Here is a 166,988-nt window from a genome sequence, read left to right as displayed (position 1 = left end):
TTGAGACCGTGACTGCGTACCTTTTGTATAATGGGTCAGCGACTTACGTTTTGTAGCGAGGTTAAGCGAATAGCGGAGCCGTAGGGAAACCGAGTGTTAACTGCGCGTTTAGTTGCAAGGCGTAGACCCGAAACCCGGTGATCTAGCCATGGGCAGGTTGAAGGTTGAGTAACATCAACTGGAGGACCGAACCGACTAATGTTGAAAAATTAGCGGATGACTTGTGGCTGGGGGTGAAAGGCCAATCAAACCGGGAGATATCTGGTTCTCCTCGAAAGCTATTTAGGTAGCGCCTCGAGCGAATACCATTGGGGGTAGAGCACTGTTAAGGCTAGGGGGTCATCCCGACTTACCAACCCTTTGCAAACTCCGAATACCAATGAGTACTACTCGGGAGACAGACGGCGGGTGCTAACGTCCGTCGTCAAAAGGGAAACAACCCAGACCGTCAGCTAAGGTCCCAAAGTGTATGTTAAGTGGGAAACGATGTGGGAAGGCTTAGACAGCTAGGATGTTGGCTTAGAAGCAGCCATCATTTAAAGAAAGCGTAATAGCTCACTAGTCGAGTCGGCCTGCGCGGAAGATGTAACGGGGCTAAACATACCACCGAAGCTACGGGTGCAATTCATTAGAGTTGCGCGGTAGAGGAGCGTTCTGTAAGCCGTTGAAGGTGAAGGGGTAACCCACACTGGAGGTATCAGAAGTGCGAATGCTGACATGAGTAACGATAAAGGGGGTGAAAAACCCCCTCGCCGAAAGACCAAGGGTTCCTGTCCAACGTTAATCGGGGCAGGGTGAGTCGACCCCTAAGGTGAGGCCGAAAGGCGTAATCGATGGGAAACAGATTAATATTTCTGTACTTCCGCTAACTGCGATGGAGAGACGGAGAAGGCTAGGCTAGCGCGGCGTTGGTAGTCCGCGTTTAAGGTGGTAGGTGGGTGACTTAGGCAAATCCGGGTCACTATACACTGAGAGCTGATGACGAGTCCCCAAGGGGATGAAGTAGTTGATGCCATGCTTCCAGGAAAATCTTCTAAGCTTCAGGTTAGCGGGAATCGTACCCCAAACCGACACAGGTGGTCGGGTAGAGAATACCAAGGCGCTTGAGAGAACTCGGCTGAAGGAACTAGGCAAAATGGTACCGTAACTTCGGGAGAAGGTACGCTCTTGTTGGTGATGAGACTTGCTCTCTAAGCTGACGGGAGTCGCAGATACCAGGTGGCTGCAACTGTTTATCAAAAACACAGCACTGTGCAAAATCGCAAGATGACGTATACGGTGTGACGCCTGCCCGGTGCCGGAAGGTTAATTGATTGGGTTATCGCAAGAGAAGCTCATGATCGAAGCCCCGGTAAACGGCGGCCGTAACTATAACGGTCCTAAGGTAGCGAAATTCCTTGTCGGGTAAGTTCCGACCTGCACGAATGGCGTAATGATGGCCACGCTGTCTCCAGCCGAGACTCAGTGAAGTTGAAATTGCGGTGAAGATGCCGTATACCCGCGGCTAGACGGAAAGACCCCGTGAACCTTTACTATAGCTTGGCACTGAACATTGACCCTACATGTGTAGGATAGGTGGGAGACTATGAAGTTGGAACGCTAGTTCTGATGGAGTCGTCCTTGAAATACCACCCTTGTAGTGTTGATGTTCTAACTTGGCCCCATTATCTGGGGTAAGGACAGTGCCTGGTGGGTAGTTTGACTGGGGCGGTCTCCTCCCAAAGAGTAACGGAGGAGCACGAAGGTTGGCTAAGTACGGTCGGACATCGTACGGTTAGTGCAATGGCATAAGCCAGCTTAACTGCGAGACAGACACGTCGAGCAGGTACGAAAGTAGGTCATAGTGATCCGGTGGTTCTGAATGGAAGGGCCATCGCTCAACGGATAAAAGGTACTCCGGGGATAACAGGCTGATACCGCCCAAGAGTTCATATCGACGGCGGTGTTTGGCACCTCGATGTCGGCTCATCACATCCTGGGGCTGAAGTCGGTCCCAAGGGTATGGCTGTTCGCCATTTAAAGTGGTACGCGAGCTGGGTTCAGAACGTCGTGAGACAGTTCGGTCCCTATCTGCCGTGGGCGTTGGATGATTGAGGGGAGTTGCTCCTAGTACGAGAGGACCGGAGTGAACGAACCGCTGGTGTTCGGGTTGTCATGCCAATGGCATTGCCCGGTAGCTATGTTCGGAATCGATAACCGCTGAAAGCATCTAAGCGGGAAGCGAGCCCCAAGATGAGTCATCCCTTGGACTTTAAGTCCACTAAAGAGCCGTTCGAGACTAGGACGTTGATAGGTCAGGTGTGTAAGCGTTGTGAGGCGTTGAGCTAACTGATACTAATGACTCGAGAGGCTTAACCATACAACCCAGATGGGTTTTGCTAAGTAGCACTTAGCTTGAATAGAAACACTTAAGAAGTGGTACTCAATACAGCTTTCCGAATTAACAAATAAAGGTTAATTACGCAGGTAATTGTACGGCAGACAAAGCCGTGACGAGCGAAGGGCGGAGTGTACGGTAGTACATGAGCACTGGAGTGAGGAAACAATGCCGTCAGACGTAGAATTAACCCGTAAGAATTTGCTTGGTGACAATAGCATTGTGGTCCCACCTGATCCCATCCCGAACTCAGAAGTGAAACGCAATCGCGCCGATGGTAGTGTGGGGTCTCCCCATGTGAGAGTAGGTCATCGCCAAGCGCCTAATTTAGCTTAATGTGTAAACGTTAAGTTAAAGGAGCGGTAGTTCAGTTGGTTAGAATACCGGCCTGTCACGCCGGGGGTCGCGGGTTCGAGTCCCGTCCGCTCCGCCAACATTTCGATAAGCCCTAACAGCAATGTTAGGGCTTTTTCGTCTTTGGAGTTTATCTATTTTAATTGTCGCAGAATCCTGTTCTACAGCATTTATCCCTCTCATTTATGAGCGCATCACTGTGTGATGTACCATACCAATCGTATTCAATATCTGTTCATTTAGCGGAGAGCAAAGCACTTTAGGCAAGGTGAAGGCTTGAAGGCATAATGGGTTCTGCCAAAAGCCTTGAGCGCAGCATAAGCGCTTTACCATGCAGTGAACACCTGACAGCCTCAAAGACATCCTGCTTCCTGTGGGGTTGACTTAAAATGGAATAACTCTTTCTGCGTTAATGCGCCTCGAATTGAAATACCTGTAAGGCTATGAACTGATGAGATATTTGATTTGGCTGGTTTCAATGGCGAGCTAAATTTAGTGGTATCGGGACAGTGTCAGTGGTTTGCTTAAATGAACTTGAGAATGAAAATACTCGACTAAAAAGCGGTTAAAGGCTGAAGTAATAGCAGAGATGATAATCCAATTTTGTTGATCAATATAAATACCCCTTTAGTGATTAGAAGAATATAGCCTACTTAAAAATCACTAAAAGTGAGCCATAGGGATCGCTCTTATCGGCCAGATTTAAACTGGTTTATAGCGTCTCAAAGGCTAATATTCTGTCAACTAAATAGCTTAAAAGCTTTGTTTGACTAAGAATCGCCATTCCCAACTGTTTACTGAATCGCCCCCCGTGTAAGGTACCGAAAAATCGATATGGGCGACGTTGCCATAACTGGATCTAGATGAATAAATCCGCGCGCCAATACCTATGCTACCTAGCGGGCCGTTGACTTCGTTATTGTCGGCTAAGGGACCGCCAGAGGCTTGGCCTACATCCGCAAAGACTGCCCAGCCGAGTTCAGCTAATTGGTATAAGTTGATATTCGGATAATTGCGGATTTCGGCGGTAAATAACCATTGGTTATCCCCTTGTTGATATTCGTTGGGATAACCTCGTACTCCAGTTTCATCCCCAAGTCCTTGAGTTAGATCGAGATAGGTATTATTGGACAGGCTTGCCCAAGCTTTGCCATAGGCAATCCATTTTGGATTGATTTGATAGAAGTATTCCGCTTGTACATTAGCCTGAAAAGTGTCTTTTTGCGTGGTGCCTAGAGTGCTGGTCGCGCCCATTTCCAGTAACCAAAGATGTTCATCAAATTTATAACCCCTACTGGTTTGCCATTTAAAGTGGTAACCCACTGGGTTATTGTCGCCGATATCATTGGTTTCAATACCGAGTTGGATATAGTGATGCCATCCTAAGTTAAAGTCTTCATTATTACGGATCAGGTGCACGTTGTTGAGTATCTGAAAATCATCTTGAACATATTCATAGGCAACCCAGGGATACATAAAGTCCCTATCTTGTGGTAACTCTGAGTTGGGATACACCTCTGAATTGGCAAACTCGTGCTTGTCTTGGGTAAAGCCAGCAATAAAGCGAGACAGATTGTCGTTGCTTCTATTGAGTAACCAACCATATTGCAAATTAAGATAATCGACAGTGTGAGCAAACTCGTTCACCTCTTGCCCATTTTGTCTCAAAATATCGGTGCGGCTATCATCTAAAAACTCGGCCGAGTACATGGTCTCAGTATTCAATGAATAGAAAGGCTTGCTCACGTACACATGTTTAGCTTGGCCGTCACTATTATCATAAAATTCAGCGGCGACAATGCCGTGATCGATAAAACTCACGGGAGCCTCAAAGGCAAACTTATAGCCAGTGCGGGATTCGTTAGATTGATACTTTAAGCGGGTGCGAATGCCAGTACCTAGTAGGTTATCTTCTTTTACGCCAAAGGAGTAACGAGTGTCTCCTCCTGAGCTGCTAAAGCTGGCCGTTGGCAGTAGCGACCAGTTGTCCCAAGTTTCAATAATGATGGATTCATCTTCGAGGGGAGAATCCGTTTGGGGATCTTTCTCACTTGTATAAACTTTGGCATCACGAATATAGGGTTCGGCGCGTAGTAAACGTTGAGACTCATCGAGATCTTTTTGGGTGACCGTATCGTTTTCGCTAAAGGTAAGCTTATCGCGAACCACATATTCCTTGGTATTTATATGCAGATAGTTTGCCCAGCGGTGGATAAAAAATGCATCGGGATCTGACTCGTCGAAGATAGGATTGCTTACAACGATGATCTTACTAACCTTTTTTGGGGCTTGATCCGAGGTGGTTTTGGGCGCAACCTCATCCGCTGTGGCTAGGTTGACTAGACCACAGAGGCAACAAGGTAGAATCGATGCATACAGGGTAAACTTCTGCATAAAACCACTCCCGTAAACTGGATGGCAACAGCTTAAGGTTCTGCTGCTTCACAATTTAATAACACACGGGATATGACGATTAGTCAAGTAAACATTTTAATAAGATTATGATTTTACATAAGGTTATTTTAAGAATAGGGCTGGAGTTGGCGCCAGCCCTGAGGATGAATGTTATAGCGTACGCCTTGGTGGTACTACGACGTTGGCAAAAATCAGTCCGGCGATAAGCGACATAAAGATCAAAAAGATCTGCGAGCCAATATGGGATTGGTTAAGCATAGTTTCGCCGGAGATCAGCGCGTTCAGCCCTATGTAGGTTTTACTGCCGGGTACTAAGATCACAATGCCTTGCAGCAATGCAATTGAGGCGGGAGCCTTCATCCAACGGGCATAAAGATTGGAGTAAACTCCTACGGCTAGGGCACCAAAAAAGATCCCCACCGAATCCCCAAAAAAGTGCCCACCTAACATGGCGGAGAAAAATGCGACAATTCCCGCTAGAACGCCCCAAGGCGAATCTTGCATCCGTGCTTTAAAGATGAACACCAGCGCCATAGAAAGGATGGGCACCGCTGACCAAATCGCCCAGCGAGGCAATCCTTCCGGTTCGATATAAATGGCCTCACCGAAGAAGGCTTTACCAATTGCCATCCCCAAAACTGCACCAAAATATAGCTTAAACAACAGCATACTGGCGTCCATGATCCGCGCTGTGCCCGAAATCAAATCGCGTGCCGCCAGCTCAGCAAGCCCCAAGGTTAAGGCTAAACCGGGAATAAAGATGATGATCGAGGAGAGGATCACCACCGGAATATTAATATTAGGGTCGATGCGGGCAATGGCGCAGGCGGCAATGGCGCAAACAATAGTCGCGAAGGGCTCTAAGACTTCTGCCATGCGCGTCGAACGCTCGGCGCGGTACACAAAGCCATAGACAAGCAAGCCTAACAAGCCTGACCAAAAGACATCGTTCCAACCCGTGCCCATCAACATGGCAAAGGCGGCCGCCGAGGTGCCAAAGGAGAAACAGGTTAATGCTGGGCCGTAGGGGTTGGGTTTGTTGGCAATTTCCTCTAGCCTGTCTAAGGCTTCGGTGAGTGTGCGTTTGCCCGAGGTGAGTTCATCTACCAGTTCATCGGTGCGGGCGAGGGAGCCTAAATCCAATTCGCCGGGTTTAACCCGCGCAACATGGTTATATTCTTGATCAGTATCGTGTTGTAATACGAAGGTCATCGAGGTCGGCGAGATTAAAAAATAACCTTCGATTCCGAGCGTCCGTGATACAGTTTGCAAATGGGTTTCAAGACGGTAAGCGGGTGTGCCAAACTTATGTAAAGCCTTGCCTAGCTTAATGATAAATTTACGCTTTTCGAGAAACTGTTCGTTATCCAATCGGGCTATTCACTGTATAAAAAGTTGTAAGAGATCACGCGCGCATATTAACCTATCTTGTCGCTAAAAGGTTAATGGCTTTTAAGCTTAATACAAATAAATTGCTGAATTTTTGCGGTCTATACCGCGGTGATGTTAATCAAAAGGGAATCGTTATGCCGTTGATGGTAACAGGGTTTTACGCCAGCTTGACTGGGTTGTTGATAATAGCGCTGGCTTATCGAGTGGTGAAATTAAGACGAAGCCAAAAAATCGGTATCGGCGATGGTGGTCATCATGCCTTGGTACTGGCGGGCAGAGTACATGCGAATCTGATTGAGAATGCACCCATCGTATTGATTTTAATGCTGGTGGCCGAGGCGGGTGGCTTAGCGCATTTCTATTTGCATTGTTTTGGTACCCTGTGGATTGTGGCGCGCTTACTCCATGCGATAGGGTTAACTCAGGGTAAAGGCGGTTATCATTTCGGTCGTTTTTGGGGCGTGTTGCTCACTTGGTTAGTGACTATCAGCCTAGCCTTAGTCAACTTAGTGCATTTTGCCCAAAGTCTGTAATGGCTGAGATAGGGTAATGGCCGTCTAAGCCATATCCCTAGCCACTTTAGGGGTATTGAGCACATTGGTGCAAATACCCCGAAAAACACCTCGGCTGCTGTTTTTTTAATCGCACTTATCCCTGTTTGCCTGCTATACTCCGCGTCCCTAAATCGGTGCGGCCTGTTTTTTGCCTGCACCTTTGTTTGACATTACGCTTTTGGGTCAAAATCGATGCAAGTTGAATCCACACTGTTTAGCCATCCCAAGTATTGGGCCGAGTCATTCGGCACCGCGCCTTTCTTACCTATGTCTCGCAAGGAGATGGAGAAATTAGGCTGGGACAGCTGTGACATTATTATTGTCACTGGTGATGCCTATGTGGACCATCCAAGCTTTGGCATGGCGGTCATTGGCCGGATGTTAGAAGCCCAAGGCTACCGTGTCGGGATTATTTCTCAGCCCGATTGGTCGAGCAAAGATGCCTTTATGCAGCTTGGTCGCCCGAATCTGTTTTTTGGTGTCACCGCCGGCAATATGGATTCGATGATCAACCGTTACACCGCCGACCGTCGTATCCGCAGTGATGATGCTTATACTCCTGGCGATGTGGGTGGTAAGCGCCCCGACCGCGCTGTGACTGTTTATACCCAACGTTGTAAAGAAGCCTTTAAAGATGTGCCAGTGATTATTGGCGGCATCGAGGCGAGCCTGCGCCGTATCGCGCACTACGATTATTGGTCGGACAAAGTTCGTCGCAGCGTGATTTTCGATGCCAAGGCCGACATCTTGATGTACGGCAACGCCGAGCGTCCGCTGGCTGAAGTGGCGCGTCGTTTAGCCGCGGGTGAAGCCATTGGGGATATTCAGGATGTGCGCGGTACTGCCGTTATCCGTAAAGAGCCTATGCCCGAGTGGCGTGGGATGGATTCTCGCAAGATAGATCAACTGCATAAGATCGATCCTATCCCGAACCCCTATGGCGCCGACGATGTGGGCTGTGCCAATTTATCTGGCCCATCGGATGTTAAAATTTTCGATAACGATGCGCCAAAACCCATCAGTGTGCAGCCGCCACGCCCTAAGCCTTGGGATAAAACCTATGTGCTGCTGCCAGCCTTTGAAAAGGTCTCTGAGGACAAATACTTATACGCCCATGCCTCGCGGATTTTGCACCAAGAGCAAAACCCGGGTTGTGCGCGAGCGCTGTTCCAGCCCCATGGTGACCGTGGTGTGTGGGTGAACCCACCGGCTTGGCCGCTCAATACCGACGAGATGGATGCCGTATTCGATTTACCCTATCAACGGGTGCCGCATCCTGCCTACGGTAAGGACAAAATCCCCGCCTATGACATGATCAAAACCTCGATCAACATCATGCGCGGTTGCTTTGGTGGCTGTTCATTCTGCTCGATTACCGAGCATGAAGGCCGGATTATCCAGAGCCGTTCGCAAGAATCGATTATTAAAGAAATCAAAGATATTCAGGATAAAGTTCCCGGTTTTACTGGGGTGATTTCCGACTTAGGCGGCCCCACCGCCAACATGTATCGCCTCGGCTGTACCAGCGAAAAAGCGGAGAAAACCTGTCGCCGTTTATCCTGTGTGTATCCATCGATTTGCGGCCATTTAGGCACAGATCATAAACACACTATCGACTTGTACCGCGCCGCTCGCGCCGTGCCCGGCATTAAGAAAATCTTGATTGCTTCGGGCGTGCGTTACGACTTAGCGATTGAAGATCCGGCCTATGTCAAAGAGTTGGTCCAGCACCATGTGGGCGGCTATTTGAAAATCGCCCCTGAGCATACCGAAGAAGGGCCGCTCAGCAAGATGATGAAACCCGGCATGGGCGCCTACGATAAGTTTAAAGAGCTGTTCGACAAGTATTCTAAGGAAGCGGGTAAAGAACAGTTCCTGATCCCTTATTTTATTTCGGCGCATCCGGGCACGACCGACGAGGATATGCTCAACCTCGCGCTCTGGTTGAAGGAGCGTAAGTTTAAGCTCGACCAAGTGCAAAACTTCTATCCATCGCCAATGGCAAACGCGACGACCATTTATCACACTGAGTTGAACTCGCTGAAAAACGTGAAGCACACCAGTGAAGTAGTACCTGTGCCGAAGAAGGGCCGCCAACGTCGCCTGCATAAGGCGCTGCTGCGTTACCATGATCCAGCGGGTTGGCCTATCATCCGCGAAGGCTTGATTGCCATGGGACGTGAAGATTTGATTGGTAACAGTCCGAATCACCTCGTTCCACCAGAAGGGCGCAACGAACGTGGCCAGAAATGGATGAAGGATGCTAACCAAGGGCAAAAAGCCCTGACGCGCTTCTCGGGCAATCAGTTCGATGAGCGTAAGGGTAAAGGCGACGCCAAGGGCAAACCGAGTGCAAGCAAGCCTAAGGGACCTAAGTCTGGGGCGAATGCAACGCAAGGTCAGCAGCCTAAGAGCAGCCGTCCGGGAGCTAAGGCACCTTTTGGTCAGTCGGGCTTTAAGGGAAAATCAGAGCAGGGTAAGGCGGGCCACCATGGTCGCGGAAACAAAGCCTCTTCAGGCCGTCAGCACGCTAAGTAACGGCGAAAAAAAGCCACTCCAGTAAACCTATTTGGAGTGGCGCAGAGGTGATGGTAAACCAGCGGTACCATCCAATGAGTGTGTGGCGAGCGTTTGTAGACGGAACGTGCGCCGCACCTCAGTCTCAAATGGGCCCACGGATATGAGGAACGTGAGCCACTATCCCTCAATGTACGGGAGAGCCTGATGAAGACTTTCCATTCCTAAAAGAAGTAGTTAATCCCTACCGCAAAGCCATTATCTTCCTGCGCTTCGAGTGCTGGATCATCCATGTTGCTGAAATCTAACTTCATTTCGGCAAACATCACAGTGTCGTTACTGTAACGGTAGTGCAGGCCAAGCATGGCGAATTGGCGGGTCCATTTGCCTTGGATGGGCGTGCTGGCATCTGTGTCTAAGTCCAAATAGCTGAGGACAATCATAGGCACAAAGCCATTATCGAATTGATAGGCCGTCATCAGCTCAGCGCCAGTAGCGTCGTAGAGTTCGCCGCCGACCAGTTCATTGTTCTTACTCTGATGGGCGTTAAAGCCGACGTAGAGACCGCTGGCTTCGCGGTTATCGGCGTAGTGATAGTAATCCCCATACATGGCGCCGATACCGACGATTTCGTTGGTTTCATCGACTTGAGTGTTTCCTAAGTGACCTTCAAAGTCGCCACGGTTAAAGCCGGCGAGCAGTTTAAATTTATCGGTGAGTGAGTAGGTCAGGCTGGCACCGTAACTGCTGTCGAAATTAAGCTCTGAGTTGGTCATTTCGCTGCCGTCATCATTTTTTAAGGTGACCTCACCATTGGTTTTGGCGGCGTATTGCAGGGCAATTTGCACTGGGCCAAAGCTATTGCGGTAGATAAACGCGGAGTCGGCACGGCCAGTTCCTGTTAGCCCGCCATCGCTAAAGGCGTAGGCGCCGACGCTATATCCGGCGAACACGTTCGGTAAATCCGTCGTGCCTGCAATATCGTAGTAAGCGCCCCATTGCTTACCAAAACTGAGGCTACCCCATTCATTGTGCGACATCCCGACATAACCTAAACGGTTATAGAGGAAGTCTTCGGTTTTTTCGGCGGCCAGTTTGCCACCTTGCATCACTAAACTGTCATCGCTGGACACCATGTTGATGCCCCATTCCGTGGTGGCAAAGGCGGTCCAGCCATTTCTCTCGCTGCGTTCAAAGCTAAATCGTACTCGGGAGGAGTCATCAATTACTGAGGTATCGTGGCTGTCATTGAGTGCCGCGAAGCCTAACCAACCACTTAAATCTAATGAGTTTTTTTGATCGTTATAGAGTTCAACCGCTTGGCTGCTGGTGGCGGCCAACAGCATAGGTAACATTAGAGCGATGCATGTTTTTTTCATAGTTCCACCGAAAATAGGCAAGTTTTGTCTGGGGACCTTAGGCACTGTGGCTTAAGGTCCCTGAAGACGGATTGGTTGTATGTTTCTTATCTAGTAAAGAGTGAGAATCGCAGGGGAGACGTGCTCACGCTGCTTTGATCTCGGCGGTTGGTGTTTTATTGGAAATCACCCCGTAGATGGTCCAACCGAAGAAGGTCGCGATAGCGCCTAACATCACTGCGGTTTCACCAGAGCTATAGAGGGCGTAGAAGCTATACAGGGCGCCGATAACCGCAATCACGTTGGCAACGCGGGCCTTGTTCGCTGGTACTTTGAGTTGTTTTTGCATTACACCTAGGGCCGCCATCGACAGGATGTAAGGCACAATGTTAGTCACCACGGCGAGGTTAACTAGGGCTTCAAACTGTTTGCTCAGTGATGGGCTGATAGTCATCAGAGACAGCAGAGTTTGGATAGAGACGATGATGGTCATACCCCAAATCGGTGCATCGGCTTTACTGACTTTAGAGAATATTTTAGGGAAGAAGCCTTCATCGGCAGAGGCTTTGAATACCTGTGCGATAGTGAACTGCCAACCCAGCAGTGAGCCAGTACAGGAGATAATGGCGCAGGCCATCACGATTTTACCGACCACAGGGTTAAACATTTGCGCGAAGGCTAGACCGAAAGGTGCGTTTGAGTTAGCAAGGTCGGCGTTAGGCACAATACCGGCAATCACGTTGGTTGAAACGATATAGATAAGCGCTGCACCTAAGGTACCGCCCATTACGGCGATAGGAACGTTTTTCTCTGGGTTATCAACGGCCTCTGAGTTAGCACAAGCCGATTCTAAGCCAAGGAATGCCCATAAGGTCATCGCGATAGAACCGCCTAAGGCTTTGAAGAACGGCATATCATGTGGGTTCCATGCGCCTTTATAGAGGTCGATGTCGAACCAGAACCAACCGACTAACGACACGCCAATCACTGGCAGAATAATCCCCCACACGGTCACGCTGCTCACGCGGCCTGTAATGCGAGCACCACCAAAGTTTGCGACAGTGGCTAACCAAAGCACGCCAATGGTGGCAAGACAGATAGCCATTGGGCTTAAGTTCACTTCGAGCAGCACCGCGGCATAACCCACGGCGGAGATAGCGATGGCGACGTTAGCGATAAGTAGCGAAACCGCATAGGTGTAGTTCGCCATAAAGTTACCGCTGCGGCCAAAGGCATATTCGGCATAACCGCCCATACCACCAGTTTTTTTACTGAACATCCCGCATTTTGCAAACGCAAAGGCCAGCGCGGTTGAGCCTGCGGCGGTCACAAGCCAAGAAAGCACAGAGATAGTACCGACTTGGGCTAATTGGGTGGGCAGCATGATAATCCCAGAGCCCATCATATTAACTATGGTGATAATCGTTAATTGGACAACGCCAATTTTATTTTCTGATTTACTCATAATAATGACCTAATAATATAATTCATTATAGAAGGTTGAAATTGACTGTAGAGCGGGGTTAATTAACTCTACAGTCAGATTCAATTATTTATTTAATACATAACCTAAGGCTTGGATTTTTCCGTCTGGGGTGCTTTCGAGATAAACACCTTGTAATTCTGGAGAGAATCCGGGTAATAAATTGATGCCTTCTTCAAGGGCTAGGAAATAACGTTGTACTGCGCCACCCCATATTTCACCTGGCACCATACATAACACCCCTGGTGGATATGGCAGGGCGCCTTCTGCGGCAATTCGCCCTTCGATTTGTGACAGTGGCACTAATTCAACATTGCCGCGAATAAACTCGAGGTTAGCTTCCTGTGGGTCCATTACTTTTGTTGGGAAGTGAGCATGACGGAACATTTCTTTTTGCAATTGTTTTACGTCATGGCTTACATAAAGGTTGTGCATTTCTTGGCAGAGTTGACGAATGGTATAGTCTTTATAACGAGCTTTATTGGCGTTATAGACGTTTGGCAATACTTCCGATAATGGCGCATCTTCATCGACTAATTTCTCGAAGCGAGATATTTGCGACACTAAGTGCTGCATTTTTGCCATATCTTCCGCAGGTGTCATCAAGAATAAAATCGAATTTAAGTCGCATTTCTCGGGAATAATATTATTTTCACGTAAGAAGTTAGCCAAAATCGTCGCGGGAATACCAAACTCAGTATATTTACCGGTTTCGGCATCAATACCTGGCGTAGTTAATAGGAATTTACAAGGATCAACGAAATATTGGCCTTTTTCATAGCCCTCGAAGGAGTGCCATTTTTGTCCGGGTTCAAACTCGAAGAAACGTAAATCATCGGCCATTTGTTCAGTTTGATAATCCTGCCATGGGCGCCCCTCGATCATACTTGGGATAAATGGCTTGATATATTTACATTTTTTAAGCAGTAACTTACGCGCTTCAATACCGGCTTTGACCGCTTCACGCCACAGATAACGGCCGCTGGCGCCTTCGTGCATCTTAGCGTTCACATCCAATGCGGCAAACAGCGGATAGAAGGGGCTGGTAGAAGCGTGCATCATAAAGGCGTTGTTGAAGCGTTTATGGTTGCAGTATCTGGCTTGGCCTTTGATATGTTTATCTTTTTTGTGAATTTGCGAGGTTTGTGAGAACCCAGCCTGCTGTTTGTGCACTGACTGAGTCACGATAATACCGGGATCGTCAGGTGTCAGTTCCAGCAGCAGTGGCGAGCAGTCGTTCATCATAGGAATAAACTGTTCATAGCCAACCCAAGCCGAGTCAAACAGGATGTAATCACATAGATGACCTATACGATCAACCACTTGGCGAGCGTTGTAGATAGTGCCATCGTAGGTGCCCAGCTGGATAATGGCTAAACGGAATGGACGTTGTTCATCGGCACGCTCAGGCGCAACGGCGCGGATCTGCTCCCTTAAATAAGACTCTTGGAAACAGTGGGCGTCGATACCGCCAATAAAACCGAAGGGGTTACGGGCGGTTTCCAAATAAATCGGTGTTGCGCCCGCTTGAATTAACGCGCCATGGTGGTTGGATTTATGGTTGTTACGGTCGAATAATACCAAGTCACCCTTCGCCAGCAGTGCGTTGGTCGCCACTTTGTTTGAAGAAGAAGTGCCGTTAAGCACAAAGTAGGTTTTATCGGCGTTAAATACCTTCGCCGCGTATTTTTGTGCATCCAGCGGCGCACCTTCGTGGATTAACAGATCGCCGAGTTTAACGTCGGCATTACACATATCTGAGCGGAAAATGGTTTCGCCAAAGAAATCGAAAAATTGACGACCCACAGGATGTTTACGGAAAAATTGACCACCCTGATGTCCTGGGCAAGCAAAGGTAGAGTTACCCATTTCCACGTATTTTTTCAGTGTGCCAAAGAAAGGTGGTAGTAGGGCTTGCTCATATTTTTGGACGGCGGTTTCGACCTGTTTTCCATAGAAATCGGTATTGTTACCGCAGAGTTCAAATACCCCGGTAATCGAGGAGCAAATATCATCTGGGAAGGTTTCTTCACAGCAAACGGATACGAAAATTGGCAGTTTTAATCCGGTATTTTTAATTTTTTCAACAATACCATTTTTAACATCATCAACAGAAACTACAGCCGCGCCCACATCGCAAAAATCTGTGGTTAATACATTGACAACTTCTCTGTCTATTTCAAAACATGATCTAACAGATAAGCTGGCGGCAACTTTTAATGATTTCATCGTTAATTTCCCTTTTACTTTAAAAAGTTTTGGATACAACTTGGCCTATACCTAATTAAAAATATTAATGGTATTAAATTAGATATGGCTATTACGTGTGCAGATATGATGAAGCTATAAGTCGTCCAAGAATAAATAGATAGATTTATTCAAAATGAATGACTTAGCCGCAGCGTTACTGCACGAGCAAAAGAATGCTTTGATTTAGGTGCGAGATAATAAACCTGAAAAAAACAGTACGATAAGTGTATGCGCTTACGAGGGCAATACCACTTTAGACCTGTTAATTGGTCTACTACCTACGCGAAGATTAGCGAAGGAAGATAAATGAATGGTCGAAGTAATCACGTTGGCTAGGCATCATGATATGTCTAGTACGTCGGATATGTGCCATGATTTTAGATTTCCTCTTCATATACAACTCCATTATGAAATTCGAGAAAATTATTAATTCGTTTTATTACGGCATGGAGTTTATCTAGGTGTTGCCAATAAAAATATGATCGGTGTCTTATTTTTAATTAACTGTAATTATTTATTGCAATAAGTTTTATCTGTGTAATTACAGTCAATCATCCTTAAGTATCATTATCTAAATAACGAAAGTAAATATTGTCAGTTTATTTTTAAAATTAAAAATGCATAAATTTATAAATAATAAATATCTAATTACGCGCAAACTACAGTATTAATTTGCTTGGTAATTTATAGAGTACGCCATCCCTGCATAAAAATGCAGATTAAGTCTTTACAAAATCACTTGAGTGCTTAAATATGACAAAAAGTCGACACTTTTTCTCAATTTTGAGCATTTAGGGAAGAAAATTGGCGTTTTGAGGCAGGTTTGCCACTTAAGACTGACGTAAATTAGCGGTGTTACGTATCAATTGGAGATTGTGATGAAGCATTTACATAAGTGGATAGTCGGAATTGGATTATTTACCGCAGTATTAGGGTCGGTGCAGGCCATGACCTTATCGAGCAAAGATATTAGTGAAGGTCAGCAATTATCTAATCAATTTGTTTTTAATGGGTTTGGCTGTACAGGCGCAAATATTTCGCCCCAACTTGCTTGGCGCGATGCCCCTGAAGGCACGAAAGCCTATGCGGTGACGGCGTATGATCCCGATGCACCGACGGGCAGCGGCTGGTGGCATTGGGCAGTTTATAATATTGGTGGCGATCAACAGCAATTAGCGCAAGGTGCGGGTTCTAAAGCCAATGCATTACCTAAAGGGGCGATTGCGCTAAAGAACGATTTTGGCACCACCGACTTTGGTGGCGCCTGTCCACCGCAGGGGCATGGCATGCACCGATATGAATTTACAGTGTGGGCGCTACCGTCGCCATTAGAGTTACCTAAGGATGCCTCACCCGCGCTGTTAGGCTTTATGCTCAATGCACAAGCTTTAGGGCACGCTAAGCTGACCGCAGTGTATCACCGCTGATATTACAGGGCTGATGTATGATCCGCATGTTTGAATACGACTCGAAACAGGCGCAGTCTCTCTCACGGGTGCCTGTGCATCAGCCCTCGATTATTCGCGTGATCCAAGGGGAAAAGTCGTTGCTTTGGCAAGATGATACCCTCGCCGTGAATGCGGAACAGCTATTATTGTTACCCGCTGGAAGCCATATCAGTTTCGTCAATCGGCCAATGAGCGGACGTTACCGAGCGGTGCAACTCGTCTTGCCCTATGAGTTGCCCTCAGGCGTTACGCTGGCGGCAACCGATAGGATGATGCCAAAGCCTACACAAACGATCTCACGCTCGGTCGATTTTGCCTGGAATGCGTTACTGCATAGCCTGACCTTGGCGCTGCCCACATCGGTGCAGATGCATTATTTAGCCGCATTATTGTTAAGTTTGCCGCAGCAAAGTAGTGTGAATTGGCTTTATGGGCATAAGCAATCGAGTGTCACTCAAGCCGTATTGGCAATACTGAGTCAACATCCTTCTGCCCCATGGCAGCAAGAGGAAATCGCCGACAAGTTGCATATGAGCAGTGCCAGTTTAAGACGTAAACTGGCGCAGGAAGACACTAGCTTTAGGCAGTTGCTCGCCGAAGTGCGCTTGTGCCAGGGTTTAGCACTATTGCAAAGCTCTAGCGATTCAGTTTTACAAGTCGCATTGTCTTGCGGGTACTTGTCAGCAGAAAAATTTTCGGCACGCTTCAAACAAACTTTCGGCCTAACACCCGCCGCATATCGCCGTACCTTATGAGCAATCTGCGCAGTTGAGTGGAGTGCCATCCTTGGCTGGGTTTTGGTTAACCTTTCCAGTTTAAATCGAAGTCGTAGCGAACCCCGATAGCGATACTGTTATCTGTATCTCGGTTGTCATTGTCTTGATATAAGTATTCTGCATGTAGGCGCACATTGGCGCTGGGATTCCACTCTATTGTGGTATTAACGCCTTGATAGTTAAGACTGCTTGAGTCGTTTATCCCATCGTCGAATCGAAAGTAACCCAGCTTAAGCTTATAGTCCTGGCCGAGTGGCAGGGCGAGTGCACTATCGAGGCTATAGCCCTCTCTGTCTTCGCCTTGATTGAGTTGGTAGTCCTTATATTGATAGGCAATGGCAAGATAGACACCATTGGTAAAGCTATAAGCCATTGCAAAGCCAGTAGTATTTTCTTTGCCAGTATTAAGATTGGACTCGAAAGTATCCTGCTCTAGGTAACTTAGGCCTAGGTGCAACTGCTGCCAATCGAAGCCAAGCCCTGCGTTCAGCATATCGGCACCACTGTTGGCCTCTTCGCTCTTAAATTGCGCGGAACCCATAAGGGTAAAATAGCCGATTTTTGTTTGATAGAGCGCGAGATTATCCGTAAAGAAAGGACTCTCCTGATTGTAGGCGAAAGGCGAGTTGGCATTATTGAAGATGTCAGTATATTCGGCGACTAGGCTATATTGTACGGGGCGTTGACGGCCGAGAGTGAATTGTCCCCAAGGAGAGCTTACGCCCGCAAAAGCTAAGCGTGCATCACCAAAGCTACCATCACCGTTCAGGTTTATTTTCCATTCCCCCTGTGCCAGTAATGCCCAGCCGGGAGCGAATTCAGTTTTACCTTTAATCCCTATACGTGAGAGCGCATCTCCAACATCCCAATCGTCGCTCAAACGACTATCGCTGTAGACCAGCGTCGGTCTCAGTGAGCCGTAGAGGCTAAGTTCGGTATTTTGCAGTTGAGTTGTTTGTTGCTGTTCTAAGTGTTGTAGGCGGCGATCGAGTTGTTCCCAATCACGATTTTCTGCGGCCATAGTGGCAAAAGGCAGCGTGAGACCGAGTAGCAGTAGTGAGGTTTTATTCATAATTTCCCCTTATTTTAGGGTGTAACGGTTTTTTAAGATGCAACTAGCCCTGACCTTAAAGATCGCGGACATGGGTGTGGGTGATTCCCCCCGAATGGGGGGATACTGGCGTTATTGACTCACTTGGAGTTGCAGTGACCCCGAGTCGTCAGCTTTTACTTGCTTTTAGGTAACTTCTGGAACCAGAGATTGTGGTGTTGCTTAGCCCAGTTCTCATCGCATTTCCCTGTGAGCATGCATTCCATACCGCCTTCAGAAATCACTGTTGCCATATAGATATGTACGACGGTAAATGCCCCTAGCACGAAAGCGCTCACGAGATGCAGGATTAAGGCGAGATTGGCGCCATCTTTGGTTGCGACCAAGCTTGGGAACATCAAGACCACACCGGAGCCAATCATCAGAGCGCCAAACAGGGCAAAACACCAGAACCAGAGTTTTTCGCCTGCGTTAGCAAAGCCTGCATCAGGGTGCTGACCTTTGAACGAGCCGAAGTTGAGGTAGCCGCCGAGCGCCTTAAACCAACCTAAGTCGCAGGCTTCAGGGAGTTGTTTGTTGGCCCATTTCACCACCATTACTAACCAACCTAATATAAAGGGAAAGGCCATAAGGTTATGAATGGCTACAGAGCTACCGATAAAACCGATCCAACGTTCTGCTCCCATATTCGGCTCTAACCAAAAACGGCCTGCGATCATCGCCAGTCCGGTGCCGATCAGCAGAAGACAAGCGATTGCGCCTATCCAGTGGAACAATATATCCATTCCACTCCAACGGTTGACTTTATGGCCAGAGAAACCTTGAGTCAGTTTTGCCTTGCCATTGATTAAAACAAACAGGGCTAAGACGAAAAACATCCCAAAGAAACTGTAGGTCAGTAGATCGGCCCACCAAGTCGCAGGAGCGAGCGTTTCGAGATAGCCTTGATTGACTTGGGCCAAGGGCGCAGGAAACTCAGGCTGTAGTGGCATTCCACGAAGTTCAGGAATATCCCCTTGAACGGCGATTTCCTGTATGGGTTGCCATTGTTGAGGTTGGGGCATTAACGTTTCGCTCGCCAGTAGCGGTAAGCTGTAAATGCCAGCAGTAAGACTAGTGATAACAGTGATTAATCTTTTCATATTATATCCTTAAGCATCGAGTCGAGGCTTTTCAGATGGGGCATGGGCCCCTGCAATATTTAATCTGTTCGCCAAAAAGTCGGCTAGCGCCTTGGCATAGCAGTCCCAAAACTTGAGCTGAGCATGGCGTGACATTCCGTCTGTGAAATATTCAAACCAAGTACCGAGATGTTGTTGTAAAAAACACTGTGCCATCTGGTTCAACTCATTGGCTACTGTGGGGTTGGTATTGCTATGGTGATGGCGTAGGGCTTCGGCACAGAAGAGAAACTCCATTTCATTGCCAATATAATCAGCAGGTTCATTGAGTTTGTTATCTATTACTAGGCCTAGTTTTTGGTAAAACTTGGCCACAGTGCTGGTGTTGTCGGTGTTGAGTTGCCTTCCCCCATCGCGATACACAGACTCATAGGGGGGCACTAACAAGCGTGTCGGTCCTATACACATGCGGTTATAGTCACATTCGAGCTCTATCGGCTCAGTCAACCATTTACGAGCCTCCTGCAATAGCATGGGATATTGCTGGTTATGCTCTAACCAAGTGATCAGCAGTTGCAGGGTCTCGGGAGACGAAGGGGTGAACAACATTCCCTTGAACGCCTGATAACCTGCCGCTACTGGACCAAAATCCGTTGATGTCATAGCCGCTCCTTAACAATGACCATGTTAGGTTTGGTGACGCAGTTACCGTAACCAATCCCTTGCTTAGAGACTGAAGGTTTTTGAGCGAGTAGCTGATTGATACGGTCGGTATCGAGACATTTTACGGGGCAGCCATCGACGCACGCTGGCTTAAGACCTTGGTCGATCAGTTCAATGCACATATTGCATTTAGCGGCTTTACCATCAGTTTTAAGCATGACGACGGCATCGTAAGGGCAGGCACTGACACACAGGCCACAACCTGTGCACTTGTCGCGGTTGAGTACGACGAGCCCGTCACTGCGTACTGTATATGCTTGGGCAGGGCAAGCAATTAAGCAGGCTGGATTACCACAGTGCATACAGGAGTGGCTTAGCCATACGTCTATTGCACCGTCATCGCGCGGCACTTCGTATCTGTCGACTTTACGAAAGCGTACGTCTTCTGGGAGTTCATTGTGGATTTGGCAGGCAATGGTGCAGGCTTGGCAGCCTACACAGTTTTCTTGTCTGAAGACGAATCCGAGTTGATGTTTATTTTCCATGGGGTTCTCCATCAGGCTTTAGCCAAAGACACGCGGGTTGAATGGTAGGCAGAGCAACCACCCATGTCGGTCAATCTGTCTGTCGTCAATGAGTTAGTGCAACCCTCAGTGCCGTTAGGATTGAGTCTGAGCCAATTACATTTAGGGCTCATCAAGGTCCCTTGAGGTACGCCAGTGGTTATCATGGCGACAAACTTGGCCTCACCGCGGTGATTACTGAGTTGAACTCTGTCGTTGTTTTTGATGCCGTAGGTTTTTGCATCTTCAGGATTGATTTTTACGTAGTAGGCGGGAATGGCACGAATGTATTTTACATTGTAGAAGGAGCTATTGACCCGCTGTGGAACACCTGATGAGAGTAGGCGGAAGGGAAGTGCTTTTTCTTTGGCTTCCATCTCATCTTCGGGTAAACCCCAATCGAGTACAGGGTGAAAACCTGCATCGGCCATGAGCTGAGAACTAAATTCAATCTTGCCACTTGGCGTATCGTATTTACCATCGGCGAGTACAGGCTGGGGAATGTCTAACTTGATGTATTTTTCCTTCATCAACCGCTCGTAACTGACGCCTTTATAGTAAGGCGAATCGGTCGTTAACAGCTCGCGAATGATGTCATCATTACTGGCTTTGAAGGCGGGGTCTTCAAATCCCATGGCTTGGCCTAATTCACGGAAGAAGGTCCAGTTACACTTGGATTCTCCCAAAGGTTCAATCACTTTCTGGCAGACCTGCACATAGTAGCCATGGTAGTCACCGACGATATCATCGGTTTCAAATTGGCTGGCCGCAGGCAGGATAATATCGCAGTATTGCAGTGAGTCCGTCATGACCATGTCATGGCCGACCACAAACAGATCTTCCCGTTTCATCCCTTCGATAACGGCATTGGTATCCGGTGCCACAACGACAGGGTTACCGTTATAGATAATCATGCCGTGAATCGGTTTACTCGGTTTGTCATGGCTGGTGGGATGTGTTGGATGAAGCGCCTTGGCAAGCTCCGTCATATTAATCCGCTGCGCATCAGGATTGGAGCGCATATATTTACCGCTCGCTTGATACTGATTCAGTCCGCCACCTGCATGAACGTTATCGTAGATTAACCCGTTACCACGCTTACCAAAGTTCCCTGTAACGGCGAGCAACATAGCCACAGCGCGGGACATGCGGGCACCGTTAAAGTTACGTTGGAAACCATAGCCCATACGCAACATGGTTTTTTCGTTTTCGCCTAGCACCTTGGCAAATTCAAACATTTTTGCCCGAGGAACCCCTGTGATCTTCTCTATTTCGTCGTAACTGATCTCGTTCAAGCGTTGCAATAGGGCGTCGTAGCCAATGGTTTGCTCTGCGATAAACTTATGATCGACAAGATCTTTCTCTACAAGATATTTCATTATGCCCGCGCAGAGTTGCACATCTGTGCTAGGGCGAGGTTGTAGGTAAATATCTGCCTGTGAACATAAAGGGGTTCGCTGTGGATTGACGGCTAACAGCTTGGTGCCGCGGTCACGGGCTTGGTTAATGAGTTTGATAGCAATAGTGTTAGAAACAACTTCATCATGTCCCCAGGTGAGGTACACATCGCTGAGTAAGATATCCTCAGGATCTGGGCCGAGGAAGGTGCCATACAAGGATTCGAGCCCATCATAGGCGGCATAGGTACAGACTTTACGTTCAAGAATAGAGGAGCCGATACGGTTCCAGAAACGCTCACCGGAAGCGGACATACCAATGGCGCCATAATTACCAGAATAGCTATAGGGAAGAATGGCCTCTGAACCGTGCTCTGCAATGATCTGTTTGAAACGACTAGATATTTTACTGTAGGCTTCATCCCAACTAATACGGCGCCATTTACCTTCGCCTTTGTTACCAACACGCTCCATTGGATGTAAGATCCGGTCGGCGGCATAGGTATACTGGACGTAGCTTTGACCTTTCAAGCAGGGCGCTAAACCTGTTTTAGCTTGTTCTTCTGCCCCGGATACATAGGTCATGCGACCATCTTGCACTCTAAACTTAAGTAAACATCGGGCTGCACAGTTGCGTAAACAACTATGATAAACAACATCTCCATTTCGTTTTGCCAATAGACCTGTATTGGCGCCTTGTTGCTTGGCATGTGCTATGCCGGGGGTTAAGCCTGACAGGGAGGACAGCACAGCGCTTGCTGCAGCTCCTTGTAAAAACGTGCGTCTATCGATTTTCATCGTCATCACCCACCATGATTTGAACCTTAGGTTCGTTTTGATTATTGGCTTTGTGCCTTTTATATCGCCGGGGAACCGGCATGCCCCGAGAGAATCCCAGGGCGAAATTACTTACATCACATAGATTTGCAGTTGGTTTTGCCCATTGATCAGGCTGATGGTCAACAGTTTGCCATCCTGTACTAACAGTCCTTGCGGATTGTTCGTGCCAGCCAGTTTGGCCATAGGTGTTACTTCGCCAGTAAGCAGATTGAGCTTAAGTACCTCGCTGCCGTCATTGTTGAGGATCCAAGCTTGCTCGCCTTGAACGCTGATGCCTGTTACTTGAGGTAGTGCAGGGAGTCCTTGTAAATTTGATTCGGCAGAGAGCGTCATATCTGTGCGGTCAAAGCGTGATAACACTAAGTGTTCGTTGAGTGCATCGCGGGTCGTAACCGTGACAAATTGTGCGAGTGTGCTGCTGTAACCCAATGCCAAGCTGTAGCTGGTTTTAGCGCGTACCGTGCTGAACTGGCCGCGAGCGGTTTCACCTATGCCATCGCTACTTTGGTTGAAGCGGCGATAGTTCATTTCCCAGTTTTGTGTTGGATCGAGCGTTAATTCCGCCCAAGCTTTATTGAAGCCCATCACCAGCAAGCTGTTGGCGGAAGTAAAGGCAACCCCATGAAGCGTTTCAATATGCAGCATATACATGCCGTCAATCTGCGCTTTACTGAGAATTTGCATTTTCTTATCAAGGATATAGACCCAATTATTTGTTGTCGTTAGGGCATAAATCTCTGCGTCAGCTTGATAGTCAATGGCAGTCACACGTCCACTTATCTCCAATGGGAGTACTTGTTCAGCGACTAATTTCGCTCTAGGAGCCTTAGCAAATAGCGGTTCTGTTGGTTGCCAAGTCTCAATATCTGGATTATCAATGGCGTAAGCACCGCGAGCATTAGGTGCATAAGTTGGCCAGTGGTCGAGTTCCCAACTCATGTATTGAGGATTAAAAGAGACTCGGCCAGGGCTATCTTGACCTACGAAGGGAAGGGGGCCCGTTTGCGTAAAGGCTTGGACAATATTGCCACTGATCACGACTAGGAATATCCCACAGGCAACCTTAGGAAGCGTATCGAGTGGTTGCTTGCCGTAGCCGTTATTCGGGAACTTATTGCCAAGTGTGAGCATGAGTAATGCCACCACAATAAGCACGACGACAAACACGAATAACGCCCAAGTGTAGGTATGAGCGCCCATGATTTTCAGTGAAAAACCTTGGCCAATATCACTGCCTAAATTGATCGAGGTATGAACTGAGGCCATAAAGGCACCATATATTCCAAGCCAAACTAACGCGGCGATATATTTAGGTTTTAGGCCAAAGCGAACGATATAGAGGGCTGTTAGCGCCACTAAGATCATGGCTGTACGTTCTTGCCAGCAGAAAGCACAAGGGTTATCTAAATAAATAAATCCGAAAATAAAACAAGCAATACCAACGGGTAATGCCATGATAATAATAGAAGCAAATGAAGCTAGCTTGTTAAATAAATGCTCTTTCATGGTAGCCCTTTAGTAATTGCCGATAGGAAGTAAAATGCCCCAAGACATCATTATCCAAATGAAGAAACTTAACCCAATGCAACCAAATAATAATTTGTCTGCGAGCGACTCTTTTTCTGGTTTTTTTAACACCAGATAAGCGGCAAATGCCGTGATGCAAAAAAGTGTGAACTCCATTAACTACCTCTTTATTGACGTGTGACTTATCTCTTAATTAGCTGAGGCTAATCGCCATTCTCTCTCTAATCCATAAACGAGTTTTGATTTAACCCAGTTGAATGCTGGTGAGTTATTTATATTTCCATAGAGAATGTAATTTCCAACTGCTCTTTGTTCACTGCGGATTTCTTTAATATCGTTAATCATTTCATCTGTTAATCTTCGATAATTAACCGAGGGAATCATGTCGACAAATTGACGAGTAAATTGATTACAACTTAACGTGATGCTGTTAGATTGAGCGAGTAGTTGCATGGCGGTTGCTACACTGTCGGTATAACCCGCCACATCCATTTGTAATCCATTGTCACGACAAAGATTAACCAATAGCGGACAACTGAGATCGTTATAGTTATCAATCTCTAACAGTGGATAGTTTGATAGTTGTTCCAATGACATTTCACCCTCAAGAATGGGGTGGTTATGATTGGCTAAGATGTAGATATCTCCAGTTTCGGAGAAGATTTCATTATTGAGTCGACTATCATCGAAGCCTTCGTACACAACAACAAAATCAATATCACCTGTTATTAACTCATTGTTGCAATCGTGACTTAAGCTACGGACATCGAATCTAATATTGGGTGCTTCAGGTTGAATATAGTTTGAGATCACTTTATGAACAGCATAAACAAACTCGTCATAGGCGCGTATTACAAAATGGCCACCAGATTCACTTGGAGTGAAAACAGAATGTTGACGTTCGAGTAGTTGATATTGTTCAACAAGATACTTGGCGTGCGGAATGAGCTCTTCTAACTTTTTAGTTGGAATTAATCCATGTGATTTACGAATGAATAGTGAGTCCATGAATATATCGCGTAGTGCATTTAATGTACGCGTGACGTTACAGTTTGATAGACCAAGTTCTGTGGCGGCTATATTGGCTTGACCATTTTTATAAACGGAAAGTAATACTCTAAGCTGAAGGTAATTAAGATTATCTATTTTCATTTTGGTAAGTTCTTGGCTTTATTTTCATATCACTATGAGCTCTTTGTAGGCTTGTTGCCAAGATTAATATGGCATTATGTTCTGGTTAATTCTGTTATTTATGAGTTTCATCCTGTTTTTAAGTGATTGAAATAACCTTATTTCTGATGGTGAAATTTAATTTTTCTGGGTTTTATTAGTGAATGTGTGAATGAGTTCAGGAATAAAGTTGAAAGATATGTCGAGATAAAAAATTGTGACATTCGTACTTGTGTTGTCTATTGGTGTGTCGTAGGAGGATGGGTTAGGCTAAATAACCATCGATATAAAAGCGTGATTTCAGAACGAATGCTTGCTTTATTCTTAAGCAAAAGTGTGGTTACTTATCCTTAATGCTAGAGGTTTGCTAATTTAGAAAAGTCGCTATGAGTTGCAGTATTCGTATCGCATTTAGGGCTCACTTAACAGGAGGTATTTATGGCAGAAGAGCAATTCACTGAAACTGGTTTTTGGAACAAAATCAAAATGTTTGGTCGCCAGGCTGGGCGTGAGGTGGTTGAGCGTGCTTTGTGGCTTTACTATGCTGCGCAAAAGCCTAATACACCTACGTGGGCCAAGTCGGTAATTTTTGGGGCCTTGGCGTATTTTATCTCGCCTTTAGATGCGATTCCCGATTTAACGCCGTTAGTCGGTTTTACTGATGATTTAGGGGCGTTAGCGGCGGCGTTGACTATGGTAACGCTTTATATTGATGATGAGGTTAAATCACTGGCTGCGGCTAAGTTAGCGTTGTGGTTTGGCGATGAGCCGACAACGCCTAAATCCTGATATCTCTGAGCATTAAACCTTAAAAATATGATTTTATTAGTGGTTAATGAAGATGAGTTGGCTTAGTTTTTTGAGGGTAAAAAAATTTTCTGTTAAACGTTTCACTATTACGCAATTGCGCTATATGCTAGCGCTGTTTTGTGAACCCATTGTGTGTGTTTAGGCAAATAAATGAAAAATATTATGGTGGTGATCCTGTGGTTGATAGGAGTCTCTGCCGCCACTCCCGTGTTCGCCGATAAGGCCTCGCCAGAACAACTCGCTCGTCTGTACCTCGATTTTATGGCTCAAACTAGTCGTCAGAGTGAAACTCTGTGGCCGGGATTTCGTCTCGACGATAAAGTCCACCTCTTCAGCTATGCGGGCAGTGTTTGGTTACGTCAGCCCGGTGGTGAGATTATTAAAGACAACAGTGTGTTAGAGTCAGTTAACCTTCACTCTGGTCTATCAGTTAATTTTGGTTTTCCTCAGTATCAAGGGTTGGCTGGTGTGTTGATCCAGCTCGAGTCTCCCACGATTCAATTTGATAGTACGACAAAAACTGCCGATTTGCCTTTCGTGATTTGGGCTGGCAATAGTGTGCATGAGGCGTTTCATTTTTACGCTCAATCCGAGTGGCGTGTATTAGAGGACGCTCGCCGCTATGAAGGGGAGGTCTACCCGCTTAATTTTGATGCGCGCTATTACCGTCTTCAGTTATTCAACTCGCTCATGTCAGCCTTAAAACAGCCCGAGCAACAAGCATTGTACTTAGGCCATGCTGCTTACTGGTTGCAGGCATGGCGTCAAACGGCGCCTAACGAAGATAAAGTCAGTTATGTGAGTGATTTAGTCGAAGGCAGTGCAAAATACGTTGAGTTGATTGCGGGCGCGCGCTTCCTGAGCCAAAACCAAACCTATCTCGGTTATCAACAGATACTGCTGCAATATGTGCAGGATTATTATCAACAGCAGCAAATGCTTGGCGGTTGGACGGCCGAAGCTGAGAATATCGGCGCACTTGCGGGAATACTGTTAGATAGCACCCAAGATGCCTATGTGTGGAAAGAGTCAGTGATGTCGGGCATGTTGCCTGTGGATTTACTACTGGGTTGCATTAAGCCGATTACTCCACCGGTTGGGCAAAATAGTGCACAGAAGAAACGTCTGCAAGATATGCTGGCTTACTATCCGTCGACTGATCAAAAATTGGCTCAGCTATTGCGAGATGTGCAGGACCCCAAGGTGCCACTATTGGTCATGCCGAGCGTAAGCGATAGCAGTAGTTTTATGGATGTGGGGGAAGTTCGTTCCGGGTTTTATGTTGTGCCTTATCAAGAGGAAATGACTCAGGCTTATTTAGGGATGAGTGTGCAATTTAGTAACTTAAATGTCAGTGGTAGCCCCTTGTTGGATGTGCCTTTGCAAAATTATTGTGAGGGCATTGAAGCCGCAACTCTGTTACCTTTGGGGTTTACCTTCCAACGCGAAGGTCAGTATCTGGTGTTTAATGAGCCGGAAATCCACGGAACAATAAGGGTTTCTGCAAGTGTTGTTGAGGGAAGAACCCTCTACTGTGCGATGAATTAATATGAGAAAAAATCAGCTCGAATTTACCTACATGCGTGGCATTGCGATTATTTTTATCGTGCTTGGGCATAGTATTTACAACTCTGAGGAAGGGTTTCCGTTATTGCTGGAAAATTTACTCAGAGGTGGCACGGCGCTGTTCGTGTTTATCTCTGGTTATTTTTTCCATCGGATTTTTTATAAGGACTTCGATTACGGTAAGTTCATGAAGAATAAAGTACAAAATGTGCTTTATCCTTTCTTAGTGGTTTCTGCTGTTGGCTTATTCTGCTTGAGTTTGCGCTGGATTTTTATGGAGCATCAGCCACTTGAACAGTTGTTGCTCAGTATTTTTTATACCGTACGAAATGGTTACATCTTGTACCCGCATTGGTATATCCCTTTTATCATGGCAGTGTTTTTATTGTCGCCAGTATTTTTATGGTTTATTCGCTGCTCACAGCAAATGCGTTGGACGCTATTTGTACTGAGTTGTGTGGTGGCAATTTTGCTCCACAGACCCATAGGCAACGTTAACTTTATTCATTCAGTCGTTTATTTTATGCCTTTCTATTTGATTGGTATTTTATATTCACAAGATGAACATCTTGTGTCGCGCTATGGTTCTATTTTAAGTGCGCTAGCAGGGATTTTCCTTGTCGTGAGCTTGGTTGAACAGAGTTATATAGTGCAGCATGTGGGTAACTATCATAAAGCACCGTTTGAATATAACGGCATCGACTGGCAGTTTATCCAAAAACTGAGCCTGTGTGTGTTGGTGCTTAACTTCTGTGATTGGTTGTCAAAACGTAGTCGCTTACCTTGGCTTATCGAAATCGCCGAAATGAGTTTTGCGATTTTCTTTATCCATCCGCTGTTCGATATGTTGTTTAATACCACTGCAACGATATTCCGTTTCCGTTTCCCGCCAGGGTCTGCTATCACGAGTATTCTGTTCTCGGCCGCGATTTTTCTCTTCCTGATGGTGGGCAGTATTATCACGGCGCGCTTTATCAAAAAACGTTTAGGTAACCGTTCTCGTCTTTACATCGGTTGGTAATCCTTCACAAGCACAGGGGAATTAAGTTTAAATTTATTCCCCTGTGTTAGCGTGTTTTGCATTGAATTTCCCATGGAAAACATAATGCAAACTATCACCTTAGCACGTCTTGGAATTGTCGGCCTATGGATGGCAACGCCAGTATTTGCCAATGCGACTCCCAAACCTGTACTTGCCGTAGAACAAGAGGCTTTCTTCAATCAATTAGCCGCCCATTGCGGTAAAGCGTTTGCGGGTAAAGTCGTCTCAAAGGACAGCGCCGATGCGGCTTTTCGTGATAAGTCATTAGTGATGCATGTGCGAGAGTGCAGCGATACTGAGCTGAAAATCCCATTCCATGTGGGAGACGACCACTCCCGTACTTGGGTGATCACTAAAACGGATCAGGGGTTAAGGCTAAAGCACGATCACCGCCATCAAGATGGGACTGAAGATAAAGTCACTATGTATGGTGGTGATACCGCCAGTATGGGAACCAGTCAAAAGCAATCATTTCCCATCGATCAGGCATCGATTGATAACTTTATGCAAAATGGCCTAACCCAGTCTGTCACCAATGTGTGGCATATAGAAGTTACGCCAAACACCTTCAGTTATTTACTCACTCGGGAAGCTCGTCATTTTCAAGTGGATTTTGATCTAACCCAACCGCAGCCTTTACCGCCAGTTCCTTGGGGACATGAGTAGGTTAAAGCGTAATTAAAACAAAACCTCTGAGCTTTTCGAGTTCAGAGGTTTTCTTAAAGCGGTCTTGTAATCTTAGTTACCCCTAGGCTCGAAGGTAAAAGATTGTCCCGCCAGTGCGGCTTCAAACATTAATCCACCCTTGGCAACGGTAAAGACTGCCATGCCATTGATATAGGCTGCGGTAGCCGATTGATTACCACCGGCTTGACCAGCACCTGCCGAGTTGCCTGTGGTGCCCGCTTTGGCGTTAGCACCCATATTAATGGCAACGGCGGAGGCTTGGGCATCAAACTCAAAACTGCCACTGGTGAACTCATTGTAGGATTTGGCATCTTTAAAGAAGATGATCTCACTATAGGCTTGTCCACCTAATTGAAATCCAATAGATAGCTGGGTGAGGCTGGAGTCTCCCATATATTGCCCCGCTTGAAAAACCCGACCTTTGCCGTAGGCGGCGCCAATACCAATCCCACCTTTGCCAACTGTTGGAAAGAGGGCGTAGCCATAGGCGGTATCAAAAAATTTGCGGGTTTCCTTGGCTTGGTGAAAATTTTTTAAAGCCTCAGTGTAACTATCATCTGCTTGCGCAACTGGTGTCAGTAAGCTGGCAATCAAGCAGGTCGATGCGACAACAAAAGATAAAATTGATTTCATGGCGTTCCTCCTTAAGTCTTGGTTCCATCAGACTACCCTTTGTTGTCACAAATGACAGCCTAAAGCTGCGTTAATGTCAGCTCGGATTCAGTTTTTCAATAAGACATGTTGCCAGTTTTGATTGCTAAGCGATGGTTTAGTTCTGAGGTGGATTGGGCGTGGTGGTCGATTTTTCCTTGCTATCGTTCGATTCTTGCTGCAGTTGTTGAATAAATTCAAACTCCTCTGGGGTGAGTACTCCTGAAGATGAAGATTCAACTTTGGGCTTAGGCACTGATAAATGGCCTTTCAAATACGCTGTGCGAGTGATCTGCTTTAGACCATAGGCGGCAAGTAAGTAGAAACTTAATAGTAAGCTTAATCGGGGCAAGGCGTGGGATAAGGCTGAAAGCGAGTCGCCTAGATAAAAAGGCAGTACAACCACAAAAACACGCAGTAGCCAGTTAAATAACATCGCTAAGGTTAGGCCAAATAACCAGCGGAAACGGATGAGTTTCAAGGTGTCCTGTGGTGCATCGCTCAATGGCGGTTGACTGACTTTATATTGTTTAAGTAGATGCCACAGAGCGACAAAATAGGCTGCTGTTTGAGTAAACAGCAACAACGGCATTGCTAAACTCCAGTGGCTGAAATCGATCGTCAGCGGATTATTAAAGAATTCAGCCTGAAACCAAATGGCGTTTTTATGTAAGTTGAGCCGCAAAGTAATATCTATAACTGCAAGCAGTAGTGTGATAATCGCCGGCCAATAATGCCATGAAAAACCAATAGGCTCAGTATGTTGCTCTAAACTGCGTTTGCAATAGAGGTAAAGCAGTGGCATGAGTAAAAAATAAATCGGGGCAAGCAAATTAAATAATATGTGGATAGGAATTGGCGTGTTATCACGGTTAAGCATTCCCGTCAGAAAATACAGTGCGATGAGACTTAGAAAAGCCGCCAATAGCTTTTGATTATTGTCCGAATGATAAAAGTAACGAATATAAATAGCTAACGCGAGGCAATGTAAGCCACCAAATAGGGATAACCACCAATAGGCTTGAGCAAAAAATGTATTAAATTCGTTCATTTTGTCACCTCGACGACCTGTTATATCAGGGAAATTCGAGGCGAAAAAGCATTCCTAGGTATTTTTCTGTGAAATGGCGATGCGTTGATGACGATTAGATGCGGCTTCGGGGACTGACGCAGGTACGGGATGACGCTCGGCCAGTAAGTGTTTGATTGCGCGAATGGGATGCGGTAACAGCATTCTCGGCCCCGCGAAAATCATGATCTCTTTGACCTGCGCCTTTTGGGCGGGCTTGTAGCAATGCACAGGGCACTTATTGCACGTGGGCTTATCTTGCCCATAGGGACAACGGTCGAGGCGAATGGCTGCATACTCTAGCAGTGCTAAACATTCTTCACACAGGCCGGATGCCGTTTGGCCTTGGTGCTTAGCTTTGCAATAGATCTTCGCCATCGCGCTAATGGTTTGATGCTCGTAGCGCAGTTTGCCTGTGAGTAGGGCCGCTGAGTCCATGGGAATACCTTAGTCTGTTACTCGGATAATCCCATCATAAGCAGCGGCACTGGCTTGTTCAAAACGTAAGTGTCAATTTATGAAGATGCGCACAAAATAAGACTTTAAATGTGCATTACCTTATCGGCGGCCAGAGTCCAGCGGGTGAGATCCTGTAAGGTGCCAATTTCAGCGCCTTCGAGCAGCATATCCGTATTCACTCCCCGCGCTTGAGCGCAGGTTTTACACAGTAAAATCGGGACTTGCTGAGCACTAAGGATCTCAAACATTTGCTGCAAGTTATAGCTTAAATCAGGCGTTGTCTGCTGTTTGAGTGCCCCAAATACCGCATCTGACATTAAAAAGATTTTGAGATCAACATCTTGCTCGGTTTGATCCTTGAGGGCTAAAGCAATGCGCAGGCTGTTAAACAGTTTTTCTGTGCCGTATGGGCTTGCGTGGGCAACAATAAGAATTTTTTGCATTAGGCTTTCCTTAATTTTTTGCAAACGGTCATAAACCTTAGCAGTCTAGCCGAATTGCTTATATCGATTTGCGTGCAAGATCGGATAAAACGGCATAAATACTTGATTTACCCAGACACTATGGACTTTAATAGCGGTTAATCACTGCTCAACTTTTGGACAAAACTCCTTGTCAGTCGCAGACTACTGAGTCGTTCTGGCAAGCCAACTGCAATAGCTTCTAACAGGAAGCAGCCATAAAAGGTGAAGAAGAATGAAGGTCATTGTCGTTTTAATACTGATCGTTATCGGAGTGTTTTTATTTCGTCGTGCCCAGCGCTTGGCGAAGGAAGAGCAAGAGGCAATGATGGCAAAAAAAACAACTGAAATGACAAAGGATACTAATTCTTTCCCAGAAGTGGCTGAATCTACGCCCGAAGTTACTCCTCCAGTGAATAATACGCCTGAAGACGCTTCTGCTACTATGAAAGCGCCTGAGATTGAATTAATGCCAAGGGAAGAGGAGCATCAGCCTAGCCGCGCCGAAATCGTTGCAATAAGTGAAGATATTATCGATGTCGATATTCCCGCTGTGCCCAATGAAGACCCTGTGATTATTTTGGCCGACGCCTCCGCAAATATTGAGAAAGAGGCTGAAATTAAACCTGTATCCTCCGAGGCCGAAGGCCTTGCATCACCAGGCTCATGGGCGAATGTGACATTGCAGCGTGCGTTCGAAGGTTATCAAAGTGCAGAGACCGAACTTGCGCGCTATAACGCGTTACAGGATGTGATTGCAGAGTGTTATAAGCAGCGAAAATCGACTGACTATTTAGCCTATGGTGCAGCACTGTGTGAGCTTTATCCGGCATTATTCCATCGAGCGAATGCCACCAAGCCCAAACAGGTTGAGCTTAAAACCACAGGCTTTATGCAACTTGCAACATTATTAAATGATACTCAAGCCTTTAACGAAGCTATCGCGCTATGTCAGCAGGCTGTCTCACTTGGCTTAACCGACGGTACTGTCACTGGATTCGAAGGCCGGATCAGCCGTATTGAGAAGGCGCAGGCAAAAGCTGCAACTGCATAAAAGTGATAGTAAGAATGACTCTGTTGTCATGGCGTAAGGTTAAAGACTCTGGCATAAACTGGTTAATTCTAGCGCCTCAAATGCCCATAACCTAAAAGCGGTTATTTAACGGCTAAAAGCCGTGTAGAATCCGGAGACTTACCGCGCAAAAGGCGAACTAAGGTTCGCTTTTTTTATGAGCTATTTTTATGAAGTGTGTTGCGAGTTTCTTGAATCAAATCGTCAAAATGAAATTATCCTTGGTTGTCTTATTTGCCAGCTTGGGCCTTGGGCTGACAGGTTGCACTAAAACCCCGGAATGGACGCTATTTTATTATCCCAAGGCGATCTCGCTGCCAACGACGCCGTTACAACCTGATGATATCAATGGTTATTACGACACTCTCGAACAATGCCAGCGGAAAGCCCATGGATTACAGCGTTTAACGGGGTCAGGTATGAGTGGCTTCGAGGCCAGTGGCGCTGGCGTATATCAATGTGGCCAGCAGTGTGAGTTGAACGATAAGTCCGTGCTGGTGTGCAAGCTGCTCACTCAATAGGGAATGTATTGATGAAGTTCAAACAGGATTTTTTCACCCAATTGCCTGAGTTTTATTCCCAAGTCTATCCGCAGGGTATTAGTAACCCCCATTGGCTCGCTTGGAGTGACGATGCCGCGTCATTAATTGGCTTAAGTCAGCCAACAGATGAGTTATTACAGGGCTTATCGGGTAACGCGGCTGTTGAAGGTGCAAGCTATTATGCGCAGGTTTATAGCGGGCACCAGTTTGGTGGCTACACCCCTAGATTAGGCGATGGGCGCTCGATTATCCTCGGTGAAGCAATCGGCCCTAATGGCGCATGGGATGTGGCACTCAAAGGCGGCGGACCGACCCCTTATTCTCGCCATGGTGATGGCAGAGCCGTAATGCGCTCTGCGGTGCGGGAGTTTCTCGTTTCTGAGGCATTGCACCATTTAGGTGTGCCAACGACCCGTGCCTTGGCGGTGATCGGCTCTGATATGCACGTTTGGCGCGAGAGCCAAGAAACCGCAGCCATTACTGTGCGTTTGGCGCGCAGCCATATCCGTTTCGGTCATTTCGAATTTTTCTGCCATAGCGAGCGTGGTCAAGCCGATAAGCTGACGCAATTGCTCAACTTTACCTTGAAGCAGCATTATCCGCATTTGAGCTGCGATCTGGCGGGTTATAAAGCTTGGTTTTTACAGGTGGTGCAAGATACCGCCAAGATGATCGCCCATTGGCAGGCTATCGGTTTTGCCCACGGGGTGATGAACACCGATAATATGTCGATTCTTGGTGATAGTTTCGATTTTGGCCCGTTTGCCTTTCTCGATACCTTCCAAGAAGACTTTATTTGTAATCATTCCGATCCAGAGGGGCGTTATGCTTTTGGGCAGCAGCCCGGCATTGGGCTGTGGAACCTGCAACGTTTAGCGCAGGCGTTGACGCCTGTTATCCCGTCAGATGATTTAATTGCCGCTTTGAATCAATATCAACATGCTCTAGTGCAGCATTATTTGATGCTGATGCGCGCTAAGTTAGGGCTCGCTGAGCGAGCGGATTCGACAGCCGAGCAGGATCAACAGGACTTAGAACTCATTGGCCGCTTTACCGTGTTGATGGAGAAAAATCAGCTGGATTACAGCCACACTTGGCGTCGATTTGGTCAGCTTGATCCTAGCAGTGTGCACTCGCCTTTGCGGGATGATTTTATTGATCTCAACGAGTTCGATACTTGGTATCAGGCCTATCAGGTGCGGCTCGGTAAGGTTACTGATGTTGAGGCGTGGCAGCAGGCGCGTAATAACATCAATCCCAAGTATATTTTGCGCAACTATTTGGCCCAAGAAGCGATTATCGCCGTTGAAGAAGGGGATCTTGCGCCGCTACAGCGTTTGCACCAAGTGTTGCGTCAACCGTTTAGCGAGCAAGCTGAGCATGACGATCTGGCCAAGCGTCCTCCGGATTGGGGGCAAGGGCTGATTATGTCGTGCAGTAGTTGATGGAAGTAAAGATGAAATTAAACGCCATTCAGTTAGATAGCGCCGCGTTAAGCTTAAGTGTGAGCGGTGATATCGATTTTGATCATTTCGAGGCCTTTGCCGAGCCGTTAGCCCATGCTTTAGATTGCCGCGTGCGCGAGCGTCAATGGGGAGCCGATCGTCATCAATGGTTATTGGAGTTTGAAGGTACACCACTTTGGCTCAATTATGAGTTTTACGGCAATATCTGTTGGCTGAGTGTGGAGCGTGAGGCTGATGTTGAGGTGCTAGAATACCTTGCCACGCTGTTAAGCCGCCACTTATGAGCGCGCCACCATTTAATGAGAGAGTTCCAATGAGCCTAGATACGTTAAATCAACACCAAAGTGCTATCGATAATGCTGATTCGGGAGCGGCCTTTGCTTTTCAAGCTCTAACACCGGATTTGATTTTAGATGCTATCGAAAGTCTTGGCATTTACCCTGAAACGGGCCTACTTGCACTCAATAGCTACGAAAACCGCGTGTATCAATTTCGCAGTGATGAAGGGCGGCGCTATGTAGTGAAGTTTTATCGTCCAAATCGTTGGACCAATGCGCAAATTCAAGAGGAGCACGATTTTGCCCTCGCGCTTGCCGAGCAGGAAATCCCGATGGCGGTGCCAGCCTTAGTGCAAGGGCGTACCTTGCACCATTTCCAAGGTTTTCGGTTTGCACTGTTTCCTTCCATCGGTGGTCGAGCCTTTGAGGTCGATAATTTAGAACAGTTGGAATTTGTTGGCCGTTTTATCGGTCGTATACATCAGTACGGCGCGCAGTCGGTTTTTCATGCCCGCGAACCGCTCAATCCGCAAATCTTAGGCGATGAGCCTTTGGCGTGGTTGAAACAATCAGAATTAGTGCCGACTTCTCTACGGGCCGCCTTTTTCACCGTGGTCGAACAAGTGCTGGCGAAGGTCAACACCGTTTGGTCGCAGCAATGTTTCAAACCGATTCGCTTGCATGGCGATCTACACCCAGGGAATATTCTTTGGACACCCGATGGGCCGGGTTTTGTGGATTTAGACGATGCCCGTATGGGGCCTGCCATTCAAGATTTATGGATGATGTTAACGGGGGATAGGGCGCAGCAGCAACTGCAACTCGAGATATTGCTCGAAGCCTATGAGGAATTTTGTGAATTCGATACGCGGCAACTGGCGTTGATTGAACCCCTACGCGCATTACGGATGGTGCACTATAACGCTTGGATTGGCAGGCGTTGGCAAGATCCGGCTTTCCCTATGCATTTCCCATGGTTTGGGGATGAAAAGTATTGGGAGCAGCAGATTTTGGCATTTAAGGAGCAACTCGCGGCACTTAATGAACCACCGCTAAGTTTGATCCCTTATTAAATGTGTGAACAGGGTGGGATTTACGTGGCTCTCTTGCCTAACGGATTGAACTCTCAGCTTGAGTTACACTCAAAAAATGAAATATGTTAGGCTCCAGCTATTTTAGATAATTGATTTAAGGAAAATTCATGAAAAAAGCATTACTTATGGCGGCAGCGCTGTTATTGGCTCCATTAGCGGTTTCGGCAGCGGAATACAAAGAAGGCGTACATTACACTGTGATTAATGATGGTCCCGCGACAGCTAAACCTGAAATCACCGAGTTTTTCTCTTTCTATTGCCCGCATTGCTACAACTTTTCGAAAACGGTTGTGCCTAAAATTTTGGCTGAAAAGCCAGCAGGTGTTGAATTTAACCAAGCCCACGTTGATTTTATCGGCAAAGAAATGGGCGTAGAGATGTCACGCGCTTTTGCGGTTGCTCATCAACTCAATGTCGATGAAAAAATCGATGCGGCTTTATTTGCTGCCATCCATGACAAGAAACAACACTTTACTAGCCGTGACGATGTGCGTGCCTTATTTGTGGCTAATGGCGTTGATGGTAAAGCTTTTGATGCCGCAGCAGATTCATTTATGGTCAAAGCCCAAATGGCGAAAATGAAGCGCGATACTGAAAACGCGAAACTTTCTGGCGTGCCTGCGATAGTGGTGAATGGCAAATACCGTGTTGAAACGGGTGCGATTAAGTCCTATGACGAGCTATTAGACATTGCTTATTACTTAGCGAGAAAGTAATTATCTTAGGATTGCGTTGATTTAGTCATCTGATTGCAATCTAAATAATTGATAATGAATAAATAAAACAAAAGGAGCCGAGCGCTCCTTTTTTATTGGCCGCATCAAATTGTCCAGAATACGTTGAACCAGTTTTGCGGAGAATGCGTATTAGGATTTAGGCAAAAAAAAACCGTACTTCCGATAATGGAGAGTACGGACTTGAGCCATATGGCTCATTTTTACCCTGAGTAACACGGATGATTTTAGATAAGCGTCAAAATAATGTCAATAGTCAAAATATTGACGTTTTGATTTGTATTTATCATTGTTTTATTTTTATAAATTAAATCAATTTGTTATTTTGTATTTATTGTAAGTTTTGAAAATAATTCTTTATCGATGAAACTCAATTGGACATCTTTCTGTCAAATGACTGTGGTCAATAACAACAAAAATGCCTGTAGGGGGTTATATGAGAGTTTTCCCTGTCTACGCACCTAAGCTTATTGTTAAGCATGCGCGTATTTTTCTCACTGGCGTGATATGGGTAAAAGACTTAGGTCGATTGGAATTTGAAAAAGGAAGATTTTTATTACCGAGAAAAAGCCTGCCAAAAGTAAAGCAGGCTATCTTAGAGCTGAACGAATTGATTGAAGCGCAGAATCATCAAACTAAAACAGCTTAGATTTCACTATTGAGCAAGCCAACAAGTCCGGTAACTTTCTCGTTCCAAGAACTCAGTTCTTGCTGCAATTGTTGGTTTTGCTCACTTAATTGTTGGTTTTGCTCACTCAAGGTTGACGTCTTTTGCTTCTCTTCCTCTAGCTCCATTTTTAGAAGCTCGATAGTTTCGAGTGTAGCCTGGATCTTGGTTTCCAGTTTGGACAGTAATTCAAGGCTCATCTGGAGAGTCCTATAGTTTCTGGATGGGACTGTGATTCTAGCAGTGCCAAGAGCATAAGGAATAGCAGTCTTTGCCGTTTGGCTAAAAAATACCCGATAACGGAGTGCTAATTTAAGTTTTTTTGCATTTGTTATTAACTCGTTAGTATTCTTGGTTTTATTTATTATCGGAATGGCCCATGACATCAAGCCTGCTCGCCATAATTCCCCTGTTATTAACCTTAGTGTTAGCCCTATGGTTGCGACGTACCTTAGTTGCCCTAGGTGTTGGTATCCTCTCGGGCGCCTTGATTATTGCCCACTTCAATATACTGCAAAGCTTAAGTTATCTTGTGGAGATAGGCGTTAAGCAGTTTTATAGCCAAGATGCATGGCAATGGTGGCATTTAAACGTGCTAATGGCCATGTTATTACTGGGTAGCATGACGCAGCTACTTGCCCGAAGTGGTGCGGTAGGGCAGTTCGGTGATTGGTTATATCAGCGTATTCGTACGGGCCGACAAGCGCGTATTGGTGTCGTATTGCTGGGTTGGTTAGTGTTTATTGATGGTATTTTTAGCTGCCTTGCCGTGGGCCATGTGTGCCAACCGTTGAGCCAGCGTTATGGTATTCGTCAGACGCAACTGGCTTATTTAGTAGACTCTAATGCGTCGCCGCTTTGTTCCTTATTGCCTTTTTCTAGCTGGGGGCCCTATGTGATGGCGCTACTGGCTGGACTCAGCTTTTTACCCGTTTCAGCCCTTGAAGCCTTTATCGAGGTGGCCTTATCCAATTTTTATGCGATTACGACTTTAGGTTTGTCGTTGATTGTGGCCTGGTTTGGTGTCGGATTTCATCCTGTGGAGAGGGCTGCGTTGGGAGCTGAGCCGTTGGATGCTGATCATGTTGAAATTGTATCGCCTAGCACCCAAGGGAATCCTTGGCTGTTGTCCATTCCGATGCTGACCTTACTGTGCGCCTCTGTCGGTTTAACTCTCTGGTCTGGCGCGCAGCAAGTGCCGTCATGGGATATTTCGGCCTGGTTAGCCAAAGCTGATATTGGCGCTGCGATGCGTGATGCGTGTTTGTTATCGACGTTAGTGACTCTAGTGTTGTTGCTGCTGACGGGCCGAAGCATTGGGAAACTGCTGGGCGATTTAGCCCATGGGGTTCGGATGATCGCCTTTGCTATCGCGATTTTACTCTGCACTTGGATGATAGGTGCTGTAATCCAAGATCTGGGCGTGGCGAGTTTATTGGCCGATTGGGCAAAATGGTATTTATCCCCCAGTTTGCTGGTGGCGGGGATGTTCCTGCTTTGCGCTATCATGGCCTTTGCCACAGGTTCAAGCTGGGGAACCTTTGCGATTATGATCCCCATCGGCGGAGAAATCGCCCATAACATGGATGCCAGCTTGCTGTTACCTGTATTAAGTGCGGTGATGGCAGGCTCGGTGTTTGGCGATCACTGCTCGCCAATTTCCGATACCAGCGTGCTGAGCGCGACGAGCTCAGGCTGTTTACCCCATGACCATGTGGTGACTCAACTGCCCTTCGCATTAATTGCTGCTGTTGCGGCATTAGTGGGATTTCAGTTAGTCAATTTATCCGTGGCAACAGTGTTTGTATGGTGTGGCGTGATATTTACGGCGCTAGGTTTGCTCATGCTCATGACGCGCTTTTATCCACCCTGGGTGGGCGCTCGTTCGCAGACAAACTGAGTCTTTCGGGATAACATAACCGCAGAATTAACCATTTGATTGAAGAGATTATCCCTATGAGCATTACCCGTTTAGATGTTGGTACACGTATGAGCAGCATAGTGATCCACCAAGGCACAGTGTACTTATGTGGCCAAGTGGCGAAGGATAAGTATCAAAACATCACCGAACAAACGACGACTATGCTAGAGGAAGTTGATACCCTGTTAGCGCAGGCGGGCAGTTCCCGTGAGCACTTGTTGTCAGCCACTATCTATCTAAAGGATATGAATGACTACGATGCCATGAATGCCGTTTGGGACGCTTGGGTACCACAAGGTCATGCGCCTGCCCGTGCCTGTGTACAGGCGGCGATTGCCGAGCCCGAATATTTGGTTGAAGTCTCTGTGATTGCGGCTGTAGCCAAGGCGTAAACCGCGATCGACAGCTAAGTCGGTCGTAAAGCCAAGTTAATACTTGGCTTTATTCGTCATCAGGTAATTGCTGCCAGAGATTCTGGTGCCATATCCGTCGCAACAACGCGATTTTCAATTAGAACAAGATCTTCAGTTAGAAATAGCGAGCCAGATTTGCCGGAATATTTGGGCTGTGCGAGGCATAATGTGCCTGCAAGCCTTGGGAGATGGCTTCAATATCCAGTGTTGGTAAATCTTGCGCTATGATGGCCGCAGCCCAAGATGCGTGGAGCTTGAGTTGAGTATAATGTTCAGTTTCAACAAACCGTGCCAACGAATAACGGCTGCCGCCCAATCCGTGTCCCCAACCTTCGCTAACGTCAAAGGGGGAATCGAGTCGCTTGCTATCAAACTCCACCAAGTAGGGGGATTGGCCGTGGTGACCACCAGTCCAATCGCCTAATTCCAACAGCAGAATCATCCTTGCCATTTATTTTTGCTCCTTTGTTATTGGCTCGCAATCATAACACGGCCAAAACTAGCTGGGGGATCCGTGGGCGTGATGGCGATAATGCTATCTAGCCGCAGTATTTGCTGGCCCGCTTGATGTTCAACGACCAGCCATTCAGTCTTATCTGCATGGGTCTGAGTCGTAATTGCCCGTGCTTGGCACTGGCTGCCGTCCTGTAACTCAATCTTGAGCCAATAGCTCCGAAGGCAAGCCAGCTCAAGGTAGTCATAATGGGCACAGGGGATCATTTTATAGTCAGACATCATCTTTCTTCTCAGTTGAATGATTTAGGTGCAATTCAAGGTCTCATCACTCAGTGATAGGAGGATTGAATATGAAATGCATCTTACTCGTTGGTCTTTTGTGGTTGCAGTGGTGGCAACCTGTATTTGCTCAGACATTGGCCCCATTTCAAGCGCAGAGTGCCGTGACCCGTCCTTATATTATCGAACTTTACACCTCGCAGGGATGCAGTAGTTGTCCGCCCGCCGAAGCTTGGTTATCTGGGCAGTTTAATAAGACCGATTTATGGCAGAAATATTTTCCGCTAGCCTTTCATGTGACCTATTGGGATTACCTTGGTTGGCGGGATATTTTTGGTCAAAAAGCATTTAGTGAGCGCCAATATCAACATTTAAACCAAAAGCATACACGGCAAGTGTATACGCCACAGTTTCTGATTAATGCTAAGGAGTGGCGTGGCTGGTTTTCGGGTGAATTAACCGAGATTTTTGCCGTGCCTCAACCTGAGGTGGGTGTGCTTAAAGTGCGTATCGCCAACCAGCAGCTTGAGGCGAGTTTTGTGCCACAGCAACCTTGGGGGCAGCATAAAGATCTGAGTCAAGCACGTTTACAGTTAGCACTCGTCGGCTCAGGGTTAACTAGTGAAATTAAACGCGGTGAGAATCGCCATAAGCAGTTAACCCATGACTTTGTTGTATTTAGCATGCAATCAATCCCTGTGAGTGTCCGTGCGACGGAGTTTGCTGCATCAGATTCAGCACTGTATTTTGAGCAATACCTCAATAGCATTCCGGCTACGGCGCAGAAGGCGCCGCAGTTAGCTTGGGTGGTGTGGTTAACGCTAAATGAAGAGCCCATACAAGCCGTCGGTGGTTGGCTTGAGGCGAAGCAGGGGGAAATCCAAAGTCAATAAGGGAAGTAGAATCAACCTATTCAAGATTACGGCAAGCTAATAAGACATTTTTGCTAGGTTATTTTATCGGCTAAGACTTTTAGATGAATCTCACCTATTGACTTTATTCCTGTCGCTACCTAGTCTGCTTGTTCAGTAATCAAGGTGGTATGCGATGGAAATAAAATACGATTTAAAACCTGCGTCCGAACGCCGTACTGAGCAATTCAAGCCCGAAGGAAATGTGGGCTTCGGTAGCCTCAGAACCGATCATATGTTTTTAATGGATTATCGCGATGGTGAGTGGCGCGATCCTCGTATTGTGCCCTATGGCCCGTTTGAAATGGCGCCGGGTGCGATGGCCCTGCATTATGGTCAGTCAATCTTCGAAGGCGCCAAGGCCTTTATGCATGAAGATGGCGAAATTTACACGTTCCGCATCAACAAAAACGCCGAGCGTATGAATCGCTCTGCGGATATTGTCTGTATTCCTAATATTGATGAGCAGATGCAAATCGATGCGATCAACGCCTTGATCGACGTAGACCGTCTTTGGTTCCCGATGCAAGAAGGTGCCTGTTTATACATTCGCCCCTTTATTTTTGCGACCGAAGACCGTCTGTCTGTAAGCCCAAGTTCGCGCTACACATTCTGCGTGGTGTTAAGCCCAAGTGGTGCTTACTACGCGGCGGGTGTGAATAAAGGCATTCGTCTACTGATCAGCAAGACTTACCATCGCGCCGTATCGGGTGGTACTGGCGCTTCTAAAGCAGCGGGTAACTATGCTGCCTCATTGCGTGCGGGTAAAGCTGCCGCACAGTTTGGTGCATCACAGGTGCTGTATTTAGATGCGAACAACCAACAGATTGAAGAAGCGGGCGCGATGAACCACTTCCACATTCTGAAAGACGGCACAGTGATCATCCCAACCTTCACTGATACCATTTTAAAATCGATTACCTCGCAATCTATTATGGAGCTGGGTGAATTGCTAGGATGCGAAGTGCGCCAAGAGACGGTCATGCTGGATAAGTTTATCGCCGATATCGAATCCGGTGAGATTATCGAAGCGGGTGGTTTTGGGACGGCTGCCGTAGTGTCTGCTGTCGGTTCCTATATTTTTGAAGATGGCCGAGTGGTGACTGTGGGCAACGGTGAAGTCGGTGAGCATATTCAACGCATCTACAAGCTGTATACCGATATCCAGAAAGGCCATATTCAAGGCCCTGATGGCTGGGTGAGACGCGTTGAGCGTATTGCACCTTAATAGTTTCTAAATCAATATGATAAGGCTCCATGATGGAGCCTTATTCTTTTGCGTCTTGCCGCTTTTGTATCTGTTGTATTAAAAGTGTTTGGCAATCTTTGGCGCTCAGCGGTTTACTCAGCAGAAAGCCTTGGACTTGATCACAGCCTTGCAGCGCCAAGAAGTTAAGTTGTTCTTGAGTTTCAACTCCTTCTGCCACCACATTTAACTCTAGGCTGTGGGCGAGAGCAATAATCGCGCTGGTAATGGCCGCATCATCGGGGTCATTGGTTATGTCGCGCACAAACTCGCGGTCAATTTTTAAGGTATCGATAGGGAAACGTTTAAGGTAACTCAAGCTTGAATAGCCAGTACCGAAATCGTCGACAGCGATGGTTAAGCCTAATGCTTTGAGTTTTGAGAGGATATTAACTGACTCCTGTGGGTTGCCCATGATCATCGATTCAGTTAGCTCCAACTCAAGAGCCTGGGCGGGAAGTCCTGATACCGCAAGGGCTACTTCAATGGTTGAGATAATATCGGCCTTTAACTGTCTAGCTGACAAGTTAACGGCCATGGTGATATCGCTAAAACCTAACTCATTCCATTCGGCCAGTTGTTGGCAAGCGTGGTTAATCACCCAATGGCCTATTTGATTGATCATGCCTGTTTCTTCCGCGAGGGGAATAAACTCGGCGGGAGAAATGGGGCCTAATTCTGAATGCTGCCAGCGCAGTAGTGCTTCAAGCCCTGTCAGAGAGCCATTGCGTAGGCAAAACTTAGGTTGATACACCAAGCTTAACTCATTGCGTGAGATGGCCTGTTTTAACCCCGTTTCGAGCAGCATATGGCGAGTCGCCATCTCATTGAGTTTATTGGTGTAAAACTGAAAGTTATTTCGCCCGAGAGCCTTAGCATGGTACATGGCGGTATCGGCAAATTTAATTAACGAATCCACATCTACAGCATCATTAGGATAGAGACTGATACCTATCGAAGTGGAGATAGTGAGGGATTTGTCCTCTAATAAGAAGGGCGCTTGAAAGGCTTTGAGCACTTTTTCCGAAATTAACGTCGCTGCTTTAGTTTTCGCCACACCTTCTAGAATAATAGTAAATTCATCACCACCCAAGCGGGCTACGGTATCTCCTTCGCGGACGGCATTTTGCAGCCTATGTGCCACTGCTTTGAGTAATAGATCGCCAATGTGGTGCCCCATAGAGTCGTTAATGTGCTTAAAACGGTCGAGGTCTAAAAACAGTAGGGCGACAATATTATTCGATCTATGTGCTTGAGATATCGCGTGATTAAGCCTGTCTTGGAATAAGGTTCGATTAGGCAGCCCTGTGAGCGTGTCAAAGCTAGCGAGGAAACGTAAATCTTCCTCGGCCTTTTTACGTTCGGTAATATCAGTAAATACCGCCACAAAGTGGCTAGTTTCACCTTTTACGTCAATTACTTGATTTATCTCGAGCCACACCAAAATTGCTCTACGGGCCTTATTGCGGATCCAAATTTCTCCCGCCCAATGTTTATGGCGTAGTAGTTGCTGTTCAATGCTATTAAACAGATCCCGTTGTTTTCTACTGTAGGCTAAGTGAATTAAGTATTTATCACTAATCTGCCGCTCTGAATAACCAGTGATATTGCTAAAAGCAGGGTTTACCGAACGGATTCGATAGTCTAATCCTGCCACCACGACGGCTTCATTCATGCTATTTAGCACTTGTGAGGAGAGTACCAGTTCGTTTTCGATCAGCTTGCGCGAGGTAATATCCCGAGTTGTGCCCGTCATACGAATGGGATGGTCCTGCCCATTAGCTTCAACAACTTTACCCCGCTCAAGGATCCAAACCCATTTGTTGGGCGAATGCTCAATGCGGTATTCCACTTCAAAGAAGGGAGTGCGTCCTTGTAGGTGTTCGGCTAACTCGTGCCTAAATCTTTCCCTATCTTCAGGATGAGCATTGTCGTGCAGTAGATGGTGACGGTTCCATTGAGGGACAGGTATATCTGTATGCGTTCGGTAAACCTGTTGTTCTTGGATATTCCAGTCCCACATTCCGTCGCCCGAAGCCCAAAGCGCCAGTTTAAGCCGTTCTTCAGATGCACGAATGCTAGTTTCAAACTCTTGTTGTTGGCGACGTTTTTGTTTGCGCCATTTTACTATCCATATCAGTAGAGTCAGTGTCAGTAGAATATAAAGCGCATAGGCCAATTCGGTGCGATAAAAAGGTGCATTGACGGTTAAATCGACCAATAGCGTATAGTCACCTTGACGGTTGTATTCAAGTGAGTGGCGCACATGGAGCACGTAGTTGCCTGGATCGATATTAGTGAAGGTGATTTCATTGCCTGTCGGTAAATCGTGCCAATGGTTATCAAATCCTTCGAGGAAATAACTAAAGCGATTTTTTCCTGTATAGCTAAAATCCAGTGAGGTGATTTCAAAGCTCACTAATTGATCTGCGTAGTTCATTACGATTTTCGGCGGATGACTCAGATCCAAAATCGTCTGTTTTTGGCCGGCAATTTTATATGCGGTGAGTGCTACCTTCGCTTCACCCCTTTTGTCAGGTAGGATTTTAGGGTTAAAGCGATTGATGCCATTAATTCCGCCAAACCAGAGATCGCCATCACTGTCTTTAAGTTTTACACCACCGTTAAATTCCAGTGCCTGTAAGCCTTCCTGTTCGTTGAAATTAATAATTTTGTTATTGGTAGGGTTTAATTTTCCAATACCGGCATTGCTACTGAACCAAATATGATGCTCATCGTCCTCCAGCAGAGCGTAAATCGTATCGCTGGGTAGACCTTGTTCACGGGTATAATCACTAAAAATGGGCAATAAGGTTTGATACGATAGCCGACTAATGCCACCGTGGGTCGCAAACCAAACATCACCATTACTTGCGACTAAGATATCCCTAATGCGGTTATTGATAATGCTGTTTTTGTCATGGGGGTCATGGTAAAAAACGTCGCCATGCCCTGTTTGCATATCTAATTTTACTAGTCCATTGAGCGAACCAATCCACAGAATATTATTATTGACCCTAAGGGTGAGTAACAGGTTTTGTGTAGGATGAAAATTTTCAATGCCTGTTAGCGAAACAGGCGTAAATTCATCATTTACAGTGGATTTCCGATATAGCGCATGGGATGTCGCTACCCAGAGCCTATTTTGATCATCTAACTCTAGACTGCGGATATAGTTCGCTTCTGCTGAGGTGTCTTTGCTATCTGCAACATTGAGTAGGCTAAATTCACCGTTTGGAGCCAGACGCCCTAGTCCGTAGTTACTGGCAAACCAGAGGACGCCTTGCTTATCTTGAATAATCGAGCGCAGAGTGAGGTTTAAGTATTGAGTCCCTAACCCTAATGCCTTGGCAAAAAAAGTGCTGTAGTTTTCATATGTTTTACTATTTCGTGCTAACCGCTTAAGGCCCGCGCCTTCTGTTCCTATCCACAGTGCCTGATCTTGGCTGCGGTAAAGGCTACGGACATTATTGCTCTGTTGAGGTAATTCGGTCGTATATTCAAACAGATGCTGAAAATATTGACGGCGAGTGTTGATCTTATTCAATCCAGAATAACTCGCGCCGAGCCATAGATTGCCAAAAGGATCTTCTAGCAGGGATAAGATATTGTTTTCACTGATACTGTTGGTGCGTTTGGGATCAAATTTATGATAAGTGGCAACGAATTGATCCGCCTCTCTTTCTAATTGTATTAAACCAGCTTCAGGTCCGACGACCCAGAATTGTCCTTGGGATGTTTGAACAAAATCTTTGATATAGGGAACATTATTTTCTGCTTGCCAGATGATAGTCCCTTGTTGAGTGGTCAGATCATAGTGCCAGAGCTGATTACCAAGCGCTAAGCTAATTGCTCGACTTGAATTGGCTTTAATCTGATAAGCAATCACATCCTGCGGCACATTCAGCCGCGTAATCGTATTTGCACTTACAGCAAAGGTACCATTATCCCTGGTTCCTGCGAGTAAATAGGTGTTATCAACATTGGCAAGACTGGTGATGTAGGGTTCAGCGCTGGTTCCTAGTGAAACTTGGGTTAAGCGTTTTGTTCTTGTGGAAAAAGAAAACAAGCCACTTTGAGTGCCAATCCACAGCGTATTGCCGACAATATTGAGTTTAGTGACCCTGGGATCGGTGAGACCCTGTTCTATGCCAATGCGTTCAAAGGTGCCTGTTTTTAAATTGAGCCGATTTATACCTTGGCTAAAAGTGCCTACCCAAAGATAACCTTGGGCATCTTGGATAATATCCGAGATATAACTTTCTGAAATGCTTTGAGGATCATTAGGGGAGTGGATAAAAAGATTGAAGTTGTAACCGTTATAGCTATGGAGTCCATCTTGAGTGCCAATCCACAGCATGCCAGCACTGTCCATAAATAGGCTGGTGATTGTGTTTTGGTTTAACCCTTCTTCACTGCGGATATGCTCAAATTTAAGCTGTGTGTTTGCCGCATTAAGCGGTAATGCCAAGCCTGCGGGAAGCACCGCAACAAAACTGAGAATGCAGAGCACGCTAACGATTAGTCTAAGGATTGGTTGACTCAAAGCTACCCCTATCATTCCCTACTTTTTCCCCAATTTGGGGAGGTATTATTCACGTTACTTTAGGAATGTCGCGTTAAGAATGAGACTGACGCGATCTCAGTTTTAAAATTAAAATAATGGTTAATTTATTCACAGATTTATATAGCGTAAGGTGTTTTTATCAATATCAGCTGTGACCAACGCAAGTTTAGCATTTTTTACCGAATGCCAACATATTGCAGCTCGCAGGGAAGATAAATAAAAAAAGACCTTGCCGGAAGGGGGAGAAGCAAGGCCTTTGGTTGAACTCTATTGATAGGGTGATATCAATCAACTTGGAGATGCGAATCAGTTGTTAGGGTTTATACGGTGGGCACGCGGACAAAACCCTCCATCAGCACTCGGGCGCTGCGGCTCATAATGGCTTTAGTCACTGTCCATTCGCCATTTTGTTGCATGGCCTGTGCGCCGACGCGAAGGGTGCCTGAAGGATGGCCAAAGCGAACCGCTTCCTTCTCGCCACCACCAGCCGCGAGATTCACTAAAGTGCCGGGAATCGCCGCCGCGGTACCAATCGCTACGGCGGCCGTGCCCATCATCGCATGGTGCAATTTGCCCATGGATAGGGCACGTACCAGAAGATCGATCTCCTCCGCTGCCACCGCTTTGCCGCTGGATGACACATAGCTTTTGGGCTTAGCCACAAACGCTACCTTTGGCGTGTGTTGGCGTGATGCGGCCTCATCAATATGTGTGATAAGTCCCATACGTACGGCGCCATAAGCACGGATGGTCTCAAACTTGGCAAGAGCGGCATTATCGCTGTTGATATCGTCTTGCAGTTCAGTGCCCGAGTAACCTAAGTCCTCGGCATTGATAAAGATGGTTGGAATACCCGCGTTAATCATGGTGGCATTAAAGCTGCCAATACTAGGTACTTCGAGTACATCCACTAAATTACCCGTTGGGAACATGCTGCCACCATCGCCGTCTTCGTCAGCGGCGGGGTTCATAAATTCGATCTGCACTTCGGCGGCGGGGAAGGTCACGCCATCGAGCTCAAAATCGCCTGTCTCTTGCACCATGCCATCGGTAATCGGCACATGGGCAATAATGGTTTTTGCAATATTGGCCTGCCAAATACGCACGGTGCAGATACCGTGTTGCGGGATGCGCGCAGCATCAATCAGCCCATTGCTGATGGCAAAGGCGCCGACGGCGGCGGTCAAGTTGCCGCAATTACCGCTCCAATCCACAAAGGGTTTGTCGATAGACACTTGGCCAAACAGATAGTCAACATCGTGGTCGACTTGGCTGCTTTTAGACAGAATAACCGTCTTGCTGGTGCTGGAAGTTGCGCCGCCCATACCATCAATCTGTTTACCATAGGGGTCGGGACTGCCAATGACGCGCAGCAGTAGTGCATCACGGTCAGGGCCGGGTACTTGGGCTGCTTCGGGTAAATCTTGCAGACGGAAAAATACCCCTTTGCTAGTGCCACCACGCATATAGGTTGCAGCCACTTTAATCTGGGGCGGGAAAAGTTTATTACTCATGCTATTAACTCCAAGGGGAATAGCGAAAAGGTTCGTGTCGATATAGGCGGCAAGCTTGTCGGCATTGCCGCCTTTTAGCGCGAATCTTACTTTAGATTTGACTCTAAAAAATCCTGCGCAAACCGTTGCAGTACGCCGCCAGCAGAGTAGATAGACACTTCTTCAGCGGTATCTAAACGACAGGTCACAGGCACTTCGACACGCTCACCGTTTTTACGGGTGATGATAACGGTGAGATCTGCACGTGGCGCGATATCACCAACAACATCAAACACCTCGGTGCCATCGATGCCGTAGGTGGCGCGATTCTCGCCCGCTTTGAACTCCAGTGGCAACACGCCCATACCGACTAAGTTTGTGCGGTGAATACGCTCAAAGCCTTCAGCTACAATCGCCTCTACACCCGCTAAGCGCACGCCCTTGGCCGCCCAGTCACGGGATGAACCCTGACCATAGTCGGCACCAGCGATAATAATCAGCGGTTGTTTGCGATCCATATAGGTTTCAATGGCTTCCCACATGCGGGTCACTTGGCCTTCTGGCTCGATACGCGCCAGTGAGCCTTGCTTCACCTTGCCATCGACAATTGCCATCTCGTTTTTGAGTTTAGGGTTGGCGAAGGTCGCGCGCTGGGCCGTTAAGTGGTCGCCCCTGTGGGTCGCGTAGGAGTTAAAGTCTTCCTCTGGCAGGCCCATTTTATGTAGGTATTCGCCCGCCGCGCTGTCCATCATAATCGCGTTCGATGGCGATAAATGGTCAGTGGTGATGTTGTCGCCTAATACCGCCAGTGGGCGCATGCCCTTGAGGGTGCGCTCGCCCGCTAGTGCGCCTTCCCAGTAAGGAGGGCGGCGGATATAGGTCGATTGTGGACGCCAGTCGTACAGTGGGCTGACTTTATCGCCATAGTCGACGCTCAGGTCGAACATCGGCTCGTAGACCTTACGGAATTGCTCTGGCTTCACGCTTGCTGCAATCACGGCATCGATTTCGGCATCCGTTGGCCAAATATCGATAAGGCGAACTGGATTACCGTCTTTATCTTGGCCGAGTACATCCTTCTCGATATCGAAGCGGATGGTACCTGCGATTGCATAGGCGACGACTAATGGCGGTGATGCAAGGAAAGCCTGCTTAGCGTAAGGGTGAATACGGCCGTCGAAGTTACGGTTACCGGATAATACGGCGGTGGCGTAAAGATCGCGGTCGATCACTTCCTGCTGAATTACTGGGTCGAGTGCGCCGCTCATACCGTTACAGGTGGTGCAGGCAAAACCGACAATACCGAAGCCTAATGACTCTAGCTCTGGCAGCAAGTTGGCTTCTTCTAAATAGAGTTGTACCGCCTTAGAGCCGGGGGCGAGTGAGGTTTTCACCCAAGGTTTACGGCTTAAGCCTTTGGCATTGGCGTTACGTGCCAGCAGGCCCGCCGCAATTACGTTGCGTGGGTTACTGGTGTTGGTGCAGCTAGTGATGGCCGCAATAATCACTGCACCATCTGGCATGAGGCCTGGCTCGTTTTCAACCACGCCGCTGATGCCGCGCGCGGCCAACTCTGAAGTCGGAACGCGAGCATGGGGATTCGATGGGCCAGCAATGGTACGCACTACCGATGATAGATCAAAATGCAGGGTGCGTGGGTACTCGGCCTGCTTGAGATCATCGCTCCACAAACCTGTGGTCTTGGCATAGGTTTCAACCAGCTTCACTTGCTCGTCGCTACGACCCGTCAGGGTTAAGTAGTCCAGCGTCTGTTGGTCGATATAGAACATGGCGGCGGTTGCGCCAAATTCTGGCGTCATGTTAGAGATAGTCGCGCGATCGCCAAGTGTTAAAGCCTCTGCGCCTTCGCCGAAGAACTCAAGGTAAGAAGAAACCACTTTTTCCTTACGCAGGAATTCGGTCAAGGCTAAAACTATATCGGTAGCGGTGATGCCCGGCTGAGGTTTGCCTGTGAGCTCAACGCCGATAATGTCGGGTAGACGCATGTATGAGGCGCGGCCCAGCATCACGCTTTCGGCCTCAAGTCCACCCACACCGATAGCGATAACGCCCAGCGCATCCACGTGTGGCGTGTGACTGTCGGTGCCCACTAAGGTATCGGGGAATGCCACGCCATCACGGGCATGCACCACGGGTGACATACGCTCCAGGTTGATTTGGTGCATGATGCCGTTACCCTGCGGGATCACATCGATGTTTTTAAAGGCTTTTTGCGTCCAGTTGATAAAGTGAAATCTGTCTTCGTTGCGTCTGTCTTCGATGGCGCGGTTTTTGGCGAAGGCATCTTTATCGAAACCACCGAATTCCACTGCCAGTGAGTGGTCAACAATCAGCTGAGTTGGAACCACAGGGTTAACCTGGGCAGGATCGCCACCCTTAGCGGCAATTGCATCACGCAGACCTGCAAGGTCTACCAGCGCGGTTTGGCCTAAAATATCGTGGCACACCACGCGGGCTGGGAACCATGGGAAATCCAGTTCCTGTTTTGATTCAATAATTTGTTTTAGCGAGTCTGTGAGTGCTTCTGGCTCGCAGCGACGCACTAAGTTTTCCGCTAACACGCGCGAGGTGTAAGGCAATTTCGCATAGGCGCCGGGGGCAATGGCTTCAATGGCTTCGCGGGTATCGAAATAGTCGAGTGCTGTGCCGGGTAAAGGCTTGCGATATTGGGTGTTCATAACAGTGCTCATAACATCATCCATTTCGGAAAATGAAGTCGGCGCGAGACGCACCTTGAGTGAAGTCTCGCGCTAAGTGTGGTCAGTTTTGCTTAACGGTTGGCAATGGGTACCACTTTGCGTGGTGATACACCCACATAGTCGGCACTTGGACGAATAATGCGGTTGTTTGAACGCTGCTCCATCACATGTGCTGCCCAACCCGTTACCCGTGAACAAACGAAGATTGGGGTAAATAGCTTGGTTGGAATGCCCATGAAGTGGTAAGCACTGGCATGGAAGAAGTCGGCGTTACAGAAGAGTTTTTTCTGTTCCCACATCAGGGCTTCACAGGCGACCGATACGCGGTAGAGGCGATCATCGCCATAATCTGCGGCCAGTTTTTCTGACCATTCTTTGATGATGGCGTTACGAGGATCTGAATCTCGGTAGATGGCGTGACCAAAGCCCATAATCTTTTCTTTGCGCTCGAGTTTACCCATGAGCACATCGCGGGCATCGGCTTCGTCTTTCATATCTTGAATGAGTTCCATCGCCGCTTCGTTGGCGCCGCCATGCAGTGGGCCACGTAGTGAACCGATTGCGCCAGTTACGCAAGAATGCATGTCCGACAGGGTCGATGCACACACACGGGCGGTAAAGGTTGAAGCGTTAAACTCATGCTCTGCATACAGAATTAACGAAACGTCCATTACCTTAGCGTGCAGCGCCGATGGAGCTTTGCCGTGCAGCAGGTGCAGGAAGTGAGCACCGATTTGCTCATCGGTGGTTTCGGTGTCGATGCGTACGCCATCGTGGCTAAAGCGATACCAGTAGCAAATGATCGATGGGAAGGCCGCCAGTAAACGGTCAGCAATTTGGCTTTGCTCGCTAAAGTTGTGCTCGGCTTCGAGGTTACCCAACATAGAACAACCGGTACGCATCACATCCATTGGATGGGCGTCGGCAGGAATGCGCTCTAATACTTCTTTTAATGCCTGTGGCAGGCCGCGCATGCCCTTAAGTTTGGTCTTATAGGCCTCGAGTTGTACGGTGGTGGGCAGTTCACCGTAAAGGATCAGGTAGGCGACCTCTTCGAAGGTGGCGTTTTCGGCCAGATCTTTTACATCGTAACCGCGGTAGGTCAGGCCGCTACCCGATACACCTACAGTACTTAGTGCAGTCTCACCCGCGCTCTGGCCACGTAATCCAGCACCACTTAATTTTTTTGCGTCTGACATAATTCTTCCCTTCCGTTAACGCTATGGTTATTGCAGACAGGCTCAATATTAGCCGTCTACCTTTTTGGTTAAAGTTGCATAAATGTTGACTAAATACAGAGTTTTAGCTTTATGTAGGGTTGCAGCATATCGGTGATGCATGAGCCGTTATTTGAGGTCACGGCTCGCGCATCTGGGTATCAGTAACAATGCGAAGCCTAAGCTTCTACTGACGTCCATGGTCTGTACTTATCTTTTACTTTTCTTGGCTAAATAATTGATCTAACTTGTCTTCAAAGGCGTGGTAGCCCAAGTACTTATACAAATCCGTACGGGTCTGCATAGTGTCTAAGACATTGCGTTGATGACCATCATTCATCAGCGCTTGCATCACTTTCAGTGCGGCTTGGTTAGCGGCGCGGAAAGTGCCGAGTGGGTAAAGCACCATGTCGGCACCCGCTTCGGCGAGTTCTTCTTTGTTGAACAATTGGGTTTGGCCAAATTCGGTCATGTTCGCCAGAATTGGTGCGTTAACTTGGGCCTTGAAGTGACGGTATTGGTCGAGCTCAGTTAAGGCTTCGGCGAAAATCATATCGGCACCCGCGGCGATATAGGCTTTTGCACGTTCGATACCCGCTTCTAAACCTTCAACGGCAACCGCATCGGTACGCGCCATGATCACAAAGTTAGGATCAGTGCGGGCATCGACGGCGGCCTTGATACGGTCAACCATTTCCTCGGTACTGACGACCGCTTTGTTGGGTCTGTGGCCACAACGCTTTTGTGACACTTGGTCTTCCATGTGCACGGCAGCTACACCGATTTTCTCAAACTCTTTAATGGTGCGGGCGATGTTGAAGGCGCCGCCCCAACCTGTGTCGATATCGACCAGCAGTGGCAGTTGAGTTGCCGAGGTGATACGACCTGCATCGATTAGCACATCGTTCATCGAGGTCATGCCTAAATCCGGCAAACCGTAGGAGGCGTTCGCTACGCCTGCGCCCGACAGATACAGGGCTTGGAAACCGGTTTGTTCCGCCATCAAGGCGAAATACGCATTGGTGGTGCCAACGATTTGTAAGGGTTTTGAGTTAGCAAGAGCTTGGCGAAAACGTAATCCTGCGCTTTGGGTCATGGTCTTGTCCTTATCCAATTAAAAAGTACTGAATGATCAGTATTCGATGCTTATGGGCTGCGACTTAGCTGATATTGGCTAAGGTTTCTTTCGCGGCGGCGTTAGCTTGTAATTCAATCAAGCGTAATTCGGTATTTTTACGGCCTTGCTCAATATGGCGACGCATCAACAGGCTAGCGAGTTCACCATCACGCTGGGCAATGGCTTCGACTATGCGTCTGTGTTCGGCAATGGCTTTTACTGGGCGGTTCTTATTGGTGCACTGATAGCGATACATCCGCAGCAGATGATAAAGCCCGCCAATTAAGGTTTCTTGCAGATGTTTATTGCCGCTGGCTTGGATGATTTGATAGTGGAAGTCGACATCGCCTTCCTCTTGGAAATAGGTATCGCCATTGGCCAGCGCGGTTTCTTGCACCGCGAGTAAGTCTTCTAACTTGGCTAATTGTTCTGGGGTAATACGGCTGGCGGCAAGTTCGCAGGCCATGCCTTCGAGTACGCTACGTAATTGATATAAATCGTTTAACTCGCTCACTGTGAGTTGAGCGACACGGGCACCGACATGGGGCGCACGGACTACGAGACGTTGTCTTTCTAAGGTTTGCAGCGCTTCACGGGTCGGGCCTCGGCTGATGCCATATTTTTCGGCGAGGGCTTGCTCGTTGATCTTACTGCCTGCAGGCAGTTCACCTTTGATGATGCTGGTTTGTATTTGCACCAAAATTTGATCGGCTAAAGTGGTCGACGATTTTTCGCTGGCGAGGGATTTCACCTTATTCGTTGGGCTCGTCGAGGCATGGGCCACTGAGCTTTGGGTGTCATCTATGGGGAATATGGTCTCTTGCTTCAACATACTGCGCATCACTCGTTGATTGCTGGATTGTCGACAATGGGTAAAAAATAGTCCCGTTAAATGCCATTGTCAACAATATGTTTACTTAGACGTAAGTCTATACTTCTGCCGGTTTAAGTTTTAATTGCTGTATTTGTTGGTTATTTTGTCTTTTCTTTGATTTTGATAATTTTATCTTCTCTATTATTTAATTGGTAATTGTCGACAATTTTGGTGTTGAGTGATGTCAGATGGTGCGATCAAGCACAGCTTTTACCCCATTGCGACTTATTGAGTACAATGCAGAGGAAGTATTGGTCGGCACTCACAGGGTGAAGGTATAGAGGGGCAAGATGGAGAAAATCCTCATTAGCAGTTGTTTGCTTGGGCAGGCGGTACGTTATGACGGCGGTCATAATCTGCTGCAAGACGAGTGGATGCAGCGATGGCAGCGAGAAGGGCGGATAGTGGCGTTTTGTCCTGAATGCGCGGGCGGATTACCCACACCAAGGCCTGCGGCCGAGCGTGTTGGCGATCTAGTGCTAACAGCGCAGGGTGAAGATGTCACAGCGGCTTTTAGGTTGGGAGCACAAAAGGCGCTTGCTTTGGCTCAGGAGCAAGGCATTAAGATAGCGATTTTAAAGGCGCGTAGTCCTTCCTGCGGCAATCAGCACATTTATGATGGCAGTTTCAGTAAGCATTTAATTGCAGGGCGGGGAATGACGGCCGAACTTCTGCTGGCGGCAGGTATGAGTGTGTTTAATGAAACGGAATTAGCAGAAGCGGCAATGAGGCTGGCACAGCTAGAAGTGGAATAAGCGGGCTAGGTAAGCCTAACCCGCTATCGACTCACTTACGTTAGTGAAGCTGTATTCGTTAATCTGTATTAGTGAAGCTGTGTGTGGGTGCTGGTGGCACTATCTGTTAGCTGCTGATGTTGCTGCAAGAGTGCAGCAATTTGATCATCTTTTTCCGCCCAAACTTGGTTTAACCAACGCTGAAACTCGACCCGATATTCCGATTCTGAAAAGTAGCGAGTAGCGTCGACCTGCGGTACTGGCAAGGCTCGCACCCGTACAATAATCTTGCGTACTTTGCCGTTCATTACGCCAAATAACACATCGTCTGGCGCATCGGGATACACTACCGTCACATCTAGTAGGTTGGTAAATTGCTCACCCATGGCGGAAAGTGTAAAGGCAATACCACCCGCTTTAGGCCGAAGCAAATGACGGTAAGGCGAATCTTGGCGCTGGCGTTTATCTTCGGTAAAGCGGCTGCCCTCAACGTAGTTGATAATTGATGTGGGCATATTTTTAAACTTTTCACAGGCTCGGCGAGTGGTGGCTAAATCTTTACCCTTAAGTTTTGGATTTTTCTTGAGTTTTGCCGGGCTGGTTCTGTCCATAAAAGGCATGTCGAGCGCCCAGCAACCTAGGCCCATAATAGGGACATAGATCAGCTCTTTTTTGAGGAAGAATTTCAACATGGGGATATGGTTACGCAGCAGGTAAGTCTGCGCGGCAATATCAAAGCCACTGAGGTGGTTACTGATTAGCAAGTACCAGCTGTTTTTATTGAGCCCTTCAAGTCCTTCAACATCCCACTCGATTTTGGCAATCAAATACAAAATGCCACCATTGCAGGTTGCCCATGCCCACATAAAACGATTCATCAGTCCGGTCACTGCATTGCGTGCGCCTTGAGCTGGCATCAACATTTTCACTAAACCACCAAGGCAAACCAAGGTTCCCCAAAGGGCGGTGTTAATGATCAGCAGGCTCAGACTGAGAATAAACAGCACTGGGCCGGGGAGAAAATTCAACATAGAGGTTTTACCTTACTTCTTGGTCCGCTTGCCCAGCCAATTGGCTGATCACTTGATCTTTAGCGAGCCAAAGCTCATTCAATTGTTCTTGGAAGCTAATTTTAAACTCGCGATCATTCATATAATCGCCACGCATATCCGGCGAAATATCCTTCACTGTTATGTGTACTTTAACCTTTGGCAGCTTGCCTGTCAGGTAGTCCCAATAGCTTGGAACGCTATCTGGATAGTAAATCGTTACATCGACTAGCTTGTGGATCTGTTCTCCCATGGCGGATAGCGCAAAGGCCATGCCGCCCGCTTTAGGTTTTAACAGATGTTGGAACGGTGAGTTTTGTTTTTTATGTTTGGCCTTGGTAAAGCGTGTTCCTTCGACAAAGTTCATCACACTCACTGGCTTAGTCTTAAACTTTGCGCAGGCTTTACGGGTGATCTCGATATCTTTGCCCTTGAGTTTTGGGTTCTTTTTAAGTTGTGCTGTGCTATAGCGGCGCATAAAAGGAAAATCTAATGCCCACCATGCTAGCCCTAACACGGGCACATAAATCAGTTCTTGTTTCAGGAAGAATTTCAAAAACGGGATTCGGCGATTAAATACGCGCTGCAGGATCAAAATATCGACCCAAGACTGATGATTAGCGATCACCATATACCATTCTTTGGTAGAAAATTGGCTATCGCCCGAGAGCTCAATTTGCACTGGGTGCAGCACACGTTCAATCACCCCATTGACGCTTATCCAAGCGCTGGCGCAAAAGTCGAGAAAATAGCTCGTCGCCGTTCTCAGCACAGGCAAAGGAATAAGTTTAATGAAGCTGCCCAGAACAATGGGTACAACCCAAAACAGCGTATTCACGACATAACCTAAGAAAGCTATGCAGCCTTTTAATTGTGAAAACAACGTCCCCATTGGCGCCCCCTGATAAAAATTGGAGGCCTATGTTACTCGGTGTCGGCGTTTGGCTCAATCTTAGGGCGGCTGGTCGGGGCATTTGTTAATATTTCGAGTCTCAATACTGTTGGGATAAACGGGCCAATAATTTATCCATAGCCCGATATCCTAAGGCTTGGGCGAGGTGGCGTCTTTCGGTATTGGGGGCCTGCTCAAGGTCGGCAATGGTGCGGGCAACCCGTTGAATACGATGAAAGCTGCGCACGGATAATCCTAGTTTAACGACACTCTGTTCTAAAAAAACTAGGTCAGCATCATTGATACCACTAAATTGCTTAAGTTGTTTGCCTGATAGTTCGCTGTTAAGCACGCCCGCTCTGGCGAGTTGAATATCGCGGGCGCATTTTACTCGTTTGGCGATTTGATGGCTGGTTTCGCCTTGTGCCGCCTGTTGCGTTAGGGTGCCTGCGGGGAGTTTGGGGACTTCGATGGTGAGATCAAATCTATCTATAAACGGGCCAGAGAGTCTGGCGAGATAGCGCTGGATTTGATCGGGTGTCGCTCGATTGGGGCCGTCGATATCGCCGCTCGGGCTGGGGTTCATGGCGGCGATCAATTGAAAGCGGCTTAAAAAGGTCAGTTTTGCCGCCGCGCGGGAGATCACCACTTCACCTGTTTCCATCGGTTCACGCAAACAGTCGAGCACTTTTCTTGGAAATTCAGCGACTTCATCCAGAAATAATACTCCGCGATGGGCTAATGAAATTTCGCCAGGCTTAGGAATACTGCCACCTCCGACTAAGGAAATTGAGGAGCAAGTATGGTGCGGCGCGCGAAATGGTCGCTTAAGAAAGTCCTCAGGTTTGATATTGATGCCCGCGACGGAATGAATTGCAGCCACTTCTAAGGCTTCTTCATAATTGAGTGCAGGTAATAGCGCCATCATGCGGCTGGCTAACATTGTTTTGCCAGTACCCGGCGGGCCTAGCATTAATAGGTTATGGTTGCCTGCAGCGGCGATCTCAAGCGCTTGTTTAGCTTGGTATTGGCCTATCACCTCGCTAAGGCAAGGCGTGGACTGCGCCGGCTCATCCGAGATCCACTCGAGCTGCTGCTCCAACATGGGAAGTGGCGCTTGTCCATGGAGAAACGCCGCTAAACTTTGCAAATGGGAGCCAAAGTAGACCTTAGGATAGCCAACTAACTCGGCATCGTGGCGATTATCGAGTGGCAGAATTAACTGATTATTATGGCGTTTAGCCGCAATGATTGCTGGTAGTAATCCTTGGCAGTGGCGGATTTGCCCTGAGAGGGCAAGTTCGCCGACAAATTCGGTATCCTTAAGGCTTGTGTGGGGGATTTGCTCTGAAGCAGCCAAAATGCCGATGGCGATAGGTAAATCGTAACGGCCACCTTGCTTGGGTAAATCTGCAGGGGCGAGGTTGACGGTTATTCGCCGCATCGGAAACTCGAACCCCGCATTGATCAAGGCGCTGCGTACCCGCTCGCGGGCTTCTTTGACAGAGGCTTCTGGCAAACCCACCAGGTTAAAAGCCGGCAGGCCATTACTGAGATGGACTTCAACCGTGACTTCGGGTGCTTCAACTCCACAACTGGCTCGGGTATGTACGCAGGCTATCGCCATAAACAAATCCTTTTGTTGACCTTTTTGCGCTGAATTTGAGTGTAGCAGTAATTCGCCTAAGGGTTTTCAATTCACAGGATCGCTGTCCGCCTGCGCCGCAAGCTGTTGACTCAGGCTTTAGCGTTAGCGTGATAGCATCGGCAATTTGACCTGCTTAGCGATAGCAAATAGTTGATAGAAATGATAAAAAGCAAACATTGGAGTCGTGAGGTCAATATGGATATGTTATTAGCAGAAAATACCCCCATTCGTCAGCAGCAGCTAGAGCAAAAGCTGGCGCAGTTTAAAGACCCACATCTTGCCAACGTGCTCTCGGCGTTTATTCGCAGTAGTGTCGATCTCTATCCCAGTGCAAGCGAAGACTATAGCCAGTTAGGTAACAGCCGACTGGGTGGATTGCCGGATTTGCCTGTAGGCATGGATTATCCGGTGACTTTGGTCGGAAGGGAGGAGATGTTGGATGCTTACGCTGAGGAATTCGACCACACTCGTGAGTATATCGAGGAGCATTATGGGTGGTCGCAAGATTGGGATTGGGACGAGGCGGCGCAGGCCTTCCGTGTGCCGATGCAATTTATCGCACAAATCAATTGTAACGAACTGAAGGCGTTGCAATCTTATTTGCCCCGAGAAGGGCGATTGTTGTTCTTTTTGGAGCGCTGGCGATTCTCGGAAATGCTTCGCGGCCATGTTTATTATGTCACTGAAGATCAGCAACTGAACTCTGGGAAAGCGATTGCCGAACTTAAGTTCGACGATGCGGTATGTGCAAACTATGAGTATGAGGCGGCTTATCAACTTCAGGGGATTGCCAGCATTAAGATGATTGCCCCTGACATGATTAATAGTGACAACCCGCATTTATTAAAGTTAGCCAAGGCACATTTACAAGCGCTACCAGAACCGCAACAAGCGATGGTGCTGGAGGCCATAGAGGTTGTGGATGATGAATTTGTACCAGAGTGGCAAGATCAGCTCAAGGGCTATGAGCTGATACAATTGAATGAGCAGGGGTTAATTCCCGGCCAGATTCTCACTCAATCGCAATGGGCTAATACCGAGTGGCAGTCATCTAACTTGCAGGCATTGCTCGTCCCCGAGCAGCCACTGCCGTATTACGATAGTATCGCCAGCATTAATGATTATGGAGATAGCCGCTATAAAGCCCCCGAACTCCACGCCGCGGCAGAGTTAGGTGGTAATGCCGAAGATTATCTGGTGCTGCTCAAAGTCATCTACAGTGAGCACTCTATGCGGTTGAATTTTATTATCCACCGAGACGATCTCGTATCGGGAAAATTCGAGCGCATTTACTGCATTTATGACAACTAGCTGAGCTATAACCAGCCTTTTTGTTTGGCAATGCGGGCGGCATCGATTCGGTTGCTTGCATTGAGTTTGGCAATGGCTTCGGATAAATAGTTACGTACCGTGCCTTCGGCAATAAACAGCATCTCGGCAATTTCGGCGGTGGATTTGCCTTCGCTGGCAAACCGAAGGGCGCGGCGTTCTTTATCATTGAGGGGATCGACATCGCCAATTGCCATCATTGCCAGCTCAGGATCGATGACGCGTTTACCTGCCATCACTTGTTGAATCGAACTGACGAGGGTTTCTGAGGGCGCATCTTTTAGCAAAAATCCACCGACACCCGCTTCGATAGCGCGTTTAATGTAACCCGCGCGGCCAAAAGTTGTGATCACCACCACTTTGGTTTGGCTATGTTGCTCCTTTAGCCAAGCGGCTAGCTCCAAACCTGTTCGTCCCGGCATTTCAATATCCGTGAGTAATAGATCAAAATGCTGCTGTTTGAGGAGGCTTAATGCTTCATCGCCATTGCTGGCTTGAGTTATGGTAAAACCGCCAGCGAGAGTTAGCAGTGCTGCGAGCGCGCCGCGCACCATGGCTTGATCTTCCGCCAATAGAATCTTCATTAATCTGTTGCTCCCTGCAAAGGTAGACTGACGGTAAAGGCGTATCCCTGCTCAAGATTATAGCGTAAATGACCTCCGAGGCTATCGAGACGTTCACGGATACCTGTGAGCCCATTTCCTTCGATAAAAGGTCTTGCTAAGGCATTATCTTTAACCTCGACATTAAGGGTATTTGCCTGCTCACTAAATTGAATGCTGCATTGGCTGGCGTTGCTGTGGCGCAAAATATTATTCACGAGTTCAGTTAAAATCAGCACAAGTTGGCTTTCTGTTCTGGCGGGTAGTTTTGGTAATTCACCGATTAACTCTACGTAGATGCCTTTGTCCCTGAGTGAATGACATAGCTGGGTGATGCAACTTGCTAAGCCTTTGTGTTTATAGTCTGAGACGGTATGCCTTATTTGGCTCAAGCTTTCCCGCGCAATTTGTCCTAGCTCTTGTAGTTGAGTCGTTGCAAGTTGATATTCTTGTTTCGCCAGTAGTTTTTCGGCCAATTCAGCCTTTAGAGCAATCGATGACAAACTGTGCCCCATAATATCGTGCAAGTCTCTGGCGATACGCTCCCGTTCAACCATAGTGGCTAAGGTGCTGATCTCTTTGGCGCTTTGTCGCTCCTTCAATCTATGCTGGTAACGTCTTCGCTCTGCTTTACCGAGCATACCAACCCCTAATACTAAGGCTGAGCCGTACATTGGAAAATAGTAGCTATTGAATTGACTAACGTAGTTGAGCAAGAACAGTGTAACTAGTATCCCGAGCCAGCATAACAAGCTAACTCTAAAGGAATAAAAGAAACCAATAAAGAAACTGGCAAAGGTAAAGAGTGAGATGGACCCGGGATTAATAGGGGTAATGGCTATAGCAAGTACTAACATGCCGATAATAGGCCGATGGGCGCTGCGGAAATTACAGCGGTAGGTCCAAAAATAGCAGTAAATAAAGGGAACCAGCACGGCTAAAATTAAGATAATTTGCCAGCTAGGATAAGGCGTAATAAACAGCGGTATCAGATAAAACGCGAGGTTTATTAAATACACCCATGCGAGCTTTCGTTCCAATTGTAGGGGGTTATTTGTCATATCGCTTCGCCTAAGATCCATTTTGCTGCTGAGAGTAGGATTGGCCGTAAGCATTAGCCAATCCTTTTGCCTTTTCTGGGGTTATTTTGCACTTATTTGCTGATTTTGTTGAAGTAAAAACTTAGCCCAACCATAATCTTTTTCCACTTGCAGCGCCTGTTGCCAATCTTCGATAGCCCCTTGGGCGTCACCTAACTCCTGTTTTGCGAGTCCGCGCCAAGTGTAAGCCTCTGCCTCACCCCAGCAAATTTTCTCGCAAGGTTGATTAAATCGCTCAATCGCATTGCTGGCGAGTGTCTTGGCAACTTGCATGCTGCCTCCAAACATCGCTGGCGTATTATAGGCGGCGATTGCTTTCACTAATGCGACCCGCGGATTAAGCGGTGCCAGCTGTTCGGCCTGAGCAATGGCGTTAGCGGATTTGATCCCAAGCTCAGCGCCTTTGCTGTTATCTAAGGCGATTTGCATACCATACACGGATGATAATAGTGCTAGGGATTCGGCATCGGCTTGACTGTTGATTAAGGTTTCTAAGCTCGCTTGAGCCGAGGCTAAGGCATTATCTGCAATTGTTTTTTGTCCCATCACATTGGCGCTGATGGCTAAACGATAGTTGGCATAAGCCGCCTCGTAATCTTGAGTGGCAGTGCTGAGCTGTTGCAATTTATCAATATTTAGTGTGTTAGCCGCTTTGTCTACCTCAGCGATATTGGGGCTAGAGTTCGAAGCCGCGAACGCTGGCACGCAGGCGAGGGTAAGGCTTGATAGCAGTAAAAGTGTTTTCATGGTATTTCCTTATTGAAGAGATTGCCCATTGCTTGGGTACGGCTTCATTATCAGAAATCCCTCGACACGATTGCAGGCACAAAGGTCATCAATTAGGCATGACAAATGTCATTCTTTAATGGCTACATAGCAAAACACCGGAGTGGCTCCGGTGTTTTAGTAAGCTAAGGTGAACGCGTAAATCGTTAGACTACCGCTTGGCTGCTGGCTTGGTTGACTAGGTAAACCATGTAGCCTAAGTAAGCGATAAGCAGAGTTGCACCTTCGCGGCGACCAATTCGTAGGCCAGACCAAGCAAAGGGTAAAATGATTACGGCTAACGCCAGCATGACAATAAAGTCTAAGGGTTGGAAACCAAGCCCAGATACAGGGTAAACGACGGCGGTCACGCCAAGAATACCTAATATATTAAATATATTTGACCCAACGATATTACCAATAGCAATATCGCTTTCGCCTTTGAGTGCCGCTAAAACCGAGGTCACTAGCTCTGGCATACTGGTACCAATAGCGACAATAGTCAGGCCGATAATGACTTCACTGACACCAAACACTTTGGCTAAATCAACAGCGCCATTCACAAATAAAATACCACCGCCGACTAACATTCCGATGCCGACAATAATAAACGCGATTGAAAGCAATGGATTTTTAGGACCTTCTTCAATCACTTCACCATCGGCATCAGTAGTATTTTTGGCGCTGAAATAGCTGAAAACCAAGTAGCCGACAAGGAGTGATAATAAAATGATGCCGTCAATCAGGCTGAGTTCGCCATCTAGCAATAATCCCCAAAACAGCATAGAAGCGAGGATCATCAGTGGAATATCCCGTCTTACCATCTGCGATTGAACTTGGATCGGGCGAATAAGCGCAGTAATTGCCAAAATTAAGCCAATGTTGGCGATGTTAGAGCCAATCACGTTACCCAGTGCAATGCCGCTATTGCCTGCCAAGGCTGACTTTACGCTTACCGCAAGCTCTGGTGCGCTGGTACCGAAAGCCACAATCGTTAAGCCGATCACCAGCGGCGTAATCCCAAGACGAAGTGCAATGGAGCTTGCGCCACGGACTAAGGCCTCTGCGCCTAAGGTTAAAATAATAAAGCCGCCGATAATTGAAAGTGCAATAAGCATTTTGGACTCTGTTAAACCTGATTGAGTGAATTAATTTAAGGTGTATCACCTTACGCTGATAGGCGTACATGATACGTGTTTTTAATTTGCTTTGACAGAATATGTCATAAAAAAGCACGCCGAAGAGCGTGCTTTAATCATAACGGTGCGTTTTGACGTTATTTTGTGACTAACTCATTTTCCCAGCGTACTTGAGCACCACGGATCCCGTCCACCCTTTCACTAAAGGCTTTCTCAAGCACGTGGCGCTTGATCTTCAGTGTGGGGGTTAATACATCGTTTTCAATGGTCCAAGGTTCACTCACCACCACAATGGCATCCACATGTTCGTGGGATTCTAAATGTGGATTCACACTATCGAGTGTCGCTTTAAGGGAAGCGCGTACTTCTTCACGGGCTTGTAGGTTAGCTCCCTCAGAGAGTTGCACTAGGGCTACAGGGTGCGGCAAACCAGAGCCAATAACACAAATCAGCTCCACATGAGGATCTTGTGCAAGCTTGCGCTCAATGGGCACTGGTGCCACGTATTTGCCTTTAGCGGTTTTAAAGTTGTCTTTCACGCGGCCAGTTATCGTCACACAACCATCGGTATCAATGGCGCAGAGATCGCCGGTATGGAAGAAACCATCAACATCGAAGGCCGCCGCGGTGGCTTCAGGTTGCAGATAATAGGCGGTCATTAGTCCTGGGCTCTTAATGAGTAGCTCGCCATCTTCACCTTGGCGGATTTGGCAATCTTGTACTGGCTTACCCACAGTGCCGATTTTACGCGCATCGAAAGGGTAGTTGATGATGGAGTAAGCACAGTTTTCCGTCATCCCCCAGGCTTCGCAGATATCCAAGCCAATGCTGTGGTACCAGTGAATCAGCGAGGGCGGAATAGGCGCCGAGCCAGAGCCGAGTAAGCGGCAATGGTTGAGTCCTAACCCTTTGTGGATCTTGTGTTTTACTAGGCTGCTAATCAGTGGGATTTTTAGTAATAGATTGAGTTTGCCAACACCAATCTTGTCGATAATGTTCTTCTGGAACAGGCTCCACAGCCGCGGAACCGAGAAAAACACTGTCGGTTTAGCACGCTGCACATCGGCAACGAAGGAGTCTAAGCTTTCGACGAAGGCGACAGTGCTGCCGGAATAAAAGGATGAGCCTTCAATCGCCACGCGCTCGGTAATATGGGCTAACGGTAAGTAGGACAATAATCTATCTTTACCATCTGTACGTAGATCGCGCACCACCGCTTGGCAAGTCCAACCATAGCTAGCATAGGTTTGAATCGCACCTTTAGGTTGACCCGTTGAGCCCGAGGTATAAATCAGCGTCATTATCTGATCGGGTTCGGGTAATGGCGCTTCAATCAATGGGTTGCCCATATTGAGCAATTGTTCCCATTGATATTGAGCTGGCATGGTGTCGTAGGGCATGGCGAGACGCAGCAATTCGCCGCCGACACCGGCTTCTTGATCGGCCCAATGATCGAGCTTACCGAGGACAATCGCTTTAGCCCCACTATGCTGCAATACATAGCGAATGGTATCTGGATTCGCAGTCGGATAAATAGGAACGCTGATATAGCCGCCGTGCATCAGGGCGAGGTCGGTGATAAACCATTCGGCACAGTTTTTAGACAGAACGGCAATCTTATCGCCCGGCTCTAAGCCTAAATGACGCAACGCGCCAGCGAGTTGTTGGACTTTTTCTTGTACTTCATTCCAAGTGAAATCAAGGTATTGTCCCTTTATTGGCTGGCGCAAATAAATCTCATCCCCACGCGTATTCGCCCAGTGCGCCAGCATTTCAATTGGCGTCTTAATCGCTTTATCCATAGGCAATTCCCTGTTCTTTATTGTTATTTTCACCCCAACATAGGTGCCCAGTATGGCGAGTTTTGTGAGGCCGCGCAAATAGTTTGCAAGATTGTAAAATCACTAAATCTGCAAAACAGCCTAATGGGCGAGTATGAAATGAAAATGAACTTAATCACAGGTCAGAGCAGGAGCCGCGGGCGCATTAGGCAATAAAAAAGGCGCCTAAGCGCCTTTCATATCGGTGGAAGCTTACAGCTCCATCACGCCGTCCATTTCGACTTGTGCATCCTTAGGCAGCTGCTTCACACCGATAGCGGCGCGAGCTGGGTAAGGTTGGCTGAAGTAACGGCTCATGATTTCATTCACTTTGGCGAAGTGGCTTAAGTCCGTCAGGAAGATATTGAGTTTAACGATATCGTTGATCGTGCCGCCGGCTGCGGTACAAACGGCGGTTAAGTTTTCAAACACTTGCACGACTTGCGCCTCAAAATCATCGCTCACGATCTGCATTGTGCTTGGCACCAGTGGGATTTGGCCGGATAAATATACTGTGTTGCCGACTTTAACCGCTTGAGAATAAGTGCCAATTGCCGCTGGGGCGTTTTCGGTCGCGATAATGATTTTTTCTGCCATGACGCTCTCTCTAAAATAATGATCAACGATTACGGGATGTACGCAACACCTCGGGCAGTACCCTGATACGGCGCATCACGTTAGCTAAATGGATCCTGTCCTTCACCGAAATTCGCAGGTTAATCAAGTAAACGCGGCCATCGCGCTCTTCGGTGCTAAGGTTGTGAATGTTCGAGCCCTCGGCGGCGATAATCGAGGTGATCTTCGCCAGCGCGCCTTGGTGGTTAACAATTTCCACCCGCAGATTGGCTTGATACTCGACGCCTTCGACATTGTCCCACTGTACGGGAATGTATTTATCTGGCTCGCCTTGGTAACCGCGAATGTTAGCGCAGTTTTCCATGTGGACGACTAAGCCTTTACCTTGGCTCACGTGGGCAATCACCGCATCACCAGGGATGGGGCGGCAGCAGTTGGCGAAGGTCACTAACATGCCTTCGGCGCCGCGGATTGGCATCAGGTGAGAGTCGCGGCTCTCTTGGTTGTCTAAATTATCGCCAATCAAACGTTGGGCGATGACTATGCTCATGGCATTGCCAAGGCCGATGTCGGCGAGTAAGGAATTTAAATTGGCGTGCTTGGTATCGCGTACGACTTTATCAATCTGCTCGGCAGGGATGCTATCAAGCTTGGTTTTACCCAGCGCATGGTTAAGCAAACGGCGGCCAAGGGCAATGGCATCGTCTGCTTTTAGGCTCTTGAGCACTTGGCGGATTTTGGCGCGGGCTTTACCTGTGACCACAAAGTTAAGCCAAGCGGCATTCGGACGCGCGCCTTTAGCGGTAATGATCTCAACAGTTTGGCCGGAGATTAATGGCTGGCTTAACGGATAAGCTTGGCGGTTAACGCGGGCGCCGACACAGGTATTACCCACATCGGTGTGGACTTCATAGGCAAAGTCGACGGCGGTGGCGTTAACCGGTAATTCTAAAATGCGACCTTCGGGGGTAAACACATAAATCTCTTCGGGGAAGAGTTCGGTTTTGACGTTCTCCACGAATTCGAAGGAGGTGCTGGCGCTCTGTTGTAATTCCAGCAAGCTTTGCATCCACTTGCGGGCACGCACTTGCGTGGTGGTGCCTTGGCCATCGGCGCCGCCTTTGTAAGCCCAGTGGGCCGCAACCCCTTTGTCAGCCATTTGATCCATATCTTCGGTACGAATTTGGATCTCAACGGGCACGCCGTGGGGACCGAATAACGAGGTATGTAGCGACTGATAGCCGTTGGCTTTGGGGATAGCGATATAATCTTTAAAGCGACCCGGACGCGGTTTATACAAACCGTGCATGGCACCGAGCACGCGGTAGCAAGTATCGATGGAGTCGACGATGACGCGAAAAGCGTAGATATCCATCACCTCTTGGAACTGCAGTTCCTTGCTCTGCATCTTGTTATAGATGGAGTAGAGGTTTTTCTCGCGGCCTTTAACTTTGCCTTTAATGCCCGCATCGTTTAGGCGGGTGAGTACCGCGGCCTCAATACCTTGAATGAGCTCTTTACGGTTGCCTCTAGCCGCTTTTACCACTTCCCTTAGTACCCGATAGCGCATGGGATAGTAGGCTTGAAAACCTAAATCCTCTAACTCAGTCTTGATATTGTGAATACCGAGTCGGTTGGCAATGGGGGCGTAAATCTCTAAGGTTTCGCGGGCAATACGACGGCGTTTGTCAGGACGCAGCGCGCCTAAGGTGCGCATATTGTGAGTGCGGTCGGCAAGCTTGATGAGAATAACGCGGATATCCTGCGTCATCGCCATCATCATTTTGCGAAAGTTTTCTGCTTGAGCTTCTTTCTTATCGCGAAACTTCAGCTTGTCGAGCTTAGACACCCCTTCAACCAATTCAGCCACCGATTCGCCAAATCGCTCGGCTAAATCTTCTTTGGTGACATAGGTATCTTCGATGGTGTCATGCAGCAATGCCGCCATCAGCGTCTCATGGTCGAGACGCATTTCGGCGAGGATGCGGGCGACCGCAACCGGATGGGTAATATAAGGTTCGCCGCTAGTGCGCATTTGCCCTTCATGGGCATCGCGCGCAACTTGGTACGCCTGCTTGAGCAATTCTACCTGTTCGGGTTCTAAGTAACCGGAAGCAGACTCCTTTAGACCTTCAAACAGATACAAGTGGCAGCTCTCCTTTACCCAAACAGGTGTGACTCAATTAGACTTATAGTGAACGACCTTCAGCGATGGCGGCAACAGCTGCGATTTCAGCTGCTTCACGCTCACGCACTGATTGACGCTCATCAGCATCTAAAGTGTGAGCATTCACTAAACCTAGTTCGATTTCACGCAGGGCGATAACCGTTGGCTTGTCGTTCATCTCTTCAACCATAGGGTCTTTACCCTGCACGGCGATTTGGCGAGCACGACGCGCCGCAACCAGGATCATATCAAAACGGTTGCCGATTTGTTCTACGGCGTCTTCTACAGTTACGCGAGCCATGTGTTGAAACTCCAGTTTATCTAGGGGAAAAAATGACGCAAAATTGTACACTAAGGCAGTTAGCCTGCCAACAGATCGTTAAGCATATCATTTTGCGCGTGGATCTGACTAGCACCCGTTAAGCGTTGGCTGCGAATGATCGCCCGCAGATCCGCCAGTGCTGTGTCAAAATCGTCATTGACGATAATAAAATCATATTCTTTATAGTGCGACATTTCAGAAACCGCCTGTGCCATACGGCTGGCGATCACATCAGCACTGTCTTGGCCACGGCCTGTGAGACGTCGTTCTAGCTCATCCCTTGAGGGCGGTAGAATAAACACGCCAACGGCCTCAGGCATTAAGGCTTTAACCTGCTGGGCACCTTGCCAGTCGATATCGAGGAAGACATCGATACCTTGAGTCAAAGTGTGCTCAATCACGTGGCGCGACGTGCCATAGTAGTTACCGAACACTTCAGCCCACTCAAAAAAGGCATTTTGCGCGATCAGTGCTTTAAATTCTTCAACATTAACAAAATGGTAGTGTTGACCATCAACTTCACCTGGGCGCGGCGCGCGGGTGGTGTGCGATACTGAAACCTGCATATCGGCAGGTTTGTCTTTTAACAATGCCGAAATTAGCGAGGATTTACCCGCACCACTTGGCGCTGACACAATAAATAAATTTCCGCGTGCGGTCATGAGCTAAATATCCAGTTGGTTAACGCAAGAAGGGCCCAGAAAGCCGAGTATTATACAGATTTTGACCTTAAAAACGCTAGGGCTTGTTAGCCAGCAATTGTTGTCTATTTATGTTTTGCGACAGTTAACGCTGACGTTGGTGCATTTTTACGGTTTACTGTGACTCAAAGATCGGATACTGAAAATCTCTGCGTCCCTAAGCCTTGCTGAGCCTGAGAATTAAGCCTGATTTAGCTTTAGATGGATATAATCAGCATTTTTGCTTATCTAGCGTCTTTATTGCACTGACAAGTGCGGCTAAATTCGTTACGCTCATGCTTATACGACATAGAAGGTCGTGTGCGCTTGAATTATTTCACTATAAAGGAAGGGTCGTGCTGTTAAAATCTCTTTTCTGCCTTCACGGGCGTGATTCCCGCCCCCGCTTTGTTGTTATCAGTGTTGGTGTCTATTTAGGCATATCACTGGCTGTCGCCGCATTTGGGGCGAACTTTCTCATGTATCTTTTAGCGTTAGTAGGCCTGCCTTTACTTGCCCTCACGGCGCTGCGTCGTTTAAATGATGCGGCCAAGCCTAAGGCTTTAGTGGTGGTGTTTATGTTGCCGCTGCTGATTTTACTGGCGCTGTATATTGTGGCTGCGCCACCAGTATTGGCGATATTAGGGTTAGTGTTGGGGGCTGGCGCGACTTTTTGGGGAACCCGTTTGAAGTCGCCAACTATAGTGGATTACCGTTTTGGTTATTATGGACCAGCACTCGATGCGCCTATCTCGCAGGCGATCCCCCGTCGCCGAGTTGAACCTGTGATCACGCCAAAGGCGGCTGCTGCGCAAAATGCGGTGCCTGATGTATCAGCAAATATTCCTGTTGCGACTCCGGCAGAAGCTTATTCCCAGACAGAGCCAACTATTTCGTCTGCTGTTGCTGAGCCAGAACTTGAGGTTTTGCGCCAAGATGAGCTGCGCTTTGATGCCTTAACCAAGATGACTGCCAATCCAGCGGATTTTGTGGTGCCTGATGCTGTAATTGAGGGGCATGCCGATTTTCGTCCCGCTAATCCGAGCCGAGTAGAGCAAACGCGAATCGACCTCGCCGAGGTAGATTTAGCTCAAGTGGATTTGCAGGGAGAAGAATTTAAGCGTGCGCCGCTCGATCCTGCTGAGCACAGTGATGAGCCGGTGTGGCGCTTTGATCCCGATGACAATGCCGATGTTTTTAATGACACCGAGCATGCTGAAGAAGTGCGTCGTCGCCGCGCCGAAGCTAAAGAATCCGGTTCTATGACCGAATTGTTTAGGGGCGTTGCGGAGTTTTTTGCCCCTTATCGTCGTTATGTTAAGTTGCCTAAATTACCTAAGCTGGAGCGCCGTTACTGGTTGCCTGTCGGCGGCGGTGCGGGCGCTGTGTTGTTAGTCTTGCTGGTATGGGGATTATGGCCTAGTTCTGATGAGTCGCAGGTAGACGAGTCGGTTGTGCCAGCGGTGCCTTCAGCACCTATTGCAGCAAGCGATCGTGTGACCTTAGATCTGCCCGACGGTTTTTCGGTGGCGTTAGAGCAAGATGTATTAATTATTCGTTGGTTGGGTGAACGCGACAAGCCGCAAAACCTGTGGTCTATTGCTACGGCGAAGGGTGATAAGAGTTGTAGTGCATTAGTGTTTAATAATGGCACTGAGTATCGCACTATCACTGTGGATTTGCTTGCCGACTCTGCCACTGAAGCGCGTTTCACGCCGCTTGATACCGCTAATATCATTACCGATTTAGCCCGCCGTGGCAGCATTGGTTTGTGTGGTTATAAGTTCAGCCTCAAAGGCAGCCAAGCGGTTTTAGAGCCAAATCGTGCCTTTGGAACTTATTTAGCCCGTTAAATAGATAAAAATAAGCTTAAATGCTAGTCAGGATTAGAGGGGTAGATTACACTTTTGCTCCTCTTTTTCTCCGATCTTGTGTTGCATGCGCTCGCATAGCCGATGACGGCGAGGTTCGGGAAAATTTCTTTAATACGAACTGAAAACTCAATCCCACATGAATACAGATTTGACCTTAGTCATTATGGCGGCGGGCCTTGGTAGTCGTTTTGGCGGCGATAAGCAGTTAGCCTCCCTTGGGCCTGCTGGCGAACCCATGTTGGTGTTATCTATTTTATCGGCTATTCGCAGTGGATTTCAGCGCGCCGTATTAGTGATCCGCCCTGAGCTTGAGGCGGAGCTCTCCGGGATATTGACGCAGTTTTTACCCGCAAACTTTGAATATCACTTTTGCTACCAGTCATTAAGTGATTTGCCACAAGACGCAAAGCTTGCTGATTTTAGCCATCGTTTAAAGCCTTGGGGGACAGCGCATGCGCTCTGGTGTGCCCGCGATTGGGTAACAGGGCCAATGGCGGTGATCAACGCCGATGATTTTTACGGTGACAGCGCCTTTGCCTCACTCGCGAAGGGATTAACCGCCAGACCTAAGGATTGGATGATGGTGGCTTATCCTATCGAGCTAACGTTATCTGAGCATGGTGGAGTAAACCGTGGCTTATGCCAAGTTGAGCATGGGCAACTACGCTCGGTCGCCGAGTGGTTAAATATTCAAGCACAAGAAGATGGTTTTGTGGGCGAAGGACCAAATGGATTGGCAAAGCTTCCTCTACAGTCGCTGGTGTCCATGACCTGTTGGGGCTTCTCGCCAAGCATATTTAATGTTATTAAACAGCAATTAACCGCATTTATTGAACAACAGGGCCAGTTGCCGAAATCGGAATGCTATTTGCCCGCAGTGGTTCAGGCGGCAATTGAGCAAGGTGTGCCCGTTTATGTTGATGTGGCCAGCGAACCTTGGCTCGGTGTGACCTATCCGCAGGATACTGTCTGGGTAAAGCAAAAATTAATGGAGTTATTGGGTGATAAAACTCATTAGGCAGTCAGTGTTGCCTCATTTTGGAATTGAAGCCGACGAGGCAAAAATCTCAGCGTTAGGGAATGGTCATATTAACGACACCTTATTAGTGCGTTGGCCTACGGGTGAATTGGTGCTGCAACGTATTAACACCCAAGTGTTTAAGACGCCGCAGGCGCTGGTGAGTAATGCCGATAAGATCAGCCATCATTTATGCGCCAAGGCATTGCAGCAGCAATATGGTCTGCAAGTGGTTAGCCCTTGTCTTACCCAAGAGGGTGAACTTGCTATCGACTTAGGTGAGCAGGGATTTTGGCGTGCGATCAGTTATTTACCCCATAGTTTAAGTATCGAAGTGGTGAAGTCTGAAGCGCAAGCTGAAATGGCCGCCAAGGCTTTTGGTCACTTTGCCTGTGCATTAAGTGATTTTGACGCCACCGAGCTTGAAGATGTGATCCCGCAGTTTCATCACTTGCCAGGACGGATGGAAATGCTGCGCCAAGCGGTGCAGCAGGATAAAGCCAAACGCTTAGAGTCGTGCCGTCAATGGGTTGATTACGCGCTGTCGCAGCAAAGTTTATTGGATGAACTAGCTGAAATCTCGCCGCAGTTACCGCTGCGGATCTGCCATAACGACACTAAAATCAACAATATGCTGTTTGATAAGCGCGACATGTCGAGCATGGCGATTATCGATTTAGACACCTGCATGAAAGGTCATCTAATGTATGACTTTGGCGATATGGTGCGTACTTTCTGTTCGCCCGAGGAAGAAGATTCTACTGCCCTTGAAAATGTTAAAGTGCGCCAGTCGATCTTTGCCGCCATTTGCCGTGGCTATTTAAGTGAGCTCTCCGAGGTATTAACTGAGGTCGAAAAACGCAGCCTTTGGCTTGGGGCGCGAGTCATTTGCCTGATGATCGGCGTGCGTTTTTTAACGGATTATCTCAATGGCGACGTGTATTTCCACGTGCACCGTGAGGGTCATAATCTGGATAGAGCGGCGAACCAGTTTACCTTGTATCAAAGCCTGCTCGACCAAGAGGCTGAACTTAAAGCCTGTTTCTAGTCTGCTTTCTGTTAGCAAACGCCCCGAATGGGGCGTTTTGTTTTTTGCTTATATACGACATAATTGCCCCATTAAAAACCCTCAGTCTCATATGGATTTGGCTTGGAATGGGCAACCACGAAGTACCCACTGCATTAACTTGTGCGCGCCGTAGCGCCAGAAATCTCTGGTTAAGATGTACTCTGCGTCGTTCGCAGCAGGAAGCCGTTGCCTCGTCGATGATGACGGCGACGAGTGATAACTTTTTCAATGCTTACGCGATTTTTCTCGGTGCTAGTCTTGCGCAAATGGGCTTTGTTACTGGTTTACCGCAGCTCTTTGGGGCGATGTCGCAGTTAGTTTCTGTCTGGTTAGCGAGCCATTTTTCCCGTCGCGGGTTTATCGTTTGCTGCGCAGCTTTGCAAGCTGTTGTGGTATTGGCGATGGGCGCGTTGGCGGCCTTTCGCCCCGATCACGCAGTGTGGATATTTATCGCGCTCGCCGTGGGGTATCACGGTTTTATTAATCTTATCCAACCCCATTGGCGCGCGTGGATGGGGTCGATCGTGCCTGAACGTCGCCGTGGCGCCTTTTTCGCGGCGCGTACCCGCTTAACCATGGGCGCATCCTTAAGCGTGTTCTTTATTGGCGGTGGCATTCTGACCTTGACCGATTCGCAGCAAATGGCGTGGTTGGGTTTTACGCTGCTGTTTTCGATTGCCGCTATGGGGCGTTTTGTCTCGGCTTGGTTATTACTGCAAATGCACGATCCTGATCCGCGCGAAGCCAAGCAGCGCGGCGTGTTTATCCAAACCATTCGCAATTTTCGCGGCGCATGGAAGGATAAAACCTTTCGCCAGTACAGCTTGTTTGTGGCCAGTATGCAGGCGATGGTCGCCATATCGGCGCCGTTTTTCGCTGTGTATATGCTAGAAGACCTGCACTTTAGCTACATCGAATTTGTGCTCGCGAGTGTGGCCTCGATAGCGACTCAATTTGTGACGCTAAAGTTTTGGGGGCGATTTAGCGATCAATTCGGCAATCGTTTGGTGATGATTATTACCAGCTGCCTGATCCCAAGCTTGCCATTGCTATGGCTGTTTTCCGATAACTATCTGTATATTCTCCTTATTCAGGCATTTTCTGGGCTGGCGTGGAGCGGCTTTACCTTAAGTACCGCCAATTACCTTTATGATATTCGTCCCTTTCGTAGTGACTTTGCGACCTATGCAGCGTTGCAAGCGTCACTCAGTGCAGGATTCGTATTTGTGGGGGCGATGGTTGGTGGCACGATTGCCTCCCATGCGGCGGACTTTTTAGTCTGGTCGGGTTGGAATAGCTGGCTCAGTAGCCCGATTTTTGTGGTGTTTTTGGTGTCGACCATACTGCGCGCATTCGTGACACTGTGGTTTATTCCGCGCTCGGTCGAACCCAAAGTCAGGCCTCGGCCGCAGTTACTGCAACTTATCTTCCGTATCCGCGGTTTTAATGCAATCTCGGGCGTGAGTCTCGACTGGTTAACTGTGGTCAAGCGTCGGAAAAATAATGATTAACCTAGAATCTAGAATCTAGCTCCTAGATTTTATAATCAAAAAACTTACGTTTTTCAGGCCCCGAGGCATTGGCGCTGATCTTATTCGGGTGTTTATATTCATCCCAACTGGCCACATTGCGGCCGACATTGAGCTTAGGAAAGTTCTGCTGATTTTCGCTAGCGGCTAGGCCCATAAAAGCCAATAGCTGACCGAGGGCACCTTGTTGGCTCACATCGATACTGAGTAAGTCGTGTCTGCCCGAAAAGTAGTTAACCACCTCAGCTTTATGACGTTGATAACAATCGATAAGATGTTGTTCATCCTGCGGATTTTCGACTATACCTACGCCAAAGCTATGGCGAAAGCTGCGCTTCATGATTGGGTGGAATCGGCCAGTTTTGGCATCCAAATGTGGCAGCATTCGGCTGAGTAACATCTGCATCGACGGCACCCAAGAGTCTAACTCTCGGTCAATATAGACAAACTTGGCCTCGGGGAAGAGTTTATCTAACTGCTTGAAATCGCTAAAACAAGGCGCATCGGAAATCGCATCAGCCTGCATAAAGGCTGCTTTAGTAAACGCCATATGTGCCACTTTTAAACCTTGCTCCAATAGCGCCACGCTTACGCTCGTCGTCCCCGTGCGGGGCAAGCCGATAAAAATAACCTTCTGTTTTTGCTCGGCAACAACCGACTCATGCTTAATCGCATTTGGCTCGATTGCACTCGGCTTGGTTGCACTTGGCTTGGTTGCATTCGGCTTAATTGCACTTGGCTCGAGTAAATTTGGCCTGATGTCATTGGGTTTAGTCGAATCGCACTGTGGCTGATTGAGCTGCACATCTTCACTATGGTTATGCCCTTGAGAATCGGGAAGGGTGGCAATAGTTGCGTTATCAGGCATGGATTTGGCTCGGCATTCTTGTCAGCGTGGTCGCGATGGGTAGGTAAATTGGGGTTTAACATTAGCGTTTTATCAACGTTGGCAGTATATCGCAGTGCACAGGTTTTGGCAGCGCAAAGCTAGCGTTGCGTCGGTATTGCTTTGTCGCGGTAATCAACAGGATAAATTCCTTTATGCTAGAAGCATTTGGGCAAGGTGAGGCGATTACTTGTATTATTTGCCTCATTTTTTGAGGCGAATATGTTTGTTAATCGCCTCATTGTGTGAGTAGAATAGGCTTGTTATTTGACTCGTGGGGTAGGATATGTGGATTTGGCAGCAAGCTGATTGGCCTAAGTTTCATTGGAATACCAGCAGCATTGATGCCTTGCTGCGTCAGGTATATTTCAATCAGGGCCAACTGCTCGGCAAGCAAATGCTAACTCACGACGACAGCCTGTTAACCTCAGCGGCGGCACTCGACACCTTACTCGCTAACATTATCCACTCCAGTGCCATTGAAGGTGAAAAGCTCAATGCGGCTTCGGTGCGCTCATCCTTGGCTAAAAAACTCGGCGTGTCCGAAGGCAAACCGTATCCGACCACAGCGCAAACCGATGGTTTGGCTGACATTATGCTCGATGCCTTAAAGAATTTAGATACAGAGTTAACCCTTGAGCGGATATTAGGTTGGCATAAACAGTTATTTCCCCAAGGTTATACGCTCTTTAACCCCGTTATTGGTGGAGTGCTACGTGGCGATACGCCTATGCAAGTTGTCTCAGGCCGGATTGATAAAACAACGGTGCATTTTGAGGCCCCCTCTCGAGCGACTTTGGACGCTGAACTCTCACAGTTTATTGAATGGTTTAATGCATCAAGGCAAGATCCGGGCTTAGATCCGCTTATCCGTGCGGCGATAACTCACCTTTGGTTTGTGACTCTGCATCCGCTTGATGACGGTAATGGGCGCATCACGCGTTTATTGACCGATTTTGCTTTGGCGCAAGCGGAAAAACGCTCAATTCGTTTTTACGCTATGTCGGTCAGTATTCTGGCCCGTCGCCAAGCCTACTATGACATTTTAGAGTCTACCAAAAGGGGTGATGTCGATATTACTCCTTGGTTAGTATGGTTTTTTGAAACCCTCAATGATTGCTTACTCAATGCGATGGCTGATGTGAACAAGACTCTGCGGAAAACGCAGTATTGGCAAAATCTCGATCAATCCCTATTGAGTCAGGAGCAAGCCAAAGTGCTCAATCGGATGTTAGATGGCGATTTTGAATTAGGGATGAATAGTGGCCAGTATCAAAAGGTCGCTAAGGTGAGCCGTGCCACCGCCACCCGTCACCTTGCGCAAATGGTCGAGCAAGGCTTTTTAGTAAAAGCCGACGCCGGCGGCCGAAGTACGAGGTACTTATTGCCGAGTGTGAGGTAGATGGATTCAGCGCCAATAATCATTTTGCATTTTGTTAGTGATTACCCTGCGTGACCTTATGCCCAAATCATTATGTGCTAGATTGAATGTGACTCATAGTCCGTAGACGTATTGTCCACAAGTAAAGATCATCATGAAAACTCTTAGCAGGATTATTCATGGAAGATCATTTGCTTACCTCATTTGGTACTCATCTAAAAAGTTTGCGACTTGAGAGATCGTTTTCGCAGGAGCAGCTCGCATTAAAAGCGGACATGGACAGAACCTATGTCAGCGGCATTGAACGTGGTCAGCGTAATGTGAGTTTGATTAATATATTCAAGCTCGCAAAAGCCTTAGATATTCCCGCGAAACAACTTCTAGATTTTACCGTTGAGGACGCATGATGACTCAACGAGCATTTTATTCTGCGAGTTTTAAAGATTTTCTATCAGCAGAGCCCGATGTGATTACCGGGCAGATATCACGTTTCCATACACAGCATTTATTGCATTCACAAACTCGCGCTTGGTTGACTGAAATTGAAATTCTCAAACGATCCTTGGCCGAGAGTGTTGAGCGAGAAGGGCATATTTTCATTGAGTTTATGATCCCACGAATGGGGCGACGTGCCGATGTCGTGATGATATTTAAAGGGATTGTTTTTGTAGTAGAGTTTAAAGTTGGCGCAACAGTATTTACCGCTGCCGATATGAGGCAGGCTCATGGATATGCCTTAGATTTAAAGAACTTTCATCGCGGTAGTCATGATAAATATCTAATTCCTCTGCTGGTCGCCACAAAAGCGCCCAGCCAATCGAAAGATCCAATATTCGCAAGCGATAATGTTGCTTCGACCTTGTGCATTTCTCCCGATGAATTGTTTTCAAGAATGCGCCTAATTGCTGAACAGTTGAATCAACCTACTTTTGATCCAAATTTGTGGGCTGATTCTGGTTATTTGCCGACGCCAACCATTATCGAAGCGGCACAAGCTCTGTATGCGTCGCACAATGTTGAAGATATTGCTCGTAGTGAAGCGGATACTCAAAATCTTGGGCAAACGAGCCTGCAATTACTTCAGTTGATTCACAATGCTCGTATCAATAAGCGAAAAATAATTTGTTTCGTTACCGGCGTTCCGGGGGCGGGTAAAACCCTTGTAGGGCTTAATATTGCGAGTATTCACGCAAACAGGGAAGAGAATGAGTATTCTGTTTTCCTCAGTGGTAATGGCCCCTTGGTGGCGGTATTACAGGAAGCCTTAGCTAGGGATCGATCTTCTAGAACTGGTGATTCTATCAGTGCAACTAGAAAGGAGACTGAATCATTTATTCAAAATATCCATCGCTTTAGGGATGAATATTTGCATGGTGGCGTGCCGCCTGAAAAAGTGGCCATATTTGATGAGGCTCAACGGGCGTGGGATAAAGAGCAGGCAAGCGATTTTATGCGTCGTAAGCGAGGTATTGTCGACTTTGATAAATCAGAGCCTGAATTTCTCATCGAAGTAATGGACCGTCGTCAAGACTGGGCGTTTATTATTGCGCTAGTTGGTGGTGGACAGGAGATTAATAAAGGTGAGGCAGGACTAGCTGGTTGGTTGGATGCGCTTAAGGCCAAGTTCTTAGATTGGGATGTCTATTTTTCCACGGCTTTATTGTCAGGTGAGTATGTTTCGCTAGGGGTAGATCTGAATGCGGTTCCAAGGGCGAATGTCTTACCTAACTTACATCTTGCCACATCCATGCGATCTTTCCGTGCTGAAAAGTTGTCCAGTTTTATTCATTACTTGGTAGCTGGGCAATGCGGGCTTGCTGTTAGCATTTATAAAGATCTAGAGCATGTCTACCCAATCAAAGTCACTCGCGATTTAGCTAAGGCTAAATCTTGGGTTCGGCAGCACAGAAGAGCTAATGAATCTATGGGAGTACTTGCTTCTTCTAACGGCATTAGGCTTAAAGCTGAAGGGATTTTCGTTAAAAATGAGATAGATCCTGCAAAGTGGTTTTTAAGTGGAGTTGAAGATATTCGTTCTGCTGAGTTTTTAGAGGATGTAGCCACCGAGTTTGACGTACAAGGATTAGAGCTAGACTGGTGTGTCGTTGCTTGGGATGCTGATTATCGTTTCAACGGCCAAGTGTTTGAGCATTGGGAATTTAGAGGAACTAAATGGGAAATGCGGCATAAAGCTGTACGTAAGAGATATCTTGAAAATGCTTATCGCGTATTGTTGACCCGGGCTCGTCAGGGCATGGTGATATTTGTTCCTAAAGGCGATAAATCAGATGAGACTCGAGATCCCAAGTTTTATGATCATACCTATAAGTACTTGATAAATTGTGGGATTGGAGTGATTTAATAAAAGCAAGGGTCGAAATTGTTCGACCCTTTTGGTTATTTTGAAACGAAAAAATTAATAAATTCATCAAGGTCACTAAAGACTTTGATTTGTTTGTCTTGAATATTACTTGCAGCAGTTTTTATCCAGTCAAAAGCTTTTTGTTTATAGCCTTTCCCACCGAGTAAAATGACTAAATTTTGCTCTGGTGCGAGGCGGAGAGACTCTAGGAAAAAAGGAAATTTTTGATCGACAGAGCCGCTTTGCTCTTGCTTGTGAGCTTCAATTCGGACTGCTCCTAGTGTTTGATGTTGTACTAAGAAGGCTGCCTTTCGAATTCCACCATACATATCTGTATAAGGCACATTTTTAAGGAACTCGTTTTGAGATGGAACACCTTGTGCTTCACAAAAGCCTAGCGCTACAAGGGATTGTTCAACTTGATCACAAAATTTCTGATTGGATAACATGCTTGCTTCATATTTACCTGAGTCTACTTCAGGTAAATCTTCAAAAAGTGATTCTTGGTTCATTCTCCATCCTTGGTTATTAAATCGCCCTTTAATGTAGCATTGAGAGTGGCTGATTTTCAATCAGTTAGACCAACTACTCAAAATTGTTCAATCACTTTGAAATTTATCCAAACTTGCCACTCGCCAATTTCTCCATCAAAAACTCAATCAAAACCGTCACTTTGGTTGGGAGGTATTTTCGCTGTGGGTACACGGCGTAAATGCCATGTTCGGGTAGCGGATAGTCTGTAAGTAACGCCTGTAAATATCCGGTTTGCAGATCCGGCTCAACAATAAAACGTGGTAGGTTGGCGATACCGAGGCCATCGAGGCAGGCTTGGTGGATAGCATCACTATTATTCACCTGATAGTTTCCTTTGGGTTGAACACGTTGCACGCCATCGGGACTGTGGAAACTCCATTCCACACCATCTTGAAAGTAACTGTAAAACAAGCAGTTGTGCTGAGTTAACGCGCTAGGAGTCATGGGTAAACCGTGCTGCGCTAGATACGCGGGGGACGCGCAAATCACGCTCAAACAAGGGGCAATTTTACGGGCGATAAGGCTGGAGTCGGGTAGTTCGCCGATACGAATGGCTAAATCAAAGCCGCCTGCGATTAAATCTGTGGTCTTGTCATCCATCTGCATTTGTAGTTGGATATCGGGGTAACGCCTTAAAAATTCAGCTATTAATGGCGCAATATATCTGCGTCCAAACACCATAGGTACTGAAATCCGCAAATTCCCTTTAGGGGTTTGCTGCAATTCAGAGATGGCATCCAATCCTTCTTGGGTGAGCTGTACCGCCGGGCGAATGTACTCGAAATAGCGCGCGCCAGCGTCGGTTAGGCTTAAGCTGCGGGTGGTGCGTTGTAATAGTTGAATCCCTAAGTGTTGCTCCAACTGTGTGATTCGTTTGCTGATGGCTGATTTGCTCAGTCCAAGCTTTTGTCCCGCCGCAGAAAAACTACCGCATTCGACCACAGTGACAAAAATGGGTAGAGCAGAAAAATGTTCCATGTGCGTCCTATTCTGTTGAGGCGAGGTTGGTTACTGCATTTCGATTCGATGTAATCAGTCTTCAATTAAGCGGGCCAAGAGATAAACCAGATAGGGCGCGTTTACTGTTGAGTTATGTTCAATAATAGGTTGCATTATCACGGTATTATCCGTTATGGATAAAGATAGTAGACTATTTTGCAACAAAAACGGTGTTCCCATAAATAGAATCTTGCGCCTGTTTTGCGCGTTCGATGTCATGTTGGATGAGGCCGACTGCATGATCCCGAGTTGAGTTTGGCGATGCGTTAATTTGCTATGGTGCTAGCGGCTTCCCTATACTGCCAGTGGTGGCAATTTTTAAAATTTTTAGAGCTTCAGTGATTAGTTACATTTTATCTTTTGTTAGGAGTGTTATTTTGTCCTCAAATCAAACCTATTCCTCAGCCACGCCCTATGCTTGGGTGCTTTTCGACGCCGATGAAACGCTATTTTATTTTGATGCCTTTGAAGGACTAAAGTTGATGTTTGCTGGCTTTGGTGTTGAGTTTACTCAGGCCGACTTTGAGGAATACCAAAGGGTTAATAAACCGCTTTGGGTTGCTTATCAGGATGGCAAGATCAGCGCCGCCGAGCTGCAAACTATTCGTTTTGAGCCTTGGGCAGCAAAGCTTAATGTATCGCCACAAATCTTAAACAGTGCATTTTTAGCCGCCATGGCTGAGATTTGTGCGCCATTGCCTGGTGCGCGCGAATTGCTCTCGGCATTGCAAGGTAAGGCTAAACTGGGGATTATCACTAATGGCTTTACTGAGTTGCAGACGGTGCGCTTACAGCGAACAGGCTTGCAGCATCATTTTGATATTTTAGTGATTTCAGAAAAAGTCGGCATCGCCAAACCCGATGTGGGTATTTTTGAGCATGCGCTTGAGTTAATGGGGCGGCCAGCGCGTGAGCAAGTATTAATGGTCGGTGATAACCTGCATTCCGATATCCAAGGTGGTATCAATGCCGGTATTCATACTTGTTGGTACAACGTCCATGGCCATGCTGCGCCAGCGGGGATCACCCCACATTATCAAGTGAACTCCCATCAAGAGCTACAACAGATACTGGGGCTTTAAGAAAACATTTGGGGTACATATTGCCGTACACATAATGCGAAAAGGGGTTAACCTTTGCAGGTTAACCCCTTTTCTAACAATCACTTAATCTAAAAGATTAGTTCATGCCATACTTCTTTAATTTCTTACGCAGAGTACCGCGGTTGATACCTAGCATGTTTGCTGCGCGGGTTTGGTTGCCGCGAGTGTGTTGCATGATGATGTCAAGCAGAGGTGCTTCAACTTCACTTAGCACCATTTCATACACTTCTTGTGCTTCCTGACCGTCCAACTGTGCGAAGAAGTTAGTTACGGCACGCTTAACTGCGTCACGTAATAACTGGGGCTTGATAGTGCCGTTTGCGGTTTCGATTTTGCCAACGGTAAGCTGGTGAACTTCTGTGTTAGTTGTCTGATCAAACATTCTATTCTGCTCTTTATTAATTCTTTACTAATTCATCAAAATAATATTCCACGCGGGAATACTGTTCTGCAGCGGTTTCCAGCTGATTAAAGTCAGCCCGAAACTGGCGCTGATCCTCCTGGTCTAGGTACCATCCGATATGTTTTCTGGCGAAGCGGATACCCTTATATTCACCATATAAATCATAAAGTTTGGTGAGGTGTTCCAGCATCACTTGACGCTGTTCTACCACCTCAATGGGCGCTAGCTTATTACCCGTCTCCAAGTAGTGCTGGATTTCTCTGAAAATCCAAGGTCGTCCTTGAGCACCCCGTCCTATCATCAGAGCATCGACACCGGTGTAATCCAGCACAAAGCGGGCTTTCTCCGGACTGTCGATATCCCCGTTTGCGACAACAGGAATCGAGACATTCTGTTTAATTGCTTTAATGGTGTCGTACTCGGCGTCGCCTTTGTACATGCATTGTCTCGTGCGGCCATGAACGGCCAGCGAGGCGATGCCACAATCCTCGGCAATCTGGGCGATTTGAACACCGTTCCTGTGTTCAGGCTCCCAGCCTGTGCGAATTTTTAACGTAACGGGCACATCTACTGCAGCTACCACGGCTTGTAAAATGTCTTTTACGAGGGGCGGATTTTGCATTAAGGCTGAGCCAGCCAGCTTTTTATTCACTTTTTTTGCAGGGCATCCCATGTTGATATCAATGATATGGGCGCCTTGTTCAACGTTGAACTGGGCGGCCTGCGCCATTAACTCTGGATCTGCACCTGCAATTTGCACTGAGCGAATACCTTCCTCACCAGAATGTGTCATACGCTGGCGGCTTTTATCCGTATCCCAAACCTCAGGATTGGATGAAAGCATCTCCGACACCGCTAAGGCTGCACCATAACGAAGACAGAGATTACGGAAAGCTTGATCGGTGACACCTGCCATTGGTGCCACGATCAGCTGATTCTTCAGTTGATAGGGTCCAATCTGCATTTACTGTTTCACCTTAGCTCTTCAAAGGGGCGCTATAGTAGCCCTTTTTATTGGCCGTGAAAAGGTCAATAAATGACCTAGGAGCAATTTTTTTTCTTGACTTTTTAGCCTTGAGAAGTCATCGACAAAATAAGCCTAAGCCAGTGGTGGCGCATGTTGCGCCACCCTTTAGCGTTATTTGCGCGTACCTGTCAAGCGGCTCCAATCTTCTTTGTGAGCCGCTTCGTCCATGTCGAACCATTGGCTATAAAAGTCAGAGATTTCTTGCGCTTGCTCTTTTAGGAGTCCAGAGAGAGCTAATTTACCGCCTGTTTTGACTCGGTCGGCGATAAGGGGGGCAAGTTCGCGCAGTGGGCCTGCGAGAATATTGGCAACTAATACATCGGCCTTAAGATCGGCGGGTTGATCTTCAGGCAGGTAAAGCTCGAGTTGGTCGGCGACATCGTTACGCTCGGCATTGGCTTTTGAGGCGTCAATGGCTTGATAGTCGATGTCGATACCGGTGACTTTTTTCGCGCCCAGTTTTAGGGCGGCAACGGCAAGAATGCCTGAGCCACAGCCAAAGTCGATCACTTCTTCGTTGCTTAGATCTAAGCTGTCTAACCACTCTAAACACAGTGCTGTCGTGGGGTGAGTGCCTGTGCCGAAGGCCAGACCCGGATCTAAGATCACGTTGACTGCGCTTGGATCGGGTACTTCACGCCAGCTTGGGCAAATCCACAGGCGTTTACCGAATTGGATTGGGTGGTAGTTATCCATCCATTCGCGGACCCAATCTTTGTCTTCAATCTGCTCGATTTTATGGCTGAAGTGTTCACCTAAAAACGGCAGGGTTTTCAGCATCTCAATGCTTGGGGTTAGATCGGTATCGGCTTCGAATAGCGCGACAACCACGGTATCACGCCACAGCGGGGTTTCACCCAGTTTAGGTTCAAAAATCGGGGTGTCTTTACCATCTTCAAAGGTAATGGAGACTGCGCCTTCTTCCATGAGTAAGTCGCTGATGGTTTCTGCATCATCACTGTTAGTGTTAATGCGGAGTTGGATCCAAGGCATGGGTTAAATCCTGTGGCTAGGGTTAAAAAATATCACGCTATTGTATACCCAAACCGCGCTAAATTGCAGAATTCGGTGGCAATTTCGCATTGTTCAATTAGATAAATGAGTTGCTGTGCAGCAGGGGATTGGCGAGTGATAAATGGATTTTATTCTACGCCGACAAAGAGTTAGTCAGTCATCCTTTTTGTGCGAAAATGCGAACCGGTCGTTTCGATTTTTAGTATAAACATATGAAATATAATGGTTAATTGGTTTTACCTTTGTTTGGTTTTTTACTTGATTTTTGTGATCGCCTTCTAAGAGTTGACGCTGCTCCCGTGAGTTACCTCACGCTTTAAATCTGTGACGCTCAGCCGGGTATTTTGTTACTGCTATGGTGTAGTTTGCAAAGAGGTGTCAACAAACCATCAAAGGTAAAAGCAAGATGATAAGCGTAACGCGCGTTCACACTAGGGTGAAAACACTGGGGATAGGTCACCCTTGGTCGGCTAAGGCTGATCGATTACAGAGCGCGACAGGCATTATGTTGGGATGCTTCCTGTTGTTGCATATGCACTTCGAGTCGAGCATTTTGCTGGGCAAAGAGGCATTTTACCAAGTAGTACAACTGCTTGAGGGCGGTATGTTTAGTAGTACAGGCCATGGCTTTCCGATGGTTACTAAAGTCTTCTCGGTTTTTATGCTGTTAGTGGTGATATTGCATGCCGCAGTTGCGCTTAGGCGGTTTCCGGCACAACTGGGTCAGTGGCGGGCATTGCGCTCGCATTTAGGTGGCATTAATCACCGTGATACCCATGCATGGTTTTGGCAGCTCATTACTGGCTTTATTCTGTTTTTCCTGGTGCCTGTACATCTGTTTACCATGATCTTAAATCCTGAGATTGGCCCACATTTATCCGCCGAGCGTGTTTATCACGATAATGCTTGGCTGCTTTATGCCTTATTGCTGCCCGCAGTGGTGATCCACGCCATGATTGGTTTGTACCGTGTGGCAGTTAAGTGGGGCATTACCACTCAACGCTCCGGCTTACGTAAACTCGCTAAGGTATTGATTATCTATTTGTTGTGCCTAGGTAGCGCTAGCTTAGTTACTTATATGTTGATCGGCAGCGAGTTGACTGTTCCTGTGCAGCCCTATGTGCCCCAGTAATTTGAATGCCAACCCTGCTGCGCGCATTGCACTGAGATAATTCGCAGCAGGATTTTGTGTCGCTGCCACTCGTTTTTATTGGTTCTATCGCTAATAGTTAAGCATTCGATTAATTATTCGCCTCCTAGTTGATCTAACTCAGGTTTGTTGTTGGATTTGTGAGCGATATTAATTTTTAAAGATCACTTAATGAGCTTGGCTCAATAGAGCCTGTGGCGCGAGGCGAAAGCAATGGCAATCAAACTAAGTATAAAAAAATGGAGTGCGTGGCTGGATTTAAGCCAGAGTGTGTCGGGTGTCATTTTGGCGGTGTTTTTATGGAGTCACTTAGTGTTGGTGTCGTCCATTTTGTTGGGTGGCGATGCTATGAACTGGGTGGCGCGCACTATGGAGCTAAGTTTTCTCTCTAGTGATGGTCATGGCTATCCCTGGGTGGTGACTTGTATTGCCATCGGTATCGGCGCTTTAGCGTTAGTGCATGTGCTAGTGGCATTGCAGAAGCTACCGATGAGTTTGCGTCAGCAAAGGGCGCTGCAACAGCAGATGCAAGTGATTAATCATAGCGATACTCGCCTCTGGCGTTGGCAAGCCATTACGGGTGTGGTGATCCTTTTATTGCTGCCGGTGCATCTGTGGCTTATCGGCTCGGCGCCTGAAACCATAGGTCCGCAGGGCAGCGCTGAGCGGATTTGGAACCAAGGTGTATGGATGGTGTATTTGCCGCTATTGCTGACGGTTGAGTTACATGCGGCCATCGGGATTTACCGCGTAGCACTGAAGTGGGGCGCGGCGCGTGATCTTAATAGTCGCAGCCGTTTACGTAAGATTAAAACTATTGTGAGTATCGCGTTTGTCACTGTAGGGATTGCCTCTTTATTGGCATTTTTACCCCATGCGAGTTGAGCGAAATATAACAAAAGAGTGTTGTCCTAAAACAATAACAGCAGTACCCGTTAAGGAGCAGGCGTGAAACTGATTTATACCGATTCATTAGTGGTTGGTGCCGGATTGGCAGGGCTAAGGGTAGCCATTGCCTCTAAAGAGCGTGGGCTGGATACCTTAGTGCTATCGCTTATTCCTGCCAAACGTTCTCACTCCGCCGCAGCGCAGGGGGGAATGCAGGCAAGCCTTGGCAACGCAGTTAAAGGCATGGGTGATGATGAAGATGTGCACTTTCAAGACACTGTGAAAGGTTCGGACTGGGGCTGCGATCAAGAGGTCGCGAGAATGTTTGCCCACTGTGCGCCAAAGGCAGTACGTGAGTTAGCCAACTGGGGGGTGCCTTGGTCACGTGTTAGTGCTGGTCCACGGGAAGTCATTGTTAACGCACAAAAAGTTACTCTACAGGAAGCCGAAGAAGCCCATGGGTTAATTAATGCCCGCGACTTTGGTGGCACCAAAAAATGGCGCACCTGCTATACCGCCGACGGTACTGGCCACTCTTTACTTTATGCCATGGATAACAAAGCCATTTCGATGGATATTCCGGTCCATGAGCGCGTCGAAGCGCTGGCGATTATCCACGATGGAGAGCGTTGTCACGGGGTGATTGCCCGCTGTTTAATCACGGGCGAGTTGCGTGCCTATGTCGCGAAATCGACCACGATTGCCACTGGTGGCTATGGCCGTATTTACGAAGTCTCAACCAATGCGATTATCTGTGAGGGTATAGGTCAGGCGCTGGCACTCGAAACTGGGGTCGCGACCCTTGGCAATATGGAAGCGGTGCAGTTCCATCCCACAGCAATTGTGCCCGTGGGGATTTTAACCACAGAGGGTTGCCGTGGTGATGGTGGTTTATTGCGGGATAAAGACGGTTATCGTTTTATGCCGGACTATGAGCCAGAGAAAAAAGAACTGGCATCGCGGGATGTAGTGTCTCGCCGTATGACTGAACACATGCGTAAAGGTAAGGGCGTCGATAGTCCCTATGGTCCACATTTATGGCTCGATATCACCCTGCTTGGGCGCAAACATATCGAAACCAACCTGCGTGAAGTGCAAGAAATTTGTGAGAACTTCCTTGGTATCGATCCCGCAAAGGATTGGATACCCGTGCGTCCGACTCAGCATTACTCCATGGGTGGCATTCGCACCAAAGCAACTGGTGAAAGTCCGCAGCTTAAGGGCTTATTCAGTGTGGGCGAAGCCGCCTGTTGGGATATGCATGGCTTTAACCGCTTGGGCGGTAACTCGCTCGCTGAAACCGTGGTGGGCGGTATGATTATTGGTAAATATGTCGCTGATTTTTGTGAGAATAATAGCCTTGAAATCAATACCCAGCTTGCCGAAAAATTTATGCGGCAAGTACAGACTGAGATCGACACCTTAGTCGATGGCGATGGTCAAGAAAACCCCTTCGAACTTAAGCACGCAATGCAGCGAATTATGATGGATTACGTGGGGATTTTCCGTAATGGCCCTGAACTCGATAAAGCAGTGACAGAGCTAAAAGCCCTGCTTGAACGTTCACGCAAACTCGGTATTAAGTGTAAAAAACGCCACGCCAACCCAGAGCTGGTAGAAGCTCTAAGGGTGAAGCGCATGCTCAAGGTAGCGCTGACCGTTGCTTGCGGCGCTGCCGCTCGCACCGAAAGCCGCGGTGCCCATGCCCGTGAGGATTATCCGCAGCGTAATGACCGCGATTGGCTTAATCGCACCCTCGCCAGTTGGCCTGATGCCAATGCGTTGGAACCCGTATTGAGCTACGAGCCGCTAGACGTGATGAAGATGGAACTGCCACCGGGATACCGGGGTTATGGTATCGACAATGCGATTGCTCACCCCGATACCGCAAAACGTGAGCAACAAATTGCTGAAATTTTGGCAGGGCTTGGGGAGGATGCCGATCGCTATCAACGCCAAGCGGCGCTGATGCCTTTCGAGCTGCCGCCCAGCCTGCAAGCTAAAAATGAACGTTTAAGTGATACCTTACAAAAACCCTCTGCCAATGCGTTAGGAGAAAAATCATAATGACCCAAGGTCGCCAGTTAACCTTTAATATTTTTCGTTATGATCCACAGGAGCCAAACGATAAGCCGAAAATGGTGCGTTACCAGCTCACCGAAACGCCGGGGATGACAGTATTTATTGCCCTCAATAAGCTGAGAGAAGAGCAAGATACGTCGTTGCAGTTTGACTTTGTCTGTCGGGCAGGGATTTGTGGCAGTTGTGCCATGGTGATCAATGGTTTTCCGACATTAGCTTGCCGCACCTTAACCGCCAAATATCCCAAGGGTGAGATTACCCTGATGCCGTTACCTGGCTTTGAATTGATCGGTGATTTATCGGTTAACACAGGTAAATTTATGCGTGAACTCGCTGAGCGGTTAAAGCTATGGTTACATCCTAAGGCGAATGATATCAGCATCCATCGCCTCGAAGATCCTATGGCTCCTGAAGAAGCTGCTCGCCTGTATGAGTTGGAGCGCTGCGTCGAGTGTGGCGTTTGCGTATCAGCCTGCGCGACCAAGCAAATGCGCGAGACCTTTGTCGGTGCAGTTGGCATGATGAAAATTGCCCGCTTTGAACTCGATAGCCGTGATGCCCGCACTGCGGAGGATTTTTACCATGTGATCGGTAATCAAGATGGGGTGTTTGGGTGTATGACCTTGCTTGGCTGCCAAGACAACTGTCCGAAGGATTTGCCCCATATGCAACAGATTGCTTATCTACGCCGAAAAATGGCGATGACGTTGGTTTAGCTTTATTTACGCAGTTGATTTAAAAATAGAAAGCGCCAAATTTGGCGCTTTCTTGTTGGTGATGCTAGCAAGCATAACACTTATGGATCTCGACTTTCTCTACTAACAGCTCGGAGGTGGCGACAAAGGTATTAAAGTGTGGGCTTGCCATATGCGCATCCAGTGCTGCTTGGGATTGCCACACTTCATACATCCAAAACTGATTAGCATTATCTAAAGAATAATGCAGCGTATACTCCAAACAACCTGCCTCGGTGTGGGTGTCACTTACCAGTTGTTTGAGGACTTTAAAGAGTGAATCACTCTGGCCTGAATGCGCTTGGATTTGCGCAAAAACCGTGATTTTCATTGGCTAAATCCCTCAAGCACAATTTTACCAATCGCTTTGCCCGACTCAATTTGTGCATGGGCCTTTAGCAAGTTTTGCGCATTAATCGTGCCGTAATGCTCACCAAAGGTGCTTTTTACTTTGCCGGTATCGATAAGCTCTGCAATGCGATTGAGTAGATGGTGCTGGGCAATCATATCCTCGGTTTGATACAGGCTGCGGGTAAACATGAGCTCCCAATGCAGCGACAGGCTTTTACGCTTAAGCTTCATCACATCTAACGGGGCTACCGGATCATCAATCAGTGCCAGTTTTCCTTGTGGTTTGAGCACTTTTACAATTTCGTCAAAGTGCTTATCGGTTTGGGTCAGGCTAATCACATGGGTGACATCGGCAATATCGAGCTTAGCCAGCTCTTCCGAGAGGGATTTATTGTGATTAATCACTGCATCGGCACCTAAGGTTTGCACCCAAGTTGCTGATTCTGGCCGTGATGCGGTACCGATAACCTCTGCTCCAGTCAATTTGACCGCCAGTTGAGTGATAATCGAACCCACACCGCCAGCGGCACCGATAATCAGAATGCGTGCATCCGTGGCTGAGCTGTCCTGCGGTAGACCTAAACGGTCAAACAGCAATTCCCAAGCCGTGATACTCGTTAAGGGGAGCGCCGCAGCCTGGGCATAAGTTAAGGTTTGCGGTTTATGGCCCACAATGCGCTCATCAACTAACTGATATTCGGCATAGCTACCGCTGCGGCTGATATCGCCGGCGTACCAGACCTCATCACCTACTTTAAACAGACTCACCTTGTCACCCACGGCTTTAACAACTCCAACTGCATCCCAACCGAGGATTTTATACTCCCCAGCAGGCGCTGAGCTTGATGCGCGGATCTTGGTATCAACGGGGTTAACCGATATGGCCTTAACCTCGACTAACAAATCAAAACCCGTTGGAGTTGGTTTGGCTAATGTTATATTTTCTAATGCATTATGCGCATTGACTGCGCCTGCTGTTTGGTAACCTACGGCTCTCATAATCATTCCTCACTGGCGACTCATGTCTGTCACTTGTCATTGAGCACCATTGTGTGAAATATTAACCTTTAGATAAACGGGGTAAAGTTTGTAATTTTTTCAAAGGAAATTTGATAATCATGTTGCTTAATGATCTCGCCTTATTTGTTCGCGTTGCCGATTGCGGCAGCATTTCGGCCGCAGCGGCCGAAATGGACCTCTCTGCTGCTTCAGCGAGCGCAGCGATTAAACGTCTTGAAAAACAGCTTGATACGAGTTTGTTTGTGCGCACGACTCGCAGCCTTAGATTAACCGCTCAAGGGGAGCGTTACCTGATCCATTGCCGCCGCGCCTTAAGTGATCTCGCCCTTGGAGAGCAGGCGATTGCCAGCGATAAAGGTAAGGTCTCTGGCACCTTAAGCCTGTCGGTTTCATCTGACTTTGGGCGAAACTTATTTGTCCCTTGGCTCGATGACTTTCTCTTGGATTTTCCACAGCTGCAAGTGCGTCTGCATTTAGGCGACAATATCAGCAGTTTTTACCACGATAAAATTGATGTGGCGGTGCGTTATGGTAAGCCGCAGGATTCTAATCAAGTTGCCTTTCCGATTTGCAGTGCCGACAGAGTGTTATGTGCATCGCCGGACTATCTTGCTAAATTTGGTCAACCCGAAACCTTAGAGCAGCTAACACAACATAATTGCTTGTTTTATAAGTTAGATGAGAGAACTCACGATCAATGGCAATTTGAGCGTGATGGCCAGGAATGTAAAGTTCGCGTCACGGGGAATCGTAGTGCGAATGATGCTGAAATTGCGCGCCGCTGGGCGGTAGCAGGAAAGGGGTTAGTGTTTAAGTCGAGCTTAGATTTGGCAGAGGATATTATGGCTGGGCGTTTAGTGCCCTTGTTACCAGAATATCGCGGCGAGTCGGTCAATTTATACTTAGTGTGCCCAGGACGCGAACATGTCACACCCGTGGTGTTACTGCTTCGCGAAATGTTACGTCGCCGTTGTAAAGAATTGCAAACTCAACTGTCTGCTCATCATATTATCCCAAACTACCGTTAAGCTATTTGCATTATGGTGGCATATGTAAATAATCGCACTGCATGTTGTTATTTATTGTTTTTAATCTGTTTTTAAATTGTTTTTTATGGCGGTTTTTTCTGTTATGAATTGTGTTGTTTATGTTTAATGTCGCTAATTTTTTCTGATCTAACTCATATTTATTTTAATTGCATATGAGTTGTCGCTGGCTTGAGTTGAAAAGCATTTTTTTTCGTGCGTATGATGCGATAAATGTATCGTTTTGTATCTTTAACTGTGGGTCACAGTGGAGATTATTTATAGTATGACGTATTGACTGAAAATGTTAACTAAATTAGCCACAAAAAATTACTCAAAAATACCGAAACATCTTCATCCAATAGTCGGTGGATTACTGGTGATCGGAATATTATGGTTGAGCTTATCGCTAAGTGTTTCTGCTAAAAATGAAATTTATTCTTTTGAAAAGAATGATTTTTTAATGGCTTCGACACTTGTGGCGCAGAGTGAGTTTGTGGGCCATAAATCGACAATCGTACAGAATGAATATAGCGTTACACTTTGGAATTGGTTTTGTGAAACTAATTTTGAAAGCATATTTATTGGACTGTCTTTTTTTGTTTTATTTGGTGTTATTTATTTCATTTCAGCTATTTTTCTGCGTAGTTACATTCTTAATTTGGAACATTATTATTCCATTTTACTTAATTGGATAAAGTCTATTCAAGCAAGTACATCCTAGCGCTATACAGAGCGCATGCTCACTATCAATATTTTCATAAAAATATAAATCAAGGTTTTATTATGCAACCAACGAATAATCAATATTATTCGTCGATTTCTCGTCGACGAAATAAATGGTCTGTGCTTTTCTGCTTGCAGGTGATGCTGGCGAGTTTTTCATTTGTCGGCCAAGTATTGGCTGTCAATGAATTTGAGTTAGCCACGGATGCACAAGCTGCAAAATGGTCTGGCTACGTTAATGTTGGGTTTACCCGAAACATTTATGACTCGGATAGTTATTACGCCTATCAAGCCTATAACATCGATAGCCGGATCGATTACAAGGCAAATTGGGGCAATGTGCTGTTTACCCTTGGGGGCGAAAAGCAAACATTGCATGGCAAAGAGTCCAGTTTTTATGACCCTTTGCTGGAATACCGCACACCACTGTATGCCTTAAGCGATACCGTCTCATTCAAAGGCAGTTTAGGTGTGTATTTGCCCGCAGAGCGCGAATCAAAATTGGATAGGTTGCAATATGCACCGCGTATTGCTGCGTACTTATTTTGGAGCCCGCTAGATAACCTAAGTTTTTATTTTTCACCGCGCTATCGCTACAACGCTTACCAATACAAAACCGCTGGTGAGCGCGTGTTAGTTGAACAACAACTCGATGGATTACTCGATGCTTATTGGCAAATTACGGCTAATTGGTATTTGGATGTGAGTGGTCGTTATCGAGTCTCCAAAAACTATTACGGTCGTCGACTCGATGATCAATTTACCTTTGCCCAAGAACTCGGTTGGTCGTTTAAGCCTGACTGGGTGTTGGCTGTTGGTCATAACAATAGTGGTCGTTTCTATAACCCAGAAGTGGGGACATCTCAGGGATTTGAGATTTATGACAAAAAGAGTTCAACCTTTTATTTGTCAGTTACTAAATATCTATAAAAACAGTAGTTAAGAGGAATCTATGAAGAAGTCCATGGTATGTCTGGCGATAACCAGCGCACTGACCCTTGTGGGGTGTGGTGCCGGTGATGAGCCTTATAAAGAACTCCCCAAAGATGAGAAGCAAGTCACCACTGCCGACATCGATAAAGCAACTGAGCGGCAATATCTCTACATTCGCAGCGTGGGTAAAGCTCCGCGTTATGCCGCCGAGGTGCGAGGTTTTACCCAAGGTGATCCTAAGTTGGTAACCTTGCATAAAACGGAGAATGGTATCCAAGTACGTCAAATTGACCGAGATAATATCGGATTAGGCCATGACAGCCGTTATTCTAATGAATATAACCAAGCGCCAGTGTTAACCATTCCTGGCGAATATATCGACTTTAAATGTACCGAAGATAAATGGCGTGAGTGTATTAACGTAGAGCAAGTTAACACCGATGCTAATTTAACATGGCAGGATAAGCGCTACTTTGTCCCCGATTTTGCCAAAGCTAAAATTGCCGAGTTGGGCATTAATGACATATTTACCTTTGGTGAATGTGTGACTGAAACAGAGGCCCCACGACTAGTAAATACTCAAGGCCAAAAAGGCTATGAGATGGATTTGGCCAAGGGCGTGGTTAACTTTGAAATTGAGCATACCTATCAAGCTTCACCAAGTTGCTTTAACCAATTTTACGGTGGCAATCTCGACAATCTATCCTTTACGACCACTGAGTTTATTTCGATTGTGGCAGTGGATCAGTTAGCCAGTAAAGACTATCAAGCGATTCCCTATGCCGAAAATGAAAAGGGCGCATTTGGTTTCTTTACCTCTTCCCATACTTACCGTGATGCGACTGATTCAGAGGGCGTTGACGGGTATGTGCGTACCTACATGAATCGCTTCAATCCGGCCAAATCGGAACTGACTTATTACTTGAGTAATAATTTCTACGATGCGAAAAATAAACCCTTTTTGGATGCTGCTATCGAGTCCGTGACGGCAATTAATATTCAAAACAAGTTGTATAAAACGGGTTTCCCACAGATAAAACTTGAGCAAGCCCACGATAAACGCCATGGCGACCTGCGCTATAGCAACATCACTTTATTTGATGAACCGCTGGATAATGGTTTGGCGGGTTATGGCCCATCCGCGGCAAACCCGCTTACAGGCGAAATTGTGAGTGCGCGAGTCAATCAATACAGCTCGAATCTAAAACAAGGCGCAGTACGTTACTATCGCCAAGTGCGTTTAGATTATAACAGAGGCAAATTGGACGCGAATTCAGTCACATCGTTAACGGGCGAGCCTTATGTGTCGAATTTGAACAAGCCAGATGTCAGCGTTGATACTGTGCCAGTTGAGACGGCTGCATTTGAACAACCGACTCAGCAGCTTATTGCAGCACCCAAATCAATGTTATTAACGCCTAAGGATAATAGTCTCGATGCTTTGGCGGATTTTGATGAAAAAACACAAGCGTTTTGGTCTGAAAATTCAATGATGCATGTGGATACCGTGTTTGCTACAGGTGGTAGTAATCGTGAATTACCTCGCGGTATCAAAGGTCATGAAATTGATTGGAAAAAAGCCGAAATGTGGGTTGATGGCAAAGTGGGCGGTAAATTAGCGGCATTTGAAGATTTGCCGATAAGTTTACAAGACTCATTAACTACAGCCCTTGCTGCACAAGCATTTGCCGGCACCTTGACCCATGAATTAGGGCATACCTTTGGCTTAAGACATAACTTTGCTGGGAGTCGCGACCACGACAATACCTTTAACCAAGCACAATTGACGGAGTTAAAAGCCGCCTTTAGCGATGCAGGTTACCCAGATATTACTGTTAATGCCGAGTTTTCGAGCCAAATGGACTACAACGTGAATCGGTTTGCAACCACGTTTGAACCCTATGACTTAGCGGCGTTACGTTTTGGCTATGCCCGCGAAGTGGAAACAAAGGCTAACGAATTTGTATCGCTCAAAGCGGAAGATGCTAAGCGTCGCGACGAACTTGCCAAAGGCATTGTTAACGGGGATACCCGATTTGGCGCGCTTTACAATATTGAGCAAAACAATAGCCTACGTCAGTATTCTTATTGCACAGATGAACATGTGTCCCTTAACAGCAACTGTAATCGTGGTGATGCGGGTAAAAACTTAGATGATATTAACCAGTTCTATATCGATAAGTATTTTGATAGCTACGAGACCATGAACCTACGCCATAATCGTCAATCTTTGTTTGAGGATCATAGTCTAAGTTACACCATCAATCGTAAAGTTCAGTTTGATGAGATACGTCAATTCATTGAAGATGTGAGCTTTTTAGAGCAATTATTTGGTCTATCAGAAAACTTTTTTGCTGGTGAGTGCGACCGACTGGCTGCGGCAGGTAGCGAGGCTTGGTATTGTGCGAATCAGCGGGCGATGAATCAGTCGGCCGACTTCTTCCTTAAGCTAGTGGGAGAAAACGACGCCACATTGGACGTCACATACAAGCAAGCTGATGGCAGCGTAGCGTTAAGACAGCAGTACAATTTTGCTAAGGTACTTGAGCAATATCGTTTTAAAAGCGGCGATATGAAGGCGCAATTTGAGCCGGGTGAGGTGATCAGTCAGTTCTCTGATTCCCCAGAAGCCTTGAAAGAGTTGATCATTAAATCGCAAATAAATCCTCAATTTCAGGATTTATTAACGGCTGATGTTAGCTTTTCGGGCCGCTTACTCAATGGTATTAAAACGCCTGCATCCTCACCTAACCATCCGTATGTGAATGAGCGCGACGTGTTAGGTGTATGGCCTGATAAATTGTTAGCCGTGCGAGCCTTAGTATCACGTACAACGCCCCGCAGCACATCGAGTCGTGGTTACAAAGCATTGGTTGATTTACCGAATGTGGGTCCAGTGTTCCAAGACATGTTGTGTAAGATGACCATGGGTGAAGGCCCTGGGCTGACTCGTGGTAATGCACCGCTCTTTACCGAAAGCTGTGGCGTGAGTGGTAAGCTCGATAGCTATCTGCCTTATTACACTGATTTTGCCCAACAAAGTATTGAGCCATTACCTAATTACGATCGTTCAGTTTCACGTTACTTCCAATTTGATACTGTTAACGGCCAACCAAAAGGTAAGAGCAATTTATTGCAGATGATATTACGCCAAGTGGTGCTTGCATCGGTTGACAGTGATTATCAAGGCGAGCAAAAAGCCAGAGTATGGCGTGAATACGTCGGTATTCATCTAGCCGGCCCTGCATTAGCCACACAAGCGGAAGTGACAGTAAATGGCCGTGTGTATGCTGCGACCGCAGAAAACACTTTAGCATTGGCGCTGATCAACCGAATTAAAGAAATGGAAACCTTTAAGGCGCAGGTCGGCGAGGCCACGCTTGCCATCAAGTTAAACAACGGTACAGTAGGTGAGATAATTGATGGGCAACTAAGCCGAGATCAGTTAGTACTCAGTTATTTACCTGTGCTTGATTAAGTCACTTGAATCGAGTGAGCCGCACCCGCGGCTTTGCAATCCATCACCATGTGTAAAACGTAAAAAAGGCCGCTCAGTGAGCGGCCTTATTATTCATACAATCTTATATGGCTTAAGACTTTGCGCGTTTCATCGCGGTGAAGAATTCTTCGTTAGTCTTAGTCATCGCCAGCTTATCAATGAGGAATTCCATTGCACTGACTTCATCCATTGGATTGAGGATCTTACGCAGGATCCACATTTTTTGCAGTTCGTCTGGATTTGTCAGCTTCTCTTCACGACGAGTACCACTGCGGTTAAAGTCAATCGCAGGGAAGACGCGTTTTTCAGCGGCTTTGCGTGACAGATGCAGCTCTTGGTTACCAGTACCTTTAAACTCTTCGTAAATCACTTCGTCCATCTTAGAACCTGTATCGACTAACGCAGTCGCGATAATGGTTAAGCTGCCGCCGTGTTCGATGTTACGTGCTGCACCGAAGAAGCGTTTTGGACGATGCAGGGCGTTGGCGTCCACACCACCGGTTAACACTTTGCCTGATGAAGGGATTACAGTGTTGTAAGCACGCGCCAAACGGGTGATAGAGTCGAGCAGAATCACCACGTCTTTTTTGTGTTCGACTAAACGTTTAGCCTTTTCAATAACCATTTCAGCCACTTGTACGTGACGGCTTGCTGGTTCGTCGAAGGTAGATGCAATAACCTCACCTTTAACGAGGCGTTGCATCTCGGTTACTTCTTCTGGGCGTTCATCGATCAGCAGAACCATCAATACCACTTCAGGGTTGTTGTAGGTAATGGATTGCGCAATGTTTTGCAGTAATAGCGTTTTACCCGCTTTTGGTGGCGCAACGATCAGACCACGTTGACCTTTACCGATAGGTGAGCATAAATCCAGAATACGGGCAGTGATGTCTTCAGTTGAGCCATTACCACGCTCCATACGCATACGTTCTTCTGCGTGGAGTGGGGTTAAGTTTTCAAAGAGGATTTTATTGCGAGAGTTTTCAGGTTTATCAAAGTTAACTTCGTTAACTTTTAACAGGGCAAAATAACGTTCACCTTCTTTTGGTGGGCGAATCTTACCAAAAATGGTGTCACCCGTTCGCATGTTGAAACGGCGAATTTGGCTTGGTGACACGTAAATATCATCAGGGCCAGCTAAGTAAGATCCATCTGCACTTCGTAAGAAACCGAATCCGTCTTGGAGTATCTCTAATACACCGCCACCGAAAATGTCTTCGCCACTTTTGGCGTGGGCTTTAAGGATGGAGAAAATAATGTCCTGCTTGCGAGCACGGGCCATATTTTCGAGTTTCATGTTTTCGGCTAGCGAAACTAGGTCGGATATCGGCGTGTCTTTTAATTCAGTTAAGTTCATGTTGGGGATCTTGTGTTACGCGACAAAGCTTACCGCGATCAATCAGTAAAGTTTGTGATTCAGGATAGTGATTGACGAGCGAGAAGTGGTTTAGTTAGAAAGAATCTGGTTATTAAAGTAGCACTAACAAAGCGGGGCGTCCAGAAATTTAGGGGCATTCCGGCACAATTTAATTTCAGCTTGTGCCGGAGGTCACTCATAACGACAACAAATTAGATTTGTGCGTCGATAAACTCTTTTAACTGAGTTTTAGAGAGCGCGCCAACTTTGGTCGCTGCCAACTCACCGTTTTTGAATAACAGCAATGTTGGAATGCCGCGAACGCCGTATTTCGCTGGAGAAACGTTGTTCTGGTCAACGTTTAATTTAGCGATAGTTACGCGACCGGCATACTCTTCGGCAACGTCGTCAAGGATTGGCGCGATCATTTTACATGGACCACACCATTCAGCCCAAAAGTCTACCAATACTGGTAAATCGGCCTTTAATACGTCGTTTTCGAAGCTGTCGTCGCTCAGGTATATAATTTTATCGCTCATGATGTTCTCCAGTTTGGTTGCCATTGCTGGTTTGTTAATGGCTTACCATGTATATTGGGGCTGAAAAATAGCTTTTCAAGTTACCTTTTACAATGTGGCTATTTCAAACGATCGAGTATCTTATTGCAACCCCAAATGGTATGCTTGCGCTATGAGCCAAACACATTTATCAAATCAAAAATTTGCCGACTTACCTCTGCATCCTGAGGTTAAACAGGCCCTTGCCGAGAACGGCTTTGAATTTTGTACGCCGATTCAGGCGTTATCATTACCCGTATTACTTCAATCAAAAGATATCGCTGGCCAAGCTCAGACGGGCACTGGCAAGACAATGGCGTTTTTGGTTGCCACATTTAACCATTTATTGTCGACCCCTGTTCCTGAAGGACGTCAATTAAATCAACCGCGTGCCATTATCATGGCGCCCACCCGTGAATTAGCCATTCAAATTGCTAAGGACGCGATTTTACTCGCGAAACATACTCGCTTAAAGGTGGGGATTGTTTATGGTGGTGAGAGTTATGACGTCCAACGTAAAGTGCTTGACCAAGGTGTTGACATCTTAATCGGTACAACCGGACGGATTATCGATTATGTGCGTCAGGGCATTATTAGCTTAAATGCGATTCAAGCCGTGGTGTTAGATGAAGCCGATCGTATGTTCGACCTCGGTTTTATCAAGGATATTCGTTTCTTATTCCGACGCATGCCTAATGCCGATCAGCGCCTGAACATGTTGTTTTCAGCGACGCTTTCGATGAAGGTGCAAGAGTTGGCTTATGATCATATGAATGATCCGGTGAAAGTCGAAATTGCCCCCGAAGAAAAAACCTCAAAGAATATCAAAGAAGAAATTTTCTATCCTTCCCAAGAAGATAAGATGCGTTTATTGCTAACGCTGATTGAAGAAGATTGGCCTGAGAAAGCCATTGTTTTTTCAAACACTAAGCATAGCTGTGAGAACTTATGGGCTTGGCTTGAGGGTGATGGTCACCGTGTGGGTTTGCTCACTGGGGATGTACCACAGAAGAAACGTATTCGAATCCTAGAGCAATTTACGCAAGGTCAATTAGATATCTTGGTTGCGACTGACGTGGCTGCACGCGGCCTGCATATCTCCGATGTTTCCCATGTTTACAATTATGATTTACCTGATGATTGTGAAGATTACGTCCACCGTATTGGTCGTACTGGGCGAGCGGGTAACAAAGGGGTATCAGTTAGTTTTGCCTGTGAAGAATACGCACTAAACTTACCAGCGATTGAGACTTATATTAATCACTCAATCCCAGTGAGTAATTATGACCGTGATGCGTTACTGGATGATATTCCACAGCCAGCTAAGATTCATCGTAAACATCCAGCGGGAGCTCGTAATTTACGTGAGCGCTCTGGGGTGAGTCGTACTCAAGGTGCACATCGTAGTGGTGGTCGTCCACCTCGCCATGACAGGACGCGTAGACAGCCGTAAATGCCAACACCCGCTTATGCTGCCATTACTTTAGGCTCTAACAGTTTTAATATGCTGATCGCTAAAACAAAAGGTGGTCAGCCACATATTATTGCTAAGTACAAACGTAAAGTAAGGTTAGCCGAAGGGATTGGCGAAGACGGTTATTTATCACAGGAAGTGATGCAACGAGGTTTAGATTGCCTCGCCATGTTTGCCCAAATGTTAGCACTACATAAAGTCCATCCTAATCATGTTGCTGTGATTGCCACAGCAACACTGCGTACTATCAATAACGCCGACGAGTTTAACCAGAGGGCAATTCCCCTTCTCGGTCACCCGATTGAGATTATTTCGGGCATGCGTGAAGCTGAGCTGATTTATCAAGGTATGGTGGCAACAACCTGTGGCCAAGGTCGACGCTTAGTGATTGATATTGGCGGAGCAAGTACCGAATTTATTATCGGGGATGGTCATCAGGTTCAGTTTAAGACTAGCTTGCCTATGGGCAGCGTGACCTTTAACCGCCGTTTCTTCAACAACGCGCCGTTGCAAGAGCTCGATTTTGACGATGCTAAACAGGAAGTGCTAGCAGTCTTAGGTGAACATAGGCAAAGGCTAAAAGACTTAGGATGGCACTGTGTAGTGGGGGCTTCTGGCGCAGTGCAATCTGTGGTCGAAGTGCTAATGCACCGTAAGCAGTCTGAAATCATCACTTTGGCTGTGCTGACACAGCTGAAAGCGGAAATCCTCGCCGAGGAAGATGTGAGTCTTGAGGGAATTATCGGCTTAAGCGCCGAACGTGCGCCGACATTTGCCGCAGGGGTGGCGATTTTACTTGCGCTCTTTGAACTCTTAGGAATTGAGCAGTTGGCGCTATCAGGTGGAGCATTGCGTGAGGGTGTGTTAGTGATGCTGGCGCAGCGGATTTTAGAAGAAGCGATTTAACTCTCAAGCCCATTTAAAAAAGATAAAGGCCGTCAAGTGCACACTTGACGGCCTTTATCTTTTAATGGATTGGGTTACTTTAAGATTTCGGCTAAATCTTTTTCGAGCGAAACGGTTGGGCGTTCAACAATGCGGCCAATTTCTTTACCTTGTTGTTGCACGATAAAGGTAGGAATACGTTTGAATTCGTATTTTGCCGCCAGTCCTTCAGGGTCTTGCTTGCTTCGATCGACACCAATATAAGTCACTTTAATATTGGGGTTTGCCACTTCTTCGATAATGCGGATAAAACGTGGCGTTTCGCGATGACAGTCTGGGCACCAAGTACCAATAATCACGACGATTTCTGTTGGTTCTGTGACTTTTTTGAGTGGTGCTAAGGCGTCGGTATCGACTTGGTAGCTTTTGTAGCCCTCAGCAAACTCATTGAGATCTTTTACTAAATGTTGCGCTTCAACTACACCGGTTAAAATCACTTCTTGTTTCTCCTCGCTGCAGGTGGCAATCAAGCCCTGTTTTTGCTCTTCAAAGCCACAGCCGCCATTTGCTAGTACTTGGCAACTAAAAAATAACGCGGTCATGGCGAGTAATGCTTTAACGTTATTGTGCATGATATGCCCTCAAAATCGAAGAAGAATAATGAATTTGCATTCAAGCACTAATTTACGTTTTGTAAAAGTTGTGAATGAATTTGCTGCAAGCCAGATCACGTATCGCTAATGTAAATCTGGCTGTTACCCATAAAAAGATGTGATTAGTTTTGTGCTAATAGCTTGGCGAGGATAGGTTTATTAGCATCAGGGAAGTCGTAATGGGTGAGCTCGTGCTTATCGACCCAGACGATTTGTTGGCCTTCAAGCCCTTGCGCCTCGCCCGTAAAGTCACTCACAGTGTGAATATCGAGTAGTACCTGTTTATCTGGGTAGTCGTAGCTTAAGGCCATAAAAGGTTCGCTCGAATGGACGTTAAGCGCCACTTCTTCTTTTAACTCACGAATTAAGGCTTGGGTAACGGTTTCGTTTTGCTCCACTTTTCCACCGGGAAATTCCCATTTGCCGCCTTGATGTAAATGCTCTGGGCGCTTGGCGAGTAGGATTTGTCCGTCAGTATTAAGAATAATGCCCACGGCAACATGAATACGTTTTGTCATAAATTTCTACTTATCACTGTATGAACAACAATCCGAGACTCGTCGGTTCTGGTCGTTGGTAAATATACGGAGTTGTATGAGGCTTATTCTTTAAAGAAGCTTTCTTCGTCGTAACCAAGTTCGTCTAAAGCGTCGACATCAAACTCAGATTTGACTGGAATGGCGTGTTTCTCAGATGCCCAATCACCGAGATCGATCATCTTACAGCGCTCACTGCAAAAAGGTTTGAACTCTGACTGAGGGCTCCATTGTACTGGGGTTTTACAAATTGGGCAGTTGACGGTTAACGGCATAATGGGGATCTCTTGATTTACTGCTGAATAACGAATAACGAATAACGAATAACGGTTATCAATGGCGTTAGTGTAAAGGCTTCACGCGCAGGTCGCTAGTAAGAATTCGATGCTACGGTCAGAGTGGCGTTGTTGATCGAATTGTACAAAATGAATGGCATAACGATTTTTATGGCCACTGATCGTGGGATAACAACCGTGGGAAGCATCGACTTTGACTCGAACTAATGACAGGGCTTGAGTGCTATCCCCTTGATAAAAACCGGCATGAGCGGTGGCATTATCGAAATCAGCGGTACTGCGGGTCAGTTGAAGCAAAAGCGTGATGGGTGTGAGTAGGGGATCGAAATGACTTATCCAAGCTTGATAATCCTGGCGTCTTTCTTCCCAGGGTTTGGCGAGCCAAAAATGCAGTTGGGGAAGGTCGAAGTTACAGCAGGCACCTGGCATACCAAAGCGTTGTCTGAGTGCAGATAAGAATCTGTCTTGCTTTAGCTGGCTCCCACAGCGTTCGGGGCGTTGTAATGGCTCTCTGGCTTGGGTTAAGGCTTGAATATAAAAGCGGATTTGTTCGCTATCGACATGCTCGAGTTCTTGCCATTTGCTCAGTTGCAGTAGATTTCGCTCGATATCTTTGAGGACTTCATTGCGGTAGTCGCAGCGCTCCGAGAGCTCGCACAGGGAAAACAGAGGGTAGAAACATCTATGCTGGTGGTCGTGATTTAGGTTATTACAGAGCTGCTTGTTGAGGTATTCGAGCCGCAAGTAGCTGCGGATCTTCTCATTTAAAGGCTGTTCATAAACTAAGTCAGTCATGGGCGTTGTGATTACCAGATAATTGTAAATAGCGCTGATGCAATGCTTGCACCTCTTGTTTTAGCGTTGATATCTCTCCCTGATTATCAATAATGTCATCGGCTCTAGCGAGTTTTTCACTGCGGCTACACTGGCTCTCAATGATGTTATTTACTTGAGTTGCATCGACATTGTCCCGCTTTACGGTACGGCTTATTTGTAATTCTGGCGAAATATCCACCACTAAAGTCCGATTGACTAACCTATCTAACCCGTTCTCAAATAGCAAGGGTACAACCATAATTACATAGTCTGAGGTGGCATTTTTGACTTGCAAAAGCATTTCTTGGCGGATCATGGGGTGCAGCAGTTGATTTAACCACTGACGCGCTTGTTCATCGCTAAACACTCGTTGCCTAAGTTTTGCGCGGTCAACCTCACCCGAGGCCGTTAAGATTTCTGTCCCAAAATGGTCAATAATGGCGTTTAATCCGTAGGTGCCTGGTGCGACGACTTCTCGGGCAACGACATCGGCATCGACTAGGCAAACACCTTCTGCCGCAAACAGATTCGCCACGGTCGTTTTACCACTGCCAATCCCGCCCGTTAAACCGACAACAAATTTGGACATAAAACTCTCTTAAAAGCGATGAAGGACGCTACGCTGCTAGGACCTAGAGCGGACTTCGTCCTACTAGGGCGTCGCTGCGCTCCTTCTAGAACCTAAAGCCTAGAATCTATAAGGCCGAAGCCAGTTCTATAACGTACTTAAATACCAATCCACAATAGGTTGACCCCATATTAGGGCGATCCAACCTGCGGCGGCAATGTAAGGACCAAAGGGAATCGGATTTGCCAGTTGATTACGTTTGGTCACGATCAGCGTGATGCCAACGAGGGCACCCACTAAGGATGAAAGTAAAATCACCAGTGGCAACATTTGCCAACCAAGCCAAGCCCCAAATACGGCAAGCAGTTTAAAGTCACCATAGCCCATACCTTCTTTACCGGTTAACAGCTTAAATAGCCAAAAAATCGACCATAAACTTAAATAGCCTACAGTGGCACCAATAATCGCATCGGTTGGATTGGTAAAGGTATGGTTGAGGTTAATGAGTAGTCCTAACCATAGCAGGGGAAGTGTCATCTGGTCGGGAAGCAGCATTTCATCCAGATCGATTCCGGTGAGCGCAATCAACACAAAAGTGAGTATTGCAGCAAATATAAATTGCCCGCTGGGGCCAAAATGCCAGGCGAGTGTTGCAACGAGTAACCCTGTTATTAGCTCAATAATCGGATAGCGTGAGGAAATGGGGGCATGACAGGCAGCGCATTTTCCCCTCAACATTAACCAACCTAAAATGGGTAAATTATGCCAAGGCTGGATGGCGGTTTTGCATTTAGGGCAGGCAGAACCTGGTACCACTAGATTGTATTTTTCAGGATAGTTATCTATAGGCTTGTTAAGCTTTTCTAAACCGACTTGTTTGACTACATCTGCATGATATTCCTGCAGATACTGATTACATTCCTGTTGCCATTCGCGCTTCATCATCACCGGAAAACGATGGATAACCACATTTAAAAAACTGCCAAAAGTTGCGGCAAACACAAAACTTAAGCAGATAAAAAGCCATGGTGCTTGGTCAAAAGTGTGACCCAATAAAGTGAAAAATTCAGTCATTATTCTTACTTAATTATATTGTTCAATGTAAAACGGATTTTAGGCCTCTAGGACGCTTCGCTGCTCAGGCGTCGCTGCGCTATTGCTAGAACCTAGAATCCATAAGGGCGTAGCCCGTTTTGCTTTTTCTGGCTGCTGTGCTTTTTGCAACGTTCTAGCCACCAACCACCTTACCCATTTGGAAGATGGGTAAATACATAGCGACAATAAGGCCACCAACAACAGTACCAATGACCACCATCATGATAGGTTCAATTAGGCTGGATAAACCATCAACGGCATCGTCAACTTGCATCTCATAGATAGTTGAAACTTTATTAAGCATATTATCAAGAGAGCCTGATTCTTCGCCAATCATCACCATTTGGATCAGCATATCGGGGAACAGCCCTGTGGTTCGCATTGCCACGTTCATTTGCATCCCGGCCATCACTTCCTGGCGGATTTTTAAGATGGCTTTACGGTATACCGCATTGCCCGATGCCCCTGCGGCTGATTCTAAGCCGTCGATTAAGGGGACACCAGCGGCAAAGGTGGTGGCTAAGGTACGGGCAAAACGCGCCATAGCGCCTTTGTGTAGAATGGGACCAATAGCTGGAATTTTTAAGATGACTTCGTCAACTCTGTCTCTCACGATTTGCGAGTTCCTATGAGCCCTCACAAATAAAAATACGCCAGCCACTATGGCACCCAAAAAGATATACCAAGAGGATTGTAGGCCGCGGGAGATATGCAAAACCAATTGGGTAAATGCAGGTAACTCGGCGCCAAAGCCCTTAAAAATATCTTCAAATTGTGGCACCACAAACAGTAATAATAGTGCCGTTACTAAAATAGCGACTATTACTACTGCTGCCGGATAAAACATGGCTTTTTTAATCTTAGATTTTAATGCTTCAGATTTTTCACGGTAGGTCGCAATACGATCAAACACTACATCGAGTGAGCCTGAATGTTCACCCGCCGCCACTAAATCGACATAAAGATCATCAAAGTAACGTCGGTGGGGACGCAAAGCATCAGATAACGGAATACCTGACTGGATCTCCGATAGAATTGTCGCTAACAGCTCACGCATTTTTGCTTTTTCATGGCCGCGACCCAGTAATTCAATGGTAGTCACTAATGGCACCCCAGCGGCAAGCATGGTGGCAATTTGCCGAGTCACCATAGCAATATCCATAGGGGTAATTTTGGCATCGCCTAATTTAAATAAGGCGGCCGATTGTTTGCGAACGGTTTTAGGATTTACCCCTTGAGATTTTAACTTGCTACGAACCTCAGCAGCAGAGGCCCCCCTCAGTTCGCCACTGGTTTTTTGGCCGTCGCGGTTAACACCTTTCCATTCAAAGGTATAAATTTTAGGTTGGCTTTTTTGCTCAATCTTTTTTGGGCGAGGCTTTTTTACTGTGGTTGCCGTAGCCATAAATTATCCCTGTTGGTTGTAAAGCTAAGAAGGACGTTGCTGCACAACTGTTAGAACGCTCACATGCTCGCTCTAGCATCTAGAGCTTAGCTCCTAGAAGGGCGCAGTCCGTCCCGCTATTAAAAACTGGTTACCCGATTCACTTCGGCAATACTGGTTACACCTTGAAGCACTTTTAGTAGCCCTGATTGCCGCAGGTCGCGCATCCCTTGGGCCTTGGCTTGAGCAGCAATTTGCAATGAATTGCCCCCTTCCATAATAGTACGGGCAATTTCATCTGACATCTTCATCACTTCGTAAATACCTACCCGTCCTTTATAGCCACCAGAACAATGCTCACAACCCACGGGTTTATAGGTGATAAACCCTTGGGCGATTTGTGCATCACTAAAGCCTAAACGTTGTAGCTCATGTTCAGGTATCTGTTCGGGTTGTTTGCATTCTGGGCAAAGTCGCCGTGCAAGTCGCTGAGCAATAATTAAATTGACTGAACTGGCGATATTATAGCCGGGGACGCCCATATTAATTAAACGGGTGAGTGTTTCTGCCGCCGAGTTAGTATGCAGGGTTGATAGAACCAAGTGGCCTGTTTGTGCGGCTTTAATGGCAATTTCGGCGGTTTCAAGGTCACGGATTTCCCCGACCATCACCACATCGGGGTCTTGGCGCAAAAACGAACGTAGTGCTGAGGCGAAGGTTAAACCTGCTTTTAAATTAATATGGACTTGGTTTACCCCCTCAAGGTTAATTTCCACCGGGTCTTCGGCGGTGGAAATATTACGCTCGGCGGTATTGAGGATATTTAAGCCTGTATAGAGCGAAACGGTTTTACCCGAACCCGTTGGGCCTGTCACTAATATCATGCCTTGGGGTTTGGCTAGCATCTCAAGGTAGAGCTTTTCTTGATCGGGTTCGTAACCGAGTTTTTCGATACCGAGCTGTGCGGAAGAAGAATCCAATATCCGCATTACAATTTTTTCGCCCCACAGAGTCGGCAGGGTACTTACCCGAAAGTCGATAGACTTAGTGCGGGATAGCTTCATTTTAATCCGGCCATCCTGGGGGACGCGACGCTCGGCAATATCCAGCTTTGACATTACCTTTAAGCGCGCTGAGAGTCGTCCGGCTAGGCTGATTGGCGGCTCGGAGACTTCATGCAAAATACCATCGATACGAAAACGGATACGATAGCGTTTTTCATAGGGCTCAAAATGTAAGTCTGAAGCGCCCTTACGAATAGCATCGGTTAATATCTTATTGATATAAATGACGATAGGGGCATCGTCACTGGATTCACCTGCATTGTCTTCATTGCGTTTATCGGTATCGGTAATTTCGATACCAGCAAGCGCTGCTTCATCCATGCCGCTTAAATCAAGGCCGGTAATATCTTCTTCTAGTACCTTTTCAAGGGCCTTAGCGAGCTTATCTTCTTCCACCAAAATCGCTTCGGCATGTAGGCCAGCACTAAATTGGAATTCCTCAAGGGCGGCAATATTGGTTGGGTCGGAGGTGGCGATATACAGGCGATTACCACGTTTAAAAAGCGGCAAGCAGCGGTGTTTTTCAATCAGTTTTTTATTAAGAAACTCTTCAGGGATGGCGTTAACATCAAATTCGGCTAAATCCAGGAGCGGGGTGCCATATTCCTCATAGCAAAGCTCTGCAATACTGCGGGCCGACACGAGCTTAGTCTGCACTAAGGTGGTGACTAAGGTTTGTTTATTTTGGCGGGATTTGGTGATGGCACTCGCCATCTGCTCTTCATTAAGCAGACCTTTACGGATGAAAAGGGTGGATAATCCCAGGTGAAGGCCAGCGGATGGCATGAAAAACTCCTATCTCCATTAGTTTTTCCATCATAGCGGCAAAATGGTTATTTGTCATATATAAAAAAGCTCAAATAATCACAAAAAAATGAGTATCATCATAAGGATGCGAATTTATGTTCAGCTTTCAAAAGCGGCTATATTTTACCATAAACTGTACTGTGGGTTAATGGTCGATAAATAACAATGCCTTATAATAAAGTCACTTCGATTTACTTGACTAGAACGCGTAAATAATCGGTGATTTGGTGATGCACTTTAACGCCAATGTCGGGGGATAAATACGTGATGGAATGCTCAATTAAGGAAACAGATATTGCAATCAACTCCGATTTTTAGCCGGATTATCCTGCTCACTTTCTTCGCGCTATTTTTACTTGGCTCGGTATTATCAGGTTATATCACAGGATATCTGGGGGTGGATAACGCTTACGATCTTAAGCGAATCCTAGTAATTATATTTATCGTGTGTTCAGCGGTTGGCCTTTTGTTGCGATCGAGTATTCCGATGATCGCCCCCTCGCCTTTTACACTTTGGGTGGTGGTAAGCCTATTTATACTTGGTTTTATATCAACCATTTTTAGCCAGCATCCATTTTGGTCATTACTTGAATTAGCCAACTTTTTTTTGCTGCTCTGTTTGTTTTATATCTTAGGTGTACTCATAACTGACATTGGCAGAAATCTGACGCTGCAATATTTTTTTGGATTTGCGTTATTTTTCTCGATTTGTATTGCGGTTAAGTTTTTTTTGCTGCTGTTTTTTCATGCGCTCGATGCTAATCGGCCAGATGTGCATTCTTTAGTGGCAGGCTTTATGAATGTAAGGTTTTTCAATCAATTGCAAGTTATGCTGCTACCGTTGTTGTGTTTGTCTTTTTATATCGAACCACTTAAAAAATATAAACGGACAGCTATGTTGGCTTTTAGTGTGCAGTGGTTAATCCTGCTGCAATCAGAGGCTCGCGGCGCATTGTTGGCAATAGTTTTAGCGGCTGTTGTGGTGTATCGCTTTTTGCCCGCCAACTTAGGTCAAGCATTTATTCGCCCAATGCTGAAGGCTGTAGTTTTTGGCACGCTTTTATGGCTAGCGCTGATTATTATTATTCCACTGTTTATTTTTGATAGCCCAATTTGGCAATTAAGAACCAATAGCTCTGGCCGCATTGATATGTGGATTTATATTTTGCAGGCGATCCCTGAACGTATTGGCTTAGGTTACGGGCCAATGAGTTTTGCATGGGCAGAAGCAAGACCTTTACCTAATGCTCACTCACATAATGCCCTCATGCAGTTTTTATATGAGTTTGGTGTGGTTGCGTTTATCTTGCTGGCGAGTTGGTCGCTGATAATATTATGGTCAATATTAAAGCGGCTTACCTTATTAGGGGAAAAACCGAGTGAGCATTTAGCTAAAAACTCACAATGTAGCCTCGACACAGGCTCACATATAGGTATAGATACGGACACAACCGATATTGTGTTGGTATTTGCCCTGTGTGCAATATGGATATATGCCATGTTTGATGGGGTAATTGTAATGCCATTATCCCAAGCATTATTGGTGGCATTATTGGCACTTAATTGCCGCCACTATCAACTGCGAGTGATAGCATTACCTTGGAAAGTGGTATTAATGGCAGCCGTGATAACCTGTGGTGCACTATTAATCGCAAGCCTAGGTGATACCGCGCTAAATCAGCAAATGTATCCAAGATTATGGTTAACCGGGATAATTAATTGATAAAAATAAAAAAGCCCCGAAAAGGGGCTTTAGAAAGATTTGTGATATTAGCTGCCGATACCAGCGCCTTTTTGGCATAGAGAAAGATCACTACTGCTAGTCATTGTATATGTTACACCACCATTACCATCAAACGCGGCAGTAAGAGTACATTTTGGTTCTGTCCAAACCAAACTAACAGTAGCACCTTGAGCTGGTTCTGCTGATAAAGCGGTCATTTTTTTGTTTTTTGCTACTTCAGCTTGTATACCAGTACAGCCAACTCCCGTTGTATTACAGGTTTGAATTTTTTGGGCAAAGGCACTAATGCCTTTCATTGCAGCTCCGCCTTGGGCTGACGTGACATAGTCTTTATATGCTGGTAACGCCACAGCGGCCAAAATACCGATAATGGCTACTACAATCATTAATTCGATCAAGGTAAAACCCTGAGCTTGCTTGTTCATCTTGATACCTTTCATTTTTTGCTCCAAATATAATGCAAATTGTTGTTTATCGATTGTGTTCGTTTCGGCTGCTTATCTTGATTGCTTGACATGAATTGCTGGTTTTTTGGCTAGCGACAATTCACTTTGAGCTAATTTTGATAAGGAAGGCCGAAACGGCCATCTCGCCTAGGTAAAAGTTAGTACAAAGTTAAGTAAAATGAAACAACTTTTACGCATAAAGTATTAATTAAATGATTATTTTGTCTAAAAACTTGACGCTAAAACGTATTGCGTTCTAACAAACGTTTGACAATGTTAGTTAAGTTGACGCATTTAAAACAACGTCAAAACATCGGCGCGCATTATACCTGTGTTTTGTTAGGCTATTTAGTGGGTTTATGCTGTAAAGGGCAGGAAGCTAGGATCTAGGACGTTGCTGCGCAACTGCTAGGGCGCTCGCAAGCTCGTTCTAGAATCTAGAATGTAGGAGCTACGAGCTAGGCCCTAGGAACTAGTCCCTAGAGCCTATAACCTAGAACCTTCTTTTTAACCTTTCAGTCGCATTGATAGATCTAAGGCGCGAACATGCTTGGTGAGGGCGCCAACGGAAATATAATCCACCCCCGTTTTGGCAAATTCTGCCAAGGTGTCTAAGGTGACATTGCCTGAGACTTCAAGTTTTGCACCTTTGCCTTTAGCTTGGCTTTTGGCATTCAGTTCAACCGCTTCGACCATCATAGTGATATCGAAGTTATCTAACATGATAATATCTGCGCCAGAATCCAGTGCTAATGCCAGTTCGGCTAAGGACTCGACTTCGACTTCAACGGGTTTATTGGGGTGTAAACTGCGCGCTGCATCTACGGCTTGGCGTATGCCACCACAGGCCATAATGTGGTTTTCTTTAATTAAAAAGGCATCAAATAGACCGATACGGTGGTTTTTACCGCCGCCGCAGGTGACAGCATATTTTTGGGCGGTGCGCAGTCCTGGAATGGTTTTACGGGTATCGAGCAGCTGTGTGTGGGTGCCTGCAAGTTTGTCTACATAGTGCTTGGTGAGGGTGGCGACACCGGATAAGGTTTGGATAAAGTTCATCGCGGTGCGTTCGCCAGTCAATAAGGCGCGAGCGGGGCCGGATAATTCACACAAGACTTGATTGGGTAACACAAGATCGCCATCATCGACATGCCAATGCAGCGCGACTTCGCCACCTAATTGATTAAAGACTTGTTCTGCCCAGGCTTTGCCACAAAAAACTCCTTCTTCGCGGGTAATTAAGGTCGCTTCGGCATATTTATCTGCCGGAATCAGTTCGGCAGTAATGTCACCGTAGGCAATGGTTTTGGTATGCTCGTTGATTTCAGTGCCGCCAAGATCTTCATTGAGCGCGGTTTTTACGGCGTGGCGAATATCGTTTTCTAGCATGATCGGAGTCCTTGCTTTTATACGTCGGGCGAGTGGGCATGGGTTAACATGGGTCAATCGTCTGCCTGCTTGCATTTGGGCTTAAGATTATCATGGCTGCGCCGCTAGGTGCTAGAGCGTCGCTTTGCTCCTTCTAGAATCTAAAATCTAGCGCCTAGAAGGGCGAAGCCCGCTCTGCTTTACTAGCAGTCGCGTAGCGACGTTCCGTTTTTAAGGAGTAAACATGAGTTTTGAGTTTGGTTGGTATCGCGCGGCGCGGCGCTGCGAATCGCCACATTTTAATCAACGCCCCTTTGGGGAGATTAGTCTGTTGGTGATCCACAATATCAGCCTGCCCGCGGGATGTTTTGGTTTACCTTACATCGATCAATTATTTCAAGGCTGTTTAGATACCAGTGCCGATGAAACTTTCGCCGATTTAGCGGGGCTTAAGGTATCAGCACATTTTTTAATTCGCCGCGATGGTGAATGTGTGCAGTATGTGAGTTGTGAAGATAGAGCTTGGCACGCTGGCGTGTCCCGTTATGGTGAAAGGGAAAATTGTAATGATTTTTCCATTGGCATTGAGCTCGAAGGGACGGATACTAAGCCCTATACTGCCGCACAATATCAACAACTTGTTGAATTGACTCAAGCCTTGTTTGCACAATACCCTAGCTTGAGTGTCGAGCGGATTGTTGGGCATTGTGATATTGCGCCAATGCGTAAAACTGACCCTGGCCCAAGCTTTGACTGGGAAAAGTATTTAACGGCGCTGCGTTGAAGGCAAACAAGGATGCTGCTTCTAGAATCTAGGACGCTTCGCTGCTAGGACGCAGCAAAAAGCACTGCTCTAGGACGCCACTTCGTGGTTCTAGAACCTAGATGGGCGAAGCCCGCTCTGCTTTTTCTAGTCAGTCCTGCTTTTTTACAAGGAGTACTATCGATGGCATTATTTTCATTACTGGTCGCCATTCTTGTGGAGCGACTAAAGTTTCTTCCCGCCTCTTGGCAGTGTGATCGTGTACTGCAATCTTACCAATCCAGCTTTTTTGGCGATAAAGCATCGCTTAATAATACTAATATGTTGCTGGCTTTGATATTGCCCGCGGGTGTGGTTTATCTGTTGGGTTGGATTGCGTCGGGTATGTTTTGGGGAGTATCAAGTCTCGCGCTATGGGTGCTGGTGGCGATTATTTGTTTTAATCATCAAAAACAGCGCGATACCTTTAAAAAATATATGCAGGCGGCGTGTCGCTCCGATGTGCAGGCCTGTTATCACTATGCCGCTGAATTAGATTGCAGTGAGTGTTTGGAGGCGGTTTCGGAAAAAGATTTAGGTGCCAAGGTCGGGCAGAGCGTTGCTTGGATTAACTATCGTTACTACGGTGCAGTGGCATTATGCCTTATTTTTCTTGGACCTGTGGGGGCAGTGTTATATTGCACTGCGCGATTTTATGCGGAGGAAAATATACGTAAGTCACTTAATTTACCGCTGATTGAAGATATTATGTTTGCGTTTGATTGGCTCCCAAGCCGAGTGTTTTCCTTTGGCTATGCGCTCAGTGGTCAGTTTAGTGAAGGGCTCGCGGCGTGGCGCAATAATGCGTTAAATATCAATGCCAGTGCTAGGCAAGTGGTCACTGAAACGGCACTCGCTGCCCAGCCTTTGCCCGAGATGTCTAGCGCGCCTGTTTGTGTGCAGTCGACCTTAGCATTGTTAGTATTAAGCAAACGCAACTTTACGCTGATGGTTGCTGTGTTATCACTGCTGACTATTTTTGGGTTGGTGAGTTAATAAGAAGGACGCAGCGCGGCTTCTAAAATCTAGGACGCTTCGCTGCTTGGACGCAGCAAAAAGCGCTGCTCTAGGACGCCACTTCGTGGCTCTAGAATCTAGCACCTAGCACCTAGAGCCTAAAATCTAGAATCTATAAGGACGCAGCCCGTTCTGCTTTTTCTAGCAGCGGTACTTTTTGCAGTGCTCCAGAACCTAGCCGCTAGCACTTGCTCTTGCTGTGGTTTAATGGTCTGACCCCATGATGAGTTTTTTAGGCTATGCTCTCTCATCGTGAGCGGTTTTGAGTGAGATCACCTTTTAAGGTTGATTTTCAATCTGGACATCAAAAGTGTGATTTGATAAAGTGCGCTCACTCATAAAAATTGGTAAGACCAATTTACAACGGAGCTGAGCGCCAAATGGCCTATAGTAAAATTAATCAGCCAAAAATTTCTGATGTGATCATGGCGCAACTCGAGCAAATGATCCTCGAAGGCAGTTTACAGCCGGGCCAGAAATTACCACCGGAGCGTGAACTGGCCATCCAGTTCGAAGTATCTCGTCCCTCATTGCGTGAAGCGATTCAAAAACTTGAGGCGAAAGGGCTATTAATGCGCCGTCAAGGCGGCGGTACTTATGTCAAAGAGCAACTCTGGCAGAGTCTTGCCGATCCTATCGTTGAATTAATGACAGCCGATCCAGAAAGCCAATACGACTTGCTGGAGTTTCGTCATGCGACCGAAGGCATGATGGCCTATTTTGCCGCCCTGCGTGGCACAGACGCCGATATGCAAAATATCAAGCGGATGATCCTTGAGGTGGAAGCCGCCACCAATATCGAACAACAAGCTGCTGCCATTGTGCGCTTCTATCGCGCCGTTGCTGAAGCGTCACACAATGTGGCTATGTTGCATCTCGTACTCAGTTTAACCCCTGTGCTGCATAAGAATGTGGCGCAAAACCTGGAGCTTTTAAGCCGCCGCGAAGAAGCTTCCACTATGGCTAACGATCACAGACGTGCTCTGCTCGCTGCTATCGTTCGTCGTGATCCTGAAGCCGCTAGAGAAGCCTCGAATGAACATTTAAGTTACATCGAAGAGGTGATGTTATCTGTGCGGGAAGAAGATAGCCGGTTGCAGCGAAGTTTGCGCCGTTTAAAGAGTGGCGCTTAAGTTCCCGACTTTAGCACTCGCTAAAGCGGAATATGCCGCAAACACCATTCATTATCATGTATATAGAGAAGGACAGTGTCATGTCTGAAGATATGCTACAAGACTTAGATCCGTTAGAGACTCAGGAATGGGTTGATGCCCTGCAAGCTGTATTAGAACAGGAAGGCCCTGAACGCGCCCATTTCTTATTAGAGAAACTGATCGATAAAGCCCGTCGCAATGGCACACACTTGCCTTACACTGCGACCACGGCCTATTTGAATACCATTCCAGCGGGTCAAGAGCCGCACATGCCTGGCAACCAAGAGATGGAACGTCGCATTCGCGCCATCATCCGTTGGAACGCCTTAGCTATGGTGCTACGTGGTTCTAAGAAAGATTTAGAGTTAGGCGGCCATATTTCGAGTTTCGCGTCGAGCGCAACCATTTATGACGTGTGCTTCAACCACTTCTTCCGTGCGCCAAACGAGAAAGACGGCGGCGACTTAGTGTATTTCCAAGGTCATATTGCCCCAGGTATCTATGCGCGTTCATTCTTGGAAGGTCGTTTAACGGAAGATCAACTGGCGAACTTCCGTCAAGAAGTGGATGGCAAAGGCCTGTCTTCTTATCCGCACCCTAAGTTGATGCCTGACTACTGGCAATTCCCAACAGTTTCTATGGGCTTAGGTCCTATCCAAGCGATTTATCAGGCCCGCTTCCTGAAATATCTGACTGACCGTGGTCTGAAAGATTGTTCTGAGCAAACCGTTTACTGCTTCTTAGGTGACGGTGAGTGTGACGAGCCAGAAGCCTTAGGTGCGATTGGTTTAGCTGCCCGTGAAGAATTAGATAACTTAGTCTTTATCATCAACTGTAACCTGCAACGTCTGGACGGCCCAGTACGCGGTAACGGTAAGATCATCCAAGAACTGGAAGGTGAATTCCGCGGCGCTGGCTGGGAAGTCGTGAAAGTGATTTGGGGTCGTTACTGGGATCCATTATTGGCCCGTGATACCAGCGGTAAGTTATTGCAGTTAATGGAAGAAACCGTTGACGGTGAATACCAAAACTGTAAAGCCAAAGGTGGCGCTTATACTCGCGAACACTTCTTCGGCAAATACCCAGAAACCGCCGAAATGGTAGCGAACATGTCAGATGATGACATTTGGCGCTTAAACCGTGGTGGTCATGACCCAGTTAAAGTGTACGCGGCATTAGACCATGCGCGTAAGACTAAAGGTCGCCCAACGGTGATCCTAGCGAAAACCGTTAAAGGTTACGGCCTCGGTGATGCGGGTGAAGGTAAGAACATCGCCCACAACGTGAAGAAAATGGGTATCGAGTCTATCCGTTACTTCCGCGATCGTTTCAATATCCCGATCCCTGACGATCAATTAGAAGATCTGCCGTTCTACCACCCAGGTCCAGATTCGGAAGAAGTGAAGTACATGATGAGCCGTCGTGCCGCGCTGCATGGTAGCGTGCCACAACGTCGTGAGAAGTTCAGCGAAGAGTTGGAAGTGCCATCACTGAAGATTTTCGATTCGATCTTAGCAGGCTCAAATGGCCGTGAAATTTCATCGACCATGGCGTTTGTTCGCGTACTGACTGCGCTGTTAAAAGACAAGAAAATTGGCAAAAACATTGTGCCAATTATCCCTGACGAAGCGCGTACTTTCGGTATGGAAGGTCTGTTCCGCCAAGTGGGTATTTATGCTCACGAAGGCCAAAAATACGTACCGCAAGACTCTGACCAAGTGGCTTACTATCGTGAAGATAAAACCGGTCAGGTGCTGCAGGAAGGTATTAACGAACTGGGTGCAATGTCATCTTGGGTAGCGGCTGCGACCAGCTACTCAGTCAACGATACACCGATGATCCCATTCTACATCTACTACTCAATGTTCGGTTTCCAACGTATTGGCGACATGGCATGGGCTGCGGGTGATATGCGTGCACGTGGCTTCTTAGTCGGTGGTACTTCAGGCCGTACAACACTGAACGGTGAAGGTTTACAGCATCAGGATGGTCACAGTCACGTACTGGCTAACACTATTCCTAACTGTATTACCTACGATCCAACTTATGGTTATGAAATTGCCGTTATCGTTCAAGATGGTATCCGTCGTATGTACGGCGAAAAACAAGAAGATATCTTCTACTACCTGACCACAATGAACGAAAACTATATTCAGCCTGAAATGCCAGAAGGTGCCGAGGAAGGTATCGTTAAAGGTATCTACAAGCTGGAAACGGTTAGTGGTTCTGGTAAAGGCAAAGTGCAGTTACTGAGCTGTGGCACCATTCTTGAGCAAACCCGTAAAGCGGCGCAAGCGCTGGCGAAAGACTTTGGTATCACTGCCGACGTATTTAGCGTGACCAGCTTCAACGAACTGACTCGCGATGGTCAAGCGGCAGAACGTTGGAACATGCTGCACCCAACGCAAACGCCAAAACAAGCGTATATCAGCCAAGTGATCTCCAGTGATGCGCCTGCAATCGCAGCAACTGACTACATGAAGATCTACGGCGAGCAGTTACGTGCATTTATGCCAACCGATTACAAAGTGTTAGGTACTGACGGTTTCGGTCGTTCAGACAGCCGTGACAACCTGCGTCACCACTTCGAAGTGGACGCTAAGTTCATCGTTATCGCGGCACTGAAGTCACTGGTTGATCGTAAAGAGCTGCCTGTTGATGTGTTAGCGAATGCCATCAAGGAATACGGCATCGACGCTGACAAGATCAATCCACAGTACGCGTAAGAGGCAATAAAAATGGCTGAATTAAAAGAAGTTTTTGTTCCTGATATCGGCGGCGATGAAGTACAAGTTATCGAAATCTGTGCTTCTGTGGGCGATACCTTAGCAGCGGAAGAGTCGATTCTGACCGTTGAAAGCGACAAGGCGACCATGGACATTCCTGCGCCTTTCGCGGGTGTGTTAGCCGAATTGAAAGTGGCCGTCGGTGACAAAGTCAGCGAAGGTACCTTAATTGCGATGATGCAAGCAGCGGGCGCATCCGCTCAAGCTGCTGCGCCAGTTGCTCAAGCTGCCGCTTCTGCGCCAGCTCCAGCAGCACCTGCTCCAGTACAAGCGGCTCCAGCCCCTGTGGCTGCCGCGACAGCGACGGGCGCAACCCAAGTGGTTGAAGTCACTGTGCCGGATATCGGTGGTGACACCGATGTGTCTGTTATTGAAGTCTTAGTCGCCGCTGGCGATAAGATTGAGGTTGACGCTGGCCTTATCACGCTTGAAACCGACAAAGCGACCATGGACGTACCATCGCCATTCGCGGGTGTGGTAAAAGAAGTGAAAGTGGCTGTGGGTGACAAGGTTTCCCAAGGCTCATTAGTGATCATGCTCGAAGTGGGTGGCGCAGCTCCTGCTGCCACGGCTCCACAAGCAAGCGCGCCAGCAGCGTCAGCTCCTGTCGCTCAAGCTGCACCTGCGGCGGCTGTTGCTCCAGTAGCTGCTGCACCAGTGGTTGCCGTTAAAGAAATCCAAGTGCCAGATATTGGTGATGCCAGCAATGTCGATGTGATCGAAGTGCTAGTGTCTGTGGGTGATATGATCACCGCCGACCAAGGTTTGATCACGTTAGAAACCGATAAAGCGACCATGGAAGTGCCTGCGCCATTCGCCGGTAAACTGCTGTCTTTGACTGTTAAAGTGGGTGACAAGGTTTCGCAAGGTAGCGTGATTGCGACGATTGAAACTGTGACTGCCGGTGCAGCTCCTGCACCTCAAGCCGCCGCACCTGCACCAGTCGCCCAAGAAGTGGCACCAGCGCCTGTTGCAGCCGCCCCTAGCCGTCCACCAGTTCCACATCACCCAAGTGCAGGTGCGCCTGTGTCTACTGGTGCGGTTCATGCGTCTCCTGCGGTTCGCCGTTTGGCCCGTGAATTTGGTGTGGATCTTACTCAAGTGACGGGTTCTGGCCGTAAAGGTCGCATCATGAAGGAAGACGTTCAGGCGTATGTGAAATACGAACTGTCTCGTCCTAAGGCGACAGCAGCAACTTCCGTTGCAGCAGGTAGCGGTGGTGGTTTGCAAGTGATTGCCGCACCGAAAGTGGATTTCAGCAAGTTTGGTGAAGTAGAAGAAATTCCATTAAGCCGTATCCAGAAAATCTCTGGTCCAAACCTGCACCGCAACTGGGTAACTATTCCCCACGTGACTCAGTTCGATGAAGCTGATATCACTGAAATGGAAGAGTTCCGTAAGCAGCAGAACGACGCAGCGGCGAAGAAGAAAGCCGATTATAAGATCACTCCGCTGGTCTTTATGATGAAAGCTGTGGCGAAAACGCTACAACAGTTCCCTGTGTTCAACTCAAGCTTAAGCAGCGACGGTGAATCACTGATCCAGAAGAAGTACTACCACATCGGTGTGGCGGTTGATACGCCAAACGGTTTGGTTGTGCCAGTGGTGCGTGACGTGGATAAGAAAGGCATTATCGAGTTATCTCGTGAGCTGGCCGATATTTCTATCCGTGCTCGCGATGGTAAGCTCAAATCTGCTGATATGCAGGGCAGCTGCTTCACTATTTCAAGCCTAGGTGGCATTGGTGGTACTGCATTTACCCCAATCGTTAACTACCCAGACGTGGCGATTTTAGGTGTGTCTAAATCTGAAATTAAGCCTAAGTGGAATGGTAAAGAGTTCGAGCCTAAATTGATGTTGCCACTGTCGCTATCCTACGATCACCGCGTGATCGATGGTGCAATGGCTGCACGCTTTAGCGTGACCCTGTCAGGAATTCTGTCCGATATTCGTACTTTGATTCTGTAAACAAATAAGGCTGCTCATCTTGAGTGGCCTTTTGTTTATTGTGATCAGTATCAAACACAGGTTAAAATGCGCCCACCTTACGCGCTGGCGCATTTTCGGTTGGCAGGATTACTCCCCTCCAACGGATTGAATGAGAATTAGAGGAAAACATGAGTAACGAAATCAAAACTCAGGTAGTGGTATTAGGTGCAGGTCCTGCGGGATATTCTGCTGCCTTCCGTGCGGCTGACTTAGGTCTGGAAACCGTTATCGTTGAACGTTTTAGCACTTTAGGTGGTGTGTGTTTGAACGTGGGTTGTATCCCATCTAAAGCCCTGTTACACGTTGCTAAAGTCATCGAAGAAGCCAAAGCCGTTGCTGCACACGGTGTGGTGTTCGGCGAGCCAACCATCGATTTAGACAAGTTACGCAGCTTCAAGCAAAAAGTGATCAGCCAGTTGACTGGTGGCTTAGGCGGCATGTCTAAAATGCGTAAAGTAAACGTTGTTAATGGCTTCGGTAAATTTACAGGCCCTAACAGCTTAGAAGTGACTGCTGAAGACGGCACTGTGACCGTTGTTAAGTTTGACCAAGCGATCATCGCTGCGGGTTCTCGCCCAATCAAACTGCCATTCATTCCCCATGAAGACCCACGTATTTGGGATTCGACTGACGCATTAGAACTGAAAGAAGTGCCTGGCAAACTGCTGGTAATGGGCGGCGGTATTATCGGTTTAGAAATGGGTACGGTTTACTCTTCTCTGGGCAGTGAAATCGACGTGGTTGAAATGTTCGACCAAGTGATCCCTGCGGCTGACAAAGACGTTGTTCGCGTATTCACTAAGCAAATCAAGAAGAAATTCAACCTGATCCTCGAAACTAAAGTGACTGCGGTTGAAGCCCGTGAAGACGGTATCTACGTTTCGATGGAAGGTAAGAGCGCGCCAACTGAGCCAGTACGTTACGATGCAGTATTAGTGGCTATCGGCCGTACACCAAATGGCAAGCTGATCGACGCTGAAAAAGCGGGCGTTAAGATTGATGAGCGTGGTTTCATCAACGTAGACAAACAATTACGTACTAACGTACCGCACATCTACGCTATCGGTGACATCGTTGGTCAACCAATGCTCGCTCACAAAGGCGTGCACGAAGGCCACGTAGCGGCCGAAGTTATCGCTGGCATGAAGCACTACTTCGATCCAAAAGTCATCCCATCAATCGCTTACACAGACCCTGAAGTGGCCTGGGTTGGTCTGACTGAGAAAGAAGCGAAAGAGCAAGGTATTGCTTACGAAACAGCGACTTTCCCATGGGCTGCATCTGGCCGTGCAATCGCTTCAGATTGCAGCGAAGGTATGACTAAGCTGATTTTCGATAAAGACACTCACCGCGTAATCGGTGGTGCTATCGTGGGTGTGAACGGTGGCGAACTGTTAGGCGAAATCGGCCTAGCAATCGAAATGGGTTGTGATGCTGAAGATTTAGCATTAACTATCCACGCTCACCCAACGCTGCACGAGTCAGTGGGTCTAGCGGCTGAAATCTACGAAGGTTCTATTACTGACCTGCCAAACCCAAAGGCAAAGAAAAAGTAATTTAACCTTTGTCTCGTCCTGAAATAAGTTGAAACTTATATTCGTAAAAGCGCCTTTAGGGCGCTTTTTTATTGCCTAAGTAAAAATGTAAAGTTAATGTGAATGTGCGGGTGTATTCAGACTGTTGAACTGCTACAGTAAAACTATGGTGTTAAGTAAGTCGTCAAATGAAAAAAATAATAATCCACTTCCTTTTGGCATCAATATTGGTTTTTTGTTCAGGTCTTCATTCGGCTTGGGCGGGTAGTTTTGTACAACGGGTTTTTTCCGACAGGGACGGACTTGAAGCGACCAGTATTCGCGCGCTCACACTCGATGACCATGGTTTTATATGGGCTGCAACCGAGCAAGGTTTATATCGGGTTAGTAATTCTAAAGTGAGGCGAATTGATAAAACGGGTTCTGAGTTACGCCTTGCTGATGAGTTTTTGACAACAGTTGTCAATATCGATCGCGATATGCTGTTAGTCAGTACCAATGCCGCAACCTATCTTTATGACATCGCAAAAAATCAATTTACCCAGATGGGGTCACCTAATTTATTCCCTCATTTCCCTGGTGGAGTGTTAATTTCTGCTGCTCGTAAAAATGCCCAAGAATGGCGCTTGTTGATTGATAACGGCCAGATTTACGACTTATCCCCCTCAACCTTGACCTTAACTTTAGTGAGTCAGTTACCCGTTAATCGCGATCTACCCTGGCGCAAGTTATTGAGCATGCCTGATGGTCAGTTTCTTGTTGCGGGTCAATTTCAATTGTTACTCCTTAACAGTGCCGGGGAAAAAGTTGTTGATTACCAATGGACTGAACCTATGGGCAGTATTCTGGATATGCTTGAGGATTCAAAACAGCGTATTTGGATTGCAACGAGTCGAGGGATTTACCGATTAGAACCAAAAAACTTACAGATTTTCCCTGTTCCTGAATTACCCGATTGGAGCACTGCTATGGCTGAAGGCCATAATGGTGAGATTTGGTTTTCGAGTCGGGCAGGTTTATTAAAGTGGTCTCCAGATACCCATCAGATTGAAAATTATCAACAAGAGCTTAAAACTCAAGCCAATATGGAAACATTAAAGGCGATATTGTTTGATAAATCAGGTTTGATGTGGGTTGGGGGCTCTGGAGATGGTTTAGCCTTACTGGCCTCGCAACCGGATTTCATTCTTGATACTTATACTGGCGAACCGCCACACCAATTATCTGACGCTATGGTGTGGTCGGTGTTTGCGAGTGATGAAGGATTATGGTTTGGGGCGTCAAATGTCAGCTTTGTCGGGCGAAACACTCAAAAAGCAATTACCGTAGATATTGAGGGATTAAAGCCGCACGAGAGTGTTTACGAGATCAGTCGCTTTATTGACCACTATTTATTAGTTTCGACCACGAGTGGTTTGTTTGTCGTGGATAAGTTGACCTTAAAAGGGATCAGTTTTGCCCAGTGGACGCATGGTGGTGAAGCATTTAAAAATAAACTCATCTATGGCACTTATGCCGATCCGAAACTCAAAGGACGGTTTTGGATTGCAACGGGTACGGGGCTGTATTTTTGGGAGCAAGGACTGTTTGAGCCGCAGCCATTTAACTTTGATGGGGCAACTGGGAATTCGCCAGAGCTTAAGCGGCCAACCATTCGTACTTTATATCGAGCCTCTGACGGTAAATTATGGATAGGTGGACGAAAGGTATTTGGTTATATTGACGAGCAAAATCTTTTTCACGATCAAAGACAATTGTTCAGTGGCTTAAACTCTGTGCCCTCAATTAGCCATATTGAAGAAATATCTCCCGGTGTGATGTGGTTTGGCTCCTATGAAAGGGGCTTATTCGAATTAAATCTCCACAGCGGTAAACTGGTTTCGTTAAGTTCACAATGGCAAGTAAATTGTAGTTCAGTATTTTTTATCCAAAAAACAACCAATGCCAATGTCGTTGCCTGTGCTGATTCGCTAATTCGTCAAGATAGAGCGACAGGGCAAATCTCAATGTTTAACCAACTTGATGGCCTAATTTCTAATGAAATGAATGAAGGCGCCTATTTCTATTCTGCCGTTTCAGGTCTGTATATTGGTACTCCTGAAGGGGTGATGAACCTTGATGTGGACAAGATGGTCAACCGTATTGCCGATGATCATGTGATGTTGGAGTCGGTATCGGTTTATTACGACAACAATACCCAAGTCTCGTTGTTACCCAAACCGTTGATGGTGATTAAGCCTGACGCCAATATGGTAAGCCTGCAGATCACTAACCTCGATTATCTTGATGATTCGCCAATACAATTTAAATATCGACTCAGATATCAAGGGGAGGAAGATAACTACGTGCTGCTCCAAGGTGAGTCGCAGGTAAACCTCGCAGGCTTAGCAGCGGGAGAATATCTACTTGAGGTGTTAAGCCAAGTCAATGGAATCTGGTCAGATAAGCCCTTTACTTTTCCCTTCTATGTTGAGCAGCACTGGTGGCTGACTCAAGGGTTTAAAGGTTTATTATTATTAGTGTTTTCGATTATTGCACTGAGTTTAGCGTGGTATCGACAGCGTCAGGTTCGCACCTTTATGGCGATGAATCAAGCGCTAACCGAGAGTGATGATCGTCTCAGGCAATCGTTACGTGGTAGCGACTCTGATCTTTGGGAATGGCATAGGGATAGCCAATGTTTTTATCTCGATAACCGCGGTTATGTCTTGGGAAGTCATGCCAACGAAATTGTACTTACTCTTGAATCACTTCCCGTACATCCTTTGGATCGGGAAAAAGTACTGGTGCAATGGAATAGTATGCTTGCAGGAGAGGTTGATCGGTTTGAAGCCGAATATCGATATCATCGTCGCGATGGTAACTGGGGCTGGTTGAGGGTGCGCGGGCGTCCTGTGGCTCGTAATAAACAAACCCAAGTTATTGAGCGGGTAGCGGGTATTTATAGTGATATAACCTTGCAGCGGCAGCTTGAAGATGAAGTCAGTCTTTTAGCCCAAGCGTTTGAAAATACATCAGAAGGTGTACTTATTTTAGACGTAGATGAAAATATTCGTGTTGCCAATCATGCCGCACAGCACATTATAGGCTCAGAACAACAGAGCTTAGTCGGCCTATCATTTTCGCAATTTGTGCAAATGAAGGACGGGTTATCTACGGAAGTTGCCCAGTTACTTGGTCAGGATAGCTCATGGACGGGTGAGCGTGAGTTAGTCGGACAAAACGGCCTAGTTTATCCCGTATGGCTTAACGTATCGGTGATGCAGTCACTGAATGAAAATGCCATTCACTATGTAGTGGTATTTTCAGATATCACTGAGCGGAAACGCACCGAGGCCGACCTTAGACGTCTGGCAAATTACGATGTATTAACAGGACTCCCTAACCGTTCGTTATTCGCCAATCGTTTGATGCAATCTATTCAAGCGGCTGAGCAAAGTGGTGAAAAGTTAGCATTGCTGTTTCTTGACCTAGATAGATTTAAGCATGTCAATGATTCCTATGGCCACAGTATGGGCGATGCACTCTTAGTTGAAGCATCTAATCGATTACAATCCTGTATCGGAAGTGACCATTTACTCTGCCGTTTTGGTGGCGATGAATTTGTTATTTTGTTGAAAAATGTTAAAGAGTTAAGTGATATTAACCACTTAGCAGAACAGTTGTTGGCACAAATCGTCGCGCCATTTAGGTTGTTTGGCCGCGAGTTTTATATTTCAACCAGCATTGGGATCAGTATTTGGCCCGATGATGCAATGCAGCCAGAAGCCTTCATAAAAAATGCGGATCTGGCCATGTATCATGCCAAGGAAGAAGGTCGTGGTAACTTCAAATATTATTCATCAGAGCGCAATGCCCAAGCGTTATACCATTTACGTTTGGAGGCTGATTTACGTAAAGCGATAGAGCGGCAAGAATTTGAACTGTATTATCAACCACAAATTGATATTTTGCAGGGGGATAAATTTATTGGCATGGAAGCACTCATTCGTTGGCGACATCCCGTCGATGGTTTTGTGCGACCCGATATTTTTATTAAAGTTGCCGAAGCTTGTGGTTTGGTTGTTGATATTGATCGCTGGGTTTTACGCCGCGCGTGTTCGGATGGGGCCAAATGGGCAATGCAAACCGCTGAGCCATTTAAATTGTCGGTCAATATTTCAGCTGTGCATTTCCGTCAACCAGACTTTATCGATGGCGTGAAGAAAATTCTCGATGCCACCCGTATGCCCGCTTCATCTTTATGCTTAGAAATTACCGAAGGGGTGTTAATGAAAGAGTTGCAGGTGGCTAAAGCCCACTTAATGCAGCTTGACGAGCTTGGCATTGAAGTCGCGATTGACGACTTTGGCACCGGATATTCCTCTTTAGCTTATTTACGCAATTTTGAGGTGAATACACTCAAAATTGACCGTTCATTTTTGATCGATATCGCCTCTAATTCTGCCGATCAGGCTATTGTGAGTAGTATTATTGAATTGGCTCGTAACTTAAAATTAACCGTAGTAGCAGAAGGGGTCGAAACCGTTGAGCAGTTAGAGCAGCTTTTTAGCCGTGGCTGTTATATTGTTCAGGGCTATTACTTTGCTAAACCAATGTCTGTCAGTGATTTTGAAAAATATCTTCAGTTACAGTCTCCGCTTGACTCATTGCAATCTTAATCTGCAATTTATGTGTGCTTAATTGCGCATTTTTAGCCTCGGCTCAAGTTGGGGTTTTATGTTGAATTATCTGTTTACAGCACTTGTGTTTAAACGTAAATGAAATAACGCGATCATTAATGGCAAATTTTCAACTCATCGGTTCAGATAAAATATGACTGATGGTTAAATAGATAAATTTGCTAATATTAACTCGAAATTTTGTATCCTATAAAAGTACTCATTATGATGCGCCGAATAGTAGCTTCTCTCTTTTTATGTGTGTTGCTGACTCCCTTATGTGCGGCTGAACGGCCAAAAATAGGATTAGTGTTAAGCGGTGGAGGTGCTAAAGGCGCCGCCCATGTTGGTGTACTTAAAATTTTAGAAGAACATCATATTCCTGTGGACTATATTGCAGGTACGAGTATCGGCGCTTATGTCGCGGGTATGTATGCCTTGGGATACAGTGCAAGTGAAGTCGAAACCATCATGATGGGGGTTGATTGGGATAGTGGTTATTCGGATACCATTCCGCGTAACGTCTTGAGTTACCGCGATAAACAGTTACGCGATCGTTACAATATTCCGCTTAATATCGGTTATACCGAGGGCGAAGTCCGGGCGCCGAGTGGCTTGCTGCGCGGGCAAACCATGTCGCAGCTATTACGCCAGTCCACGGATCTGGTGCAGCAATTTGGTGATTTTGATGCGTTGGCCATTCCCTATCGAGCGGTGGCAACGGATTTAGAAACCAGTTTACCCGTCGTCATCGACCACGGCAGCTTAGTCAAAGCCATGCAGGCATCTGCAACTGTACCAGGGGCGCTGCAGCCGACACAGATTGATGGCAAGTTGTTAGTCGACGGTGGGATTGCCAACAACATGCCCGTGGACGTAGTTAAGGCTATGGGCGCCGATATAGTGATTGCCGTGGATATCGGTTCGCCACTGGTGACCAAAGACAAGCTCGACAGCACGATTGCGGTGCTCGATCAGTTATCTAACTTCTTGACTAACGCCAGTACTGAAAAACAAAAGCAATTATTGACTGATAATGATGTGTTGATCCGTCCTGCGATCGATGCCCTAAGCACAACCGATTTTACCATCATGCCTTTAGCGTTAACCCTCGGCAAAGAAGCGGCGACCAGCCAGTTAGTTAAATTGCAAAAGATGAGCGTTAGCGAAGAACAATATGCCGCCTATGTTGAGAGTAAAAGGGCCAAGGGTAAGACTGTCATGGCGGATATCGCTCATCCTATCAAGGAAATTGTGTTTGATAACCACTCAAAAGTTAGCCTTAATTTATTAAAAGAAACCCTAGAACTTAAACCTGGTCAGAATATTACTAAAGATGAATTGAACGATGCCTTAAAACGCATCTATTCCCTCAATAAGTTTGAGCGCGTGGATGCCGAGTTTGTCGAGTCTGAAGAAGGTCGAGTGCTGACGGTGACCACCCGAGCTAAATCTTGGGGACCAAATTACTTCCAACTAGGCTTTAATTGGGAGGACGATTTTAGCTCTGATTCAGCCATCAGCTTTGATATGGCTTATACCATGACAGACTTAACCTTTAATGGCGGAGAGTGGCGAAACGAAGTTAAGCTTGGATTCGAAAAGCTATTTGCAACCGAGTTTTATCAACCGCTAGATAGAGATCAAGAGTTTTATAGTCGAGCCCGATATCAATTCGATGTTCATAATTGGGATCTCTACGATAACAATAACCGTGTTTTTGTCTTTGACAAGAAAACCCACACTATTGAATTAGGAATTGGTTATAACTATGTCTTGCAAGGGTTTATTGAATTTGGTTTAGTGGGGGAGAAAGGCGTTATCGTCAATGATGCCTGGTTGCTGAAGGATTTTGATTTTAACTCCTACGGTGCTTACTTGAGGGTTGGTTATGACAGCTTAGACAGTATTAGTTTCCCGACTTCGGGTAACCGCATCACCTTAAATGTGTATGTGCGTAATGAAGATTTTGACGATGTCGTTGATAACAATAAAAACGAATTTAGTGTTCAGGTTGAAGCCGATTGGAAAGGCGCGCTCAGCGTTGGCAATCATGCCTTTGTGGGTAAAGCGTCGCTTGCGACAAATAATAATGACGGACTTAATACGTTACACTTGTCCGATTTGGGCGGTTTCTTAAACCTTTCTGGTTATCACAAGGACTCGCTCACAGGGGCGCATAAGCTCTTTGGCGCCTTTGTCTATCAGTATGATCTGGGCCGAGATGCCTTATTAGGTATGAGAGATTACCCACTCTATTTAGGGCTAAGTTTAGAGGCGGGAAATGTATGGTATGAACGCTCAGAGGTATCCCTCTCAGACCTTATCTATGCTTCTAGCCTTTACATAGGTACAGATACTTCTATGGGGCCGGCAGCACTGGGCTTTGGTATTACAGATATGGGTGATAAATCCTTGTATTTATTTGTCGGTAAAGCCTTCTAAATCGATCGAAGGGCATAACTAAGGTTATGCCCTTCGTTTTTCCTGCTGAACACTATTCCCGCATAATCTAAAAATCGCGTTTATACTGGTTTGCGCAAATATCACTAAGTGTCATAACCTTTTACAAAATCTTGCTACAGCCAAACTAGGCAAAATGCTAAGGTTTTGCAGGAAAAAATAACAACACTCTCAACGGAAGCTGGGGAAAACAATGAAGAAGATTAGCACACTGGCGCTGGGGATTGCCCTGAGCCTAGGTTTAGCCGCTTGCAGCAGCGAGCCTAAAACTGAAGTCGCCGCGGTTTCTGGCATTGAATTACAAAACTTTGATGCCTCAGTTCGCCATCAAGACGATTTTTATTACAGCGTGAACGGTAAATGGTTAGCGAATACGCCTATCCCTGCCGACAAGTCTAACTACGGTGCATTCTCTGTGCTGTACGATCAAAGCCAAGATGCGTTGAAAAAAATCATCGATGCCGCCGCAGCGCAAAAAGATGCTGCTCCTGGCTCTAATAATCAAAAAATCGGTGACTTTAACGCCAGCTTTATGAATACCGATTTGCTCGAATCCTTAGGTGTAACCCCATTAAATCCATTACTGGCGGACATCTCTGCAGTGAAAAATCACAGTGAATTACCCGCGGTGATGGGGAAATTACTCACCAGCGGTTCAGGTATTCCCTTTGGTTTCTACGTTAATAACGACGCGAAAAATTCTACCCAATATGCAGTGTATTTAAGCCAGTCGGGCTTAACCTTGCCAGACCGCGATTACTACTTAAAAGATGACGCTAAGTTTGTCGCTAATCGCCAAGCAATGGCGAAATATGTGACTGATATTCTGACTGAAGCAGGCTATAAAAATGCAAAACGTGCCGCGAAAAACGTAGCCGACATCGAGATGATGATCGCTAAGAGCCAGTGGAGCCGCGTTGAATCTCGCGATGCTAACAAGTCTTACAACAAACTGAGCCGTGCCGAGCTGCAAAAACTCACTGGCAAGTTTGATATCAATGCCTTTGCGACCAGTGCGGGCCTTGGCGATAAAGTGACTGAAGTCATCGTGCGTCAGCCATCATACTTAGAAAAGTTAGGCGCTAATTTTGATGCCTTCCCCGTTTCAGCTTGGCAGGATTACTTAACGTTCCACTTAGTGGATAGCTATGCTGAGCTGTTAAGCAAAAACTTCGTTGACCTTAACTTTGCCTTTAAAGGCAAAACCTTAATGGGTATTGAAGAACAACAACCACGTTGGAAAAAGGCGGTAGATGGCGCCGACCAAGTGATTGGTGAGTTAGTCGGTGAGGAGTACGTTAAGCAATATTTCAAACCAGAAGCAAAAGCCCGCATGGAAACCATGATCAAAAACTTGATCAAAGCTTTTGAAGTCAGCATCAACGAACTCGAGTGGATGACGCCTGAAACGAAAGTCGCGGCTCAAGAAAAACTGTCTAAGTTTACCTACAAGATTGGTTATCCAGACAAGTGGAAAGACTACACAGCGTTAGAGATCAAGCCTGATGAGCTGGTGGGTAACTATATGCGTTATGCCAACTTCGAATATCAAGACATGATCAACAAGTTAGGTAAGCCAATCGATCGTACCGAGTGGCATATGACACCACAAACGGTGAACGCTTATTACAGCCCTGTTGGCAATGAAATCGTATTCCCTGCGGCGATTCTGCAACCGCCATTCTTCAATATGGAAGCCGATGATGCGGTTAACTACGGTGGTATCGGTGCGGTAATTGGCCACGAAATCAGCCATGGTTTCGACGACCAAGGTGCTAAGTACGATGGCGACGGCAACCTGCGTGATTGGTGGTCTGATAAAGACCGTGAAGAGTTCCAAAAACGCGGTAAGCAACTGTCGGCGCAGTATTCTGGCTATGAAGCGTTGCCCGGTAAGTTTGTGAACGGTGATTTAACCTTAGGCGAAAACATCGGTGACTTAGGTGGGTTAACAGTAGCTGCTCGCGCCTATATGATGAGCTTAAACGGTAAACCTGCTCCCGTGCTCGATGGCTTAACGGGCGAGCAGCGTTTCTTCGTCGGTTGGTCACAGGTATGGCGTCGTAATTACCGTGATGAAGAGTTAGGTCGTCGTTTACTGACGGATCCACATTCACCTAGCCACTACCGCGCGATGGGGACGCCGCGCAATATTGAAGCTTTCTATAAAGCCTTTGAGCTGAAAGAGACCGACAAGATGTATTTAAAACCAGAAGAGCGCGTAAAAATCTGGTAATCCATAGGATGAAAACGAAAAAGCCAGACATCTGTCTGGCTTTTTACTTGGGTTAGGATTAATGCCCATATCCTAAGGTTTCAATTTTTTCGATTTTTTGATCGGTTGCATAAACCCGCCGCATCAATCGTGTCGGGCCAAAATCATAGGTCCACTCAGCATATTCTATCGGCAACTTGCTTGGATCAATCACGATATCACCCGCGGAGTTTCGATAATTGGCGGGTTGGCTATATTCTTTGGCTTCGTTTGGCGGTCCGCACTTTTCTAACACTGCGTCTAAGGGATCGCCTACGTTGATGACGAATTGCTTACAGCGCATAGAATCTGTCGCTAAGGCTGGCAAACTCGCCGCCCACAGTATTAACAACACATAATACTTCATCGGTGTATCCTAGCAGTGATTAACCTTTCTCAAATTGATTCGGTGACTTTATTTAGAACACCTTATCAAGCTCCAATAAACTCTCTAATTGATGATGGGCTATGATCCATTTTGCTTCACCGCGTTGTTCTGGCGCAGGAATCGCAACGGTTTGCATATTGGCGGCGCGGGCAGCGATCAGACCATTAAAAGAGTCTTCAATCGCGAGGCAATATCGCGGGTCAACCCCTAAGGCCGCTGCGCAATTTAAGTAAACCTCTGGATGGGGTTTGCCATAGGTAAGCGCTTCAGCAGATTCTACCGCCATAAATTGGCCCTTAAGCTTAAGCCTTGTTAGCACAGCATCAATCAGAGCTGTTGGTGAAGAGGTGGCTAAGCCTACCTTTAAGCCTTTGGCCTGGCAGTATGCCATTGCTTGTTGAACGCCAGACATCGGCTCACCGGATTGCCGAATTTCTTCAGCAACTTTGTCAACTATGGCGTTGCTGACCTTGGCATTATCGTAATCGGCCCAAGGCGCTTTGTGATACCAATAATCGACACATTGATCGATACGTAACCCCGTGGTTTGTTGAATTGTTTCGATAGTGACTGGCACGCCAAGCGCCGATAACACTTCATATTCAACCCTTTGCCAAAGGGGTTCTGAATCAATTAACACGCCATCCATATCAAAAATAACGGCTTGAATACTGAGGGATGTCATTACTACTCCAAGGGATGGGAAATGGGTCATTCAAGCTTGAGTGTAAGTTTAAGCCCGTCATCTTCAAAGCCTAAACACACAAAGTTGAGAAATATTTTTGGTGGAAAGGAATTGATGTCCAAAAAAATAATCGTTCGATTTTAAATTGATGAACGTATGTTAACTATTTGTAGATTATGGTTTTTTATCTGTTTTCAAACTATTGTCTAATTTCCATTGTTTTATTGTTGCCGTAAGTTGAGTTGCACCTCCGGATTTAGCCCTTATTTCGTCTTTTGCCGAGTGTGACCTGATTCATACTTTTGCAAAGCTGTAGTATACTGCTGGCCGGAAATACGGGTCGATCATGTCGGACTGTCAGCTTCAATTGAGAAGACGTGCAGTTTCGTTGTTAGAGCGCCAAACAAAGAGGAATGTTGCCGTGCTAGAAGCATATCGTAAACACGTCGCAGAACGTGCTGCAGAGGGCGTAGTCCCTAAGCCATTAGATGCACATCAAGTGGCTGAACTGGTTAAATTGGTTCAAAATCCCCCCGCTGGTGAAGAAGCTGTTATTCTTGACCTGCTCGAAAATCGAATTCCCCCCGGTGTTGACGAAGCCGCCTATGTAAAAGCCGCTTTCTTAGATGCGGTTGCTAAAGGCACTGCAACTTCACCCATACTATCTGCCGAACGTGCGACTGAGTTATTAGGTACTATGCAAGGTGGCTATAACATCGAGCCGCTGATCGCTCAGTTAGATAACCCCGCTCTGGCGCCTTTAGCTGCTAAAGCCTTATCTCACACGCTGCTGATGTTTGATTCTTTCCACGATGTGGTTGAGAAAATGGAAGCGGGTAATGCCTATGCTAAACAAGTGGTTGAAGCTTGGGCAAATGCAGACTGGTACTTAAGCCGTCCAAAATTAGCGGACAAAGTCACCCTTACCGTATTCAAAGTCTCAGGTGAAACCAACACCGACGACCTGTCACCAGCACCCGATGCTTGGTCACGTCCAGATATCCCATTGCACGCCTTAGCTATGCTGAAAAACGCGCGTGATGGTATCGAGCCTGATGTACCTGGCAGCGTAGGTCCAATCAAGAAATTAGAAGAACTGAAAACCAAAGGTTTCCCATTAGTTTACGTGGGTGACGTTGTAGGTACTGGTTCATCACGTAAATCTGCGACTAACTCAGTACTGTGGTTCATGGGCGATGATATCCCATTCGTACCTAACAAACGTGCTGGTGGTTTCTGCTTAGGTGGCAAGATTGCGCCGATTTTCTTCAACACTATGGAAGATGCGGGCGCACTACCAATCGAACTCGACGTCAGCAAAATGGAAATGGGCGATGTGATCGACATTTACCCATACGCTGGTGTTGTAAAGCGTCATGGCTCAGATGAAGTGATTTCTGAGTTCAGCCTGAAAACCGACGTACTGTTAGACGAAGTGCGTGCAGGTGGTCGTATTCCACTGATCATCGGTCGTGGTTTAACTGACAAAGCACGTGCGGTATTAGGTTTACCAGCCTCTGACGTATTCGTACGTCCTCAAGACATCGCTGATAATGGCAAAGGTTATACCCTTGCACAGAAGATGGTCGGTAAAGCCTGTGGCGTTGCTGGCGTGCGCCCAGGCCAATACTGCGAACCTAAGATGACTTCTGTAGGTTCACAGGACACTACCGGTCCTATGACCCGTGACGAGCTGAAAGACTTAGCTTGTTTAGGCTTCAGTGCCGATTTGACTATGCAGTCATTCTGCCACACTGCCGCTTATCCAAAACCGGTTGACGTTAACACGCACCACACACTGCCAGACTTCATTATGAACCGTGGTGGTGTGTCGCTGCGCCCAGGTGACGGTGTTATTCACTCATGGTTAAACCGTATGTTATTACCAGACACAGTTGGTACTGGTGGTGACTCACATACGCGTTTCCCAATCGGTATTTCATTCCCAGCGGGTTCTGGTCTTGTTGCCTTCGCTGCTGCGACCGGTGTGATGCCTCTGGACATGCCAGAGTCAGTATTAGTACGCTTCAAGGGTAAGATGCAACCTGGTATCACCCTACGTGATCTAGTACATGCTATCCCATTAAAAGCGATTGAAATGGGTCTGCTGACTGTTGAGAAGAAAGGTAAGATCAACATCTTCTCTGGTCGCGTACTGGAAATCGAAGGCTTAGAAACCCTGAAAGTAGAACAGGCATTCGAACTGTCTGACGCCTCAGCAGAACGCTCTGCAGCGGGTTGTACTATCAAGTTAGACAAAGAGCCAATCATTGAGTATCTGAACTCGAACATCACTATGCTGAAGTGGATGATCGCTGAAGGTTACGGTGACCGTCGCACGATAGAGCGTCGTATCAAAGGCATGGAAGAGTGGTTAGCGAATCCTGAGCTGATGAGTGCTGACAAGGATGCTGAGTACGCTGCAGTGATCGAAATCGATCTGAACGAGATCAAAGAGCCAATCCTGTGTGCGCCAAACGATCCAGACGATGCCGTGTTATTGTCATCTGTTGCGCAAACTAAGATTGACGAAGTGTTCGTGGGTTCTTGTATGACTAACATCGGTCACTTCCGTGCGACCGGTAAGATGTTAGACAAGTTCGCTAAGACGCTACCAACACGTCTTTGGATTGCACCACCGACTAAGATGGACAAAGACCAACTGACCGAGGAAGGCTACTACGGTATTTTCGGTCGCGTTGGTGCGCGTATCGAGATCCCAGGCTGTTCACTGTGTATGGGTAACCAAGCACGTGTGGCTGAAGGTGCAACTGTAGTATCGACTTCTACCCGTAACTTCCCGAACCGTTTAGGTACAGGTGCTAACGTATACTTAGCGTCTGCGGAATTAGCGGCAGTGGCAGCACTGTTAGGTCGTCTGCCTACGGTTGAAGAATACCAAGAATACGCGAAAGAGTTAGACGCAACTGCAGCTGACACTTACCGTTACTTGAACTTCGATCAAATCGATTCTTACACTAAGAAAGCATCACAAGTGATCTTTCAATCAGCTGTATAATCGATTGATATAATAATGAAAAAGCCAGCGAAAGCTGGCTTTTTTGTTTCTATTGAATGCTTTGCTGTACTGTTAATGCGCAAACAATCACATAGCAACTTAACGAAAGATAGAGGATAAATTGATTATTTATCGGTCAGGCATCTCTTTAGCGCAGTGTTTAGCGTGGCTTATCATGCCGCATTAAGCTTGCTGGGCGTGCTCTGAGTATTTGCTGTGCAGCACTTCGAGGAGTTTATCCTCTAACTCGAAACGCGTTTCCATGGTATGCGCCAGTTCGGAAAGATCTTTATCGAGCTGATACATCACTTGATCGTCCTGCGTTTCAGCATACTTATCGTTAAAGTCTAGCGCTGCGTTGGTCGTTGGGGTGATCTTAGGCAAAACCTGTTGAATAGCCGCTTTGCAAGGGGCGCCAAATTTTTCGCAGGCGTTAATCACTTGGTCATACACTTCGAAATGACCTTCAGAAACGTAATCCACTAATAAATCACAAAATGACTTTACGTTCTCAAAAGAGGGAAGCGATTTTTCCGCATTAGTGTAGGGCGGTAGCCCAGCAATTTGGCAATAATGCACCAAGAGTTTGCGACGATTTTCTAGCCATTGATCTATAAGCTTATTTGAACCGCCCCACTTTTGTTCTGCTTTTTCGAGTTCTCTCAGCATGATGCATTCCATTTAAGTGCTAGGACATAACTCTAATGTAGGGGAGAAATAGCTCTTCGATCAACCCTTTTTATCGGGATTTGCGATAATTGGTAAATGGACAAACCAGCTGTTTTGTATAAAAAAATGTGGAAATAAAAAGCCCAACGATAGAAACCTATCGTTGGGCGAGTAATGTATATAGCAGGCTCGATGCGACGAGCTTCTTGATTGTTCTTGCTAGCGCAGACTTTTTATACCAAAGGCGGGGAACTGGTGCAACTTTTTTCTGTCTGACTGTGACTTTGAGTTCGATTAATAAACAGTATGTTATCTGGCTAGCATTTTGAGGATAACTGCTTAAATGGACAGCAATGATGGGGAATAGCTCACATAAATTATCTCATATTGGTTACATTATTCGCGTAAATGCTAAACTACCGACCCAGCGGATCTCAATAAAAGTCTAGGAATCAAGCCAAATGGCAGAATTAAAGAATGATCGTTATTTACGCGCCCTATTAAAACAGCCTGTCGATATGACTCCGGTTTGGATGATGCGTCAAGCAGGCCGCTACCTTCCTGAATATAAAGCGACTCGCGCTCAAGCGGGTGATTTCATGTCTTTATGTAAAAACCATGAATTGGCCTGTGAAGTGACACTACAACCGCTGCGTCGTTATGAGCTGGATGCGGCGATTCTGTTTTCCGACATTTTGACTGTTCCCGATGCAATGGGATTAGGTCTGTATTTTGAGGCGGGTGAAGGCCCACGTTTTGAGCGCCCAACAGATACTATCGATGCCATCAAAAAATTATCAATCCCAGACCCAGAAGATGAGCTGGGTTATGTGATGAAGGCCGTTAGCACGATTCGTCGTGAACTGAATGGCCAAGTGCCATTAATCGGCTTCTCTGGTTCTCCTTGGACTCTAGCCACTTACATGGTTGAAGGCGGTTCGAGCAAAACCTTCGAAAAAATTAAGAAAATGGCCTACGCCGAGCCTGCTGCATTGCATATGTTGCTTGATAAGCTTGCAGATTCAGTGACCTTATATTTAAACGCACAGGTGGCTAATGGTGCGCAATCTTTAATGATTTTCGACTCTTGGGGCGGCGCGTTATCGCACACTGCTTACCGTGAGTTCTCACTGCGTTATATGCAGAAAATTGTTGATGGCTTAACTCGCTTTGCTGATGGCCGCCAAGTGCCAGTGACCTTATTCACTAAGGGCGGTGGTTTATGGTTAGAAGCGATGGCTGAAACGGGCTGTGATGCTTTAGGTTTAGATTGGACTGTCGATATTGCTGACGCCCGTCGCCGTGTTGGTCATAAAGTTGCTCTGCAAGGCAACATGGATCCATCCATGTTATATGCACCAATCCCACGTATCGAAGAAGAAGTGGCTCAAATTCTGGCTGGCTACGGTGAAGGTACAGGCCATGTGTTTAATTTAGGCCATGGTATTCACCAGCATGTGGACCCAGAGCATGCAGGTGCCTTTATTAAGGCGGTTCACGCTCAATCTAAGCAGTACCATAAATAAGCTGCACTAAATAACAAACGGACCTGAGGGTCCGTTTTTTATGGCGTTTATTACAGCGTCAGAAACTTCCACTTGGGTGTTGTTAATTGGGTATTAACTTGTGGTTTAGCGAGTGCATTAATTAATCGCGTGCTTTATAGCGTATGTCTCCGCGGTGTTAGTGCATTGGAGCTCGGTTACCATCTAACTTTTTAAAACTTTTTATCGAATAGCTGCGTTAAATCAAAGGCGTTTAAAGCAATTAAATGCATGCTATTGCCTACTTTAGCAACGGATAAAGCAAAGTGATATTTAATACTATTTGCAAATGAGATATGTTGCATGGCGCTATAAGGGACTAAATAAAGCCGTTTGTTAATTTAATTACGTAAGCCGTGGTAAAAGATGCGCATAGGCAACAAAATATTGGTATTTATTGCAGGGTTCTGTTTACCAGCCGTTGTGCTTGTCTCCTATTGCCTCGGGGTTTGGTTTGACCATAGGGTCGAATTGTTACGTCAGGATAATGTACAGCGCGAGCTAGCGAATATTCAGCAGCAGTTCCGCATCGATGTCGATCGGTTAGGGGTTCTCACTAATATTTATGCCTCCCCATTAGCTCATCTCGATAGCGAGCAGTTAAAATCCCTCGAGTCTTCGTGGCTTGAGAGCTCCATGTCTGCCAATTTAAGTTGGTTTATTCTGCGAGATGGAAATTTGCAGAGTGTTTTTCAAAATGAGCAATCAATAGCTGATGTGAATCGGCAGGAAATCGCCAAGGCGATAACGACGCAGGCTAAGCCTGAGTTTGCCAGCGCCTATTTAATTGGCGATAAAGGATATGTCGTCACTGCGGTCACTTCACATTTGGGTGAGTATGTGCTGTTAGTGCGGCAACTTACTGAGCGCGATCTACTGGAATACGCCCAAACCTCCCTTGTCGCGCGGATCAGCATGTCTAATGCTGTAATAACACATAATACCTTACATCCAAGTTCGGTTGCGCTGCCGAGTCTCATTAGTCAACAACCAATCTATCTTCAGGTTGAATTTTCTGATGATCCTTTTCGAGATGTAAAGCTTAGTCTCGACTGGGTGTCGCTTGCGGTGATATTGCTGGGGGTATTCATTGTCGCCTTGGGTTATGTTTGGTTGCGTTCAGGCCTGTTACAGCCCCTTAATAGCTTGATGCAGCAATTAGCGCTCGTTGATCCTATGGCGAGTGTATATAGGCCTGTGATCAGCGAGGGTAATGAAGAGTTATCTGTATTGGCGAATCGCGTAAACAGCTTACTCGCGAGGATTTATCAGCAGAAAGAGCGCGGTAAAATAACCTTAGAGTCGATTGCTGAAGCCGTTATCTTGACCGACATCGATGCAAACGTCATTTACATGAATCCAAAGGCTGAAACACTGCTTGATGTGGCCAGTTGTGATGCTGTTGGTGAGAGTCTTGCCAGTTTATTAAAGGTGGGAGAGCAGTTAAATCAAGCGGTATTTCACTGTATTCGCCTTGGCGAAACGACACCTCAAGTCGCTAAAATCAAACTGCTAACCACAACGCCACGGATTATTGAACGTAGCATTAGTAACGTGCTTAATCATGAAAAAGAGATTGTTGGTACTGTAGTAGTACTGCGGGATATCACCCAAGAAGAACGCCTTAAGCACCAGCTACAAAAACGCGCAAATTTTGATGGTATTACCGGGTTACTTAATCGCCAAGCGTTTGAAGAACAACTGCCCGAGTTCGCCGGTCAAACGAGGAGCCTTGCGGTATGTTATTTGGATTTAGAGCAGTTTAAGTTGATCAATGATAGTTGTGGCCATACTGCAGGTGATCGCATGCTGGCCATGGTCGCTAAGGCAATCCAATCATGTCTTGGGCCTCAGGAGTTATTCGCTCGCTTAGGTGGGGATGAGTTCGGACTGGTGATCTGCGATCGCTCTGCGTTAGCCGTGGTGCAGTTGCTAAAGCACATTATTGCCCAGGTATCGTTGCAAGTGTTACACGATAAAAATTGCAACTACAAAGTCGGCTTAAGTATTGGTGTTGCCTTTGGGCGTGCGCCCTATATCAATGCGCAGGAGTTACTCAAGGATGCGGATATCGCTTGTATTGCCGCTAAAGCTAAGGGCGCCAATCAAATTCATATTTATGATGATAAAGATAAAGAACTGACCTATCAGCGTAATGCGCCTAAATGGGCGATGCGTATTGCCCAAGCGATTGAGGAAAATGAACTCCTGCTCTACTACCAGCCCATCCGAGGATTAGGTGCGAGTTCTAAACGCCAACGGATGGAGATTCTGCTCAGGATCCAAGAGCCTTGTGGTCGCATTTTGGCGCCAGCCCAGTTTATTGCTGCCGCAGAGCGTTTTAAGCTGATGCCTGAAATTGATAAAGAAGTGATACGTAAAGCCTTTTTATGGCTGTCGCTAAATTCGCAGCTTTGGCCGGATCACTGCATTTCAATCAACCTTTCGGGCAATAGTCTCGGCGCCGAAGGCATGGTGGAATATATTGCTAAGCAGCAGCAGATTTTTGATATTCCTAGCCAATGCGTTTGCTTTGAAATTACCGAAACGACTGCGATTCAAAACCGTCACCGCGGCATGGAAATGCTCAGGCAATTGCGCAAACTCGGTTTTTCCTTTGCATTGGATGATTTTGGCAGTGGCTTTGCTTCCTACGGCTATTTACGCGAACTGCCCGTGGACTACGTCAAAATCGACGGCTGCTTTGTTAAAAACCTGGCCGTCAATGCCAAGGACTATGCCATCGTGAAATCTATTCAAGACGTTTGCCGAGTAATGGGAATTGAGACGGTCGCCGAATTTGTAGAAAACCAAGAGATTATCGATAGATTGCAAGCGATTGGTATCAACTATGCTCAAGGTTATGCGATAGGACGGCCGCAACCTCTAGCAAGTTATTGTGAGCAGTTTGAGATGAGCTTAGCGCAACGCGCATAGGGGATTGCGCTTTTTAGGTGATTATGCCAATTTACCCTTAACCGAAGTTAACATATTAGTAACAAGGATATGGTTATGGATGGACTGACGGGTAAAGTGGTTATTATTACAGGGGCTTCTGAAGGTATTGGTCGTGCGCTGGCGATTGCCATGGCGCGGGTAGGATGCCAACTTGTATTGAGTGCTCGCAACGAAACGCGTCTTGCCTCACTTGCCCTCGAAATTGCTAACTATGGTCCTACTCCCTTTGTTTTTGCCGCTGATGTTAGCAGTGCCTCCCAGTGTGAAGACTTAATTCAAGCCACGATTGCCCATTATGGCCGTCTCGATATTTTGGTTAATAATGCGGGCATGACGATGTGGTCGCGTTTTGATGAGTTAACCCAACTAGCGGTTCTTGAAGATATCATGCGCGTTAATTACTTAGGCCCTGCCTATTTGACCCATGCCGCCTTACCCTATTTAAAGTCGAGCCAAGGTCAGGTAGTGGTGGTGGCTTCGGTGGCTGGGTTAACAGGCGTACCAACTCGTAGTGGTTATGCGGCGTCTAAGCATGCTGTTATCGGTTTTTTTGATTCGCTACGGATTGAGCTTGCTGACGATAATGTGGCCGTGACGGTGATTTGCCCTGATTTTGTCGTCTCGCAAATCCATAAGCGAGCCTTAGATGGTGCGGGTAAGCCACTCGGTAAATCGCCAATGCAGGAAGCTAAAATTATTTCCGCAGAGCAATGTGCCGACATGATGCTACCCGTGATAGCAACCCGAAGCCGGCAGCTTATCACTTCTCTTCGCGGCCGGCTCGGACGTTGGCTTAAGCTGATTGCACCGGGCTTAATCGATAAAATAGCCCGTAAAGCAATTGCTTCAGGCCATTAGCTTTTATTGAGGTGTTTAACGATGGCTTGTTCAGCTTCATTTTGAGTTGCTTTATCACCATCAGCTTGGATGTTGGCTGTTGCCTTATGGCCAGTGAGATCCTCGGCAATATGAAGCCAGTCAGGATGCCAGTAAAAATTCTGTCCCGACAGTGTTTGCCAATTATGCACGCCGGACTTTTCGCCTTGATAAATAATGTCTTTGATTGAATAACCCATAGAAAACCCCTGATTTATTATTGGATATCATTATTGAGGTCAAATAGTGCGCTATCCACTTCGCAACTTGTGTGCGCTAGGTCACGCTTTTAGGCAAAAATAAACCTCGCATTTGCGAGGTTTATTTTTTATTGCACTTAATTTTCAGTGTCTTAACGTCTAGTGCTTTAATGTCTAGAGTATTAAGGTTTCGCGCATTGGCTAGGTGAGCCTGTGCCTTTCCAAAGTGTGCTGCTATCGCTCAGTGACAGTGGGATAAAGGTTAAGCCTTGGCTCATATTAGCGGGTGGTAAATCAGTTTCGAGCTCATACATACCCATTGGTACCGTGCCAAGGCTGGCGTTTGCTGTGACTTGCATGGCTGCAAGACTAGAGTAACGCAGTCCTAGCATATCGAAATGGCTGCGCCAATCTTTGCCTGTGAGTTTGCTTAAGGAAACCAACATAAAGTCATTGCCAGGAATATCTCTGACCGTTTTACCACCGTAGACGCTATGGCCATCGAAGGGGAACAAGTCAAAACCGAGTTTACTGCGGTTTGCCTCCCAATCGCTGGCGTTATTAGCGTATTTACCGAAAATACGGCTGTGCTGATACAGCAAGGTAAAGAGATTAAAGCCATTACTTAAGGTTGTGCCATCACTTAGCGTCATGCCATGGGCCTTGAGGGCCATTTGGATATAAAACCCCATGCGATAGCCATTATGTACCGCATAATCATTACTTGCCCAAGGTGCGGTATATCGGTCTTCGCCGATATCTAACACTTTACAGTTAGCGCCAAAGACTACACGTTTGCCACTGGTATCCTTAGTGCCTATGGCATCGGACATAAACACATAAAAGAGATCTTTGTGATTCATATGACCATCATTGATGGTGTTGGTATTACCATCACGCAAATAATGGGTCTTCCATAGCACCACATAGGGGAAGATGTTGTTAGAGTTTTCTCCTGCACGGCTGCCATAACCTGTCCAATTATCGCTATTGGCGGCAGTGGCATATTGCACATTGAGGCGGTTGGTTTGCAGATTATGGCCAAGTTCATGGTTATCTCCCCAACCCGTGGGTGAAATATTCCAAGCGGCATCCCAAGGATTGCCACTGCAACCCGATCCACATTGGGCATTCTGGTCATAGTTAGCGTGTTGGATAATCGTGCGAGTGTGCAGATTAACATCGATACAATCTTGCCCAAACAGTGCCTGACAGCTTGATAGCACCTCGGCGGGTAACGACTCACTTAAGCTTTTACCTTGGATCTTAAGTCCTGCTAAGGTGTAAACACTATTGATATGGTCCTCGACGATGCTTTTGAGCAAGGCGGTAACATCGGGGATCTTACCGCCAATGGCATTCATAAAACGGTCGCGGCGTAAATGCTGTTCAGCGCCATCGGTGCGCAGATCCACATGGGGCAGCTCAGTGTTTTGAATTTTGTCATTGAAGGCCGTGATTTCAGCAGGATTAGAAAAATCCATGATACTTGGGTGCTTAGCCACATTTTTTGCTTGCATATCGACACTGAGCGCGCCTTCGCCGCCACTGATATAGAAATAAATCGGGCCGCCATAGGGGGTTGAAAACTCGATGCTTTGCCCCTTTGCGAGCTTAATTCGTTGCTGTGCTAACTCAAGCGGCGCGCGATAAACCTTTTGTTCATAGGCGCGGTTGGTATTGCGTCTATGATAATTTAGCTTAATTTCGACGTTGGCATTGGTGCTATCCAAACGACTGAGCGTGATGGTTTGTCCCGGTAAGGCGTACCAGCCTGAGCTGGTCCATTGACCCGTATAAGGTACGCTAATGGTTTTGCGCTCTGATACTGTGGCCGGATAAGCGTAGTGAGCATTAGTGCCTTTACTTAGATTGGCTCTGTCGGTGACATATTCCCCTAAATCGGCTTGGGCAAGGTTATGGGCGCGGGCGTAGCTCACTGTCCAATCGGCAAATAGTGCTTGCTGCCATTGGGTGAACTCGCTGTAGGCGATGGGATAATCAATTTCACTACGGTATTTATCGGCGAGCAGTAAACCGGCCTTTATCAGTGGGAAGTTAGTGCGACTAAACACATCAATGCCATTGATATCTAAGGTTTCAGCGCTGCTGCGATACCAGTCGGCACCCGCTTTAAAGGCCTCAACAAAGGCGCTGCTATTACAGCTCAAATAATTGCCTGTGCAGTCATTTAATACCAGCGTGTCAAAGCGCTGCTCCCGCAGATTTGCCAGTAGTTTCTTAACATCTTCAAGGGCTTTATCTTCAGCCAGAATGGTGCTTACACTCAGATTGTCGGCGTTGAGTTTCGACCAATAGTTGCCCGCAGTCGATAGCCCCATTTCAAGGTAAAGGGTAGAGAGCATAGGGCTTTGTTCGCGTCGATAATTTGAGAGTAGCAGGGGAATACCCGCAGTCTTAGCTTTGGCTATCGCCGCTTGAATGCCCGCGTAACCTAGGTTGTCGCGGTCAATATCGCTGATAACGATTAAATCGGGTTTTAAGGTATCGATACAGCTGGCGAGGGCGCTGTAGTCGCAGCTATTGGCGGTATTGATACTGTGAGCATCGGGATAGTACTTGCTTAGCCAGGTGCGGATCCCTTCGTTATGGGGGAAATACCAACTGTCTGCGCTGCTAGGCATTTGGGCCGTGACAATGCTCAGGCCATCCTGTTGATCGCCACCTTTAGTCAACCACGAGATGAGATTTTTCAACAGTATATCTGTCTGCGCAGAAGTGTTGACGCTAAATAAGTTGCCACCCATAGCGGCATAGCGTTGTCCCTGTTGCTCGCCCGCCATCACTAGGCCGCGAACGGCACTGGCGCCACTGCCATCCACATTTGATGGTAGTAGGGTAAAAGTGTTTTCCGGCATAAAGCTCGAAAAGGTAATGGAGTCGTGGGTCGGATGCCAGCTAATGCTGCTACCTACACCTTGATAGAGCTGGGTGATTTGTGCTTTACGCACGGTATCAATTCTGGCCAGTTCAGCAGTGCTGAAGTCAATCAGCTCAATGGCGCTGGCAAGGGTATGATCTTGATGCCGAATGGCATTTTCAGCATTGCTGATAAAGGCTGGAGTAATCGTGCAATCCGCCGACATCGCCGCTGTGGTATAAGTTAACTCGGCTAATGAACCGCCACAGCCACTAATATTTTCTAGTACAAAGCCCGCGTCCGCTTGAACACTAAAGCTGGCTCTTTTGCCCGAATCGACTTTTTGGCTTGCGGGAGTGAGTTTGCCGCCCGCTACCAGACTTGCACTGGCGGTATATTGGGTGATAGTCGGTGGCTGAACGGGTGGTGTGGTGGTGCTCGCATCCTCAGAGCCGCCCCCGCAACCGCCAATCAGTAATGCGATGGCGGTAGATATAAGTCTAATCTCCATAGGGAGTCCTTATTATTTTTGGAATTAACAATTATGCAGCATTGTAGCGGAATAATACGGGCTAAAGTAGATGATATATTAATAAAATTTATATAAATCATTATCTTAAATTTGACGATCGTCAAATTTAAGGCATAAAAATACCGGCATTACGCCGGTATTTTTAGTGGGATTAACCCTTAGCTCTGTTGTTCACGGGCAATGGCGCGATAGCCAATATCGGTACGGAAATACACATCATCCCAATGGATTTCATCAACCAATTGATAAGCGGCTTTTTGTGCTTCGGTCACTGTGTTTCCTAAGGCTGTAGCGCATAACACGCGGCCGCCATTAGTGACTACATGTCCGCCTTTCATTTCAGTACCGGCGTGGAAGACCTTGGCATCGTGATTACCTAGGCTTAGGCCGTCAATCACATCGCCTTTGCGGTAGTCATCAGGGTAACCGCCAGCGGCTAATACGACACCGACTGCGGCGCGCTCGTCGTACTCGGCGGTAACTTTATCCAGCTCGCCGCGGGTTGCTGCTAAACAGAGTTCAACCAGATCTGATTTTAAGCGCATCATAATAGGTTGGGTTTCTGGATCGCCAAAGCGGCAGTTGTATTCCAGTACCTTGGCGCTACCGTCTGGTGCGATCATTAGACCTGCATACAGGAAGCCAGTGTAAACATTGCCTTCAGCCGCCATGCCATCAACTGTTGGGCGGATAACATTAGCAATCGTCCAATCGTGTACGCTTTGGGTTACAACGGGCGCAGGGGAGTAAGCGCCCATGCCGCCAGTGTTTGGACCGTGATCGGCATTATCGCGAGCTTTATGGTCTTGGCTGGTCGCCATGGCAAGGATATTTTTGCCATCGACCATCACGATAAAGCTGGCTTCTTCACCTTTTAAGAACTCTTCGATGACCACGCGTGAGCCGGCATTACCAAACTTGTTGCCCGCGAGCATATCATCAATCGCAGCATCAGCTTCGGCTTGGTCTTGGGCGATAATAACGCCTTTACCTGCGGCTAAACCGTCGGCCTTGATCACTACTGGATAGCCTGTCTTGCCCGTCAGTTCACGCACGAAGGCTTTAGCGTCTTGGATTTCGGTACAGTTTTTATAACCGGCGGTTGGGATATTGTGGCGCGCTAAAAAGTCCTTAGTGAAGGCTTTTGAACCTTCGAGCTGAGCTGCCGCCTTCGTTGGGCCGAAAATAGGTAAACCCGCAGCGTTAAAGGCATCGACCACGCCTAATACCAGTGGCGCTTCCGGGCCAACGATGGTGAGTTCGATCTGATTGGTTTGAGCAAAATCGAGCAGGGTAGGAATGTCAGTTGCACTGATATTTAAGTTTTCAAGCTTTGGCTCGAGGGCTGTGCCCGCGTTACCCGGTGCAACATAAACCAGCTCTACCTGTGGGGATTGTGCCGCTTTCCAAGCTAGGGCATGTTCGCGGCCGCCGCCACCAATAACTAATACTTTCATGTTAAGTCATCCCTTTGAGTTTTAAATTCTTGTGGTTAGATTCTTAGCGCTACAGAGTGCGATAAACGAAACAGCCAGCACATGGCGTGCTGGCTGTAGGTGGCATTAGTGACGGAAGTGGCGCATGCCCGTCATTACCATGGCCATGCCGTGCTCGTCGGCAGCTGCGATGATTTCAGCATCGCGCATTGAGCCACCCGGTTGGATGATACAGCTAATGCCCGCAGCCGCTGCGGCATCGATACCGTCGCGGAATGGGAAGAAGGCATCGGACGCCATCACAGAGTTAACCACTTCTAAGCCTTCATCGGCAGCCTTGATACCCGCAATCTTAGCGCTGTAGACGCGGCTCATTTGGCCGGCACCGACACCGATAGTCATGCCGTCTTTAGCGTAAACAATCGCGTTAGATTTAACAAACTTAGCCACTTTCCAGCAGAACATTAAGTCCTTCAGCTCGCTCTCGGTCGGTTGACGTTTAGTCACGACTTTAATGTCATCTAAACCAACCATGCCTTGGTCGCGGTCTTGCACCAGTAGACCACCGTTTACGCGCTTATAGTCTAAGGTCTTGGTCTTAGTATCCCATTGACCGCACTCTAACAGACGCACGTTGGTTTTCTTGGCCACTACATCGCGGGCGCCTTGGCTCACGACTGGCGCAATAATCACTTCAACGAATTGACGCTCAACGATAGCGCTAGCGGTTGCTGCATCTAACTCGCCGTTGAAGGCGATAATGCCACCAAAGGCTGACGTTGGGTCAGTTTGGTAGGCACGGTTGTAAGCATCGAGTAAGTCTTTACCCAGTGCAACACCACATGGGTTAGCGTGTTTAACGATAACGCAGGCTGGCTCGCTGAACTCTTTCACACACTCAAGGGCGGCATCGGTATCGGCGATATTGTTGTAAGACAGTGCCTTACCTTGCAGTTGAACGGCAGTTGCGACTGAGGCTTCGTCGATCTTAGTGTCAACATAGAAGGCAGCAGTTTGGTGGCTGTTTTCACCGTAACGCAGATCTTGCTTCTTCACTAATTGGGTGTTGAAGGTGCGTGGGAACTTTGAGTCTTCGAAGCACTCATCAGTGCTATGCGCTGGAACCATAGTGCCGAAGTAGTTGGCGATCATGCCATCGTAACCCGCAGTGTGTTCGAAGGCGGCAATCGCTAAATCGAAACGGGTTGCGTGAGTCGTGCTGCCATTGTTGGCGGCCATTTCGGCTAATACGCGATTATAGTCGGCCGCATTTACCACGATAGTCACGTCTTTATGGTTTTTCGCCGCAGCGCGCACCATAGTCGGGCCACCGATGTCGATGTTTTCAATCGCATCATCTAAGGTGCAACCGGCTTTAGCAACGGTATCGGCAAAAGGGTAGAGGTTAACCGCAACCAGATCGATTGCATTGATATTGTTGGCAGCCATGACATTTTCATCAAGACCGCGACGCGCCAAAATGCCGCCATGCACTTTAGGATGCAGGGTCTTAACGCGACCATCCATGATCTCAGGGTGTCCTGTATAGTCAGATACTTCGATAACAGGCACGCCGTTATCCGCCAACAAGCGAGCGGTGCCGCCCGTTGACAGCAGTTCAACGCCTTGGGCGTGTAATGCTTTGGCGAATTCGAGAATTCCGGTTTTATCTGAAACGCTTAACAGCGCGCGACGAATGGGTCTGGCATTATTTGCAACAGTCATTTGGGTACAGGGTCCAGTTATTTTAGTTTCAAGGATCTTTCGGAAAACAGAACAACTTCAATCGGTTCTGCTTTCCAAAAGCCCCTTGGTCCTACTTATATTTTTTGTCCCAACGTCAGGCGCGCGTATTCTACCGTAAAACGGGATTTACGGGTGTTTTTTCTGCGCGATTTCACAATATTGATATCAGAACAAAGTGGAATGATTTTGGGGTGAAGTGTAAATTTGAAAATAGCCCTTGACCTTGGAGTAGGCTCTAAGGTTTATACTCGCTCCATCATATTGATTGTCAGTGTTGCTTGAGAAGATTCGAGTAAAACTGCAAAGGATTAACTATGTACCGAATTGGTGAGTTAGCCGATTTATGCGAGGTGAAGGCCGATACCCTCAGATTCTATGAGAAACACGGTCTACTTTCGCCTTCGAGCCGTACCGACTCTGGCTATCGGGTCTATACCGATGCCGACGCGGCTAGGCTGCGTTTTATTCTGCGGGCGAAGGCCGTGGGTTTTACCTTGAGTGAAATCAGTGAGCTGTTGTCTATCGATCTTGATAAATCCAATTGGGCCTGTGCCGATGTAAAGGGCATGGTGGACCTGAAGCTGGCGCAGGTACAGGCGAAGATTGCCGAGTTACTGCATTTTCAAACCAGTTTGCAGAGCTTGTCGGATGCCTGCTGCGGCGGGCCTCGTAGCGCCGAACATTGCTCGATTTTAGAGGCGTTAGAGTCGAGTACCGAACGAGTATGCGTTGAGCATGATCATGGTGCAGCCCACAGTGCTACAACCCCAGATAAGTCAGGGAATTAATTATGTTACTGAAGAATTTTATCGATCTGTTTTTAGATTCCGCCCCTTGGCTGCTGCTTGGCTTGATTCTGGCGGGTTTACTTAAAGTATTCGTGCCTATGGCCTGGATGCAAAAGCAGCTCGGCGGACATGGCTTTAAAACTGTGGTCAAGGCAGCGTTATTGGGCGCGCCTTTACCTCTGTGTTCCTGCGGTGTGATCCCCGCTGCCGTGGGGCTGCGCCGCTCTGGGGCATCGAAAGCGGCAACCACCTCCTTTTTAGTCTCCACTCCTGAAACTGGGGTTGACTCAGTAACGGTTTCCTACGTGTTACTCGGCCCTTTTATGGCAATAGTGCGCCCAATTGCGGCGATCACCAGTGCCATTGTTGCGGGCTTACTGGTGGGACGTGATGATGATGGCAAACCTGCGGTTAAGGCCGAGACCCTGTCAGACACGGCTCAGTTAGACAAGACTCAGTCAGACAAGGCATTAGCTAGCGCTGCGCCTGTCGCTTCATGCTGCGCCTCAAAATCCCCGTCGACAGAGACAGTGGTAAAAGCCGAAGCGGTAAAACGCTGCTGCGCCTCGACTAAGGCGCCTGCAATTACGCCGGTCAAATCTTCCTGTTGCGGCAGTGATAACGCGAAAGCGCCATCAACCGAACCGAAAATCAAAATGACACCTATGGCTAAGCCTAGTCTAATGGCAGTTAGTGGCTCAAGTATGGGCACTGTCGGTATGGTTAATGCGGCTAAAGTCAGTGCGGTCAAGGTTGAAAATGCTGGTTCATGCTGTGGCACTCAAACTGCCGCGCCTGAAAAAATAGTCGTAGTGAAGAAGGGCGCTTGTTGTGGTAGCTCAAGCGCGAAAACGGCTGAGAGCCATCAAGCCGAAGGCGAGAGCTGCTGTGCGTCGACTCAGGATATGGCGACTGAGTTGAAGTCTGAATCTGTGATTGCACGTATTGGTATTGGGCTTAAATATGCGGCGACGGATCTGGTGCGTGATACTACCCTCTGGCTGCTGGTGGGTTTATTCTTCGCAGCATTAGTACAAACCTATGTTCCTGCTGACTTTTTGGCTAAGTGGGGCGATGGGTTGCTGGCCATGCTGGTGATGGTGCTAGTGTCTGTGCCTATGTATATCTGCGCAACGGCTTCGACGCCGATTGCCGCGGGCTTGTTACTCGCTGGCGTGTCCCCCGGCGCCGTGCTGGTGTTTATGATGGCAGGTCCTGCAACCAATATCGCTACTTTAGGTGTAGTGACTAAGGAGCTGGGTAAGCGTGCGCTCTATGGCTATCTTGGCGGTGTGTTAGGTGTTGCCTTAATAGCTGGTGCCTTAGTGAACTATCTAGTGGCGAACTTTGGCTTTGAGGTAATGCCACAGATTGGTCATGAACACCAAATGCTACCAAGTTGGTTAGTGGCCACCTCGGGCATAGTACTGGCGTTGTTGATGGCGAAAGTGGTGTTTGAGAAGATCCCAAGAAGCTGGTTACGCCGCAGCGATTGCTGTTCATAGCGCTAACGCTAAATAAAAATCCCCAGCAATGACTGGGGATTTTTATGGTAAAGCCTAATGCGTATCGCTAGTGGCAAATAGCTTACTTGCGATGCTTAGTCGTTTGTTAGTTCGACTTCTTAGCATCGATAAAGGGCAGAGTGCCCGTTGGTAAGACTGTGGTTGGTAGTTTTCCATCCCATTTCTCGGCCTTGGTCAGTTCGACAAGGTTTTGATTTTGTGCCAGAGCCTCGGCGCGGCTCTTAATCGCAGAGGCTTCAGCATCCCCTTTAATCCTAATACTTTCGGCCTCAGCCTTCGCGCGGGCGAGTTGTGAGTCTGCTTCCGCTTGCGCTTGGGTCACGGCGATTTGGGCGCTGACTCTTTCTTTCTCTAGGTTTTGCAGTTGGGTCTGTACTTCAACCTCTGCGCGCATCCTGTCTTCAACAGATTTCTCATAAGCGTTGGAGAAATCGATATTTTCAATCTGTACCGAGGTGATCTCGATTGGCCCTTTCACCGATTGGGTGATGGCATTGGTCACATCGATACCAAATTTGATCCGCTCCTGTACTACTGAAATTGCGGTGTATTTACCAAAAATGTTTTCAACTTGCGTTGGCACTTGGCGGTCGAGTAAGCGCGCCACCATGGCATCGATACTTTTGAAGTTGGCATAGACTTCTTCGACCCGATCCGGCGGTACGCTAAAGGTGACTGAAGCGTTAAGTGTCGCGGGTTGTTGGTCACGGCTATAGGCTTGTAGTGAACTGTAGCTAGTCGTGTGGGTTTGGGTTGAGATTTTTACTACGGTGTCAAACATGGGCAGTTTAAACCCAAGTCCCGGCTCTGCTGTACCAATGATCTTACCGTTACGTAGAATCACCCCGCGTTCACCTTGGTCAACCGTGTACCAACTACCAAAGAGTGAGATAAAGAGGATCAGTAAAATCACTAAAGGAATGATTTTAGACAGGCCAAAGGAACTTGGCAGGTTGAGTTCATTTTTTATCATTTAGCTTCCTTTGCTAGGGTCGTCGAGATGGGGTTGGAGTGAGCGCGGATCGTGTTGATGATTATTTATATCGAGACGAAACGGTTGCTGCAAAATGTATCTTAATGGTTAACGGCTGGCAACAATCGGGTATCTAGCTTATCAATATGTGACAGTAATATCACAACTCATCCTTACACTGTAAATCTTATTGCGAATTATTCTCACCATGGCTAGAGTCCTGAGATTCAAATTCTTCCATTGCTTTCATGCGTTTATCTTTTTATAGGATATACACCGAGCATAGGCAAATGGACTCGAATGCTAACGCTTTGTGGTGAGAGGAAAACATCCCGTGTTGCAACTTATATCTGTGTTAGCGACGCTGTTGGCCTGCTTGTTATTTTATGTGACGAATAAGCAGCAAAAACTATTTGCAAGCTCCCTTCCTAAGCGGCCTTGGCGGTTACTCGCCTATGCTTTTGCCTTTGCCAGTTTACTCGGTTGGCTCAGTCTCTTTACCCTTAGCGCCGCGATTTTTATTTGGTTAGCCCTGTTGATGTTATTGACGGGGTTAGTGCCTTTTGTCTCACTTTTGGGGCGTAAATAACTCATGGCACGTTTAGCTGAACAGGACAAATTACAACCTGACTGGTGGACTAAATCACTGGCGGGATTGATTTTAGGATTTACCTTAGCGCTTGGATTGGTGGGGTTATTTGCCTGGTTTGGCCCAGGCGGTATCGATGCCGATACTAAAGTGCAGTTCAACATGTGGCTGATAACGCCTATCTGGTTATTGATCTTAAGTTTTAGCTTTCTGTTTAAAACCGGACTCAGGGCAATCGGCTACTTGGGCCTATTTAACATTTTGACTTATATAGTGTTATATACCTTTAGGTGACAAGGATGAAAGTTCGCAGTGATGTGTTACGGGTGTATCAGTCTATCCATATTTGGACTGGTATCATCGCCGGAATCGTATTGTTTATCGGCTTTTATGCTGGTTCGCTCACCATGTTTAAGGGGGCGATTGACGCTTGGTCAATGCCGCCAGCCCTAACTTTGCCTCAAGTGCCCGCTGACAAACTGGATGATTTAGTCGCGCAAGTGTTAGCGCAGGATGATAAGGCCAAAACCGGTTTTAGTTTGCACTTAAATGATGAACATCAATCGCCGATGACCTGGTATCAGCAGGGCTCTGAGCGTGAACTCAGCATGAGTCACCAGCTTTGGCATGCCAGCCTTGATGACAATGGGCAGCTACTGACACAGTTAAGTATGCCCAGTGAGTTGGCTGAGCTGATTGACCAATTACATCGCACCGCAGGGATTGCCGGCGAAGTCGGTCACGATCAGGCAGGTGTCTATGTGTTGGGGGTAGCCGCCGTTTTATACTTTTTGGCGCTGGTTTCTGGGGTGATATTTTTATTGCCCACCTTAACCAAAAGCTTTTTCGCGCTGCGTAAAGATAAGGGCGAGAGTCGTTTTTGGCTCGATGCCCATAATTTAGTCGGTATTACCAGTCTGCCATTTCATTTAGTGATTAGCCTTACCGTAATAGTGTTTGCCTTCCATGATCAGCTTTACGATGGGCTTAAGCAGGTGGTTTATGGTGAAAAACCGCTGTTTGTCCAGCCCGCGCCTGACAGAACGCCCTATACACTTGCCGATTTGCCAAAGGTCACCACTGTGTTAGCAAAGGTGCAGCAAATCGCCCCCGATTATCAAGTGAATGAAATGACCTTTATGAACTTGGATAATCCCCGTGCAACCTTGCGCCTAGGCTTATATAACCCCAATGGTTTTATGCGTGGGCCTGTCACTGATTATTTATATCTGCATCCCTATAGCCTCAAGGTATCCAATAGCACGATTGACCAAAGTGATAAGGGGATTTGGGCCAGAACCGTTGCGGTATTCTTTGGATTACACTTTGGCAGTTATGGGGGCGATCTCGGGCGCTGGGTGTATTTCTTCTTAGGTTTGAGCGGCGCTTTTTTATTTTACAGTGGCAACTTGCTGTGGCTGGAAAAACGCCGTAAAAAGCAGGCCAGTGAACAAACCCGTGCTTGCCGTTTAATGGCCAGTGCCACAGTGGGGATTTGCTTAGGCTCCGTTGCCGCCTTAACGATAAGTATGTTGCTGGGTAAATGGTTTTACGCGCATGTGAGTAATATTAACCACGTCTATTTGTGGCTGTATTATCTGGTGTTTGGCTTGCTGGTGATTTACGCCTTTTGGCGTGGTGCAGCCAAGGCGGCGCTGCTGATTTTGCCTTTGTGCGGCTTGGCTACATTGGCGATGCCAATCACGTCTTTAGTTGCGTTAATCGTGCCAAGTTTAGGTTTATGGGCGCCTTATTCTGCGGCAACGTTAGGCGTCGATCTGGTGGCGTTAGCCTTTAGTGGAGTGTTCTTTTATGGTTACAGACTTACTCGCTATCGGGTGCTTAATGGGCCGCAGGACAGTATCTGGGCCATTCCCGCCACAGTGCCCGTGGCAGAATTAACCCAGCAAACATCGTAATAGCAATGGGCGCCGTTATCGGCGCCCATTGTTATTCACAGGGGGGGAGAGACTTAACATTAACGGCTCTGGACTAAGCCTTCGCTGTGGGTAGGCGAGCTTTACTTCGGGCCAGTAAGTGCGCACTGAGGTAGCAAGCCGTGACTAAAAAACTTGCGGCTAAATACAGTGGTAAGCCATGTTCTACATCATCGAAACGACTGGCGGCAACCGGACCAATAACCGAACCCACAGAATAGCTGAGCAACATAATCTGAGTGGCGGACACGATTTGGCTGCTGGGTAAATGATCGCACGCCAGACTGATGGCGATGGGATAGAGAGCAAAGGCGCAGGCGCCGAGTAACACAAAACCCAACCATAATCCCACAAGCGATGTTTGCATCAGTAACAACAGCGCCGCGGCACCCACTAAGCAAAAGGCGGTCATCAACACACTCTTTTGAATGCGGGGAGATAAATAGCTGACTAAGGGCTGGACTATCATGCCGCCCAAGATAATTAGCGCCATAAATTGCCCGGTTTGCTGGGCAAAACCCATGTCTCGCGACACATACACAGGCAATAAGCCGTAGATGGGACCTAGTAATAATCCCGAGACTAAACAACCGACCACGGCGGGTTTACTTAAGGTTTTTAGGTCGGAAAGGGCAATAGCGTGTTGTTCACTGGACTGTGGTTGGCCACGTTTAACCAACAGTGCAGGTAAACTGGCGGCGGCCAGCAAACCTATTACCACCAAGTAGGGTAAATTACCCGTGGTACCTAAATAATCTACGGCGAGTTGCCCAATGGCGGTGCCACCGTAGAGGGCGGTCATATATAAACCTAAACGTTTTGCCCGTTGTTTTTGGGTATCGGCCATCAGTAACCAGGATTCAACTACCACAAAAATCCCCGCCACGGCGATGCCGGCAATCAAGCGTGCTGCTAACCAAACACTGCTCTGTGGCAGCAAAACCATCACCACAACGCTGCACAGTAAGATATTTAAGAACAAAATAAAGGCCTTACTGTGCCCTATGCGGCTGACAATCGGTGCAATACAAGGTGCGCCCAGTAATAAGCCAAGGTAGAAAATACTCGCCAGCCAAGGAGCAAGATCAAGGCTCAAATCAAAGTAAGTGAGTGAGAGTGGGATCAAACTCATCAAGTAGCCTGACGCTAAAGCAAATAGACTAAGTCCTGCCACTGGAACAAAAAGCCCTGGCTTTTGATTGGGTTGAGCTAACAGCGTATTTTCCACAAGCGGTACCAAAACAGGTAAAAAAATAAACAGAAGGCACGATTACGGTCGCGACTCTAGGCTGGATTGCTGACGGGGTAAAGTGAGTTAGATTGACTGAGATGGTGAATAATATTTGTGTTTATTATTCATATAGATATTGAAGTTTAAATGTTATTGGTTTGGGTGAAAAAGCAACATTCAACGCGTTGTTTGGTGATCACTTACTTATCAGAACGAACAAAATCTAATCTCGAAATATTAACACGCTCTAGTGCTCATAAGCTTTGTTATTAGCGATGAAAAGTCAGTGGGATGATTATCTGGATGTTATGCAATTAATTAGCATTTTATATTGTTAAAAATTAATATTAAATTAAGGCTTTTATCACTTTGAATTACGCTGTGATTTGATCTTTGTCACAGTTTTAAATATTTATTTAGTTACAGCTTTATCAAGCTTTTGCAGTATTTTTATCCGTTTGAAAGTTTTGTTCATCACTTAAGATCAAAAATAGGTGGTTTTTATCGCGAAAATGGGTTTTTTGCGTTTTAAGTCTTAGCATTTTGTTGTTGCTATGTAGCTAAAGTACAAAATAAACTGCTTTTACTAGTGTGACCTATGCCCTAAATTTGCTAGAAAAAATAATGGTATGAAGGTAGTAGTCACCATGTCCTTAACGCAATCAACGTCGGTTCCTCCTAATCATTCGCCCGCCAATACTGGGCTTGAAAAGAAAAATATGCTGGTCTTAATGGCGGATATTGTGCTGCTATTTGCACTGTATTACGGATTACCCTTTGAGCAGGGAGTGAATACGGGGCTTGCGATTTTAGTCTTTGCAGCCATTCTGTGGTTAACCGAAGCGATTCATATCAGTATTACTGCGATTTTAGTGCCTATTTTGGCGGTATTCTTTGGGGTATTTGAAACCAAAGAGGCCATGAGTAACTTTGCCAATCCAATTATCTATCTGTTTTTCGGTGGTTTTGTGCTTGCAGCTGCATTGCACAATCAAAAGATTGATACCTTAATCGCGCAAAAATTACTGCTGGCCTCTAAAGGCAAGCTGAGTATTGCCTGCTTAATGTTGTTTGGGGTAACTGCGCTGCTGTCGATGTGGATCAGTAATACCGCAACCACGGCTATGATGCTGCCACTGGCACTGGGAATTTTGCAGCAATTAGATCGTAAAACCTATCACAGTACCTATGTGTTCCTATTATTGGGGATTGCCTATTCCGCTAATATCGGCGGCATTGGCACTTTAGTGGGCAGTCCGCCCAATGCGATTGCCGCAGCGCAGGTGGGGTTAAGTTTTAGCGATTGGCTAAAATTTGGCATTCCAACCGTGATCTTAATGCTCCCTATGATGCTCATTGCGCTCTATTGGTACTTTAAGCCAGACTTGTCGGCTAAATGCGAGCTTGCACTTGAAGATCAAAAGCTCACGTTCCAAGGAAAACTGACGCTGGTTATTTTCCTTGCGACCGTATGTTGCTGGATTTTCAGTGTGCCGTTGGCAAAAGCACTTGGCGGAATAACTCAGTTTGATACCGTCGTTGCACTCGGTGCTGTGGTATTACTGGCGGGGCTCGGTTTAGTTGGTTGGAAGAAGATTGAATCGACCACTGACTGGGGCGTATTGATTTTATTCGGTGGCGGTTTGACCTTGAGTGCCGTGCTCAAAACTACCGGTACCAGTGTGTTCCTCGCGCACTGGATGACGGATATTTTTGGCAGCACCCACATGTCGCTGTTTGTGTTTGCGGTGATCGCCTTTGTGGTAATGCTAACCGAATTTGCCAGTAATACCGCGAGTGCGGCGCTGTTAGTGCCTGTATTTGCGGCCATTGCCGAAGCATTGGGGGTATCCCCCGTCATGCTATCCGTGCTAATTGGTATTGCCGCATCCTGCGCCTTTATGTTGCCAGTGGCGACGCCGCCTAACGCCATTGTTTATGGCTCTGGCCATATCAAGCAGTCGGAAATGGTGCGAGTGGGCATGATAGTTAACTTCCTCAGCATGATAGTGCTAGGCATTATTGCCCACACCTTCTGGGAAGTGTAATCGCCTCTGATTCATCCAAATAAAAATACCCAGCTTAGCTGGGTATTTTTATGGGCGAAGGACACATTAACTATAACGTTTTAACCATTGATCGAACGCTGGCTTAGGTAAGGCACCAGCTTGCTGCGCGAGGAGTTGTCCCTGCTTGAAAATCATTAAGGTGGGAATGGAGCGAATATTAAATTGAGCCGCAAGGGCTTGTTGTTCTTCAGTATTGATTTTACCGAAGCGGAATCTTGGCTCCCATACTTTTGCGGCCTCAGAAAAAATAGGCGCAAAACTCTTACAGGGACCGCACCAGCTGGCCCAAAAATCAACAACTAAGGGCAACTCTGATTTATGGGCATGATTGATAAAATTGGCACTTGTGAGTTCAATCGGAGCCGCCGCAAACAGATTCTGTTTGCATTTGCCGCAGGTCGGCTGCTCAGTTAACCGCTCTTGGGGCACGCGGTTTAAGGTGTCACAGTGGGGGCAAGCGATAATCATAATCTGGCTCCTAAGCTCGGGGATGATCTAGATATGGGGTTGAATAAGTGGAATTTAAAGGAGGATAGGATCAAGCAAGATTGGTATAAGCCACAAAATCCCCACGGCACGCCGACAAGTAGGAGTGCCGATGTTAGAATAGACACTTTGATAAATCACTGTGTTAAGTGAAGAGTAAGAGATTAATTAAATGACTGAATTAGAAATAATCGATCTGGTTGTCGGTGATGGAAAAGAGGCCGTAAAAGGCGCGTTGATCACTACCCAATACCGCGGTTTTTTGCAAGATGGTACGCAGTTCGATTCCTCCTATGACCGTGGTCAGGCATTTCAATGTGTGATTGGGACTGGCCGAGTGATTAAAGGTTGGGACCAAGGGATTATGGGGATGAAAGTGGGCGGCAAACGCAAGTTATTGGTGCCAGCTCATTTAGCCTACGGCGAGCGCCAAGTTGGGGCTCATATCAAACCCAATTCTGATCTTACTTTTGAAATCGAATTGCTTGAAGTGCTGACTCGCGACTAAGTATGACAAGATAGTAAAAGTCTGTGTAAGCTCGATAGGGCGAGTATGACCTAGGGTCTTCTCGTCCTCCTCACTATGTCACTTCGGCATTGTTTGTTTTACACTGGACGAGGTTTCCCCACGTTAAGGAAAGAGATTTTTCTGTGGCATCGGATACGGCAGCAGAACAGATTAAGCAACTTCAGGCCGAAATTGCACAGCTTAAACGTGAAAACGCTCAATTAACGGCGTTGAATCGTCGTGCCGAAGAGAAACTATTTGCCGCCCTTGATGGCAATGGTTTGTGCTTATGGGAACAGCATATTCCAAGTGGGAATTTAACCATTTTCAATATGCGCTGGGGCGAAATGCTCGGTTTTAGCCCCGATGAGTTAGCAGCCCATGTTGATATCTGGAAAAGCAAATTACACCCAGAAGATAAAGACTGGGTAATCAAAGCCTTTGAAGATCATGTGAATGGTAAGGCCGATTATTACCAGGCCGTGCACCGAATGCTGCATAAAGATGGCAGCGTTACTTGGGTGTCGGATCGTGGCCGCATTGTAGAACGTTTACTTGATGGTACACCGCTGCGGATGATGGGCAGCCATATCGATATCACCCAAGAAAAGCGTTATGAACTCGATTTAGCGCTACTCGCCCATAGCGACCCACTTACCAACCTGATGAATCGCCAAGCTATAGCCAAGGCCTTCGATGAGTGCTTGCAGCCCGGCATGAGTGGTGCGTTATTTTTTATCGATCTTGATGGTTTTAAAGCCTTAAATGACCGTTACGGCCATAAATTTGGCGACAATTTGTTAGTGCACGTTGCAGATTCTTTGGTCGCTCATTCGGGGGAGCAAGCGAAGATCGCACGGTTAGGTGGTGATGAGTTTGTGATCATACTGCCATCCACCGAAATTGAATCATTAAGCATGCTTGCACAATCCTTGCTTGATGTTTATCGACAGGTTTTTTTACTTGAAGGTCATGAAGTGGCGATTGGACTGAGCATCGGCATTGATATTTTTAGTGATGGTGATAGTTTTGCTGAAAGTTGCGAACGTGCAGACGCCGCCATGTATCGCATTAAACATCAAGGGAAAAACGGCTACAGCTTCTCTCGTTAAGAGCATTATTGAGCGCTAATGGGCAGCATCGCGCCTTGCTTGCGCGCCTCTATAAAGTGATATTTCACTGCTCACAACTCCATACCTCAACAGCGGCATCTTGCTTATTTGGAGGGCCAAGCCAATGACTCATGGCTTGGCATTGCACTTTACCAGTGGCGTTGGCGAAACACAGCTCAAAATCTCCCGCTTCGGGGATGCGACCTAAGCGTAATTTGGGCAGCACGGGCAGCTTAGGCTGATAATGCCAACTTCCATTGTTAAACACCGCATCATCAGGGATTTCCATACCCGCACCTGTGCCTTTCACTCTGGCTTCAACTAACACTAAGCCTTGCGGTGTGAGCTGATAATCTTCTTCCCAGCGGATTTTTTCGATGCTGTGGTTCCACGCGAGGGTGAACTGCTCTGTGGGCACCTGTGCCCACAGTGTGCCAGCTAGGCCTAAACATAGACCTAGCATGTTATTGCCTTACCTTCGCATAAAATTCCAAAACATTACCCCTGCTCGGCAAGACGTTTCAGTTTGCGGGCTCTGAGGCTGTGCTGCACGATAAACAGTAGCGCCAGTCCAAAGCCAATTTCATCACTGAGCGGGGTGGCAAGGATCAAACTGGCTCCAGCGAGGAAGCCGATAACCCGTTCCCACCAATAGAGTTTTTGCAGCAGGTAGCCGGTAAAGACCACTCCCCAAATCCCAATCGCGACAGTGACTTTGATCAGCACATAAATAGTGGCTAACCAGCTATCGCTTTGCAGCATTAGTGCGGGGTCATAAACCGCCATAAAGGGGATCACAAAGCCTGCGATAGCAATACGAATCGCCCACAAACTGATCTTAAGCCCCGACTCCTTTGCAATCGGCGCGGCCGCAAAACAGGCTAAGGCAACGGGTGGCGTTAAGTCAGCCATAATTCCAAAGTAAAACACAAACATATGGGAGACGATCAGCGGCACGCCTAAATCCAGTAACGCCGGTGCGGCAATTGAGCTGGTAATAATATAGTTAGGGATGGTGGGTATTCCCATGCCTAATACCAGACAAGTGAGCATGGTTAATACTAAGGATAAGAACAGGTTATCCTGCCCGACAGCGAGAATATAGCTGGCAAAAGTGGAGGCTATTCCCGTGAGCGAGACAATACCGATGATCACTCCCACTAAGGCGCACGCAATCCCAACTGGTACGGCATGGCGCGCACCTTCGACTAATGCATGTAAGCAAATGGTCAGAGTATCTTTACCGCCCTTGATAAACCAACAGATGGCCACGAGTATGGCAATGACTCCAAATACCACGCCAATCCCCATCTGGAAGAAGCCCGCGCACAGCACGCCAAGGGCAATCCAAAAGGCAAAACGCAGGGCATTAGAAGGCAGGCGCAGCACAATGGCTGAGCCTAAGATCACTATTGAGGTCAGCGCTAAACCGACCATGCCCGAGAACAGCGGTGTTCTGCCAGAAAACAGTAAATAAACCAAAATAAACAACGGAATAAGCAGATACCAACGCGCTTTAACCGCCGCCCAAGGATCGGGACACTGATCTTTGGGCAAGCCACAAAGATTGGCGCGTTTGGCTTCTAAATGCACCATCCAAAAAACGGAGCAAAAATACAGTAACGCTGGCAGTAAGGCCGCTTTGGCTATTTCAATAAACGGCACGTTAATGGTTTCGGCCATGATAAAGGCAACTGCGCCCATAATCGGCGGCATGATTTGGCTACCCATACTGGAGGTGGCTTCAACACCACCGGCAAAGGCGGGACGGTAACCAAAGCGTTTCATCAGTGGAATGGTAAATTGTCCAGTGGTCACCACGTTGGCGACGCCCGATCCTGTGATTGTCCCCATCATCGCCGAGGAAACCACGGCGACTTTGGCCGGGCCACCCAGTTTATGGCCGAATAAGCCCATCGCAAAATCGGTAAACAAACGGATCATGCCTGCTTGTTCTAAAAAGGCACCAAACAAAATAAACAGGAAGATATAAGTGGCCGACACATAAGTTGGAGTGCCATAAAACCCCTCGGTGCCATAGGATAACTGGTTGATTATTTGATCAACGCCATAGCCGCGGTGCATTAAGTCGCCGGGGAGGTATTGGCCGAATAAGCCATAGGCTAAGAAAATACAGCAAATGATTGGTAATGCCCAACCCATCACCCGCCGCGCGGCCTCAAACACTAATACAATCAAAATAATACCCATGACCATATCGGCATCGGTTAATTCACCCGAACGTTGGATCAGATCGGCCTCAAAAATCCATTGATAGGCGGCCGTTGCCATGCCCGCAAGGCCAAGCAGCCAAGCTAAGGGTTGCCAAGGGCGAGACTTGCCCACGGCGGGATAACTTAAAAAAACCACTAAAAGTAAAAAACCAACGTGGGTTGCCCGCAGCACTTGAGTCGATACGGGGTGAAATGCGGCGGTAATGATTTGAAAAATCGAGAAAATAAGTGCCGTATAAAACAGCGCTTTGGGCCAGTCACTGGTGCTTGCACCTAGGCCTTGTTCGGAATCGCTCATATTTATGCCTCACAGCATTAGACAACAGAGGGCGACGCAGCACTTGGGGAATCACCCAAGTGCTTAGTTGGAAAAGGGTCGCTCAGATTGAGGTTACACCCTTAGAGTGCGCCAACTTCTTTGAAATAACGCTCCGCACCTGGGTGCAGCGGCGCTGGCAGATTTTTGGTCGCTTTGTCTAATTGAATCGCTTTTGCCGCTGAGTGCGCATTACCGAGACGATCTAAATGTTCAAACATCAGTTTGGTCATCTGATAGGCTAAATCGTCCGACACTCCCGCTTGAGTGACAAATAGGTTTTGAATCGCAACCGTTGAGACATCAGCAGTTTGACCTTCGTAGGTCGATGCGGGGATGACTCCATGCTGATAGGCAGGATTATTAATTTTGAGGATCACATCTTCGGGGACTTCAACAAAGTTGATTGGCATCGTCGCAGCTAAATCACGGATCGCCGCCATCCCTAAGCCCGAGGACTGTAAGGTTGCATCTAACTGACGGTTTTTAATCAGCTCAACGGATTCGGCGTAAGGTAAAAACTCAACCTTGCCCATATCCTCATAGCTTAAACCAGCCGCTTTGAAGATGGCGCGAGCATTGAGTTCAGTACCCGACTTAGGTGCACCGACAGAAATACGTTTACCTTTTAAATCAGCTAAGGTTTTAATGCCAGATTCTTTACTCGCCACTATTTGAATATAGTTAGGGTAAGCGGCTGCGAGTACACGCACTTTATCTAACGGTTTTTTAAAGCCTGCATCGGCATCGCCTTGATAGGCCGCAGCCACTGAATCACCTAAGGCTAAGGCCAGCTCACCACGACCGGCTTGCAGCAAGTTGAGGTTTTCAACCGAGGCTTTTGTGGCTTGTACTGAGGTCTTCGCGCCTTCAATACCTGTACCATAAAGTTGCGACAGTGCCACACCAATCGGGTAATACACACCACTGGTACCACCGGTCAGAATATTGATAAAGGCTGGTGCGGCCGCCATCGTGGCTGCACTGAGTGAGAGGGTTAAAGCGGCGCCCACGGCGATAAAACGTTTGTTGATTTTCATGCTTAAATATCCTTATTTTTTATTGTGTTATATAGGGTAAGAACAATATATACCATTGATTATTTATTTTAGTATCAGACCTTATATACCCAAAACTGTTCAAAATACAAGCTTTAACACGCCTTTCGATACAAGCTAGACAGTGAGTTTTTACGGCTAATGTGCCGAGTTAATCGGGGTAACCATGAGTCGATAATGCGTAGATTACATCTGCATCTTGGAACATATCGGCAAGTGTGTTGCATTCAGAATGTGTGGATTTGGGTGAAGAAAACCATAGCAAAAGACTCAAGCATTGTAGATATTGCTTTAGTCTAGGTGAGGTCCTAAATAAAGGCGTTCTAGCTTATTAATATTTAAAAAATCAGTATGTTAGCGTTTTTGTGTTTGCGGAATAAATTATCGTTAAGTTGGTGAGAATAAAAAACGGGCTAATAAAAAGGGCTAACCGTAGTTAACCCTTAATCAAGATATTGGAAGCGCACCCTAAGGTGTCACAATATTACTTAACGTTATCGAGGAGGCCTTTAGTCGCGTTTTTGGCGTGCTTTGCAGCGCGTTTTTCCTTGATCGACATTAACGGCTTTTTCTTGGCCTCTTTGCGATTTTTTTGCTCTTTACTCATAGTTAACTCCATGTACTTTCAGTGGTTGTTCATCAGGCTAATCATGTAAGCCATTTGCATAAAACCCGTTCCATGATGTCCTGATTAAAGCGAAACGTTTAAACTCGAATTACACCATTTTTAAATCACAACTATTTAAAACGATTGGTAATTTATTTGAATTTGTTTGCCTCTCTGAGCTGTACTCGCAAAATAATCTTATCACCGAAATCCTAAGGAAGATCCACTCGCTGCTTAGAATAATTCACGCTAATGCTAGTGCTAATCTGTATATAAAATATGCGGTTCAGAACACGGTATTTACACATTTCATTACCTTACCTGCGAGTCGATTTTCCCAGTATACCGCCGAGTAATCCGCGTAAAATTTGTTTCCCGAGTTGATTACCAACGGTTCTTGCCGCTTGTTTAGACAAGGTTTCGGCCAACCCTTGGCGGCGTTTATTGCCAAAAATCAGTTCGCTAAGCCAGCCCTGTTCAGCCTCTTGGGTAGAGGGCGTATTCGCCGTTTTCGAGCTAGTGGCGCCATTGGCCGCTTCGGCGTGCCGTTGATTGAGTCGCTCGTAGGCGGACTCTCGGTTGATTAAGGTATCGTACTTACCACCAATCGGACTCTGATGACGGATAGCGGTTAACTCCTCGGTCGTGGCTGGCCCCATCCGGCAGCGTGGTGGTGCTATTAAGATGCGCTCAACCATAGTCGGCACACCTTTCTCGGCAAGGGTTGACACTAAGGCTTCGCCCACGGCGAGTTGTGAAATTACCTCGCTGACCATCAATTTAGGATTCGATACGAAGGTTTCGGCTGCGGTTTTAACGGCTTTTTGATCCCTTGGGGTATACGCCCTGAGGGCATGCTGAATGCGATTGCCGAGTTGACCGAGAATTTCATTGGGAATGTCGTCGGGAAATTGCGAGCAGAAATATACCCCGACGCCCTTGGAGCGGATAAGCCGCATAATTTGCTCTATGCGTTTAAGCAAACTTGCTGGGCAGCCCTCAAATAATAGGTGTGCCTCATCAATAAAGAAGACTAATTTAGGTTTATCGAGATCGCCGACTTCGGGTAAATTTTCAAAGAGTTCTGATAGCAGCCAGAGTAAGAAGCTGGAATAGAGGTTAGGGGTCAAGATGAGTTTATTGGCGGCTAACAGGTTGATAATGCCGCGCCCTTGCAAGTTAGTGCGCATCAAGTCTTCGAGTTGAAGTGCAGGTTCACCGAAAAAGTCGTTACCCCCATCGCGCGCTAAACCAAGCACTGAGCGTTGAATGGCGGCAAGGGACTGGGCGCTGATAAGCCCATATTTGGCTGAGATGTCTTTGCGCTCATCGGCCACTAAGTTGAGCATGGCGCGCAAATCGTCGAGGTCGAGTAACAATAAACCTTGGTCGTCAGCCAGTTGAAACACTATGTCTAAAATGCTGCTTTGGGTGTCGTTTAGCTCGAGAATGCGCCCGAGTAAGGTCGGCCCCATTTTACTCACAGTTGTGCGTAAGGGGTGCCCTTGCTCTCCCGCGAGATCCCAGCAAACGACGGGGTTTGCCTCGGTTTGATAATCTACTATCCCGATTTCTGCCGCCCGCTTCAATAGCTTATCGTTTGGTGTGCCTGCGACACCGAGTCCTGAAATATCGCCTTTGATATCAGTAAGAAAGACGGGTACACCTTGGCGGGAAAAGCCTTCGGCTAGCGTCATCAGCGAAACGGTTTTGCCTGTACCTGTAGCGCCAGCGATCAGTCCGTGGCGGTTGGCATATTTAAGATTTAAGTGAACCTGTTGCTCACCTTTACCTAAGAGTAGAGTATTCAAGCGCAGTCCTTGTCTTAATTAACGCCCCAAGGTGAACCAAGGGGGAGTTGGTCATGGGTGGATAAAAAAACATCACTCAGTGTTTGCCTTTCGTGGATCTGTGTCAATATCGTTGAGCACATAATCGATACAGCTCAAGTAAAGCTTGGCAATGTTAGTTTGGCTAAGTGTAGTTATTTTGTAGCATTTGTTGCGGAGCCGAAGATGAAAACCCCATTGATTATGTTAGTCTTGTCCACATTATTATTGACCTCTGGCTGTGCTGAGCTAGCCTGTTCCGCCCGGACGGATGTCGACCCCTATGAACCCATGCTAGATAAACAGCGCTGCGTGGATGAGGCGGATAAGCAGTTAACTGCCCATGAAAAGGCCAAAAAGGCTGAAGAGGAACAACAGCTTAAACAAGCTGTGGATCGGGCGATTCAACAACGTCAATAGAAAGGATTGGTATGAAGGGAGCGGGAGGAACACCGGGCGGTATTGGCCAGTTTTTTATTGGACTTGCCATGATGTGTGCAGGATTCTATCTGTTATTCAATGCGATACAGGTAAGTTCCAGTTTTGGGCTAGGTTACGGCCTCTACCGCATGAATGCCTTTGGACAGGGATTATCGATCACCACAGGTATGGTGATGCTGCCGTTTATCCTCGGGATAGTGATGGTGTTTTTTGATGCCAAGACTAAGCTCGGTTGGCTGCTTACCTTAGGCTCCTTAGTCGCCTTAATTGTAGGCGTGATCAGCTCGATTCAGTTTCACTTTAAAGCCATGTCGGCCTTCGATTTGATCGTGATTTTAGTGTTAGCCTTTGGTGGGCTAGGGCTGTTTTTGCGCTCGTTAAAAGCGGCTCCTACTGAGCAGAATGATCCCAAATAACGGCTAAACTGAAATGTCTATTGCATACCCATAGCCGAGGAAATCTAATGCGTTGGCGTGACAGTGATCGCAGCTCCAATATCGAAGATAGACGGGACCAACAGATGGCGTCGGCGGGCGTGCCCAGTGCGCTCTTGCTTAGGTTATTGCCTTTTCTGCTGCAAACTAAAATCGGTCGAGTGGTATTGCTGCTGGGCGGGTTATATTTTGCGTTTCAATACTTTACCGGCGGATTATCCCTCGAACCGAGTAATCAAGCGGGGTTTAGTCAGTCACAATCGGCCAGTAATACCGCGGCTCAAGATGAAAATGCCCAGTTTGTGGCGGCGATCCTCGGCACGACTGAAACCGTTTGGAATCAATTGCTACAAGGGCGATATATCGAACCTAAGCTAGTGCTTTATCGCAACATGACCTCAACCGGATGCGGTTTGGGGCAGGCGCAATCGGGGCCTTTCTATTGCCCCGCTGACGGCAAAGTGTATATCGACTTGAGTTTTCTCGAGGAGCTGAAAAAACTCGGGGCGCCGGGGGATTTCGCCTTTGCCTATGTTATCGCCCACGAGGTCGGTCACCATGTACAGAACCTACTCGGCACCAGCACTAAAGTGCGTCAGGCGCAGCAAGCCGCAGGCAAGGCGCAGGCCAATCAACTGAGTGTCGCCCTCGAATTGCAAGCCGACTGTTACGCTGGCGTGTGGGGGCATTATGTCGATAGACAGCTC

At 47.0% G+C, this 166,988-nt stretch carries 137 protein-coding genes, 1 tRNA gene and 2 rRNA genes (2 of these 140 cut by a window edge); 67 read left to right on the top strand and 73 right to left on the bottom strand.

The genetic code is table 11. From position 1 onward, the window contains the following. From KXJ80_RS22050 to KXJ80_RS22040, 3 genes are all read left to right on the top strand, one after another. Positions 1–2,359: ribosomal RNA gene (locus KXJ80_RS22050) — 23S ribosomal RNA — on the top strand (it extends 534 nt beyond the left edge of the window). 222 nt (positions 2,360–2,581) lie between these two features. Then, positions 2,582–2,697 (top strand): 5S ribosomal RNA (gene rrf / locus KXJ80_RS22045). Between the two features lie 36 nt (positions 2,698–2,733). Then, positions 2,734–2,810 (top strand) — tRNA-Asp (locus KXJ80_RS22040). Between the two features lie 674 nt (positions 2,811–3,484). On the opposite strand, the gene KXJ80_RS22035 is transcribed toward KXJ80_RS22040, so the two are convergent. After that, positions 3,485–5,125 (bottom strand): BamA/TamA family outer membrane protein, encoded by a 1,641-nt coding sequence (locus KXJ80_RS22035; protein ID WP_203432358.1) that lies wholly within the window; start codon positions 5,123–5,125, stop codon positions 3,485–3,487. Between the two features lie 171 nt (positions 5,126–5,296). Further along, positions 5,297–6,517, bottom strand: a complete 1,221-nt coding sequence (locus KXJ80_RS22030) for a threonine/serine exporter family protein (RefSeq protein ID WP_037413798.1) — start codon at positions 6,515–6,517, stop codon at positions 5,297–5,299. Positions 6,518–6,672: 155 nt separating this feature from the next. Here KXJ80_RS22030 and KXJ80_RS22025 point away from each other — a divergent pair, with 155 nt between their 5' ends. After that, on the top strand, positions 6,673–7,071 hold the full coding sequence (locus KXJ80_RS22025; RefSeq protein ID WP_218737616.1) for an MAPEG family protein: 399 nt from the start codon (positions 6,673–6,675) through the stop codon (positions 7,069–7,071). Between the two features lie 213 nt (positions 7,072–7,284). After that, positions 7,285–9,630 carry a YgiQ family radical SAM protein gene (locus KXJ80_RS22020; protein ID WP_218737615.1) on the top strand — a complete coding sequence of 782 codons (2,346 nt, stop codon included), beginning with the start codon at positions 7,285–7,287 and terminating at the stop codon, positions 9,628–9,630. Between the two features lie 203 nt (positions 9,631–9,833). Here the strand turns inward: KXJ80_RS22020 and KXJ80_RS22015 are convergent, their stop codons facing one another. The 4 genes from KXJ80_RS22015 to speFL all read right to left on the bottom strand — a co-directional run bounded on the left by KXJ80_RS22015 (position 9,834) and on the right by speFL (position 15,073). Continuing rightward, positions 9,834–10,988 carry a porin gene (locus KXJ80_RS22015; protein WP_218737614.1) on the bottom strand — a complete coding sequence of 385 codons (1,155 nt, stop codon included), beginning with the start codon at positions 10,986–10,988 and terminating at the stop codon, positions 9,834–9,836. Positions 10,989–11,112: 124 nt separating this feature from the next. Then, the gene (potE, locus tag KXJ80_RS22010; RefSeq protein WP_218737613.1) at positions 11,113–12,432 is read right to left on the bottom strand and encodes a putrescine-ornithine antiporter; all 1,320 of its coding nucleotides are present in this window, start codon (positions 12,430–12,432) and stop codon (positions 11,113–11,115) included. Positions 12,433–12,516: 84 nt separating this feature from the next. Then, entirely contained in the window at positions 12,517–14,679 is a 2,163-nt protein-coding gene (gene speF / locus KXJ80_RS22005) for an ornithine decarboxylase SpeF (RefSeq protein ID WP_218737612.1), read from the bottom strand. 310 nt (positions 14,680–14,989) lie between these two features. Next, positions 14,990–15,073, bottom strand: a complete 84-nt coding sequence (gene speFL, locus KXJ80_RS22500) for a leader peptide SpeFL (RefSeq protein ID WP_224022194.1) — start codon at positions 15,071–15,073, stop codon at positions 14,990–14,992. Between the two features lie 505 nt (positions 15,074–15,578). On the opposite strand from speFL, the gene KXJ80_RS22000 reads away from it, so the two are divergent. Then, positions 15,579–16,127: a YbhB/YbcL family Raf kinase inhibitor-like protein gene (locus KXJ80_RS22000; RefSeq protein WP_047534161.1), complete on the top strand. Its 549-nt coding sequence runs from the start codon at positions 15,579–15,581 to the stop codon at positions 16,125–16,127. A 17-nt stretch (positions 16,128–16,144) separates the two neighbouring features. After that, positions 16,145–16,903: a helix-turn-helix transcriptional regulator gene (locus KXJ80_RS21995; RefSeq protein ID WP_218737611.1), complete on the top strand. Its 759-nt coding sequence runs from the start codon at positions 16,145–16,147 to the stop codon at positions 16,901–16,903. 46 nt (positions 16,904–16,949) lie between these two features. Here the strand turns inward: KXJ80_RS21995 and KXJ80_RS21990 are convergent, their stop codons facing one another. The 7 genes from KXJ80_RS21990 to KXJ80_RS21960 all read right to left on the bottom strand — a co-directional run bounded on the left by KXJ80_RS21990 (position 16,950) and on the right by KXJ80_RS21960 (position 25,238). Then, on the bottom strand, positions 16,950–17,996 hold the full coding sequence (locus tag KXJ80_RS21990; RefSeq protein ID WP_218737610.1) for a porin: 1,047 nt from the start codon (positions 17,994–17,996) through the stop codon (positions 16,950–16,952). A 155-nt stretch (positions 17,997–18,151) separates the two neighbouring features. Next, positions 18,152–19,117, bottom strand: a complete 966-nt coding sequence (locus KXJ80_RS21985) for a formate dehydrogenase subunit gamma (RefSeq protein WP_218737609.1) — start codon at positions 19,115–19,117, stop codon at positions 18,152–18,154. Between the two features lie 9 nt (positions 19,118–19,126). After that, positions 19,127–19,759 carry a TorD/DmsD family molecular chaperone gene (locus KXJ80_RS21980; RefSeq protein WP_037413782.1) on the bottom strand — a complete coding sequence of 211 codons (633 nt, stop codon included), beginning with the start codon at positions 19,757–19,759 and terminating at the stop codon, positions 19,127–19,129. After that, complete coding sequence (locus tag KXJ80_RS21975) at positions 19,756–20,304, bottom strand: 4Fe-4S dicluster domain-containing protein (protein WP_037413781.1); 549 nt, start codon at positions 20,302–20,304, stop codon at positions 19,756–19,758. The genes KXJ80_RS21980 and KXJ80_RS21975 overlap by 4 nt, the downstream gene beginning before the upstream one ends. Positions 20,305–20,315: 11 nt before the next feature. Next, positions 20,316–22,517, bottom strand: a complete 2,202-nt coding sequence (locus KXJ80_RS21970; protein WP_099458472.1) for a molybdopterin-dependent oxidoreductase — start codon at positions 22,515–22,517, stop codon at positions 20,316–20,318. A gap of 111 nt (positions 22,518–22,628) precedes the next feature. Further along, positions 22,629–24,065 carry a disulfide bond formation protein B gene (locus tag KXJ80_RS21965; protein ID WP_218737608.1) on the bottom strand — a complete coding sequence of 479 codons (1,437 nt, stop codon included), beginning with the start codon at positions 24,063–24,065 and terminating at the stop codon, positions 22,629–22,631. 210 nt (positions 24,066–24,275) lie between these two features. After that, entirely contained in the window at positions 24,276–25,238 is a 963-nt protein-coding gene (locus KXJ80_RS21960) for a LysR substrate-binding domain-containing protein (protein ID WP_144375660.1), read from the bottom strand. Between the two features lie 456 nt (positions 25,239–25,694). On the opposite strand from KXJ80_RS21960, the gene KXJ80_RS21955 reads away from it, so the two are divergent. From KXJ80_RS21955 to KXJ80_RS21940, 4 genes are all read left to right on the top strand, one after another. Further along, positions 25,695–26,045, top strand: a complete 351-nt coding sequence (locus tag KXJ80_RS21955; protein ID WP_037413772.1) for a YkvA family protein — start codon at positions 25,695–25,697, stop codon at positions 26,043–26,045. Between the two features lie 171 nt (positions 26,046–26,216). Then, positions 26,217–27,614 carry a hypothetical protein gene (locus tag KXJ80_RS21950; RefSeq protein ID WP_218737607.1) on the top strand — a complete coding sequence of 466 codons (1,398 nt, stop codon included), beginning with the start codon at positions 26,217–26,219 and terminating at the stop codon, positions 27,612–27,614. 1 nt (position 27,615) lies between these two features. Further along, positions 27,616–28,653 carry an acyltransferase family protein gene (locus KXJ80_RS21945; RefSeq protein WP_047534185.1) on the top strand — a complete coding sequence of 346 codons (1,038 nt, stop codon included), beginning with the start codon at positions 27,616–27,618 and terminating at the stop codon, positions 28,651–28,653. 129 nt (positions 28,654–28,782) lie between these two features. Continuing rightward, complete coding sequence (locus KXJ80_RS21940) at positions 28,783–29,340, top strand: hypothetical protein (protein WP_239000520.1); 558 nt, start codon at positions 28,783–28,785, stop codon at positions 29,338–29,340. Positions 29,341–29,412: 72 nt separating this feature from the next. Here KXJ80_RS21940 and KXJ80_RS21935 read toward each other — a convergent pair whose 3' ends face one another. From KXJ80_RS21935 to KXJ80_RS21920, 4 genes are all read right to left on the bottom strand, one after another. Next, entirely contained in the window at positions 29,413–29,994 is a 582-nt protein-coding gene (locus KXJ80_RS21935) for a YSC84-related protein (RefSeq protein WP_047534188.1), read from the bottom strand. A gap of 136 nt (positions 29,995–30,130) precedes the next feature. Next, positions 30,131–31,063 (bottom strand): hypothetical protein, encoded by a 933-nt coding sequence (locus KXJ80_RS21930; protein WP_037413761.1) that lies wholly within the window; start codon positions 31,061–31,063, stop codon positions 30,131–30,133. 54 nt (positions 31,064–31,117) lie between these two features. Then, a complete protein-coding gene (locus KXJ80_RS21925) occupies positions 31,118–31,519 on the bottom strand; it encodes a nitrous oxide-stimulated promoter family protein (protein ID WP_218737606.1) in 402 nt (133 codons plus the stop codon). Positions 31,520–31,623: 104 nt separating this feature from the next. Beyond that, entirely contained in the window at positions 31,624–31,983 is a 360-nt protein-coding gene (locus tag KXJ80_RS21920; protein WP_037413757.1) for a DsrE/DsrF/TusD sulfur relay family protein, read from the bottom strand. Between the two features lie 253 nt (positions 31,984–32,236). On the opposite strand from KXJ80_RS21920, the gene KXJ80_RS21915 reads away from it, so the two are divergent. The 7 genes from KXJ80_RS21915 to KXJ80_RS21885 all read left to right on the top strand — a co-directional run bounded on the left by KXJ80_RS21915 (position 32,237) and on the right by KXJ80_RS21885 (position 37,836). After that, positions 32,237–33,055 carry a hypothetical protein gene (locus KXJ80_RS21915; RefSeq protein ID WP_218737605.1) on the top strand — a complete coding sequence of 273 codons (819 nt, stop codon included), beginning with the start codon at positions 32,237–32,239 and terminating at the stop codon, positions 33,053–33,055. 227 nt (positions 33,056–33,282) lie between these two features. Beyond that, positions 33,283–33,594 carry a hypothetical protein gene (locus KXJ80_RS21910; RefSeq protein ID WP_172587791.1) on the top strand — a complete coding sequence of 104 codons (312 nt, stop codon included), beginning with the start codon at positions 33,283–33,285 and terminating at the stop codon, positions 33,592–33,594. 11 nt (positions 33,595–33,605) lie between these two features. Continuing rightward, positions 33,606–35,060 carry a protein adenylyltransferase SelO gene (locus KXJ80_RS21905; protein WP_218737604.1) on the top strand — a complete coding sequence of 485 codons (1,455 nt, stop codon included), beginning with the start codon at positions 33,606–33,608 and terminating at the stop codon, positions 35,058–35,060. 11 nt (positions 35,061–35,071) lie between these two features. Next, the gene (locus tag KXJ80_RS21900) at positions 35,072–35,365 is read left to right on the top strand and encodes a DUF3630 family protein (protein WP_144375669.1); all 294 of its coding nucleotides are present in this window, start codon (positions 35,072–35,074) and stop codon (positions 35,363–35,365) included. A 29-nt stretch (positions 35,366–35,394) separates the two neighbouring features. After that, positions 35,395–36,432: a serine/threonine protein kinase gene (locus tag KXJ80_RS21895; RefSeq protein ID WP_218737603.1), complete on the top strand. Its 1,038-nt coding sequence runs from the start codon at positions 35,395–35,397 to the stop codon at positions 36,430–36,432. Between the two features lie 128 nt (positions 36,433–36,560). Beyond that, positions 36,561–37,169, top strand: coding sequence for a thiol:disulfide interchange protein DsbA/DsbL (locus KXJ80_RS21890; protein WP_047534208.1), 609 nt, complete (start codon positions 36,561–36,563; stop codon positions 37,167–37,169). Positions 37,170–37,623: 454 nt separating this feature from the next. After that, positions 37,624–37,836, top strand: coding sequence for a stringent response modulator YtfK (locus KXJ80_RS21885; protein ID WP_011070699.1), 213 nt, complete (start codon positions 37,624–37,626; stop codon positions 37,834–37,836). Here KXJ80_RS21885 and KXJ80_RS21880 read toward each other — a convergent pair. Then, positions 37,833–38,054 carry a cell division protein ZapB gene (locus tag KXJ80_RS21880; RefSeq protein ID WP_037413745.1) on the bottom strand — a complete coding sequence of 74 codons (222 nt, stop codon included), beginning with the start codon at positions 38,052–38,054 and terminating at the stop codon, positions 37,833–37,835. The two genes, KXJ80_RS21885 and KXJ80_RS21880, sit on opposite strands and share 4 nt — an antisense overlap. Before the next feature lie 179 nt (positions 38,055–38,233). Here KXJ80_RS21880 and KXJ80_RS21875 point away from each other — a divergent pair, with 179 nt between their 5' ends. Both KXJ80_RS21875 and KXJ80_RS21870 read left to right on the top strand, forming a co-directional pair. Next, entirely contained in the window at positions 38,234–39,754 is a 1,521-nt protein-coding gene (locus tag KXJ80_RS21875; protein WP_218737602.1) for a Na+/H+ antiporter NhaC family protein, read from the top strand. 56 nt (positions 39,755–39,810) lie between these two features. Next, a complete protein-coding gene (locus KXJ80_RS21870) occupies positions 39,811–40,167 on the top strand; it encodes a RidA family protein (protein WP_037413739.1) in 357 nt (118 codons plus the stop codon). Positions 40,168–40,303: 136 nt separating this feature from the next. Here the strand turns inward: KXJ80_RS21870 and KXJ80_RS21865 are convergent, their stop codons facing one another. After that, positions 40,304–40,639 (bottom strand): hypothetical protein, encoded by a 336-nt coding sequence (locus tag KXJ80_RS21865; protein WP_037413738.1) that lies wholly within the window; start codon positions 40,637–40,639, stop codon positions 40,304–40,306. Positions 40,640–40,656: 17 nt separating this feature from the next. Further along, a complete protein-coding gene (locus KXJ80_RS21860; protein WP_259474826.1) occupies positions 40,657–40,923 on the bottom strand; it encodes a Rho-binding antiterminator in 267 nt (88 codons plus the stop codon). 71 nt (positions 40,924–40,994) lie between these two features. Here KXJ80_RS21860 and KXJ80_RS21855 point away from each other — a divergent pair, with 71 nt between their 5' ends. Beyond that, complete coding sequence (locus tag KXJ80_RS21855) at positions 40,995–41,816, top strand: DUF1223 domain-containing protein (protein ID WP_218737600.1); 822 nt, start codon at positions 40,995–40,997, stop codon at positions 41,814–41,816. A 154-nt stretch (positions 41,817–41,970) separates the two neighbouring features. Further along, positions 41,971–43,062, top strand: coding sequence for a branched-chain amino acid aminotransferase (locus KXJ80_RS21850; protein ID WP_047534222.1), 1,092 nt, complete (start codon positions 41,971–41,973; stop codon positions 43,060–43,062). 40 nt (positions 43,063–43,102) lie between these two features. On the opposite strand, the gene KXJ80_RS21845 is transcribed toward KXJ80_RS21850, so the two are convergent. From KXJ80_RS21845 to KXJ80_RS21820, 6 genes are all read right to left on the bottom strand, one after another. After that, positions 43,103–47,641 (bottom strand): EAL domain-containing protein, encoded by a 4,539-nt coding sequence (locus KXJ80_RS21845; protein WP_259474513.1) that lies wholly within the window; start codon positions 47,639–47,641, stop codon positions 43,103–43,105. A 326-nt stretch (positions 47,642–47,967) separates the two neighbouring features. Further along, positions 47,968–49,161, bottom strand: coding sequence for a 2-methylaconitate cis-trans isomerase PrpF (gene prpF, locus KXJ80_RS21840; protein WP_259474512.1), 1,194 nt, complete (start codon positions 49,159–49,161; stop codon positions 47,968–47,970). 86 nt (positions 49,162–49,247) lie between these two features. Continuing rightward, positions 49,248–51,851 (bottom strand): Fe/S-dependent 2-methylisocitrate dehydratase AcnD, encoded by a 2,604-nt coding sequence (gene acnD, locus KXJ80_RS21835; protein ID WP_218737597.1) that lies wholly within the window; start codon positions 51,849–51,851, stop codon positions 49,248–49,250. An 80-nt stretch (positions 51,852–51,931) separates the two neighbouring features. Then, complete coding sequence (gene prpC / locus KXJ80_RS21830; RefSeq protein ID WP_218737596.1) at positions 51,932–53,059, bottom strand: bifunctional 2-methylcitrate synthase/citrate synthase; 1,128 nt, start codon at positions 53,057–53,059, stop codon at positions 51,932–51,934. 235 nt (positions 53,060–53,294) lie between these two features. After that, positions 53,295–54,173: a methylisocitrate lyase gene (prpB, locus tag KXJ80_RS21825; protein ID WP_037413719.1), complete on the bottom strand. Its 879-nt coding sequence runs from the start codon at positions 54,171–54,173 to the stop codon at positions 53,295–53,297. 64 nt (positions 54,174–54,237) lie between these two features. Beyond that, entirely contained in the window at positions 54,238–55,026 is a 789-nt protein-coding gene (locus KXJ80_RS21820; RefSeq protein ID WP_218737595.1) for a GntR family transcriptional regulator, read from the bottom strand. A 332-nt stretch (positions 55,027–55,358) separates the two neighbouring features. Here KXJ80_RS21820 and KXJ80_RS21815 point away from each other — a divergent pair, with 332 nt between their 5' ends. Then, a complete protein-coding gene (locus KXJ80_RS21815) occupies positions 55,359–55,823 on the top strand; it encodes a 2-thiouracil desulfurase family protein (protein WP_099457107.1) in 465 nt (154 codons plus the stop codon). Positions 55,824–55,891: 68 nt separating this feature from the next. On the opposite strand, the gene yihG (KXJ80_RS21810) is transcribed toward KXJ80_RS21815, so the two are convergent. The 3 genes from yihG (KXJ80_RS21810) to KXJ80_RS21800 all read right to left on the bottom strand — a co-directional run bounded on the left by yihG (KXJ80_RS21810) (position 55,892) and on the right by KXJ80_RS21800 (position 59,370). Further along, entirely contained in the window at positions 55,892–56,833 is a 942-nt protein-coding gene (yihG, locus tag KXJ80_RS21810; RefSeq protein WP_037431237.1) for a 1-acylglycerol-3-phosphate O-acyltransferase, YihG family, read from the bottom strand. A gap of 7 nt (positions 56,834–56,840) precedes the next feature. After that, entirely contained in the window at positions 56,841–57,743 is a 903-nt protein-coding gene (gene yihG, locus KXJ80_RS21805) for a 1-acylglycerol-3-phosphate O-acyltransferase, YihG family (RefSeq protein ID WP_037413712.1), read from the bottom strand. A 100-nt stretch (positions 57,744–57,843) separates the two neighbouring features. Continuing rightward, positions 57,844–59,370 (bottom strand): YifB family Mg chelatase-like AAA ATPase, encoded by a 1,527-nt coding sequence (locus KXJ80_RS21800; RefSeq protein ID WP_218737594.1) that lies wholly within the window; start codon positions 59,368–59,370, stop codon positions 57,844–57,846. 216 nt (positions 59,371–59,586) lie between these two features. Here KXJ80_RS21800 and KXJ80_RS21795 point away from each other — a divergent pair, with 216 nt between their 5' ends. Then, positions 59,587–60,702: a DUF1963 domain-containing protein gene (locus tag KXJ80_RS21795; RefSeq protein WP_218737593.1), complete on the top strand. Its 1,116-nt coding sequence runs from the start codon at positions 59,587–59,589 to the stop codon at positions 60,700–60,702. A 5-nt stretch (positions 60,703–60,707) separates the two neighbouring features. Here KXJ80_RS21795 and KXJ80_RS21790 read toward each other — a convergent pair whose 3' ends face one another. The 9 genes from KXJ80_RS21790 to gmk all read right to left on the bottom strand — a co-directional run bounded on the left by KXJ80_RS21790 (position 60,708) and on the right by gmk (position 69,873). Beyond that, a complete protein-coding gene (locus KXJ80_RS21790) occupies positions 60,708–61,304 on the bottom strand; it encodes a response regulator transcription factor (protein ID WP_218737592.1) in 597 nt (198 codons plus the stop codon). Continuing rightward, positions 61,304–62,383, bottom strand: coding sequence for a sensor histidine kinase (locus tag KXJ80_RS21785; protein ID WP_218737591.1), 1,080 nt, complete (start codon positions 62,381–62,383; stop codon positions 61,304–61,306). The genes KXJ80_RS21790 and KXJ80_RS21785 overlap by 1 nt, the downstream gene beginning before the upstream one ends. 81 nt (positions 62,384–62,464) lie before the next feature. Continuing rightward, positions 62,465–63,169 carry a tetratricopeptide repeat protein gene (locus KXJ80_RS21780; RefSeq protein ID WP_218737590.1) on the bottom strand — a complete coding sequence of 235 codons (705 nt, stop codon included), beginning with the start codon at positions 63,167–63,169 and terminating at the stop codon, positions 62,465–62,467. A gap of 185 nt (positions 63,170–63,354) precedes the next feature. Next, positions 63,355–64,305, bottom strand: coding sequence for a calcium/sodium antiporter (locus KXJ80_RS21775; RefSeq protein ID WP_069453779.1), 951 nt, complete (start codon positions 64,303–64,305; stop codon positions 63,355–63,357). Positions 64,306–64,463: 158 nt separating this feature from the next. Further along, positions 64,464–66,128 (bottom strand): AMP-binding protein, encoded by a 1,665-nt coding sequence (locus KXJ80_RS21770; RefSeq protein WP_069453778.1) that lies wholly within the window; start codon positions 66,126–66,128, stop codon positions 64,464–64,466. A gap of 231 nt (positions 66,129–66,359) precedes the next feature. Then, positions 66,360–66,743 carry a deaminase RidA gene (gene ridA / locus KXJ80_RS21765; RefSeq protein WP_011624341.1) on the bottom strand — a complete coding sequence of 128 codons (384 nt, stop codon included), beginning with the start codon at positions 66,741–66,743 and terminating at the stop codon, positions 66,360–66,362. A 22-nt stretch (positions 66,744–66,765) separates the two neighbouring features. Continuing rightward, a complete protein-coding gene (gene spoT, locus KXJ80_RS21760; protein WP_218737589.1) occupies positions 66,766–68,868 on the bottom strand; it encodes a bifunctional GTP diphosphokinase/guanosine-3',5'-bis pyrophosphate 3'-pyrophosphohydrolase in 2,103 nt (700 codons plus the stop codon). 43 nt (positions 68,869–68,911) lie between these two features. Continuing rightward, the gene (gene rpoZ / locus KXJ80_RS21755) at positions 68,912–69,190 is read right to left on the bottom strand and encodes a DNA-directed RNA polymerase subunit omega (protein WP_011624339.1); all 279 of its coding nucleotides are present in this window, start codon (positions 69,188–69,190) and stop codon (positions 68,912–68,914) included. Between the two features lie 59 nt (positions 69,191–69,249). Then, the gene (gmk, locus tag KXJ80_RS21750) at positions 69,250–69,873 is read right to left on the bottom strand and encodes a guanylate kinase (protein ID WP_218737588.1); all 624 of its coding nucleotides are present in this window, start codon (positions 69,871–69,873) and stop codon (positions 69,250–69,252) included. Between the two features lie 374 nt (positions 69,874–70,247). On the opposite strand from gmk, the gene KXJ80_RS21745 reads away from it, so the two are divergent. The 4 genes from KXJ80_RS21745 (at position 70,248) to KXJ80_RS21730 (ending at position 75,363) form a co-directional block, all read left to right on the top strand. Beyond that, positions 70,248–71,744, top strand: coding sequence for a hypothetical protein (locus KXJ80_RS21745; RefSeq protein WP_218737587.1), 1,497 nt, complete (start codon positions 70,248–70,250; stop codon positions 71,742–71,744). Between the two features lie 157 nt (positions 71,745–71,901). Continuing rightward, positions 71,902–72,783 carry a nucleotidyltransferase family protein gene (locus KXJ80_RS21740; protein WP_218737586.1) on the top strand — a complete coding sequence of 294 codons (882 nt, stop codon included), beginning with the start codon at positions 71,902–71,904 and terminating at the stop codon, positions 72,781–72,783. Then, complete coding sequence (locus tag KXJ80_RS21735) at positions 72,767–73,831, top strand: phosphotransferase enzyme family protein (protein ID WP_055647870.1); 1,065 nt, start codon at positions 72,767–72,769, stop codon at positions 73,829–73,831. The genes KXJ80_RS21740 and KXJ80_RS21735 overlap by 17 nt, the downstream gene beginning before the upstream one ends. Before the next feature lie 107 nt (positions 73,832–73,938). Continuing rightward, positions 73,939–75,363, top strand: coding sequence for an MFS transporter (locus KXJ80_RS21730; RefSeq protein WP_218737585.1), 1,425 nt, complete (start codon positions 73,939–73,941; stop codon positions 75,361–75,363). Between the two features lie 22 nt (positions 75,364–75,385). Here the strand turns inward: KXJ80_RS21730 and KXJ80_RS21725 are convergent, their stop codons facing one another. Continuing rightward, entirely contained in the window at positions 75,386–76,249 is an 864-nt protein-coding gene (locus KXJ80_RS21725; protein WP_218737584.1) for a sulfotransferase family protein, read from the bottom strand. Positions 76,250–76,553: 304 nt separating this feature from the next. On the opposite strand from KXJ80_RS21725, the gene KXJ80_RS21720 reads away from it, so the two are divergent. The 3 genes from KXJ80_RS21720 (at position 76,554) to KXJ80_RS21710 (ending at position 80,010) form a co-directional block, all read left to right on the top strand. Next, positions 76,554–77,669, top strand: a complete 1,116-nt coding sequence (locus KXJ80_RS21720; RefSeq protein WP_218737583.1) for a Fic family protein — start codon at positions 76,554–76,556, stop codon at positions 77,667–77,669. Positions 77,670–77,827: 158 nt separating this feature from the next. After that, the gene (locus tag KXJ80_RS21715) at positions 77,828–78,055 is read left to right on the top strand and encodes a helix-turn-helix domain-containing protein (RefSeq protein WP_218737582.1); all 228 of its coding nucleotides are present in this window, start codon (positions 77,828–77,830) and stop codon (positions 78,053–78,055) included. Further along, positions 78,052–80,010, top strand: coding sequence for a DUF2075 domain-containing protein (locus tag KXJ80_RS21710; protein WP_259474511.1), 1,959 nt, complete (start codon positions 78,052–78,054; stop codon positions 80,008–80,010). The genes KXJ80_RS21715 and KXJ80_RS21710 overlap by 4 nt, the downstream gene beginning before the upstream one ends. A 35-nt stretch (positions 80,011–80,045) precedes the next feature. Here KXJ80_RS21710 and KXJ80_RS21705 read toward each other — a convergent pair whose 3' ends face one another. Both KXJ80_RS21705 and KXJ80_RS21700 read right to left on the bottom strand, forming a co-directional pair. Then, positions 80,046–80,522 (bottom strand): PD-(D/E)XK nuclease superfamily protein, encoded by a 477-nt coding sequence (locus KXJ80_RS21705; protein WP_037413671.1) that lies wholly within the window; start codon positions 80,520–80,522, stop codon positions 80,046–80,048. 103 nt (positions 80,523–80,625) lie between these two features. Next, positions 80,626–81,522: a LysR family transcriptional regulator gene (locus KXJ80_RS21700; protein WP_218737580.1), complete on the bottom strand. Its 897-nt coding sequence runs from the start codon at positions 81,520–81,522 to the stop codon at positions 80,626–80,628. A gap of 398 nt (positions 81,523–81,920) precedes the next feature. Here KXJ80_RS21700 and yjjG point away from each other — a divergent pair, with 398 nt between their 5' ends. Next, the gene (yjjG, locus tag KXJ80_RS21695) at positions 81,921–82,625 is read left to right on the top strand and encodes a pyrimidine 5'-nucleotidase (protein ID WP_218737579.1); all 705 of its coding nucleotides are present in this window, start codon (positions 81,921–81,923) and stop codon (positions 82,623–82,625) included. A 97-nt stretch (positions 82,626–82,722) separates the two neighbouring features. Here the strand turns inward: yjjG and fis are convergent, their stop codons facing one another. The 3 genes from fis to prmA all read right to left on the bottom strand — a co-directional run bounded on the left by fis (position 82,723) and on the right by prmA (position 85,069). Continuing rightward, complete coding sequence (gene fis, locus KXJ80_RS21690) at positions 82,723–83,028, bottom strand: DNA-binding transcriptional regulator Fis (protein WP_006083371.1); 306 nt, start codon at positions 83,026–83,028, stop codon at positions 82,723–82,725. Between the two features lie 16 nt (positions 83,029–83,044). After that, entirely contained in the window at positions 83,045–84,013 is a 969-nt protein-coding gene (dusB, locus tag KXJ80_RS21685) for a tRNA dihydrouridine synthase DusB (RefSeq protein WP_037426392.1), read from the bottom strand. A gap of 174 nt (positions 84,014–84,187) precedes the next feature. Next, positions 84,188–85,069, bottom strand: coding sequence for a 50S ribosomal protein L11 methyltransferase (gene prmA, locus KXJ80_RS21680; protein WP_037413663.1), 882 nt, complete (start codon positions 85,067–85,069; stop codon positions 84,188–84,190). A 427-nt stretch (positions 85,070–85,496) separates the two neighbouring features. Between prmA and KXJ80_RS21675 the strand changes: the two genes are divergently transcribed. The 4 genes from KXJ80_RS21675 (at position 85,497) to KXJ80_RS21660 (ending at position 89,926) form a co-directional block, all read left to right on the top strand. After that, positions 85,497–86,222, top strand: coding sequence for a fumarate reductase cytochrome b subunit (locus tag KXJ80_RS21675; RefSeq protein ID WP_218737578.1), 726 nt, complete (start codon positions 85,497–85,499; stop codon positions 86,220–86,222). 231 nt (positions 86,223–86,453) lie between these two features. Next, positions 86,454–87,125 (top strand): fumarate reductase cytochrome b subunit, encoded by a 672-nt coding sequence (locus KXJ80_RS21670; protein WP_037413654.1) that lies wholly within the window; start codon positions 86,454–86,456, stop codon positions 87,123–87,125. Between the two features lie 63 nt (positions 87,126–87,188). Further along, positions 87,189–89,195 carry a fumarate reductase flavoprotein subunit gene (locus KXJ80_RS21665; RefSeq protein WP_218737577.1) on the top strand — a complete coding sequence of 669 codons (2,007 nt, stop codon included), beginning with the start codon at positions 87,189–87,191 and terminating at the stop codon, positions 89,193–89,195. Then, a complete protein-coding gene (locus KXJ80_RS21660; protein ID WP_037413651.1) occupies positions 89,195–89,926 on the top strand; it encodes a fumarate reductase iron-sulfur subunit in 732 nt (243 codons plus the stop codon). The genes KXJ80_RS21665 and KXJ80_RS21660 overlap by 1 nt, the downstream gene beginning before the upstream one ends. Before the next feature lie 64 nt (positions 89,927–89,990). Here the strand turns inward: KXJ80_RS21660 and KXJ80_RS21655 are convergent, their stop codons facing one another. Together KXJ80_RS21655 and KXJ80_RS21650 are read right to left on the bottom strand one after the other, a co-directional pair. Next, a complete protein-coding gene (locus tag KXJ80_RS21655; protein WP_218737576.1) occupies positions 89,991–90,275 on the bottom strand; it encodes a putative quinol monooxygenase in 285 nt (94 codons plus the stop codon). Continuing rightward, complete coding sequence (locus KXJ80_RS21650; RefSeq protein WP_218737575.1) at positions 90,272–91,294, bottom strand: zinc-binding alcohol dehydrogenase family protein; 1,023 nt, start codon at positions 91,292–91,294, stop codon at positions 90,272–90,274. Before KXJ80_RS21650 ends, KXJ80_RS21655 begins: the two co-directional genes overlap by 4 nt. Before the next feature lie 119 nt (positions 91,295–91,413). On the opposite strand from KXJ80_RS21650, the gene KXJ80_RS21645 reads away from it, so the two are divergent. The 4 genes from KXJ80_RS21645 to KXJ80_RS21630 all read left to right on the top strand — a co-directional run bounded on the left by KXJ80_RS21645 (position 91,414) and on the right by KXJ80_RS21630 (position 97,477). Further along, complete coding sequence (locus tag KXJ80_RS21645) at positions 91,414–92,343, top strand: LysR family transcriptional regulator (protein ID WP_218737574.1); 930 nt, start codon at positions 91,414–91,416, stop codon at positions 92,341–92,343. A gap of 301 nt (positions 92,344–92,644) precedes the next feature. Further along, entirely contained in the window at positions 92,645–93,064 is a 420-nt protein-coding gene (locus KXJ80_RS21640) for a hypothetical protein (protein WP_218737573.1), read from the top strand. Positions 93,065–93,126: 62 nt separating this feature from the next. Further along, on the top strand, positions 93,127–93,996 hold the full coding sequence (locus tag KXJ80_RS21635; RefSeq protein ID WP_047534358.1) for a hypothetical protein: 870 nt from the start codon (positions 93,127–93,129) through the stop codon (positions 93,994–93,996). 22 nt (positions 93,997–94,018) lie between these two features. Then, positions 94,019–97,477 carry a zinc-dependent metalloprotease gene (locus KXJ80_RS21630; protein WP_218737572.1) on the top strand — a complete coding sequence of 1,153 codons (3,459 nt, stop codon included), beginning with the start codon at positions 94,019–94,021 and terminating at the stop codon, positions 97,475–97,477. A 112-nt stretch (positions 97,478–97,589) separates the two neighbouring features. Here KXJ80_RS21630 and rho read toward each other — a convergent pair whose 3' ends face one another. After that, positions 97,590–98,855: a transcription termination factor Rho gene (gene rho / locus KXJ80_RS21625; protein ID WP_037413641.1), complete on the bottom strand. Its 1,266-nt coding sequence runs from the start codon at positions 98,853–98,855 to the stop codon at positions 97,590–97,592. 212 nt (positions 98,856–99,067) lie between these two features. Beyond that, on the bottom strand, positions 99,068–99,394 hold the full coding sequence (trxA, locus tag KXJ80_RS21620) for a thioredoxin TrxA (protein WP_011070766.1): 327 nt from the start codon (positions 99,392–99,394) through the stop codon (positions 99,068–99,070). A gap of 151 nt (positions 99,395–99,545) precedes the next feature. On the opposite strand from trxA, the gene rhlB reads away from it, so the two are divergent. Beyond that, on the top strand, positions 99,546–100,865 hold the full coding sequence (rhlB, locus tag KXJ80_RS21615) for an ATP-dependent RNA helicase RhlB (protein ID WP_037413639.1): 1,320 nt from the start codon (positions 99,546–99,548) through the stop codon (positions 100,863–100,865). After that, the gene (locus KXJ80_RS21610; protein WP_037413637.1) at positions 100,866–101,792 is read left to right on the top strand and encodes a Ppx/GppA phosphatase family protein; all 927 of its coding nucleotides are present in this window, start codon (positions 100,866–100,868) and stop codon (positions 101,790–101,792) included. 74 nt (positions 101,793–101,866) lie between these two features. Here KXJ80_RS21610 and KXJ80_RS21605 read toward each other — a convergent pair whose 3' ends face one another. The 8 genes from KXJ80_RS21605 to pilB form a co-directional block, all read right to left on the bottom strand. After that, positions 101,867–102,403: a thioredoxin family protein gene (locus KXJ80_RS21605; RefSeq protein ID WP_218737571.1), complete on the bottom strand. Its 537-nt coding sequence runs from the start codon at positions 102,401–102,403 to the stop codon at positions 101,867–101,869. Between the two features lie 143 nt (positions 102,404–102,546). Beyond that, positions 102,547–102,942 (bottom strand): 8-oxo-dGTP diphosphatase MutT, encoded by a 396-nt coding sequence (gene mutT, locus KXJ80_RS21600; RefSeq protein WP_037413635.1) that lies wholly within the window; start codon positions 102,940–102,942, stop codon positions 102,547–102,549. 83 nt (positions 102,943–103,025) lie between these two features. Further along, positions 103,026–103,235 carry a DNA gyrase inhibitor YacG gene (gene yacG / locus KXJ80_RS21595; protein ID WP_037413634.1) on the bottom strand — a complete coding sequence of 70 codons (210 nt, stop codon included), beginning with the start codon at positions 103,233–103,235 and terminating at the stop codon, positions 103,026–103,028. A gap of 81 nt (positions 103,236–103,316) precedes the next feature. Next, a complete protein-coding gene (zapD, locus tag KXJ80_RS21590; protein ID WP_037413632.1) occupies positions 103,317–104,051 on the bottom strand; it encodes a cell division protein ZapD in 735 nt (244 codons plus the stop codon). Beyond that, positions 104,044–104,661 carry a dephospho-CoA kinase gene (gene coaE, locus KXJ80_RS21585; protein ID WP_218737570.1) on the bottom strand — a complete coding sequence of 206 codons (618 nt, stop codon included), beginning with the start codon at positions 104,659–104,661 and terminating at the stop codon, positions 104,044–104,046. Before coaE ends, zapD begins: the two co-directional genes overlap by 8 nt. A 126-nt stretch (positions 104,662–104,787) precedes the next feature. Beyond that, the gene (locus KXJ80_RS21580) at positions 104,788–105,714 is read right to left on the bottom strand and encodes a prepilin peptidase (protein ID WP_218737569.1); all 927 of its coding nucleotides are present in this window, start codon (positions 105,712–105,714) and stop codon (positions 104,788–104,790) included. A 154-nt stretch (positions 105,715–105,868) separates the two neighbouring features. Then, a complete protein-coding gene (locus KXJ80_RS21575; protein WP_188871158.1) occupies positions 105,869–107,140 on the bottom strand; it encodes a type II secretion system F family protein in 1,272 nt (423 codons plus the stop codon). A gap of 119 nt (positions 107,141–107,259) precedes the next feature. Continuing rightward, positions 107,260–108,969 (bottom strand): type IV-A pilus assembly ATPase PilB, encoded by a 1,710-nt coding sequence (gene pilB, locus KXJ80_RS21570; RefSeq protein WP_218737568.1) that lies wholly within the window; start codon positions 108,967–108,969, stop codon positions 107,260–107,262. A gap of 316 nt (positions 108,970–109,285) precedes the next feature. Between pilB and KXJ80_RS21565 the strand changes: the two genes are divergently transcribed. Beyond that, complete coding sequence (locus KXJ80_RS21565; RefSeq protein WP_218737567.1) at positions 109,286–110,713, top strand: O-antigen ligase family protein; 1,428 nt, start codon at positions 109,286–109,288, stop codon at positions 110,711–110,713. A 47-nt stretch (positions 110,714–110,760) separates the two neighbouring features. Here the strand turns inward: KXJ80_RS21565 and KXJ80_RS21560 are convergent, their stop codons facing one another. Together KXJ80_RS21560 and nadC are read right to left on the bottom strand one after the other, a co-directional pair. Further along, positions 110,761–111,174, bottom strand: a complete 414-nt coding sequence (locus KXJ80_RS21560; RefSeq protein ID WP_302852168.1) for a pilin — start codon at positions 111,172–111,174, stop codon at positions 110,761–110,763. A 513-nt stretch (positions 111,175–111,687) separates the two neighbouring features. Beyond that, positions 111,688–112,569 (bottom strand): carboxylating nicotinate-nucleotide diphosphorylase, encoded by an 882-nt coding sequence (gene nadC / locus KXJ80_RS21555; protein ID WP_088586229.1) that lies wholly within the window; start codon positions 112,567–112,569, stop codon positions 111,688–111,690. Between the two features lie 223 nt (positions 112,570–112,792). Between nadC and ampD the strand changes: the two genes are divergently transcribed. The 9 genes from ampD (at position 112,793) to KXJ80_RS21510 (ending at position 131,191) form a co-directional block, all read left to right on the top strand. Further along, the gene (gene ampD / locus KXJ80_RS21550; protein ID WP_218737566.1) at positions 112,793–113,332 is read left to right on the top strand and encodes a 1,6-anhydro-N-acetylmuramyl-L-alanine amidase AmpD; all 540 of its coding nucleotides are present in this window, start codon (positions 112,793–112,795) and stop codon (positions 113,330–113,332) included. A gap of 162 nt (positions 113,333–113,494) precedes the next feature. Next, entirely contained in the window at positions 113,495–114,346 is an 852-nt protein-coding gene (gene ampE, locus KXJ80_RS21545) for a beta-lactamase regulator AmpE (protein WP_218737565.1), read from the top strand. A 401-nt stretch (positions 114,347–114,747) separates the two neighbouring features. After that, on the top strand, positions 114,748–115,500 hold the full coding sequence (gene pdhR, locus KXJ80_RS21540) for a pyruvate dehydrogenase complex transcriptional repressor PdhR (protein WP_011070781.1): 753 nt from the start codon (positions 114,748–114,750) through the stop codon (positions 115,498–115,500). Between the two features lie 80 nt (positions 115,501–115,580). Next, positions 115,581–118,247, top strand: coding sequence for a pyruvate dehydrogenase (acetyl-transferring), homodimeric type (gene aceE, locus KXJ80_RS21535; RefSeq protein WP_037413614.1), 2,667 nt, complete (start codon positions 115,581–115,583; stop codon positions 118,245–118,247). 12 nt (positions 118,248–118,259) lie between these two features. After that, a complete protein-coding gene (gene aceF / locus KXJ80_RS21530) occupies positions 118,260–120,275 on the top strand; it encodes a pyruvate dehydrogenase complex dihydrolipoyllysine-residue acetyltransferase (protein ID WP_144375707.1) in 2,016 nt (671 codons plus the stop codon). Between the two features lie 149 nt (positions 120,276–120,424). After that, positions 120,425–121,852 (top strand): dihydrolipoyl dehydrogenase, encoded by a 1,428-nt coding sequence (lpdA, locus tag KXJ80_RS21525; protein ID WP_011715641.1) that lies wholly within the window; start codon positions 120,425–120,427, stop codon positions 121,850–121,852. 167 nt (positions 121,853–122,019) lie between these two features. After that, on the top strand, positions 122,020–126,492 hold the full coding sequence (locus KXJ80_RS21520; RefSeq protein ID WP_218677975.1) for an EAL domain-containing protein: 4,473 nt from the start codon (positions 122,020–122,022) through the stop codon (positions 126,490–126,492). A gap of 225 nt (positions 126,493–126,717) precedes the next feature. After that, positions 126,718–128,937, top strand: coding sequence for a patatin-like phospholipase family protein (locus tag KXJ80_RS21515; RefSeq protein ID WP_069453741.1), 2,220 nt, complete (start codon positions 126,718–126,720; stop codon positions 128,935–128,937). A gap of 211 nt (positions 128,938–129,148) precedes the next feature. Beyond that, the gene (locus KXJ80_RS21510) at positions 129,149–131,191 is read left to right on the top strand and encodes a M13 family metallopeptidase (protein ID WP_088586224.1); all 2,043 of its coding nucleotides are present in this window, start codon (positions 129,149–129,151) and stop codon (positions 131,189–131,191) included. Between the two features lie 58 nt (positions 131,192–131,249). Here the strand turns inward: KXJ80_RS21510 and KXJ80_RS21505 are convergent, their stop codons facing one another. Together KXJ80_RS21505 and hxpB are read right to left on the bottom strand one after the other, a co-directional pair. Then, complete coding sequence (locus tag KXJ80_RS21505; RefSeq protein ID WP_088586223.1) at positions 131,250–131,576, bottom strand: DUF2845 domain-containing protein; 327 nt, start codon at positions 131,574–131,576, stop codon at positions 131,250–131,252. 52 nt (positions 131,577–131,628) lie between these two features. Next, positions 131,629–132,282: a hexitol phosphatase HxpB gene (hxpB, locus tag KXJ80_RS21500; protein WP_088586222.1), complete on the bottom strand. Its 654-nt coding sequence runs from the start codon at positions 132,280–132,282 to the stop codon at positions 131,629–131,631. A 421-nt stretch (positions 132,283–132,703) separates the two neighbouring features. Between hxpB and acnB the strand changes: the two genes are divergently transcribed. Continuing rightward, positions 132,704–135,301 carry a bifunctional aconitate hydratase 2/2-methylisocitrate dehydratase gene (gene acnB, locus KXJ80_RS21495; protein ID WP_259474510.1) on the top strand — a complete coding sequence of 866 codons (2,598 nt, stop codon included), beginning with the start codon at positions 132,704–132,706 and terminating at the stop codon, positions 135,299–135,301. Between the two features lie 183 nt (positions 135,302–135,484). Here acnB and rsd read toward each other — a convergent pair whose 3' ends face one another. Next, a complete protein-coding gene (rsd, locus tag KXJ80_RS21490; protein ID WP_086023981.1) occupies positions 135,485–135,970 on the bottom strand; it encodes a sigma D regulator in 486 nt (161 codons plus the stop codon). A gap of 461 nt (positions 135,971–136,431) precedes the next feature. Between rsd and hemE the strand changes: the two genes are divergently transcribed. The 3 genes from hemE to KXJ80_RS21475 all read left to right on the top strand — a co-directional run bounded on the left by hemE (position 136,432) and on the right by KXJ80_RS21475 (position 141,330). Further along, positions 136,432–137,496, top strand: coding sequence for a uroporphyrinogen decarboxylase (hemE, locus tag KXJ80_RS21485; RefSeq protein ID WP_037413592.1), 1,065 nt, complete (start codon positions 136,432–136,434; stop codon positions 137,494–137,496). Positions 137,497–137,880: 384 nt separating this feature from the next. Then, positions 137,881–140,451, top strand: a complete 2,571-nt coding sequence (gene pdeB, locus KXJ80_RS21480) for a cyclic di-GMP phosphodiesterase PdeB (RefSeq protein WP_259474509.1) — start codon at positions 137,881–137,883, stop codon at positions 140,449–140,451. Between the two features lie 75 nt (positions 140,452–140,526). Continuing rightward, entirely contained in the window at positions 140,527–141,330 is an 804-nt protein-coding gene (locus KXJ80_RS21475) for an SDR family oxidoreductase (protein WP_218737560.1), read from the top strand. On the opposite strand, the gene KXJ80_RS21470 is transcribed toward KXJ80_RS21475, so the two are convergent. The 4 genes from KXJ80_RS21470 to purH form a co-directional block, all read right to left on the bottom strand. Further along, a complete protein-coding gene (locus KXJ80_RS21470) occupies positions 141,327–141,548 on the bottom strand; it encodes a hypothetical protein (protein WP_037413589.1) in 222 nt (73 codons plus the stop codon). The two genes, KXJ80_RS21475 and KXJ80_RS21470, sit on opposite strands and share 4 nt — an antisense overlap. Before the next feature lie 182 nt (positions 141,549–141,730). Continuing rightward, positions 141,731–144,940 carry an ImpA family metalloprotease gene (locus KXJ80_RS21465; protein ID WP_218737559.1) on the bottom strand — a complete coding sequence of 1,070 codons (3,210 nt, stop codon included), beginning with the start codon at positions 144,938–144,940 and terminating at the stop codon, positions 141,731–141,733. 179 nt (positions 144,941–145,119) lie between these two features. Further along, entirely contained in the window at positions 145,120–146,418 is a 1,299-nt protein-coding gene (purD, locus tag KXJ80_RS21460; RefSeq protein WP_218737558.1) for a phosphoribosylamine--glycine ligase, read from the bottom strand. A gap of 105 nt (positions 146,419–146,523) precedes the next feature. Further along, positions 146,524–148,122, bottom strand: coding sequence for a bifunctional phosphoribosylaminoimidazolecarboxamide formyltransferase/IMP cyclohydrolase (gene purH, locus KXJ80_RS21455; protein WP_218737557.1), 1,599 nt, complete (start codon positions 148,120–148,122; stop codon positions 146,524–146,526). A 335-nt stretch (positions 148,123–148,457) separates the two neighbouring features. Between purH and zntR the strand changes: the two genes are divergently transcribed. Both zntR and KXJ80_RS21445 read left to right on the top strand, forming a co-directional pair. After that, complete coding sequence (gene zntR, locus KXJ80_RS21450) at positions 148,458–148,931, top strand: Zn(2+)-responsive transcriptional regulator (RefSeq protein ID WP_218737556.1); 474 nt, start codon at positions 148,458–148,460, stop codon at positions 148,929–148,931. 2 nt (positions 148,932–148,933) lie between these two features. Beyond that, a complete protein-coding gene (locus KXJ80_RS21445; RefSeq protein ID WP_218737555.1) occupies positions 148,934–150,436 on the top strand; it encodes a permease in 1,503 nt (500 codons plus the stop codon). Positions 150,437–150,542: 106 nt separating this feature from the next. On the opposite strand, the gene KXJ80_RS21440 is transcribed toward KXJ80_RS21445, so the two are convergent. Further along, on the bottom strand, positions 150,543–151,430 hold the full coding sequence (locus tag KXJ80_RS21440) for a prohibitin family protein (RefSeq protein WP_037413580.1): 888 nt from the start codon (positions 151,428–151,430) through the stop codon (positions 150,543–150,545). A gap of 334 nt (positions 151,431–151,764) precedes the next feature. On the opposite strand from KXJ80_RS21440, the gene KXJ80_RS21435 reads away from it, so the two are divergent. From KXJ80_RS21435 to KXJ80_RS21425, 3 genes are read left to right on the top strand one after another with little or no spacing between them, the layout of a single operon-like run. Beyond that, positions 151,765–152,019 carry a hypothetical protein gene (locus KXJ80_RS21435; protein ID WP_037413578.1) on the top strand — a complete coding sequence of 85 codons (255 nt, stop codon included), beginning with the start codon at positions 151,765–151,767 and terminating at the stop codon, positions 152,017–152,019. Positions 152,020–152,022: 3 nt separating this feature from the next. Then, a complete protein-coding gene (locus tag KXJ80_RS21430; RefSeq protein WP_037427379.1) occupies positions 152,023–152,313 on the top strand; it encodes a hypothetical protein in 291 nt (96 codons plus the stop codon). A 5-nt stretch (positions 152,314–152,318) separates the two neighbouring features. Next, positions 152,319–153,938: a PepSY-associated TM helix domain-containing protein gene (locus tag KXJ80_RS21425; RefSeq protein ID WP_218737554.1), complete on the top strand. Its 1,620-nt coding sequence runs from the start codon at positions 152,319–152,321 to the stop codon at positions 153,936–153,938. Between the two features lie 73 nt (positions 153,939–154,011). Here the strand turns inward: KXJ80_RS21425 and KXJ80_RS21420 are convergent, their stop codons facing one another. After that, positions 154,012–155,184, bottom strand: coding sequence for an MFS transporter (locus KXJ80_RS21420; protein ID WP_172589277.1), 1,173 nt, complete (start codon positions 155,182–155,184; stop codon positions 154,012–154,014). Between the two features lie 650 nt (positions 155,185–155,834). On the opposite strand from KXJ80_RS21420, the gene KXJ80_RS21415 reads away from it, so the two are divergent. Next, positions 155,835–157,235 (top strand): DASS family sodium-coupled anion symporter, encoded by a 1,401-nt coding sequence (locus KXJ80_RS21415; RefSeq protein ID WP_037413570.1) that lies wholly within the window; start codon positions 155,835–155,837, stop codon positions 157,233–157,235. Between the two features lie 66 nt (positions 157,236–157,301). Here the strand turns inward: KXJ80_RS21415 and trxC are convergent, their stop codons facing one another. Next, positions 157,302–157,724 carry a thioredoxin TrxC gene (trxC, locus tag KXJ80_RS21410; RefSeq protein WP_037413568.1) on the bottom strand — a complete coding sequence of 141 codons (423 nt, stop codon included), beginning with the start codon at positions 157,722–157,724 and terminating at the stop codon, positions 157,302–157,304. Between the two features lie 190 nt (positions 157,725–157,914). Between trxC and KXJ80_RS21405 the strand changes: the two genes are divergently transcribed. Beyond that, positions 157,915–158,250 (top strand): FKBP-type peptidyl-prolyl cis-trans isomerase, encoded by a 336-nt coding sequence (locus KXJ80_RS21405; RefSeq protein WP_011070807.1) that lies wholly within the window; start codon positions 157,915–157,917, stop codon positions 158,248–158,250. 143 nt (positions 158,251–158,393) lie between these two features. After that, positions 158,394–159,362: a sensor domain-containing diguanylate cyclase gene (locus tag KXJ80_RS21400; protein WP_218737553.1), complete on the top strand. Its 969-nt coding sequence runs from the start codon at positions 158,394–158,396 to the stop codon at positions 159,360–159,362. Positions 159,363–159,426: 64 nt separating this feature from the next. On the opposite strand, the gene KXJ80_RS21395 is transcribed toward KXJ80_RS21400, so the two are convergent. The 5 genes from KXJ80_RS21395 to KXJ80_RS21375 all read right to left on the bottom strand — a co-directional run bounded on the left by KXJ80_RS21395 (position 159,427) and on the right by KXJ80_RS21375 (position 165,388). Next, positions 159,427–159,825: a DUF1850 domain-containing protein gene (locus tag KXJ80_RS21395; protein WP_047535123.1), complete on the bottom strand. Its 399-nt coding sequence runs from the start codon at positions 159,823–159,825 to the stop codon at positions 159,427–159,429. 35 nt (positions 159,826–159,860) lie between these two features. Further along, a complete protein-coding gene (locus KXJ80_RS21390; RefSeq protein WP_218737552.1) occupies positions 159,861–161,894 on the bottom strand; it encodes a TRAP transporter permease in 2,034 nt (677 codons plus the stop codon). A gap of 101 nt (positions 161,895–161,995) precedes the next feature. Next, a complete protein-coding gene (locus tag KXJ80_RS21385; RefSeq protein ID WP_037413561.1) occupies positions 161,996–162,952 on the bottom strand; it encodes a TAXI family TRAP transporter solute-binding subunit in 957 nt (318 codons plus the stop codon). A gap of 502 nt (positions 162,953–163,454) precedes the next feature. After that, positions 163,455–163,577: a hypothetical protein gene (locus tag KXJ80_RS21380; RefSeq protein ID WP_037413559.1), complete on the bottom strand. Its 123-nt coding sequence runs from the start codon at positions 163,575–163,577 to the stop codon at positions 163,455–163,457. Between the two features lie 317 nt (positions 163,578–163,894). Next, positions 163,895–165,388: a helicase HerA-like domain-containing protein gene (locus KXJ80_RS21375; RefSeq protein ID WP_218737551.1), complete on the bottom strand. Its 1,494-nt coding sequence runs from the start codon at positions 165,386–165,388 to the stop codon at positions 163,895–163,897. Positions 165,389–165,592: 204 nt separating this feature from the next. Between KXJ80_RS21375 and KXJ80_RS21370 the strand changes: the two genes are divergently transcribed. The 3 genes in view from KXJ80_RS21370 to ypfJ are tightly spaced (at most 47 nt apart) and all read left to right on the top strand, a layout consistent with a single transcriptional unit that may run on beyond the window. Then, the gene (locus tag KXJ80_RS21370) at positions 165,593–165,826 is read left to right on the top strand and encodes a hypothetical protein (protein WP_037413552.1); all 234 of its coding nucleotides are present in this window, start codon (positions 165,593–165,595) and stop codon (positions 165,824–165,826) included. Positions 165,827–165,837: 11 nt separating this feature from the next. After that, positions 165,838–166,263, top strand: a complete 426-nt coding sequence (locus KXJ80_RS21365) for an NfeD family protein (RefSeq protein ID WP_218737550.1) — start codon at positions 165,838–165,840, stop codon at positions 166,261–166,263. Positions 166,264–166,310: 47 nt separating this feature from the next. Continuing rightward, positions 166,311–166,988 carry the 5' portion of a KPN_02809 family neutral zinc metallopeptidase gene (ypfJ, locus tag KXJ80_RS21360; protein ID WP_218737549.1) on the top strand. It continues 201 nt past the right edge of the window, so only the first 678 of its 879 coding nucleotides appear in the window; the start codon lies at positions 166,311–166,313; its stop codon lies beyond the right edge, outside the window.

Source organism: Shewanella xiamenensis (assembly GCF_024971755.1).
Lineage (GTDB): Bacteria > Pseudomonadota > Gammaproteobacteria > Enterobacterales > Shewanellaceae > Shewanella > Shewanella xiamenensis.
This window is presented reverse-complemented; position numbering and strand designations above follow the sequence as displayed.

Coding starts and splice junctions, on each gene's coding strand:
- KXJ80_RS22035 (WP_203432358.1), bottom strand. CDS start 5,125: ATGCAGAAGTTTACCCTGTATGCATCGATTCTACCTTGTTGCCTCTGT.
- KXJ80_RS22025 (WP_218737616.1), top strand. CDS start 6,673: ATGCCGTTGATGGTAACAGGGTTTTACGCCAGCTTGACTGGGTTGTTG.
- KXJ80_RS22020 (WP_218737615.1), top strand. CDS start 7,285: ATGCAAGTTGAATCCACACTGTTTAGCCATCCCAAGTATTGGGCCGAG.
- KXJ80_RS22015 (WP_218737614.1), bottom strand. CDS start 10,988: ATGAAAAAAACATGCATCGCTCTAATGTTACCTATGCTGTTGGCCGCC.
- potE (WP_218737613.1), bottom strand. CDS start 12,432: ATGAGTAAATCAGAAAATAAAATTGGCGTTGTCCAATTAACGATTATC.
- speF (WP_218737612.1), bottom strand. CDS start 14,679: ATGAAATCATTAAAAGTTGCCGCCAGCTTATCTGTTAGATCATGTTTT.
- speFL (WP_224022194.1), bottom strand. CDS start 15,073: ATGGCACATATCCGACGTACTAGACATATCATGATGCCTAGCCAACGT.
- KXJ80_RS22000 (WP_047534161.1), top strand. CDS start 15,579: ATGAAGCATTTACATAAGTGGATAGTCGGAATTGGATTATTTACCGCA.
- KXJ80_RS21995 (WP_218737611.1), top strand. CDS start 16,145: ATGATCCGCATGTTTGAATACGACTCGAAACAGGCGCAGTCTCTCTCA.
- KXJ80_RS21990 (WP_218737610.1), bottom strand. CDS start 17,996: ATGAATAAAACCTCACTACTGCTACTCGGTCTCACGCTGCCTTTTGCC.
- KXJ80_RS21985 (WP_218737609.1), bottom strand. CDS start 19,117: ATGAAAAGATTAATCACTGTTATCACTAGTCTTACTGCTGGCATTTAC.
- KXJ80_RS21980 (WP_037413782.1), bottom strand. CDS start 19,759: ATGACATCAACGGATTTTGGTCCAGTAGCGGCAGGTTATCAGGCGTTC.
- KXJ80_RS21975 (WP_037413781.1), bottom strand. CDS start 20,304: ATGGAAAATAAACATCAACTCGGATTCGTCTTCAGACAAGAAAACTGT.
- KXJ80_RS21970 (WP_099458472.1), bottom strand. CDS start 22,517: ATGAAAATCGATAGACGCACGTTTTTACAAGGAGCTGCAGCAAGCGCT.
- KXJ80_RS21965 (WP_218737608.1), bottom strand. CDS start 24,065: ATGAAAGAGCATTTATTTAACAAGCTAGCTTCATTTGCTTCTATTATT.
- KXJ80_RS21960 (WP_144375660.1), bottom strand. CDS start 25,238: ATGAAAATAGATAATCTTAATTACCTTCAGCTTAGAGTATTACTTTCC.
- KXJ80_RS21955 (WP_037413772.1), top strand. CDS start 25,695: ATGGCAGAAGAGCAATTCACTGAAACTGGTTTTTGGAACAAAATCAAA.
- KXJ80_RS21950 (WP_218737607.1), top strand. CDS start 26,217: ATGAAAAATATTATGGTGGTGATCCTGTGGTTGATAGGAGTCTCTGCC.
- KXJ80_RS21945 (WP_047534185.1), top strand. CDS start 27,616: ATGAGAAAAAATCAGCTCGAATTTACCTACATGCGTGGCATTGCGATT.
- KXJ80_RS21940 (WP_239000520.1), top strand. CDS start 28,783: ATGGCAACGCCAGTATTTGCCAATGCGACTCCCAAACCTGTACTTGCC.
- KXJ80_RS21935 (WP_047534188.1), bottom strand. CDS start 29,994: ATGAAATCAATTTTATCTTTTGTTGTCGCATCGACCTGCTTGATTGCC.
- KXJ80_RS21930 (WP_037413761.1), bottom strand. CDS start 31,063: ATGAACGAATTTAATACATTTTTTGCTCAAGCCTATTGGTGGTTATCC.
- KXJ80_RS21925 (WP_218737606.1), bottom strand. CDS start 31,519: ATGGACTCAGCGGCCCTACTCACAGGCAAACTGCGCTACGAGCATCAA.
- KXJ80_RS21920 (WP_037413757.1), bottom strand. CDS start 31,983: ATGCAAAAAATTCTTATTGTTGCCCACGCAAGCCCATACGGCACAGAA.
- KXJ80_RS21915 (WP_218737605.1), top strand. CDS start 32,237: ATGAAGGTCATTGTCGTTTTAATACTGATCGTTATCGGAGTGTTTTTA.
- KXJ80_RS21910 (WP_172587791.1), top strand. CDS start 33,283: ATGAAATTATCCTTGGTTGTCTTATTTGCCAGCTTGGGCCTTGGGCTG.
- KXJ80_RS21905 (WP_218737604.1), top strand. CDS start 33,606: ATGAAGTTCAAACAGGATTTTTTCACCCAATTGCCTGAGTTTTATTCC.
- KXJ80_RS21900 (WP_144375669.1), top strand. CDS start 35,072: ATGAAATTAAACGCCATTCAGTTAGATAGCGCCGCGTTAAGCTTAAGT.
- KXJ80_RS21895 (WP_218737603.1), top strand. CDS start 35,395: ATGAGCCTAGATACGTTAAATCAACACCAAAGTGCTATCGATAATGCT.
- KXJ80_RS21890 (WP_047534208.1), top strand. CDS start 36,561: ATGAAAAAAGCATTACTTATGGCGGCAGCGCTGTTATTGGCTCCATTA.
- KXJ80_RS21885 (WP_011070699.1), top strand. CDS start 37,624: ATGAGAGTTTTCCCTGTCTACGCACCTAAGCTTATTGTTAAGCATGCG.
- KXJ80_RS21880 (WP_037413745.1), bottom strand. CDS start 38,054: ATGAGCCTTGAATTACTGTCCAAACTGGAAACCAAGATCCAGGCTACA.
- KXJ80_RS21875 (WP_218737602.1), top strand. CDS start 38,234: ATGACATCAAGCCTGCTCGCCATAATTCCCCTGTTATTAACCTTAGTG.
- KXJ80_RS21870 (WP_037413739.1), top strand. CDS start 39,811: ATGAGCATTACCCGTTTAGATGTTGGTACACGTATGAGCAGCATAGTG.
- KXJ80_RS21865 (WP_037413738.1), bottom strand. CDS start 40,639: ATGGCAAGGATGATTCTGCTGTTGGAATTAGGCGATTGGACTGGTGGT.
- KXJ80_RS21860 (WP_259474826.1), bottom strand. CDS start 40,923: ATGTCTGACTATAAAATGATCCCCTGTGCCCATTATGACTACCTTGAG.
- KXJ80_RS21855 (WP_218737600.1), top strand. CDS start 40,995: ATGAAATGCATCTTACTCGTTGGTCTTTTGTGGTTGCAGTGGTGGCAA.
- KXJ80_RS21850 (WP_047534222.1), top strand. CDS start 41,971: ATGGAAATAAAATACGATTTAAAACCTGCGTCCGAACGCCGTACTGAG.
- KXJ80_RS21845 (WP_259474513.1), bottom strand. CDS start 47,641: ATGATAGGGGTAGCTTTGAGTCAACCAATCCTTAGACTAATCGTTAGC.
- prpF (WP_259474512.1), bottom strand. CDS start 49,161: ATGAGTAATAAACTTTTCCCGCCCCAGATTAAAGTGGCTGCAACCTAT.
- acnD (WP_218737597.1), bottom strand. CDS start 51,851: ATGAGCACTGTTATGAACACCCAATATCGCAAGCCTTTACCCGGCACA.
- prpC (WP_218737596.1), bottom strand. CDS start 53,059: ATGTCAGACGCAAAAAAATTAAGTGGTGCTGGATTACGTGGCCAGAGC.
- prpB (WP_037413719.1), bottom strand. CDS start 54,173: ATGACCCAAAGCGCAGGATTACGTTTTCGCCAAGCTCTTGCTAACTCA.
- KXJ80_RS21820 (WP_218737595.1), bottom strand. CDS start 55,026: ATGTTGAAGCAAGAGACCATATTCCCCATAGATGACACCCAAAGCTCA.
- KXJ80_RS21815 (WP_099457107.1), top strand. CDS start 55,359: ATGGAGAAAATCCTCATTAGCAGTTGTTTGCTTGGGCAGGCGGTACGT.
- yihG (WP_037431237.1), bottom strand. CDS start 56,833: ATGTTGAATTTTCTCCCCGGCCCAGTGCTGTTTATTCTCAGTCTGAGC.
- yihG (WP_037413712.1), bottom strand. CDS start 57,743: ATGGGGACGTTGTTTTCACAATTAAAAGGCTGCATAGCTTTCTTAGGT.
- KXJ80_RS21800 (WP_218737594.1), bottom strand. CDS start 59,370: ATGGCGATAGCCTGCGTACATACCCGAGCCAGTTGTGGAGTTGAAGCA.
- KXJ80_RS21795 (WP_218737593.1), top strand. CDS start 59,587: ATGGATATGTTATTAGCAGAAAATACCCCCATTCGTCAGCAGCAGCTA.
- KXJ80_RS21790 (WP_218737592.1), bottom strand. CDS start 61,304: ATGAAGATTCTATTGGCGGAAGATCAAGCCATGGTGCGCGGCGCGCTC.
- KXJ80_RS21785 (WP_218737591.1), bottom strand. CDS start 62,383: ATGACAAATAACCCCCTACAATTGGAACGAAAGCTCGCATGGGTGTAT.
- KXJ80_RS21780 (WP_218737590.1), bottom strand. CDS start 63,169: ATGAAAACACTTTTACTGCTATCAAGCCTTACCCTCGCCTGCGTGCCA.
- KXJ80_RS21775 (WP_069453779.1), bottom strand. CDS start 64,305: ATGCTTATTGCACTTTCAATTATCGGCGGCTTTATTATTTTAACCTTA.
- KXJ80_RS21770 (WP_069453778.1), bottom strand. CDS start 66,128: ATGGATAAAGCGATTAAGACGCCAATTGAAATGCTGGCGCACTGGGCG.
- ridA (WP_011624341.1), bottom strand. CDS start 66,743: ATGGCAGAAAAAATCATTATCGCGACCGAAAACGCCCCAGCGGCAATT.
- rpoZ (WP_011624339.1), bottom strand. CDS start 69,190: ATGGCTCGCGTAACTGTAGAAGACGCCGTAGAACAAATCGGCAACCGT.
- gmk (WP_218737588.1), bottom strand. CDS start 69,873: ATGACCGCACGCGGAAATTTATTTATTGTGTCAGCGCCAAGTGGTGCG.
- KXJ80_RS21740 (WP_218737586.1), top strand. CDS start 71,902: ATGAATACAGATTTGACCTTAGTCATTATGGCGGCGGGCCTTGGTAGT.
- KXJ80_RS21730 (WP_218737585.1), top strand. CDS start 73,939: ATGGGCAACCACGAAGTACCCACTGCATTAACTTGTGCGCGCCGTAGC.
- KXJ80_RS21725 (WP_218737584.1), bottom strand. CDS start 76,249: ATGCCTGATAACGCAACTATTGCCACCCTTCCCGATTCTCAAGGGCAT.
- KXJ80_RS21720 (WP_218737583.1), top strand. CDS start 76,554: ATGTGGATTTGGCAGCAAGCTGATTGGCCTAAGTTTCATTGGAATACC.
- KXJ80_RS21715 (WP_218737582.1), top strand. CDS start 77,828: ATGGAAGATCATTTGCTTACCTCATTTGGTACTCATCTAAAAAGTTTG.
- KXJ80_RS21710 (WP_259474511.1), top strand. CDS start 78,052: ATGATGACTCAACGAGCATTTTATTCTGCGAGTTTTAAAGATTTTCTA.
- KXJ80_RS21705 (WP_037413671.1), bottom strand. CDS start 80,522: ATGAACCAAGAATCACTTTTTGAAGATTTACCTGAAGTAGACTCAGGT.
- KXJ80_RS21700 (WP_218737580.1), bottom strand. CDS start 81,522: ATGGAACATTTTTCTGCTCTACCCATTTTTGTCACTGTGGTCGAATGC.
- fis (WP_006083371.1), bottom strand. CDS start 83,028: ATGTTTGATCAGACAACTAACACAGAAGTTCACCAGCTTACCGTTGGC.
- dusB (WP_037426392.1), bottom strand. CDS start 84,013: ATGCAGATTGGACCCTATCAACTGAAGAATCAGCTGATCGTGGCACCA.
- prmA (WP_037413663.1), bottom strand. CDS start 85,069: ATGCCTTGGATCCAACTCCGCATTAACACTAACAGTGATGATGCAGAA.
- KXJ80_RS21675 (WP_218737578.1), top strand. CDS start 85,497: ATGATAAGCGTAACGCGCGTTCACACTAGGGTGAAAACACTGGGGATA.
- KXJ80_RS21670 (WP_037413654.1), top strand. CDS start 86,454: ATGGCAATCAAACTAAGTATAAAAAAATGGAGTGCGTGGCTGGATTTA.
- KXJ80_RS21660 (WP_037413651.1), top strand. CDS start 89,195: ATGACCCAAGGTCGCCAGTTAACCTTTAATATTTTTCGTTATGATCCA.
- KXJ80_RS21655 (WP_218737576.1), bottom strand. CDS start 90,275: ATGAAAATCACGGTTTTTGCGCAAATCCAAGCGCATTCAGGCCAGAGT.
- KXJ80_RS21650 (WP_218737575.1), bottom strand. CDS start 91,294: ATGAGAGCCGTAGGTTACCAAACAGCAGGCGCAGTCAATGCGCATAAT.
- KXJ80_RS21645 (WP_218737574.1), top strand. CDS start 91,414: ATGTTGCTTAATGATCTCGCCTTATTTGTTCGCGTTGCCGATTGCGGC.
- KXJ80_RS21640 (WP_218737573.1), top strand. CDS start 92,645: ATGTTAACTAAATTAGCCACAAAAAATTACTCAAAAATACCGAAACAT.
- KXJ80_RS21635 (WP_047534358.1), top strand. CDS start 93,127: ATGCAACCAACGAATAATCAATATTATTCGTCGATTTCTCGTCGACGA.
- KXJ80_RS21630 (WP_218737572.1), top strand. CDS start 94,019: ATGAAGAAGTCCATGGTATGTCTGGCGATAACCAGCGCACTGACCCTT.
- rho (WP_037413641.1), bottom strand. CDS start 98,855: ATGAACTTAACTGAATTAAAAGACACGCCGATATCCGACCTAGTTTCG.
- trxA (WP_011070766.1), bottom strand. CDS start 99,394: ATGAGCGATAAAATTATATACCTGAGCGACGACAGCTTCGAAAACGAC.
- rhlB (WP_037413639.1), top strand. CDS start 99,546: ATGAGCCAAACACATTTATCAAATCAAAAATTTGCCGACTTACCTCTG.
- KXJ80_RS21610 (WP_037413637.1), top strand. CDS start 100,866: ATGCCAACACCCGCTTATGCTGCCATTACTTTAGGCTCTAACAGTTTT.
- KXJ80_RS21605 (WP_218737571.1), bottom strand. CDS start 102,403: ATGCACAATAACGTTAAAGCATTACTCGCCATGACCGCGTTATTTTTT.
- mutT (WP_037413635.1), bottom strand. CDS start 102,942: ATGACAAAACGTATTCATGTTGCCGTGGGCATTATTCTTAATACTGAC.
- yacG (WP_037413634.1), bottom strand. CDS start 103,235: ATGCCGTTAACCGTCAACTGCCCAATTTGTAAAACCCCAGTACAATGG.
- zapD (WP_037413632.1), bottom strand. CDS start 104,051: ATGACTGACTTAGTTTATGAACAGCCTTTAAATGAGAAGATCCGCAGC.
- coaE (WP_218737570.1), bottom strand. CDS start 104,661: ATGTCCAAATTTGTTGTCGGTTTAACGGGCGGGATTGGCAGTGGTAAA.
- KXJ80_RS21580 (WP_218737569.1), bottom strand. CDS start 105,714: ATGACTGAATTTTTCACTTTATTGGGTCACACTTTTGACCAAGCACCA.
- KXJ80_RS21575 (WP_188871158.1), bottom strand. CDS start 107,140: ATGGCTACGGCAACCACAGTAAAAAAGCCTCGCCCAAAAAAGATTGAG.
- pilB (WP_218737568.1), bottom strand. CDS start 108,969: ATGCCATCCGCTGGCCTTCACCTGGGATTATCCACCCTTTTCATCCGT.
- KXJ80_RS21560 (WP_302852168.1), bottom strand. CDS start 111,174: ATGAAAGGTATCAAGATGAACAAGCAAGCTCAGGGTTTTACCTTGATC.
- nadC (WP_088586229.1), bottom strand. CDS start 112,569: ATGCTAGAAAACGATATTCGCCACGCCGTAAAAACCGCGCTCAATGAA.
- ampD (WP_218737566.1), top strand. CDS start 112,793: ATGAGTTTTGAGTTTGGTTGGTATCGCGCGGCGCGGCGCTGCGAATCG.
- ampE (WP_218737565.1), top strand. CDS start 113,495: ATGGCATTATTTTCATTACTGGTCGCCATTCTTGTGGAGCGACTAAAG.
- pdhR (WP_011070781.1), top strand. CDS start 114,748: ATGGCCTATAGTAAAATTAATCAGCCAAAAATTTCTGATGTGATCATG.
- aceE (WP_037413614.1), top strand. CDS start 115,581: ATGTCTGAAGATATGCTACAAGACTTAGATCCGTTAGAGACTCAGGAA.
- aceF (WP_144375707.1), top strand. CDS start 118,260: ATGGCTGAATTAAAAGAAGTTTTTGTTCCTGATATCGGCGGCGATGAA.
- lpdA (WP_011715641.1), top strand. CDS start 120,425: ATGAGTAACGAAATCAAAACTCAGGTAGTGGTATTAGGTGCAGGTCCT.
- KXJ80_RS21520 (WP_218677975.1), top strand. CDS start 122,020: ATGAAAAAAATAATAATCCACTTCCTTTTGGCATCAATATTGGTTTTT.
- KXJ80_RS21515 (WP_069453741.1), top strand. CDS start 126,718: ATGATGCGCCGAATAGTAGCTTCTCTCTTTTTATGTGTGTTGCTGACT.
- KXJ80_RS21510 (WP_088586224.1), top strand. CDS start 129,149: ATGAAGAAGATTAGCACACTGGCGCTGGGGATTGCCCTGAGCCTAGGT.
- KXJ80_RS21505 (WP_088586223.1), bottom strand. CDS start 131,576: ATGAAGTATTATGTGTTGTTAATACTGTGGGCGGCGAGTTTGCCAGCC.
- hxpB (WP_088586222.1), bottom strand. CDS start 132,282: ATGACATCCCTCAGTATTCAAGCCGTTATTTTTGATATGGATGGCGTG.
- rsd (WP_086023981.1), bottom strand. CDS start 135,970: ATGCTGAGAGAACTCGAAAAAGCAGAACAAAAGTGGGGCGGTTCAAAT.
- hemE (WP_037413592.1), top strand. CDS start 136,432: ATGGCAGAATTAAAGAATGATCGTTATTTACGCGCCCTATTAAAACAG.
- pdeB (WP_259474509.1), top strand. CDS start 137,881: ATGCGCATAGGCAACAAAATATTGGTATTTATTGCAGGGTTCTGTTTA.
- KXJ80_RS21475 (WP_218737560.1), top strand. CDS start 140,527: ATGGATGGACTGACGGGTAAAGTGGTTATTATTACAGGGGCTTCTGAA.
- KXJ80_RS21470 (WP_037413589.1), bottom strand. CDS start 141,548: ATGGGTTATTCAATCAAAGACATTATTTATCAAGGCGAAAAGTCCGGC.
- KXJ80_RS21465 (WP_218737559.1), bottom strand. CDS start 144,940: ATGGAGATTAGACTTATATCTACCGCCATCGCATTACTGATTGGCGGT.
- purD (WP_218737558.1), bottom strand. CDS start 146,418: ATGAAAGTATTAGTTATTGGTGGCGGCGGCCGCGAACATGCCCTAGCT.
- purH (WP_218737557.1), bottom strand. CDS start 148,122: ATGACTGTTGCAAATAATGCCAGACCCATTCGTCGCGCGCTGTTAAGC.
- zntR (WP_218737556.1), top strand. CDS start 148,458: ATGTACCGAATTGGTGAGTTAGCCGATTTATGCGAGGTGAAGGCCGAT.
- KXJ80_RS21445 (WP_218737555.1), top strand. CDS start 148,934: ATGTTACTGAAGAATTTTATCGATCTGTTTTTAGATTCCGCCCCTTGG.
- KXJ80_RS21440 (WP_037413580.1), bottom strand. CDS start 151,430: ATGATAAAAAATGAACTCAACCTGCCAAGTTCCTTTGGCCTGTCTAAA.
- KXJ80_RS21430 (WP_037427379.1), top strand. CDS start 152,023: ATGGCACGTTTAGCTGAACAGGACAAATTACAACCTGACTGGTGGACT.
- KXJ80_RS21425 (WP_218737554.1), top strand. CDS start 152,319: ATGAAAGTTCGCAGTGATGTGTTACGGGTGTATCAGTCTATCCATATT.
- KXJ80_RS21415 (WP_037413570.1), top strand. CDS start 155,835: ATGTCCTTAACGCAATCAACGTCGGTTCCTCCTAATCATTCGCCCGCC.
- trxC (WP_037413568.1), bottom strand. CDS start 157,724: ATGATTATCGCTTGCCCCCACTGTGACACCTTAAACCGCGTGCCCCAA.
- KXJ80_RS21405 (WP_011070807.1), top strand. CDS start 157,915: ATGACTGAATTAGAAATAATCGATCTGGTTGTCGGTGATGGAAAAGAG.
- KXJ80_RS21395 (WP_047535123.1), bottom strand. CDS start 159,825: ATGCTAGGTCTATGTTTAGGCCTAGCTGGCACACTGTGGGCACAGGTG.
- KXJ80_RS21390 (WP_218737552.1), bottom strand. CDS start 161,894: ATGAGCGATTCCGAACAAGGCCTAGGTGCAAGCACCAGTGACTGGCCC.
- KXJ80_RS21385 (WP_037413561.1), bottom strand. CDS start 162,952: ATGAAAATCAACAAACGTTTTATCGCCGTGGGCGCCGCTTTAACCCTC.
- KXJ80_RS21380 (WP_037413559.1), bottom strand. CDS start 163,577: ATGAGTAAAGAGCAAAAAAATCGCAAAGAGGCCAAGAAAAAGCCGTTA.
- KXJ80_RS21370 (WP_037413552.1), top strand. CDS start 165,593: ATGAAAACCCCATTGATTATGTTAGTCTTGTCCACATTATTATTGACC.
- KXJ80_RS21365 (WP_218737550.1), top strand. CDS start 165,838: ATGAAGGGAGCGGGAGGAACACCGGGCGGTATTGGCCAGTTTTTTATT.